Here is a 230,686-nt window from a genome sequence, read left to right as displayed (position 1 = left end):
TAATTTGACCCTTCTCCATTTTTTCAAAAACTTCATTAATATTATTTAACGGTGCTGTCTCAATATTGGCGCGAACTTTTCCGCGAGCTGCAAAATCAAGCGCTTCTTGCATATCTTTTCTTGTACCGACAATCGAACCTTTTACAGATACCCCGTTAAGGACAGTATCGAAAATTGGAATTGGAAGTTCTTCATTTGGCAAGCCGACAACGACAAGAGTTCCGCCGCGTTTGACAGAATGATATGCTTGTTCAAAAGCTTTGCGTGTAACGGCAACACTAATTGCTGCTTGTACTCCTCCGACCTCGTTTTTAATTGTTTCGACCGGGTTAGCTTTCATACCATTAATAGTTAAGTCCGCACCTAATCTCTTAGCAAGTTCAAGTTTTTCATCGTGAACATCGACTGCAATTACGTTAAAGCCCATTGCTTTTGCATATTGAAGGGCAATATGGCCAAGTCCGCCAATACCATAAATCGCTACCCAATCCCCGGCTTTTGCTTCAGATACTTTCAATGCTTTATATGTAGTCACTCCCGCACAAAGAATTGGCGCGATTTCAACAGGATCTACATTTTCAGGAATTCTTGCGACGTAATTGGCAGGTGCTACACAATATTCCGCGAAGCCTCCATCGACAGAATAACCGCCGTTATGCTGATTCGGACATAATGTTTCCTTGCCAGTCAGGCAATATTCACACTCTCCGCATGCAGAGTATAACCAAGGAATACCTACACGATCACCAATCTTAACGGAAGTAACCCCTTCTCCAATTTCCTCGACGATCCCAACACCTTCATGACCCGGAATTAAAGGAAGCTTCGGTTTTACCGGCCAGTCGCCATGTACGGCATGAAGATCCGTATGGCAAACACCGCATGCTTCAATTTTAACTAACACTTCCCCGAAGCCTGGTTTTGGTTTAGGAACGTCTTTAATTTCAAGCTTTTCCTTAAATGTGTTAACTACAGCTGCTTTCATTGCTGTATTCCCCCTTGTTCTGAGTAGTTTCTAGTTGTAATGCAAAAAAATGCAATCTCATAATAAAGCGTTTTCACAAATTTGTCAAATATTTTTTTGGACAAATAAATGGTCAATTTTTCATTTTTAGCAGGAAATATAAGGGTATGGGGAGAATTAAAAAATAGGTGGTGAAAAGTGGGGGGATGTGGTACATTTGAAATAGAAAGTGGGGTTATTGGGAATGTTCATGGGCGAGTACCATCATAACGTCGATAATAAGGGACGTTTAATTGTTCCGGCAAAATTCCGCGAACATCTCGGAGAAATGTTTATCTTAACCCGCGGATTGGACCAATGTTTATTTGGTTACCCCTTATCTGAATGGAAGCTGATAGAAGAAAAATTAAAAGGGCTTCCGCTCACCAAAAAAGACGCCCGCGCATTTACCCGATTTTTCTTTTCAGGCGCCACTGAATGTGAACTTGATAAACAAGGAAGGATCAATATTCCATCCCCGCTGATTCAATACGCAAAATTAGAAAAAGAATGTATTATCTTAGGAGTTTCCAATCGAATCGAAATATGGAGCAAACAAATATGGGAAGAATATTTTAATGACTCGGAAGAATCTTTTGCTGAAATTGCAGAAAATATGATTGGATTCGATATATAAAAAGTAATATTATATTAATATAATTTTCTGCAAGTTCGATTGGAAAGGTGGAAATAATTTGTTTGAACATAAAACAGTGCTCTTGGAGGAAGCTGTTGGGGGGCTTGCGATAAAACCGGACGGAGTATATGTCGATTGTACTCTTGGAGGAGCCGGGCACAGCGAGCTGATTTTGAAACAGCTGACCGGAAAAGGAAAGCTGTTTGCTTTCGACCAGGATGAAACAGCTATAGCCCATGCAAAAGTTAAACTGGCTCCATATGGAGAGAAAATAACGATTATTAAAAGCAATTTCCTTTACATTGAAGCGGAATTGTCCAAATTCGGCATCGACAAAGTCGATGGTGTTTTATACGATCTCGGTGTTTCCTCGCCACAATTGGACAACCCTGAACGGGGATTTAGCTACCATCATAATGCCCCGCTTGATATGCGGATGGATAAAGATGCGGATCTTTCTGCATTTGATATTATAAATCATTGGCCTTACGAGGATTTAGTAAGAATTTTCTTTCAATACGGCGAAGAGAAGTTTTCCAAGCAAATTGCAAGAAAAATAGAGATTGCAAGGGCCGAAAAGGCCATTAAAACTACTGGAGAACTAGTTGACATAATCAAGGATGCCATACCTGCTCCTGCCAGAAGAAAAGGCGGTCATCCTGCTAAAAGAATTTTCCAGGCAGTGCGAATAGCAGTAAATGATGAACTTGGTGTTTTCGAAAAATCTTTGCAAAAGTCGATAAACCTTTTAAAAAAGGGCGGCCGAATCTGTGTCATTACATTCCATTCACTTGAGGACCGAATATGTAAAACGGTATTTAAAAATGCAAGTGAGGCCCCGAATTTACCTCCGGGTTTGCCGATGATTCCGGAAGAATTCAAACCAAAAATGAAGCTAATTACGCGCAAACCAATTGTGCCGAGTGAACGGGAATTAGTGCAAAACAGCAGGGCAAGATCGGCAAAATTACGGGTAGCGGAAAAATTATGAAAATAAATAAATGAAAAGACAGGAGGAGAAAAAATGGGCAATTTAGCAAGAAAGTTGCAGCTGGAACAACAGCAACTCAAAAGCCAATCACCTAAAAAAGTGAAAGTGAAAGTGAAAAAAACGCGGATTTCGCCCGGAGAGATTATTTTAGGAACCGTTTTTACAGCATTCGTCTGTTTCGGAGCAGTGCAAATCGTTTCCAATCAAGCGGCTATATATGAAATAAATAAAGACATACAAATTGCCGAAAAAAATATTCAAGAACAAAAGAAATTGAACAGCGACTTAGAGATGCAAGTAAGCGAATTAAGTACTTACGAGCGGATTTGGGAAAAGGCGAAGGAACTCGGCTTACAATTGAATGAAAATAATGTTAAGGTAGTGCAAGACTAATGGAAAAGAAACAACCCAATATGAATCTTGGAGCAGCGGTATTATTTATAATATTCAGCCTGCTCTTTTTTGTCTTGCTAATCAGGTTTGTTTCCATTCAAATCACCGGCGAAGTCGCTGGGCAGAATCTTGCGGCAAAGGCTCATCAGAAGTACATGAAAAAAAATACGATCGATGCCACGAGAGGAACGATTTATGACCGAAAGGGGGAAGTCGTGGCTGAGGACACGATTTCATATACCCTTGTAGCGATACTTGATAAGTCAATGAAGCCCCATTATGTATCAAATCCAAAGATGACAGCCCGGAAATTAGCAAAATATATTGATTTAAGCAAGGACGAAATATACGAAAGGTTGACTGTAAAGGATAAATTCCAGGTTGAATTCGGAAAAGCCGGCCGTGATTTATCGCATCAAACAAAAAAGAAAATTGAAGCATTAAAATTGCCGGGAATTACATTCAGAAGGGAACTGAAGCGTTTTTACCCGAACGGCGTCTTTGCTTCGCATCTTGTCGGCTTTGTAGAAAAAATAGAAGATAAGAACGGCCATGCAAAATCGGCAGGGGTGTTAGGGATTGAAAAAACATTGAATTCCGAGCTTACAGGAAAAGCAGGCTCAGTACAATTTGAAAGCGACTATTGGGGTTATTTGCTTCCTGATGAGAAGGAAAAAATTATACCTGCTGTAAACGGAGATAACGTCTATTTAACAATTGATAAGAAGATCCAAACTTTTCTCGAAGATGCCATGAACAAAGTTGAGAAAGAATACAATCCGGCAAAAATTATTGCAGTAGTTGCTGACCCAAAAACAGGGGAAATTTTAGCGATGGGACAACGGCCGACATTTCATCCGAAAACGCGGGAGGGACTTGAAAAAAGCTGGTACAATGAAGTCATTGAAAATGCATTTGAACCAGGTTCGACAATGAAGATTTTTACACTGGCCGCTGCGGTCGAAGAAAATGTATTTGGTCCAAATGAATGGTACGAGTCAGGAAGTTACCGAGTAACGAAAAATTCGCCTGTCATTCGAGACCATAACGGAAGCGGATGGGGACCTATTACGTATTTAGAAGGAATACAGCGTTCCTCGAATGTTGCCGTGGCTAAAATAGTAAATGAAAAACTAGGCTTTGAAAAATTTCGAGAATACTTGACCAAATTCGGCTTTGAAAAACCGACGGGAATTGAATTGCCAAATGAAGTTACCGGAAAAATTAAATACGAGTGGCCGATCGAAAAAATTACGACTGCCTATGGCCAAGGAACGACAGTTACTCCGATCCAGCTAATTCAGGCAGCCATTGCCGTTGCCAACGATGGAAAAATGTTGAAACCGCATGTTATTGATAAAATCGTCGATTCACAAACCGGTGAAGTAATAAGTGAAACAAAGCCGGAAATTACCGGCACCCCTATTTCAAAAGAGACAGCGAAAAAAGTAAGGGATATTCTTGGAACGGTCGTCACTTCACCGAAAGGTACCGGCTATAACCGCTACAACATTGAAGGCTATGAGGTCGCCGGGAAAACTGGAACCGCCAATATACCTGGACCAAACGGAAATTATTTGAACGGTAATAATGATTATCTTTTTTCCTTTTTGGGCATGGCGCCAAAGGATGATCCGGAACTCATCATGTATGTAGCGGTTCAGCAGCCGGTAGTCGAAAGCTATTTTGACGGGGCGAAACCTGTTTCGAAAATTTTTAACACAGTAATGAAAAGCAGTTTGCAATATTTGAATATTAAGCCCGCGAAGCAAAAAAATGCAGTTGCTACCCCTGTTCCTGATGTAACAGGTGCATCTGTAGAAAAAGCAACGGAAACCTTGCAAAACAAAGGATTTGATATTGTCTTAACAGGGAAGGGAAAAACGATAGAGGCGCAATTACCGTCGGAAAACTCAACGATGCTTGAAGGCGAAAAAATTATTCTTAAGACAGAAGGAGATGTAACTGTTCCGGATATGACCGGCTGGTCGAGAAGAGATGTTATGAAATTTGCAAAAATAGGCGGACTCCAGTTGAACCTGACTGGCAGCGGTTATGTCACTAAACAGAAACCGAACCCTGGAGTTTCTTTAAAAAAAGGAGAATACTTAATTGCGAATTTAGAAACCCCGGATAAGCAGTTTAATAATATGATTCAACAGCAAAATAATGATGAACACGGTGTTGAAGAAGTGCGAGATTGAAGAATGAATATCCGGCGTTTTCAGATTGTTCTAATCTAAAATGTACAAGCATATAAATGAACGAGCCGTTTAAGTGGTACAAAGGAGGTTCGTTCATAGATGCGTGTATCGAACGTGACCGTCAGGAAAAGGCTGACGATAGCATTAATAGCGGGAATATTTATATTTTTTATTATCGATCTTCGGTTAGGCTATGTTCAATTTTTTCTCGGTAATATGCTGACTGACCGAGCTAAAGATTCATGGAGCAGAAATATCCCGTTTGAACCGGAGCGCGGAGAGATTATGGATCGAAATGGTGTCCTTTTAGCGACGAATGTTAGTGCACCGACTGTTTATGCAGTTCCGAGGCAAATCGAGAATCCTGCTGAAACGGCGGAAAAGCTGGCGGAAGTTTTAAATATGCCAAAAGAAAAAGCATATAAGCTGATTACGAAAACTGCTTCCTCTGTCCGGATTCCCGAAGGACGCAAAATTTCCCATGAGAAAGCAAAAGAAATCCGTGCTCTCGGTTTAAAAGGCATTTATATCGGGGAGGACTCGAAACGCCATTACCCTTTTGGAAGCTATTTGTCACACGTTCTTGGATTTGCAGGTGCTGATAACCAGGGGCTAATGGGGCTGGAACTATATTATGATAAGGAATTAAAAGGAAAAAAAGGATCAGTTAAGTTTTATGCGGATGCAAAGGGCAAGCGCATGAATGATATGGCAGACGACTACGAGCCGCCAATTGAAGGACTTGATTTAAAACTGACAATTGATACAAAGATCCAGACAATTGTTGAAAGAGAATTAGACATTGCCCAAGCAAAATATAATCCTGATGGAATTATTGCCATTGCAATGAACCCAAATACAGGTGAAATTTTAGCTATGGCCTCGAGGCCAGATTTTGACCCGGCAAACTACAAGAATGTAGCACCTGAAATTTATAATAGGAATTTGCCGGTATGGAGCACATACGAACCGGGTTCAACATTTAAAATTATTACACTTGCGGCGGCCCTTGAAGAAGGAAAAGTAGACTTAGAAAAAGAACATTTTCACGACCCCGGATTTGTGAAAGTGGGCGGAGCCAGGCTTCGCTGTTGGAAAAGAGGAGGACATGGTTCACAGACGTTCCTTGAGGTTGTACAAAATTCATGTAACCCAGGTTTCGTAGAACTAGGACAAAGGCTTGGAAAAGAAAAACTATTTTCATATATTAAAAAATTTGGATTTGGTGAAAAGACTGGCATAGATCTTCAAGGAGAAGGAACGGGAATACTTTTTGACCTCGATAAAGTCGGACCGGTCGAACAAGCAACAACTGCTTTTGGCCAAGGGGTATCTGTAACACCCATTCAGCAAGTAGCTGCAATTTCTGCTGCTATCAACGGCGGCACTTTATATACTCCATATGTTGCAAAAGAATTGATCGATCCAAGAACTGGGAAAGTTGTAATGAAAAATTCTCCTGTTGCAAAACGAAAAGTTATTTCCGAGGAAACTTCAAAGAAGATGCGTTACGCATTAGAAAGCGTTGTTGCCCAAGGAACGGGCGGAAAAGCGTTTGTTGATGGATATCGGGTCGGCGGAAAAACCGGAACCGCGCAAAAAGCAGTGAATGGAAGATACCTTGAAAATAATCATATCGTTTCTTTTATCGGTTTTGCCCCGGCAGATGCCCCCGAGCTCGTTGTTTATGTCGGCGTAGATAATCCGAAAGGCACCGTACAATTTGGAGGGGTTGTGTCCGCGCCGATTGTAGGGAGCATTATGGGCGACAGTTTAAGAGCTATGGGAGTTAAGCCGCGTAAAGATCAGCTTGACAAAAAAATGACATATACCGACCCACGTATGATAGAAGTTCCGGATTTAGTCGGTTTATCAAAAAAGGAACTTCGTGAAGTCTTCTTAAATTTCAAAATTGACGCCAGCGGTGAAGGGGATATTGTCGTAAAGCAAACACCGCAGCCGGGAGTAAAATTAAAAGAAGGATCAACTATCAGGCTATATTTCGGGAATAAATAAACGACTGGATGAATGATATGAGAAGGGCGGCAATCGAGGAAATCGCCGCCCCGTTTCCATTTTGCTTTTTCCGGAATGTTGAAGAAATAGGTTTGTTTTTCCGTTTATAAAAATGATCTGCAAAAATGGCTTAATTCTTTCTTTTCATGTAAAATAATAACCGCCGTATAAAGTAAGTTTCGAATTAAAAATGACGGATAAGTAATGTAAGATGTTATGATCTTTGGTTTCTTGAGAGGAATGAGAAAAATGAAATTACATACATTGCTAAAATTTCTGCACCCTCTTGTACCTTATAAGGGGGATAATCCCGAAATTACTGCGATTCATAATGATAATCGCTTAGTTGAACCGGGGAGCCTGTTTATTTGTATTAAAGGTCATACAGTTGACGGACATGATTTTGCTCAGTCAGCTGTTGAGAAAGGAGCTGCAGCCATTCTCGCTGAAAGAAAGCTGCAACTTGATGTACCCGTCATCGTCGTAAATGATACATACCGGGCAATGGCCGTGCTAGCTGACGCATTTTACGGCCAGCCAAGCCGTAAACTGCATTTGGTTGGAATTACCGGAACGAACGGTAAGACGACAACGAGTCATTTAATTGAAAAAATCTTTTCCGATGCCGGGCAAAAAACCGGTTTAATCGGAACGATATATACAAAAATCGGCAACCAAACATTCGAAACGAAAAATACAACCCCTGAAAGCCTGAGGTTACAAAAAACATTTAAGCAAATGATCGACAGCGGTGTTGAAACGGCTGTGATGGAAGTATCTTCACATGCGTTGGTTTATGGTCGGGTGCACGGGTGTGATTACAATGTAGCGGTTTTTACAAACCTCACACAAGATCACCTTGATTATCATAAAACAATGGATGAGTACCGCAGAGCAAAAAGTCTTCTATTCTCTCAGCTCGGAAATACTTTTAGTCATGACAAGCCAAAATTTGCTGTTTTGAATGCAGATGATCCTGCTTCCAGGGAGTATATCCAATCAACTGCTGCTCATGTTGTCACATACGGGATTGATCAGCCTGCAGATATTAAAGCGGCTAATTTGAAGATTGCAGCGAACGGAACGGTTTTTGATTTAATCACACCGCACGGAGTCGAAAAGATTTCGATGAAGCTGATCGGAAAATTCAGCGTCTATAATGTGTTGGCAAGTATTGGCGCATGTCTTGTTTCCGGCATTTCCCTTAAGCAAATGATTAAATCGATCGAAGAAGTGGAAGGAGTGCCGGGCCGTTTCGAATTAGTAAATGAAGGACAGGATTTTGCGGTTATTGTTGATTATGCCCATACCCCGGACAGCCTTGAAAATGTGTTAAAAACTATTAAGCAATTTGCTGAGCGAAATATTTATGTCGTTGTTGGCTGCGGGGGTGACAGAGACCGTACGAAGCGCCCTTTAATGGCTAAAATTGCTTGCCAATATGCAACACATCCGATATTCACTTCGGATAATCCGAGAAATGAAGACCCGCTTCAAATCATCCGTGACATGGAAGAAGGAGTAAAAGGTAAACAGTACAAGCCAATTGTTGACCGAAAAGAAGCTATCTACTATGCGATAAACAATGCTCAAAAAGGGGATGTCATTCTGATTGCCGGAAAAGGCCATGAAACGTATCAGCAAATTGGAAGCGAAGTGTTTGATTTTGATGATCGGGTTGTCGCGAAAGAGGCGATTGAGAGACGATAAAACTTATTTAGAACCGATAAAGATTTTAAAGAGGTTTTTGGGAAGACCAAAGAAAAATCAGCCCTTTTCAATTTTTTTTAAATGATAAAACGAAAGGTATAAGACAATGATGCAAAGCTATGTTAAAAAATTAACTTTAGAAATAATTGTTTTCAAAAATGTGACAAACTTTCTTTTTCAAGACATAAAATTTCTTAATGAAAAGAGTTTTACATATGATTTTGCTATGAAAGCTGAAAGAATAAAATCAAATTTTGGACACGGGCTCTAATTAGGAGGGAATAAAGTGCTGGAGCAAGTTATTTTTTTCACAATATTAATGGCTTTTTTAATTACAGTGGTCCTGTCTCCCATTTTTATTCCTTTCTTAAGAAGGTTGAAATTTGGACAAAGCATCCGAGAAGAAGGTCCGAAGTCTCATCAAAAAAAATCAGGAACTCCGACAATGGGAGGCATTATGATACTCCTGTCTGTCGCAGCAACAACGATTATTATGACAGGAAAATTCTCAGAACCGACAATTAAAACATATTTGCTGCTGTTCGTAACACTTGGATTTGGTCTGCTCGGCTTTTTGGATGATTTTATAAAAGTGGCGATGAAGCGAAACTTAGGGTTAACATCAAAGCAAAAGCTTTTTGGCCAGATCATTATTTCTGCCGTTTTTTATTTTGTTTTAAAAACAAACGAATTTTCAACAGAAATACGTATTCCATTGACTGACTATTCGATTGATCTTGGCTGGCTGTATGCATTTTTTATTATCTTTTGGCTAGTCGGTTTTTCGAATGCTGTCAATTTGACAGATGGTTTAGACGGACTTGTTTCCGGGACGGCCGCTATTGCTTTTGGGGCATTTGCTGTGTTAGCGTGGAACCAGTCCCAGTTTGAAGTCGCAATATTTTCCGTCGCTGTAGTTGGAGCAGTTCTTGGTTTTCTAGTATTTAATGCCCATCCTGCGAAAGTGTTTATGGGAGATACAGGATCACTTGCCCTCGGGGGAGCAATTGCTGCGATCGCTATTTTGACAAAATTGGAAATTTTGTTAATTATAATTGGCGGTGTTTTTGTAATCGAAACATTATCGGTTATTCTACAAGTGATTTCTTTTAAAACAACAGGTAAAAGGATATTCAAAATGAGTCCGCTCCATCATCATTATGAGTTATCAGGTTGGTCAGAGTGGCGCGTAGTTGTAACATTTTGGACGGTGGGCCTGCTTTTTGCCGTTCTTGGAATTTATTTAGAGGTGTGGTTGTAATTGAAGTATATTAATCGATATTATCATAAAAAAATACTTGTTTTAGGATTAGCAAAGAGCGGAGTAAGTGCGGCATCGCTCCTGCATAAATTAGGGGCATTTGTTACTGTCAATGACAAAAAGCCGCTGTCTGAAAACCCTGAAGCTCAAGGATTATTGGAACAGGGAATAAAAGTAATTTGCGGTGATCATCCGATTGAGCTTTTGGATGAAGGCTTTGAGTTGATCGTAAAAAATCCCGGAATCCCTTACTTTAATCCGATGATCAAGGGAGCGGTTGAAAAAGGAATTCCTGTTATTACTGAGGTGGAGCTCGCATATCAAATATCTGAAGCGCCATTAATAGGAATTACCGGAACGAATGGAAAGACAACGACAACAACGCTTATCTATGAAATGCTGAAAGCGGGAAACAAATATCCATTGATTGCAGGAAACATCGGAACGGTAGCTTCCGATGTGGCTCAAGAAGCCGGGAGCAACAATACGATTGTGATTGAGTTGTCATCATTTCAATTAATGGGAATTGATGCTTTTAAGCCGAAAATCGCGATTCTTACCAATATTTATGATGCCCATCTTGATTATCATGGAACAAAAGAAGAGTATATTAATGCGAAAGCGATGATAACCAAAAATCAAACGGAAAATGACTATTTTATTTATAATTCCGAACAGGATATCGTCGCTCGGATTGCAAAGAAATCACGTGCGAAAACTATTCCGTTTTCTACCGTACAAGTATTAAACGAAGGCATTTATGTAAAAGATGGAGCTGTTTTCTTTAATGGGGAACGGATCTTTCATACTAATGATATCGCGCTTCCTGGCGAGCATAATTTAGAAAATATTCTTTCAGCCATCGCCGCCGCAAAATTATCAGGCGTTGATAACGAAGCGATTTTTCGTGTGTTAAGCACTTTTACAGGTGTAAAGCACCGCCTGCAATTTGTTTGCGAACTAAATGGAAGAAAGTTTTATAACGATTCGAAGGCAACAAATATTCTGGCAACAACTAAAGCACTTGCCGCTTTTGAAAATCCAGTCATCCTTTTAGCAGGAGGATTGGATCGGGGGAATGAATTTTATGAGCTTGTTCCTTCATTAAAAAATGTGAAAGCACTTATAACATTTGGACAGACTGCAGAAAAATTGGAGCGGGCAGGAAGTTTGGCTGGAATAAAAACCATTCTTCGTGTCGATAATGTGGAAAGCGCCGTACTACAAGCTTACCAGCATTCGGAACAGGGAGATGTGATTCTGCTTTCTCCGGCCTGTGCCAGCTGGGATCAATATAAAACTTTTGAAGTAAGGGGAGACATTTTTATCGAAGCGGTGCATAAGCTTAAGTAAGGGCTTGTCTTTGAAATAAATTGGGCCAAAACCTCTTGTTTCAGCTCATTTCGGGACAGATAGTTATTGCCCTAAAACTTGCAGTCGAGGTGTTTTGCATTGCCAACAAAAAAAACTACTCCCGATATGATATTAATGATCGTAACTTTTACACTGCTGGCAGTCGGGCTTATTATGGTTTACAGTGCGAGCGCCGTATGGGCAGAATATAAATTTGATGATTCATTCTTTTTTGCAAAAAGGCAAATGCTCTTTGCGGGCATCGGTGTTGTTGCGATGTTTTTTATTATGAATGTTGATTATTGGACATGGAAAACTTGGGCTAAAGCCCTCCTTTTGATTTGCTTTGTTCTGTTGCTGCTCGTATTAATTCCGGGGATTGGAAATGAACGGAACGGTTCGCGGAGCTGGATAGGAGTTGGAGCATTTTCGATCCAGCCTTCAGAATTTATGAAGCTGGCGATGATTGCTTTTTTAGCAAAATTTCTATCAGAGCGGCAAAAGATGATAACTTCTTTTAAGAATGGACTAGTTCCCTCATTGTCGCTTGTATTCTCAGCATTTGCGCTTATTATGCTCCAGCCCGATCTTGGAACGGGAACAGTTATGGTCGGAACGTGCTTGGTTATGATATTCATTTCCGGAGCAAGAATCAGCCATTTTATTGGATTGGGATTTATCGGGGTGGCAGGCTTTGTCGGCTTAGTCCTATCTGCGCCGTACCGGATTAAAAGGATCACATCGTTTCTTGATCCATGGCAGGACCCGCTTGGCACCGGATTTCAGATCATTCAATCGCTCTTAGCAATTGGTCCAGGAGGTTTGTTTGGACTTGGTCTTGGGCAGAGCAGGCAGAAGTTTTTTTATTTGCCGGAACCGCAAACAGATTTTATTTTTGCCATCCTCGCAGAGGAGCTTGGTTTTATTGGAGGGTCCTTTGTACTGCTTCTGTTTGCCCTTTTGCTATGGAGAGGAATTCGAATTGCGTTGGGAGCCCCTGATTTATATGGCAGCTTTCTTGCGGTCGGCATCATTGCGATGATAGCTATTCAAGTAATGATCAATATTGGTGTGGTAACCGGTTTAATGCCTGTAACGGGGATTACCCTTCCATTTTTAAGCTATGGAGGTTCTTCATTAACATTAATGCTTATGGCAATTGGAGTTCTCTTAAACATAAGCAGATATGCTAGATATTAAAAAGACAGTTTTTTCTAACATACCCTGCATTGCAGGGTTTCTTTTTGTCGTAATTTATTTAATAAAAGCATAGGTAATAACATCAAAATTAAATCCTGTTTTCATCAATGTTAAAATTAGATGACAATCTTTTTTTATTCTTCTTTTAAAAGTTTACGATATAGTAGAATAGGATAGAGCAACTGAATGCTTGTTTTCAACATCCAAGATTTTTCTTTACGAATGAGAAAAGGGTTCTATAACTCCTTTACTCTATTCCTGTGAGGTGGAAAAATGAGAATAGCTGTCAGTGGAGGAGGAACGGGAGGACATATATATCCTGCACTCGCTCTCATACGCGAAATTGCAAAAGAAAATAAGAATGCACACTTTTTATATATCGGCACTGAAAAAGGGTTGGAAAGTAAAATTGTTACCCGTGAAAAAATTCCTTTTAAATCGATACATATTACCGGTTTTAAACGAAAATTGTCCTTTGAAAATATCAAAACAGTTTTCCGGTTTGTTAAAGGTGTAAGAGACAGCAAAAAAATCTTAAAACAGTTTAACCCTGATGTCGTTATCGGAACAGGGGGATATGTTTGCGGACCGGTCGTTTATGCAGCTTCAAGAATAGGGATACCTACAATCATTCATGAACAAAATAGTGTGCCAGGTTTGACGAATAAATTCTTGAGCCGTTATGTAGATAAGATTGCCGTCTGCTTTGAAGAGGCGAAAGCATTTTTTCCAAGTGAAAAAGTTGTATTAACCGGGAATCCCCGGGCTTCAGAGGTAGTCGGACAAGACGGTATTAATGGAAGGCTTTCGTCAGGCCTTAAAGCGAAAGAACCGGCCGTTTTGATTTTTGGCGGAAGCCGAGGAGCCAGACCCATCAATGAAGCTGTTCTAAAATCATTGTCCCAGCTTGAGGAAAAACCGTACCAGGTTTTGTATGTAACCGGTGATGTACATTATGAGGAAGTTAAAAAAGAAGTTGAATTAATTGGTAATCCTGAAAATGTTGTCATAAAACCGTTTATCCATAATATGCCCGAGGTTCTGGCGGGCATTGATTTAGTGGTATCAAGAGCTGGTGCAACCACTTTAGCGGAATTAACTTCTTTAGGAATTCCGAGTATACTTATTCCAAGCCCTTATGTAACCAATAATCATCAGGAAAAAAATGCAAGAGCATTAAGCGACCATGGTGCAGCCATTTTATTGCTTGAAAAAGATTTGACCAGTTCAAAACTTGTTGAACATATTGACCAGGTTCTTTTGGATAAAGATAAATTAACTGAAATGAAGAATGCTGCAAAAAGGCTTGGAATGCCGGATGCAGTCCGAAAATTTTACAAGGTCATTCAAGAGCTTGCAGCAAAAAAACTAAAGTAGCCCAGACTTCCTTTTGCGCATAGACTAATTACACAAAAAGGACAATGGAAGGAAGGTTTATATGAACGAATTGATAAAAAAACTAAAAGAATTAAATGTAGGTAAAGTGAAGGAAAATGAACCTTTAGCAAACCATACTACGATAAAAATTGGCGGGCCGGCCGATTTGTTTGTCGAGCCTTCATCTATTGATAACTTGAAAAAGACAATGGATCTAATCCGTGAATATAACACGAAATGGAGAGCAATCGGGAGAGGTTCCAATTTACTTGTTTCCGATAATGGGATCGAAGGGGCAGTGATCAAACTGGGCCACGGGTTAGACCACTTAGAAGTGAATGATACTGTTGTAAAAGTCGGTGGAGGTCACTCTCTTGTCAGTCTTGCAACGATGATAAGCAGAAAGGGATTGTCCGGGTTGGAATTTGCTGCAGGAATTCCCGGGTCTGTCGGCGGAGCCGTTTATATGAATGCTGGTGCACATGGGTCAGATATTTCTAACATATTAGTAAAAGCCCTTATTCTTTTTGAAGACGGAACAATGGAATGGCTGACTAATGATGAAATGGAGTTTTCTTACAGAACTTCAGTTTTGCAAAAAAAACGCCCCGGAATAGTTGTAGAAGCTGTTTTTCAGCTTGAAAAAGGGGAAAAAGAAACGATATTGCCAAAATTACAAAAAAATAAAGATTACCGAAAAGAAACTCAGCCTTGGAATTTCCCGTGTGCAGGAAGTATTTTCAGAAATCCGCTGCCACATTTTGCCGGTAAATTAATTGAATCGGCGGGATTAAAAGGCCATTCAATCGGTGGTGCCATGATCTCTGAAATTCATGCTAATTTTATTGTCAATACAGGGAACGCAAAAGCTCGGGACGTACTTTCTTTGATTGAGCATATAAAAGAAACGATTTACAATTTATATCAAATTAGAATGGAAACAGAAGTTGAAATAATCGGCCGAAAGTAACAAGAATATCCTAACGGCTTACAAATTTTGTGATATAATTGCTTAGCAATGCAAATACAGATTGGAATTTTTGTGAAAACGGCATGAATTTTGTGCCGTTGTTTTCACTTTACACAAACGCTTTTTCTTTGACAGCAATGATCGTCATTTTCACTTTTTATTGGTGGTGAATTGGATGGAAAAAGGGAAAATTGTCTCAATAGAAGACAGAATTCCTAAACTTAAACAACAGAGGCGAAAGAAAGCGAATAAAAGAGTGATACTGCTTTTAATATTGTTTTTTTCATTGATCGCCTGTGTTGTTTATTTTCAATCACCATTAAGCCGCATAAAAATGGTTCAAGTTAATGGGAACGAAGTTTACCCGAAGGATGAACTTCTTTCATTAATAGGTATCACAAAATCGACAAATATTTGGAAGGTAGATAAGGAAGCAATAGAGGATAAGTTAAAAAATTTGCCCGAGATTAAGTCTGCCAATGTAAAGATTAAGCTTCCCGATACTGTTATTATAAATGTGAAGGAATACAAGCGTATTGCTTACATCGTAAAAGAGGCAAGCTATTTGCCGGTTCTTGAAAACGGAGAAATCTTAAAAAGTGAGCAAACTGCCGATTTGCCCGTAAGCGCTCCGTTGTTAATTGGATTTACAGAAGGAGAAGTCTTGGAAGAAATGATTACTAATCTTCAAAATTTGCCTGAGGAAGTGATAAATTCCATTTCGGAAATCCATTACAAACCAAAAAAACAGATGCTTATCGGATCGTCCTATATATGAATGATGGTTTTGAGGTAAATGCGACGTTGCGAGGTTTTGCTGAAAAAATGGCCCATTACCCTTCGATTGTCAGTCAGCTTGACCCTGATAAAAAAGGAGTTATTGATTTGGAAGTAGGCTCTTATTTCAAGGCTTATGATGAGGAAGGAACTGAAGATGGTGAAGAAGAATAAGATGAAGAAGGTGAAGGGTAATCAAGTCATTCTTTCATTTGTCTGTCTCGTTCTTGGTTTTATGCTCGCTTTTTCATATCACTTAACAAAAAAAGAAAAGGAAGCTTCAAAAATTACAGATATGGAATGGGAGAAGACGCTGGACCTTCGTAATCAGTTGATTGACCAGGAACAAGCAAACCGGGAGTTGCAAAAGGAATTAAATCAAGAACAAGAAAAGGTTCTTGAAATTGAAAAGCAGCTGGCAAAAGAAGCGCAGGTTTATTTTAATCTTGCCGAAGATGCTGAAAAATATCGTATGTATTTAGGAAAAGTAGCCGTAAAAGGTAAAGGCGTCCAAATTATACTTAATGATGGCGAATATGAACCGAATGAAGAGAACATTAACAATTATCTCGTACATGAACATCATATTTTTAAAGTTATTAACGAATTATATATTTCCGGGGCTCAAGCAGTTGCTATAAACGGCCAAAGGTTGTCTCACAATTCATACATAGTTTGTGACGGGCCTGTGATCACAGTGGACGGTTTTCAGCATCCTGCTCCTTTTGTCATAACTGCAATCGGTGATCCTGAAGTGTTGGAGTCTGCAATTAATTTAACAGGCGGGGTAAAAGACCAGCTAGTAAATGACAACATTTTGTTCAGTATTGAGAAAAAGGACGAGATCATTCTTGATCCCATTCTTGGAAATTAATAAGTGTCCACATTGTTTGGGTGATTAAAGAAGGTGGAATTAGTGGACAAGAGAAAGATGATGAGCTTTACGTTGATTATTATGGTGATTGGGTTTATGTTAGCCATCCAATTTCAGACTGTAAAAGAGCCGGTAACCCGCGACACGAGAGGCACCTGGCAGCTGCGGGAGGATTTGCTCAAAGAAAAAGAACTGGCTTCAAGACTGATTCAGGAAATCCGCTCGAATGAAGAAAAACTATATAAGTATGAAACCGAACAAAATCAGAACAAGGAACAAATATTAAGAGAAACACTTGAGGAGCTTAAAAGAGAAGCAGGCCTGACTGAAATGACTGGTCCGGGCATTAAATTAACGATAGAACCGGTATATGAAGAGATGATGCTTGGTGAAACTGTTTCTTCAGTTTCACCGGAATTATTAAAAAGACTCGTCAACGAGTTGAATATGTATGATGCACTCCATATATCAATTGATGGAAAACGGATCATTAACACAACGGTTATTCGGGATATTAACATGGAAACAAAGATCGATGGACATTCCCTTCACAAGATGCCAATTGAAGTTTTAGTGCTAACTGAAAATATGCAGACGGCAGAAAAACTTTATAACCGGATGAAAGTCTCAAAATCTGTTGAAGAATTTTTCATTGACAACTTAAGGATAGAAGTTTCCCGACCTGAAAAAAAAATTACGATACCGGCATATGATGATACAATTCGCATCAGGTATATGGAAGCAGTAAAACCTAACGAAGGAGGCAAATCATAATGTGGCTTCCGCTATTGGGCCTGATACTGGGAGTTATGCTCGGCCTGCTGACTGATATAAGAATTCCGGAAGAGTATTCGAATTATTTATCAATCGCTGTGCTTGCCTCTTTAGATACTCTTTTTGGAGGAATTCGTGCACATTTGCAAAATATTTACGACGAAAAAGTATTTGTATCTGGTTTCTTTTTCAATATAATTTTGGCTGCAAGTTTAGCTTTTCTAGGGGTACATCTTGGTGTAGACTTATATTTAGCAGCTGTTTTTGCATTTGGTGTAAGACTTTTCCAAAATATTGCAGTCATCCGGCGGCTGTTATTAGCGAAATGGTCTTCGAACAATAAAAATTAGAAAAAAAATAAGTTTTTTTAAAAGGGAAAAGCTTAGTTTTGACGAATATTTTTATGAAGAAAACCGTTAATAATAAACTTTTTTAAGAAAAAAATTGTTGTTCAATTTTTGAATTGCTAAAAGGAGGTGCCAAAGAATGAACAGCAATGAAATATATGTAAGTCTTGACATCGGTACATCCAATGTAAAAGTTATCATAGGTGAAATGGTCAGCGACTCCTTAAATATAATCGGTGTAGGCAATGTGAAATCTGAAGGTCTTAAGAAAGGATCCATTGTTGACATAGATGAAACCGTTCATTCTATAAAAAGGGCAATTGAGCAGGCTGAGAGAATGATAGGAATGGATATTTCACAAGTTATTGTAGGCATCACAGGTAATCATGTGATGCTTCAGCCTTGCCACGGTGTAGTAGCGGTAGCAAGCGAAAACCGTGAAATTACCAATCAAGATATTGCAAGAGTTATAGATGCAGCCCAAGTCGTTTCCATTCCGCCTGAGAGAGAAATTATCGATGTAATTCCAAAACAATTTATTGTTGACGGATTGGATGAGATTACTGACCCAAGGGGAATGATCGGTGTCCGTCTTGAAATGGAAGGCATCATTATTACAGGTTCGAAAACCATCCTACATAATACACTTCGTTGTGTAGAACGCGCAGGTTTAGAAATTATGGATATAACGTTACAGCCTTTGGCAGCCGGGTCATTCGCCCTTTCCAAAGATGAAAAAAACCTCGGAGTTGCTTTAGTTGACATTGGCGGCGGGTCAACAACAATCGCTATATTTGAAAACGGCAGCCTAAAAGCAACATCCGTATTGCCAGTCGGGGGAGACCATATCACGAAAGATCTATCAATAGGGTTAAGAACATCTACGGAAGATGCAGAAAAAATAAAAATAAAACATGGACATGCCTTTTACGATTATGCATCAGAGGATGAAGTATTCAGTGTTCCGATCATTGGAAGCGACCAACATCAACAATTTAATCAGCTTGAAATTTCTGATATTATTGAAGCAAGAATGGAAGAGATTTTTGAATTAATCCAAAATGAAATTAGAAGATTAGGAGTTCACGACTTGCCGGGCGGTTATGTTTTAACTGGCGGTGTAGCCAATATGCAAGGTGTATTGGAACTTGCACAAATTGTTTTTCAAAATCGGGTACGAATCGCAGTTCCCGACTATATAGGCGTGCGGGAACCTCAATATACAACGGGTGTCGGTCTAATCAAATTTGCTTATAAAAATGCAAAATTGCAAGGAAGAAAACCGGCACAAGCTGTTTCGGAAGCAAAAGAAAAACGCGTTCAAAAACAGCCGCAACCAAAATTAAAACCGGAGAAACAACCGGAAGAAAAAGTGACATCTAGAGTGAAAAAGTTCCTGGGCTATTTTTTTGAATAGACCGATCAAAAAGGAATAACGACGAATTAGGAGGATTTGTGATGTTGGAGTTTGATACAAATTTAGATCAACTAGCTACAATAAAAGTAATTGGCGTTGGTGGCGGCGGAAACAACGCGGTTAACCGTATGATAGAGCACGGAGTACAAGGTGTTGAGTTTATTTCTGTCAATACTGATGCCCAAGCTTTAAACCTATCGAAAGCAGAAGTGAAAATGCAAATTGGCGCCAAGCTAACTAGGGGACTTGGTGCAGGAGCGAATCCGGAGGTAGGTAAAAAAGCCGCAGAAGAAAGCAAAGAACAGATTGAAGAAGCATTAAAAGGCGCAGACATGGTGTTCGTTACCGCAGGTATGGGCGGCGGAACCGGAACAGGTGCAGCTCCAGTTATTGCGCAAATTGCCCGCGAATTAGGTGCGTTAACGGTTGGGGTCGTTACCCGTCCATTTACGTTTGAGGGAAAAAAGCGGGCAAACCAGGCAGCAGGCGGGATCGCTGCAATGAAAGAAGCTGTCGATACGCTGATTGTCATTCCGAATGACCGCTTGCTGGAAATTGTCGATAAAAGCACTCCAATGCTTGAAGCGTTCCGTGAAGCTGATAACGTGCTTCGCCAGGGCGTTCAAGGTATTTCTGATTTAATTGCCGTTCCGGGATTAATTAACCTTGATTTCGCAGATGTTAAAACGATTATGTCAAATAAGGGCTCGGCTTTAATGGGAATTGGTGTTGCGTCCGGAGAAAACAGGGCTGCCGAGGCAGCGAAAAAAGCAATTTCTTCACCGCTCTTGGAAACTTCCATTGATGGAGCCCAAGGGGTATTGATGAACATTACCGGCGGCACAAATTTAAGTCTATACGAGGTTCAAGAAGCTGCTGATATCGTAGCTTCAGCTTCAGACCAGGAAGTGAATATGATTTTTGGTTCCGTTATTAATGAAAACTTGAAAGATGAAATTGTAGTTACTGTTATTGCTACCGGTTTTAATGAAGAGGCTGTTCAGCCAAAACCAACAAGATCTTCATTTGGAGGAGTTCAGGCAAAACCTAATATGCCAAGTGTTAAGCGTGAGCCAAAACGCGATGAAATTCCGCAAGAAAGCTTAAGAAATCCATCCATTCAAAGTGAAGATCCGCTCGATATTCCGACTTTCTTAAGAAACCGAAATCGTCGACGATAAAGAGAAAATGGGGCTGACTCATAAGGGTCTGACTCCCTCCCATTATAACAATATATAGAATGGTTTTTTAGTGATTGTCTATATATTGTATTGGAGGGGTCTGACCCACTAGCCTTGCAAAGGTTACAAATTCAGGAAAATAAAAAAAGGTTTACTAAAAAGAAAAAAACTCCTATTGTAGAATTGTTAGCTTGTTGTCCCATCAACAAGTTTTCTACAAAGGAGTTTTTATCATGAGCAATGTAAATATAGCTCAACCATCTGTTGTTCGTCAATGTTTTTCCCTTTTATCTACGGAAAAGCTTTCCTGTCCTCTTTTAAACTATGATCAAAAAAAATTAAGAGCTGATGCCCTTGTAAAAATTTTTGTTGCTGCTCAGCTGGGTAATTGGAGCTCATATACTGATATAGAGGAGAAATTACGGGCTGATAAAGACCTCATGAAAAGCCTAAATTTAGAAAGCATAAGTGGTTCACAACTAAGCCGTAGGATAAATGAATTACCAACTGAATGGGTACAAGATCTTTTTTTTCGAGTGGTCAAAGATATTGAAATTCAAACTAGAAATTTATCTGGTCTACCAAAGGGAATTGGGAGATTAGCCATAATTGACTCTTCTTCCTTTAAGCTGCCTGAACAGTTAGCTAACTGGGCTTATGTATCAAAAAATTCTACTCAGGTAAAAATGCACACCCGTTTAGTGGTAGCTTCTCCAGACATTGCTTTTCCAGACCAAATTATTCCATCAACTGGAAATGTCAGTGATTTTGAAGGTTCCGACTTCCTTGTGGTTGAATCTGATTCAACTTACGTCATGGATCGTGGATATGCTTCTCATAAAAAAATCAATAACTGGGCGGAACGTGGTATTTCTTTCATTGTAAGAATTAAAGAGCAGCACAAGGTAATCTATCTCGATAGAAAAATTTTAAACCATCCGTTGATTCGTATGGATGCGACAGTAAAGATTGGTGTAACCTCGAACGAGAAATTGCACCCGGTACGTCTCGTCGAATTTTTTGATGAAGAAGGACATCTATACCGAATTATTACCACACGCTTTGACTTACCGCCTGAACAAATAATGGAAATCTACCGTCATCGGTGGGCGATTGAGATCTTCTTTAGATGGATTAAACAACATCTTCGTTCAACCAAAATTTGGAGTACAAAACCCCAAGGAATCTGGAATCAGATGTTTCTTTCGCTGATTGCCTATGGGCTAGTACTACAAATAAAACTAAAGACACAAACGAAAAAAACAATATGGGGAGTACTGCGGTTAATCCGAACCTATTTACATTTATCTTGGCAGGAATTTGAAAAAGAACTGAATCGAAGGTGTACAAGGACATCAAAAGGGCGACAAAAAGTACCTAAAAAAAAGGAAGAAGACTTAGTTTTTGCAGAAAAAGTAGCAATGATAAAGCCAAAAAAGGAAAAATAATAAACGAAGTATAAATTACAATTAATATACATAAATTCAAATAAATGGGACAAAAAAGGCTAACTTAAATGGAGTTAGCCTTTTTTGCATCTAGATTAAAAAAGATTATGTTAAATAAAGTAAAATATTGAATTTATTTACTTTTATGCAAGGCTAGTGGGTCTGACCCTTTAATTTTGAGTCAGCCCCATTTTTTTGTGAACAGAAACTGACAATTTCCGAATTGAATAGAGCAAATTTCTTCTCTTTCGATTACAGAATATGACACACTTCTTGAACGAATGTGCGCTATACTTCTTCGTAACGGAGGGATAAATTAAAAGTTTCGAGTTCATTCAGGGCGAGATTTTTCTTAAACGAATGAAGCTGTTTAAGAGACTTCCAAAAGGAGGAGGTATAAATGACAATCTATTTGGATGTAATTTGGGCCCTGAATTTTTTGTTTGATAGTTTTCTCCTTTATTTAACAGCGGCAATTTTGAAAAGAAATTGCAAAATATGGAGAGTCTTTTTGGGCGGATTTATTGGTTCAAGTATCATTTTATTGTCTGTATCACCGTTTTATTCATATTCGAGCCATCCGCTGGCTAAATTTATTTTTTCAGTTGCAATGATCATTGCTGTATTTGGTTATAAAAGATGGCGCTATTTTTTTAATGGATTGATGACTTTTTATATGACTACCTTTCTAGCAGGCGGAGCTTTGATAGGAGCCCATTATTTCATTCAATTTGATTTTGACCTGTCATCCTCTGTCATGCTGGCGAGTGTAAAAGGATTTGGCGATCCGATAAGCTGGCTTTTTGTATTTATCGGTTTTCCGATTGCTTGGCATTTTTCAAAGCGTAATTTCGATTCAATTGAGGTTGTAAAACTTCATTTTGAACAGCTTGTAAACGTAAAAATTACAATATTGGGAAGAGAAATATTTCTTAGAGGCTTAATAGACAGCGGAAATCAGCTTTATGATCCCATCTCAAAATTGCCTGTAATGTTTGTATCTTTAAAGAAAGCGGATGAAAGAGTTCCGGATATCGTATTAGAAATTGCTGAAAACCCGGAAGAAGTAATTTTCGGAAAAAAGGAAATGCCTCCAAAACTAGAAAAAATTATGCGAATTATCCCATACCGTGTTGTCGGACAAGAACACCAGCTAATTATAGGCATAAAAGCTGAAAATATCGAAATAGAAAAAAATGGGGACTGCTGGCAAACAAAAAACGGACTCGTTTCGTTCACGATGCAACAGCTTTCAGCTGATGGCTCGTTTCAATGCATAGTTCATCCAAAGTTGCTCAGTGGCACAATGAAAAATACCCCATATAAAAATGTCAGCCAATATTAATATACTCAGAAAAACTCAAGATAGAAGGAGGACAATTCATGAAAAATATACGACTTCGCTTATCGTACTACTGGTATAAACTGTTGATAAAACTCGGATTAAAAACGGATGAAATATATTATATCGGCGGAAGTGAAGCACTGCCGCCTCCTTTAAGTAAGGAAGAGGAAGAACTGCTGTTAAAAAAGCTTCCAAAAGGAGATAAAGCCGCCCGCTCTATCTTGATTGAAAGAAACTTGCGTCTAGTTGTTTACATTGCTCGCAAATTTGAAAATACAGGCATTAATATTGAGGACTTAATCAGTATCGGCACTATTGGCTTAATTAAAGGTGTCAATACTTTTAATCCTGAGAAAAAAATCAAATTGGCGACATATGCTTCCCGTTGTATTGAAAATGAAATTTTAATGTTTTTGCGCAGAAACAATAAGATCCGTTCTGAAGTATCGTTTGATGAACCGCTGAATATTGATTGGGATGGCAATGAACTTTTGCTGTCAGATGTATTGGGCACAGAAAATGATATTATTACGAAAGATCTTGAGGCGACTGTAGACCGCAAATTGTTATTAAAAGCACTCCACCAATTATCCGATCGGGAAAAACAAATTATGGAACTTCGGTTTGGTCTTAGAAACGGTGAAGAAAAAACACAGAAAGATGTAGCAGACATGTTAGGAATTTCCCAATCGTACATATCACGGCTGGAAAAAAGAATTATCAAAAGATTAAGAAAAGAATTCAATAAAATGGTTTAGGAAAAATTTTTTTTGAAAATTACTTGATTTTCTTTATATTTATTGCCTGTTTATGGCATATTGCCAAAAAACGGTGAGTGCATATTTTTCCTGCTCACGGAAATACTGAACTTTGTACAGCAACTCCTGTGAGGAGGGAAAAGAATTGACTCGAAATAAAGTTGAAATTTGCGGTGTAGATACTTCAAAGCTGCCTGTATTAAAGAACGAAGTGATGAGAGAACTGTTCAAACAAATGCAAAACGGCGATTTAACCGCACGTGAAAAATTAATAAACGGCAACTTGCGACTCGTCTTGAGTGTCATTCAGCGATTTAATAACAGAGGAGAATATGTTGATGACCTGTTCCAAGTTGGCTGTATCGGTCTTATGAAATCCATTGATAATTTTGATTTAAGTCAAAATGTTAAGTTCTCCACATATGCTGTTCCAATGATAATCGGGGAAATTCGTCGTTATTTGAGGGATAATAATCCTATTCGGGTTTCCCGGTCTTTGAGGGACATTGCATATAAAGCACTCCAAGTAAGAGAAAGGCTGATGAGCGAAACATCTCGGGAACCGACAGCCGAGGAAATCGCAAAGGTTTTGGAAGTTCCCCACGAAGAAATTGTGTTTGCATTAGATGCAATTCAAGATCCAGTATCGTTATTTGAACCTATTTATAATGATGGCGGAGATCCGATTTATGTTATGGACCAATTAAGTGATGAGCGAAATAAAGATTCACATTGGGTAGAAGAAATAGCGTTAAAGGAAGGAATGCAGCGCTTAAATGACCGTGAAAAACTAATTTTGCGAAAACGGTTCTTTCAAGGAAAGACCCAAATGGAGGTTGCCGAAGAAATAGGAATATCTCAAGCGCAAGTTTCCCGCCTGGAAAAAGCGGCAATCAAACAAATGAATAAAAACATACAAAGCTAGGGGCTGACTCAAAAGGGTTTGGCTCCCTCCGCAAAGACAATATATAGAATGGATTATTAGTGATTGTCTATATGTTGTATTGGAGGGGTCAGACCCACTAGCCTTGCAAAGGTTACAAATTCAGGAAAATAAAAAAAGGTTTACTAAAAAGAAAAAAACTCCTATTGTAGAATTGTTAGCTTGTTGTCCCATCAACAAGTTTTCTACAAAGGAGTTTTTATCATGAGCAATGTAAATATAGCTCAACCATCTGTTGTTCGTCAATGTTTTTCCCTTTTATCTACGGAAAAGCTTTCCTGTCCTCTTTTAAACTATGATCAAAAAAAATTAAGAGCTGATGCCCTTGTAAAAATTTTTGTTGCTGCTCAGCTGGGTAATTGGAGCTCATATACTGATATAGAGGAGAAATTACGGGCTGATAAAGACCTCATGAAAAGCCTAAATTTAGAAAGCATAAGTGGTTCACAACTAAGCCGTAGGATAAATGAATTACCAACTGAATGGGTACAAGATCTTTTTTTTCGAGTGGTCAAAGATATTGAAATTCAAACTAGAAATTTATCTGGTCTACCAAAGGGAATTGGGAGATTAGCCATAATTGACTCTTCTTCCTTTAAGCTGCCTGAACAGTTAGCTAACTGGGCTTATGTATCAAAAAATTCTACTCAGGTAAAAATGCACACCCGTTTAGTGGTAGCTTCTCCAGACATTGCTTTTCCAGACCAAATTATTCCATCAACTGGAAATGTCAGTGATTTTGAAGGTTCCGACTTCCTTGTGGTTGAATCTGATTCAACTTACGTCATGGATCGTGGATATGCTTCTCATAAAAAAATCAATAACTGGGCGGAACGTGGTATTTCTTTCATTGTAAGAATTAAAGAGCAGCACAAGGTAATCTATCTCGATAGAAAAATTTTAAACCATCCGTTGATTCGTATGGATGCGACAGTAAAGATTGGTGTAACCTCGAACGAGAAATTGCACCCGGTACGTCTCGTCGAATTTTTTGATGAAGAAGGACATCTATACCGAATTATTACCACACGCTTTGACTTACCGCCTGAACAAATAATGGAAATCTACCGTCATCGGTGGGCGATTGAGATCTTCTTTAGATGGATTAAACAACATCTTCGTTCAACCAAAATTTGGAGTACAAAACCCCAAGGAATCTGGAATCAGATGTTTCTTTCGCTGATTGCCTATGGGCTAGTACTACAAATAAAACTAAAGACACAAACGAAAAAAACAATATGGGGAGTACTGCGGTTAATCCGAACCTATTTACATTTATCTTGGCAGGAATTTGAAAAAGAACTGAATCGAAGGTGTACAAGGACATCAAAAGGGCGACAAAAAGTACCTAAAAAAAAGGAAGAAGACTTAGTTTTTGCAGAAAAAGTAGCAATGATAAAGCCAAAAAAGGAAAAATAATAAACGAAGTATAAATTACAATTAATATACATAAATTCAAATAAATGGGACAAAAAAGGCTAACTTAAATGGAGTTAGCCTTTTTTGCATCTAGATTAAAAAAGATTATGTTAAATAAAGTAAAATATTGAATTTATTTACTTTTATGCAAGGCTAGTGGGACAGACCCTTTGCTTTTAAATCAGCCCCTACCTAATTTTAATAAATTACAAATTTTTTTGATTTCATACATATACATAGATAAAGGATTGATTCAGGGAGTGAAAAAAATGGTAAAGATTTCGGAGTTTCAAGTGAAAGATGTTGTAAACATTTCTGATGGAAAAAAGCTTGGCAATATCGGAGACATTGAAATAAATGTGGATACAGGCAAAATTGAAGCAGTCATTATCGGAGGAGCGGGTAAGGTACTCGGGTTTTTTGGACGTGATGAAGAAATCATTATTCCATGGAAAAATATTTTGAAGATCGGGGAAGATGTAATCCTTGTCCGCTATAAAGATCATGGGGAAATTAGGCAAATTGAAGAAGATGCATAAAAACAACCTCTTTACTGTGCCAGTAATTTCATATATGGTAAACTATATGAAAAACAAATGAGGGAAAAAAGGAATGGAACCGTTTGTTCTGAAAAATAAAGAATTTTTTATCATTAAAGATTGGGCAGAACGCAGTCATGGCTTAGCAGCCGGGTTTACAACAAAGAATCAAGGCACTTCTGATGTGCCTTTTAATCTAGGTTTTCATGTTGCTGAAAATCCGCAAGACGTATGTTTAAATAAGGAAAAATTGTCTGAACTCCTTGATTTTCCTTTATCCAGCTGGGTCGGTGCGGAACAAACTCATGAAGTCTTAATAAGAAAAGTTACGAAAGAGGATAAAGGAAAAGGTTCTGTGAAATATGACGACTCATTGAAGCGAACGGACGGTTTTTATACTTTTGAAAAGGATATTTTATTAACTTTATGTTTTGCGGATTGTGTCCCGATTTATTTTTTCGAACCAAAAAGCAAATGTTTAGGTATTGCACATGCGGGCTGGAAAGGTTCTGTAAACGGAATCGCCGAAGAAATGGTCGAAAAATTGGCAAACGAAGGAATAAAACCTGATGAATTAATGGTCGTCATCGGCCCATCCATTTGCAAAAAATGTTATATTGTAGATGAACGTGTAATTAAATTAGTGCAAAATAGACTAGAAGCTGTCGAAAAAAAGCCATATAATTTAATACAAGAAAAGCAATACTCTCTAAATTTACAAGAACTAAATAAACAAATTCTTATGAAAAACGGGGTTTTGGAAGAAAATATCGCGATTACTCAACTTTGTACAAGCTGTCATAGAGACCTATTTTTTTCCCATCGCCGAGATAAAGGGAAAACAGGCAGAATGATGGGATTTATCGGCTGGAAGGAGGTTTTCTAACAGTAAATGGACGTTTCATCAAAGTTGATAAAAATAAAAGAAGATATTGAAAAAGCATGTGAAAGAGCGAATCGCCTGCCTGAAGAGGTAAAAATCATTGCAGTTACGAAATATGTCTCAGTTGAAAGAGCTAAGGAAGCGCTTGAAGCTGGAATTCTTCATCTAGGCGAAAACAGGGATGACGGCTTACTTTCTAAATGGGAAGTATTAAAAGATGACGCAGTGTTCCACTTTATTGGCACATTGCAATCACGGAAAGTAAAAAACATTATTGATAAAGCAGAATATATTCATTCGCTGGACAGGCTTTCACTCGCGAAAGAAATCAATAAAAGGGCCAGCCGCAAAATGAATTGCCTTATTCAAGTAAATGTATCCGGAGAAGAATCAAAACATGGGATTTCTCCGGATGGAGTGGTCGATTTTGTAATGAAGCTGAAAGAATATCCGAATATCAATGTTTGCGGCTTAATGACTATGGCTCCATTTACGAAAGATGAAGATTTTATTCGAAGCTGTTTTCGAAAATTAAGGGAGTTACAGAAAAAGGTCCAAGATTTAAACCTTGATTATGCACCGTGCAATGAGCTTTCAATGGGAATGTCAAACGACTACATAATTGCTGTCGAAGAAGGAGCAACGATGATTCGGATCGGCTCCGCTCTCGTAGGTGAATACAATCAGGAGGTGTAAGAATATGAGCATCAAATCAAAAATAAAAACATTCTTTTTCTTAGATGATGAATATGATTTTAAGGAAGAAGAAATGGAACAAGAAGATTTTGAACCGATAAAGCTTCAAAAACAGACGGCTCAGAAACAAAATGTCGTCAGTTTGCAAAGCGTTCAGAAATCTTCCAAAGTTGTACTAGTCGAACCGCGGGTTTATGCAGAGGCACAGGATATTGCCGACCATTTAAAAAATCGCAGAGCAGTCGTTGTAAATTTACAAAGAATCGAACACGATCAGGCAAAAAGAATTGTCGATTTTTTAAGCGGGACTGTATATGCAATTGGCGGAGATATCCAAAAAATTGGAACGAGCATTTTTCTTTGTACGCCTGATAATGTAGAGGTAACAGGAAATATTTCGGAATTCATGGAAGAGAATGATTATCATAATAAGAGGTGGTAAAAGCTTAATGGAAATTGTACTGGATTTACTATTAAAATTGATTGAAATTTACTCCTGGGCATTAATCATTTATATATTAATGTCCTGGTTTCCGAATGCCAGAGAATCGGCGATTGGCCAATTTCTGGCAAGAATATGTGAACCATATTTAGAACCTTTTAGACGGTTTATACCTCCGATAGGCATGATCGATGTTTCGCCAATCGTTGCCTTTTTAGTGTTGAAATTTGCAAGATACGGCGTTATCCAAGTATTTACATGGCTTGCTTAAGTAAGTTTTATTTAAAATACTTGACAGCTTTCACCCCAATGACTTCCGTTTATTGTAAGGAGCTGTGTTCATGTCTATTTATCAGCATTTTCGCCCTGAAGAAAGAGATTTTATTGAAAGGGCGATTCATTGGAGAGAATTTGTTGAAACTGCTTTCGCCCCAAGGTTGACCGATTTTTTGGATCCCAGGGAACAGCAAATATTAAAAGCCGTTGTTGGACAAAGCGAAGAAATACACTGCCATTTGTTTGGCGGTACTGGTGGAGCCGAAAGAAAAAGGGCTGTCATATGCCCTGATTACTATCAGGCTGATCGTGAAGATTTTGAAATTTGCTTGTTTGAAATCAACTACCCAAAAAAATTTATAACGATCGAACATCGCCAAGTCCTCGGAAGCCTTATGTCTCTTGGCTTAAAACGGGGAAAATTTGGCGATATCCTGATCGAAGGAGATAACGTTCAATTTTTTGCTGCGAAGGAAATCGCAGATTATGTGAGTTTACAGTTAGATTCAATCGGCAAAGCTTCCGTCACTATATGTGAGATTCCTTTGGAAAATGCGATCCAAATAAAGGAATCGTGGATAGAAGAAACATCAACCGTTTCATCATTGCGTCTTGATGCGGTCATTTCTGCATTATATAATCTTTCTCGACATAAATCCCAAGATTTGATCAAGCAAGGGCTTGTAAGAGTAAATTGGGCTCTCATTGAAAATAATTCGTTTGAATGCGGGGAAGGTGACGTGATTTCCATTCGCGGATATGGAAGATCAAAAATTCTCTCCATCGAAGGGAAAACAAAAAAAGATAAATGGCGAATGGTTGCAGGCAGACAAAAATAAAAAGTTTTTTAAGAAGGATTTATGCCGATTTTGTCGAATGATTACATATTGTCAATTAGCAACTTCATTTAGCATCTGAAATTTTGCAACTGACTCAAATTAGGAGGTGGCATCATGCCGTTAACCCCATTGGATATACATAACAAGGAGTTTAGCAGAAGTTTTCGGGGATATGATGAAGATGAAGTGAATGAATTCCTCGATCAAATCATAAAAGATTTTGAATTGTTAATTCGCGAGAATAAAGAATTGGAAGAAAAGCTGAATGAACAGGCAGAAAAGCTTGGTCATTTTACAAATATAGAAGAAACATTAAATAAGTCAATTTTGGTAGCGCAGGAAGCGGCAGAAGAAGTGAAGAGAAATGCTCAAAAAGAAGCAAAACTGATCATTAAGGAAGCAGAAAAGAATGCCGACCGCATCGTAAATGAAGCGTTGTCAAAGGCGAGAAAAATTGCTCTTGAAATTGAAGAGTTGAAAAAACAATCGAAAGTATTCCGTACAAGGTTTAAAATGCTGGTGGAAGCTCAGCTGGATATGCTGAATAATGATGATTGGGACCATTTGCTTCAATACGAGCTTGATGCAACGGAATTAAAAGCAGCATCAGAAGAAGACTCGCTGGCTTGACGAACTGCAAGTTTATCGCATATAATTTCATAAAAAATACTAAATGATGATTTTGACGATGACAGGGACAGTACAGTTTCCATTGTTTGTTTCAGCGAACCGGGGAAGGTGGGAGCCAGGTACAAGAGGAAATTGGAAGATCACCCTTGAGTTCCGAATCGAACGCTCTGCCAGTAGATTCAGGCGTGTCATTCACGTTACGAATGCCAGAGCGGACAGAAGTTTTTTGTTCTGTCTACAAGGGTGGTACCGCGGGAAAACCTTCTCGTCCCTTTTGGGATGAAAAGGTTTTTTATTTTTGTAAAGAAAAGAGCCATGCATGATGATTAAATCAAATATTAGATTGATATAAAAGTGTTACAGGAGGAAAAAATAATGGATTATAAAGATACGCTGTTAATGCCGAAGACGGAATTTCCAATGCGCGGAAATCTTCCGAAAAGAGAACCTGAGATTCAGGCAAAATGGGAAGAAATGAATATTTATCAAAAAGTGCAGGAAAGAACGAAAGGACGCCCGATGTTTATCCTGCACGACGGGCCGCCGTATGCGAATGGCGATATCCATATGGGCCACGCCTTAAATAAAATCTTAAAAGACATCATCGTCCGCTATAAATCAATGAGCGGCTACCATGCACCGTATGTGCCTGGATGGGATACACACGGATTACCGATTGAGCAGGCATTAACGAACAAAGGTGTAAACCGTAAAGAAATGACAGTTGCGGAATTCAGGAAATTGTGTGAAGAGTATGCATATGAGCAAATCGATAATCAACGTACACAGTTTAAGCGCCTTGGCGTTCGAGGTGACTGGGAAAACCCTTACATTACCTTAAAGCCGGAATACGAAGCACAGCAGATTAAAGTCTTCGGCGAGATGGCAAAAAAGGGGTACATTTATAAAGGATTAAAGCCGGTTTATTGGTCCCCTTCAAGTGAATCTGCACTTGCTGAAGCAGAGATTGAATATAAGGACAAAAGATCTCCATCGATCTATGTCGGATTTAAAGTGAAGGATGGAAAAGGAGTTTTAGATACAGATACGCAAATCGTTATTTGGACGACAACTCCATGGACAATTCCTGCAAACCTTGGAATCACTGTGCATCCTGAACTTACTTATATTGTTGCAAATAATAAAGGCAAGAAATTTTTGATCGCGGAAAAATTGCTTGAATCCGTATCAAAAGAACTGGACTGGGAAAATCCTTCCGTTGTGAAAAGAGTCAAAGGAGCCGAACTTGAATACGTTATCGCTTCTCATCCATTGTATGACCGCCATTCACTCGTTATGCTCGGGGAACATGTCACAACTGATGCAGGTACTGGCTGTGTTCATACTGCTCCTGGACACGGGGAGGACGACTTCAATGTCGGTCAAAAATACGGTCTTGATGTGTTGGCTCCGGTAGATGAGAAAGGCTACATGACTAATGAAGCACCCGGATTTGAAGGATTATTTTATGATGAGGCGAACAAAGCAATCACACAAAAACTTGAAGAAGCAGGTGCTTTATTCAAATTATCGTTTATTACTCATTCTTATCCTCATGACTGGAGAACAAAAAAACCGGTTATTTTCCGTGCAACTTCTCAATGGTTTGCATCCATTAAAGATTTCCGCAAGGAATTGTTAGATGCCATTAAAGAAACAAAATGGGTGCCTGCATGGGGAGAGACCCGCCTTCATAACATGGTTCGCGACCGCGGAGACTGGTGTATTTCCCGACAGCGCGTTTGGGGTGTGCCGATTCCGGTCTTTTATGCTGAAAATGGAGAACCGATTATTACAGATGAGACGATTAATCATGTTTCCGATTTGTTCCGTAAATATGGATCAAACGTATGGTTTGAACGAGAAGCGAAAAATTTGCTCCCCGAAGGATTTATACATCCCGGAAGTCCAAACGGGCGTTTTACGAAAGAAACCGATATTATGGATGTTTGGTTTGATTCAGGATCTTCGCATCAGGCAGTTCTTGAAGAACGGGAAGATTTACAGCGTCCTGCTGACTTGTATTTAGAAGGATCAGACCAATATCGCGGCTGGTTCAACTCTTCTTTGTCAACAGCTGTTGCCGTTACCGGAAAAGCTCCGTATAAGGGAGTATTGAGCCACGGATTTGCTTTAGACGGGGAAGGCAGAAAAATGAGCAAATCACTTGGAAATGTTGTAGTCCCCGCGAAAGTGATGAATCAACTCGGTGCCGACATTTTGCGCCTTTGGGTTGCTTCCGTTGACTATCAATCTGATGTGCGCGTATCCGATTCCATACTTAAACAAGTTGCTGAAGTATACCGGAAGATCAGAAATACTTTCCGCTTCCTTCTCGGAAACCTTGCTGATTTTAATCCGGAAAAAGATGCTGTTTCATATGAGGATTTGCGTGAAGTCGATCAATTCATGCTTGTTAAATTAAATAAATTGATAAAATTAGTTCATGAATCATATGGAAACTATGAGTTTTCCGGCATTTACCATGCGGTAAACAATTTCTGCACAATTGATTTAAGTGCATTCTATCTCGATTTTGCAAAAGATGTCTTATATATTGAAGCTGCTGACAATAAAGAGCGCAGGTCAATCCAAACGGTTTTGTATGAAAGTTTATTGGCTTTAACAAAACTTGTAGCGCCAATTCTTTCTCATACTGCTGATGAAGTTTGGGCGCATATTCCATTCGTTGAGGAAGAAAGTGTTCAGTTGACAGATCTTCCCGAATATAAAGAGCTGCCAAATGCAAAAGCGCTTGAAGAGAAATGGACTAAGTTCATGAAGCTTCGTGATGATGTATTAAAAGCACTGGAAGAGGCGCGCAATGCGAAAATAATTGGTAAATCATTAACAGCAAAGGTAACGTTATATGTAAACGGCAATACGAAAGCCCTTCTAGACTCTATAAAGGAAAACGTTAAGCAATTGTTCATCGTTTCAGGGTTTGAAATAGCAGGTTCATATGACGAAGCGCCTGATCATGCATTGAAATTGGATACAGCGGCCATTATTGTTTCGAAAGCGGAAGGAGAAACATGTGAACGCTGTTGGGTTGTCACACCTGAAGTCGGACAAGATCATGAACATCCGACTCTTTGCCCGCGCTGTGCAGCTATTGTAAAAGAACATTACAGCCATTTAACAAACTGATTTGATTATGGGGTTGGCTCTTCATTTGAGTCAGCCCCATTTTTTAATGTAAATTCAATAAAAATATTTCCAGACTGGCTAAACGAAGTTTTAATTGTAAAAAGTTAATATGCGTCCGTTCATTCTAAATGGAAATAATAAAAAAAAAGATACGGAGGCAGATAAATATGGAAAATCAATTACATGAAATATATGCAGAACTCCGTAAAATGAAGGCAGAGCTTGAGGAAAAATGCAGCGGCAAAGAAGTAAATGATTTGATAAAAGAGTTTATCCAGGAAGAAATTCATGATATTGAACATGCATTAAAAAAAATGGAAACAGGCGATTTTGGGATATGTGAAATTTCCGGTGAAATAATCCCTTTTCATTATCTGACTTTGATTCCTACATTAAAATCTGCAAAGGATTTAAAAAGTATTGAACGCTATTACAAAAAGCCAATTTATTCATCTTCAATCGGAGAATAGCTATCGTTTTCGTTTTGAATGTGCTAAAATGCAAGGGAAAACTGTTTGAGAGTTGGAGGTTGCCTTTGTGTTTTATTACATAATCGCATTGTTTGTTATTCTTCTTGACCAAATAACGAAATGGCTGATTGTAAAAAAGATGGAACTTGGGGAAAGCATTGAAATCATTGAAAATTTCTTATACATTACTTCACATCGCAACCGCGGTGCAGCATGGGGAATCCTTCAAGGGCAATTGTGGTTTTTCTATGCGATAACGGTGATTGTCATTATCGGGATTGTTTATTACATTCAGAAAGCTGCAAAAGGCAAGCTATTATTAGGCGTCTCTCTCGGATTAATGCTTGGGGGTGCAATCGGAAACTTTATTGACAGGGTTTTCTGTAAAGAAGTTGTTGATTTTATCCAAACGTTTATTTTTAAATATAATTTCCCGGTTTTTAATATAGCCGATTCTGCTTTAGTAATCGGTGTCATTTTGCTTATGCTGCAAATGTTTCGAGAAGAGAGAGAAATAAAGGAGAAATCTTATGGAGAAAATGGAACACACCATTCTTGATGAGCAGGCAGGCGGACGCATCGATAAGCTCATTTCATCATTAAATGAAGAGTGGTCAAGATCCCAAATTCAGCAATGGATTAAAGATGGACAAATTTTAGTAAACGGGCAAAAAGTAAAAACAAATTATAAATGCAGCCTGAATGATCAAATAGAGATTTTTATCCCTGAACCGGAAGAGCTTGACGTTATTCCGGAAGAAATGAATCTTGATATTTATTATGAGGATCATGATGTATTAGTTGTGAATAAACCGAAGGGAATGGTTGTTCATCCTGCACCGGGACATAGTTCCGGCACGCTTGTCAATGGTCTTATGGCCCATTGTAAGGATTTATCCGGTATAAACGGAGTGTTAAGGCCGGGAATCGTTCACCGGATCGATAAAGATACTTCAGGGTTATTAATGATAGCCAAAAATGATTTTTCACATGAAAGCCTTGTCAATCAATTGGTTGATAAAACAGTTACAAGAAAATATAAGGCGATTGTCCATGGAGTGATTCCCCACGATTATGGAACGATTGATGCTCCGTTAGGGCGCGACCCTAAAGACCGCCAGAGCATGGCAGTCGTTGACAATGGAAAACATGCAGTCACACACTTTCATGTACTTGAACGGTTTAAGGATTTTACTTTTATTGAATGCCAGCTTGAAACCGGGAGAACGCATCAAATCCGTGTTCATATGAAATATATCGGTTATCCGCTTGCCGGCGATCCGAAATACGGACCGAAAAAGACGCTGGACATTGACGGACAGGCATTGCATGCAGCCGTTTTAGGCTTTCACCACCCGAGAACGAATGAATATCTGGAATTTGAAGCCCCTCTTCCTCCGGAGTTTGAAGCAATTTTAGATATGCTTAGAAATAATCGTTGACAATGAACTGCAAACAGTTTATGATGACAGTAGTTGAATAAGTCCTTTAATACAGTCCCGTGAGGCTGAGAAGGAAACGGATTCGAGCATATTGAAGGGAGTTTTTGCCCTGATGTATGTATATTCAAAGAACGCGTACCCTCTCGCTGCAACGGCGAGAGGGTTTTTTTATGAAAATCACCCGTTTCCAAGGTTCATAGAGAGGTGAGGCAGATGAGCCAAAAAGCAGTTGTCCTAGATGGTCAGGCTATCCGAAGGGCACTTACCCGAATAGCACATGAAATTATTGAAAAAAATAAAGGTGTTGATAATTGTGTGTTAGTCGGCATCCGTACAAGGGGCATATACATCGCGAAAAGGTTAGGAGAGCGCATCACACAGATTGAAGGAATGGATATTCCTGTTGGAGAGCTTGATATAACATTATACCGGGACGATTTAACAACCAGAACAGTCGATCGCCAGCCGCTTGTTAAAGGGTCTGATATTCCGGTAAATATTACTGACAAAAAAGTCATTCTTGTCGACGATGTTTTGTATACAGGAAGAACAGTAAGAGCTGCGATGGATGCTCTTATTGATATCGGCAGACCTGCAGCCATTCAGCTTGCAGTCCTGGTAGACAGAGGGCATCGGGAGCTACCAATCAGGGCTGATTATGTAGGAAAAAACATTCCAACCTCAAGTTCAGAGAAGATTGTTGTTGAACTCGTAGAATCAGATAAAATCGATCAAGTCAGTATTCATGAAAAATAAATAGCCCTTTTAAAAACAGTCCGGAGAGGCTGGCAAGGGGGAATACAGCAAAAGAAAAGTGTCTTTTGCCGAGTGGTATACCCTCTTTGCGCACGCTTGCAAAGAGGATTTTTTTTAAATAATAAATGAAAAGAGGATTGAAAATGAGCAAACCAGAATTGGATATTAAAGATGTTCCGTCTCCTCTTCAGTGGATTACACTAAGTCTACAGCATTTATTTGCCATGTTTGGCGCTACGATTTTAGTACCTTATCTGGTTGGACTGAGTCCGGCAATGGCTTTAATTTCAAGCGGTCTCGGAACGCTCGCCTTTTTGATGATTACAAAATGGCAAGTTCCCGCATACCTTGGATCGTCCTTTGCCTATATTGCTCCGATTATCGCGGCCAAAACAGCAGGAGGACCGGGTGCTGCGATGCTCGGCAGCTTTCTTGCAGGCTTGGTATATGGTGTTGTTGCACTTGTTATTAAGAAAGCGGGCTACCGATGGATTATGAATTTGCTTCCTCCGATTGTAGTAGGGCCTGTCATTATCGTAATCGGTCTTGCTTTGGCGGGAACCGCCGTTAATATGGCCATGAATAACCTTGAGGGAAAATATAGTTTACTGCACTTTTCTGCGGCATTAGTGACGCTTGCTGCAACAATCATCTTTTCCATCTATGTAAAAAAGAAGTTAAGTCTAATACCGATTCTCGGCGGAATTATCGTTGGTTATCTATACTCATTGGCGGTCGGATTGGTGGACTTATCACCAGTAAAAAAAGCTGCCATTTTTGAAATGCCTGATTTTTTTATTCCGATTGTCGATTATAAAGTAAATGTGACGTTAGATCTTGTTCTTCTTATGGTTCCGGTAGCAATAGTGACATTATCAGAGCATATCGGTCATCAGCTTGTCTTGAGCAAAGTTGTCGGACGCGATCTTATTAAAAAGCCGGGGCTTCATCGCTCTATTCTTGGAGATGGCACGGCTACCATGATTTCTGCTCTTATTGGCGGACCCCCAAAAACAACATATGGTGAAAATATCGGCGTACTTGCGATTACGCGTGTATATAGTGTATATGTTTTAGCCGGAGCAGCTGTTTTTGCCATCATTTTCGGATTTATCGGAAAAGTAACGGCGCTGATCAGCTCCATCCCGACACCTGTCATGGGCGGTGTATCCATCCTGTTATTTGGAATCATTGCATCTTCTGGCTTACGGATGCTTGTAGACAGCAAAGTCGACTTTGGCGATAAACGAAATCTCGTCATCTCATCTGTCATTCTTGTCATCGGAATTGGCGGAGCGTTTATTAAAGTATCTGATCAGTTCCAAATTCAAGGAATGGCACTGGCAGCCATTCTAGGCGTTATGCTTAATCTCATTCTGCCTGGCAGAGAAGAAGTGAAAGATAATATGTTTCAGTTAGAAAATGAAGAGAATAATGACAATGTGGCATAAACCCACCTTTTAATGAAGTCCAGAGAGGCTTGAAAGGGTGTTGAACCAGCCGGTTTATTGCAAAAAGCTATAAAGCTCTTTTTGCTAAACCAGCATGTTTTCGATTTTTCAACACCCTGACGAAATGTCAGGGTGTTTTTTTATGAGAGACCAACCAGGAGGCTGTTAAGGATGAGACAATTGCTTACCACAACAGAATTGACAATTGACGATATTCACGAAATTTTATCGGATGCAGAGGAGTTTGCGGAAGGTAAGATATGGAGGCCGAATAAACAAACCTTTGTTTCAAATCTGTTTTTTGAGCCAAGTACGAGAACAAAATGCAGCTTTGAATTAGCAGAAAGAAAACTCGGTCTTGAAGTTATTCCTTTTGAAGTGAGCACATCCAGTGTGTTAAAAGGAGAAACGCTCTATGACACAGTAAGGACACTTGAATCAATAGGCGTCAATGCTGTTGTCATAAGGCATAACAAAGACAGATACTTTGATGAGCTTGTGGACCGTGTTCAGATCCCGCTTATCAATGCAGGAGACGGATGCGGCCATCATCCAACACAGTCGCTCCTTGATTTATTAACAATAAAACAAGAATTCGGCGGTTTTAATGGAGTTAAAGTCGCCATTATCGGGGATATACGCCACAGCCGAGTTGCGAGGTCAAATGCCGATGCACTGGTACGATTAGGTGCAGAAGTCGTGTTTTCCGGACCGGAAGAATGGTTTGATGAGAGCCTTTTAGAATATGGCCATTATGAAGAGATTGATTTTGCCATCCGGACAGCTGATGTTGTCATGCTATTAAGAATTCAACATGAGCGCCATGAATCGAAAGGTTTCAAATCAGCCAGTAAGTATCACGAAGCGTTCGGTTTAACAGAGGCAAGAGAAAAAACAATGAAATACGGAAGCATTATTATGCATCCGGCACCAGTGAACCGCAATGTTGAAATTGCTGACAGTTTAGTTGAATGTGAACGTTCAAGAATTTTTAAACAAATGCAAAACGGGGTCTACGTACGAATGGCAGTTTTAAAGCGCTCATTGGAGAAGCAAGAGGGAGGTAAGGTAAATGTCATTAATCATCAAAAATGGACGGTTGCTTACTAAAGAAGGATTTTTTCAAACTGTTGACATTTACATTGAAAACGGAAAAATACAGGAAATGAATGAAAGTTTATATAAAGAAGCAGATGAAGTTATTGATGCAGAAGGACTGTTCGTTTCTCCGGGGTTTATTGACCTCCATGTCCATCTTAGAGAACCTGGCGGCGAGAAAAAAGAGACGATTGAAACGGGAACAATGGCTGCGGCTAAAGGAGGATTCACAACCATTGCCGCAATGCCGAATACTCGTCCGGTCCCGGATTCTAAAGAGCAAATGGAATGGCTAATAAAGCGGATAAAAGAAACGGCACATGTAAAAGTGCTGCCTTATGCCTCAATCACCGCAAGGGAGCTTGGCGAAGAATTAACGGACTTTGAAGCGTTAAAAGAGTCCGGCGCATTTGCCTTTACCGATGACGGCGTTGGTGTACAATCGGCAAAGGTTATGTTCGAGGCGATGAAAAATGCTGCCAAAATTGATATGCCGATCGTTGCGCACTGTGAGGAAAACACGTTAATTAATAAAGGATCGGTCCATGAAGGAGTCTTTTCAGAAAAATACGGATTGAACGGAATTCCATCGGTATGTGAATCCGTACATATTGCGAGAGATGTTTTGCTCGCAGAAGCTGCGGGATGCCACTACCATGTTTGCCATATCAGTACGAAAGAATCTGTAAGAGTTGTTCGGGATGCAAAGCGTGCCGGAATACATGTCACAGCTGAAGTGACACCCCATCATTTGCTTTTATGCGATGAGGATATCCCGGGGCTCGATGCCAATTACAAAATGAATCCTCCACTGAGAGGAAAAGAAGACCGCAAAGCATTAATTGAAGGCCTTTTGGATGGAACGATTGATTTTATCGCTACGGATCATGCCCCGCATACAGCGGAAGAAAAGGCTGAAGGAATGAAGCTGGCACCATTCGGAATTGTTGGCTTGGAAACGGCATTTCCGCTTTTATACACTCACTTTGTAAAAAAAGATATCTTTTCATTAAACGACTTGATTAATTTTTTAACGGCAAAACCGGCAGAAGCATTTGGATTGAAGACAGGAAAGCTTGAGATTGGCGCTCCGGCTGACATTGTCTTAATCGACTTGGATCATAAAGAAACGATTGACCCCGATAAATTCCTCTCCAAAGGAAAAAACACACCATTTGCAGGCTGGGAGTGTCAAGGCTGGCCTGTAATGACAATCGTTGATGGAAAAATTGTTTGGACAAAAAGGGGTGTTACTGCATGAAAAAACAGCTGATTCTTGAAGATGGAACAATATTTATCGGAGAGGGATTTGGAAGTGATGTCAATAAAATTGGAGAAGTAGTCTTTAATACCGGAATGACCGGCTATCAAGAGGTCCTTTCAGATCCATCTTATTGCGGACAAATTGTCACTTTCACCTATCCATTAATCGGAAATTACGGCATTAACAGGGATGACTTTGAGTCAATAAGTCCCGCGATTAGCGGTTTGATTGTGAAAGAAGCAGCTGAATTTCCTTCAAACTGGAGAAGTGAAAAGTCTCTCGATCAATTTTTAAAATTAAAAAATATCCCTGGAATTGCAGGGATAGATACAAGGAAGCTAACGAGGATTATCCGGAAATACGGAACATTAAAAGGGGCGATTTGCAATATCGATGAAGATGCAAGAGAGGTTCTTGAGAAGCTTCGCGCTGTACGGTTAAGAACTGATCAAGTAAAACAAGTTTCAACAAAGAAACCATATCCAAGCCCCGGAAGAGGAAAACGCATAGTCTTAGTGGATTTCGGGATGAAACATGGCATATTAAGAGAATTAAACAAAAGGGATTGTGACGTTGTTGTTGTACCTTATGATACGAAAGCAGAAGAAATCTTGAATATAAGCCCGGACGGTGTAATGCTGTCGAACGGACCAGGAGATCCAAAAGATGTGCCGGAAGCGATCGAGATGATCCGTGGGATTATAGGAAAGGTACCTTTATTCGGAATTTGTCTTGGCCATCAATTATTTGCGCTCGCTTGCGGTGCCAATACAGTAAAAATGAAGTTCGGACATAGAGGTTCCAATCATCCTGTAAAAGATTTGGAAACCGGCAAAGTGGCTCTGACATCGCAAAATCATGGCTATACAGTTGAAAAAGACTCTATTAAAGAAACAAGGCTGGAAGTGACACATATCGCTTTAAATGACGGAACAATTGAAGGATTGAAACATTTGGACGTTCCTGCGTTCACTGTTCAATACCATCCGGAAGCATCACCGGGGCCTGAAGATGCCAATAATCTATTCGATAAGTTTTTAGACATGATTGAATTGGAAAAAGGGGAAGGTGCTCGCATATGCCAAAGCGTACAGATATAAAAAGCATACTTGTCATCGGGTCAGGACCTATTGTCATCGGCCAGGCGGCGGAGTTTGATTATGCAGGAACACAAGCTTGTATTGCTTTGAAAGAAGAGGGGTACAAAGTAATACTTGTTAATTCGAATCCGGCAACAATCATGACTGATACGGAAATTGCCGACGTCGTCTATATTGAACCGTTGACTCTTGAATTTGTGAGCAGAATTATCCGGAAAGAACGTCCCGATGCGGTCTTACCTACCCTTGGCGGGCAAACGGGCTTAAATCTTGCAGTGGAGCTCGCAAAATCAGGTGTGCTCGATGAGTGCGGAGTTGAAATTTTAGGAACGAAGCTTTCGGCAATCGAAAAAGCAGAAGACCGTGAATTATTCAGAAGTTTAATGAATGAACTCGGCGAACCTGTACCGGAAAGTGAAATCATTCATACGCTCGAAGAAGCTTTTCAATTTGTGAATCAAGTTGGTTATCCGGTCATTGTGCGCCCGGCGTTTACACTCGGGGGAACGGGCGGCGGAATTTGCAATAATGAAGAAGAACTTGTGGAAATTGTGACGAGTGGTTTGAAAAACAGTCCTGTAAATCAATGTCTACTTGAAAAGAGCATAGCGGGCTTTAAAGAAATCGAATACGAAGTGATGCGGGATTCAAACGATAATGCCATCGTTGTTTGCAACATGGAAAACATCGATCCGGTCGGAATTCATACCGGAGACTCGATTGTTGTGGCGCCGAGCCAGACGCTTAGTGATCGTGAATACCAGCTTCTTAGAAATGTATCTTTAAAAATCATTCGTGCCCTGGGAATTGAAGGGGGCTGCAACGTTCAGCTTGCCCTTGATCCGAACAGCTTTCACTATTACATCATTGAAGTGAATCCGAGGGTTAGCCGTTCATCAGCGCTCGCTTCAAAAGCAACTGGCTATCCGATTGCCAAATTGGCAGCAAAAATTGCCGTCGGCCTGACGCTTGATGAAATGATGAATCCTGTAACCGGAAAAACGTATGCATGCTTTGAGCCGGCGCTCGATTATGTCGTTACAAAAATACCGCGCTGGCCGTTTGATAAGTTTGAATCTGCAAACCGTTCTCTGGGGACCCAAATGAAAGCAACCGGAGAAGTGATGGCAATAGGACGGACGTTTGAAGAATCTCTTTTAAAAGCAATCCGCTCCCTTGAAGCAAATGTTTACCACTTCAAGCTGAACGATGCCGATCAAGTGGACGACGCTCTTTTAGAAAAGAGGATAAGAAAAGCCGGTGATGAACGTTTATTTTACATCTCAGAAGCACTTAATCGGGGAATGTCAATTGAAACAATCCATGAATGGAGCAAAATTGACCTGTTCTTTCTAAAGAAACTGGAAGGAATTATCCATTTAGAAAAAAAACTGGCTGAACATCCATTCAACATCGAACTTGGAAAAAAAGCAAAACAAAAGGGATTTGCAGACAAGGTTCTGGCTGATCTGTGGGGTACAACGGAAAACGAAGTGTACAGCTGGAGAAAGGAAAATGGAATCATCCCGGTTTATAAAATGGTGGATACATGTGCAGCCGAATTTGAATCGGAAACGCCGTACTACTATGGCACGTATGAAGAGGAAAATGAATCGGAAGTGACAGATAAACAGAGCGTCCTTGTTTTAGGTTCCGGTCCAATCCGCATCGGGCAAGGGATTGAATTTGATTATGCAACCGTACATTCCGTCTGGGCGATCAAAGAAGCCGGCTATGAAGCCATCATCATCAACAATAACCCTGAAACTGTTTCAACGGATTTCAGCATTTCCGATAAACTTTATTTTGAACCGCTCACTCTTGAAGATGTTATGCACATTATTGATCTCGAAAAGCCTGCAGGCGTTGTCGTGCAATTTGGCGGCCAAACGGCAATCAATTTAGCTGCCGGACTTGCTGAAAGAGGTGTAAGAATTCTCGGAACTTCGCTTGAAAGCCTTGATCGGGCGGAAAACCGGGACAAGTTTGAACAAGCATTATCGGAGTTGAACATCCCGCAGCCAAAGGGAAAAACAGCAATGTCTGTTGAGGAAGCGGTCCAAATTGCGGCTGAGATTGGCTACCCGGTCTTGGTAAGGCCATCGTATGTGCTTGGCGGCAGGGCAATGGAAATTGTCTACAAAGAAGATGAACTGCTTCAGTATATGCAAAATGCCGTTAAAGTAAATCCCGAACATCCGGTATTAATTGACCGCTATTTAACAGGCAAGGAAATTGAAGTGGATGCGATATGTGACGGTGAGAATGTACTTATTCCGGGAATTATGGAGCATATTGAAAGAGCAGGAGTGCATTCAGGGGACTCGATTGCCGTCTATCCGCCTCAAAGTTTGTCTCTTAAAGTAAAAGAAAAACTGGTTGATTATACGGAAAAGTTAGCAAAAGGATTAGGAATAATCGGTCTGTTGAACATACAATACGTCGTTTCCAATGAGGAAGTGTATGTACTTGAAGTAAATCCTCGTTCAAGCCGGACGGTTCCGTTCTTGAGCAAAATCACCAATGTTCCGATGGCAAAAATTGCGACAAAAGTGATTCTTGGAAAGTCCCTGCCGGAACAAGGCTACACAGGCGGACTCGTTCCTGAAAAAGACGGTGTATTCGTAAAAGTGCCGGTGTTCTCATTTGCGAAATTAAGAAGAGTAGATATTACACTCGGACCTGAAATGAAGTCGACCGGTGAAGTAATGGGGAAAGACACAACCCTCGAAAAGGCGCTCTACAAAGGGCTTGTAGCCTCCGGAATAAAGATTCAAAGATACGGAACAGTTTTATTGACGATTGCTGACAAGGATAAGGAAGAAGCACTTCAGCTTGCGAAGCGTTTCGCGGCAATTGGCTACCAGCTGATGGCTACAAGCGGAACTGCCCGGTTCCTTGAACAAGAAGGCATCCATGTAACGGTAGTAGACAAGATCGGTTCCCAAGGTCCGGACCTCCTGGATGTCATCCGAAATGGAGAAGCCCAATTGGTGATAAATACATTAACAAAAGGAAAACAGCCTGCACGCGACGGTTTTCGAATCCGCCGTGAATCAGTCGAAAACGGTATTCCATGTCTGACATCGCTGGACACAGCAGAAGCCATTTTACGAGTGATTGAATCAATGACTTTCTCTGCAGAAGCAATGGACCAGCCTTTGAAAAAAAAGGAGGAGGTCTTTGCATGATCAAAAATCAAATTTGTACGGTCGTTTCTCAACATGAGATTGCGGATTCCATTTATGAGCTCACCTTAAGCGGTGAGCTTGTCAATGACATGGATTCGCCAGGCCAATTTGTTCATTTAAGAATTGGCTGCGGAAGCGACCCGCTGTTAAGAAGGCCGATCAGCATTTCAAGCATTAATAAGAAAGACCATCGGTTTACAATGATTTATCGAAAGCAAGGCAAGGGAACTTCCGCCTTAGCTGAAAAAAAGTACGGTGACACAGTTGATGTACTAGGCCCTTTAGGAAATGGTTTCCCGCTTCACGAGGCACAAAAGGGGGAAACGGCTCTTCTTGTCGGCGGAGGCATCGGTGTACCCCCGTTATACGAATTATCAAAACGATTGTTAAGTCAGGGAGTTAACACAGTCCATGTACTTGGATTCCAGACAAAAGCGGCTGTTTTTTATGAAAAAGCTTTTTCGGAACTAGGACCCACTTTTATCGCGACAGAAGATGGATCTCATGGGACGAAAGGTTTTGTTACCGATCTCATTAAACAGAAGGAAATCCAATTTGATGTGCTGTATGCTTGCGGACCGACACCGATGTTAAAAGCACTCGAAACAGCGTATTTAGATAAAAAAGTTTATTTATCGCTCGAGGAAAGAATGGGCTGCGGCATTGGAGCATGCTTTGCATGTGTTTGCCATACAAGTGAAGATCCGAACGGCCACTCCTATAAAAAAATATGCAGCGACGGGCCTGTTTTTAAAGCGGGGGAGGTTTTATTATGAATCTTTTAAATGTGGAACTGCCGGGTTTAAGCTTGAAAAATCCGGTTATGCCGGCATCAGGATGTTTTGGTTTTGGCAAGGAATACAGCCAGTTTTATGATTTGAGCATCCTTGGAGCAATCATGATTAAAGCAACAACCCTTGAACCGAGATTCGGCAATCCGACTCCCCGTGTTGCTGAAACATCAGCCGGAATGTTGAATGCGATCGGCTTGCAAAATCCGGGTCTTGGGAAAGTGCTGACCGAAGAACTTCCACGACTCGAACAATATGATGTTCCGATTATCGCCAATGTAGCAGGCTCCCGTGAAGAAGATTATGTGGCCGTTGCTAAAGAAATATCAAAGGCCCCAAATGTTCATGCACTTGAATTAAACATTTCATGTCCGAATGTAAAAACCGGCGGGATTGCGTTTGGAACGATTCCTGAGGTTGCGAAAAACTTAACGAAGCAAGTAAAAGAAGTTTCAGAAGTTCCTGTGTATGTGAAGCTTTCCCCGAATGTCACAAATATTGTTGAAATCGCAAAAGCAGTGGAAGACGGGGGAGCGGATGGTTTAACGATGATCAACACGCTAGTCGGCATGAGAATTGATGTAAAATCGGGCAAGCCGATTTTGGCAAACGGGACGGGAGGCCTTTCCGGTCCGGCAATTAAGCCTGTTGCGATCCGAATGATTTATGAAGTCAGCCAGCATGTGTCGCTTCCGATTGTCGGCATGGGAGGCATTCAGTCAGCAGAAGATGTCATTGAATATTTTTATGCCGGGGCGAGCGCAGTTGCCGTCGGAACGGCCAATTTTATCGATCCGTATATTTGCCCGAAAATTATTGACGAGTTGCCTCATTTACTGACTGAACTTGGTATTGACCATATTTCCGAGTGCACAGGAAGGAGCTGGAAAAAACGTGAACACCCCTCTTATTATTGCTCTTGATTTTGCCCGAAAACTAGAGGTCTTCAAATTTCTTGAACATTTTCAAGGAGAAAAACTGTTTTTAAAGGTCGGAATGGAACTTTTCTATCAAGAAGGTCCGGCCATTATTTATGAATTAAAGGAAAAAGAGCATCGTATTTTTCTTGATCTGAAGCTTCATGATATTCCTAATACTGTCAAGAGTGCAATGAAGGGGCTTGCCCGGCTTGGCTGCGATCTTGTAAATGTCCATGCTGCAGGCGGAAAAGAGATGATGATGGCAGCTCTTGAAGGACTTGAAGCCGGAACGATCTCCGGGAATAACAGGCCTGCCTGTATTGCCGTCACGCAGCTGACAAGTACGTCAGAGGAGCAGATGAAAAAAGAACAGCTGATCGGAGTTTCCCTTGAAGAATCTGTTTTGCATTATGCATCCTTAGCGAAAGAGTCTGGACTGGAAGGAGTTGTTTGTTCCACACATGAAGCGGCGATGATTCGGAAATCAGTTGGCGGTTCTTTTTGTATCGTAACCCCGGGCATCAGGTTAATAGAGGATGATATCCAAGATCAAAAGCGGGTTTCTACACCGGAATTTGCCAGGAAAAACGGTGCAACGGCGATTGTCGTCGGACGCTCGATTACGAGGTCAAAAGAGCCGTTCGAAAGCTATCAGACGATAAAAAAGCAATGGGAAGGAGTACTGGTATGAAACGATACATTGCAGAAAAATTACTGGAAATCGGTGCTGTTTCTTTAAAACCGAATGATCCATTTACATGGGCTTCAGGACTCCTTTCCCCGGTTTATTGCGATAACCGGCTTACCCTTTCTTATCCGGAAGTAAGAAGAGAAATTGCCAAAGGATTAAAGACATTAATAATGGAAAAATTTCCTGATGTTGAAATTGTTGCAGGCACTGCAACTGCAGGCATTCCCCATGCAGCGTGGGTCAGTGAATTGCTTGATTTGCCGATGTGCTATGTTCGTTCCAAGCCGAAAGGGCACGGCAAAGGAAATCAGATTGAAGGAAAAGTCGTACAAGGCCAAAAGGTTGTTGTCATTGAAGATTTAATTTCAACGGGAGGCAGTGTCATTACTGCAGTTGAAGCATTGCGAGAAGCGGACTGCAATGTTTTGGGAGTTGTTTCTATTTTTACTTACGAGCTGGAAAAAGGGAAAGAACTATTAAAAGAAGCAAACGTTTCAATATATTCGTTGACTGATTTTTCCGCCTTGAGCGAAATTGCAATAGAGAAAGGATATATTGATCTCGTAGATATGGAGAAGCTCCACGAATGGAGAGAAGATCCTGCAGAGTGGGGAAAAGAAAAATTAGATTTAAAATAAAGATAAAAAGAGGCTGTCTCGAAAGCCTAAGGGTCAGACCCCATAACACAATATATAGGACATAATGTTGGATAAATGTGCTGTATATTGATAAATACACATGGGGTCAGACCCTTATGAGTCAGCCTCTTTCTGTTTTTCCAGAAATATTTTGCTTCAATGCCAATACCAATTCTTCATCGGGTGTTACATAAACGGTTTGCTGGTTTTCGTAAATCACAAATCCCGGTTTTGCTCCGTTTGGTTTTTTGACATATCGGACTTGCGTATAATCTACCGGTACTGAGCTTGAATTTCGAGCTTTACTGAAATAGGCTGCTATATTTGCTGCTTCAAGGATTGTTTTCTCAGTCGGAGTCTTGCTTCGAATGACTACATGGGATCCGGGTATATCTTTTGCATGAAGCCAAATTTCATCTCTTGCAGCTAATTTATTTGTCAAATAATCATTTTGTTTATTATTTTTGCCAACAAGAATTTCTGTTCCATCTGAAGAAAGATATTTGTCCAAAACAGGTTTTGTATTGATCTTTTTCTTATTTTGCTGTTTTTGTCGTTCTCGCAAGTAACCGCCCTCAATTAGTTCCTCTCTTATTTCCATAATATCTTTCGTTGATGCTGATTCTAATTGCTGCAGAAGTGAATCGATGTAGGAAATTTCCACTTTTGCTTTTTCAATTTGCTCTTGAATAACCGTAAGCGCATTTTTTGCTTTTTGGTATTTTGTAAAATACTTTTGGGCGTTTTCCGAAGGGGATTTTTGCGGATCAAGCGGAATCACAATCGTCCCGTTATTTTCATCATAATAGTTCATTACTTCAACTTCTTTCATTCCTTTTTGAACAGCATATAAATTTGCTGTTAATAATTCTCCATATAATTGAAACTTCTCGGCATTTTTTGCTTCTTCCAGTTCAGATTGAAGCTTTTCAATTTTCTTTATGTTTTTTTCTTTTTCATTAATGATAAACCGCTCCATGTCATTTGCCTGCTGCTTCACTCTGTCGCGTTCAGCTTTGCCAAAGTAATACCTGTCAAGCAATTCACTTAAGGATGAAAAAACTTTATGTTCGCCTTTCAAATGTTCAAGCGGATAAAGGTAGAAAGATTCTTTGCTGCTGCCGTACGTAATCGCCGGGATGTACTCGTTATTTTTGATTTTTTCCATATATGCTAAAAATGTTTTTGGCAGTGTAATCCGGTTTGCCATTCCTGACTGAAAAATCATTTCTTTTGCAAACAGAGGAGAAATCCCTGAAAAATGTTCAACTAGCTGCTTATCAAGTTTGCCGGCATTAAAATCAAGCCGTTTCAAAATTTCCTGCTCGTCTGCTAGGAAAGGATGAAATTTGTTTTGTTCCGGAGGAGCAATGTATTCGTAGCCAGGCAGAACAGCCCTATGCGTATTTACGGCGAAGGAAACATGTTTGATGCTGTCTATAATGGTTTTAGTAGCTTTATCAATTAAAATGATATTGCTGTGACGCCCCATTATTTCAACGATGAGTTGCTTATAAGATACATCTCCGATTTCGTCCCTTCCTTTTACATTAAACACAATGATCCGGTCGAGGCCTTCCTGATATATATTTTCGAGGATAAATCCTTCTAAATGCTTCCTTAGAAGCATGCAAAACATTGGCGGTTCCGCCGGATTTTCAAACGATTCATTCGTCAGCTGCACTCTCGCGTAGCTCGGATGCACAGCTAACAAAAGTTTATGGTTGCTGCCGTTTGCACGTACGGTGAGGATTATTTCATTTTTGGAAGGCTGGTGTATTTTATTAATTCTTCCGCCATTGATTTTTTGGGAAAGTTCGTAAACAATCGCTCTTGTAAATAAACCATCAAATGCCATGAGGGATACATCCTTTTCTGTAGTCTTTTTTAATAGTTTATATCATAGCATAAAAAAGCATTTTTTCGGACAAGGATGAATAAGCTTTCTTTAGGATGAAGACAACGCTTGTCTATTTCTAAAGGAGGAAGTGTGATGGCCGCATGAAGTTCCATGAAATGAGCGAAAGGGAATTAGAACAATCATTAAAAACGGACTTTTCCGCGGGCTTAACCGAAGAAGACGTTAAGACACGGAGAAAAAAGTTTGGCTATAACGTGTTAGCTGAAGGAGAAAAGCAATCTGCTTTACTCTTATTTTTTAGTCAATTTAAAGATTTTATGGTGCTGGTTTTATTGGCAGCCACATTAATTTCAGGTTTGCTTGGAGAATATATTGATGCGATTGCCATTATAGCAATTGTTATCATTAATGGCTTTCTTGGTTTTTTTCAGGAACGAAAAGCAGAGAAATCGCTGCAGGCACTTAAAGAACTGTCCGCTCCGCAAGTGAACGCTTTAAGAGAAGGCAAGTGGGTAAAGATTCCATCAAGAGAAGTTGTTGTTGGTGATATATTAAAGTTCTCAAGCGGCGACAGAATAGGTGCGGATGTAAGATTAATAGCAGTAAACAGCCTTGAAATAGAAGAGTCGGCATTAACGGGAGAATCAGTGCCTGTTCATAAAACAACTGGTCCTTTAACAGGAGAACAAATAGGAATTGGCGACATGGAAAATATGGCGTTTATGGGGGCGATGGTAACCCGCGGAAGTGGGATCGGTGTTGTCGTTGCAACGGGCATGAAAACAGCGATGGGGCAAATAGCCGATTTGTTGGAGAACGCTGAAATGATGGAAACTCCGTTACAGCGCCGCCTTGAACAACTTGGGAAAATCCTTATAACCACTGCGCTCCTTTTAACAGTCCTTGTTGTAGTCATCGGTATTCTCCAAGGCCATGATTTATACACGATGTTCCTTGCCGGAGTTTCCTTGGCAGTTGCAGCGATTCCAGAGGGGCTCCCTGCCATTGTGACAGTTGCCTTATCTCTCGGTGTACAACGGATGATAAAAAAGAATGCAATTGTCCGCAAACTGCCGGCGGTTGAAACTCTTGGCTGTGCATCCGTTATTTGTTCTGATAAGACAGGAACAATGACTCAAAATAAGATGACAGTTACCCATATATGGAGCGGAGGCACTATTTGGACAGTTGATGGCGTAGGATATGAACCGACCGGAAAATTTTACATGAATGAAAACATGATTGACCTAAAAAAAGAAAAAGCTTTGCAGCAGCTTCTCATGTTTGGGATGCTTTGTAATCATGCGGAAGTGATAAGAAAAAACAACGATTACATTATTGATGGAGACCCGACTGAAGGAGCCTTGCTTGTTTCCGCAATGAAGGCAGGTTATTCTAGGGAAACACTTTTGAATCAATATGAAATCGTACATGAATTTCCTTTTGATTCTACACGGAAAATGATGAGTGTCATCGTTAAGGACCGTAACGGACGCCAATTCGTTGTTACAAAAGGGGCTCCGGATGTTTTGATCGGGGTCAGTGAATCGATTCTCTGGGATGGAAAACTTCAAAATTTATCAAAAGAGATGAGAAGCAATGTTCAAAATGCCATAAATGATCTTGCTTCAAGGGCATTGCGAACGATTGCAATCGGTTATAAAGCAATCCCGGCAAATACAGTAATTTTAGATGAAAAGGAAGCTGAAAAAGACTTAATATTGATCGGTCTGCAAGGAATGATCGATCCGCCCAGGCCCGAAGTGAAAACAGCCGTAAAAGAATGCCGGGAAGCAGGGATTAAAACAGTCATGATCACCGGTGACCACGTCATTACCGCAAAGGCTATTGCCGCCCAGCTCGGGATTCTCTCCAAAGAAGCAAGAGTAATTGATGGAAAAACTTTATCTGAAATGTCAATCAGTGAACTGGAAAATGTTGTTGATGAAATATCCGTATTTGCCCGAGTATCCCCTGAACATAAGCTAAAAATCGTAAAAGCATTGCAAAATAAGGGCCACATTGTTGCAATGACAGGCGACGGCGTGAATGATGCACCTGCAATAAAAGCTGCGGATATTGGCGTGGCAATGGGAATTACCGGTACGGATGTTGCAAAAGAGGCATCATCGCTTGTACTTTTGGATGATAATTTTGCAACAATCAAATCAGCGATTAAAGAAGGAAGAAACATTTACGAGAATATTAGAAAGTTTATCAGATATTTACTGGCCTCAAATGTAGGGGAAATCCTTGTCATGTTGTTCGCGATGCTTCTTGCCCTTCCGCTTCCGTTAGTGCCGATTCAAATATTATGGGTAAATCTTGTAACAGATGGTTTGCCTGCAATGGCACTGGGACTTGACCAGCCCGAAGAAAATGTAATGAAAAGGAAACCGCGGAACCCGAATGAAGGAGTTTTTGCAAGGGGACTTGGCTGGAAGGTTATTTCAAGAGGTTTTCTTATAGGCGCTGTAACGTTGGCAGCCTTTATGACAGCATATTACCGGTATTCTGAAAATCTTATCTATGCGCAAACAGTAGCTTTCGCAACGTTAGTTCTTGCCCAGCTCATCCATGTATTTGATTGCAGGAGTGAGCGTTCTGTTTTCTCACGAAATCCTTTCGGGAATCACTACTTGAACTGGGCAGTCTTATCATCATTAATCTTAATGCTGATTGTTATCTACTGCCCGCCGCTTCAATCGATTTTCCATACAGTTCCGATTATATTGAATGACTGGCTGTTGATTTCGGGTCTAGCTTCTATTCCAACTTTTTTATTGGCGGGGTCATTTTTGACAGGAAAAACAAAATGAAATGTGTTATAATCCAAAAGGTAATAGAGATGACTCTATTACCTTTTCTTTATTCGTTTCTTTAATGGATTGGATGTGTTGGAAATGGTCGTAAGCATGACAGGGTTTGGCAGAGGAAAAGCCGAATCATCCGAGTTTTCAGTGACAGCAGAGATTAAATCTGTCAACCATCGTTTTTGTGAATTCCATATCCGTATGCCTCGCCAGTTATTAAAAATAGAAGACAAGATTAAAAAAAAGTTAGCTGAAACGATTCAAAGAGGCAGAGTCGAAGTTTTCATAACAATCGGTGGAACGGGAATCGTTACCCGAAAGGTAAATGTTGACTGGAACTTGCTTGACGAATACTATCATTACATAGAAAAAATAAAAGATCGATATCATTTATCAAACGATGTACCGCTTAAAATTTTACTTGGGCGGGATGAAATCATAACAATCGAAGAAGAAGAGGCTGAGAATGAAGAACTTGAAAAGCTTGTTTTAACAGCTGTAGAAGAGGCTGCATCCGACTTGAATAAAATGCGGAGACAAGAAGGCGAAGCTCTTGAAAAAGATGTGTACATTCACTTGCAAAAGTTGAATGATCGGATTCACTCAGTGGAAAATCTGGCCCCAATTGTCGTTGAACATTATCGGAAAAGACTTGCAAAGCGTATGGAAGATCTGCAAGCCGGAGAAATTGACGAAGCCCGGATTTTAACGGAAACAGCGATCTTTGCCGATAAAGCAGACATTAGTGAAGAAATAGCAAGATTAAAAAGCCATATCCTTCAATTTGACAAAACGGTGAAGCTTAATGAACCGGTAGGAAGAAAGCTCGATTTCTTAGTTCAAGAAATGAACAGGGAAGTAAACACGATCGGCTCAAAAGCAAATGACTACAATATTGCGAATGCAGTTGTAGAAATGAAAATCTTGCTCGAAAAAATCAAAGAACAACTTCAGAATATCGAGTAATTGCCGTTTAGAAATTAAGACTTGCGGTCAAAATAAATAACTAATGATTGGAGGACCAGTATGTCCATAAAATTAATTAATATCGGGTTTGGAAACATTGTTTCAGCCAACCGGATAATATCTATTGTAAGTCCCGAGTCTGCACCCATAAAAAGGATCATTCAGGATGCGCGTGACCGGGGATCCTTAATTGATGCAACATATGGAAGACGAACACGGGCAGTAATTGTTATGGACAGTGACCATGTCATTTTATCTGCTGTCCAGCCGGAAACTGTTGCCCATCGATTAAATGACCGTGATGAAATAATAGATGAAGGGTAGGATTTTTAATGCAAGAAAAAGGTTTGCTTATTGTTCTTTCCGGACCTTCCGGTGTAGGAAAAGGAACTGTCCGCAAGGAGATTTTTTCCCAGCCCGATATTGCATTTGAATACTCCATTTCAATGACGACAAGACCCCCCCGCGCGGGAGAAGTGGATGGAGTTGATTATTTTTTTAAAACGAGAGAAGAATTTGAAGAATTGATCAAACAGGGAAAACTGCTGGAATACGCTGAATTTGTCGGAAATTATTATGGCACCCCGATTGATTATGTTGAGGAAACTCTCAACGCAGGGAAGGATGTATTCCTTGAAATTGAAGTTCAGGGAGCTCGCCAAGTCAGGGAAAAATTTCCTGATGGATTATTTATTTTCTTGGTGCCGCCAAGTTTATCGGAACTCAAAAACAGGATTGTTACCCGTGGAACAGAAACAGAAGAAGTAATTAATAATAGAATGACGGTGGCGCGTGAAGAAATCGAGATGATGAGTTTATATGATTATGTTGTCGAAAATGACCGTGTTGAGCTTGCTGTAGAACGGATCAAAGCGATTGTAATCGCAGAGCATTGCCGCAGGGAGAGAGTTGAATACCGTTATAAGAAAATGTTGGAGGTAGAATATTGATGCTTTATCCATCGATCGACGAATTAATGAAAAAAATAGATTCAAAATACTCGCTTGTTACGGTAGCTGCAAAAAGAGCGAGGGATTTGCAGCAAAAAGGAAAACTTAGTTTGGATCATTACGTTTCCCATAAATTTGTAGGTAAAGCTTTGGAGGAAATTTACATGGACCGGCTTTACTATACGACGGATTCATCCAAAAAAGAGGTTCAAGAAGATTAATTGCCTGTAAAATTAGGGGCGGCTCATAAGGGCCTGACTCCCTCCTACTATGACAACAGATAGAATGGTTCAATTTTGTTCGTCTAAATGTTGTATTGGAGGGGTCTGGCCCTTTTATTATGTCAAAAAGGTGAAAAAAACTGTTCGTTCTTGCATAATAGAAATATCAAACTCTATGCAAATAACCTAGCTGTTTTTATTGGCTAACAAAAATGGAGGATTTTTATATGCTTATCGGAAAAAAAATATTGCTTTGTGTTACGGGGGGAATAGCAGTTTATAAAGCTGCTGCCCTTACAAGCAAGCTGACTCAGACCGGTGCAGAAGTAAAAGTAATTATGAGCGAATCAGCAACGGAGTTTGTAACTCCGCTGACTTTTCAGGCGTTATCCAGAAACGAAGTATTTACAGATACATTTGATGAAAAAAACCCGAAGGTGATCGCCCATATTGATTTGGCAGATTGGGCTGATCTTGTATTGGTAGCGCCTGCTACTGCGAATGTTATCGGGAAGCTTGCAAACGGAATTGCAGATAATATGGTCACCACTACACTACTTGCCACGACTGCTCCGGTTTGGATTGCCCCTGCAATGAACGTTCATATGTATGATCATCCTGCCGTACAGAAAAATATTGAGCAATTATACAATTTTGGATACCGGTTTATTGAACCTTCCGAAGGATATTTGGCGTGCGGTTATGTCGGCAAAGGAAGACTGGAAGAACCTGAAAAAATCGTTTCTATCATTGAAGATTTTTTTAACAAGAAAAAAAACTCTTTTGCTGGAAAGACCGTTCTCGTAACGGCAGGACCGACAAGGGAAAAAATTGACCCTGTACGCTACATTACAAACCGATCATCCGGAAAAATGGGTTATGCGATTGCGGAGGAAGCGGCAATAAGCGGTGCAAATGTAGTTCTTGTTTCCGGTCCGGTCAATCTTTCGGCACCACGAGGAGTCACTTTGGTCAATGTTGAAAGTGCAAAAGATATGTATGATGCAGTAATGGAACGGTTTAACGATGCAGACGTTGTCATTAAAACCGCAGCAGTCGCTGACTACCGGCCAAAGTATCCTGCTGATCAAAAAATGAAAAAACAGGATGGCAGTCAAATTTTGGAGTTGGAAAGGACAAAAGATATCCTGCTCGAACTTGGGCAGAAAAAGGAAAAGCAAATCTTAGTCGGGTTTGCTGCGGAAACCGATCAAGTTGAGGAATATGCAAAACAAAAATTATTGAATAAAAATGCCGATATGATTGTTGCCAATAATGTAAAGGCAGAAGGAGCCGGATTTGATACGGATACAAATATCGTAACCATTTTTAAGCGGGACGGAACATCTGAACATTTGCCGTTAATGTCAAAAAAAGAAGTCGCAAAAAAGATTTTAAAGGAAGTTTCCCTTCTCTTGGAAGGTGAAAGTAAGTGAACATTGCAAGTGTGATTGTTGATGTTCCGGCAAAGCAAACGGACAAGCCATTCGATTATTTAATACCCGAGAAATGGAAAGACGTGATCATGCCGGGAATGAGAGTGTCCGTTCCATTTGGTTTCCGGCAAATTCAAGGGTTTGTCACACAAATTAAAAGTTCATCCGATTTTGATAAATTAAAAGAAATAACGGAACCGATGGATTTGAACCCGGTGTTGACAAAAGAACTTCTGTTACTTGGGGACTGGCTGACGGAACATGCCCTTTGCTACAAAATAACTGCATATCAAGCGATGCTTCCTGCGGCGCTAAAAGCAAAATATCAAAAGAAATTAAGAGTAGTTGATGGAACGGAAATCGGTGATTTGCCTCAAGACCTTCAAACTTTATTTGCTGATCGCGATTCAATTCTATGGGAAGAGATTATAAAAAAAGGGCTTGTTTCCAAATTTCAAAAAGAAGCAGCAAAAGGTACTGTAGAGGTCATATATGAGGTAAAGGAAAGGGTTAAGAAAAAAAGGGTAAAACATATTTTTCCACTGTTAAGCCGGGAACTGCTCCAAATTGAAAAGGAAAAGCTTCCTCCCCAAGCATCAAAGCAAAAAGAAGCAATTGATTATTTTATAAAAAACTCCGAACCGATTGAATTGCGTCTCCTTACATATGAATTTGGAATATCTTCCGGGGCGGTTAAAGGATTGATTACAAAAAAAATACTAGGCGAAAAAGTGGTTGAAGTTTATAGAAACCCTTTTGAAGATCGCAAATTTGTTAAGACTGAGCCGCTAAAATTAACTAGGGACCAAGCGAAAGCGATCGGACCGATTTTATCATCGATTGAAAACAATGAACATGAGGTATTTCTCCTTTACGGGGTTACAGGAAGCGGAAAAACAGAGATTTATTTGCAATCCATTCAAAAAGTGATTGAAAAAGGAAAAGAAGCGATCGTCCTTGTTCCAGAAATATCTTTAACACCGCAAATGGTAACTAGATTTAAAGGCAGATTTGGAGATCAAGTTGCCGTGCTTCACAGCGGTTTGTCTCAAGGAGAAAAGTATGATGAATGGCGGAAAATTCAACGGAAGGAAGTAAAGGTGGCAGTCGGGGCAAGGTCGGCCATTTTTGCACCCTTTGAAAATATCGGAATCATCATCATTGATGAAGAACATGAAACAAGCTATAAACAGGAAGAAACCCCCCGTTATCATGCAAAAGATGTCGCTATTCAAAGGGCAGAATACCATGGGTGTCCGGTCGTTTTAGGAAGTGCAACTCCTTCATTAGAATCTTTTGCGAGGGCGAAAAAAGGTGTTTTTCATTTACTGACACTTTCAAATCGGATGAATAATCAGCCGCTCCCGGCCGTAAAGATCGTCGATATGAGAGAAGAACTAAGAGCAGGAAACCGGTCGATGTTTTCAAGGGTGCTCCTTGAAAAGCTGAAAGACAGATTAGAGAAAAAAGAACAGACTGTTTTATTCTTGAATAAACGGGGCTACTCTTCGTTTGTCATGTGCCGCTCTTGCGGCTACGTTTTAAATTGCCCGCATTGTGATATTTCCTTGACATATCACCGTTTTAACGAACAAATGAAATGTCATTATTGCGGATATGAACAGCACGTCCCCCCTCTTTGTCCTGAATGCCAAAGTGATCATATTCGTTATTTTGGAACTGGTACGCAAAAAGTGGAAGAAGAACTGGCAAAAATTTTGCCTGAAGCAAGAGTCATACGGATGGATGTAGATACTACGAGCAGAAAAGGAGCGCATGAACGCCTCCTCAGTGATTTTCAGGAAGGAAAGGCAGACATTTTACTTGGTACGCAAATGATTGCGAAAGGTCTCGATTTTCCAAATATTACACTCGTTGGGGTGTTATCGGCAGATACAATGCTCCATCTTCCGGATTTTCGGTCTTCGGAAAAAACGTTTCAGTTGTTGACCCAGGTTAGCGGCAGGGCTGGAAGGCATGAATTAGAAGGGGAAGTTGTCATTCAGACGTACAGTCCTGAACATTATAGTATTGAGCTGGCAGGTGATCAGGATTATAACCGCTTTTACCAAAAGGAAATGATGATCCGCAAAATTCATAAATATCCACCGTTTTACTACATTTCTCTCGTAACGGTAAGCCATGAACACTTAATGAAGGTTGTGTCGGTAACCGAGAAAATTACAACCTTTTTACAGTCAAGGTTATCAAATGAAGCGATTGTACTTGGACCCGTTGCGTCGCCGGTTCCCCGCATCAACGATAGATATCGTTATCAATGTTTGATAAAATACAAACGTGAGCCTGAACTCGGCAAAGCTTTAAGAGTGGTATTAGACCATTATCAACAAGAGATGGCTTCTGATGGATTACAAATCTCTATCGATCTAAATCCATATATTTTAATGTAACGGTTATGAAAAAAATTCATTTAGCCGAAGATGAATATATACAAGAAAAATGGAGGACCAGCATTGGCAGTAAAGAAAATTGTCACCTATCCAGCAGAAATATTAGAACAGCAATGTGAGCCTGTTACGGTTTTCGATAAAAAACTTTCTAAACTTCTTAATAATATGTACAATACAATGATTGAATATGATGGAGTAGGTCTTGCGGCTCCGCAAATAGGAGTGAAGAAGCAAATTGCCATCGTTGATATTGATGATGAAACAGGAACGATTGAATTAATAAACCCGGAAATCTTGGAAACATCAGGAGAACAAACAGGCCCTGAAGGATGTTTAAGTTTTCCGGGACTTTACGGCGAGGTTACACGCCCCTATTTTGTAAAAGTGAAAGCACAGGATCGGAAAGGAAAACCTTTTATTCTTGAAGCAGAGGATTTTCTCGCCAGAGCGATCCAGCATGAAATTGATCATCTGCAGGGTGTCCTGTTTACTTCAAAAGTGACAAGATACTTGGAAGAAGATGAGTTGGAAGGGTTGGAAGGTGAATGACTAAAATTGTATTTATGGGAACGCCCGATTTTTCTGTCCCCATCTTGCAGCAGCTGATTCAAGACGGATACGAAATAATTGGAGTTGTTACCCAGCCCGACAGGCCGGTGGGAAGAAAAAAAATCTTGACACCGCCGCCGGTTAAAGTAGAAGCAGAAAAACACGGAATTCCTGTTTTTCAACCTGAAAAAATCCGCAACCCGGAAGAGCTTGAAAAAATCTTGGCTCTTGAGCCGGATCTAATTGTTACAGCTGCCTTTGGACAAATATTGCCAAAGGAATTGTTGGAAGCCCCGAAGTATGGCTGCATTAATGTCCATGCTTCGCTTTTGCCCGAACTTCGCGGCGGTGCGCCGATCCACTATGCCATTTTAGAAGGAAAGAAAAAAACGGGAATTACCATTATGTATATGGTTGAAAAATTAGATGCAGGAGATATATTAACACAGTCGGAAGTTATGATCACAGATGAAGACACTGTAGGAACACTGCATGACAAATTAAGTGAAACAGGTGCAAAGCTGTTATCGGAAACGATACCGAAGCTTATTAAAGGTGAACTTAAACCAGTTCCGCAAAATGAAGAAGAAGCGACACTTGCATATAACATAAAAAGAGAACAAGAAAGAATAGACTGGTCAAAAAGCGGTGAAGAAATCTATAACCATATTCGCGGAATGAATCCTTGGCCGGTTGCCTATACAACTATGAATCATTCAGTATTAAAAATTTGGCGCGGTGAAAAGGTTCCCGCCAAGGTAAAATCTGAACCCGGGACAATTTTAGCAATTTCCAAAGACGGGATTATCGTTTCAACCGGAGATGATACAGCCATAAAGATTACGGAACTTCAACCTTCAGGGAAAAAACGGATGACGGCGGAACAATTTTTACACGGGGGCGGCTCTCAAATAACGATCGGAACAAGATTAGGAGAAGAGCATGAAGAGTAAAAAAAACGTTCGTGAAATAGCTTTAAATCTCCTTGAAACAATTGAAAAGAACCAATCATACAGCAACTTATTGTTAAATAGCAAGATCGAAAAAAATAAAATCGATCAAAAAGATGTCGGGCTTTTGACAGAATTAACCTACGGAACACTGCAGCGCCAAATGACGCTCGATTATTTTTTAAAGCCATTTATTAAAAAAAAGCCCGATAGATGGGTTTTGCATTTACTACGGCTGACACTGTACCAAATGGTATATTTAGATAAGATTCCTGACCGGGCATCGATATATGAAGCTGTAGAAATCGCAAAAAAACGCGGCCATAAAGGGATTGCAAGTATGGTAAACGGAGTTTTAAGGAGCATCCAAAGGGAAGGGCTGCCTTCATTGGAAAATATTAAAGATCCAATAGAGCGTCTGGCTGTTGAAACGAGTCATCCTGCATGGCTCGTCAAGAGGTGGACAGACCAATTTGGGTTTGAGAAAACAAAAAAAATGTGTGAAACAAATTTAACAGCTCCACTCCAGACAGCTAGAGTCAACGTGACAAAAATCAGCCGGGACGAGTGTTTGCAGCTGTTAGAAAACGAAGGTTTCAATGTAGAAGCCAGCCCGATCATTCCTGAAGCGATAAGATGTTTAAAAGGCAATCTGGCAGCTTCCAATGCATTTAAAAATGGCTTGATTACCATTCAGGACGAAAGTTCCATGCTGGTCGCTTATGCACTGAATATCGAAGAAAACAATACCGTCCTTGATGCATGCGCAGCTCCGGGAGGGAAATCAACCCATATTGCTGAAAGGCTGAATAAAACCGGTAAAGTCATTTCGCTCGACCTCCATGACCATAAGGTAAAACTTATTGGCATAGCTGCTGAGCGCCTCGGGCTGAACAATATTGAAGCAAAGGCCTTAGACTCAAGGTTCGTACCCGAACATTTTGCCGCTGAATCATTTGACAGGATTCTTCTTGATGCACCTTGTTCAGGACTTGGTGTGATGAGAAGAAAACCGGACATAAAATATACAAAGATGGAAGAGGATATATACAAATTAAAACAAGTGCAGCAAGATTTGTTAAATTCTGTTGCCCCTCTTCTGAAAAAAGGCGGCATTCTTGTTTACAGCACATGTACTATTGAAAAGGAAGAAAACCAGGAAGTAGTCGAAAGTTTCTTAAATAGAAATGATTTATTTGAAGGCGACGAAACTCTTAAGGAGCGAATGCCGGAAGCGGTTAAGCCCCTTGTCGACAATTTTATGCTGCAAATTCTTCCGCAGAATTTTGGATCGGACGGATTTTATATTGCTTGCTTAAGAAAGAAGGTGTAATCAGTTGGAACAAACAATCGCAACTGAGAAAAATACTGCTATAGAAATGAAGAAACCTTCCATATATTCATTTCAGCTTCACGAATTAAAGGACTGGTTAAAAGAGCATAACGAAAAGGCTTTTCGTGCTGAGCAAATTTTTGATTGGCTGTACAAAAAAAGAGTTTCTGATATTGAAGAAATGAGCAATTTGCCGAAAACATTAAGAGAAATGCTTAAAGATCATTTTACCCTGACAACTTTAAAGACGATAATAAAACAGACGTCGCTTGACGGAACGATTAAATTTTTATTTGAATTGCATGATGGATATTCGATTGAAACGGTGTTAATGCGGCATGATTATGGAAATTCGGTTTGTGTTACAACTCAAGTCGGCTGCCGGATTGGCTGTACATTTTGTGCATCTACTTTAGGAGGATTGAAACGTAATTTAGAAGCAGGAGAAATTGTCGCACAGGTCGTAAAAGTACAACAGGCGCTTGATGAAACCGGGGAACGCGTAAGTTCAGTTGTTATCATGGGAATTGGCGAACCATTTGACAACTATGATCAAATGATTTCGTTTCTAAAAATCATCAATCATGATAAAGGGTTAAATATCGGTGCACGCCATATTACTGTTTCAACGAGCGGAATAATTCCAAAAATTTATCAGTTTGCTGATGAAAACATGCAAATCAATTTTGCGATTTCGCTCCATGCGCCAAATACCGAACTAAGGAGCAGTCTGATGCCTATTAACAGAGCATATAAGCTGCCTGATTTAATGAAAGCTGTGCGCTACTACGTTGAGAAAACCGGAAGAAGGGTAAGCTTTGAGTACGGCTTGTTCGGAGGTGTGAATGACCAGGAAGAGCATGCTGAAGAACTGGCAAAACTGATCAAAGGTATAAAATGCCATGTAAACTTGATTCCTGTCAATTATGTGCCTGAAAGAAATTATGTAAGAACTCCGAGAAATCAGATATTTAAATTTGAGAAAACATTAAAAAAACACGGCATCAACGTAACGATTCGCAGAGAGCACGGTCATGACATAGATGCGGCATGTGGACAACTTCGTGCAAAGGAGCGGAAAGAGGAGACGAGGTGATTGAATGAAAGCTGTTTTTATGACAGACCGAGGGAAAATACGCCAGCACAATGAAGATAATGGGGGTATTTATACGAACCGTTCAGGCCAGCGCCTTGCCATCGTCGTTGATGGCATGGGGGGCCACCGTGCCGGAGACGTAGCTAGTGAAATGGCGTTGTTGAATTTAAAAGAATTTTGGGAACAATCTGATCGAATCGTGACTGCCGAACAGGCAGAAAATTGGCTGAAAAAGCATATTGAGAAGATAAACTTAATATTGTTCAATCATTCGAAAAGCCATACTGAATGTGAAGGTATGGGAACAACGATTGTTGCTGCAATTAGTACTGACAAATTTTCAACAATTGCAAATATTGGCGACAGCCGCTGCTATATTTTAAACGAAAACGGGTTTAAGCAGTTAACGGAAGATCATTCTCTAGTTAATGAATTGCTTCGTTCCGGGCAAATTTCAAAAGAAGATGCAGAACATCATCCGAGGAAAAACGTTCTTTTACGGGCACTCGGAACAGAGGAATCTGTTGAAATGGATATTAGGACAATCATCTTTGAAGAAGGAGACATCCTGCTCCTATGTTCTGACGGTCTTTCCAATAAGGTAAGCCAGACAGAAATGGAAGGAGTTTTAAAGAGCGAAAAGAGCCTGGAAAATAAAGCATCTGAATTAATTAACCTTGCGAATGACTACGGCGGTGAAGATAATATTACCCTCGTCATTGTAGAGTTCTCGGACGGCAGTGAGCAGGTGAATCAATGATGATCGGAAAAAGAATAAGCGGCCGTTATAAGATTTTGAGAATGATCGGCGGAGGCGGAATGGCCAACGTTTATTTAGCCCATGATATGATTCTTGACCGGGATGTTGCTGTGAAAATGCTCCGTCTTGATTTTGCCAATGATGAAGAATTTATCCGCCGTTTTCATCGGGAAGCGCAATCCGCAACAAGTCTTGCTCACCCGAATATTGTCAGCATTTATGATGTGGGTGAAGAGAACGATCTTTATTATATTGTCATGGAATATGTCGACGGTCAAACGTTAAAGCAATACATACAGCAAAATTCGCCCATTCCGACCGAAACTGCACTTGAAATCATGCAGCAGCTGACATCTGCAATCTCACATGCCCACCAAAATGATATCATCCATCGTGACATCAAACCGCACAATATTTTACTTGATAGAAACGGGAATGTTAAAATTACTGATTTTGGGATTGCGATGGCTTTGAGTGCAACAAGCATTACCCAGACGAATTCAGTGCTTGGCTCCGTTCATTACCTCTCTCCTGAACAGGCAAGGGGAGGTATGGCAAATAAAAAATCGGACATCTATTCTCTTGGAATTGTTATGTTTGAAATGCTTACCGGCAGGCTTCCTTTTTCGGGTGAGTCGGCTGTATCGATCGCATTGAAACACTTGCAGTCGGAAACTCCTTCTTTAAAACGGTGGAATCCATCGATTCCACAAAGTGTTGAAAATATAGTTTTAAAAGCAACAGCAAAAGATCCTTTTCACCGATATGACAGTGTGGATGAAATGGAAGAGGATATTCGGACCGCTTTGGATCCTGACCGAATGAATGAAGAAAAATTTGTCATTCCGAAAGATGACGAAGCAACGAAAGCCATTCCCGTTATTACGAATGACCGGACTTTTGCTGATTTAGAAGAAACAATCATTCGTGGAAAAGATCAAAATTCTGCGGAAGAACAACATCAAAATGGAACAAACGATGTAAAAAAAGCTAAGAAGAAATGGCCATGGATATTAGTTTCTGTATTTACTCTTTTAGTTTTATCCGGAGTATTAACCGTTACTGTTGTTCCGAATCTGCTAGTTCCGGATGAGGTCGAAGTGCCTGATGTGACGGGCATGGATGTGGACGAGGCGAAATCGGAATTATTAGAGGCGAAGTTTGTCATTGGAGAAACAAAAGAAATAACTTCGGATGAATTTGAAGAAGGCCTTGTCGTAAGAACCGATCCGAAAGCCGGAAAAATGGTGAAAGAAGGAACAACAATTGATATTTACCAAAGTATCGGAAAGAAAAAATTCGAACTGTCTAACTATAGAGGACGCCGCTATGATGATGTATTCCGTCTTCTGGAATATAAAAGTTTCAAAGATATATCAAAAAATGAAATATATGATAACAGTGAACCTGGAACAATCCTTGGTCAAAATTTTCCTGAAGGAGAAGAAGTTGTTCCTGAAGAGACAAAATTGGAATTTACAGTCAGCAAAGGGCCGGAATTGATTACCTTAAAGGATTTAAGCGGACTGAACAAGAAAGGCGTCCAGAATTATGCAGATTCTATCGGATTAAAGGTCGATATGTCGAAGGAAGAATATCATGATACGATTCCGAAGGGCCTTGTTATTTCTCAAACACCGAAAGCAGGAACTCAATTGGAAAAAGGAAATACGATAACCGTTGTGTTATCGAAAGGAAAGAAAGAAATTCCTCCAAAAACAGTTATGAAAGAAATTACAGTCCCTTATGAGCCTGTTGAAGAGGGGGTTCCTCAAGAAGTTCAGATTTATATTGAAGATATGACCCGCAGTATGACGGAACCATTTGAAACTTTGTATATTACAGAAACGAAAAAATTGAATCTTGAATTTACAATAGAGCATGGGAAAAAAGCAGAATACAAAGTGGTAAGAGATAAAAGCGTGCTTATGGATGAAGTCATTCCATATCCTGAAGAGTAAGTACAAGGAGTGATGCTATGCCAGAAGGCAAAATAATAAAAGCTTTAAGTGGTTTTTACTATGTTTTGGGCAATGATGGAATCATCCAGTGCCGCGGAAGAGGGGTTTTCCGGAAAAATAGAATTACTCCATTAGTCGGCGATAATGTTGTTTATCAAGCTGAGAACGAAACCGATGGGTATATTTTGGAGATAAAAGAGAGGAAAAATGAACTTGTTAGGCCTCCAATTGCAAATGTAGACCAGGCCATCTTAGTATTTTCTGCTGTTGAACCGGATTTCAGCACAGCACTTCTCGACCGGTTTCTTGTTCTCGTTGAGTACAACCATATTAAACCGATTATTTGCATTACAAAAATGGATTTAGTCGACGAAGAAAAAGAAGAAAAAATCCATAAATATGCTTTTGAATACCGAAAAGCAGGATATGACGTTTTGTTAATATCCTCAAAAAAATCCATTGGAGTCGGAGATTTAATTCCGTATTTAGAAGGAAAAATTTCTGTTGTGGCGGGCCAGTCCGGCGTAGGAAAATCTTCTCTGTTAAATGCGCTCAGGCCCGAGCTGGAGCTGAAAACGAATCATATATCTTCTCATCTTGGCAGGGGAAAACATACGACAAGGCATGTCGAATTGATTGAAATTGGAAATGGGCTTGTTGCAGATACGCCCGGATTCAGTTCACTCGAATTTATTGATCTTGAACCGGAAGACTTGAATTCTTGCTTCCCTGATTTTGCTGTTTTAAGTGAAGAATGCAAGTTCAGAGGCTGCCTTCATATTTCAGAACCAAAATGTGCGGTTAAGGATGCAGTTGACGAGGGAAAAATTCCTGTGTACCGATATGAGCACTACAAAGAATTTCTTCAGGAAATTAAACAAAGAAAGCCGAAGTACTAGCGATGGGAAAAATGCCTTTATCTGCTTTTAGCAGTTGGATAACTTCATTATACTTTTTCAAAGTCAGTCCGGTCGAAGGGCTGGCTTTTTTAAAAAAAGTATAAAATTTGATCCTGCTGCAAAATCTTGTTTTGTGGTATTTATCTAGAAAATCTTGAATTGGCTTATCAATTCCCTAAAGTGGCTCATAAATTGCCAAAATTGACAAAAAAACGTACAACTAATCAATTATAGCAAAGGTGATGAAAATGGAGATAAATATTGTGGGCGGAGGTCCTGAAGAGCTATTGCCGGATTTGTCTGAGTTTCGGCATGATGGCAATGTATGGGTAGGAGTGGACCGAGGTGTGTTTACACTTCTCTCTAAGGGCATTACCCCTTATATGGCATTTGGTGATTTTGATTCTGTAACAGCGACGGAAACAAAAAAAATCGAAAAACATGTGCACGTAATGAAAAAATTCAAGCCTGAAAAAGACGAAACCGATATGGAATTGGCTTTCAATTGGGCTCTTGGAGAGCAGCCGGAAAAAATCCGGATGTTTGGGGCTACTGGAGGAAGGCTTGATCATTTTTTTGCAAATGTGCAGCTTCTTTTGAAACCCGCATTAAATAATATTGAATTAAATATTGAAATAATTGATAAACAGAATCATATTTTAATAAAAACACCTGGCAGTTATGAAATGAAAATAAATCAGGATAGAAAATATATTTCATTCATCCCGATGTCTCCGTTTGTTAAAGGGCTCACTCTCGAAGGCTTTAAATATCCGTTAAAAGATTGTCAAATTCCTTGGGGATCGACTCTATGCATTAGTAATGAACTTATTAGTGATTATGGTACTTTTTCTTTTAGCGAAGGCATATTAATGGTGATAAGGAGTCAAGATTAAGGCATTTGACCATGAGCATAGTCACAAATTTTGAATATGATGAAAAGTGTAGGATTGAAAGGCACATGCGTGAGATAGTGAGGAGGGACAGTATGAAATTCTATACGATTAAACTGCCAAAATTTTTAGGCGGTCTTGTCCGGGCAATGTTGGGGGCCTTTAAAAAGGGATAATTGCGTTATAAATATAGATTGAATCCACTCATTTCAAATTCCTTGAAAGACAACCTTATAAAGGAATCAATTTCAGCACCTTCAAGCAGGGTGCTATTTTTTTTCAATATGGTGCAAAATAGGAGAGGCTGTCTCATAAGGGTCTGACCCTTATAAGACAGCCTCTTTTTAAGAATGATTTTTTTATTAAACTCTTTCTACTTTACCGGATTTAAGAGCTCTTGCAGAAACCCAAACACGCTTAGGCTTTCCGTCTACAAGAATTCGGACTTTTTGAAGGTTTGCACCCCATGTACGCTTGCTGGCGTTCATAGCGTGGGAACGCGAATTACCGGAACGAGTTTTTTTACCAGTGATTACACATTTACGCGGCATATCTATTTCCCTCCTAACTTGCAAAGCTGAAACGATTGTTTATTCTTTCATTTGTGATGATTGCCAGAAGTGAATCTGACCCGATTTGGAAAAACACAATCGCCTTAAGTATTCAGTTCATTTAAGATACTTTAATAATTTATCATACAAACCGTTTGAATGCAATAGTTGTCATGTAAGCTTTCAAGAAAAAATCCTTGACATAAGTGTTTAATTAATGCTCAATAATAAGACGAGGCAGTGTGGCTTTTAAAAATATTATCCTTATAGTAAAATGTGTGTAGCCAAGGAGCAAATCCAAAGGGGGAACGTATCATGTCCATTGAACTAAGAACAAAGTACGGGCAAATTGATATTTCAAATGAAGTTATTGCAACAATTGCAGGCGGTGCGGCAGTTGACTGCTATGGGATTGTCGGAATGGCTTCGAAAAACCAAATTAAAGACGGTCTGACTGAAATACTGCGAAAAGATAATTTTACCCGCGGTGTGATGGTTCGCCAGGAAAATGATGAAGTACATATTGACATGTATATTATAGTTAGTTATGGAACGAAAATTTCCGAGGTTGCCCACAACGTGCAATCAAAGGTTAAATACACACTTGATAAAACAGTCGGGCTTGCCGTTGACTCGGTAAATATTTACGTTCAAGGTGTTCGTGTAACGAACCCGTAGTGAGGAGGAAAGATTTGTGTCAATTACAGTTTTAGACGGAAAACGTTTCGCCGAAATGGTCATTCAGGGTGCTAATCATTTAGCAGCCAATGCAAAAGTTGTGGATGCTTTAAACGTTTTTCCTGTTCCTGACGGTGATACGGGAACAAACATGAATTTGTCCATGTCTTCCGGGGCAAAAGAAGTTAAAAATAATGTTCAGGACCACATCGGGAAAGTAGGAACAGCGCTCTCAAGAGGTTTGTTGATGGGAGCACGCGGAAATTCCGGTGTAATCTTATCCCAGCTTTTTCGCGGATTTGCAAAATTTATTGAAAACAAGTCTCAAGTAAATGGGAAAGATTTTGCCGCTGCATTGGAAGCAGGGGTTGAGACAGCGTATAAGGCTGTCATGAAACCGGTGGAAGGGACAATCCTGACCGTTGCAAAAGATGCCGCAATAAAAGCAGTTCAAGTGGCTAAAAAAGAAAAAGATTTAGTCATTATTATGGAAGAAGTTCTGAAAGAGGCAAAAGCATCTCTTAACAGAACCCCTGACCTTCTTCCTGTTTTGAAAGAGGTTGGAGTTGTTGACAGCGGCGGACAGGGCCTTGTATTTGTTTATGAAGGGTTTCTTTCAGAACTGAAAGGAGAAAAACTTCCTGAATCTGCATCTCTTCCCAGCATGAAAGAATTAGTAAGCGCGGAACACCATAAAAGTGCCCAAGGCCACATCAATACAGAAGATATAGTGTTTGGCTATTGTACAGAATTCATGGTTAAGTTTGAACAAGAAAGACTTAAAAAGCATCCTTTTTCGGAAGAAACATTCCGTCAAGACTTAAATAAATTCGGTGATTCTTTGCTTGTCATCGCTGATGAAGAGCTTGTTAAAGTACATATTCATTCAGAACAGCCTGGCAATGTTTTAACATATGGACAAAGGTACGGAAGCCTTATCAATATAAAAATAGAAAACATGAGAGAGCAGCATTCCAACATTGTCGGTGAAACAAAAACTCCTTTAATTGCGGAGAAGATGATACAGAAAGAAGAAAAGAAGGAATATGGAATTGTCACTGTTTCAATGGGATCAGGCATCGCTGAACTATTCCGAAGCATCGGTGCCCATGCCGTCATCGAAGGCGGCCAGACAATGAATCCAAGCACAGAGGATATAGTAAAAGCCATTAAAGAGGTTAATGCTAAAAAAGTCATCATTCTTCCAAATAACAAGAACATTGTAATGGCCGCTCAGCAAGCTGCTGAAGTATCCGAAGGAAAAGTAGCAGTCATCCCGTCCAAAACAGTACCTCAAGGAATGTCAGCACTGCTTGCATTTAATCCGGGAGTTGAACTTGAAGAAAATGAAAAGGCCATGACGGAGGCGATGCAGCATGTAAAAACAGGGCAAATCACGTTTGCTGTCCGCGACACAAATATAGACGGCTTGAAAATCGAAAAAAATGATTTTATGGGCATCTCTGATGGAAAAATTGTCGTTAAGAACAAAGATAAAGTGAAATCAGCACAAGAACTTCTTGACCATATGCTAGATGAAGATACAGAAATTCTGACAATTTTAAAAGGCGAAGATGCGAAAGAAGAAGAAGTATCCAAGCTTGTTGAATATATTGAAAGTAAGTATGAAGATATTGAAATTGAGGTTCATTACGGCGGACAGCCGCTTTATTCATTCATATTTGCGATTGAATAAGTTGAGGCTGACTCATAAGCGAAGGGAAGACCCCGCCAATACAATATATAGACAGACACTAATAAAACCATTCTATATATTGTCTTTACCGGAGGGAATCAGACCCCTATGAGTCAGCCTCGTGTTATGAGAGAAGAGGGGAAAATAATCATGAAATATAAGAGTGTTTTTGATATTATCGGTCCTGTCATGATTGGTCCTTCAAGTTCCCACACTGCCGGGGCAGCAAGAATAGGACGTGTGGCCAGAAGCCTTTTTGGGCGTGAACCGAAATGGGCAAAAATATCATTTTATGGTTCGTTTGCCAAAACATATAAAGGACATGGCACCGATGTTGCCATTATAGGCGGCCTTCTTGATTTTGATACTTATGATGAACGAATCATAAAATCGCTCGAAATTGCAAAAGAAAAAGGTATTCACATCGAGTTTATTGCAGAAACTGCTGTTACCGATCATCCGAATACTGCAAGAATTCGAATTGGAGATGATCAAGGCGAATTAGAGCTTGTCGGGATATCGATTGGCGGCGGAAAAATTGAAATTATCGAATTAAATGGTTTTGAGTTAAGATTGTCAGGCCATCATCCGGCAATCCTTGTTGTTCATAACGACCGATTCGGGGCAATAGCGGCAGTATCGAACATTCTTGCAAAACATCAATTGAACATTGGCCATATGGAAGTTTCCCGCAAGGAAAAAGGGAGGCTCGCATTAATGACGATCGAAGTTGATCAAAATATTGACCGGCATATTATCGAAGAAATAGAAAAATTGCCGAACATTATTCAGGTCACAAAAATTGTTGAATAAGGCTGCAACATAATGATAGCGCTTACAAATCTATAATTTAGCGGTACAACAAGGAGGAAGAACAACAATGTTCCGGAATGTAGTTGAATTGGTAGATCTTGCTATTAGTCAAAATAAAAAAATTTCTGATATTATGATTGAACAGGAAATGGAAGTCACCGGCCGATCAAAAGAAGAGATTATTGCCCAGATGGAAAAAAATCTTACTGTCATGGAACAGGCGGTTGAAAAAGGACTAAAAGGAGTTACGTCGCATTCAGGCTTGACCGGCGGCGATGCTGTTTTATTGCAACAGTATATTGAAAAAGGAGAATTTTTGTCAGGCGAAACCATTCTGGATGCAGTAAGCAAAGCTGTTGCCACGAATGAAGTGAATGCTGCGATGGGGACAATTTGTGCAACTCCGACAGCCGGTTCAGCCGGGGTAGTTCCCGGGACATTATTTGCTGTAAAAAATAAATTAAATCCAACAAGAGAACAAATGATTGCGTTTCTTTTCACGGCAGGTGCATTTGGGTACGTTGTTGCGAACAATGCCTTCATTTCAGGTGCTGCAGGCGGATGCCAGGCTGAAGTCGGTTCCGCTGCAGGAATGGCAGCTGCAGCAATTGTAGAAATGGCCGGGGGAAATCCTGAACAATGTGCAGAAGCAATGGCCATAACGTTAAAAAATATGCTAGGATTAGTATGTGATCCGGTGGCTGGATTAGTCGAAGTTCCATGTGTAAAAAGAAATGCTATGGGGGCAGCCAATGCAATGGTAGCAGCTGATATGGCTTTAGCAGGCATTAAAAGCCGAATTCCTTGTGATGAGGTTATTGAGGCGATGTTTAAAATTGGACAATCGATGCCAACGGCACATAAAGAAACAGCACAGGGAGGTTTGGCGGCAACTCCGACAGGTCAGAAGCTTGCGGCGAAGATCTTCGGAATACCGCTCAAGTAATGTGAATGATAAGCTAAATCAAACTGTAACGGCTATTAAAGGTATCGGTGAAGAAACCGCACAAATTTTAGCAGAAATGAATATATTGACGGTTAACGACTTATTTGAACACTTTCCATATCGCTACGAGGATTATCGGCTCAGGGACTTAGCCGATGCAAAGCATGAGGAAAGAGTCACAGTAGAAGGGAAGGTTCATAGCGAGCCTTCTCTTGTCTATTATGGGAGAAAAAAATCGAGGCTGACAATCAGGCTGCTAGTTGGTCGATATTTAATACAGGTGATCTTTTTTAATCAGCCTTATTTAAAAAATAAAATTTCCATTAATAACACAATCACTGTTACGGGTAAATGGGACCAGCACAGGCAATCGATTACGGCGAACAGCATCCAATTTGGCCCCTATTCAAAGAATAAAGAATTTGAACCAGTCTATGCGGTAAAAGGAAATTTAACGGTTAAAGGATTACGAAGATTGATAAATCTCGCTTTCTCTCAATTTGGAGAAGACATTCACGAAACGCTCCCCGTATCCTTATTGAAAAAATATAAACTAATGAATCGCAGAGATGCACTTAGAGCCATTCATTTTCCTTTTACGAGTGAAGATATTAAGCAGGCAAGGCGCCGTTTTGTTTATGAAGAATTTTTATATTTTCAAATAAAGATGCAGGCCCTTAGGAAATTTGAAAGGGAAAACTCAAACGGAGTGGCTCAAAAATACGATTTGGAAAAAGTAAAACAATTTATTTCTTCTCTTCCTTTTTCATTAACAACCGCGCAAAAAAGGGTAACGAATGAAATTCTTTTTGATATGAAATCGCAGTTCCGCATGAATCGGCTTCTTCAAGGCGATGTAGGTTCGGGAAAGACAGCCGTGGCAACGATTGCTCTTTTTGCAAGCGTTACTGCAGGTTACCAGGGTGCATTAATGGTCCCAACTGAAATTTTAGCTGAACAGCATGCGGAATCGATTACAAGTTTGCTGGAACCGTTCGGGATACGCTGTGAATTGCTTACCAGTGCGATAAAAGGGAAGCGCCGCCGGGAGATTTTACAGCAATTACAAGCAGGAGAAATTGATATTTTGATTGGAACACATGCGCTTATTCAAGATGAAGTGCATTTCCATCAGCTCGGTCTCGTTATTACGGATGAGCAGCATCGTTTTGGAGTTGAACAAAGAAGGGTTCTCAGAGAAAAAGGGGAGAATCCGGATGTTTTGTTTATGACAGCTACCCCAATCCCTAGAACTTTGGCGATTACAGCCTTCGGCGAGATGGATGTATCCGTTATTAATGAAATGCCCGCAGGGAGAAAAACAATCGAAACGTATTGGGCAAAGCATGAAATGCTTGACCGCATTCTTGCTTTTATGGAAAAAGAGCTTTCAAAAGGGCGGCAGGCATATGTTATTTGTCCGTTAATAGAAGAATCAGACAAGCTTGATGTTCAAAATGCTATTGACGTTTACAATCAGCTTGAAGCCTATTTTCATGGCCGGTATAAAGTCGGATTGATGCATGGAAGGCTGCATTCTGAAGAAAAAGAAGCGGTCATGAAAGCTTTCAGTGTAAATGAAATTCAGATCCTTGTTTCAACAACGGTTGTTGAAGTCGGCGTCAATGTTCCAAATGCTACAGTAATGGTTATTTATGATGCCGAACGATTCGGGCTGGCCCAGCTTCACCAGCTTCGCGGCAGGGTAGGAAGAGGCAGTGAACAATCTTATTGTATTTTGCTTGCAGATCCAAAAACGGAAGTCGGAAAAGAAAGAATGCGAATTATGACTGAAACAAATGACGGTTTTGTTCTCAGTGAAAAAGATCTTGAACTTCGCGGCCCGGGTGATTTTTTTGGCAAAAAACAAAGCGGGATTCCGGAATTTAAAGTGGCTGATATGGTCCATGATTACAGGGCGCTTGAAGCAGCAAGAAATGATGCCGCAAAACTGATTCAGTCAAAAGAATTTTGGGAATTGCCTGAGTATGCCAGCTTGCGCGACCACCTTTATCGATCAGGTGCTTTATCAGGCGAAAAACTTGATTAACATTCTTTTAGGGAGGAGATAAATTAGCTTTCTCCTCTTTTTTATTGCATATTAAAACTTAAGATTATATACTACTATTAGTACCTAGTCTTAATATCTCTCGGACGGTGTAAACTATGAGACGAAGCAAAAAAGAACGGCAGCAATTGTTATTTGAAACAATTAAGGAAAATCCGTTTGTAACAGATGAGGAATTAGCAGAAAAATTTTCTGTGAGCGTCCAGACGATTCGATTGGACCGGCTGGAGCTTTCGATCCCGGAATTGAGAGAACGAATAAAAAGTGTTGCTGAAAAGCGCTTTGAAAACGAAGTAAGATCTCTTCCGATTGAAGAAGTAATCGGTGAGATTATTGATATACAGTTAGATAAAAGCGCCATTTCCATATTTGATGTGAAAAAAGAACATGTATTCAGCAGAAATAAAATCGCCAGAGGACATCATTTGTTTGCACAAGCCAATTCTCTTGCAGTTGCAGTTATCAATGATGAACTCGCTTTAACAGCAAAAGCGAATATTCGGTTTACGAGATCGGTAAATGAAAATGAACGTGTTATTGCAAAAGCAAAAGTAACAAAAATTGATCAGGAAAGCGGCCGAACATTTGTAGAAGTGAACAGTTTTGTCAATAATGAACTTGTGTTCAAGGGCCAGTTTGAGATGTTCCGGTCAAAAAATAAAAAAGGATGAGACTTACATGAAATTGGCAATAGATGCAATGGGAGGCGACCACGCCCCTAAAGAAATCGTGCTTGGTGCATTGAAAGCTGTGAATGCATTTCATAATATACATATTACTCTTGTAGGTGATGAGCAGAAAATCAGAGAGTATTTAATCGATCATGAAAGAATTGATATACTCCATACAGATGAAGTCATATTAGGTACTGATGAACCGGTGCGGGCAGTAAGAAGAAAAAAGAAAGCTTCCATGGTTGTTGCGGCAAGACAAGTAGCAGAAGGATATGCGGATGCATGCATTTCTGCCGGTAATACGGGAGCTCTGATGGCAGCCGGACTTTTTGTCGTTGGACGAATTGAAGGAATCGAACGCCCGGCTTTGGCGCCTACATTGCCGACTATTGGCGGTGAAGGATTTTTAATGCTTGATGTTGGCGCAAACGTTGACGCAAAGCCTGAGAACATTCTTCAATATGCGGTTATGGGGTCAATTTACAGTGAAAAAGTAAGAGCAATTTCCAAACCGAGAGTTGGCCTGCTCAACATTGGGACAGAAGAGAAAAAGGGAAATGAGTTAGCCAAGCAATCTTTTGAATTGCTGCAAAATGCCGACATTCATTTTATCGGGAACGTAGAAGCGCGCGACTTATTGGAAGGTGCAGCTGATGTTGTCGTGACAGATGGATTTACGGGGAATATGGTTTTGAAGACGATTGAAGGAACCGCATTGTCGGTGTTCAAAATGCTTAAAAGCACATTAACTGCAACGTTAAAAAGCAAGCTGGCTGCTGCAGTCCTCAAGCCGGATTTAGTGCAGCTAAAAAACAAAATGGATTACTCAGAGTATGGCGGCGCCGGTTTATTTGGATTGAAGGCTCCTGTTATAAAAGCACATGGGTCTTCTGATGCGAATGGAATTTTTCATGCCATCCGCCAGGCGCGGGAAATGGTTGAAAAAAATGTAACAGGCACAATAACAGAAATACTGGAAAATAAGCGGCCACAATTCCAAAATGAACTTTGAAAGGGGAGTTTTCATGGGTAAAATCGCATTTCTTTTTCCGGGTCAAGGATCGCAGGCTGTCGGTATGGGTAAAGTCCTGGCTGAATCAGACAGCACCATTATGGAGATCTTCGAACAAGCAGACAAAACTTTAAACTTTAAGTTATCCAACATTATTTTTGAAGGCCCGCAAGAAGAATTAACATTAACAACAAACGCCCAGCCTGCTTTATTAACGACGAGTATTGCCATTCTGCATTATTTTAAAAAGTCGGGGATAGAGCCTGATTTTGTTGCAGGGCACAGTCTTGGAGAGTATTCAGCACTTGTTGCTGCAGAGGCTTTTTCGTTTGTAGAAGGCGTCCGGGCTGTCAGAAAAAGAGGAGAATACATGGAGGAAGCGGTTCCGAACGGAGAAGGAACAATGGCGGCAGTACTCGGTCTTGACCGCGAGTCGCTCTCAGAAATTACTGCGTCGGTCACAGCAGACGGTCACACTGTTCAGCTGGCCAACCTGAATTGTCCGGGACAAATTGTTATTTCCGGTTCGAGACAAGGTGTTGAATTAGCTGGTCAAATAGCAAAAGAAAAAGGAGCGAAAAGGGTGATTCCATTAGAAGTAAGCGGTCCGTTCCATTCAGTCTTAATGAAACCTGCAGCGGAAAAATTTCAAACGGTTCTTAATGAAATGAGTATCAAGGATGCAAAGGTTCCTGTTATTTCTAATGTAACAGCTAACCCGATACAATCTGCTGCAGAAATTAAGGAAAAGCTGATTGAACAACTATATTCGCCTGTGTTATGGGAAGATTCTGTCCGGAAAATGATTGAACTCGGTGTAGACACGTTTATTGAAATCGGTCCCGGGAAAGTATTATCAGGTCTTGTAAAAAAAGTGGAACGAACCGTTAAAACATTGGCTGTGTCTGATGAAGACAGCTTTAAAGCTACTATCGAGGCGTTAAAGGAGGAAAACCAATGAAATTAGAAGGAAAAGCGGCCCTTGTAACAGGGGCGTCCAGAGGTATAGGCCGAGAAATTGCCCTTGAACTGGCAAGAAAAGGTGCTAATGTCGCTGTTAATTATTCAGGAAGTGAAGCAAAAGCGAATGAAGTAGTCGAAGAAATTAAAGCGCTTGGCAGAAATGCTTTTGCTGTTCAATGTAATGTTGCCGATTCAGAATCTGTTTCAAACATGGTGAAAGTGACAATTGAAACCTTTGGCAAGTTGGACATCCTTGTTAATAACGCCGGAATTACAAAAGATAACCTTTTAATGAGAATGAAGGAAGAGGAATGGGATGATGTAATTAACATAAATCTAAAAGGTGTCTTTCTTTGTATAAAAGCCGTTACAAGGCAGATGATGAAACAGCGGTGCGGAAGAATTATTAATATTTCTTCCATTGTCGGTGTAAGCGGAAATCCCGGGCAGGCAAATTACGTGGCTGCAAAATCGGGAGTCATCGGATTAACAAAAACAGCAGCAAAAGAATTGGCTTCCAGAGGAATTACGGTTAATGCAGTTGCACCCGGTTTTATCACAACAGATATGACTGACAAACTCGCAGATGACATAAGAGCTGAAATGTTGAAACTAATTCCTCTCGCAAAACTGGGCGAACCGGGAGATGTTGCTAAAGTAGTTGCATTTCTTGCCTCTGATGACAGCCGTTACATGACAGGCCAGACTCTGCACGTTGACGGCGGTATGGTAATGCAATAAAAAAAAAATCAAAAATACATTACAAGCATTTATTATTTTATTAAAATGCAATATAATGGCTTGAGGGGAGGTGAACAAGCATGGCTGATGTATTAGAACGTGTTACAAAGATCATTGTAGACCGCCTTGGTGTTGATGAGTCTCAAGTTACTCTTGAGGCATCTTTTAAAGATGATCTTGGTGCCGATTCCCTTGATGTGGTAGAACTTGTTATGGAATTAGAGGACGAGTTCGAAATGGAAATTTCTGACGATGATGCAGAAAAAATCGCTACAGTGGGTGACGCTGTAAATTACATAAAAAGCCAAATGTAATCGTTAGAACAGAGAAAAGCTCCGTGTAATGCGGGGCTTTCTTCTATAAAGTGAAAAAGTGTAAATTAAAAGCAAGGTGGAGGCACTATGCGCAAAAACAATAAAGATAATCATAAAAGAAATTTACGCGCAAAAGATAAACAATTTAAAGAGTTTCAAGAAAGAATCGGAATTGTATTTGGAGACGAGAAATTGCTAAAACAAGCATTTACCCATTCATCCTATGTGAATGAGCATCGCAAAAAGCCTTATGAAGACAATGAAAGGCTTGAATTTTTAGGAGATGCCGTCCTCGAGCTGACTGTTTCACAATACCTTTTTAAAAAATATCCGATGATGAGCGAAGGAGAGCTGACGAAATTACGTGCAGCAGTAGTATGCGAACCATCATTGGTTTCTTTTGCCAATGAACTTTCCTTTGGAGAGCTCATATTGCTTGGCAAAGGGGAAGAAATGACAGGCGGAAGAGCAAGGCCGGCGCTTCTCGCTGATGTTTTTGAGGCTTTCATCGGGGCTTTATACCTCGATAAAGGAATTGAAACAGTTACAAAGTTTTTAGAGATGGTTGTATTCCCGAAAATAAATGCCGGTGCTTTTTCTCATGTGATGGATTACAAAAGCCAGCTTCAGGAGCTGGTTCAAAGAGATGGGGCCGGGACGATTGAATATCGTATTCTGCAAGAAAAAGGGCCGGCCCATAATCGGGAATTCGTTTCCCGGGTTTCATTAAACAAAGTGGAATTAGGGACAGGCATAGGCCGGTCCAAGAAAGAAGCAGAACAGCATGCTGCCCAAATGGCTCTGGAAAAGCTTAAAGCACATTTAGAAGTAAACTCGATAGAAGAGTGACTTTATGTTAGGTGGGATCAGAAGTGTTTCTAAAGCGATTGGATGTGGTAGGCTTTAAGTCGTTTGCAGAACGGACAGCAGTAGATTTCGTTCCCGGTGTAACAGCTGTAGTCGGACCGAACGGAAGCGGGAAAAGCAATATAACGGACGCCATTCGCTGGGTGCTGGGTGAACAGTCAGCAAAATCCCTCCGCGGCGCTAAAATGGAAGACATTATATTTGCGGGCAGTGATTCAAGAAAACCATTAAACTTTGCAGAGGTAACATTAACACTTGATAATGAAGACCAGTTTTTGCCGATCGAATACAATGAGGTAAGTATAACGAGAAGAGTGTATCGTTCCGGAGAAAGCGAATTTTACATAAATAAACAAGCTTGCCGATTAAAAGATATAATCGATTTATTTATGGACACAGGGCTGGGAAGAGAAGCATTCTCCATTATTAGCCAGGGAAAGGTTGAAGAAATTTTAAACAGCAAGGCCGAAGATAGACGCGCGATTTTTGAAGAAGCTGCAGGTGTTTTGAAATATAAATCAAGAAAGAAAAAGGCTGAAGCAAAGTTAATGGAAACGCAGGAAAATTTAAATCGTGTAAATGACATTATCCATGAACTTGAAAGCCGGGTTGAGCCATTAAAAATTCAGGCTTCCATAGCAAAAGAATATTTGGAGAAAAAAGAAGAACTTGAAAAAATTGAAATCGCGCTTACCGTCCATGAAATTGAAGATCTCCATGCACAATGGGAAAAGCTGTCGAAGCAGCTGGAACAGCATCAAAAAGATGAACGAAAGCATTCGTCAGATATTCAAGCTAAAGAAGCAAAAATCGAGGAGCTTCGCGACCATATTTCTGCGATTGATGAGTCAATCAGTAATCTGCAAACCGTCCTTCTCCATGCGAGTGAAGAACTTGAAAAATTGGAGGGGCGAAAAGAAGTATTAAAAGAAAGAAAAAAAAACGCATCACAAAACAAGGAACAGCTTGAAAAAAACATTGAAGAATTAACCTTAAAAATAAAAAATCTAAAAAAACAAAAAAGAGAGCAAGAATCTGCTGCTGTGGAGCTTGCGAATGATACGAAACAGCTGGAACAAAAACTATTTGAAAAACAGCAGCACTTAAAATCATTAACTGAAAACATTGATGAAAAAATAGAATCGTTAAAAAGCGATTACATTGAACTCTTAAATGAACAGGCCAGCGCCAAAAACGAGCTTCGCTATATTGAGCAGCAGCTTGAACAGCTAAATGCCAGAAATACAAGATTAGACAATGAGAATGTAAAATTTCTTGATGAACGAAGGAAAATCGAAGAAAAAAAACGGGAAGTTCTGTCTTTTCTGAACGATGCTAAAAAAAAGCTCGAAAATCATGTCCGTTTCTATATGGAAGAGCAGAAAAAACTTGAGGCATTAAAAAATAATTATCAAAAGCAGGAAAAGACGCTTTATCAAGCTTATCAATATTTGCAGCAAGCGAAATCCCGCAAAGATATGCTGGAAGAAATGGAAGAAGATTATACCGGGTTTTTTCAAGGCGTAAAGGAAGTATTAAAAGCCCGCCAGTCTAAACTTCAAGGCATAGAAGGGGCGGTTGCGGAACTAATCCGCGTTCCAAAGGAATACGAGGTTGCAATTGAAACAGCTCTCGGAGGAGCAATGCAGCATATTGTCGTTGATTCAGAACAAAGCGGGAGAGCGGCGATTCAATTTTTAAAAAAGAATTCTTTCGGAAGAGCGACTTTCCTTCCGCTAAATGTCATTAAAGGAAAACAGCTGTCTTCCGCTCAAACTAAGTCAATTGAAAAGCATCCATCTTTTGTGGGCGTGGCAGCGAATTTAGTCCAATTTGACCGCAAATATACAAATATTATCTTATATCTGCTCGGTAATGTCGTTGTTACAAAAGATTTAATAAGCGCAAATGAATTGGCTAAATTATTGGAATACAGATACCGCATCGTTACTCTTGAAGGCGACATTGTAAATCCGGGCGGTTCGATGACAGGCGGTGCTCTGAAACAAAAAACAACTTCTCTGTTAAGCAGAAAAGGGGAACTTAAAGAATTAAAAGAGAAGTTAACAGACATGGAACTTAAAACGGAGAAGCTGGAATCTCATGTAAAACGCCTTAAAGAAGACATTCAGCAACTTGAAAAGAAGGCAGAAGACATGAGAAAAACAGGTGAGGCGCTCCGTTTTAAGGAACAGTCATTTAAAGTTGAACTTCGTGAAGTGGAATTAGCTGAAAAGAACATTAATGAACGGCTTGCCCTATACGACATGGATAAGGTTCAGTTTAAAGAAGAAATGGAAAAGCTGCTTTCGAGAAAAAAGGAGCTTTCAATAAAGCTTGATTCGCATGATTCTTCCATTTCTGAGCTGGATAAAGAGATTTCTGTATTGACCGAACGCAAAAATCAAGACATCGTCTCCAAAGAAGCGATTTCAACTGAAATCGCCGATTTAAAAGCTGTAATTGCTGCGAAAAAACAAGAGCTTCGTCATAAGAATGAAAAGATTGAGAGGATTGACGGCGATTTAAGAGAAACGGAACAGAAGCTTGTAACATTTCAAGAAGACTTGGAGCTTCTTTCAACAGAGATGACAGACAGTTCTACTGGAGAGTTGCAGCTTGAAGAGGCTGCAAAACATAAGTTGCAGGATAAAAATGAAACCATAAAGCTCATCTCTTCAAGGCGCGAAGAACGGATGAAGCTGCAGGCTTTGCTGGAAGAAGCGGAGATCGAAGCAAAAGAACTTAAGAGTCAGCATAGAGGCCTTGTTGTTGTCTTAAAAGATGAAGAAATAAAATTGAACAGGATTGATGTCGAACTCGAAAACAGGCTGGTCCATCTTCGGGAAGAGTATCTGCTCTCCTTTGACGGTGCAAAACAACAATATCCTCTAACGATGCCTCTTGAAGAAGCGCGGAAAAAAGTAAAACTTATTAAGCTTGCCATTGAGGAATTGGGGACCGTTAATCTTGGTGCAATTGAAGAATATGAACGGGTTTCTGAACGATATGAATTCTTGTCGGAACAGAAGAGAGACTTACAAATAGCGAAAGATACTTTGTTCCAAGTCATTGATGAAATGGACGAAGAAATGAAAAAACGTTTTGAACAGACCTTTAATGGCATACGCGCTCATTTCGAATCTGTATTTAGAACTTTATTCGGGGGCGGAAGAGCTGATTTAAAATTAACCGATCCGGATGACTTGTTAAATACCGGAATTGAAATTGTTGCCCAGCCGCCGGGAAAAAAACTGCAAAATCTCGGGCTTTTATCTGGAGGAGAAAGGGCGCTGACCGCCATAGCTCTCCTTTTTTCGATTCTTAAAGTCCGTCCCGTTCCATTTTGTATACTGGATGAAGTAGAAGCTGCACTTGACGAAGCAAATGTATCCCGTTTTAGCCAGTATTTGAAAAGATACAGCTCTGAAACTCAGTTTATCGTAATTACTCATAGAAAAGGCACGATGGAAGAAGCGGATGTCCTCTATGGTGTAACGATGCAGGAATCCGGTGTGTCCAAGCTTGTTTCTGTAAGGCTTGCGGAAACGAACGAATTTCTGCAAACATCTTGATATCTTATCGGCTAGTAATATGCTGAAATCGATCAAGTAGAAAAGGAAGTGAAGAAATGAGTTTCTTCAAAAAATTAAAAGAAAAAATCACAAAACAAGCAGACAGTGTGACAGTGAAGTTTAAAGAAGGTTTGACGAAGACACGGGATAGTTTTGCCGGAAAAGTCAATGATCTTGTTGCACGTTACCGTAAAGTTGATGAAGAGTTTTTTGAGGAACTAGAAGAAATTCTCATTCAAGCCGATGTAGGTTTTGATACCGCAATGGAATTAATTGACGAATTAAAAATGGAAGTAAAACGCCGTAACATTCATGATCCGAAAGAAGTGCAGGCAGTTATCTCAGAAAAGCTCGTGGAAATTTACCAGGGTGGAGAAGAAAGCATTTCCGAATTAAATATTCAAGAAGACGGACTTACCGTTATTCTTTTTGTTGGTGTTAACGGTGTCGGAAAAACAACAACGATCGGAAAGCTTGCCCATAAATTTAAATCGGAAGGAAAAAATGTCTTATTGGCTGCTGGGGACACTTTCCGTGCAGGTGCGATTGAACAGCTTGAAGTTTGGGGAGAGCGCGTCGGTGTTGAAGTAATTAAGCAAGGAGCAGGTTCAGATCCCGCTGCTGTTATGTATGATGCGATCCGGGCCGCAAAAGCCAGAAAAGCAGATATTTTGCTTTGCGATACGGCCGGAAGACTCCAAAATAAGGTTAATTTAATGAAGGAATTGGAAAAAGTAAAGCGGGTCATCGAACGTGAAATTCCCGGAGCCCCGCATGAGGTTCTCCTTGTCGTCGATGCTACGACGGGACAAAATGCAATGATCCAGGCCAAAACCTTTAAAGAAGCAACTAACGTTACGGGAATCGTCTTAACAAAGCTTGATGGAACAGCAAAAGGCGGAATTGTCCTTGCGATTCGAAATGAACTAAACATTCCTGTAAAATTCGTCGGCCTCGGTGAAAAAATGGATGATCTTCAAGAGTTTGATGCAGAAAAATATGTTTATGGATTATTTGCAAATCTCATTGAGAATGAAACGGAGAAATAATGGGTTTGACCTTTACAAGAGTTCATGTAAAGATAATTTCTTGACATCATCAAAGGGTTTGTGTAAACTTTTTTTGTAAAGGCTTTTCACTTAACAAGGGGGGATCGGCGGTGCTTGAAAAAACAACGCGAATGAACTATTTGTATGATTTTTATCAATCGTTGTTAACTCCAAAGCAGCGCAGCTATATGTCCTTATATTATTTGGACGATTATTCCCTCGGCGAGATTGCCGAACAATATGATGTTAGTCGTCAGGCGGTGTACGATAACATCAAACGGACTGAAGCAATGCTCGAAGAATATGAGGAAAAGCTGTTATTATTTCAAAAATTTCAAGAGCGAAGCAAACTGATTTCCAAAATGAAAGAGTTGGTAAAGGAAGATCATTCATCGAACTGTGATCTTTTGGATCTCATCGCGGAGCTTGAGAAATTAGATTAGGAGGCGGCGTGAATGGCATTTGAAGGATTAGCCGACCGACTGCAAAAGACAATTCAAAAGATCCGCGGAAAAGGAAAAGTCACTGAAGCGGATGTAAAAGAAATGATGCGCGAAGTTCGACTGGCCCTTTTAGAAGCGGACGTAAACTTTAAAGTCGTCAAAGAATTTGTAAAAAAGGTCAGTGAACGCGCTGTAGGCCAAGAAGTAATGAAAAGCTTAACACCGGGCCAGCAAGTCATTAAAGTCGTTAAAGAAGAACTGACCGAATTAATGGGCGGAGAGCAAAGCAAAATTGCTGTATCAAACCGTCCGCCGACTGTTATCATGATGGTCGGACTTCAAGGTGCCGGTAAAACAACGACAACCGGCAAACTGGCCAATTTGCTTCGGAAAAAATATAACCGCAAGCCAATGCTGGTCGCGGCCGATATTTATCGGCCTGCTGCAATTAAACAGCTTGAGACTTTAGGAAAACAATTGAACATACCTGTTTTTTCTCTCGGTGACCAAGTCAGCCCTGTGGAAATTGCAAGACAGGCTGTCGAGAAAGCAAAAGAAGAGCATCATGACTATGTTTTGATTGATACTGCGGGCCGTTTGCATGTTGATGAAGCGTTAATGGCTGAATTAAAAGAAATAAAAGAACTTGCCAAACCGGACGAAATTTTCCTCATTGTCGACGCAATGACTGGGCAAGATGCCGTAAACGTAGCTCAAAGTTTTAACGAACAGCTTGGCTTGACGGGTGTTGTTTTAACAAAGCTTGATGGAGATACACGGGGCGGTGCTGCACTATCCCTTCGTGCTGTTACCCAAACTCCCATTAAATTTGTCGGTTTAGGAGAAAAAATGGATGCAATTGAGCCTTTCCATCCGGAAAGAATGGCTTCGAGAATTCTCGGAATGGGCGATGTTCTTACATTGATTGAAAAAGCTCAAGCAACCGTAGATGAAGAAAAAGCAAAAGAGCTCGAAAAGAAGATTCGAACAGCTTCTTTTACACTTGATGATTTTCTTGAACAGCTCGGGCAGGTTCGAAAAATGGGCCCTCTTGACGAGCTTCTGAAAATGATGCCAGGTGCCAATAAGATTAAGGGTCTGAACAATTTAACGATTGATGAAAAGCAGATTGCACATGTTGAGGCGATCATCAAATCAATGACGAAGGAAGAGAAGATTCATCCTGAAATCATTAACGCCAGCAGGCGGAAACGGATTGCAAAAGGCAGTGGAACGACCATCCAGGAAGTAAACCGGCTGCTGAAGCAATTTGAAGATATGAAGAAAATGATGAAACAAATGGCCGGAATGCAGCAAAAAGGGAAGAGAAAAGGCGGCTTCAAATTGCCTTTTAATCCTTTTTAATTAGGAATCAATCGAAATTTTTGTGTGTTAAGAAAAAAACCTTTACAATCTATATTTTTGTTTGATATTATAATAACTTGTGTGAAACTATTCGGAGGTGCTTATTTAACATGGCAGTAAAAATTCGTTTAAAACGTATGGGAGCTAAAAAATCTCCTTTCTACCGTATCGTAGTAGCTGATTCTCGTTCTCCTCGTGACGGACGTTTCATTGAAACAGTGGGAACTTACAACCCTGTTACTGAGCCGGCTCAAATTGAAATTAATGAAGAATTGGCTCTTAAATGGTTGCAAAACGGTGCAAAACCGTCTGACACAGTTCGCAATTTATTTTCTAAACAAGGCATCATGGAAAAATTCCATAACGCTAAAAACAGCAAGTAATTGCAGATAAAATGAAAGAATTAATTGAAACAATTGTTAAGCCCCTTGTTGATTTTCCGGAAGATGTTCAAGTGAATGTCCTTGAGGAGGATCATCGCGTAACCTATCAGCTTTCTGTCAACAAGAATGACATGGGGAAAGTCATTGGAAAGCAAGGGCGCGTTGCAAATGCGATTCGAACTGTTGTCTATGCAGCAGGATCATCACAACAAAAGAAGATTTTTCTAGAGATCAGTGAATAGATTGAAAAGCTTCGCGCCTGGATCAGGAGTGCAGCTTCATATTTATCACTAGCAACAAGCCATAGATAAGGAGGGGTGACCCTCCTTTTTTCAATAATAATAAAACTTTTTTTAGAAGCGCGGACAAATTGTTATAAGGAGGCGCAAAAGTGAAAATTCTCCAAACTGTTGTGGTGAAGCAAATATTAACTGAAAACAGCCGAAACGAGCTGCTTGAAAAATATCGTTCAAAAAAACGGCAGCTTCAAAAAGAAACAGACCAGCTGCGTTTTGAATTGCGAAAGTTTGAGAAATCAAAAAAGTTCCATCCTGAAAATGTAAAAAAGCACTTTGAAAAAGAGATCCAAATGAGACAGGAAAAAATAAAACTATTGGATTTTCAATGTGAACAATTACATATGCTACCTTTAGGAAGCGAACTTAAGGAATCAGAAGTGCAAGCGCTTGTTGATGTAAATGAAGGAGACCGTTGGGACGAGTTGTTAAGCGGGAAGACGATTATTATTAAAGATGGCATCGTAGCAGAAATTCGTGAGAGGTGATCGACTCAATGGTCAAATGGTTCAATGTCGGCAAAATCGTCAATACACACGGACTTAAAGGAGAAGTCAGGATAATTTCCATAACTGATTTTGCCGATGAACGTTATAAACCTGGCAATACTTTATTTTTATTTATGCCGGATTTAAAAGAGCCGTTAGAATTGGTTGTAAATAGCCATCGCAAACATAAAAATTTTGATTTATTAACTTTCAAGGGATACGAAAGCATCTCAGATGTTGAAAAGATGAAGGGCGGAATTTTGAAAATTTCCGAAAACCAGCTCAGTCCGTTGGAAGAAGGAGAATATTATTTTCATGAGATTATTGGCTGCCTTGTCTTTACAACATCCGGTGAAGAAATTGGAATAATAAAAGAGATTCTTACTCCCGGGTCCAATGATGTTTGGGTCGTAAAAGATAAGGACGGAAAAGAAATATTAATTCCATATATTGATGAAGTCGTGAAAAAGGTCGATGTAAAAGAAAAAATAGTCCTGATTAAACCGATGGAAGGATTATTGTCATGATGAAAATTGATATTCTTACGCTCTTTCCAGAAATGTTCAGCGGGGTGTTGGGCCACTCTATTTTAAAAAAAGCTGCCGACAAGAATGCAGTCTTATATAATATTGTGAATTTCCGCGAATTTGCTGACAATAAACATCAAACGGTTGATGATTACCCATACGGCGGGGGAGCAGGGATGGTTTTAAAACCTCAACCGATTTTCGATGCTGTAGCCTCATTAAAGGAGAAGCATGGCAGTGATGCTTCCAGAGTGATTCTTCTCTGTCCCCAAGGGGAGCGCTATGATCAACGTAAAGCCGAGGAACTGGCAAAAGAACAACATTTGATTTTTATTTGCGGTCACTATGAAGGCTATGATGAACGAATCCGCGAACATCTTGCAACAGATGAGATTTCAATCGGTGACTATGTTTTAACCGGAGGAGAGCTTGGAGCGATGGTGGTTATTGACAGTATTGTCCGACTCCTTCCCGGTGTTTTGGGAAGCGAAGAATCCCATTTAAGGGATTCATTTTCAACAGGATTGCTAGAGCATCCCCATTATACGCGGCCTGCTGAGTTTCGAGGTATGAAAGTTCCTGATGTTTTACTCTCAGGAAATCATCGGCTAATAGAAGAATGGAGAGAAAAAGAGTCTTTACTCAGAACCTACTTGCGCCGGCCGGATTTACTGAAAAAAATCATCCTGTCTCCTAAACAAGTAAAATGGCTGGATGAAATAAAAAAACAGTACGACTAGCTATTGCAACAAAATATGTCATATGTTATGATATTCATCGTGACTGGGCAATAGAGTTTAGCCTGTTGAGAACGATGTTCCGCTGCAATAAAAGGATATTTGCAAGAGCATCTGTGGGAGGAGTTGAAAACGATGCATAAATTAATCGAAGAAATCACAAAAGAACAGCTTCGCACTGATATTCCGGATTTTCGCCCTGGTGATACTGTACGTGTTCACGTAAAAGTTATCGAAGGTTCCCGTGAACGTATCCAGGTGTTTGAAGGTGTTGTGATAAAGCGTCGTGGCGGCGGTATAAGTGAAACTTTCACTGTTCGTAAAGTTTCCTATGGTGTTGGAGTAGAGCGTACATTCCCATTACACACACCAAAAATTGCGAACATTGAAGTTGTGCGCCGCGGTAAAGTACGCCGTGCTAAGCTTTACTACTTGCGCAACCTTCGCGGTAAAAAAGCTCGTATAAAAGAAATTCGATAATAAGAAATGCGAAAAGCGCCTCGATCAGGCCCGGAATGCACAAGATGAATCACGCAGGAGTCCTTTAGACACTGGAGTGATTTGACTTTGGACCTCGAGAGCCTGAGCGCCGCTAGACAATTAAAGTAAAAAGGAGCTTGTTTGACAGGCTCCTTTTTCGACTTTTCAGAATTATTCAAATAAAAAATCTCGATTGAAAATTATCTATAAAAAATTCCACCTATCCTGTTAATTTAAAAAAACTTTTGTAAAATAAACATATGTATACTACTTTTTAAGTCGAAATGGTGGGGAAACAAAATGAAGAAAAAGAAAAATGAATTTTGGGAATGGACAAAGGCGCTTGTCATCGCCGTCCTTTTGGCAGCAGCCATTCGTTACTTTTTATTTGCGCCGATTGTGGTCGATGGATTGTCTATGATGCCGACACTTGAAGACCAGGACAGAATGATTGTCAATAAGCTGAGTTATAAGATTGGCAAGCCTGAACGTTTTGATATTATTGTTTTTCATGCGCCGGAAAATAGAGATTACATAAAAAGAGTAATCGGTCTTCCGGGTGATCGGATCGAATATAAAAATGATACGCTGTATATTAATGGAAAAGCTTATGAAGAACCATATTTGGAAAAATATAAAAAGCGGGTGATAGACGGACCCCTGACGGATCCATTTACCCTTGAAGAAATAATTGGACGGAAAACGGTTCCGGAAGGGCATTTGTTTGTTATGGGTGATAACCGCCGTTACAGCAAAGACAGCCGCCACATAGGAACAATTCCAATGGAAGATGTACTCGGAAAAACATCGATCATTTATTGGCCGATTAAGGATATACGTATTGTGAAATAAGCTTTAGGGAGGTGCTCGTTTGACAATTCAATGGTTTCCGGGGCATATGGCCAAAGCCCGCCGGGAGGTCACGGAAAAGCTAAAACTTGTTGATATCATTTTTGAATTAGTGGATGCCAGAATTCCATATTCTTCAAGAAATCCGATGATTGATGAAGTCATCCAACATAAACCGAGGCTATTGCTCTTAAATAAAGCGGATATGGCTGATCAATCTAAAACAAAAGAATGGATTGAATATTTCCAAGAGAATGATATTCGCGCTCTGGCCATCAATTCTCAGGCTGGAACGGGCATGAAAGAAATTGTCGCTCTTTCAAAAGAAATTTTAAAAGAAAAATTCGACCGGATGAAAGCAAAGGGATTAAAACCACGCGCCATCCGGGCGATGATTGTCGGGATTCCAAATGCAGGCAAGTCTACATTGATTAATCGTCTTGCACGGAAAAATATTGCCAAGACAGGCAATACTCCCGGTGTTACGAGAGCACAGCAATGGATTAAGGTAGGCAAAGAGCTTGAACTTTTAGATACACCGGGAATTCTTTGGCCAAAATTTGAGGACCAGGAAGTAGGGCTGAAACTTGCACTCACAGGCGCAATTAAAGATACAATCTTAAACTTGCAGGATGTTGCTGTATATGCGTTGCGCTTTCTTGAAAGGGAATATCCCGACAGGCTGAAAGACCGCTATCAGCTCGGAATCATTCATGATGATATCGCAGAACTATTTAACGAAATCGGAAAATTCCGCGGATGCCTGATGGGCGGGGGGGAAGTTGATTATGATAAAGTAGCTGAGCTCGTTGTCAGAGAGGTAAGGACGGAGAAGCTTGGTCCCTTAACATTCGAAAGGCCAAGAGACCTTGCAAAAGAGGAAACAGAATGAGAAACAGAGGAGGCTGTCTCAAAAGCCTAAGGGTCAGACCCCATAACACAATATATAGGACATAATGTTGCATAAATGTGCTATATATCGATAAATGCACATGGGGTCAGACCCTTATGAGACAGCCTCTTCTTTCTAATATTTTTCCGATAATATATACAACAATTGCTTTTTCAAGGAGAACAGACATGGGGAAATATACAATCGCTCAAATTGAAAAAAAGCTACTGACTGAACAGCCTGATTCGGATTTTATTAACATTCTTGAAAAAGATGATAGAAAAGGCGTTCAACGAGCTTTGATAAAGTGGAAGAATAACATGGAACAAAAAAAACGATTAAGAGAACAGTTTTTTGCGATGATGAAATATGAAAGGAAGTTAAATAAAGAAGGATTTATAAAAATAGCAGGAGTAGACGAAGTTGGCAGAGGCCCGCTAGCAGGTCCTGTAGTGGCAGCTGCAGTTATTCTCCCTTCTGAATTTTATTTGCCTGGCATTGATGATTCAAAAAAACTTACTAAAGCTAAAAGGGAAGAATTTTACAAGATCATATCATCTTCAGGGGCCGCTATTGGAATCGGAATGATTGACCACGATGAAATCGACCGAATTAATATTAATGAAGCAGCTAAGAAAGCAATGCTTGAAGCGATAACGAATTTGGAAACAAATCCTGATTGCTTGCTGATCGATGCTATGAAACTTGATACGCCGTATCCGTCCGAATCGATCATAAAAGGCGACGGCAAAAGTGTTTCGATCGCAGCTGCATCGATTGTAGCAAAAGTTGTCAGGGACAATTACATGAAGAAATTGGGCTTGCTTTTTCCATCGTACGGATTTGAAAATAATATGGGTTATGGAACAAAAGAACATTTCGAAGCGATAAAGCGGTTTGGAATTACACCTTACCACCGAAAAAGCTTTTCACCCATTAAACAATTAATTATGGAATTCGAAAGGTGAAGGTATGGAACGAATTACGCAGACATCTGCATTATTTAAGCAATATTTTTTCAATCAAAGCGAAGCCGCGGTTTTTAGACCTGGACAGATTTTTCAAGGGAAAGTGACAAAACTTTTTCCGAATCAAACAGCGGAGGTGCAAGTGGGCAGCCTGAAATTTATTGCTCTTCTTGAAGCACCGCTTTCCAATCAAGAGCGCTATTTGTTCCAAGTCCAGCCGGGGGAAGGGAAAATTCATCTAAAAGTACTTACTTCAAATGGAGGCGGAACTGCGTCTATCAACCATGCGGAACAAGCATTGGCACTATTCAAATTGCCTGCTGTAAAAGAAAATATAGAAATCATCCGTTCATTTTTGCAAAACGGGCTGCCAATATCAAAAGAAACGATACAGCTTGCTTCAGAATGGCTCAAAACTGCTCCTTCACTAAAAGAAGGGCTTGAAGTGATTCAGCAAATGTTTGTAAAAAATCTCCCTTTTAGTAAAGAAATATTTAACGCTCTTTCTTCAATGCAAAAAAACGAACCTCTTCACTCCCTTGTCAGTAACCTTCTTTCTTCATTGAAAGAAACGGAGCTGACGGAAACAGGGACTGTTCTCAAAAACATATTGTCTAATTTAACTGTTGCCGAAAAAGAAAACGTCTGGGGTCAGGCTCAATTAATCGCAGTTCAGTTAAAAAAATTAATTTCTCATTTTGGATTTGATTATGAACATAATATCCCTCAATTTATAAATAATACGACAAAGGATGGGACTTTTCATACAGAAATGGTAAAGCCGCTTTTGATTCAGTTTTTAAATGAGCACCCGCCAAAATTTCAAAAAGAAGCGGCTGAACAGCTGCTGAACAGAGTGACAGGGCTGCAGGTTCTCTCGCGGGAAACCGGGCCCATGATGCAGTTTGTTGTTCAGATCCCGATTTCTTTTTGGAACAAAACAACAGATTTAACGATGCAATGGAGCGGACGGAGAAAACCAAACGGAAAAATTGATCCGGACTTTTGCCGAATACTTTTTTATTTGGATTTAGAATATATAAAAGATACAATGATTGATATGCAAGTTCAAAACCGAATTATGCGCATCACTGTTATCAATGAGAATCAGGATCTAAAAAAATTTGCCTTGAAATTTCTTGATGAGCTGAAAGAAAAGCTTTCCGCACTTAATTTTCATCTTTCAGCTGTTCATTTTGAAACCCCTCATGAACAAATGCTAAAACCAAGTCCAGCCTCTAAAAAGCTTTGGAGCGTTTATGATCCGAACAAGTATCATGGAGTCGATCTGAAGATATGAACAGAAAGGAAAAGCATGAAAGAAAAGAAGCGATTGCCCTTAAATATGACCAAACGATCCATGACGCTCCGAAGGTCGTTGCAAAAGGTCAAGGGAGAATCGCGGAAAACATCATTAAAAAAGCAATGGAAAACAATATACCGATACAGGAAGACCGGAATCTTGTTGAACTGCTGGGAGAACTCAATATTAATGAAAGTATTCCTGAGGAATTATACAGTGCAGTTGCGGAAGTGTTTGCTTTTATTTACAGGACAGACCGGGAAGTTGGAAAACGAAAGAAATAGCTTTTTAAAATTATTTTAATAAAATTCCAACTGTTTGACTATCAACAGTTATTCCTGTAATTAAAGCGGATGAAAATACTGTTGTTTTCAAAATTCTTTATAAAATATAATCTTTTCAGGATAATGGTAGACAATGTATTTGTCATTATATAAAATGAAAGCGCAGTCCAATTTTTTTGAAGAGTTTGATTGGAGGATGGGAAATGAATATCCACGAGTATCAGGGAAAAGAAATCCTCAGAAAATACGGGGTAACGGTTCCAAATGGAAAAGTGGCTTTTACGGTTGAAGAAGCAGTTGAAGCTGCGAAAGAACTCGGAACGGAAGTATGCGTTGTTAAAGCGCAAATACACGCAGGCGGACGCGGCAAAGCCGGCGGTGTTAAAGTTGCAAAAAGTTTAGAAGAAGTACGTACATATGCGAGTGAAATTTTGGGCAAAACGTTAGTGACTCATCAGACAGGTCCGGAAGGAAAAGAAGTAAAGCGCTTACTTATCGAGGAAGGCTGCGATATTAAAAAAGAATATTATGTAGGATTAGTGCTTGACCGGGCTACTTCACGCGTCGTTTTAATGGCCTCTGAAGAAGGCGGAACGGAAATTGAAGAAGTGGCCGCAAAAACTCCGGAAAAAATCTTCAAAGAAGAAATTGACCCTGTTGTAGGCTTGACCTCCTTCCAGGCCCGCCGGATCGCATTTAATATTAATATTCCTAAGGAATTAGTGAACCAGGCTGTTAAATTTATGATGGGCTTATATCAAGCTTATATTCAAAAGGATTGTTCAATCGCGGAAATTAATCCGCTTGTTGTTACCGGAGACGGAAAGGTAATGGCATTGGATGCCAAGTTAAACTTCGACTCAAATGCACTTTACCGTCATAAAGATATTCTTGAATTGCGTGATTTAGACGAAGAAGATCCGAAAGAAATTGAAGCTTCCAAATATGATTTAAGCTACATTTCCCTTGATGGAAATATTGGCTGCATGGTGAATGGAGCAGGACTTGCAATGGCTACGATGGATATCGTGAAATATTACGGCGGCGAACCCGCAAACTTCCTTGATGTCGGCGGCGGCGCTTCTGCTGAGAAGGTAACGGAAGCATTTAAAATCATCCTTTCTGATCCGAACGTAAAAGGTATTTTTGTTAATATCTTTGGCGGAATTATGAAATGTGATGTCATCGCTACAGGCGTAGTGGAAGCTGCGAAGCAAGTGGGATTGAATGTTCCTTTAGTTGTTCGCCTTGAAGGAACAAACGTTGAATTAGGCAAAAAAATACTGAATGAGTCGGGATTAAATATTATTGCAGCTGAATCTATGGCTGACGGTGCGCAAAAAATCGTTTCATTAGTGTAAGGACGAGAAAGGGGAATTAAAGTGAGCATTTTCATTAATAAAGATACGAAAGTGATCGTACAAGGGATTACAGGTTCAACTGCCCTTTTCCATACAAAGCAAATGCTTGAATATGGTACGCAAATAGTTGGAGGAACTTCTCCCGGAAAAGGCGGCATGAATGTTGAAGGAGTACCTGTATTCAATACAGTTAAAGAAGCTGTTGAAGCAACAGGTGCGAACGCTTCTGTTATTTACGTACCGGCTCCATTTGCAGCTGATGCCATTTTAGAAGCGGTAGATGCAGAGCTTGATATTGTCATTTGTATTACTGAACATATTCCTGTTCTTGATATGGTAAAAGTAAAACGTTACATGGAAGGAAAGAAAACACGCCTTATTGGTCCCAACTGCCCTGGTGTTATTACTCCCGAAGAGTGCAAAATTGGCATCATGCCTGGATACATTCATAAAAAAGGACATGTCGGCGTTGTTTCCCGATCCGGAACACTAACATATGAAGCGGTTCACCAATTAACACAAGCAGGCATCGGGCAATCTACCGCTGTCGGCATTGGCGGAGACCCTGTAAATGGCACTAATTTCATCGATGTTTTAAAAGCGTTTAATGAAGACCCCGAAACATTTGCCGTAATTATGATCGGGGAAATCGGCGGTACAGCAGAAGAAGAAGCTGCACATTGGATTAAAGAGAATATGGCAAAACCGGTTGTCGGCTTTATCGGCGGACGCACAGCACCTCAGGGAAAACGTATGGGCCATGCCGGCGCGATTATTTCAGGAGGAAAAGGAACAGCTGATGAAAAGATCCGCGTAATGAATGAGTGCGGTATCGAAGTTGCTGATACACCGGCAGTCATGGGTGAAACATTAATTAAAGTCTTAAAAGAAAAAGGACTTTACGACAAATGTAAAACACATTAATTTATTCTAATGAAAGGAGCTGACTCATAAGCAAAGGGTCAGACTCCTTCAATTCAATAAAAAAATTCTATATTTTGTCATTTCAGGAGGGAATCAGACCATTATGTGTCAGCCCTTATTTCTTCATCTGCTTTTCTTCAAAAACGATATCGGAGGTTGAAAAATGGATAATTTTCGAAACCGGCTTATTCACTTGCATCATTGCCGGGGAATTACCTGGAAGACCATATATTATTTTCTGAAACAAGACCCTCAGCTAAAATCTCTTTCAAAGGACTCCCCTTATTTAATGGAACACTCTCCTGTTTATTCTGAATGCTTGTCAGATCTTAACTGTCAAGCCATCCGTGAACAAATCCGCCAATACCCTTCAAATCAAATCCATGCCATTACGATTTTTGATGATGAATATCCCGCTCTTCTGAAAGAGATTTATCAGCCGCCATGGGTCATTTATGCAAAAGGCGATATTTCGCTACTTCAAACTCCTCGTAAATTGGCGGTCGTTGGATCCCGTGAATCAACTGCATATGGCGAAAGAGCCATTAAATACTTGTTTCCGAAGTTAATTGAAAATGATTATGTCATCGTTAGCGGACTTGCAAAAGGAATCGATGCTCTGGCACACCGCTATGCTATTGAATATAAGGGCCGGACGATCGGTGTGATTGCGGGCGGTTTTTATCACCTTTACCCGAAAGAAACAGCAAAATTGGCCGTCGAAATGATGAGGACCCAGCTTGTCATTTCTGAATACCCTCCGGATACAAGGCCGACAAAATGGCAGTTTCCAATGCGAAATCGAATCATTAGCGGCCTTACCTCAGGTACATTAGTAATAGAAGCAAAAAAGAAAAGCGGTTCTTTAATTACGGCTAACTATGCACTTAATGAGGGCAGGGAAGTATTTGCCTTGCCCGGCAGTATATTCAGTATATATTCGCTAGGGACAAATGAATTGATACAACAAGGAGCTAAAATGGTAATCAGGCCCGAAGATATTTTTGAAGAATTTTCATTTTAACAGCTTTTTGGAATGTTTTGCTTTCTGTATTGATATAAATCAATAAACAAAAAACTCGTACCATGACCTGAAGTTAAAAAATTTTTAACAAAAAGCTTGAAATTATTTATAAACTGTTATACATTTTGCAACAGGTGTTAGAAATGGGACTTGATGCTAATAATAGATGTTGGTTAAATACATTGCACTGAATTGTTAACGGTTACCGACAATAATCTTCTTTGACATTTTCCCATAGATTGCACAATAATAATAGTTAATTTATTATCCCTCTTAAGGAGGCTACTGGATGTCAGATTTTCTTGTAATCGTGGAATCGCCGGCCAAGGCGAAAACGATTGAAAGGTATCTTGGAAAAAAATATAAAGTAAAAGCATCCATGGGGCATGTCCGTGATTTGCCGAAAAGCCAGATGGGTGTTGATATAGAGCATAACTATGAACCGAAGTATATTACAATTCGCGGCAAAGGACCTGTTTTAAAAGAATTAAAGACAGCAGCGAAAAAAGCAAAGAAAATTTTCTTGGCAGCTGACCCTGACCGTGAAGGTGAGGCAATTGCCTGGCATTTGGCCAATAGTCTTGATATAGATATCAATTCAGACTGCCGGGTTGTTTTTAATGAAATTACAAAAGATGCGATTAAAGAATCGTTTAAACATCCAAGGCCGATCAACATGGATCTTGTCGATGCACAGCAAGCACGCCGTGTTCTCGACAGATTGGTTGGCTATAATATAAGCCCTCTGCTTTGGAAAAAAGTTAAAAAAGGATTGAGCGCCGGCCGAGTTCAATCGGTTGCATTAAGATTGATCATCGACAGGGAAAAAGAAATTAAAGAATTTGTTCCGGAAGAGTATTGGACAATAGGCGCACATTTTTTAAAAGGAAAAGAAGCGTTTGAAGCATCTTTCTTTGGAATCGACGGGAAAAAGGTAGATTTAAGGACGGAAGATGAAGTTCAGAACGTTCTTAAACAAATTAAAGGAGACAAATTTAAAGTAGCATCTGTTGCGAAGAAAGAAAGAAAACGAAATCCGGCTCCGCCTTTTACAACCTCTTCTTTGCAGCAGGAAGCAGCTCGAAAGTTAAGTTTTCGAACCAAGAAAACGATGATGCTTGCGCAGCAGCTTTATGAGGGAATTGATCTTGGAAAAGAAGGTACGGTCGGTTTGATTACATACATGAGAACCGACTCTACCCGCGTATCGGAAGTCGCTCAATCTGAAGCGGCTCAGTATATTGAAAATGTGTTTGGCAAGGAGTATCTTCAGGAGGAAAAGCGAAAGGAGAAAAAACAATCCAATGCCCAGGATGCTCATGAAGCAATACGCCCAACAAGCACTTTCCGCGACCCGTCAAGTGTTAAAGAGTTTCTTACACGTGACCAGCTTCGTTTGTACAAACTTATTTGGGAAAGATTTGTTGCAAGCCAAATGGCTCCAGCTGTAATGGATACAATGAGTGTCGATCTGGAAAACGGTAATGTTCTTTTCAGAGCGACAGGTTCAAAAATTAAATTCTCCGGATTTATGAAAGTATATGTAGAAGGAACGGACGATCAAACCGAAGAAAAGGAAAATATGCTTCCTGAATTGGCGGAAAGAGATGAAGTGCTGAAAACAGACATTGAACCAAAACAGCATTTCACGCAGCCTCCTCCGCGCTATACGGAAGCCCGCTTGGTAAAAACTTTGGAAGAGCTCGGAATCGGGCGTCCTTCAACATACGCTCCGACCCTTGATACGATTCAAAAACGAGGCTATGTTTCCCTTGATAATAAGCGTTTTGTTCCAACGGAGCTCGGGGAAATTGTTTTAGATTTGATTTTAGAGTTTTTCCCGGATATACTAGATGTTGAATTTACTGCAAAAATGGAGAAGGATTTGGATGATATTGAAGTCGGCAAAGTAAAATGGGTAAAAATTATCGATGAATTTTATAGGGACTTTGCCACACACCTTGAAAAAGCGGAACAAGAGATGGAAAAAGTTGAAATAAAAGATGAACCCGCCGGCGAAGATTGCGATGAATGCGGCAATCCAATGGTTTACAAAATGGGCCGTTTCGGAAAATTTATGGCTTGCAGCAATTTTCCTGATTGCCGCAATACAAAACCAATTGTAAAAGAAATTGGCGTGAAGTGCCCGAAATGTAAAGAAGGTAATATCATTGAAAGAAAAAGTAAAAAGCGCAGGGTTTTTTACGGGTGCGACCGTTTTCCTGAATGTGATTTCATCTCTTGGGATAAGCCTTTGCCGCGCAGCTGCCCTAAATGCGAGCACTTGCTTGTGGAAAAGAAACTTAAAAAGGGCGTCCAAGTTCAATGCATTGCATGTGATTACAAAGAGGAACAGCAATAATCAGGGTGAGCTCGAGGCTCACTCTTTTCTATTGAACTATTCGTATTTAATTTCGTATTGTAAAAGCATTTTTGGACACAAATGCAAATAAAAAACATGGAATTTGACATAAAAATTTTATAAACTTAGTTTGCTAATTTGGAGGAACATAGAATGAATGAAACTACGGTTAACGTGATCGGTGCGGGCCTTGCCGGAAGTGAAGCTGCCTGGCAGCTGGCAAAGCGCGCAATAAAGGTTCGATTATATGAAATGAGGCCGGTAAAACAAACACCTGCCCATCATACCGATAAATTTGCTGAGCTCGTTTGCAGCAATTCATTAAGGGCAAATACATTAACAAATGCTGTCGGCGTTTTAAAAGAAGAAATGAGAATACTTGATTCTGTTATCATTCGTTCTGCAGATGATTGCGCGGTTCCTGCAGGCGGAGCCCTTGCTGTTGACCGTCATGAATTTGCGGCAAAAGTTACTGACCGGGTGAAAAACCATGAAAATGTGACGGTTATTAATGAGGAAGTGATAGAAATTCCGGAAGGGCCTACGATCATTGCTACCGGACCATTAACAAGCGAGGCGCTGTCAGAGCAGTTGAGAAAATTAACAGGCGAAGATTATTTATATTTCTACGATGCAGCAGCTCCTATCATTGAAAAAGACAGTATCGACATGGATAAAGTCTATCTAAAATCTCGTTATGATAAAGGAGAAGCGGCTTATTTAAACTGCCCGATGACTGAAGAGGAATTTAACCGCTTTTATGATGCGCTTATCTCTGCTGAAACAGTGCCTTTAAAGGAATTTGAAAAAGAAATCTTTTTTGAGGGATGCATGCCAATTGAAGTAATGGCATCCCGAGGAAAAAAAACATTGCTGTTTGGGCCAATGAAACCTGTCGGATTGGAAGATCCGCGTACAGGAAAGAGGCCGTTTGCGGTTGTTCAGCTTCGCCAAGATGATGCAGCAGGAACACTTTATAATATTGTCGGTTTTCAAACACATTTGAAGTGGGGACCGCAAAAGGAAGTTATCCGCATGATTCCGGGTCTTGAAAATGCTGAAATTGTTCGTTATGGCGTTATGCACCGCAACACATTTATAAACTCACCGAAAGTGTTAAAAGCAACGTACCAGTTCAAAGACCGGCCGGATTTATTTTTTGCCGGGCAGATGACAGGAGTAGAAGGGTATGTAGAATCGGCAGCCAGCGGATTAATAGCCGGTATTAATGCTGCCCGCCTTGTTAAAGGGCAGGACCTTGTTGAGTTTCCTAGTGAAACAGCCATCGGAAGCATGGCGCGGTATATAACGACTGCCAACCCGGACAATTTTCAGCCGATGAATGCCAATTTTGGGTTGTTTCCTGAGCTTCCTGAAAAGATCAAAAGCAAAAAAGAGAGAAATGAAAGTTATGCAAATAGAGCATTGGAAACAATTCAGAACTTTGTGAAAAATTTGTAAATTTCATTGCAAGGGCTAGTAATTTATGATAATATTATGTAGCCCTTGTGAGGTGTGGTGCTCGTGATAGCAAATGTGAAAGTTTCATTAAAGTTATTTATTGAATATTTACAAATAGAGAAAAATTACTCACAATATACAGTTGAGCATTACCAACAGGATATAAGAGATTTCTTTATGTTCATTTCTGAACAAGCGATAGGCGGACTGGCCGATGTACAATATTTTGATGTGCGCTTGTATTTGACAAAGCTTTATGAGAAAAAACTTTCAAGAAAATCGGTTGCACGTAAAATATCAAGTCTTAGAAGCTTTTATAAATTTTTGCTGAGGGAAAAGATTGTAAAAGAAAATCCCTTTTCTCTTGTTTCCACGCCTAAACAAGAGAAAAGGCTTCCCGATTTTTTTTATGAAGAGGAATTGGCAGAACTGTTTAAAGCTTGTGAGGATAATACTCCTCTTGGCCAGCGGAACAGGGCTCTTCTTGAAGTTTTATATGCTACCGGCATTCGCGTCAGCGAGTGCAGCCATATTAAGCTCTCTGATCTTGATATGTATTTAGCAACAGTACTCGTTCACGGAAAAGGACATAAAGAACGGTATGTTCCATTCGGGAGTTTTGCACATGTAGCATTGGAAGTCTACATAAATGACGGGAGGAAGCAATTATTAAATGGCAAAGAGACACACGATTATTTATTTGTAAACTTTCGGGGAGGCCCTTTATCGGACAGAGGCATCCGTGTGATCTTAAATTCACTGATCGAAAAATCTTCCCTTAACGGAAAAATACACCCACATAAGCTGCGCCATACATTTGCGACGCATTTGTTGAGCAACGGAGCTGATATGAGAACGGTGCAGGAGCTTTTGGGACACGCATATTTATCTTCAACTCAAGTATATACTCATGTTACAAATGAATTTTTAAGAAAAACGTATATGTCCCATCATCCGAGGGCATAGACTCCTAAAGGAGGAAGAAATTTGTCACAATTTCACTCAACGACCATTTTTGCCATTCAACATAAAGGGAAATGTGCAATGGCCGGGGACGGCCAAGTTACATTCGGAAATGCGGTTGTGATGAAGCATACTGCAAGAAAAGTCCGCAAGTTGTTCAATGGTAAAGTGATTGCGGGTTTTGCAGGTTCTGTTGCCGATGCTTTTACTCTTTTTGAAATGTTTGAAGGAAAGCTTGAGGAATTTAACGGCAATCTGAAAAGAGCAGCTGTTGAGTTAGCAAAAAAATGGCGCAGCGACAAGGTGTTACGTCAGTTGGAAGCAATGCTGATTGTAATGGATGAAAACAATATGCTTTTAATTTCTGGAACCGGAGAAGTAATTGAGCCGGATGATGGCATCCTTGCCATTGGTTCGGGCGGGAATTATGCGCTTTCTGCGGGACGATCATTAAAGCGATATGCCGGTGAAGTGCTTACTGCCAAAGAGATTGCTAAAGCGGCGCTTGAAATAGCAGCGGAAATTTGCGTCTATACGAATCACAATATTATCGTCGAGGAGCTATAACGGAAGGGAAGTGGAATGTGGTGAAAACGACAAATTTAACACCAAGACAAATCGTTGAGCGGCTTGACCAGTATATTATCGGACAGAAAGATGCAAAAAAAGCTGTTGCAGTCGCTTTACGAAATAGATATCGACGAAACTTGCTAAGTGAAAAACTTCGGGATGAAATTAGTCCAAAGAATATTTTAATGATTGGGCCCACAGGGGTTGGTAAAACTGAAATCGCCCGGCGGATGGCTAAACTCGTCGGGGCTCCTTTTATTAAAGTAGAAGCAACGAAATTCACCGAAGTCGGTTATGTTGGGCGCGATGTCGAATCAATGGTTCGTGATCTGGTTGAAACATCTGTCCGTTTAGTAAAAGAAGAAAAAATGAACAGTGTAAAAGAACGCGCGGAAGAGCATGCCAATCGCAGACTGGTTGAGCTGCTTGTTCCTTCAGCCAAAAAATCTGCCAATTATAAAAATCCTCTTGAAATGCTCTTCGGTGGAGGAAATTCTCAGACAGATGCGGAAGCAAGCATTTCAGATGATCAAACCATTCAAGAAAAAAGAAGAGTAATAAAAGAAAAGCTGTCTCTAGGCCAGCTTGAAGATGAAATTGTTACGGTTGAAGTTGAAGAACAGCAGCCTTCTATGTTTGATTTGCTTCAAGGTTCAGGCATAGAGCAAATGGGAGTGAATATGCAAGATGCACTCAGCAGTTTATTACCAAAAAGACGAAAAAAAAGAAAGCTGCCTGTCCGTGAAGCACGAAAAGTTTTAACGAATGAAGAAGCTCAAAAATTAATTGATATGGATGAGGTTATTCAGGATGCCATTAGCCGGGCTGAACAAAACGGTATTATTTTTATAGATGAAATTGATAAAATAGCAAGCAGAAACAGCGGGGGCTCAACAGCTGATGTCTCACGCGAGGGAGTTCAGAGGGATATTCTCCCGATCGTTGAGGGTTCAACAGTTGTTACGAAATATGGACCTGTTAAAACTGATCACATATTGTTTATCGCAGCAGGTGCTTTTCATATGGCGAAACCGTCAGACTTAATCCCTGAGCTCCAGGGCCGCTTCCCGATCCGGGTTGAGCTGACAAAGCTGACGGTAGATGATTTTTATCGTATTTTGATTGAACCTGATAATGCGTTAATTAAACAATATGAAGCATTATTGGAAACAGAAGGTATACAAATTGAATTTTCTGACGATGCTATTCGTAAGATTGCAGAAGTTGCGTATGAAGTGAATCAAAACACTGACAATATCGGTGCACGGCGATTGCACACGATTTTAGAGAAGCTTCTTGAGGATTTATCGTTTGAAGCGCCGGATATTACGATGGATACAATCACGATCACTCCTCAGTATGTCGAAGAAAAATTAGGGGCAATTTCCCGAAATAAAGATTTAAGTCAATTTATCTTGTAATAGTATGATTGCGCAGATAGTTAGATAATGTATGTAATGATTATTAATAGGAAAAAACACTAAAATATTTATTGGTCGATTTAATAGGAGGAAGAAATAATGGATTTACTAAGTAAAACAAGAAAAATCAATGCTATGCTGCAAAAAGCGGCAGGAAAGCCCGTTAATTTTAAAGAAATGGCCGAAACGCTGCGTGACGTCATTGAAGCAAATATTTTTGTTGTCAGCCGCCGCGGGAAACTGTTAGGTTTTGCAATTAATCAGCAAATCGAAAATGAGCGCATGAAGAAAATGCTTGAAGACCGCCAATTTCCTGAAGAATATACAAAGAACTTGTTCAATATTCAGGAAACGTCACCAAACCTTGATGTTGAAAGTGAATATACCGCATTCCCGGTTGAAAATAAAGACTTATTCCGTAATGGATTAACTACAATCGTTCCAATTAACGGAGGCGGTGAGCGCTTAGGTACATTGATTTTGGCAAGGCTTGAAGAGCAGTTCCATGATGATGATTTAATTCTTGCCGAATATGGTGCGACCGTTGTAGGAATGGAGATTTTGCGTGAAAAGGCCGAGGAAATTGAAGAAGAAGCCCGCAGCAAAGCAGTAGTTCAAATGGCAATCAGCTCTTTATCATACAGTGAATTGGAAGCAATTGAACACATTTTTGAGGAACTAAACGGTCATGAAGGATTGCTGGTTGCTTCAAAAATTGCTGACCGTGTAGGGATTACCCGTTCAGTTATTGTAAATGCCCTCCGCAAATTGGAAAGCGCCGGTGTCATTGAATCAAGATCACTTGGGATGAAAGGAACTTATATTAAAGTATTGAATGATAAGTTTCTTGTCGAATTGGAAAAACTAAAAGCAAATTAATAAAGCAGAAAAAACCTTCGTTAACCGGAGGTTTTTTATTTTGCGAATTGATGTCAAAAAACGGGGAGTTTTTTGCTTATTTTACAATATTTTAACATATTCGATTTGTATTTACATAATTTTTACTTTCGCTTTAATGTGAAACAGGACTTTTGCCCCGGTAAAACAGATGCAAATGCAGTTAAAATATAATTGGCGAAAGGAAAGTTATAAGTAAAATGCTAAATGTTATTAAATCTAAACAGGGTTTCATTTTTGAATAAAAAAAGAAAATTGTCGAAAATAGGTATTATGTAGCATAAAAATTTAACTTTTTGTTCATGGACAGATTATTGCAATTTCATTACAATAAATACTATGATTATACATATTTCGCCAATATAAGCAATTTTTTATTAAATTTCAGCAACAATTTGTGAGGTGAGCGAATTGAAGTTATTTTCAAGTACGTTTTCCATTTTGGAAAATGCATTAAACTATTCATCATTGAAGCAAAAAGTCATCTCGCAAAATATTGCAAATGTTGATACACCTAACTACAAAGCAAAAGATGTCAGCTTCAAGTCAATGTTTCAACAAGAGTTCAATTCATCATTTGAAAATTATCGGACTGACAAAAGGCATTTTCGTTTTGAAGGGTCGTCTACTGGAAATAGCCCTGTTGTTACGAAAAAAAATTTATCTTACAGCCAGAACGGAAACAGTGTAGACATTGATCACGAAATGGCGGATCTTGCTGCAAATCAAATTTATTACAATGCACTAATTGAAAGATTAAACGGGAAATTTGCATCTCTACAAAGTGTCATAAAAGGTGGGAAATAGAGTTGACCATATTTCATAGTATGAACACGACAGCCTCCGCACTGACGGCTCAAAGATTAAGAATGGATGTCATTTCCTCGAATATGGCTAATGTAGATTCCAGCCGAGCCAAATATGTTAATGGACAATGGCAGCCATATAAAAGAAAAATGGTTGTGATGCAACCGGCAGAAGGAGAATTTTCATCTTTCTTAAATAAAGCAATGAACATCAGCGAATCGAATACAATCGGAAGGGGCGTAAAAGTAACGCGGATTGTGGAAGATAATACCCCTTTTAAAATGGTATACGATCCGGAACATCCGGATGCTGATGAAAATGGCTATGTCGCATTGCCTAATGTTGATCCGCTGAAAGAAATGGTTGATCTAATCAGTGCGACAAGATCATATGAAGCAAATGTTACTGTATTTAACGCCACTAAAGCGATGATGATGAAAGCTTTAGAAATCGGAAAGTAAGGTGAAATGAAATGGAAAGCATATCGTTTCCGTTAACGGCCCATATATTAAAACCTGAAGGAAAAAAGGCACCCACTCATACATATACACCATACGAAGCACAACAAAAATTTGCGGCCGTACTTAAAGAGCAAATTGAAAAAATTAATAAAGCTCAAAATCAATCAGATTTAATGACTGAAAAACTAGCCCGCGGAGAAAATGTTGACTTGCATCAAGTAATGATTGCTTCACAAAAGGCAAGCATCACTTTACAGGCAACAATCGAAATTCGCAATAAAGTAATTGAAGCTTATCAAGAAGTTATGAGAATGCAAGTCTAATCGTTTACAAATGTTGAAAAGTAGCGGTTATTAGCTGCCGATACATAGACAGAATAACCGGGGGAATAACATGAATCAATCGTTTCAGAAATATATAACAAAAATAAAAGAATATTGGACTTCGAGAACAAAGAAGCAAAAGATAACAATTTTAGCAGTTTTTCTTGCTGTCGTAATTTTTTCAGCTGCTCTCGTGTTTTTTGCAACGAGAACCACAATGGCTCCTTTATACAGCAACTTGTCTCCTTCAGAAACAGGCGCCATAAAGGAAAGTCTTGATGAAAGAGGAATCAAATCAGAAATAACTGATGGAGGTACCACAATAAAAGTACCTGAAGAGTATGTAAATACGTTAAAAGTTGAGCTGGCTGCCGAGGGAATTCCTAAGTCCGGAAATATTGATTATTCATTTTTCGGCCAGAACGCGGGACTCGGCATGACCGAAAACGAGTTCAATGTATTAAAGCTCGATGCTATGCAAACCGAACTTGCAAATTTGATTAAAGGCATTGACGGGATAAAAGATGCGAAAGTGATGATTAACCTTCCCGAAACAGGGATATTTGTTTCCGATCAATCCGAGGAGGCGTCAGCTTCTATCGTCTTAGAAACAAAACCTGGTTATCAGTTTGAAGAAGAGCAAATAAAAGCACTTTATCATTTAGTTTCAAAAAGTGTCCCAAATCTTCCTACTGATAATATCGTCATTATGAATCAGTATTTTGAGTATTTTGACTTAAAAAAAGAAAATTCTTCACCTTCTGCCGCATTTGCTTCACAGCAGGAAATTAAAAAGCAAGTTGAGCGTGATGTACAGCGACAAGTTCAAAACATGCTCGGCACTCTTATGGGCCGTGATAAAGTAGTTGTTTCCGTCACTGCAGATATCGACTTTACACAAGAAAATAGGGAAGAAAACATCGTTGAACCAGTTGATAAAGAAAATATGGAAGGTATTGCAATCAGTGCTCAAAAAATAACGGAAACATTCACTGGCAATCCGGATCAGGCCGGCGGCGTCGTTGGTACTGGTGAAAATGATGTGACGAATTATAATGAAGCTGCACAAGGATCAAATGGGGATTATGAAAAAATTGAAGAAACAATCAACAATGAGGTAAACCGGATTCAGAAAAAAATTAGCGAAAGTCCATATAAGATTCGCGATTTGGGGATTCAAGTAATGGTTGAACCTCCAGTACCTGACGATCCGAATTCACTCCCGCAAGAGCGAGTGGACGATATTAAAAAAATATTAGGCACAATTGTTCGAACAACGATTGATAAAAAAGCAGCAGATACAGAATTAACCGATGAAATGATTGAGGATAAAGTGGTAGTTTCTGTTCAGCCATTTAAAGGGAAAATAGAATTTTCCGATGAAAAAGCTCATGTTCTTCCTTGGTGGGCTTATGCCGTAGGAGGAATTTTGCTAGCAATCATCGCTTTATTGATCTTTCTATATATCAGGGCGAAGAGAAACCAAGAATTCGAGGAAGAATTCGCTGAGGAAGAAGAAACAATTCCGTTTAACGTTCCTGATGTTAATGAGGAGCAAGATACTGAAAGCAGTCTGAGAAGAAAACAGCTTGAGAAATTGGCAAAAGAAAAACCTGAAGATTTTGCAAAACTGCTCCGGACATGGATCGCTGAGGATTAGGAGGTGGTTTCATGGCAAAAAAAGAACAAAGGGAATTAACAGGAAAGCAGAAAGCAGCCATACTTCTTATTACACTCGGCCCGGATGTATCTGCCTCTGTGTATAAGCATTTAACTGAAGAGGAAATCGAAAAGCTGACATTAGAAATATCAGGAGTCAGAAAAGTTGAACCGCACTCAAAAGAACAAGTTCTAGAAGAATTTCATAATATAGCACTTGCCCAAGATTATATTTCACAAGGAGGCATTGGCTTCGCCAAGAGTGTTTTGGAAAAAGCGCTCGGGCCAGAACAGGCGTCGGTCATAATTAACCGTCTTACTTCTTCTCTCCAGGTAAGACCTTTTGACTTTGCACGAAAGGCCGACCCTGCACAAATCCTGAATTTTATTCAAAATGAGCATCCCCAAACAATAGCGCTAATACTGTCATATCTTGATGCAGCCCAAGCAGGGCAAATACTCTCGGAGCTTCCTCAGGAAATGCAGGCTGATGTTGCGAGAAGAATAGCGGAAATGGACAGAACATCCCCTGAAATTATTAATGAGGTGGAGCAGATCCTCGAAAGAAAACTTTCAGCTACAGTTACGCAGGATTATACGCAAACAGGAGGCATAGAAGCAGTGGTGGAAGTTCTTAACGGAGTAGATCGGGCTACGGAGCGGACAATTTTAGATGCACTCGAAATTCAGGATCCGGAATTGGCAGAAGAAATCAAGAAAAGAATGTTTGTATTTGAAGACATTGTTACACTAGATAATCGAGCAATTCAAAGGGTCATCCGTGATTGTGAAAACGAAGATTTGATGCTTGCATTGAAAGTTTCAAGCGATGAAGTGAAAGAGATTGTTTTCAGAAATATGTCCCAACGTATGGTTGAAACATTTAAGGAAGAAATGGAATTGATGGGGCCGGTTCGCCTTCGTGATGTAGAAGAGGCTCAATCACGAATTGTCGCAATCATCCGCAGGCTTGAAGAGTCTGGAGAAATTATCGTTGCCCGCGGCGGAGGAGATGATATCATTGTCTAGGTTAATCAAATCCTACAGGGCAAACCAGGAAAAAGAAGGAAACAAAGTGATTTCGATTAAAGTACTGCACCGCACTGAACATGAAATTGAAAAACAATCACTTGTCTCATTAGATTCAGAGAGAAACAGCTTAATAGAGCAAGCGCATAAAGATGCGGAACAAATTGTTTCAAAAGCAAACGACCATGCGAGGATGATCAGAAAGCAGGTCGAAGATGAAAAGCTTGCTTGGGAACAGGAAAAAGCAGCCATTAGTGAACAAGCAAAGCATGAAGGGTTTCAAGCGGGCTATAAAGAAGGAAGGCAAAAAGGATTTCAAGAATACAAAGAATCGATCGAGTTAGCCAGGGAAGTAATTGATTCAGCAAAAAAAGATTACAGACTGACTCTTGAGTCATCAGATAAAGCAATTTTGGGGTTGGCGCTCAAAGTATCTGAAAAAATACTCGGGAAAATAATTGACAGAAACGAAGAGGAATTTCTCCCTCTCGTAAAAAGAGCATTAAAAGAAGCAAGAGAATATCGGGAAATTCAATTGCACGTTCATCCCATCCATTATGGATTTTTGTTGTCGCAAAAAGAAGAGCTGCACTCAATTTTCCCGAGAGAAACAAATTTTTATATTTATCCGGATGAAGATTTATCCAAAACAAGCTGCATTATAGAGTCAGCGAACGGACGAATAGATGCCAGCATCGACAGCCAACTTGACCAAGTGAAAAAAAAGCTTTTTGAACTGTTGGAGAGTGAAGAAAAATGAAGATTGCCGGCTTATTAAAGCAAATTGACCAAATAGATACTTTTAAAAGGTACGGAAGAGTGAAAAGGGTTATCGGGTTGATGATCGAATCCCAGGGCCCGCAAAGCTCTATTGGCGATGTTTGCTATATTTATGCCGGCAGTCAGCAAAAGAGGAAAATATTATGTGAAGTTGTTGGTTTTAAAGAAGAGAATGTTATTTTAATGCCTTATACAACTGTAAATGATATTTCGCCGGGATGTCTTGTCGAAGCAACACTTAAGCCGCTGGAAATAAAGGTTGGAGCCGCTTTAGTCGGCAAAGTCATTGATTCTTTAGGCCAGCCGCTTGACGGTTCTGTCCTTCCGAAAGGATTAACAGCTGTTCCTACTGAACAGGCCCCGCCAAATCCAATGAGCCGGCCGCCTATCTCTGAACCTATTGAAGTTGGAATACGGCTGATAGACGGCCTTTTGACTGTTGGAAACGGGCAGCGCGTCGGAATTTTTGCAGGGAGCGGTGTCGGAAAGAGTACTTTGCTTGGTATGATCGCCCGTAATACAACTGCTGATTTAAACGTGATCGGATTGATCGGGGAACGCGGGCGTGAAGTAAGAGAATTTATTGAACGCGATCTCGGACCGGAGGGCTTAAAACGGTCTATTGTGGTTGTTGCTACTTCAGACCAGCCGGCATTGATGAGGATTAAGGGAGCATATACTGCAACAGCGATTGCAGAATATTTCAGAGATCAAGGACTTAATGTTATGCTCATGATGGATTCGGTGACAAGGGTTGCCATGGCCCAGCGAGAAGTAGGACTGGCGGTAGGCGAGCCGCCGACGACAAAAGGTTATACCCCTTCCGTATTCGTTGTATTGCCAAAACTGCTTGAAAGGACTGGAACAAATGAGAATGGTTCAATCACTTCTTTTTACACCGTTCTTGTTGACGGAGATGACATGAACGAGCCGATCGCGGATACAGTACGAGGGATTTTGGATGGCCACTTTGTATTAGACAGAGACCTTGCGAATAAAGGTCAATATCCTGCCGTCAATGTTTTAAAAAGTATAAGCAGGGTTATGAATCATATTGTTTCAGAAAGCCATAGCAAGGCTGCTGAAAAGCTTCGGGAAATATTAAGCACCTACATAAATTCTGAAGATTTAATCAATATCGGCGCATATAAACGGGGATCATCGAAGGAGATAGATGAGGCAATCCGTTTATATCCAAAGATTTTAACGTTTTTAAAACAAGCAACGCATGAAAAAGTAACCATGCAGGAAAGCATTGAAGCACTATATCAATTTATTCAAGAGGGTGAATAATTTCATGCGGTACCATTATAAGTTCGAAAAGATCTTATCTCTGAAAGAAAGGGAAAAAGACGAAGCTTTAAATATTTATAATGAATCTGTAAAAAAGTTTGAAGAAGCAGCAGAAAAACTGTATGAACTTATGAAAAAGAAAGAAGATCTAGAAGCCTATCAATTTTCTCGCCTCGTAAGCGGCCTTTCAGTTCAAGAAATCAGGCATCATCAGCAGTTTATTGGAAATTTAGAAAAAAGTATTGAATATTATCAAAAAATGGTCATGAATGCCAGAAATCGAATGTACTTTTATCAAGAAAAACTGTTGGAAAAAAATATTGAAGTGAAAAAGTTCAAAAGAATTAAAGAAAAAGATTTCCTTCATTATATAGAAGAACAAATATATTCTGAAGGCAAACAAATGGATGATATCTCGATAAAGCAATTCATGAATCGGGAAAACTAGGTGGTTATATGGAAAAAGTTTTCGAAGAACAAGAAGAGAAAAAATACGGCCGTTTACAGTGGTTACTTTATATCGTAGCGATCCCAATGCTGTTTGCGTTTGTCGTTGCCCTTATCGTCATGACGTTTGCCGGAATAAATGTGTTTGATGCAGCTAAAGAGTATGGCAAAAAAATACCAGTAGTTTCAAATATTTTTAAAGATGAAAATTCGAAATCCATTACAGAAATCGAACAAACGATGGTCGAGCTGGAAGGGGAAATAAAAGATAAGGAAGCAAAAATTAGTCGGCTTGAGTCACAAATGCAAAACAAGGATAAAGAGATTGATAGATTGAAGCTTGAAAAAAAACGGCTTGAAAGCCAAATTGATGAATTAGCTGCCATTCAGGAAGAAAACAAACGGGCATTTAAAGACATCGTACGCACATACGAAACAATGTCTGCCAAAAAAGCTGCACCGATTATTACTAAGATGAAAAACGAAGAAGCATTAAAAATATTAACAAATATAAAAGCGGATACGCTTGCCGGCATCATGGAAAACATGTCTCCTGAAGAAGCAGCAAAATATACGGAACTTTTAACGGACGAAAAAGAAAATTTATCAGAAAATCTGGAATGATGATTTATTGCTCTGAAAGGAGGTGAGGTCGTGGAAATCGCAGGATTAGGAGTTGTTCATACGGACATGGGAAGTCCAAAGCAAACGTCTGCGGAAAAAAGCATGGGAAGCTTTGCGGGAGTTCTTGCATCTTTCAAAAAAGACACTTCCGCTGAAAGTGAGATGGTAAAAGAAACGGAAACAGGGCTTTCATCAGATGAATTAACCGAGCTTATTGATTTTCTTCAAGCAATGGATTTGGTTGAGTTGGAGGGCGGTTTGGATTTAATAGAACAAGTTCAATCAAGATCCAGTGAAAATCTTCTCGAATTGATTCTCGGTTATATGGGAATGGACGATATGAAATGGAGCGCACTTGTCGATCGGATTCATTCATTCGCAACAGATGCTAACGGAAAACAAAACGTTATTGAAGGAATTTTTTCCGACCAAATCGATGGCAAAATGTTAGATTCTGATCAAATTGAATTTTTATTGCCGATGGTTGTTGCAATTTTATCAAGTGTTGACCATTTATTTTCGAAAGATGCGGCTGATGTTGCCAAAGCAGCCAAACTTTATGATTTACTTTCCAAATATCATGAACCTTTTAATAGGAACCACGATTTAAAGCTGCTTATAAAGCAAGCGGCAGAAAAACTTGAATCGATTTCATTCGTTCAACAAAAAAATGGTTCAAAGCTGGAATATCTGCGGAAGACCTTTATGCCGCTGGCAGCTGAATTAAATAAAAAAAATGTGAGCGAACGAGCCTCCGAAAACCGGCACAATTCTATTAAACAAGACGGAACTTTTGGTGCATTTTTTTCGCCGAATCAAATGTCTAAAGCGGAACAGCTTACACTGATGCTCGACAAAACGGGAAAGAATGTATCAACAGAACAATTCATTCAGCAGTTTGAATCAATTTTAGCGAAAAGCCAGTTTTCAAAAAACGGCGGAACGCAAAAACTTTTTTTGAAACTATACCCGGAACATTTAGGGTCAGTAAGAATTGAAATAATTCAAAAAGATCAATCAATTGTCGCACGAATATTGACAACGACCGGGGCTGCGAAAGACGCATTGGAATCGCAATTGCAAGGGTTAAAACAAGCTTTCAGCTCGCAAAACATTCAAGTTGAACGGATTGAAATTTCTCAGCAAATGTCCCAGCAGGAACGATTTTTAAATCGTGACCCTCATCAGCAAGGGCACGAAAGGCATCAAGAAAAAGATCAGCAAAATAAAAAGCATGAAAAGACAATAGAGACTGCTCTTTCTTTTGAACAAATACTTCTCGATACGGAAGTTTAGGTGAAGACAATGACAAATACGATTGATTCTTCTTTGTTGCTGTCAAATTATCAGCAAAACATACGGAAAACCGGTACAAACATTTTGGGGAAAGATGATTTTTTGAAGATTCTCATGACCCAGCTACAAAATCAGGATCCGTTAAATCCGATGCAAGATAAGGACTTTATTGCCCAAATGGCCCAGTTCAGTACGCTTGAACAGATTACAAACATGGGGAAATCGCTTGAAAATTTCTTGAAGTCCCAAGAACAAAACAACATGCTTCAAGCAAGCATGTTGATTGGGAAAACCGTCACTTATTTAAATGAAAATAATGAGGAAAAAACGGCAGTTGTTAAATCTGTTTCTTTCAAAGACGGGAAAACATTATTTCAACTCGATGACAACGAACATTCTAGCATTGCTTCTTCTCAAATTATAAAAATTGAATAAGCAAAGGAATTGGTTGGATAGACAAATATGTTTTTTGTCCTATTTAACACAGCACGAATACCCTCATCAAATACGATCGCTTAAAAAGAGGCAACCGCACCAAAATTCTTTTTCTATACATTTGCAATCAGCCATTCGTCAAATAATACATAATCGAAAGGAGTAGCTGATTATGCTGCGTTCAATGTACTCCGGAATCAGCGGAATGAAAAATTTCCAAACGAAATTAGACGTAATTGGTAACAACATCGCGAATGTTAATACTTTCGGCTACAAAAAAGGACGGGTAACGTTTAAAGATACAATGAATCAAACCATTTCCGGTGCCAGCGCTGCACAAAATAATCGCGGAGGTAAAAACCCGATGCAGGTAGGATTAGGGTCTACTCTGGCTACCATTGATACGATTCATACTCAATCAAGCTTGCAAACGACTGGACGACCGTTAGATTTGGCAATTTCAGGTGATGGATATTTTATTGTTAAACAGGGAGATGCGCAGTTTTATACTAGAGCTGGGAATTTTTATTTGGATGAAGAAGGAACATTAGTTAATGCTGACGGTTATAAAGTACAATCCTATTCAAATGGTACTTTACAAGATATCAAAGTTGATGTTAACGCGATTGTACCAGCACAAATAACTACTAAGATTACAATTGACGGAAATTTCCCTTCCTCGGTATCAGGCACAACAACACAATTACAACAAATAAAAGTCGTAGATAATATTGGAGATGAACATACTGTAGAACTAAAAGTAGAGTCAAATGGAACTAATAAATGGAAATTAACCTTACAAGATAGATCTCTTACTAGTACAACTCCTTTAGTTATCGATGTTGATTATGGAGTAAACCCTTTTAATGCTACCTATAATCCAGCTTCTAAAAATTTAGAAGTTAGTGATGGTAATGGAGGAAAACTTAATATTCCTATTACGGTTTCATTTGGTAATATTACAACAAATGGAAATAATCTAAACGCATTATTTTCACCAGATGGTACAATTCAAGGTTCTCTTGAAAGTTTTAACATTGGACAATATGGAGAAATTAATGGAGTTTTTTCAAATGGCAGAGTATTGCAACTAGGAACACTCGCTCTTGCAAAATTCAGCAACCCGTCTGGATTAACCAAAGCCGGAAATAATTTATTCCAAGAATCTATTAACTCCGGTACGGCTAATATAAATGTACCAGGAGATGGACGAGGTACCATCGCAGCAAGTTCCCTCGAAATGTCCAACGTCGACCTTTCTGAGGAGTTTACGGAAATGATTACCGCTCAGCGCGGTTTTCAGGCAAATACTCGGATTATTACGACATCTGATGAGATATTACAAGAACTAGTAAACTTGAAACGCTAATAATAAGGGAGGGGCAGGGCCTTAGGGGACAAGCCTTTGGCCCTGATACATAAAGTGATTAAGGTAACTAGACTGAATGGAAAGCCTTTTATCATTAATGCAATATACATAGAAACGGTAGAATCGTTTCCTGATACGACCATTACACTGACAAACGGCCGCAAATACGTCGTGAAGGAGACAGAGGATCAAGTCTTGGAGTTGGTTGCGAGATTCTATCAAACTGTCAACCTTCTTGGACAACAGTTGGAGGAAATTGAGGATGAAGAATAATAACCTTTTAAAGATTATGTTCATATTGCTTGTAGCAATCACTCTTGCAGGGGCTGTTGCGGTTGTGGCCGTATTGAAATTTACAGGTGAAAAAGAACAAAAAGAGCCGACAATTGATGAAGTGCTAGAAATGTCAGTTGATGTAAAGGATATTGTTACGAATCTCGCCAGTGATGACTTTATTAGAATTTCATTTAAAATTCAAACAGACAGTAAAAAGGCTAAAGAAGAATTGGAGAAACGCGATTTTCAAGTGAGAAATATCATTATTCAAGAATTATCCGAGAAAAAAACTGAAGAACTTCGAGGAAAAGAAGGAAAATTGAAACTTGAAGAAGACATACAAGAAAAAATTAACAGCCTGATGCAAGAAGGGAAGGTTGTTAAGGTGTATATTACCGAATCTCTCCTCCAATAAAAAGATATCCAGAGGATGAATCAACAGAAAAAATGGAGGTGAGTTCACATGTCAGGGGAAATATTATCGCAAAGTGAAATTGATGCCCTGTTGTCTGCTCTTTCTACAGGGGAGATGAATGCAGATGAATTAAAAAAAGAGCAAACAGAGAAAAAAGTGAAAATTTACGATTTTAAGAGGGCTCTGCGTTTTTCAAAAGACCAAATTCGCAGTTTAACCCGCCTTCATGAAAACTTTGCGAGATTATTAACGACATTTTTCTCTGCTCAGCTCAGGACTTATGTGCAAATCGGCGTTGCATCAGCTGATCAGATTCCTTATGAAGAATTCATTCGTTCAATACCAAAGATGACAATATTAAATGTTTTTGAAGTTCCTCCGCTTGATGGCCGAATTATAATGGAAGTTAATCCTAATGTGGCTTACGCAATGCTGGACCGGATGATGGGCGGAAGAGGGGCAAGTTTCAACAAAGTCGAAAACTTGACTGAAATTGAAGAAAAAATTATGTCAAACACATTTGAACACGCCTTTGAATATTTGCGAGAGGCATGGGCAACGGTAGCAGATATTGATCCAATATTGACCGAGTTTGAAGTAAATCCTCAGTTTTTGCAAATGGTATCTCCCAATGAAACGGTTGTCGTTATCTCATTGAATACGACCATTGGGGAAACGAGCGGCATGATCAATATTTGTATTCCGCACATCGTTCTGGAGCCGATTATTCCAAAGCTTTCGGTACATTACTGGATGCAAACGGAGAAAAAAGACAGAGAACCAGAGGAAATTGCGATACTGGAGAAACGAATCCAAAATGCTGATGTTCCTGTAATCACGGAACTAGGAACTTCGGAAATATCGATACAGGAATTTTTGTTGTTGGATGTTGGGGATGTGATTGAATTGAATCAGGCAATTGATCAACCGCTCTTAATAAAAATCGGCGAAATCCCTAAATTTTTAGGACAGCCTGGTAAAGTAAATAAAAAATTAGCCGTTCAAGTGTTAGATGCATTGAAGGGGGAAGATGAAGATGGTGGGCGATAATATGCTCTCTCAAGATGAAATAGATGCTCTATTAAGAGGCACAAATAGTGATGATACAGCTTACTCGGCTGCTCCTCGTTTAAATGTAGAAGATTATCTCTCATTAATGGAGAAGGATGCCTTAGGGGAAATTGGAAATATCTCATTTGGAAGCTCGGCAACTGCTCTATCAACTTTGTTAAATCAAAAAGTGGAGATTACAACTCCGGAGGTTTCCGTCATTCATAGAAAACATCTGCCAGAAGAGTTCCCGCACCCATATGTTGCCATCCTTGTCAACTATACAGAAGGTTTTTCAGGAAGCAACTTGCTTGTAATTAAACAAACGGATGCATCAATTATCGCAGATCTAATGCTTGGCGGTGACGGACTAAATCCTTCGGAAATGATGGATGAGATACAGTTGAGTGCTGTCCAGGAAGCAATGAATCAGATGATGGGATCGTCTGCCACTAGTATGTCGGCCATTTTCAATAAGAAGGTGGATATATCACCCCCTTCCATCGATATTTTAAATTTTCTCCATGGAGAAGGAACAGAAAAAATACCTAATGACGATTTGCTTGTAAAGGTTTCATTCAGCCTTAAAATTGGAGAGCTGATCGATTCAAATATTATGCAGCTTCTCCCGCTTGAGTTTGCAAAAAGTTTGGTTAAAGGACTGCTCAATCCGGAAGAACAATCGATCAATGCATCAGAAAAAAATGAAAAAACTGCGAGTGCAACAGACGGACAAGGTCCTACCGAACAACATCCAGAAGATCTGGGACAACAAAATATTTCCGGCCATTATGACAACAAGGAACAAGCAGGACATGCTCAAAGCTATGAAACCCATTCATCGCATAATGGACAGCAAATGAACGGAAATTTGCAACAGCAACATGCATATTCTGCACCGTTTCAAGGAAGGGGTATGGATTATCAATCCGAGGCGGGACATTATGGATCCGGATTTCAAGCAGCAGGAAATCGCCCGAATGTTCAACCGGCAGTCTTTTCAAGTTTTGAACCATATAAACTTCAGGAAACTGAATCAAGGAACTTAAATATACTGCTTGATATTCCTTTGCAAATAACGGTTGAACTTGGGAGAACAAGAAGGTCAGTAAAAGAAATATTAGACATTTCGGCTGGCTCTATCATCGAACTCGATAAACTGGCAGGAGAACCTGTTGATATTTTAGTCAATAACCGTCTTATTGCAAAAGGTGAAGTTGTTGTTATCGATGAAAACTTCGGAGTTCGTGTTACCGACATTATCAGCCAGAGTGATCGCATTAATAAACTGATATAAACAGATGGGGGTATAATGGTTATGGCACATAAAATCTTAATAGTAGATGATGCTGCATTCATGCGAATGATGATAAAAGACATTTTAACAAAGAATGGGTATGATGTTGTCGGTGAAGCTGCCGACGGAATCCAAGCAGTCGAAAAATATAAGGAACTTCAGCCTGAATTGGTAACGATGGATATTACAATGCCGGAAATGGACGGGATCACTGCACTTAAAGAGATTAAAAAAATCGACCCAAATGCGAAAGTTATCATGTGTTCGGCTATGGGACAGCAAGCAATGGTCATCGATGCGATTCAAGCTGGAGCGAAAGATTTTATTGTAAAGCCGTTTCAGGCTGATCGTGTGTTAGAAGCAATTTCTAAGACTTTAGGATAAGACTGCGATTTGAGGTGCAGCGCATTGCAAAAACTAATATTCATGGGAAAAGTGGCGCTTCTCGTTTTACTTGCTTTGCTCGGCTCACAAAGATGGGCTTTTGCAGAGCAGGTAAATAACAGTGTAAAAGAATGTGTTGAAAATCCCGATAACTGTGAAGATGATTCCATTCGGGAAAAACAAAAAGAACAAGCAAAACCAGGTGGAGAAAATGTTGGACTAAATGTTTGGGATTTCTTCAGAATGATTTTTGCAACACTTTTTGTAGTGGCGCTTCTTTATTTTATTCTCAAGCTGATCAATAAAAAATCGATGGCATACAAAAGTACTCAATTAGTTGAGAACATCGGGGGGGCGAATCTCGGCGGAAACCGGTCGATCCAAATGGTTAAGGTGGGAAACCGGCTTTTAGTTGTCGGCGTAGGTGAAAACATCCAGCTGTTAAAAGAAATTGACGATCCTGATGAGTTTCGTCAAATCATCACAGAATACAACGACAAAATTGAACAGCTCGTTCAACCAAGCGATATTGTGACAAAGGTCACTCAGAGAACAAGGAAAATATTATCAGCTAATGAGAATAACAGTCAATTCAAAACGCTTCTAAAAAAGCAATTAGATGAATTGAAAAAAGAAAGGAAAAAATTTTTTGAAGGTATGGAACAGAAAGGGAAAGACGAACGATGAACGAATTTATCCAATTTTTTAGCAACAGCTCCCCCGAAAACGTTTCTGTTTCTGTTAAACTTCTTTTGCTTTTGACTGTTCTCTCTTTAGCTCCCAGCATTCTTATATTGATGACTTGTTTTACAAGAATTGTAATCGTTCTTTCCTTTGTCAGAACGGCGCTTGCTACACAGCAAATGCCGCCGACTCAAGTGCTTATTGGATTGTCTCTGTTCTTGACATTTTTTGTGATGGCTCCTACTTTCGAAAAAGTAAACGATGAGGCGCTTATTCCGCTGTTTAATAATGAAATTACTTTAGAAGAGGCTTATGATCGGGCCAGTGTACCTTTTAAAGAGTTTATGAGCGCCCATACAAGACAGAAAGATCTTGCCCTTTTTTTAGACTATTCAAAGGCAGAGCGTCCGAAGTCTGTACAAGATATACCATTGACTACACTCGTTCCGGCTTTTGCAATATCTGAAATAAAGACGGCTTTTCAGATTGGTTTTATGATTTTTATTCCTTTTTTAGTGATCGATATGGTTGTGTCAAGTGTCTTGATGTCGATGGGAATGATGATGCTTCCGCCTGTAATGATTTCGCTCCCATTCAAAATATTACTTTTTATTATGGTAGACGGTTGGTATTTAGTAGTTAAATCTCTTTTACAAAGCTATTAAAGCGGGTGAATGTAATGACTTCTGAAGCTGTCATTTCGATTGCCGAACAGGGCATTTACACAGTATTGATTATAAGCGGGCCATTATTGCTTCTCGCATTAGTTGTAGGTTTGATTGTAAGTATTTTTCAAGCAACTACACAAATTCAGGAACAAACCCTGGCATTTATTCCGAAAATTGTTGCCGTTTTGCTCGGAGTCGTATTTTTCGGACCATGGATGCTGAGCCATATGATGTCATATGCAAATGAAATTTTTTCGAATTTAACGAGATTTATAGGATGATTCTATGCTGGATTTGCTCCCGAAATTTCCATCGTTTTTGCTTATTTTTGTAAGGATAACTTCTTTTTTTCTTATGATGCCGTTCTTTTCTTACAGGACAATACCTGCGAGGATAAAGATCGGCCTTGGCTTTTTTCTTGCCTGGATTATGTTTTATTCAATTGATGCACCCGCTATTGAAATCAATGGAGAGTTTCTCCTCATGATTATTAAAGAAGCATTAGTTGGGCTTTTGATTGGCTTTGTCGCTTATATGATTATGTCTGCAATCCAAATAGCCGGTGGATTTATTGATTTTCAAATGGGCGTTGCAATTGCCAATGTCATTGATCCGCAGACAGGTGCACAAAGCCCTTTGATGGGGCAATATTTGTACTCGGTTGCATTGCTTTTTTTGCTGTCGGTAAATGGACATCATTTATTGATTGACGGCATTTTTTACAGTTACAAGTTTATTCCTATTGATCAAGCATGGATCCCTTTCGGCAATGAAAACCTATTAAATTATGTTTTGAAATCATTTAGCTTCATCTTTGTTATTGCTTTTCAAATGTCTGTTCCAGTTGTTGGCTGTCTTTTTCTTGTTGATATAGCCCTTGGGATCGTGGCAAGAACGGTTCCGCAGTTAAACGTATTTATTGTCGGCCTCCCTTTGAAAATTGGTGTCAGCTTTATTGTTATGATTGCTGTAATGGGTGCGATGATGCTGTCAGTCACTCAGTTGTTTGAGACAATGCTTAGCACGATGCGCGGTTTAATGGACCTAATTGGAGGGCTATGAATGAATTTTCTTACCTTAGACTTGCAGTTTTTTGCCGGAGAAAAAACGGAGAAAGCGACCCCAAAGAAACGCCAAGATGCTCGAAAAAAAGGGCAGGCGGCAAAAAGTCAGGATGTGAATACGGCAGTTAATTTGCTGGCAGTTTTTATATTTTTCATGTTCGCCGGCGAGTTCTTGTTGGATCATATTTTAGGTGTATTCAAGCATTCTTTCCAGAATTATTTGGTTGTTGAAATGACGGAAAATAATCTCAACTCGATTATGATCGAAATCTTGAAGGAACTCACTTCTATTTTAGGACCGATCATGCTTGTTGCTCTTATTGCCGGCGCTGTGGCTAATTATTTTCAGATCGGATTATTATTTTCGCCAGAAGCCGTTCAAATGAAACTTGAGAAGATTAATCCGATCCAGGGTTTTAAACGCATTTTTTCTTTAAGGGCACTGGTTGAGCTATTTAAATCTGTTTTAAAAATCAGTTTTGTCGGAATTGTTACGTTTACGGTTCTTTGGAAGCGGATTGATGAAATTCTTCTCCTTTCTCATAAATCTGCAGGGGCTGCTCTTGCTGCGATCGCAAGTTTAACGGTGAAGATGGGGCTGATTGCATCAATTGCTCTGCTCTTTCTGGCAAGTCTCGATTATCTTTATCAAAAGTACGATTTTGAAAAAAGCATCCGAATGTCAAAGCAGGATATAAAAGATGAATTCAAAAATATTGAAGGGGATCCTCTCATCAAATCTAAAATAAAGCAAAGACAGCGTGAAACGGCAATGCGAAGAATGATGCAGGAAGTACCGAAAGCCGATGTGGTCATAACAAACCCTACCCATTTTGCGGTTGCATTAAAGTATGATGAGCAAAAAATGGATGCCCCGTATGTCGTCGCAAAAGGTGCAGATTATGTCGCTCAAAAGATCAAGTTTATTGCGAAAGAAAATGATGTCATCACGGTGGAAAACCGTCCACTGGCAAGAGCCTTATATGAACAGACGGATATAGGTGAGACAATTCCGGAACAATTTTTTAAAGCGGTAGCGGAAATTCTGGCGTTCGTTTACCGGATAAAAAATAAGATTTGAATGAATTTCATTTTGTTTAGACCTTCTTTTAATATAAATTGGAGCGAGTTAGGAGAGAAATGGTATGTCAGCAAGAGATCTTTCAGTATTGCTAGGTGTGATCTTAATTGTAGCAATGCTAATAATTCCTTTTCCAACATGGCTGCTAAGCATCTTAATTATTATAAATATTTCTTTAGCGCTGATTGTATTGCTAACCTCAATGAATATGAGAGAACCGCTCCAGTTTTCCGTTTTTCCTTCATTATTGCTGATATTAACGCTTTTTCGCCTCGGATTGAATGTGTCAACGACCAGGGCGATTTTGTCGAATGGTGAAGCCGGTGGGGTTGTTGAAACTTTTGGCACGTTTGTAATCGGGGGCAACCTGGTTGTCGGTCTTGTTGTATTCCTTATTTTGATCATTATTCAGTTTATCGTTATTACTAAGGGTTCTGAACGCGTTTCAGAGGTCGCAGCACGCTTCACCTTAGATGCAATGCCGGGGAAACAAATGAGCATCGATGCAGATTTAAATGCAGGTATGATCTCAGAGCAAGAAGCCAGGCAGCGCCGGGAAAAAGTCGGCAGGGAAGCTGATTTTTACGGAGCGATGGATGGTGCCAGCAAATTCGTAAAAGGTGACGCAATTGCAGGTATCATTATCGTATTTATCAACTTAATTTTTGGAATTGTAATCGGAATGCTGCAAAAAGATATGTCCATCAGCGATGCAGCCTCCCACTATTCTTTGCTAACAGTTGGGGATGGTCTTGTAAGTCAAATTCCAGCATTACTGATTTCAACTGCAACAGGTATTGTCGTGACGAGGGCGGCTTCAGAAGGGAATCTTGGGACGGATATTACTTCCCAGCTTCTAGCTTATCCGAAAATGCTCTATATTACCGGAGGTACAATCTTCTTCCTTGGATTATTCACACCAATTTCGGATTTATTGACGCTTCCTATTTCTGGTTTGCTGGTTTTAGGAGGGAAAATGTTATCGAGAATGCCGGAGCCGGACAAAGAACATTTGCAAGAACTTGAAGAGGAAATTGAAACCGATGAGATGAAAAGCCCTGAAAGTGTTGTTAATTTATTAAGCATGGATCCGATTGAATTCGAATTTGGGTATGGGCTTATTCCATTGGCTGACACAAATCAAGGCGGGGATCTTTTGGATCGGATTGTCATGATCCGCCGGCAGCTGGCGATTGAATTAGGGTTAGTCATCCCGGTTGTCCGTATCCGCGATAATATTCAACTTCAGCCGAACGAATACCGATTAAAAATAAAAGGTAATGAAATGGCAAGGGGTGAACTGCTTCTAGATCATTATTTGGCGATGAGCCCAGGAGCAGATGATGATTCAATCGAGGGAATTGACACGGTTGAACCTTCATTTGGGCTTCCCGCCAAGTGGATTACAGAAGAAATGAAGGAAAAGGCAGAAATTTTGGGATATACAGTCGTTGACCCGCCTTCAGTCGTCTCGACACATATTACCGAAGTCATTAAAGCTAATGCCTATGAGTTGTTAGGAAGACAAGAAACAAAACAATTGATTGACCATCTTAAAGAAAGCTATCCGATCCTTGTCGATGAAGTAACGCCAAATCCACTTTCTGTCGGTGAAGTACAGAAAGTACTTGCGAAACTTCTAAAAGAGAATGTATCGATTCGAAATTTGCCGGTTATTTTCGAAACGCTTGCAGATTTCGGAAAAGTCACAACGGATACAGATCTCCTTACTGAATATGTTCGCCAGGCACTTGCCAGACAAATAACGAACCAATATACGGGGCAGGAGAAAACATTAAAGGTAATCACGCTTTCCGGAAAAGTTGAAAAAAAAATTGCAGAAGGGGTACAGCAAACGGAGCACGGCAATTATTTATCTCTTGATCCTTCTATTTCTCAACAAATATTGGAGTCAATTGCTTCCCAAATTGAACAATTGTCGCTCATGGATCAGACTCCTGTTGTATTATGTTCTCCGGCAGTAAGAATGTATGTCCGCCAGTTAACCGAAAGATATTTTCCGCAAATACCGATATTATCTTATAACGAACTGGAAGCAAACGTAGAAGTACAAAGCGTCGGGGTGGTGAATGTAGATTGAAAGTAAAGAAATATGTCGCTTCCTCTATGCCTGAAGCGATGAAATTAATAAGAGCTGAACTTGGCAACGATGCTGTTATTCTTAATTCGAAGGTTGTTCATACAGGCGGATTTTTAGGTTTTTTTAAAAAGAAAAATATCGAAGTCGTTGCGGCGGTCGATCCTATGCCAAAAGAAGAATCGATACCGATCGTGATACAAAAAACAAAGAACATCCCGAAAGAGAAGGAACACCTATTTGAAAAACAGCAAGTAATACGTTATGAGAACAAATTAGAGACAACTGTTCATGACCTTAACACAAGTGAATTGATAAAGGAAATGTCAGAAATAAAAGCACTGTTGCAAAAAGGTTATTCTACTTCTTATGAAAGAGGAATTCCGCTGCCTGGTCCGCTGCATGAAGCAATTTTGCTGATGGAAAAACAAGAGATTAATAAACAAATCCAGGCAGCAGTGTTCGAAGAGTTAATTGAAAAGTGGTATTTAAAAGGCGCCCGCGCATCAAATGTTGAAGTTTTGTCATGGCTTAAGAGTCATATTTGTAATCGCATCTCCGATCTTACATTTGGCGGAGTTAATTTTGCAAAACAATTTGTTAATGTGGTTGGTCCAACAGGAGTTGGTAAAACGACAACTTTAGCAAAGATTGCCGCCGATTGTGTGCTGACGCATAAAAAAAGGGCAGCATTTATTACAACAGATACTTATCGGATTGCTGCGATCGATCAGTTAAAAACTTATGCAAAATTATTAAAAGTTCCGTTAGAAGTATGCTACAACACGGAAGATTTCCAGAAAGCAGCAAATCAATTTGCCGATTATGATATTGTCTTCGTTGATACAGCCGGCAGAAATTTCCGGAATCCGGATTATGTTAATGACTTGAAAAAAACAATTGATTTTGACAGGAATATGGAAACTTTTCTTGTCCTTTCTTTAACTTCAAAACAAAAAGATATGGAAGAAATTCTTAAACAGTTTTCAATAATTCACATCGATAAATTGATTTTTACAAAAGCAGATGAAACATCAAGCTATGGTGCGATGCTGAACGTAATAGATAAATTCCGGACTGGAGTGGCTTATTTGACGAATGGCCAAAATGTTCCCGATGATATACTGGTTGCCAACCCTTCGGTTATAACAAAATTATTGTTTGGGGTTGAAACAGATGAGCGATCAAGCTGAAAGATTAAGATTGAGACTTCGTTTGGAAGAAAAGAAAAATAATAAAAAGGCAATCGCTGTTGTCAGCGGGAAAGGCGGAGTCGGAAAGTCAAATTTTTCTTTAAACTTTGCCATTACATTGTCAAAATGGGGCGCCAAAGCTTTGTTAATTGATATGGACATCGGAATGGGGAATTTGGATATTTTAATGGGAAGCGCTCCTGACTTAACAATAGTTGATTATTTTGAAAAAGAAATACCTCTTGAAAAAATCATGTTGAAAGGACCTAACGGAGTCCGTTATATTGCCGGCGGTTCAGGTCTAGCTTCGTTTGTGAAACTTGGAGAAGCAGAATTGGACCAGTTTTTTGAAGATTTAGAAATGAACTTTGAGGATTATGATTATTTGATTTTTGATATGGGAGCGGGCATAAGAGAAGATTTATTGCCTTTTTTGCTGTCTGTAGATGAAGTGTTCGTTGTTACAACACCTGAGCCGACTGCAATCACGGATGCGTATGCGATGATGAAATATGTACATTTACTCAATTCAAGGATTCCGTTATATGTTGTCGTAAATAAGGCCCGATCAATAAAGGAAGGAACCGAAACGATTCAAAGATTATCTAAGGTTGTCGATCAATTTTTAGGGCGCCGTTTGATTTCATTGGGCATTCTCCCTGATGATTTGACGGTGCAAACGGCTGTCAGAAGGCAAATTCCTTTTGTAAATATAAATGAAAAATCTCCTGTATCCCGGTCATTAATAGAAATTGCCGATCGCTATGTGCAACGGAAGCCAGTTGAATCAACACCTGCGGTAAAATTTCATTTTGTTTCAAAGCTAAAGAAAATTCTCTTTAAAGGTAGGGGCCGGTATGGAGAAAATTAAGGTGCTTGTAGTAGATGATTCAGCATTTATGAGAAAACTTATTCAAGATTTTCTATCTGAAAATCCACGGATAAGTGTCATTGGAATAGCCCGGAACGGGGAAGATGCCGTTAAGAAAGTAAAGGAATTGAAGCCAGATGTAGTCACATTGGATATTGAAATGCCGAAATTGAACGGGCTCGAAGCGTTAAAAATGATCATGAAAGAGAATCCCGTCCCTATTATCATGCTATCAAGCACGACACGAGAAGGCGCAGAAAATACAGTGCTGGCAATGCAATATGGGGCGATTGATTTCGTTCAAAAGCCATCAGGGCCAATATCTATTGATTTACATAAGGTCAAAGACGAATTAGTTCGTAAAGTGGTATTAGCAAGCAAGGCAAATATGAAGCAAGTGGAAAAAGATTCATTAATTGGAAAGAATGCTGTTCCAGCAGCTGAAAATTATAGTAAAATAGAACTACAGAACAAGATAAAACATTCGAAAGTTTCCTATGGTAAATGGAGCCATCAGAAAAAAAAGCTTATTTGTATTGGAACTTCAACCGGCGGTCCGAGAGCATTGCAGCATGTTCTTACTCAGCTTCCTCGAGAATTTCAGGCGCCCATTTTAGTCGTTCAACATATGCCGCCGGGTTTTACAAAATCTTTGGCGGACAGGTTGAATTCTTTATCCCAAATTCACGTCAAAGAAGCAGAAGATGGAGAATTGCTAAAGAAGGGAACAGCGTATATAGCACCTGGCGGTTATCACCTTAAGGTAAAACAAGTAGGGACAAGCCTTGCAGTTCAACTTGACAAGTCTCCTCCTTATAATGGGCATCGTCCTTCTGTCGATGTAATGTTTGAGTCTGTAAGCAATATAAAAGACTATTTAAAGATCGCCGTTATCATGACTGGAATGGGATCTGACGGGGCCGAAGGGCTTATTCATTTAAAAAGTAACGGAGTAGTGAAAGCAATTGCAGAATCACAAGAAACTTCCATCGTGTTTGGAATGCCTAAATCGGCTATTGCTACAAGATTGGTAGATGAAGTCCAAAATGTTGAGAAAATTGCTGAAACAATTATGAAATATGTTTAATGCCGGGGAGTGAAGGCGCATGGAGATAAACCAATATTTAGAGGTTTTTATTGAAGAAAGCAAAGAGCACTTGCAAGCTTGTAATGAGAAGCTATTAGAATTTGAAAAAAACCCTCAGGACATTTCAATTGTAAATGAAATTTTTCGCTCGGCGCATACGTTGAAAGGGATGTCGGCGACAATGGGGTATGAAGACCTTGCCAGTCTGACCCATCAAATGGAAAATGTTTTAGACGCGATCCGTAATCATAAAATTTCTGTTACACCTGAAGTTTTAGATGTTATTTTCCTTGCAGTCGACGATTTGGAAGCGATGGTTCAATCCATTGCTGAAGGCGGAGACGGCAAACGGGATGTCAATGACGTTGTAAATAAATTGAGACTAATCGAAAAAGGAGAAAAACCTATTCAACAAAAATCAAATGAAGAAGTTCCCGCAGCTGCCGCTAAAGAGACTTCTGCCGCAACAATTGGCTCATACGACCAATTTGAGTTGACGGTACTAAAGCAGTCAAAAGAACAAGGGTTTGAAGCCTATGAAATCACAGTGAATTTACGAGAAGACTGTCTGTTAAAAGCTGCTCGCGTTTTTATGATTTTTGAAGTTCTCGAAAAAATGGGGGAAGTCATTAAATCCATTCCTTCAGTTGATCAGCTCGAAGAAGAGCAATTTGATCATGAATTTGCAGTAACTTTAATTACAAAGGAACAGCGGGAAGTTATTGAAAAAAAGATTATGAAAGTTTCCGAAGTGGAGAAAGTAAAAGCTGTCCCTCTTTCATTTGAAGATTTTCAAATATCGGAAAAAGAATGCGACGCCCCTGTTAACAGCCAGTCGGATCATTCAGGCTCAGAAAGTATTCAAGGTACAAAGATTTCACAATCAAACAAGACGACTCCGAGCAAGAAATCGGCTGCTAAACAGTCTGCAACTAGCAACAAGACGATTCGCGTTAATATCGAAAGGCTCGATATTTTAATGAACTTGTTCGAGGAATTGGTTATTGACCGGGGAAGACTGGAACAAATTTCACGTGAGTTAAACAATCAGGAACTGCATGAAACGGTTGAAAGAATGTCCCGGATTTCCGGTGATTTGCAAAATATTATTTTAAATATGCGGATGGTTCCGGTAGAAAATGTCTTTAACCGTTTTCCGCGGATGGTGCGCCAGCTTGCACGAGATTTAAATAAAAAAATAGAATTAGAAATTATAGGAGCAGAAACCGAACTGGACAGAACGGTTATCGATGAAATTGGGGATCCGCTTGTACACCTGTTGCGGAATGCGATTGATCATGGCATAGAAATTCCTGAAGTACGAAAAGCTAACGGAAAAAATGAAGTGGGAACGATTTTCCTGAGAGCTTACCACAGCGGTAATCACGTATTTATCGAGATTGAAGATGACGGGGCAGGAATAAATAAAGAAAAAATTCTTAATAAAGCTGTAAGCAAAGGAATTATTAATGAACAAACGGCCGCAGGGTTATCGGATAAACAAGTGTACGAGCTGATTTTTGCTTCCGGTTTTTCAACAGCCGAGAAAATATCTGATATTTCGGGCCGCGGCGTTGGATTGGATGTTGTGAAAAACACGATCGAATCACTTGGAGGCTCTGTTTCAATTGATTCGAAAGAAGGAAAAGGATCTATCTTTTCTATTCAATTACCATTAACTCTTTCAATCATTTCTGTCATGCTTGTCGAAATCAAAAATGAAAAGTATGCGATCCCATTATCCTCGATTATCGAAACAGCGATCGTGAAAAAAGAAGAAATATTCAATGCCCATAATCAGAAAGTGATCGATTTCAGAGGAAGGGTTGTACCCCTATTATTCTTAAAGGATATTTTTGAAGTACCGGCATGGGATGAAGAAGATGATGAATTCCACTCTGTTGTCATTGTTCGAAAAGGAGATAAAATGGCCGGTCTTGTTGTCGATTCATTTATTGGCCAGCAAGAGGTTGTTTTAAAATCACTGGGAAATTACTTAACAAATGTTTTTGCGATTTCCGGTGCAACTATTCTTGGTGACGGTCAAGTTGCTCTTATCGTAGATTGCAATGCCCTTATCAAGTAAGGAAAAGCGCTGATCTTTTTTTCATAGTCTTGTTGTAAAAAATGAGAGATTTTAAGGGAGTGAATCAACATGACCACAGCCAAAACTGATGATATGAAAGTAATCGTTTTTCAACTAATGGAGAAAGAATATGCAATCCCTGTCAGCCAGGTCCAGTCTATTGAAAAGGTTCAACATATTACAAGAGTTCCCGGCACATCACCTTTCGTGAAGGGCGTCATTAATTTACGAGGGGTCGTTACTCCTATTATTGATCTTCGGAAGAGATTTGACTTTCCTGAAGTAAGTTACAATGACAACACGCGTGTAATTATTGTGTCTATTGAAGATATAGAAGTAGGGCTGATCGTAGATGATGCAAATGATGTAATAGATATTCCGGCAAATTCCATTGAACCCCCTCCCGAAGTTGTTGGTGCAATAGATTCGGATTTTATTAGGGGGGTCGTGAATATAGATAAGAGATTATTAATTTTGATAGACCTCGGCAAGGTTTTAAGTATTGATAAAATTCATGTATCTGTTGGGAATGAAGGATAGGCTATGTTATTCATCGAAAATATTACAAGTTTGCACCTTGATATTTTAAAAGAGATTGGCAATATCGGCGCCGGCAATGCGGCAACGGCATTGTCTACTATATTAAATAAAAAAATAGAAATGAACGTGCCGAACGTTCGGATTGTTTCGTTTGATGAAATGATGGAAATGGCCGGCGGCGCAGAAAATGTGGTAGCCGGTGTATTTTTAAGAATTGAAGGAGATGCTCCAGGAAGCATGTTTTTTATACTTTCATTAAAACAGGCAGATGCCTTTATTCAGCGAATGATTGGTGATTCGGACTTCACATTTGAGGACCCTCCATATAATGAACTGGCTTTATCGGCACTTCAAGAGCTTGGCAATATATTGTCCGGTTCTTATTTGTCATCATTGTCAGACTTTACAAATCTTAGTCTGTATCCTTCTGTGCCTGCCCTTAGCATCGATATGGTAGGAGCCATCATCAGCTTCGGATTAATAGAATTTTCACAAGTTAGTGATTATGCAATAGTTGTTGAAACGGCGTTAAATGAAGATGACATGCAAGCTTCAGAAGGTGTGAAAGGCCATTTTTTCCTTTTGCCTGACCCTGACTCCTTTCAAACGATTTTCAAATCTTTAGGGGTTGCAGAGGATGATTGAAAGTTTGCAGGTTGTAAAAGTAGGAATTGCTGACATGAAGATTGTACGTGCTCCCGGTTTAATCAGGACTTCCGGACTCGGTTCTTGTGTAGGGGTAGTCATTTACGATCAGGTAAAAGAGATTGCCGGATTAGCCCATGTTATGCTTCCTGATTCTACGCTAGCAAAGGCAGGGACAATTAACAGAGCTAAATATGCTGATACAGCAATAAAAGAACTTGTATCCTTATTAGTAAAGGGCGGTGCCAGTCCATTGGCGTTAAAAGCAAAAATAGCCGGCGGCGCCCAAATGTTTCAATTTGCTGCTGCGAACGATATGATGAGAATCGGACCGAGAAATGTAGAAGCAGTAAAAAGAGAGCTTGCTGAATTAAAAATAGTCATTGTTGCAGAAGATGTTGGAGGAAACAACGGCAGGACGATCGAATTTAATCCGAAAACTTGCGAATTAACGATCCGTACGGTAAACAAAGGAACAGGCACGATATAGGTGCTGACACATAAGCAAAAGGTCAGACCCGCCAATACAAAGTGGTAAATGTTTTGAGGAGGATTACCGTGACAAAGGTTTTAACGGCCGATGAGCAAATATATTGGGAAAAATGGGTACGGCATCGTGATCCTCACGCAGGAAATCTACTAGTCAAAAAATATATGCCATTAGTTAATTATCATGTGCAAAGAATCTCTATCGGTCTTCCGAAAAGCATATCAAGGGATGATTTGCATAGCCTTGGAATGGTTGGCTTGTATGATGCACTTGAAAAATTTGACCCTGAGCGAGAATTAAAGTTTGATACATATGCTTCCTTTCGTATTCGCGGGGCTATTCTTGACGGGTTGCGAAAAGAAGATTGGCTGCCGCGAAGCACAAGAGATAAGGCCAAAAAGATTGAATCTGCTGCTGAAAAGCTTGAACAGCGATATATGAGAAACGTGACGCCAGCAGAAATTGCAGCTGAACTGAATATTTCAGAAGATGAAGTAGTTTCTACAATGAATGAACACTTCTTTGCCAATGTTCTCTCAATTGATGAACATCCTCTGGAACATGATGATAAAGACGGGCATTCATTTGTCCTAAAGGATGAGAAAGCAGAAAATCCAGAAGAAAAAATTGTGAAAGAAGAAATGCTTTTGGAGATGGCTGAGCTCATTTCTCAGCTGAATGAAAAGGAACAGCTAGTTTTAAGTTTGTTTTACAAAGAGGAATTAACATTGACTGAGATCGGCCAAGTAATGGGGCTGTCAACGTCGAGAATTTCCCAAATACATTCGAAGGCACTTTACAAATTGCGGCAAGCAATGGAAAAAGCCATTTAAGATCAATGCTTGCAGCGGATAGAGGGATAATATGGTTATTTTTTTCCTGATATTAAGTTTAGTATTAAATATTTTGTCTTTTCTAGCAATTGTGATTTTGTATTTGCGCCAAAATCGTTTCGTTAAGCTGGAAAAAAAGCAAGAAAAAATGATTCAGGAAATGGAAGAAGTCATTTCTGTTTATATGCTTGAAATGAAAGAAGAAAACGAGAAATTTATTACTCGTTTACAGGAAATTGGCTTGAATAAAGAAACTGCATTTATAAGAACGAGTGAAATGCCGGCTCCAAACATATCGGATCTTCAATCCGATGCAACAAAAAAAGATCGTGCAATCAGAATAGGAAAAGTCGCTCCTTTTCAAGCGGTAAAAGCTTATAAAAAGAACATGAACAATTCTGAACTTTCGCTCGAAAATTCGAACAGCTCTCCGTTAACGAATGACAAACAGGCAGGCTCTCAAAATCCATTAGATGACACAGAGTATCATTTCCAAGATCAAAACATAAACTTTAAACAGAAAGACGATTATTTAAAGTCGTTGTTAAATGAAGTTTTTTACCTGCAAAAGCAAGGATTCAATGTTGAGGAAATTGCAAAGAAACTGAATAAAGGAAAGACGGAAATCGAACTTATGCTTAAATTTAATCACCAAAATGACCAGGAATAACTTGATTGTCATTTTCTCTTGTGCTATATTATGACATGGTGTTATTACACACGCTTACTGATTTAAACGGATGGTGCTGTCAAAGTGACAGTTCCCGTTTAAAAATGATGTGGGCGGAGGAAAAGAAAACCATTAGGAGGAGAAAGCATGTCAGTAATTTCTATGAAGCAATTGCTTGAAGCCGGTGTACATTTCGGTCACCAAACTCGCCGTTGGAACCCAAAAATGAAAAAATATATTTTCACTGAACGCAACGGCATTTACATCATCGACCTTCAAAAAACAGTCAAAAAGGTAGAGGAAGCTTATAATTGGGTAAAAGAGCTTGCAGCGAATGGAGGAACAATTCTTTTCGTCGGTACAAAAAAACAAGCTCAAGAATCTGTAAAGGAAGAAGCAGAACGGTCCGGAATGTTTTACGTTAACCAACGCTGGCTTGGAGGAACTTTAACTAACTTTGAAACAATCCAAAAGCGAATTCAACGTTTAAAAGATATTGAAAGAATGGCTGAAGACGGCACTTTCGATGTTCTTCCAAAGAAAGAAGTAGTCAAATTAAAGAAAGAACAAGAGCGTTTAGAAAAATTCCTTGGCGGTATTAAAGAAATGAAACAGCTGCCGGATGCTTTGTTCATCATTGACCCTCGTAAAGAGCGTATCGCAGTTGCAGAGGCACATAAATTAAACATTCCAATCGTAGCTATCGTGGATACAAACTGCGACCCAGATGAAATTGATGTGGTTATCCCTGCAAACGATGATGCAATTCGCGCTGTTAAGCTTTTAACTTCAAAAATGGCAGATGCGGTCTTAGAAGCTAAACAAGGTGAAGAAGTTGCAACTACAGCTGCCGCTGAGTAATGGTTAAAGGTTAAAGGTGATAATAGGGAGCACCCTTTATCACCTTTTTTTAAAGATTTTCTTTCTTGAATGATTCTAATAGCCAAGTTACATACAATACAATTAAGGAGGATTTCTTATTATGGCAATTACTGCACAAATGGTTAAAGAACTGCGCGAAAAAACTGGCGCCGGCATGATGGATTGCAAAAAAGCCCTTCAAGAAACGAACGGTGATATGGAAAAAGCGATTGATTTCCTTCGTGAAAAAGGGATCGCAAAAGCTGCAAAGAAAGCAGACCGTATTGCTGCTGAAGGCATTACTTCTATCAAAGTTGAAGGAAACGAGGCTGTCATTCTTGAAGTGAACTCTGAAACTGATTTCGTTGCAAAAAACGAAGGCTTCCAAACACTTGTAAAAGAATTGGCTGACCACCTTCTTAAGAATAAACCAGCTACAGTGGAAGAGGCAGCTGAACAGAAAATGGATAACGGTTCTAAGGTGGCTGAACACATTAATGCCGCTGTTGCAAAAATCGGCGAGAAAATCACACTTCGCCGCTTTGAAATCAAAACAAAAACCGACAATGATGCTTTCGGCGCTTATTTGCATATGGGCGGACGCATCTCTGTTCTAACTGTGTTGGAAGGAACTGTTGATGAAGAGGCTGCCAAGGATGTTGCAATGCATATTGCTGCATTAAATCCTAAATACGTTTCCCGCGACCAAGTTTCTCAAGAAGAAGTAGAACGTGAACGACAAGTTTTAACGCAACAGGCTCTAAATGAAGGGAAACCCGAAAACATCGTTGCAAAAATGGTAGAAGGACGTCTTGGAAAATTTTTCGAAGAAGTTTGTGTTCTTGAACAAGCTTTCGTTAAAAATCCTGACCAAAAAGTACGCCAGTTTGTAGAATCAAAAGGCGCAAAAATTCGTGAATTTGTTCGTTACGAAGTTGGAGAAGGATTGGAAAAACGTGAAGAGAACTTCGCAGAAGAAGTTATGAACCAAGTAAAGAAGTAAGACATTAAGCTGGAGTTAAACAATCTGATTCATATTCGAGGCTGTCTCAAAAGCCTAAGGGTCAGACCCCATAACTCAATATATAGGACATATTGTAGGATAAATATGCTATATATTGATTAATGCACATGGGGTCAGACCCTTATGAGACAGCCTCGTTTTTAAAGCTTTCATGACAAGCTTAGACTACATATGGAGGTTCTTATGAGCAGCCCTAAGTATAAACGCGTAGTATTAAAATTAAGCGGAGAAGCTTTAGCAGGTGAACAAGGCTTCGGCATTAATCCTGCCGTCATCAAATCGATCGCAGACCAGGTAAAGGAAATAGCTGAATTAGGTGTTGAAGTGGCAGTGGTTGTAGGCGGCGGCAATATTTGGCGGGGAAAAATAGGCAGTGAGATGGGAATGGACAGAGCGACAGCAGATTATATGGGAATGCTTGCAACTGTAATGAACTCCTTGGCTCTACAGGACAGCCTCGAACAATTAGGCATTGAAACACGTGTCCAAACTTCAATCGAAATGCGCCAAGTTGCAGAACCATATATTCGCAGACGTGCGATCCGCCATCTTGAGAAAAAACGGGTGGTCATTTTCGCTGCTGGTACTGGAAACCCTTACTTTTCAACTGATACAACAGCAGCTTTGCGGGCAGCCGAAATAGAAGCAGAAGTTATTTTAATGGCGAAAAACAATGTAGATGGGGTTTACACCTCTGACCCTCGAGTTGATAAAAATGCAAAAAAATATGATGAACTTTCTTATTTAGATGTTTTAAAAGAAGGATTAGCGGTCATGGATTCAACAGCATCGTCATTATGTATGGACAACAATATACCGTTAATTGTATTCTCAATTATGGAACAGGGAAATATTAAACGAGCCGTGATGGGCGAAACAATCGGAACAATTGTAAGGGGGAAAAAATAATGCCAAAACAAGTCATTTCAAATGCTAAAGAAAAAATGACGAAAGCGATCCAAGCATATACACGCGAACTTGCAAGCATTCGTGCAGGCAGAGCCAGCGCTTCTTTATTGGACAGAGTAACCGTTGAATATTATGGAGTGCCTACACCTGTCAATCAATTAGCAGGAATTACTGTACCCGAACCTCGCTTGCTTGTCATCCAGCCTTATGATAAATCAATAATTGGGGAAATCGAAAAAGCCATTTTAAAATCAGATTTAGGATTAAATCCGACAAGTGACGGCTCCCTTATCCGCATAGCTATTCCTCAGCTTACTGAGGAACGCCGCAAAGAGCTTGCAAAGGTTGTAAAAAAAGAATCAGAAGAAGCTAAAGTAGCGATCAGAAACATCCGCCGTGATGCAAATGATGATCTTAAAAAGCTTGAAAAATCAGGCGAAATAACAGAAGATGATCTGCGCGGATATTCTGATGATATTCAAAAGCTTACGGATGAACATATTAATAAAATTGACCAAATCACAAAAGATAAAGAAAAGGAAATCTTGGAAATATAATTATTGCTCGCCAGACGGCGAGTTTTCTTTTTCAAAAAATAGAAAATCGATTCTGTTCCGAAAGTCCTGACTTTTCATTTATTCCTTCATATTTTTTATAGAGATATCTTATCGATTTTTTGGTATGATAAGAGCGTGCGGTTTGAAAAAATTTTTACATATTCTGCATTTTTTCCTTATTTATCGGAGGTAACGATTAACTTTTTTTGGAGGATCTGACCTATGTTAAATAAAATAAAGCTTTGGAAGAACCAGAATTCCTCTTCCAATCTCCGAGATCGAATCAAAAACATAAAAGAACAGCAAGTTCCTTCACATATTGCTATTATTATGGACGGAAACGGCCGCTGGGCAAAGAGAAGAGCATTGCCGAGAGTAGCAGGCCATCATGAGGGTATGAAGGTCGTTCGAAAAATAACAATGCTGGCAAATGAACTAGGGATAAAGATATTGACTTTGTACGCATTTTCCACGGAAAACTGGAAGCGCCCGAAAAACGAAGTAGATTATCTAATGAAGCTTCCCGAAGAGTTTCTCGGCACCTTTTTGCCTGAGCTTGTGAAAGAAAATGTAAAGGTAAAAATGATAGGTTATAAGCATAATCTTCCGGAACATACATTGAGAGCAATTGAAAAAGCTACCAATGATACAAAGGATAACAACGGCCTTATTCTGAATTTTGCTCTCAATTATGGAAGCAGAGCTGAAATTATTGAAGCTGTTAAGCACGTCTTAAAAGATTGCCGAAGTGGTATAATAGATGAAAATGACTTGAATGAGGATGTATTTTCCAATTATTTAATGACTTCAGGTCTTGAGGACCCCGATCTCTTAATTAGAACAAGCGGGGAAATCCGGCTGAGCAATTTTATGCTATGGCAGCTTGCGTACACAGAATTTTGGTTTACCGATGTTTTGTGGCCGGATTTTTCCGAGGAACATTTAATCGAAGCAATAGAAGATTTCCAAAACCGCCAACGACGATTCGGGGGAGTTTGAATATCCCTAAATTTGACATCGGGGCTTCCATTTTCTTGAATTTAGACGAAGAATACAAAGGTGTTGAATAATGGATGAAGCAAAGAATCGTAACAGCAATTACAGCAGCGGCTGTTTTTTTGCCGATTGTTTTTATTGGGAATATGGCATTTTTGGCCATGATTTACTTGTTGGCAACAATAAGCTTATATGAACTGTTAAAAATGCGAAAACTCAATCTTTTTTCAGTTCCGGGCATTATATCATTGGCCCTTCTTTGGATATTCTTATTGCCAAATGAATATTTAAATTTAATTGAGGATCTTAACTATTCAAAGGTAGAAGTCGCGCTGTTGGCTGTTTTGCTTTTCTTAACTTATACCGTTGCAACGAAGAACAGGTTTTCATTTGACGATGTTGCCTTTTCAACAATGGCAATTTTGTATATCGGGATCGGATTTTATTATTTTATTGAAACGCGCGAAGCGGGCTTGATTTATGTTTTTTATTCATTATTTATTGTTTGGGCGACAGATTCAGGTGCTTATTTTATAGGACGGGCTTTTGGCAAAAACAAGCTTTGGCCGGAAATCAGCCCTAACAAGACTGTGGAAGGATTTATTGGCGGGATTGTATGCGCCATCATCGTCGGGATATTATTCGTCTTCTTTACAGATATTGATGCATCACTAATTCAATTAATGATCATCACTGTTTTTTTGTCGATTTTCGGTCAAATTGGCGATTTAGTTGAATCAGCCTTAAAAAGGCATTATGATGTGAAAGATTCCGGCAAAATTCTTCCTGGACATGGAGGTATTTTAGATCGCTTTGACAGCCTGTTATTTGTTTGGCCTCTTTTGCATTTCTTTCACTTATTGTAAAAAACAATATAAAAACTTTGTTCATGTTGTTGATTAGTAGGAGTTGAATGTATTTGAAGCATATTAGTTTGCTAGGGGCAACCGGTTCAATTGGCACTCAAACATTGGACATAATAAGGGAAAATCCTGATCAATTTAAGCTTGCGGCGATGTCTGTCGGCAAAAATCTTGATCTCGCTAGAAAAATCATTCATGAATTTAATCCTGAGCTAGTTTCAACTCGGGATAAAGCCGGTTCAGAAAGCTTAAGAGCCGAATTTCCCGGTATTGTCTTTACATATGGTGATGAAGGTTTAACAGAAGCAGCTGTTTTCGAAAAAACAGATATTCTCGTTAATGCTGTTCTAGGGAGTGTCGGTCTATATCCTACATTGCAAGCAATTGAAGCAGGAAAAGCAATTGCAATTGCGAATAAAGAAACGCTTGTTACCGCGGGCCATCTAGTAATGAAAGCAGCCCGTCGGAAAAAAGTTCCACTGCTTCCGGTCGACAGTGAACATTCAGCCATATTTCAAGCCCTTCAAGGTGAAAAAGAAAAGAATATAGAAAAAATTATCTTAACGGCTTCTGGAGGAAGTTTTCGGGACCGTAACCGGGACGAGCTAGTGAATGTTACAGTTGAGGAAGCTCTTAACCATCCTAATTGGTCCATGGGAGCGAAAATTACGATTGATTCCGCCACAATGATGAACAAAGGCCTTGAAGTGATTGAAGCTCACTGGCTTTTTTCAATGCCTTATGATCGAATAGAAGTGCTTTTGCATAAAGAAAGTATAATTCATTCGATGATTGAGTTCCATGACAGCAGCGTGATTGCCCAGCTTGGAACACCGGATATGAGGGTGCCGATTCAATATGCATTAACATACCCTGACAGACTGCCTCTTAAATCTGCAAGCAAGCTGAATCTTGCCGAAATTGGCAAGCTTCATTTTGCTGAGATGGACTTTAACCGTTTTCGCTGTTTAAAATTTGCGTATGAAGCCGGAAAAGCGGGGGGAACTTTGCCGACAGTTCTAAATGCTGCAAACGAAGCAGCGGTGGCCGCATTTCTGAATGGGGAAATTTCTTTCCTGCAAATTGAAGATATAATCGAAAAAGCAATCAGCAAGCACGAAATCATTGCCCATCCTGATCTAGAAACGATTCAAACAGTCGATAAAGAAACAAGAAGCTTTGTTAAAGGTTTATACTGATTATATTCACATAGAATGTAATATAGAATACAAACGGTTTTTGGTTCATACTTGGCATTAAGCAATATATTTGGTACTCTTTAGCCAAGAAATATGTTTCATGCTGAAAAACACGAAAAAAATCTGACAGTCTAAAAGGTGGGTATACGTTTGAGTACAGTGATAGCCTTTATCATCATATTTGGCGCCCTTGTTTTTTTCCATGAATTAGGACATTTCGTTTTTGCAAAAAAAGCGGGCATATTATGCAGGGAGTTTGCGATCGGTTTTGGTCCGAAAGTATTTTCCTTTAAAAAAGGTGAAACAACCTATACGATAAGGCTTTTGCCAATAGGCGGATTTGTCCGGATGGCGGGAGAAGACCCGGAAATGGTGGAAATTAAGCCCGGGTACAGAATTGGGTTGCTGTTTGACAAAGCTGGAAAAGTAAACAAAATTATATTAAATAATAAAGATAAATATTCTGATGCAAAGATTGTTGAAGTCGAACACGCTGAAATTGAACACGAACTTATTATAAAAGGATATGCGGATGATGAAGAAGATGTTCTGCGAACGTTTGCCGTCAATCCGGAGGCAACAGTGGTGGAAAACGGCTCAGAAACTCAGATTGCGCCATATAACCGCCAGTTCGCATCCAAGACACTTGGCCAAAGAACAATGGCCATTTTTGCAGGACCAATGATGAATTTTGTCCTGGCATTTGCGGTCTTTGTTATTATTGCACTTTTTCAGGGAGTCCCTTCTATGGAACCTGTCCTCGGAAAATTGACCCCGGATGGTGCTGCTTATGAGGCGGGTTTAAAAGAAGGAGATAAGGTTGTAAGCATTGATGGTTCAGAAATATCAACCTGGACAGATGTGGTCGAAATCATTCGCAAAAATCCCGGCGAAGAACTTGAATTTACCATTGAACGCAACGGCGGTACACTGGAAATACCGGTAACACCGAAAGTGCAGGAAGCAGAAGGCAAAAAAATCGGTTTGATTGGGGTTTACAGTCCTGTTGAAAAATCACCGTTAAAAGCAATCACTTACGGAGCAAGCGAAACGTATTTTTGGACGAAAGAGATTTTCGTTATGCTCGGCAAGCTGGTGACTGGACAGTTTTCGATTGATTCCCTTTCAGGACCGGTAGGTATTTATTACTCCACCGATACAGTTGCGAAATCCGGAATCTATTATTTAATGAAATGGGCAGCGATTTTAAGCATAAATCTCGGAATCATGAATTTGCTTCCAATCCCTGCATTAGACGGCGGAAGACTAATGTTTTTTGCTGTTGAAGCGGTCAGGGGAAAACCAATTGACCGCCATAAGGAGGGAATGGTTCATTTTATCGGTTTTGCACTGCTTATGCTGTTAATGCTTGTAGTAACATGGAACGATATTCAACGGTTTTTTCTTTAATGAATAATTAATTTGCCTAATGGGGCTGAAGGGTCAGACCCCTCCAATACAACATATTGACATACAATTATAAAACCATTCTGTATATTGTCATTGATGGAGGAAGCCAGAACCTTTTGAGTCAAGCCCGCATTGGGATTTAAGTAAATGAGGTGCATGATATGAAACAGAGTATGACGCTAATTCCGACACTTAGAGAAGTACCTGCAGATGCAGAAATTAAAAGCCACCAGCTATTATTAAGAGCCGGTTTTATACGGCAAAATGCCAGCGGTATTTACAGCTTTATGCCTTTAGGGCGAAAAGTTCTGCAAAAAATTGAGGGAATTATCCGTGAAGAAATGATCAATGCCGGAGCGGTCGAACTCCTTATGCCGGCACTGCAGCAGGCGGAGCTCTGGCAGGAATCAGGGCGTTGGTATACATACGGGCCGGAATTGATGCGGCTAAAAGATCGCAACGAAAGAGAATTTGCTCTCGGGGCAACGCATGAAGAAGTAATTACAAGCTTGGTTCGTGATGAAGTTAAATCCTATAAACGGCTTCCACTCACTCTATATCAGATTCAAACAAAATTTCGTGATGAAAAGCGCCCGCGTTTCGGGCTTTTGCGCGGAAGAGAGTTTATTATGAAGGATGCATATTCATTCCATTCATCTAAAGAAACCCTTGATGAAGTATACGAAAAAATCTTCCAGGCATATTCAAATATTTTTAGAAGGTGCGGACTCAATTTTCGTGCGGTAATAGCTGATTCAGGAGCGATGGGCGGAAAAGATACGCATGAATTTATGGTGTTATCAGATGTTGGCGAAGATACGATTGCTTACTCAGATACATCGGACTATGCAGCGAATATAGAAATGGCGCCTGTCGTTGTCAAATATGAAAAAGACAATGAGCCTGAAAAAGAACTGGAAAAAGTCAAAACAGAAAATCAAAAAACGATTGAAGAAGTATCAGCTTATTTGAATATAGATGAGAAGAAATGCATTAAATCATTACTTTTCAAAGTAGATGAAACATACGTGCTCGTTCTTGTTCGCGGTGACCACGAAGTTAATGATATTAAACTGAAAAATTTGTTTGAAGCAAGTACAGTAGAGCTGGCTGATGCTGAAGAAACAAAGAAGATTCTTGGCGTAAGCGTGGGCTCGATCGGTCCAATTCATGTAAACAATGTTGAAATTGTCGCAGATTTTGCGGTTGAAGCGATCACAAACGGAGTATGCGGTGCCAATGAAGAACATTTCCATTACATCAATGTGAATCCTGTTCGTGATTTTAAAGTCAGCCGGTATGCGGACCTTCGCTTTATTCAGGAAGGAGATCCTTCACCTGATGGGAAAGGGAAGATCTTGTTTGCGAAAGGAATCGAAGTTGGACACGTCTTTAAGCTCGGAACGCGTTACAGTGAAACGATGAATGCCATGTTTTTAGATGAAAACGGCAAATCACAGCCAATGATCATGGGCTGCTATGGAATCGGAGTGTCCCGGACGTTGGCAGCTGTCGCAGAGCAGTTTAACGATGAAAATGGGCTTGTCTGGCCTGTGAATATTGCACCGTTTCAAGTACATGTCATTGCCGTTAATATGAAGGATGAAGCACAAGCCTCACTAGCCGAGGAAATTTATACGGAATTGCAAAAAAACCGCTTTGAAGTTTTACTGGATGACCGTCAGGAAAGACCGGGCGTAAAATTTGCCGATTCTGATCTCATTGGAATTCCTGTCCGCGTTACAGTCGGCAAGAAAGCAGCAGACGGCATAGTCGAAGTAAAAGTGCGAAAAACAGGCGAAATGCAAGAGATTCATAAAGATGAACTCTTGCCGGCACTTACTGGCATTCTAAAAAATTTATAATGAAAAGGGCTGACTCATAAGGGTCTGACTCCCTCCAGAAATGACAATATATAGAATTGTTTTTTCAGAGTTTGTCAATATATTGTTTTTGGGAGGGGTCTGACCCTTTTGCTAATGAGTCAGCCCCTTTTGCCTGAATGATTCAGAAAACGAGGCACTGTTGGAAGTTTCACTTTATGTTATAATTACCTTTGTTTATATTGAGCCAAATACAAGGTATTAATTTTTATAGATAGGAGAGAGAAAGATGAGCGAGAAAGCCTCAGGCAAGAAAGAGCGATTCCAACTCTTGCTCCAGCAGCTGCAGTTGACTGAAGATGCGTTTGTAAAGTATTTTCACAACGCGGAAATCGAAAAAGTCATGATCGAAAAGAAAGCTAAAAAATGGCATTTTCATTTTCTTTTTGAAAAAATCATCCCCTGCAATGTTTTTCGCCGTTTTACCGCACAGCTGGAAAAATCATTCTCACAAATTGCCAATATCTCATTTTCAATAAAAGTTTCCAATCAAGAAATTAAAGACGAGCTCATCATTGATTATTGGAAAAACTGTATTCAAGAAATTGACGGGATCTCTCCGCCGCTTTTAAAATTATTAAATGAACAAATTCCAAGAGTTCAAGGAAATAAACTAATTATTCAAGCCAGAAATGAAGCTGAAGGTCTTGCGTTAAAAAAGAAATATGCCGGCATGATCACGAACATTTATCAAACATTCGGATTTCCCCTTTTAACAATCGATATCGAAATTTCGAACGAATCTAATGAAGAATATCATGAGTTTCTGCTGGCCAAAGAAAAAGAAGATCAGGAAAGAGGGCTTCAAGCTCTTGCTGAAATGCAGAAGAAGGAAGCCGAAACAGAACAGGGGATTGAGTCGGAAAATGGTCCGCTTATGATCGGGCTGACAATTAAAGACGATTCCGATTTTAGAAAACTCGAAGAAATCGTTGAAGAAGAACGAAGAGTTGCCATTGAAGGGTATGTTTTCGATGTTGATACGAAAGAGCTAAAAAGCGGAAGAACTCTATTAAACTTCAAAATTACGGATTACACAGGCTCGATTCTTGTCAAAATGTTTTCAAGGGATAAAGAAGATGCAGAAAAGTTTCAGCGCGTGAAAAAGGGAATGTGGCTGAAAGTCAGGGGCAGCATTCAAAACGATACATTTGTCCGGGATCTTGTCATGATCGGAAACGATATAAACGAAATAAAACCGATTGAAAGAAAAGACACCGCGCCTGAAGGAGAAAAACGGGTTGAACTTCACCTGCATACTCCTATGAGCCAAATGGATGCCGTTACATCTGTAAGCACGTTAGTGGCCCAAGCGAAAAAATGGGGGCATAAAGCAATTGCCATTACTGACCATGCAGTAGTTCAATCTTTTCCTGAGGCATTTGGGGCGGGGAAAAAGAATGATATCAAAATTTTGTATGGACTTGAAGCCAATTTAGTTGATGACGGAGTTCCAATTGCCTATAACAGTGCACACCGAATACTCTCGGAAGAAACTTTTATCGTATTTGACGTCGAGACAACGGGTTTGTCTGCTGTATATGACACAATTATCGAACTGGCTGCGGTTAAAATTCAAAATGGAGAAATTATCGACCGATTTGAGTCGTTTGCCAACCCGCATCATCCGCTTTCGGCAACAACGATAGAATTGACAGGAATAACGGATGATATGGTCAAAAATGCACCCGAAGTGGATGACGTTTTGAGAAGATTCCATTCCTGGGCAGGCGACGGTGTGCTAGTAGCTCACAACGCATCTTTTGATATTGGATTTTTAAATGTCGGCTATAAAAACATCGGCATCGGAAAGGTTGCCAATCCGGTCATAGATACTCTGGAATTAGCCAGGTTTCTGTATCCTGAATTAAAAAACCACCGGCTAAACACACTGGCAAAAAAATTCGATGTCGAACTCACCCAGCACCACCGGGCCATTTATGACGCAGAAGCAACCGGTTATCTTTTAATTAAAATGCTGAAAGATGCCAATGAAAAAGGGATTGAGTACCATGATCAATTAAATGATACATTGGGCCAAGGAAATGCGTATCAGCGCGCCCGCCCGTTTCATTGCACTCTTCTAGCGCAAAATGAAACAGGTCTGAAAAATTTGTTTAAACTTGTATCGATTTCCCACATTGATTATTTCTATCGGGTTCCACGAATTCCGAGATCCCAGCTTCAATTGCACCGCGAAGGGATTTTAGTCGGATCCGGCTGTGACAAAGGCGAAGTATTTGAAGGCATGATGCAAAAAGCGCCGGAAGAGGTAGAGGAGATTGCTCAATTTTATGATTACTTGGAAGTACACCCGAAAGATGTGTATGCCCCGCTCATTGAAATGGAGCTTATACGTGATGAAAAAGCATTGGAAGAAATCATTGGAAATATTGTAAAGCTAGGGGAAAAGCTGAACAAACCGGTAGTCGCTACCGGTAATGTCCATTACTTAAACCGGCATGATAAAATATACCGAAAAATTCTCGTAAGTTCTCAAGGGGGAGCCAATCCGTTAAACCGCCACCAGCTGCCTGATGTTTATTTCCGCACGACAAATGAAATGCTTGATGCTTTTTCATTTTTGGGTAAAGAAAAAGCGAAGGAAATTGTTGTCGGGAATACGAATAAGATTGCCGATATGATCGAGCAGATTAAGCCGATAAAAGACGATTTATATACTCCTAAAATTGAAGGTGCGGATGAAGAAATACGGAAAATGAGTTATGAAATGGCCAAGAAAATTTATGGCGATCCTCTTCCTGAAATTGTTGAAGCACGGCTAGAAAAAGAGTTAAAAAGCATTATTGGCCACGGGTTTGCCGTTATTTACCTGATTTCTCATAAACTCGTAAAAAAATCGTTAGATGATGGTTATTTAGTTGGTTCCCGCGGATCAGTAGGATCGTCGTTCGTCGCAACAATGACGGAAATAACGGAAGTAAATCCGCTTCCGCCTCATTATGTATGCCCGGAATGCAAACATTCCGAATTCTTTAATGACGGTTCGGTAGGATCAGGATTTGATTTGCCGGATAAAGATTGTCCAAAATGCGGTGCCAAATATAAAAAAGACGGCCATGATATACCTTTTGAAACGTTCCTTGGCTTCAAAGGGGACAAGGTGCCTGATATCGACTTGAATTTTTCGGGCGAATACCAGCCAAGAGCCCATAACTATACGAAGGTTCTATTCGGCGAAGATAATGTGTACCGCGCCGGAACGATCGGTACGGTTGCAGATAAAACGGCATTCGGCTATGTAAAAGCATATCAGCAGGATAACAATCTTGATCTTCGGGGAGCGGAAATCGACCGTTTGGCTTCCGGACTAACAGGTGTAAAAAGGACGACGGGCCAGCACCCCGGTGGAATTATCGTTGTTCCTGATTATATGGATATTTATGATTTTACGCCGATCCAATACCCGGCAGATGACCATACTTCCGAATGGCGGACAACCCATTTTGACTTCCATTCGATTCATGATAATCTGTTAAAACTCGATATTCTCGGACACGATGACCCGACTGTTATCCGCATGCTTCAAGACTTAAGCGGAATCGACCCGAAAACGATTCCGACAGATGATCCTGAAGTCATGAAAATTTTCAGCGGAACAGAATCGCTTGGAGTGACAGAGGAACAAATCATGTGTAAAACTGGAACACTCGGCATTCCTGAATTTGGAACGAGATTCGTTCGGCAAATGCTCGAAGAAACGAAGCCGACGACATTCTCTGAACTTGTCCAGATTTCCGGTTTATCACACGGGACGGATGTTTGGCTGGGAAATGCCCAGGAGCTTATTCAAAACAATATTTGTACATTGAGCGAAGTGATCGGGTGCCGCGATGATATTATGGTCTACCTTATTTATCAGGGGCTGGAACCGGCTTTCGCCTTTAAAATTATGGAATCCGTCCGTAAAGGGAAGGGATTAACAGAGGAGATGGAAGCGGAAATGCGCAAGAACAATGTTCCTGAATGGTATATCGATTCTTGCAAAAAAATTAAATACATGTTCCCGAAAGCCCACGCTGCTGCTTATGTATTGATGGCAGTGCGTATTGCATATTTTAAAGTTCATCATCCTCTTCTTTATTATGCAGCATATTTTACCGTTCGTGCTGAAGACTTTGATCTTGAAGCGATGACGCGCGGTCCAAAGGCTATTCGTGCACGAATTGAAGAAATTAATGCAAAAGGGATGGAAGCTTCTCCAAAGGAGAAGAACCTTTTAACAGTGCTTGAATTGGCGCTTGAAATGTGCGAAAGAGGCTTTTCTTTTAGAAAAGTGGATCTTTACAAGTCAAGCGCTTCTGAATTTATTATTGAGGGAAACTCTCTTATTCCGCCTTTCAATTCCATTCCGGGACTGGGAACAAATGCCGCATTAAATATTGTAAAGGCAAGAAGCGAAGGAGAATTTTTGTCAAAAGAAGACCTTCAGCAGAGAGGGAAAGTTTCAAAAACGATTATAGAATTTTTGGAAAACCACGGATGCCTTGATGCGCTTCCCGAGCAAAACCAATTGTCACTTTTTTAAAAACCTTTCAATCCTTTCTTAAAGGGATTTCATTTGCAATAACTATCCGTTTATGGTATAGTTTTATTTGGATATACTAAGAATAAACTCTAGCTGATAAGAGTGGGGCGACCCACTCTTTCGTGTTTGTTTACACAAATTATCTTAATCGGGATTTTTTTCCGGTTTTTTTCCTGACGGTAAGAGATTGTATGTTAAGGAGGGAAATGACTTTGAGCAAGGTATCGGAAATAGTTGAAGAATTAGTAACCCCAATCCTTGACGAAAACGGTTTGGAGTTAGTTGACATCGAATACGTAAAAGAGGGAAAAGAATGGTTTCTCCGCGTATTTATCGATAAGGATGCCGGAGTAGATATTGAGGAATGCGGGATTGTGAGTGAAAAGTTAAGTGAAAAGCTTGATGCAATTGATCCCATCCCCCATAACTACTTTCTTGAAGTTTCTTCACCTGGAGCGGAACGCCCTTTAAAGAAAGAGAAAGACTTTGAAAAAGCGGTCGGCAAAAATATTTTCATAAAAACATATGAGCCTATTGACGGAGAAAAAACGTTTGAAGGCATTTTAACTCATTTTGACAGTGAAACAGTTAAAATAGAGATTAAAATAAAAACAAGAAAAAAACTGATTGAAATACCGTTCAGTAAAATTGCCAGCGCCCGTTTGGCTGTCAGTTTTTCATAAATCATTGTTTTTCTTAATAATAAAGAGTTTCTTAGAGATTAAAGGGGGAACGATCTCATGGCGAGTGAATTATTAGATGCACTTAATTTACTTGAAAAAGAAAAAGGCATTTCTCGTGAAGTTTTGATTGAAGCGATAGAGGCAGCGCTTGTTTCCGCTTACCGCAGGAATTTTAATCAAGCTCAAAACGTGAGAATTGACATGAATCTGGAAAATGGTACTATGCGCGTATTTGCAAGGAAAGAGGTAGTGGAAGAAGTATTTGATCCCCGCCTCGAAATCTCATTGGAAGACGCCCGGCAAATCAACCCGAATTATCAAGTTGAAGATATTGTTGAATTGGAAGTTACGCCGAAAGATTTTGGCCGGATTGCTGCGCAAACTGCAAAACAAGTTGTAACCCAGCGTGTCCGGGAAGCTGAAAGAGGAATTATTTATTCGGAATTTATTGACCGTGAAGAAGATATTATGACGGGAATCGTTCAGCGCCAAGATTCGAGATTCATTTATGTAAGCCTCGGCAAAATTGAAGCCATTTTACCTGCAAATGAGCAAATGCCGAATGAACAATACAAACCGCATGATCGTATTAAAGTGTATATTACAAAGGTGGAGAAAACGACAAAAGGACCGCAAATCTACGTTTCCAGAACTCATCCGGGGCTTTTAAAAAGATTATTTGAAATTGAAGTTCCCGAAATTTACGACGGTATAGTTGAAATTAAGTCTGTTGCCAGGGAAGCTGGAGACCGCTCCAAAATCTCCGTTCATTCCGATAATCCTGAGGTAGATCCGGTCGGTTCTTGTGTCGGGCCAAAAGGAAGCCGTGTTCAGGCGGTTGTAAACGAATTAAAAGGTGAAAAAATTGATATTGTTAAATGGTCTGACGATCCGGTTGTTTTTGTTGCAAATGCGCTAAGCCCTTCAAAAGTTCTTGATGTTATTGTATATGAGGAAGAGAAAGCAACAACCGTTATCGTTCCTGATTACCAGCTATCGCTTGCAATTGGAAAGCGCGGCCAAAATGCACGCCTTGCTGCTAAGCTGACCGGCTGGAAAATTGATATTAAGGCTGAATCAGAGGCGCGTGAAGCAGGAATTTATCCGCGCAATGAACAATTGTTGACGTTTGATGAAGATAAAGACACCGAAGAAGAATATACAATTGATTAAAGGATGAGGTGAATGATCGTGAACAAACAAAAAAAAGTTCCAATGCGTAAATGTGTTGCAACTGGTGAAATGAAACCGAAAAAAGAACTCGTTCGCATCGTTCGCTCTAAAGAAGGCGCGGTATCCATTGATCCAACAGGGAAAAAATCCGGACGGGGAGCTTACCTGTCTAAGGATAAGGAAGCTATCCTTCTGGCAAAGAAAAAAAATATTTTGGCAAATCATTTGCAAACAACGATAGATGAGACAATATATGATGAGCTCCTGGAGCTTATTGAGAAGGAGAAACGACTATCCTGATGAATTCAAATCAATGGATGTCATTGCTTGGCTTGGCCAATCGAGCTCGTAAAATCATTTCGGGCGAAGAACTTACCGTTAAGGAAATAAGAAGCGGTAAAGCAAAGCTCGTTATATTGGCAAGAGATGCATCAGCCAATACAAAAAAGAAGATTACAGATAAATGCGGGTCCTATCACGTCCCATATAAAATGGTTGAAAACCGATATCTGCTCGGTCAAGCAATTGGAAAAGAAGCCCGCGTAGTCGCAGCCATTTTAGATGAAGGATTTGCGAAAAAACTGATGACGTTGCTCGATTAATTTTAGCGGGGGTGAAAATATGAGTAAAACGCGAGTTTACGAATATGCGAAAAAACATAATATTTCAAGCAAAGATGTCATATCAAAATTAAAAGATATGAATATTGATGTAAAAAATCACATGGCAACACTAGAAGAAGAGACGATTAAAAAATTGGACGGAGTGTATATAAAAAAGGAAGAGAAAAAAACACAAATACAAGGCAAACAACAACAGCCTCGAACCAATAATCAGCAGAAACCCGTTCTGAAAGCGAAGGCTGTTTCCTTTGAAGAAGAAGATGAAAAAAATATTAATCCGAACCGTGTAAAAGTGAAACCTGTCCCTAAAATAAAAGAAGGCAAAAAGCACGATCAAGAAATTCAGTCAAAAGAAAAAAAGGTGTTAAACAAAAATAAAAATAAGAACAGCAATAATAAACAAAAAAATAATCATAACAAAGGCAAGAATTATCAATCGCATCAAGTTCAGCCTCAAAAGAAAAAAGAAAAAGAGCTGCCTTCAAAAATTACATTTACAGGATCTTTAACAGTTGCAGAGCTTGCGAAAAAGCTGCATAGGGAGCCTTCTGAAATCATAAAGAAACTATTTATGCTCGGTGTCATGGCAACAATCAATCAAGATCTTGATAAAGATGCAATTGAATTGATAGCCAGTGATTATGGGGTGGAAGTGGAAGAAGAGATCCAAGTCGATACGACAGACCTCGAAATCTACTTTACAAAAGATGATGAAAAAGACCTTGTCGAAAGGCCTCCGGTTGTAACGATCATGGGCCACGTTGATCACGGCAAAACAACTCTATTAGATTCAATTCGGCATTCGAAAGTAACTGCTCAAGAGGCCGGCGGTATTACACAGCATATCGGTGCTTATCAAGTTGTAAAAAACGGAAAAAAAATCACGTTTCTTGATACACCGGGACATGCCGCCTTTACGACGATGCGTGCAAGGGGAGCAAGCATTACCGATATTACAATTCTTGTCGTTGCTGCAGACGATGGAGTCATGCCGCAAACAGTTGAGGCCATTAACCATGCGAAAGCTGCTAACGTTCCAATTATTGTAGCGGTAAATAAAATCGATAAACCAGATGCAAATCCGGACCGGGTCATGCAGGAATTGACAGAGCACGGATTAGTTCCAGAAGCCTGGGGCGGAGACACCATTTTTGTTCAGATTTCTGCACTGAAAGGTGAAGGAATTGATGAACTGCTGGAAATGATTTTGCTTGTAAGTGAAGTTGAAGAGTATAAAGCGAATCCTAACCGAAATGCCGTTGGTACCGTTATTGAGGCACAGCTTGATAAAGGCCGGGGATCGGTTGCTACTCTGTTAGTACAAAACGGAACGTTGAAAGTGGGATCTCCGATTGTTGTCGGAAATACGTTCGGACGTGTGCGCGCCATGGTAAACGATATGGGCCGCCGCGTAAAAGAGGCAGGGCCGTCTACACCGGTTGAAATTACCGGATTGAACGATGTTCCGCAAGCCGGCGATCGTTTTGTTGTGTTTGATGATGAGAAAACAGCTCGTCAAATTGGCGAAGCGCGTGCACAAAAAGCGTTACAGGAACAACGCGGCGAAAAATCAAGAGTGAGCCTTGAATCATTGTTTGAACAAATGAAACAAGGGGAAATGAAAGATCTAAACGTTATTATTAAAGCAGACGTGCAAGGGTCTGCAGAAGCTCTTGCCGCATCATTGCAAAAAATTGATGTCGAAGGAGTTAATATCAGAATCATCCACTCGGGCGTTGGTGCCATTACCGAATCAGATATAACACTTGCTGCCGCTTCAAATGCAATTGTGATCGGTTTTAATGTTCGTCCTGACGTAAACGCCAAACGTGCAGCTGAAGAGGAAAAAGTGGACATTCGCTTGCACCGAATCATTTACAAAGCAATTGAAGAAATTGAAGCCGCAATGAAAGGAATGCTTGAACCCGAATTTGAAGAAAAAACGATTGGCCAAGCAGAAGTGCGCCAAACGTTCAAAGTGTCGAAAATTGGAACAATTGCAGGTTGTTATGTTACAGATGGAAAAATTACACGCGACAGCGGTGTTCGCTTAATTCGTGACGGTATCGTCATCTTTGAAGGTACAATTGATGCCTTGAAACGTTATAAAGATGATGCAAAAGAGGTAAACCAAGGTTATGAGTGCGGTATTACCATTAAGAATTTCAATGATATTAAAGAGGGCGACATCATTGAAGCGTTCATAATGGAAGAAGTTGAACAGTAATGATTATCGGCTTGGCTGAATGTGAATGCATTATTTATGATGCTTCTTCACTGAAAGAGAAAAGGGCAGTGCTCAAGCGCATACTCATGCGCTTAAAGCAAAAATTTAATATTTCCGTTGCGGAAGTCGGTCATCAAGATGTTTGGCAGCGTACAAAAATTGCCGTCGTTGCCGTTTCATCCGCAAAGGTTTCAGCAGAACAGGAACTGCAAAATGCTTTGAGATTAATTGACTCCTTTCCAGAAATTGAACGGACAATCACCGAAATTGAATGGTTGTGAATCAGATTAATTTTGTTTGCTTGTTAAGCTTAGCGAAAGGAGTTTTCCAATAATCGAAAGCTACCCGGTTAGACGTGACAGAACGAGGTGAAGTGAAATGAACCTTAGAGCAAACCGTGTTGGAGAACAAATGAAAAAAGAACTTGGCGACATCATCGGGAGAAAAATAAAGGACCCGCGGGTCGGGTTTGTTACTGTAACCGATGTCCAAGTAACCGGTGATCTCCAGCAGGCAAAGGTTTTTATTTCGATTTTAGGTGATGAAGAGCAAAGGGAAAATACCCTAAAAGGCTTGGCAAAGGCAAAGGGATTTATCCGCTCAGAAATCGGACAGCGCATTCGTTTGCGCAAAACACCTGAAATCATTTTTGAATTTGATGAATCCATTGACTACGGAAATCGAATCGAATCATTGCTTCATCAAATTCATAATGAGGAAAAATCGAAAGAAGACCGGAATGAGGAATAGAGGCTGTCTCATAAGGGTCTGACCCCATGTGCATTTATCAATATATAGCACATTTATCCAACATTATGTCCTATATATTGTATTATGGAGTCTGACCCTTAGCCTTTGAGACAGCCTCTTTTTTACGATGATTTTCCTTACAAAGGGGGCTTTTAATAAGTGGATGGTATTTTACCGCTTTTCAAGCCAAAAGGAATGACTTCCCATGATTGTGTTTATAAGCTTCGAAAAATGCTCAAAATCAAAAAAATCGGGCACACGGGAACATTGGACCCGGATGTTAATGGAGTATTACCTATATGCATAGGCAAAGCAACAAAAGTAGCGGAATACATAACAGAAGCCGGAAAAACGTATGAGGGGGAAGTGACGATCGGCTATTCAACAACAACTGAAGATGCTTCAGGGGACATTGTTGATCTAATTTCAGGTACAAAAAAATTTACAAGAGAAGAGATCGTTCAAGTCTTGCATACTTTAAAAGGTGAAATTGTCCAGAAACCTCCTATGTACTCTGCCGTAAAAGTCAATGGCAAACGCCTATATGAATATGCAAGACAAGGAATCGAAGTAGAACGGCCAAGCAGAAAGGTAACCATTTATTCAATTGACCTTCTGGATGACAGAAACATTTTTGAAGGCGAGACGGTGGCTTTCCGTTTCCGCGTTACATGCAGCAAAGGTACTTATATAAGAACACTTGCTGTTATGATCGGTGAAAAACTTGGCTACCCTGCCCATATGTCTGATTTAATCAGAATTCAATCAGCAAGTTTCACCTTGGCTGATTCTCTGACCTTTGAACAAATTCAGGCAATGATTGATGATGAAACAATTTCTGAAGCTCTATTTCCAATTGAAGCTGCGCTGTCTCATTTGCCGAAATATCAATTAGATGATAAAGTAGCAGAGAAAGTAAAAAATGGTGCTGTTTTAAGCACTCCTAAACATTTAGAAAATTTGGAAGGGCCTGTCGTTTTTGAAACAAAAACGGGGATAGCGTTAGCTATTTACAAACTGCATCCTTTGAAAAAAGGGTTTATGAAACCCGAAAAAGTTTTAAAAAATATATAGACCTGTGCAAGAAAAGGTGAATTCAGCGTGGAAATTATTCATATTCATCATCCTCATCAGTTTAATAAATCAGATTTTCCGCCTCTTGCTATGGCGCTCGGCTTTTTTGACGGTGTCCATCTCGGCCACCAGAAAGTGATTGGGAAGGCAAAAGAAATTGCTGATCAAAATGGAATGAAAAGTGCTGTCATGACATTTGATCCTCATCCTTCGGTCGTTTTAGGAAGGAGTGTTCGGCATGTGGAATACATAACACCTTTAGACGATAAAATCAGGCTTATTTCCGGCTTGAACATTGATTATTTGTTTGTTGTCCATTTTACAGTTGAATTCGCAAACCTTCTTCCTCAAGAATTTGTCGATCAATATATTATCGGTTTAAATGTCAAACACACAGTTGCCGGGTTTGATTTTACATATGGAAGAATGGGAAAAGGCACAATGGAGACTCTTCCTTTTCATTCCCGTGAACAATTCGGATATTCTGTTGTCCCGAAAATTTCGTCAAGGGATAAAAAAATAAGCTCAACTTTAATCCGGTCTTTGATCCGTGAAGGAAGAACAGAGGAACTTCCCGGTTTTCTTGGACGCTTTTATTCCATTAAAGGAACAGTCGTACATGGGGATAAGAGAGGAAGAACAATTGGGTTTCCAACTGCAAATATTGAATTAACCGATGAATACATTCTGCCTCCGGTTGGTGTGTACGCCGTCCGGATTCATATCAATGATCAATGGTTTCAAGGTGTTTGCAACGTCGGATACAAACCAACATTTAATCAAGTAAATCGTGATAAGCCTTCAATAGAGGTTCATATTTTCCGGTTCGAACAAGAAATATATGGTGAAAAAGTATCCGTCGAATGGCACATCCGTTTACGAAATGAGAAAAAATTTGCCCGAATTGAACAACTCGTTTCACAGATTGAAAATGATCGCCGGGCTGCACTTCAGTATTTTGAGAAAAACAGTGTTTAGACTTGCTTTTTGTCATAAAAAGTTGTATTCTAAAAAAGTATGAAAATGAACCTTTGCTTGGCAAGTCGAATCACCGACGCTTGCTCAGTATTTGGGGATTGCAAATAGGAGGTGAAAAGGATGGCCATCACACAAGAACGTAAGAACGAAATCATTAATCAATTCAAGATTCACGAAAACGACACCGGTTCTCCAGAAGTACAAATCGCTGTCCTTACTGAACAGATTAACAATTTAAACGAACATTTGCGTGTGCACAAAAAAGACCACCATTCACGTCGCGGTCTTTTAAAAATGGTAGGTAAACGCCGTAATCTTTTAACGTATCTACGAAACAAAGACATTCAACGTTACCGTGAGCTTATCAACAAACTCGGTTTGCGTCGATAGTCAACAGAAGCGGGATCTTTCCCGCTTTTTCTTATACAGTAATAAAATGAAAACGCATAAGTATCTTTTTAGGATAGAATTAACTTGAAATTGAGGAAAGTTTTTGATCAAAAAACATACATATTTTCTTAAACATTTTAATGAACAGCTCTTTCGTGCATACTATTACTAATTATAATATTAAAGATAGCATTTCATATTGTATATTTGGTAAAGCAGAGTTTATTAAAAAACCTTGCTTATTCTCTGAGAGTGATTCAGGTAGAGAGGGGTTTAAATACAAATGGAAAATGAGAAACGGGTCTATTCCATGGATTGGGCCGGACGGAATTTAACTGTGGAAATTGGACAGTTGGCGAAACAAGCTAACGGTGCAGTTCTTGTCCGTTATGGCGAAACAGTCGTCCTTAGTACGGCAACAGCTTCAAACGAACCAAAAAATGTTGATTTTTTTCCACTGACAGTCAATTATGAGGAGCGCTTGTATGCTGTTGGGAAAATTCCCGGCGGTTTTATAAAAAGGGAAGGCCGCCCTAGTGAAAAGGCGATCCTGGCAAGCCGGCTGATTGACCGTCCGATACGGCCATTATTTGCAGAAGGGTTCCGTAATGAAGTGCAGGTTGTCAGTATGGTTATGAGTGTTGATCAGGACTGTTCCTCTGAGATGGCAGCGATGTTCGGATCTTCGCTAGCTCTTTGCATATCTGATATTCCATTTGAAGGGCCGATAGCCGGTGTTACCGTTGGCCGAGTCGGGGGAAAATTTATTATTAACCCAGACGTTCAGCAAATGGAACAAAGTGATATGCATCTTGTTGTTGCAGGAACAAAAGATGCGATTAACATGGTTGAAGCAGGTGCTGATGAAGTGCCTGAGGAAATAATGCTTGAAGCAATCATGTTTGGACATGAAGAAATAAAACGATTGATTGAGTTACAGGAAAAAATTGCTGCAGAAATTGGCAAAGAAAAAATGGAAGTTGTTTTATTTGAATTGGATAAGGAACTGGAAGCTGAAGTCCGCGCGATGTGTGAAGCAGACATGATCAAGGCGATCCAAGTACCGGAAAAGCAAGCTCGCGAAGAAGCAATTAATGAAGTAAAAAATGATATTCTTGCGAAATATGAAGAACAAGAAGCTGATGAAGATACGTTGAAACAAATAAAACAAATTTTGGATAACATTGTGAAAAATGAAGTTCGCCGCTTAATAACAGAGGAAAAAATACGTCCTGACGGCCGTAAAGTAGATGAAATCAGGCCGCTTTCTTCTGAAATTGGGATTTTGCCGCGCACGCACGGTTCTGGATTGTTTACGCGCGGACAAACTCAGGCGTTGAGTATTTGTACGCTTGGTGCATTGGGTGATGTCCAAATTTTGGACGGGCTCGGAATCGAAGAAGAGAAACGTTTTATGCACCATTACAACTTCCCTAGCTTCAGTGTCGGTGAAACTGGTCCGATGAGAGGACCGGGGCGCCGTGAAATTGGCCACGGAGCACTGGGAGAGCGTGCTCTGGAACCAGTTATTCCATCTGAAAAGGAATTCCCATATACAGTACGCCTTGTTTCCGAAGTTCTTGAATCAAACGGTTCCACATCTCAAGCAAGCATTTGCGCCAGCACATTGGCAATGATGGATGCAGGGGTTCCGATTAAGGCTCCGGTTGCAGGAATTGCAATGGGACTTGTAAAATCAGGCGACAATTATACGATTTTGACGGATATTCAAGGTATGGAAGACCATCTTGGTGATATGGACTTTAAAGTTGCAGGAACTCCAAAAGGGGTTACCGCTTTACAAATGGATATTAAGATTGAAGGTTTATCGCGGGAAATACTTGAAGAAGCCATGCAGCAAGCGAAAAAAGGACGCATGCAAATCCTTGATTCCATGTTAAAGACGATTTCCAAGCCAAGAGAACAATTATCGAAATATGCACCAAAAATTTTAACGATGACAATAAATCCTGATAAGATTCGTGATGTAATCGGTCCTAGCGGAAAACAAATTAACAAAATTATCGAAGAAACCGGTGTAAAAATTGATATTGAACAGGATGGAACAATCTTCATTTCTTCCATAAATGAAGAAATGAATCAAAAAGCAAAGACAATTATAGAAGACATTGTCCGGGAAGTTGAAGTCGGACAACTCTATCTCGGTAAAGTAAAACGGATTGAAAAATTTGGTGCCTTCGTTGAAATCTTCAGCGGAAAAGATGGGCTCGTTCATATTTCAGAATTGGCCGAAGAACGGGTAGGCAAAGTCGAAGATGTTGTATCGATCGGTGACGAAATATTAGTAAAAGTAACCGAAATTGATAAACAAGGCCGCGTCAACCTTTCACGAAAAGCAGTACTAAAAGAACAGCGTGAAAGACAAGCAAAATAAATATAATGAGCCAGGGCTACCCCTGGTTTTTTTAACGCGGGCCAGACCCGCACTACGTTAATGCGTTAAAGTATGTTTTTTTAAAAGGCCGTTCTACCTTGTCCCAGATTCACATATTGTAAAGTGAAGGGGGCAGAGAGCATGAAAAAGGTCGTCCATTTGGCTTTATTTCTTTTATTTTCAATATTAATGATCAATAATCCGTTAGTTTCCCAATATATATCTTTATTAAAAGCAAAATCTATTGCTGTAAATCAAACAACTAATCCTTTGTTTCAGGAAATTAATAATCGTGCAGGGGAATATGAAAAAAAGCCCATTAATGCTAAAATAGATCCGGTTTGGAAAGCAATACCCGGATATAATGGGATAAAAGTTGACGTTCCTGCTTCATACAAAAAAATGAAAAAGGACGGTAAATTTAACGAAGAAAAATTAGTATATAAGCAAATAAGTCCGGAAGTACATCTTACTGATCTTCCGCCAGCTGCTGTTTATCGGGGGAACCCGGAAAAACCGATGGTCAGTTTTATTATTAACGTTGCCTGGGGAAATGAATATCTTTCCGGAATGCTAGCAACCCTAAAAAAACATAATGTTTCAGCAAGTTTTTTCCTGGAAGGAAGATGGGTGAAGAATAATCCCGAGCTTGCGAAAATGATTGCCGAAGCTGGACATGAAATAGGAAACCACTCGTACACACACCCTAATATGAAAACATTGCCCCCTGCTGAAATAATAAAAGAAATAAAGAGAACAAACGAAGTGATAGAAGCTACAACGGGAAAAAGACCGAAATGGTTAGCGCCTCCCAGCGGTTCCTATCGTGAAGAAGTCGTAAAAATAGCTTCAGAATTTAATATGGGCACTGTCATGTGGAGTCTCGATACAATAGACTGGCAAAAACCTGCACCGGAGGTTCTGATTAACAGAATCATTCCAAAACTTCACAACGGTGCGTTAATTTTGATGCATCCTACGGAATCAACTGCAAAAGCATTAGACCAATTAATAATGCAAATTAAACAAAAAAATTTGAAAATAGATACAGTTTCCAGTCTGTTAAGTGAAGAACGGATTGTACAAAATAAGTGAAATAATCGTCAATTGCTTTGGAAAAAAGAAAGTTTATGTTATATACTAACTTATTGCAGTACTCTTGAAGCAGCGGGTTTTTAGGACAGGAGGAGTTTTATTTGATAAAGAAATATACATGTCAAAATGGGGTAAGAATCGTTTTAGAAAATATTCCAACCGTACGTTCCGTTGCGATCGGTATTTGGATTGAAACAGGATCCCGCAATGAAAACCCCAAAAACAATGGTATTTCACACTTTCTTGAGCATATGTTTTTTAAAGGCACGAAGACGAGAACAGCAAGAGAAATTGCCGAATCATTCGATAGTATTGGCGGACAGGTAAATGCTTTTACTTCAAAAGAATATACATGTTATTATGCAAAGGTTCTTGACACGCATGCCAATTTTGCTCTTGACGTACTTGCGGACATGTTTTTTCATTCTACCTTCATAGAAGAAGAAATGGATAAAGAAAAAAAGGTTGTTTTTGAAGAAATAAAAATGTATGAAGATACACCTGACGATATTGTCCATGATCTTTTAAGTAAAGCTGTGTATGAAAAACATCCGCTTGGATATCCGATATTAGGAACAGAAAAAACGCTGGAATCTTTTACAAGCGATACATTGAAACAATATATACATGATTTCTATACACCTGAAAATGTCGTTGTTTCTATTGCCGGCAATGTTTCTGAATCATTTATTAAAGAAGTTGAAAAATACTTTGGATCGTATGAAGGCGGTAAACGAAAAAACACGCAAATTCCTCCTCAGTTTCATGCCAACCGGATTTCTCGGAAAAAAGATACCGAACAAGCCCATTTATGTATTGGGTTTGAAGGCCTGCAGGTAGGCCACGATGATATTTACAGCCTGATTGTATTAAATAATATTCTGGGAGGAAGCATGAGCAGCCGCTTATTCCAAGAAGTCCGCGAGCAAAGAGGTCTAGCGTATTCAGTCTTCTCCTATCATTCCGCTTACCAGGACAGTGGAATTGTCACGATATATGGAGGAACGGGAGCCAAACAATTAAATGTGTTATTTGAAACGATCCAGGAAACGCTTAAAAAGCTTAAGCAGGAAGGGATTACGGAAAAAGAATTGAATAATAGCAAAGAACAGTTGAAAGGCAGTTTAATGCTGAGCCTTGAAAGTACGAACAGCAGAATGAGCAGAAACGGAAAAAATGAATTATTGTTGGGACGCCACCGCTCTCTTGATGAAATTGTAGAGCAAATCGATCAAGTAACAAAGGAAAGTGTTGATCAAATGGCCCATACAATTTTTAATGATCAATATTCGATTGCATTAATCAGCCCTGACGGCGAACTTCCGAAAAATATATAAGAGGGTCTGACTTCTCTGTATTGGAGAGGGGCAGACCCTTTATTTCTTTTTTCGCTCTATTCTAAATTACTTTCAAAGACGTAAATATATAGTAAGACAAAGCATGCTGGAGGGTTGAAAATGAGGTTAAGCGAGTTAAGCGGCAAGGAGATCGTAGATGTTAAACGTGCGGAAAGGCTTGGCGTTCTGGGGCAGACAGATTTAGAAATCAATGAAACCACAGGGCAAATTGAAACATTAATTATCCCTGCGTTAAAATGGTTTGGATTTCGCAAACAAGGCGGCGAAGTTCGGGTGCAGTGGAAGAATATTAAGAAAATCGGTTCTGATATGATCATTATTGATATTCCTGAAAATGAATAGCAAAAGCAAAGATTAGAGGTTGGCCGAGAGCCGATCTCTTTTTTTTATTGTATTTTCTTTTGCAGCAGGTGGAAAACTCACCGATTAAGACATTAGCGCATAAGATGTTGAAGTAGTTCGACAATACATTTTCCTGCAGGGATTTTGCAGAAGAAGGTGAGTATTTTCATGCTGACAGGAATGCAAATTGCAATCATAGGCGGTGATGCTAGACAGCTGGAAATCATCCGCAAGCTTACTGAACTGGATGCCAAGCTGTCTCTCATCGGATTTGAACAACTGGATCATGCCTTTACCGGAGCGATTAAAGAAAAAATGGATGAAGTTGATTTTTCAAATATAGATTCTGTCATATTGCCGGTTCCAGGAACAAGTTTGGAAGGCCAGGTCGAAACGATTTTTTCCAATGAAAAAGTGTTTCTTACTAAAGAGAATATCTCCAAAACGCCGGAACATTGTACGATCTATTCAGGAATCAGCAACTCTTATCTAAATGATATAACAAAGCAGGCAAACCGCCGCCTAGTTCAATTATTTGAAAGAGATGATGTCGCAATTTACAATTCAATCCCTACGGTCGAAGGGACTATTATGATGGCCATTCAGCATACCGATTTTACAATCCACGGTTCAAAAGTGGCTGTACTTGGTCTTGGTAGAGTCGGAATGAGTGTTGCAAGAACGTTTCATGTTCTCGGCGCAAAGGTAAAGGTCGGAGCAAGAAGAAGCGAACATATTGCCAGAATTACGGAAATGGGTTTAACACCTTTCCATATAAACGAAATTCAACAGGCCGTAAAGGACATAGATATTTGCATTAATACGATTCCGCATTTAGTTGTAAACGCTTCGGTCATTTCAAAAATGCCGGCTCATACGTTGATCATTGATTTAGCTTCGAAACCGGGAGGGACGGATTTTCGTTACGCAGAAAAGCGAGGCATTAAAGCATTGCTTGCACCGGGGCTTCCAGGAATTGTTGCACCGAAAACCGCCGGAAAAATTCTAGCAAATATTCTTGCTCAATTGCTGAAAAATGACCTGCAAAAAAGAAAGGGGAATGAAGAATGAGCTTAAAAGGCAAAAGAATCGGATTTGGATTAACGGGTTCTCACTGCACTTATGATGAAGTGTACCCTGAAATTGAAAACCTTGTGAATACTGGAGCTGAAGTGATACCTGTCGTCACGTTTACGGTCAAAAATACAGAGACACGGTTCGGAAAAGGTGAAGATTGGGTCAAGCGTATCGAAGATTTAACGGGCAACAAGGTAATCGATTCAATTGTAAAAGCTGAGCCTCTTGGTCCTAAAATTCCCCTTGACTGCATGGTTATAGCACCGTTGACTGGAAACTCTTTGAGCAAACTTGCGAACGCAATGACAGACTCTCCTGTATTAATGGCTGCCAAAGCTACAATGCGGAACCAAAAACCGGTCGTATTAGGAATTTCCACAAATGATGCATTAGGATTAAATGGAGTAAATTTAATGAGATTGATGGCCACTAAAAATATTTACTTTGTCCCTTTTGGTCAGGATGATCCGATAAAAAAGCCAAATTCAATGGTTGCCAGAATGTCGATGCTCGAAGAAACGATCATCGCGGCCATGAATGGAAAACAGCTGCAGCCCGTAATTGTTGAAAGGTTCCGCGATGGAAATTGAGATCCCCATACTTTTTCCGGCAATAATTCAAAAAATTTATTCCTTTCATGAATGAATATGATAAAATAAATGATATTATTGAGATGGCGGTCCTTATTAAGAAGAGCCGCCTTCTGTGTATTCATTCTCAATTGTTGAGCAATAGAAAATATATTAAATGAAGCGGAAGGAGAACTATACATGGGTCTAAAAAATGGTCTTCATATAGCAGTGGTTGGTGCAACAGGAGCAGTTGGTCAACAAATGTTAAAAACGCTGGAAAATCGTAATTTTCCGGTAGGCAAGATCACTCTTTTATCCTCGGCCCGATCTGCAGGGAAAACAGTTCTATTTAATGGTGAAGAAGTCACTGTACAGGAAGCGAAACCTGAAAGCTTTGAAGGGGTAGATATCGCTTTATTCAGTGCAGGCGGCAGTGTGTCCAAAGAGCTTGCTCCTGAAGCGGTAAAACGCGGTGCGGTCGTTGTAGATAATACTAGTGCTTTTCGTATGGATGCGGATGTTCCGCTTGTCGTTCCTGAAGTAAACGAATTTGCGCTTCATGAACATAACGGAATTATTGCCAATCCAAACTGTTCAACCATTCAAATGGTTACAGCATTGGAACCAATTCGCCAAAAGTACGGTCTGAAAAAGGTGATCGTATCAACTTACCAGGCAGTTTCAGGCTCAGGTGCTCAAGCAGTGGAAGAATTATACGAGCAGACAAGAGCGATCTTAAATAATGAACCTTTTGAGCCAAAATTTTTACCGGTTAAATCTGAAAAAAAACATTATCAAATTGCTTTTAACGCGATTCCGCAAATTGATAAATTCCAGGAAAACGGCTATACTTTTGAAGAAATGAAAATGATAAATGAAACGAAGAAAATAATGAGTCTTCCTGACCTTAAAATTGCGGCAACTTGTGTCCGTTTGCCTGTTGCGACTGGTCATTCTGAATCGGTTTATATAGAAGTGGAAAAAGAAGGATTAACCGTACAGGAATGCAAAGAAATCCTCGCGAGTGCTCCGGGAGTCGTACTTCAAGACGATATTGAAAACCAAATTTATCCGATGCCTGCTGACTGTGTAGGCAAAAACGAAGTTTTCGTTGGACGAATTCGAAAAGACCTTGATGAGGCAAACGGATTCCATATGTGGATTGTCTCTGATAATCTTCTAAAGGGTGCAGCCTGGAATTCTGTGCAAATCGCAGAAAGCCTGATCAAATTAGATCTTATCAGAAACAAATAAATGGGGATTGAGCTCAATTATGAGGTGTTACGATGAAAATAATCGTTCAAAAATTCGGGGGCACTTCAGTCCGTGACGATAAAAGCCGGAAGAATGCAAAAAGGCATATAGAGAAAGCTCTGGCAGAAGGCTACAAGGTTGTAGTTGTTGTATCAGCGATGGGACGAAAAGGAGAACCGTATGCAACCGATACCCTCTTGTCGCTAATCGGAGGCAATGCGAGTAAAGTAAGCAAACGCGAGCAGGATCTGCTTCTTTCTTGCGGGGAAATAATCTCAAGCATTGTTTTTACAAACATGCTTGTTGAACACGGTATACGCGTTGCCGCTTTAACCGGTGCCCAGGCAGGTTTCCGGACAAACAGCGATCATACAAATGCAAAAATCATTGAAATGAAATGTGACAGGCTTTTAATGGAATTAGAACAAAACGATGTAGTTGTCGTGGCCGGTTTTCAGGGTGCTGCGAAGAATGGCGATATAACGACCATTGGCCGTGGTGGAAGCGATACATCAGCTGCTGCGCTGGGGGCAGCGCTTAATGTCGAATGGATTGACATTTTTACCGATGTTGAGGGGATCATGACTGCCGATCCGCGAATCGTTGAAAATGCTCGTCCTTTATCGGTAGTTACTTATACCGAAGTATGCAATATGGCCTATCAGGGAGCAAAAGTAATACACCCCCGGGCCGTAGAAATAGCCATGCAGGCAAAAATTCCGATCAGGATCAGATCTACTTATTCGGACAGCCCCGGCACCTTAGTCACGTCACTCAGCAAAAACAGCCGGGGAAGCGACATTCGTGAACGGCCGGTAACTGGAATTGCCCACGTTCCAAATGTAACACAGATAAAAGTTTTCGCTAAAAAAGATCAGTATAATTTACAAGCGGAAGTATTTAAAGCAATGGCAAACGAAAAAATCAGTGTTGATTTGATTAATATATCGCCAAACGGGGTCGTCTATACTGTAATGAATGATATGGCAGACCATGCCATTAAAATATTGACTGATTTGGGACATGAACCGGTTGTAGAACGTGATTGTGCAAAGGTTTCTGTTGTCGGTGCAGGTATGGCCGGAGTTCCTGGCGTTGCATCAAAAATTGTAACAGCGCTGTCAGAAAAGGGAATTCGTATTTTACAATCTGCTGACAGCCACACGACCATCTGGGTCTTAGTTAAACAAGAGGATCTAGTAAATGCAGTGAAAGCATTGCACGACGCATTCCAGCTCGAAAAAGAGATGCGGGAGTTTGAACGGATAGAGTGAGGAGGAGCTAAAAGATGGTTTCTTTTGGTCGAATATCAACAGCTATGGTTACACCATTTGATAACAAAGGTCATATTGATTTTGCAAAAACAACGCAACTCGTGAATCATTTAATTAATAATGGTTCAGATTCTTTAGTTGTTGTCGGTACTACTGGAGAGTCAGCCACACTTACAAAAGAAGAAAAATTGGCGCTTTTTCAGCATGTAGTAAAAGTAGTTGAAAAAAGAGTCCCTGTTATTGCAGGCACCGGAAGCAATAATACTTATGATTCAATCGAAATGACAAAAAAAGCAGAAAAAATGGGCGTCGATGCGATTTTGGCAGTTGCTCCGTATTATAACAAACCAAACCAGGAAGGATTATATCAACATTTTAAGGCAATTGCTGAAAGTACATCCCTTCCTGTTATCATTTATAACATTCCCGGAAGATCTGTTGTGAATATCGAGCCTGAAACGGTCATCCGTTTGTCCAAGATTCCGAACATTGTTGGTATCAAAGAAGCAGGCGGGAATCTTAGTGCGATGACGCAAATTATTGCCAATACAGATGACGATTTTCTTTTGTATAGCGGAGACGACGGTTTAACCTTGCCAGTACTGTCCATTGGCGGAACCGGGGTTATTTCTGTGGCATCCCATGTTATCGGAAATGAAATGCAAGAAATGATCAGTGCATTTTTAAATGGAGATTATGAACGTGCGGCAAAAATTCATCAAAAGCTGCTTCCGCTTATGGATGGATTATTTATCGCTCCAAACCCTGTACCGGTTAAAACTGCTTTGCAAATTAAAGGCATGGATGTCGGTTCGGTTCGCTTGCCTCTTGTTCCGCTTACTGAACAAGAGCGAAATACAGTGGCAGCATTATTAAATGCTTTATAAAATTTCGAAGGCCAATCCTTAGTGGTTGGCTTTTTTTTATTGAATAGTAATGTCGAAACTAAATATGGTTGTAAAGATTTTCTTTCTTAAAGTATAATATCTTTAACTGATCTTAGGTCGGCATTTACAACATAGGAGGTAATTAATCAAAGTGAATAGTAGAAAGAACGAAAGCATCAAGCTTATTGCTCTGGGAGGGGTAGGGGAAATCGGAAAAAATATGTACCTTGTTGAAGTGGACGGAGAGATATTCATCGTTGATACAGGTTTAATGTTCCCGGAGAACGAAATGCTCGGGATTGATATTGTAATTCCAGATATTTCTTATTTGATTGAAAATAAGGACAGAGTAAAAGCAATTTTCCTTACGCACGGCCATGAGGACCATATTGGAGCTTTATATTATGTAATCTCCAAACTGAATGTGCCTGTTTATGGAACAAGGTTAACATTGGCGCTTGCCAGAGCAAAATTGAAAGAAAAAGAATATAAAGGAAACGCCAATTTTCAAGAAATTTATGCGAACTCGAGACTTCAATTTGAATCGGTTGATGTCAGCTTTTTTAAAACAAATCACAGCATCCCTGATTCAGTCGGAATATGCTTTCATACTTCAGAAGGAATTATTGTACATACCGGAGATTTTAAATTTGACCAGGCTGCCGGTAAGTTATATCAACCTGAAATCGGAAAAATGGCAAACATCGGTGACCAAGGAGTTTTATGTTTGCTTTCAGATAGCACTGAAGCGGAAAAACCGGGATATACTACTTCAGAAGCGATTGTTGCAAGAGAAATGTCTGATATATTTTACAATGCACCGGGAAGAATTATTGCTGCCTGTTTCGCTTCAGATATAAATCGAATACAACATATTTTTAATTCTGCATTTGAAATCGGAAGAAAAGTAGCTGTATTGGGAAAAAGACTTGAGCGAGTTTTTGATATTGCGCTTGATTTTGGCTATTTGGAAGTTCATGAAGAGTTAATCATTCCTGTTCAGGAAGTCAGCCAATATCCAAATAACGAAATCGTATTGCTGACAACAGGTGATCAAGGTGAGCCGCTCGAAGCATTGCAAAAAATGGCAAAACAGACACACAAGCAGATTAATATTCAGTCCGGGGATACGGTCATAATCGCTGCGTCTCCATTAAATTGCAGCGAACTGTTTATTTCTAAAACAATTGATATGGTTTATCGGGCAGGGGCCAATGTAGTTTCCAGCAAAAGCATTATCAAGGCATCAAGCCACGGCAGCCAGGAAGAATTAAAGTTTATGCTGAATTTAATGAAACCGAAATTTTTTGTTCCGGTTCATGGAGAGTACCGCATGCTGAAAGCTCACGCAAAAATCGCCATGGAGTGCGGTTTTTCACACAGCCAAATCCATATTGTTGATAAAGGAGAAATTCTTGAATTTAAGAATGGAAAAATGCAGCTGAGCGGCCGCGTTCAGGCCGGGAATGTGTTAATTGACGGCAACGGTGTCGGCGATGTTGGAAACATCGTATTGAGAGATCGGAAGCTTTTGTCGCAGGACGGAACACTTATCGTCGTCGTAACATTAAGCAAGAGCGAGAAAAAGATCGCCGCAGGGCCTGAAATTATTTCCCGCGGCTTCGTTTATGTCCGTGAATCAGAGAAATTAATAGAGGAGTCAATTGATTTAGTCAAAGAAATTGTTGATAAAAGTATATCAAAAGATTCTTTTGATTGGTCGAGTTTAAAACAGGATATGCGGGATTCACTAAATCAATATCTCTTTGAAAAAACAAAAAGGCGGCCAATGATTTTACCTATTATTATGGAAATCTAAAGCAAATAATTAGCTGGGCACCGGATTGAGTAGCCGGCGCCTTTTTTTATTCCATTTAAAGATTCGAATTTAAGCAATTTTTTATCATTTATCGGCCGATTCTTGTTAGATCTGGTCGATCCCTTCGCATGAAATAGACTTCCTGGACTATACTAACAATATCATGATGGAAGGGAGAAAAATAAATGGATAAAGAGTCAAGACAAAGTTCAGAATATTATGGTGAAGACCAGCAAAATGATGAAAAGCAACCAAATATAATTGAAAAAATTCATCAACTTGGCCAGACGAATGTTCCGCAATTGTCACAGGATTCAAAGATTCATTGCTTGGCAATTGTCGGTCAGATTGAAGGCCATATACAGCTGCCGCCGCAAAACAAGACGACGAAATATGAACATATAATTCCCCAAATTGTTGCTATTGAACAAAACCCGAATATTGAAGGGCTGCTTGTAATTTTAAATACAGTAGGCGGCGACGTTGAAGCCGGTCTTGCTATTTCAGAGATGCTTGCTTCATTATCAAAGCCTACTGTTTCACTTGTGCTTGGGGGAGGTCATTCAATCGGCGTACCGATTGCTGTTTCTTGCAGCTATTCTTTTATCGCTGAAACGGCAACAATGACGATTCACCCAATTCGATTAACCGGATTGGTGATTGGGGTTCCCCAGACGTTCGAATATCTGGATAAAATGCAGGAAAGAGTAATCAATTTTGTTACAAAGAATTCGAATATTTCGGCGGAAACCTTTAAAGATCTTATGTTTGCTAAAGGCAATTTAACTAGGGATATTGGAACGAATGTTGTCGGAACCGATGCAGTCAAATACGGTTTAATTGATGAGGTTGGCGGAATAGGGCAGGCGATAAGAAAATTGAATGAACTGATTGATTTAAACAATGGAGAAAAAGAGGCGATGATCCAATGATTTTGTATACAATCATGCCTCTTGAACTCGTCTTTCCTTCTGAAGATCATGAGTTTAGCAAGCAAAGAACGATCATATATAATGGAATCCCATTGTTAGTCGAATTTGAAGATGGCCATTCTTTCAGAATCGTTCGTAATTTAAGCAGTGATCCGAAGCATTATTTGGACTCCCGCTGTCATCCGGGAGAAAAAATTTCTTTTTTTTAATGTTTTGTTTTTCTCTGAAAGCCCGGACAATATGATATAATGAGAATAAAAGCCAAAGAGCAGCCTGATAGGCTGCTTTCTTTCTTAATTCTATTTCTTTAAATCATTACATATTTGTTGTTCACATTTTAGTTTAAATTTGGAGAATTTTGATGATGCTGAAAATAAACAAATGATTAAGGTGATGAAATGGCCAAAACAAAGAATCGACGCTCACGGAAAAACGATAATTTTAAAAGGACGATTCAATATGAACTGACTGCATTAGTTTTAATTGCTTTGGCGGTCATCTCTATTGCCAGACTCGGTGCGGTAGGTAATGCTTTCGTTCTGTTTTTCCGGTTTTTCATGGGAGAATGGTATATGCTGATCTTGATTGGAATTGTTCTTGCATCTGCATATATGATGTGGAAGCGGTCTTTTCCATTTTTCTTTCACCGAAAACTGATCGGTTTATATTTCATAAGCGTTTCAATACTGCTTTTGAGCCATATTACATTGTTTCAATTGTTATCAAACGGGGGTAAATTCGAAGACCCGAGCGTTATTGCAAATACATGGGAATTATTTTGGTTGGAAGTGCGAGGCGAGACGAGCACAACTGATCTTGGAGGAGGGATGGTCGGTGCAGTTTTGTTCGCGCTTTGCTATTATTTATTCGATGAAGCAGGTACAAAGCTGATCGCGGCTGTTTTTATTATGATTGGATTTGTCCTTTTGACAGGAAAAACATTTGGAGACGCGTTAGGAAAGATTTTTTTTTCACTGGGAAATTTCATAAAAAATCAGTGGATTGCTTTTCTTGAAGATATAAATAATTGGCGGACAGAACGTACGGAAAGGAAGGCGGCAAGAAGACAACGGCAAGAAGAAAGATTGCACCGTTCGCAGGAAGAGGAAGAAGAGGAGCAAATTATGGATACTGATCAGCAACAATTGGAAATGGATTCCCCGCCGGAACCGATCATTTCCAGTTTTACGGAAAGAGCTTATCATGAACATAGAGGAGATACTGCGGCAAAACCTGAAAAGAAAAGCACCGAATTATCTGTACAAGAAAGTGATGACGATTCTGCTCCTCCAATGACATTTACAGAGGTTGAAAATATTGATTATGAACTTCCGCCTCTTCGATTATTAAAACTTCCGCGGCATACAGACCAAAGCAGAGAATATGAACTTATTCATGCAAATGCAGCCAAGCTGGAACGGACATTTCAAAGTTTTGGCGTAAAAGCTAGAGTTACACAAGTTCATCTCGGACCGGCGGTAACCAAATATGAAGTTCATCCGGATGTTGGGGTAAAAGTAAGCAAAATTGTAAGCTTGAGCGATGATCTTGCGCTTGCACTTGCTGCAAAAGATATTCGAATCGAAGCACCGATTCCTGGAAAGTCTGCTATCGGAATAGAAGTTCCAAACTCAGAGGTTGCGATGGTTTCTCTTCGTGAGGTACTTGAATCAACACAAAATGAGAAGCCTGATTCAAAGCTCCTGATCGGGCTTGGCCGTGATATTACGGGTGAAGCAGTTCTCGCTGAACTGAATAAAATGCCGCATTTGCTTGTTGCAGGGGCAACGGGCAGCGGGAAAAGTGTTTGTATTAACGGGATTATTACAAGCATCCTAATGCGGGCAAAACCGCACGAGGTTAAATTAATGATGATCGACCCTAAGATGGTCGAATTAAATGTATATAACGGGATCCCGCATTTGCTCGCTCCTGTTGTCACCGATGCCAAGAAAGCATCGCAGGCATTGAAAAAAGTGGTAAGCGAAATGGAACGGCGATATGAATTGTTTTCGCATACCGGAACGAGAAATATCGAAGGCTATAATGAATACATTAAAAGGCATAATGCCGAGGAAGATGCAAAACAGCCTTTGTTGCCGTATATAGTTGTCATTGTGGACGAGCTGGCTGATTTGATGATGGTTGCTTCTTCGGACGTTGAGGACTCGATTACCCGTCTTGCACAAATGGCCAGGGCTGCGGGAATTCACCTAATTATCGCGACACAAAGACCGTCAGTAGATGTGATTACAGGTGTCATTAAAGCAAATATTCCATCCCGGATCGCTTTTGCTGTTTCTTCACAAACTGACTCAAGGACGATTTTAGATATGGGAGGAGCAGAAAAGCTTCTCGGCCGCGGTGACATGCTGTTTCTTCCTGTTGGCGCTTCTAAACCAATACGTGTCCAGGGTGCTTTTCTATCAGATGAAGAAGTGGAAGAGGTAGTGAACTTTGTTATTTCCCAGCAAAAAGCACAATATCAAGAAGAAATGATCCCTGATGATATTACGGAGAATACTGCTGAGGTGGATGATGAACTTTATAATCAAGCGGTCGAACTGGTAATAGAAATGCAAACAGCTTCGGTTTCGATGCTGCAGCGAAGATTTCGCATCGGCTACACACGCGCAGCCCGGCTCATTGACGAAATGGAAGCAAGAGGGGTTGTCGGCCCGTATGAAGGAAGCAAACCCCGTGAAGTTCTCGTGTCAAAGCCAAAAGAAGAAGCTAACTAGTATTTATATAGTAATCATGGGGCTGACTCAAAAGCAAAGAGTCAGCCTCTTGTTTAATGATCTGGAATATCACTGAAAAATGCTTAAAAACGATATAACATTAAAAGCGCTTACATATCATGATGAAAATAGTATGTCGCCTCCTTATTGGATTTACTTGAAGGAGAATCATTTATTTTTCAGCAGCATTTTCCTGCCATTTATGTATGATTATTTACTAAATTTGGACTGTTTTCTGCTATCGCCTTTTTTTCTTCAAAGTATAGAAACACTATTTATTTATAGATAAAAAAGTGATATAGTATTTTCGATTAGTAGGAATGATTGAACATCAGAGGTCTGATGTCTTGAGAAAATGGTTGGAGGAGCCTGCATGTCAATTAAGTCAGATAATCGTCATTTGTATTTACAAGTCATCGATCGCCTAAAGCAAGATATTGAAAAGGGGCTGTATAAAGAAAGAGAAAAGCTTCCGTCTGAATTTGATCTTGCTAAACAATTAGGAGTAAGCAGAGCCACGCTTCGAGAGGCATTGAGAATTCTCGAAGAAGAGAATGTGATCATCAGGCGCCACGGCGTCGGCACTTTTGTCAATGCAAAACCTCTGTTTACTTCAGGGATCGAGCAGCTAAATAGTGTTACGAACATGATACAACTAGCTGGAATGACTCCGGGAACTATTTTCTTAAGTTCGTCAACCCAAGGCCCTACCGAGGAGGACGTTCGCCGTTTCTCATGTTCATTGGATGAAGAAATCGTCGTGATTGAAAGGGTAAGAACCGCTAACGGGGAACCGGTTGTCTATTGTATCGACAAAGTTCCTGAAAAAATTTTACAGGAAAATTTTTCTCTCGAACAGGAATCTATCTTCAATTTATTGGAGATGAAGGCAAACCGGAAAATTACATATGCAGTTGCCCAGATTGACCCTATTGGCTATCACGAAAAAATTTCTCCCATCCTTGAATGTGATCCCGAAACAGCATTGCTTGTTTTAAAGCAAATGCACTATGATGAAATGGACGAGCCTATCCTTTATTCGGTAAACTATTTCAAAGCGGATAAATTCAGATTCCATGTTTTGCGTAAGAGAGTTTAATTCTTTTTTAAAAGTGAAAACGAAAACAATTGGGCCTTTTATGAACATTTCTACTAAAACCACAAATTTTTTTGGGGGGTTCAAACGTTGAAAAAGCGTAAATTTAGTTTAGCGCTGTCACTCGTACTTGCTGCCGGAACAATTTTGGGTGCTTGCGGCAAAAGTGAAAAAGGCGGATCAGCCGATGAAGGCACAAAAGAAGATAAATTTACAGTTGCAATGGTAACAGATGTCGGCGGTGTTGATGACAAATCATTCAACCAATCTGCCTGGGAAGGTCTTCAAGCATTTGGCAAAGAAAACGGTCTCAAACAAGGAAAAGATGGTTACCACTACCTTCAATCCCAATCAGATGCAGATTACGCTACAAATTTAAATACACTTGCTCGTCAAGGTTTTGATTTAGTATTTGGCATCGGTTTCTTAATGCAAGAGGCTGTTAAAGAAATCGCCCAACAGCAAAAAGATAAGCATTTTGCAATTGTAGACGCCGAAGTTAAAGAGCCAAACGTTGCAAGCATCTTATTTAAAGAACAAGAAGCGGCTTTCTTAGCCGGTGTTGCAGCTGCGAAAGCGACAAAAACAAATAAAATCGGTTTTATCGGTGGAATGGAAATTCCGGTAATTGAACGGTTTGAATCCGGATTCCTGGCCGGTGTAAAATCAGTAAACCCTGATATTAAAGTTGACGTACAGTATGCAGGAGCATTTGACAAAGCTGAGCTTGGCAAAACAATTGCTTCTAAAATGTACTCTTCCGGTGTGGACGTGATTTTCCACGCTGCCGGTGGAACAGGTAACGGTCTATTTACGGAAGCGCGGGACCGTAAGAAGAAAGACCCTTCAAAAGAAATCTGGGCGATTGGTGTTGACTCTGACCAGTCTGCAGAAGGTGTCGTTGAAATTGATGGAAAAAAACATAACGTAATCATTACTTCAGCTCTTAAACGAGTTGATAACGCAGTGAAAGACCTTTCTACTAAAGCAAAAGAAGGAAACTTCCCCGGCGGAAAAGCAATCATTTACGGTTTGGCTGAAGATGGTGTCGGCTTAGCTCCAGTTAATGAAGAGCTTTCTAACAAAGCCGATATTGAGGCAGCAGTAAAAGAGTGGCAAGAAAAAATCAAGAGCGGTGAAGTGAAAGTTCCTTCTACTTTAAAAGAGCTTAAATCATTTTCCGTAAAATAAAATAATAGTGAAGGAATAAGCGGGCTGTCGCTTGCCGGCCTCTTATTCCTTTTTTTGTGGAAAAATTTTCAATAAGGCTATGCCAACGGAACAAAATTTTAACTGAAGAACAGAATATTTTCTGCTTTTCAGTTAGGATTTTTTTGGTACCCTTTTAAAAGTATTTTAACGTCTGACTTTTAACCACTGATCATTATTTCCTTTAAAGTAAATAAGGAGTGAAAAAAATGGATTATGTTATAGAGATGCTCAATATTCGAAAAGAATTTCCGGGTATAGTCGCCAATGATAATATTACACTTCAAGTAAGAAAAGGGGAAATTCACGCATTGCTCGGGGAAAACGGTGCCGGCAAATCCACACTAATGAACGTGCTATTTGGATTGTACCAGCCCGAACAGGGTGAAATCCGCGTGAAAGGAAAACCGGTTAAAATTACAAACCCCAATATTGCAAACGATTTAGGGATCGGAATGGTCCATCAGCATTTTATGCTTGTGGATACATTTACGGTTACTGAAAATATCATTCTTGGAAAAGAAATAACATCCAAAGGGAAAATTGACATCAAAAAGGCAGAACAGGAAGTAAGGAAAATTTCAGATAGATACGGGCTTGCCGTCGATCCGAAAGCGAAAATTTCCGATATCTCTGTAGGAATGCAGCAAAGGGTTGAAATATTAAAAACATTATACCGCGGAGCAGACATTCTCATTTTTGATGAGCCTACCGCTGTATTGACTCCTCAGGAAATTAAGGAACTGATTCAAATTATGAAAACCTTAATTGCAGAAGGCAAGTCGATTATTTTGATTACGCATAAATTAAAAGAAATTATGGAAGTGTGCGACAGAGTAACTGTCATTCGAAAAGGAAAAGGGATAGGCACCTTAAACGTTAAAGATACAAATCCAAATGAATTGGCCAGCATAATGGTAGGCAGGGAAGTAGTTTTTAAAACAGAAAAGAAGCCGTCTGTACCGAAGCAAGAAGTACTTGAAATTATCAATTTAGTAGTGAATGATTCAAGAGGAGTGCCTGTTGTCAACGGATTGAATCTTACGGTGCACGCCGGAGAAATTGTCGGGATTGCAGGAGTGGATGGGAATGGCCAGACAGAATTAATTGAAGCCATCACTGGGTTAAGAAAATCGGAAAGCGGTACGATAAAATTAAATGGAAAAGAGATTCAAAACATGTCGCCACGGAAAATTACGGAGGCAGGTGTCGGCCATATTCCGCAAGACCGCCATAAACACGGGTTGGTTCTTGATTTTCCGATTGGAGAAAATATGGTACTTCAGACCTATCACAAAAAACCTTTCTCGAAAAATGGGATCCTTAATTTCAAAGAAATATATCGTAAAGCAAGAACATTAATTAGTGAATTCGACGTACGTACACCAAGTGAATATACGCTTGCAAGAGCCCTCTCTGGAGGAAACCAGCAAAAAGCCATTATCGGCAGGGAAGTGGACAGGGATCCTGACCTGTTGATTGCAGCGCAGCCAACAAGGGGACTGGACGTTGGTGCAATCGAGTTTATTCATAAAAGATTAATCGAACAAAGGGATAATGGAAAGGCTGTTTTACTTATTTCCTTTGAACTCGATGAAATTATAAATGTAAGTGATCGAATTGCTGTAATCTATGAAGGGAAAATTATAGCAATTGTTGATCCTAAGGAAACAACTGAACAGGAGCTTGGTTTGTTAATGGCCGGTTCGAAACGAAAGGAAGCAGGTGTAGGAACCAATGACTAAGCGCTTACGTAATCTTTTTATTCCGGTAATAGCCGTATTATTAGGAATTCTTTCCGGTACGCTCATTATGATTGTAAGCGGTTATGATCCGATTGCCGGATTTACATCTCTTTGGTATGGGGCCTTTGGTGATTTATATTATACAGGTGAAGTAATTAGACAAGTTACCCCATATATTTTATCAGGTTTGGCTGTTGCATTTGCCTTCAGAGTCGGGCTGTTTAATATCGGTGTTGAAGGACAATTGATTGTCGGCTGGCTGGCTGCGGTTTGGATTGGGGTTGCTTTTGAACTTCCGAAAGTCATCCATTTGCCGCTGGCGATTTTGACCGCTGCTGTTGCTGGAGCTATATGGGCGTTCATTCCGGGTTTATTAAAAGCAAAGTTTAGAGTTCATGAAGTAATCGTTACAATCATGATGAACTACATCGCTCTTCATATTACGAATTATATTATCAGAACCGTCTTATCGGAAAAAAGCGACAAAACGAAAACCATTTTTGAATCTGCGTCATTACGCTCGCCGTTTTTAGAAGGCTTAACAGATTATTCACGCCTTCACTGGGGGATTTTAATTTCACTTGCGTGTGCCTTTACTATGTGGTTTTTATTAGAAAAAACGACAATTGGCTATGAATTAAGATCTGTCGGCTTTAATCACCATGCGTCTCAATATGCAGGCATGAATGTGAATCGAAATATTATTTTATCGATGATTATTTCCGGTGCATTTGCAGGATTGGCCGGTGCGATGGAAGGACTTGGCACTTTTGGCTACGCTGCTGTAAAAGGCGGATTTACAGGTGTTGGATTTGATGGTATCGCTGTTGCCTTATTGGGCGGAAATACTGCTGTCGGAGTAATTTTTTCAGCCCTTCTTTTCGGAGCTTTAAAAGTCGGTGCGTTAAATATGCCGCTCGAATCAGGAATTCCAAATGAACTGGTTGATATTATTATTGCATTAATTGTATTTTTTGTAGCTTCTAGTTATATGATCCGCTGGATAATTGACAGATTCAATAATAAGGGGGTGAAGTAAGTGGATTTTATGGACATTTTGCAAATTATAATTCCTTCTACATTACTTTGGGCGGCTCCACTTATTTTCACCGCGTTGGGCGGTATTTTCTCCGAACGTTCCGGGGTTGTCAATATTGGTCTGGAAGGATTAATGGTCATTGGAGCGTTTACTGCAATTGTATTTAACTTAACGTTTATTGACACGTTTGGAAATTTAACACCATGGGTTGCATTACTCGTTGCAATGCTGGCGGGAGCATTATTTTCCGTTATCCATGCGGTTGCTTCCATCACATTCAGGGCTGACCATACTGTATCAGGGGTTGCCATTAATTTATTGGCCGTTGGTTTGACACTCTTTCTTGTTAAACTTATTTATGGAAAAGGTCAAACGGACATCATTCAAAAAGGTTTTGACAAAATAGATATTCCTTTTTTAAAAAATATCCCGTTTCTTGGATCGATTTTCTTTTCAAATACGTATTTGACATCGTTTGTTGCTATTGGTTTCGCATTGGTCGTCTGGTATGTAATTTACAAAACTCCTTTTGGGCTTCGCCTCCGCTCAGTAGGTGAACATCCGATGGCTGCTGATACGATGGGGATAAACGTGACAAAAATGCGTTATATTGGTGTTATTTTGTCAGGAGCTTTTGGAGGAATCGGCGGCGGAGTTTATGCACAGGCAATCACATCTGATTTCGGCCATGCAACCATTAGCGGACAAGGGTTCATGGCGCTTGCAGCTATGATTTTTGGCAAGTGGCATCCGCTAGGTGCAATGGGAGCAGCTCTGTTTTTTGGTTTAGCACAAAGTATCAGCATTATCGGATCTAACTTGCCGATCTTGGAAAACATCCCGAGTGTTTACTTGCATATTGCGCCATATGTATTAACAATCCTTGCTTTAACAGGCTTTATCGGCCGCGCCGACGCGCCAAAAGCTGTCGGAACACATTATATTAAAGGAAGTCGTTAATAAAAACCATGGTTCCCTTAGACGGAACCATGGTTTTTTTATAAAAAAATTCGTTACTTTGTCTTGAATTCGATTTTTTTGTAAAAAGATCGGGTTTTTAGTTAATCAACGGCTTGGCCCCCTTATTTTGGACACGTACTTTTATTTTCTTTGTTTTTCGCAGTTTTTCATCTTTTTGGTTTTTCCTTCTTCACCTTGATCCATTTTAGATGATGTCACTACAGCGTCAAGCCCAATTCGCTTGACCCTTTCGTTCCATCATCTAGGGGTGGGTTAGGTGAAGAAGGAGTAACTCTGCGTAGCTTATAAGCTGATCGCCATCTCCTCCGGATAGCCTTCATCCTTGTACAAGTTATGAAACTGGACAGGAGTAAGATAGTTAAGGCTGCCGTGATATCTCCGATTGTTATAAAACTCCATAAATTCATCAATTCGATAATAGGCTTCCTCAAAGAACTCAAAGGTGTCCCGTTGATAACACTCCCGTTCAATAATACTGTGAAATGATTCTATATAGGCATTTAAGTTTGGAGACTTTGTTGGTATCCGTTCATGATAAATCCTGTATTGCTCACAAAAATCACCAAAGTCATGACTCACAAACTGAGGACCGTTATCGGTTCGTATAATGATACTTGATACACTTTCATCTTGCGGAATGTGTACTTGACGCCTTATGAGTGCCTCTTGAAGCATACCTGTAATCTCCTTCGCTTGACACTTTGATCCTCGATAATAGCCAACAATACAGCGATCAAATACATCAATGGCACTGGCCAGAAAAAAGAAACGACCGCTATCTTCTATCGATCCATATTTAATTCGACTTGCCATAATTGGTTGGGTCCAGTAATAACGTGTTGTTTAGCTAACCGTTTTGGATATGGAGATGGAGCGTTTCGCTTAGGTAACAAAATGTTTAACTCATCACATAGTCGATAGACTTTTTTGGGGCTAATCACCAGCTTATGCTCCGTCCTTAAGTAATGGGTCAACTTCCGATAGCCGTATATGCCTTCCTCTCCTTCCACGGCCTCCATTAAAAACTCCTCAATCTGTTCATCAGAAACCTTTGTTCCTGACTGAGTAACAGAATAACCAGGAATAGGGCGTCCTCGCCTATCTGGCTTTTTGTCTTCCTTTTCGGCAGTTTGATGATAGTAGTACAACGACCGTGACACCTCCACTGCTTTCGTTGCTTGTTTTATTGGAAAACCTTCCGCAACCCAGAGTTTTACTTCCTCTAAACGTTCTTCTATCGGGACTCGTTTTTTTTAGAAGGTTCTTTAACATAGCGACTTCAAGTTCTTTCTCTCCAAGGAGTTTCATGGCCTGTTCGTACTTTTTCATCAGTTCGTCCATAGTGGGGTTATCAGACAGAGTGATTGTTCCCTCATCCTCCATAAGATCTCGCACTTCATCTTCATATTCGTTTATCCATTTTCTAGGTATTACGTGAAATACCTGCTTTACGAGCAATAGAAGCATAGTTTCCTGTTTCTAGTGCCATCCGCACATATTTCTTTTTAACATCTTCAATTACGTCAATCTTTTTCTTCGCCATATTATGCCCTCCCATCATCTGATTTCCTAATCCTAGTTTACTTTTTCCACTAGGTTCGTGTCCAAATGATTAAGGGGGCTAAAAAGTCAATGGCGGGTTTATTCGCTCTGAAACAGGGTTATGAGCCTTTATTTTGATATATGAGCTCTTATTTCGATTTATGAGCCTTCGTTTAGATATATGAGCCCTTATTTCGATTTATGAGCTTTTATTTCAATATATGAGCCTTCAATTCAAAATATGAGCCGTCGCTGTATTTTATGAGCTTTCATGATAATTTATAAAGATTTTAATAAACGATAAAAATATTATGTAAACCCACTAAACCGAAAAAACAAAGTAAACCTTGCAAAGCAAGCAAACGAACACCCCAATTACTTGAAATATTTCACGTTGGAAATGTATAGTAATAAAGAATATGTTTATTTTCAAAGGATAATATAGAAAATAACTGCATTACATATTACATAATGTTTAAATAGGGTTCTAATTTTATACGGGAGGCCTGCTTATGACAGCTTTATCGGAAACAGTAAGAGAAATGAGTGGCTATAAGCTTCATCTTGTAAAAACAGATAAATATAAAACAAACACTCTTGTTTGGAAAATGAAAGCCCCGCTTCAAGCATCGGACGTCACGAAAAGAGCAATACTTCCCTATGTATTGCAAAGCAGCACGAAAAAATATCCGTCAACAGCCAAACTTCGTTCCTATTTGGACGAATTATATGGGGCGACCCTTTATGTCGATCTTGCGAAAAAAGGAGAGTACCACATCATTACGGTTTCAATTGAGATTGCCAATGAGAAATTTCTTGGTGATCAAACTCCTTTATTAAAAAATGCATTCGAATTACTTTCAGAAATATTGTTAAACCCGAATGCATCCAATCATTCATTTGATGCGGCAACTGTTGAAATGGAAAAAAGAACTTTGAAACAACGAATTCAATCAGTATACGATGATAAAATGCGGTACTCAAATTTACGCCTTATTCAAGAAATGTGTTTAGGAGAACCTTATGCTTTAAGTGTAAACGGTGAATTGGAACACGTTAATCAAATCAATGCTGAAAATCTATTTCAATATTATCAGCAAGCCCTTTCAGAAGATGAATTGGATCTTTATATAATTGGTGATATTGATGAAGAAGAGGTATACAATACTGCTTCAAAATTGATCAATTTTCATGACCGTACTCCAAAAGAAGCGGAGAAAATTTCGGTTCAGAAAAAAGAAAAAGTAAGTGAAGTGATTGAAAAACAAGATGTTAAGCAAGGAAAACTGAACATTGGCTACAGAACGAATGTTGTTTATGGAGATCCGGATTATTATGCACTGCAACTATTTAATGGGATTTTTGGCGGGTTCTCCCATTCTAAATTGTTTCGAAATGTTCGGGAAAAAGCAAGCTTGGCCTATTATGCAGCAAGCAGGCTTGAAAGCCATAAAGGCTTATTAATGGTTATGTCCGGAATCGATGCAAAAAATTATCAACAAGCCGTCCAAATTATCAATGAGCAAATGCACGCAATGAAGAATGGCGACTTTACAGATGAGGAGATCAATCAGACAAAAGCTGTAATTCGAAATCAGCTGCTTGAAACGATCGATACGTCAAGGGGAATTGTTGAAGTATTATACCATAATATTGTTTCAAAACAACCGATTGATTTTCAAACATGGCTCAAAGGAATGGAACAAGTCACACGGGAAGATATCATGAAAGTTGCCCAAAAAATTGAAGCAGATACGATTTACTTCTTAACTGGAATGGAAGGTGGAAGCCAATGAGAAAAATAACGTTTGATCAGCTTCAAGAAGAGCTTTATTATGAGAAGCTTGAAAACGGGCTCGATGTGTATATACTTCCAAAAAAAGGATTTAACAAAACATATGCTACATTTACGACAAAGTATGGGTCAGTCGATAATACTTTTGTTCCACTAAATAAAAACGAGTTTATTACGGTTCCCGATGGAATAGCACACTTTCTTGAGCACAAGTTGTTTGAAAAAGAAGATGGAGATGTGTTTCAGCAATTCAGCCGCCAAGGGGCATCTGCAAATGCGTTTACTTCTTTTACAAGGACTTCCTATTTATTTTCCAGCACTTCGGATGTCGAATTAAACCTTGAGACATTAATCAATTTTGTTCAAGACCCTTATTTCACAGAAAAAACAGTGGAAAAAGAAAAAGGGATCATCGGACAGGAAATAACAATGTATGACGATAATCCTGATTGGCGCCTTTATTTTGGCCTTATCGAAAACTTATATAAAAACCATCCGGTTAGGATTGACATTGCCGGAACGGTCGAGTCCATTTCCGAAATAACAAAAGATATGCTTTATGAATGCTACTACACTTTTTATCATCCGAGCAATATGCTTTTGTTTGTTGTCGGGCCGGTTGATCCTGAGAAGATAATGAATCAGATTATAGAAAACCAAAGCAAAAAAAAATATTATAACCAGCCGGAAATTAAGCGGCAATTTCCCGATGAACCTAAAGAGTCTGCTGAAAAGAAAAAAGTTTTAAAAATGAATGTTCAAACTTCAAAATGTCTGTTCGGTATAAAAGCTCTTGATGTCAATCAATCGGGCGAACAAATGCTGAAAAATGAGCTGACGATTAATGTGATGCTTGATGTGCTGTTTGGCAAAAGTTCAAACAATTATAATGACCTTTATAATGAAGGGCTTATTGATGATACATTTTCATACGATTATACACAGGAACAAGGATTCGGGTTTGCGATGGTCGGAGGAGATACAAATGATCCAGACCGTCTGGCGGGGAAAATAGAGAAAATGTTTATCAATGCAAAAGAAGGGAATATCTTTACAGAAGAAAATCTGGAAAGGGCAAAAAGGAAAAAAATCGGTTCGTTCTTAAGGGCTATTAATTCACCAGAATATATCGCCAACCAATTTACCCGTTATGCTTATAATGACATGAATTTGTTTGATATTGTTCCAACACTCGAGAGTATTACCCTGAATGATGTAAAAAAAGTTGCGGATACATTTATTGCCGAGGAAAGGTTTTCTGTTTGCCAAGTTGTCCCCAAATAAACACTTTTCAAAGAAGCGCTGGTACGGCGCTTTTTTTCTTACTCAAAAGCCAGTAAAATAAGGGGGAAAAATCTCTATTATCGGAGTGTTTTTTATGAAAAAATATGCCCTCATAACCGGAGCGAGCGGCGGAATCGGCAGGGCGATTGCTTGTAAGCTTGCTGAAGAAGGTTATTCGTTATATTTACATTACAACCGCAACAAGCAATCGATTATAGAATTGTTGCAAGAACTGGAAGGTTTTCAAGGGGAATACATTCCTATTCAAGCGGATCTGTCCCGTCCTGACGGCTATAGGAAGATTGCCGAAAATATTTTTATGATCGATGCCATCATTCATAATAGCGGAATCAGCCAATATGGAATGTTAATCGATTTGGATGAAAAAGAAGCCCAAGAATTAATTCAGATTCATTTAACGGCACCGCTGTTGCTGACAAAAGAACTGCTTCCGAAAATGACAGCAAAAAAACATGGAAATATTATTGTTATTTCTTCGATCTGGGGGCAAACAGGCGCATCATGTGAAGTCGTATATTCAACTGTAAAAGGCGCACAAATTTCTTTTGTAAAGGCTTTAAGTAAAGAAGTTGCCCTAAGCGGAATTCGTGTGAATGCAATTGCACCCGGAGCAATCGAAACAGCAATGCTGAATAATTTTTCCGAAGAGGACTTGCAAGCAATGAAAGTGGATATACCGCTCGGCCGATTCGGAACTCCAAAGGATGTTGCAAACAGTGTTTCTTTTTTGCTTTCCGATAAAGCATCTTATATTACAGGACAGGTTTTGTCAGTAAATGGCGGATGGTATACTTAATCACAAAGTTTTTATAACCTTTCCTATACAATGAATATTTTCAACCTCAATCAAGCAAAATATCCGTGAATACCATAAAAGGAGGTTCAAACAATGTCTGTTTTAGATAATTGGCAGCAATGGAAAGACTTTTTAGGCGATCGCCTTAATCAGGCGCAAAATTCCGGAATGAGCAAAGAAGTGGTCAATGATCTTGCATATCAAATTGGTGATTATCTTGCAAAGCAAGTAGAGCCTAAGAATGAACAAGAAAAAATTCTTGCCGACCTTTGGTCTGTTGCAAGCCCTGAAGAACAGCATGCGATTGCAAGTATGATGGTGAAGCTTGTTCAAAATGACGGAACCCATTAATAAACATACCAATTACACAAAAGAGAGGGCAGCCCTCTCTTTTTTACGTTTTTGTTACAAGTGGTTGAAATTGTTTTTTCCGTTTTTGTTTTTCCTTTCATCTTCAATCAAAATCATTTATTATAGAAGCTAGATGAAGAATGAGGGGGTTTGTCACTAGCATGAAAGAGGAGGAGGTTTTTTATGAAAAAAACAGAATGGTATTTGGAATATGAGATTATAAAAAACCGTCCTGGTCTGCTCGGTGACATTTCATCCTTATTAGGTATGCTCTCAATTAATATTGTGACAATTAATGGGATTCATGAAGGGCGCCGCGGGCTCCTTATTTTAGCAAAAGATAAAGAACAAATCGAACGGTTAGAATCTATTTTGAACACAATGGATACTATAAGAGTGATAAAACTTCGCGAGCCAAAACTGCGTGACCGTCTTGCCGTCCGTCACGGAAGATACATACAAAGAGATGCAGATGATAAAAAGACATTCAGGTTTGTTCGTGATGAAATCGGTTTGCTCGTCGATTTTATGGCAGAATTATTTAAACAGGAAGGACATAAACTGATTGGAATTCGAGGAATGCCAAGGGTAGGCAAAACAGAATCGGTTGTAGCATCAAGCGTAAGTGCTAATAAGCGCTGGTTGTTTGTATCATCGACGCTTCTAAAACAAACGGTCCGAAACCAGCTCATTGAGGACGAGTATAACGAAAATAATATATTTATTATTGATGGAATTGTATCAACCCGGCGCGCAAGCGAGCGGCATTGGCAGCTTGTAAGGGAAATTATGCAGCTTCCTGCTGTGAAAGTAGTAGAACATCCCGATATATTCGTTCAAAATACCGAGTTTTCATTGGATGATTTTCACTATATTATTGAACTTCGAAACGATCCCGATGAAGAGATTACGTATGAAATTGTTGATAAGAATCATATGTTTTCGGATTCTGATTTCGGAAGTTTTAATTTTTAACTATAATGGAAGGTGTTTTCGTTGACGGAATTAGGAAATAGACTGAAAGAAGCCAGGGAAGCAAAAGGCTTGAGCCTGGATCAACTGCAAGATTTAACGAAAATTCAGAAACGATACTTGAAGGGAATTGAAGAAGGAAATTTTTCGATGATGCCCGGAAAGTTTTATGTTCGCGCTTTTATTAAACAATATGCGGAAGCTGTCGGGATTGAACCGGAAGAACTATTTGAACAATACAAGAATGAAATTCCTTCTACATACGATAATGAATTGCCTGTACAGCTTTCAAGAGTTCAAAGCAGGAAGAGAATAACCGGGAACAGCTCAAAAATTATTGACTTACTCCCGAAAATTTTGATCGGTGTTTTTGTCATAGGTACAATTGCACTTATTTGGTACTTCCTTCAAACAAATGCACGAAATGAAACGAAAGAACCTGTTCAGGAAAAGAACGTACCGGCTCGTTTTGAACAATCAGCAAATCTCGAAAATGAAGTGGAAAAGAACGAAAAGACCGAAAATAAAGAAAAAGAAAAAACTAATTCTGATGAGAATGAGACTGTGATAGATGAGAAAACTCAAGAACAGCAAGTTTCAGTTGTTGAAGCAAGCGGCCGAAATACAGTTTATGAATTGAAAAATGCTGACAAGTTTTTATTGAAAGTTGCTTCTATTGGCGGAGAGACATGGGTTAATATTTCAAATGGCAAAGGCTATTCCTTTTTCCAGGGTACTTTATCAAAAGGCGGAACAGAAAGTCAAACAGTTGACTTTTCAAAAGAACAAGAAGCTGTGATCGTCGTGGGAAATTCAGCAAATACAGAGATCTATATAAATGATCAAAAAGTTGAGTTTGCCGTTCCGCCTTCTGAATCAGTGCGACAGGATATCACGATTCGGTATGTACCAAAGGCAGAATAGTCATCAGTGTTGATGTCTATTTCTCCTTCTTGAATTTTATCGGACAGTATTGGAGGTCACCTAATGAATTTGCCAAATAAAATAACGATATCGAGAATCTTGCTTATCCCCTTGTTTTTAGTTGTCATGCTTGCACAATTTCAATGGGGGGAAATGAAATTCATCGGGACTGAAATGCCGGTGACTCATTTTGTCGGTGCTCTGATTTTTATAGTTGCATCTACAACGGATTGGATCGATGGGTACTACGCCCGTAAATATAAATTGGTTACAAACCTGGGGAAATTTTTGGATCCTCTCGCTGATAAACTATTAGTGTCAGCTGCTTTAATCGTCCTTGTTGATTTAGAAGTGGCAGCTTCTTGGATTGTTATCATTATCATTAGCCGCGAGTTTGCTGTTACAGGTCTCCGCCTTGTTCTTGCCGGAAAAGGAGAAGTAGTTGCAGCAAATATGCTCGGTAAAATTAAGACATGGACACAAATTATTGCGATTTCAGCATTGCTTTTACATAATCCTGTTTTTGAATATGGGAATATCCCATTTGATGACATCGCCCTTTGGGTTGCCATGTTTTTTACGATTTGGTCAGGATGGGATTATTTCTACAAAAACAGACAAGTATTTATGAACTCAAAATAATCAATGAACGATGGGGGAATCTTTATGAACACTGAAATAATCGCTGTTGGCTCTGAATTGCTACTCGGACAAATTGTAAACACGAATGCTCGATTTATATCGAAGCATCTGGCTGATGCCGGAATCAATGTATTTTTCCATGCAGTAGTCGGGGATAACCCAGGCCGATTAAAATCTGTTCTTGAAACAGCCGAAAAACGCTCTGATATCATTATTTTCACCGGGGGGCTAGGTCCGACGAAAGATGACTTAACTAAAGAGACGATTGCGGCTCATCTCGGTAAAGAACTTGTTTTGGATGACGATGCTATGCAGTCGATTGAGGATTTTTATATAAAAACAGGGATGGAGATGACTGAGAACAATCGCAAGCAAGCATTGGTTCTTAAAGGTTCGCAAGTGTTGAAAAATGAACACGGAATGGCACCTGGTATGCTGCTTGACACGGGTAAACGTATTTACATGCTTTTGCCGGGGCCGCCTAAAGAAATGGAGCCGATGTTTTTAAAATATGCGCTGCCTGCTCTATTAAGCAAATTGAACCTGCAAGAAAAACTTGTATCAAGAGTCATTAGGTTTTTTGGAATTAGCGAGGCTCTGTTGGAATCGAAAGTTCAAGATATCATTGATCAGCAAAGCAATCCGACAATTGCTCCGCTCGCTGCGGAAGGGGAAGTCACTCTTCGCTTAACGGCAAAACACAGTTCAATTGAAACGGCGGTCCAGCTTATTGATGAAACAGAAAAATTAATAGTAGAGCGTGTTGGAGAGTATAAATACGGATATGATGATACTACCTTGATGAATGAACTTACGAAGGTTTTGAAACAAAATGGCCTGACGATTTCGTGTGCTGAAAGTTTAACTGGCGGGATGTTTCAACAGGAATTAACTTCTATTCCTGGATCCGTAAACATTCTAAATGGCGGTGTTGTTTGTTATACCCGAGAGTCGAAAGAGAAAGTGCTGCTTGTTAAAAAAGAAACTATTGATAAAGAAGGAGTCGTCAGTGAAGCATGCGCGTTTGAGCTTGCTGAAAATGCTGCCAAGATCTTTCAATCCGATATCGGCATCAGCTTTACCGGAGTGGCCGGTCCGGAAGAATTAGAAGGAAAACCTGCAGGCACTGTTTTTATTGGAATTTCGATTAAGGGCCGCCCGACTCTCGTCAAAAAGGTGAATCTTGCCGGAACACGGGAGGCAATCCGGACCCAAACAGTTAAGTATGGATGCTTTTTCTTGTTGAAATTACTTTTAGAATCACAGAGTGCTTGATTAAGCATTCTGTTTTTTTTGGGGCTGTCTCATAAGGGTCTGACCCCATGTGCATTATCAATATATAGCATATTTATCCAACATTATGTCCTATATATTGTGTTATGGGGTCTGACCCTTAGGCTTATAAGACAGCCCCTTTTTTTTCTTTGTAAATGATCAGATTATTACTCAAAAATCACAAAAAACAATGTTTTTTTGCTCAAAAAAGTTTTCTTTTCTGGACGAAAAGCAGATTATGCGTTTTAAAACAGATTAAAAATTACCGAATAGATGTTCGATTTTTATCTAGACAATTACTATAAAAACCGTTATAGTAAAGATAGATTTTGAGATGAGACGAACAAGAATAAATCCGTAAAAGGAGTTTCTTGTTCGTGAATAAAGGAGGAAATTTTTCGTGAGTGATCGTCAAGCAGCCTTAGAAATGGCGTTAAAGCAAATAGAAAAACAGTTTGGTAAAGGCTCAATTATGAAACTTGGAGAGCAAACCGACCGAAGAATTTCAACCGTGCCCAGCGGCTCGCTTGCACTTGATGCAGCGCTTGGAGTAGGCGGATATCCGCGCGGACGCATTATCGAAATTTACGGTCCTGAGAGTTCAGGTAAAACGACCGTTGCTCTGCATGCGATTGCGGAAGTCCAGGCACAAGGCGGACAAGCCGCGTTTATTGATGCGGAGCATGCTCTTGATCCGATATACGCTCAAAAACTTGGAGTTGATATTGATGAACTGCTTCTTTCCCAGCCGGATACTGGGGAGCAGGCATTGGAAATCGCTGAAGCGCTGGTAAGAAGCGGGGCTGTTGACATAATTGTTATTGATTCTGTTGCTGCGCTTGTTCCAAAAGCGGAAATTGAAGGGGAAATGGGAGATTCACATGTCGGTCTCCAGGCACGCCTTATGTCCCAAGCACTGCGCAAGCTGTCCGGCGCTATTAATAAATCGAAAACAATTGCAATCTTTATAAACCAAATCCGTGAGAAAGTAGGAGTTATGTTCGGCAATCCGGAAACAACTCCCGGCGGACGCGCGCTTAAATTCTATTCTACGATCCGTCTGGAAGTGCGCCGTGCTGAACAATTAAAGCAAGGTAATGACATGGTCGGGAATAAAACAAAAATAAAAGTTGTGAAAAATAAAGTAGCTCCTCCATTCCGTACAGCAGAAGTTGATATTATGTACGGGGAAGGCATTTCGAAAGAGGGCGAAATCATTGATATGGGTTCCGAATTGGATATAATCCAGAAGAGCGGATCATGGTATTCGTACAATGATGAACGCCTGGGTCAGGGCCGCGAGAATGCAAAACAATATTTGAAAGAAAACGTGGAACTCCGCAACGAGATCCAGCAAAAAATCAGGGAACACTTTGGCCTTAATGAAATAAAAACCATTACCGAACCAGATGAACAGGAAGAATTTGAATTATTAGATTAATATGTAAAAAGCAAAGCCGTCAAAGCTTTGCTTTTTTAATTCTTACAAAGTTTAACAAATAAAAATAGATCCCGCAAGGACAAACCCTTGACAATAAAAATTCACAGCTTTACAATTAGTCTTGTATATTTTTCACTTTTTAAGTCATAAAATGTTTAAAAGCCCTAGCGCTGTATGTTGATGTAAAAAACAATGTACATGCCGACACTTAAAAAAGTAACAAAAGTTCATAGCAAGAGGAGGTGAAACGATGGAACCCATTACGATCATCTCCATTTTGCTTGGCCTATTCGTCGGTGCAGTTGTTGGCTATTTAATTCGTAAATCCATTGCTGAAGCAAAGATAACAGGCGCAAAAAATGCAGCTGAACAGATCCTGGAAGATGCCAGGCGTCAAGCAGATGCATTAAAGAAAGAGGCTTTGTTAGAGGCAAAGGATGAGATTCACAAGCTTCGTACTGAAGCTGAACGTGAGGTTAAAGAACGAAGAATTGAACTGCAAAAACAAGAAAATCGTTTACTGCAAAAAGAAGAGAATCTAGATCGGAAGGACGAAACGTTAGACAAACGTGAAGCCCTTTTAGAAAAGAAAGAGGATTCCCTTAATAAAAGACAACAGCATATTGAAGAGATGGAAAGCAAAGTGGACGAGATGGTACGAGCACAGCAAGCTGAACTTGAACGTATCTCGAGCTTGACACGGGAAGAGGCAAAAACAATCATTTTGGAACGCGTTGAGAAAGAGTTGTCTCACGAAATTGCGATAATGATAAAAGAAAGTGAAATTCGGGTAAAGGAAGAGGCAGACAAGAAAGCAAAAGAAATCTTGTCATTGGCAATACAACGATGTGCAGCAGATCATGTCGCTGAGACAACTGTATCAGTTGTGAACCTTCCAAATGATGAAATGAAGGGCCGTATAATTGGCCGTGAAGGAAGAAATATCAGAACCCTCGAAACGTTAACAGGTATTGACCTTATCATTGATGATACTCCTGAAGCCGTCATATTATCAGGTTTTGACCCGATTCGCCGTGAAACAGCTCGTTTAGCATTAGACAAGCTTGTACAAGACGGACGCATTCACCCAGCGAGAATCGAGGAAATGGTAGAAAAAGCCCGGCGTGAGGTAGATGAACATATCCGTGAAATTGGCGAACAAACTACATTTGATGTCGGTGTTCACGGGCTCCATCCAGACTTAATTAAAATTCTTGGCCGCTTGAAATACCGTACAAGTTATGGCCAAAATGTATTAAAACATTCAATGGAAGTTGCACAGCTTTCAGGACTGCTGGCAGCTGAGCTTGGTGAAGACGAAACTTTAGCACGCCGTGCAGGACTGCTTCATGATATCGGAAAAGCAATTGACCATGAAGTAGAAGGAAGCCATGTTGAAATCGGTGTGGAACTTGCTACGAAGTATAAGGAACATCCTGTTGTGATTAACAGTATTGCTTCACACCACGGGGACACTGAACCTACGTCAATCATTGCTGTTTTAGTGGCAGCAGCTGATGCGTTATCAGCAGCGAGGCCTGGAGCACGCAGTGAAACGCTTGAAAACTATATTCGACGCCTTGAAAAGCTTGAAGAAATTTCTGAATCATACGAAGGTGTGGAGAAATCATTTGCAGTTCAAGCTGGCCGCGAGGTTCGGATTATAGTTAAGCCGGAACAAATTGATGATCTTGAAGCTCATCGATTGGCTAGAGACATCCGCAAAAGAATTGAAGAAGAGCTTGATTATCCAGGCCACATAAAAGTTACGGTGATTCGTGAGACAAGGGCTGTTGAATATGCAAAATAAAGCGGTGCAGAATGCACCGCTTTATTTTATCTTTAAAAATGATACAATAATCTAATCAAACATTTTTAATAGAAAGGGCAAGTAAATGAGAATACTGTTTGTAGGCGATGTTGTCGGGTCTCTTGGAAGAGAAATGGTTAGTGAGTATTTAGGGAAGCTAAAAGATAAATATCGTCCGAATTTAACAATTATAAATGGTGAAAACGCAGCCGGCGGTAAAGGAATTACAGAAAAAATTTACCGTCAATTTTTAGAGTATGGGGCCCAAGCTGTTACACTGGGTAATCATACATGGCATAATCGGGAAATCTTTGATTTCATCAATGATGCGAAATACATCGTGAGGCCTGCTAATTTTCCTGATGCAGCTCCAGGTACAGGAATTGTTTACTTAAAAGTTAATCAGGAAGAAGTAGCCGTAATAAGTCTTCAAGGCCGTACATTTATGCCGGCAATTGATTGCCCCTTTATGAAGGCCGATCAACTAATTGAAGAGGCAAAGCGCAGGACTCCCATCATTTTTGTCGATTTTCATGCAGAGGCGACAAGCGAAAAACAAGCGATGGGCTGGTATTTAGACGGAAGGGTTTCTGCAGTTGTCGGTACCCATACACATGTCCAGACGGGTGATGAACGGATATTGACCGGGGGGACTGCTTATTTAACCGATGTAGGCATGACCGGGCCTTATGATGAAATTTTAGGAGTAGAGAAAGAAGCGGTAATAAAAAAGTTTCTTACAAGTCTTCCTGTTCGTTTTGAAGTGCCAAAAAGTGGACGGGTACAGCTCAATGCAGTATTAATCGATATAGACAATAAAAATGGCAAAGCTGAAAAGATACAAAGAATTTTGATTAATGACGATCATCCGTTTTTTTCTTAAGTACGTTCGAAAGTGTTGTTTTATTTGCGTTCCTGGCGCCTTGTAATAAAGCTTGTTGTTTTCCTTTTTTTGACCGAGCCGGAATATGTTAATTAACGGGTGAATATAGTAGCAATGGATAGATATATCCCGTATACACGGCTGATAAAGTTCCCGCGTTATTGAAAAAAACAAAATCGGCTTTTAAAGCCCGAATGATCCTTTCGCCTGAGTGAGAATTAAGAACTCACAGTATGGCTTGATGAGTATCAATTTTATCGAATAATTTTGCGGGTCGGGATGAAATAAGGAGGAGCTAGGAATGGAAATATTAAAAGTTTCAGCAAAGTCTAATCCTAATTCTGTAGCTGGTGCGCTTGCCGGTGTTCTGCGTGAGAGAGGCGCTGCGGAGATTCAGGCAATAGGTGCGGGTGCATTAAATCAAGCCGTTAAGGCAGTAGCAATTGCAAGAGGATTTGTCGCACCTAGCGGAGTTGATTTAATCTGCATCCCCGCATTTACCGATATTCAGATCGACGGCGAAGAACGCACGGCAATAAAATTAATTGTAGAACCTCGGTGAAAAATGAAATTCTCCCTGTTTGCTTGATGTGCAAACAGGTTATTTTTTTAAAAAAATGAAAATGGTTCTTAAAATCTGAAATTAGGTTCAAAAAAACTGTTCAAATACCTTGAAAAATGGTTCATAAAACGAAAAAATTTAAATCGTTGATGAAGACTCCAACTTAGGCAGGAAATTTTAATAAAATAAAAAAAAATTCATATTTTCGTCAATAATTAGCCGGAAAGGGTTGCTTTTTTTAACGCTTAGGTCTAGAATTGAAAGCGTTTAATACCTATCCAAAAATCAAGTTTTAACCGAATTCACGTGGAGAAAGGTTAATTCCTAGTGATTTACTTGGAAAAGTGCTGCACTTATCAAAATAAAACTTTTCTACATATTTTTTTACGTATCTAAAGGGGTGTAAGTCATGATCAATCAACTTTCTTGGAAAGTTGGCGGACAACAAGGGGAAGGAATAGAAAGTACAGGAGAGATATTTTCCATTGCACTTAATCGATTAGGTTACTATTTGTATGGTTATCGCCACTTCTCATCACGTATTAAAGGCGGCCATACAAACAATAAAATCCGGGTTAGCACAACTCAAGTTCGGTCGATTTCGGATGATTTAGACATCCTCGTTGCATTTGACCAGGAAACGATCGATGTAAACTACAAAGAACTAAATGACGACGGGATTATAATTGCAGATGCTAAATTTATTCCGAAACAGCCTGAAGATACAAAAGCAGTATTGTATGCGGTTCCATTTACTGATATTGCAACAGAACTAGGTACATCCCTTATGAAAAACATGGTTGCCATCGGCGCAACTTCTGCCATTTTAGACCTCGATATTACAGTATTTGAAGAAGTTGTGCAAGAGATTTTCGGACGAAAAGGCCGGCAGGTAGTTGAAAAAAACATGCAAGCAATTCGGACCGGATTTGATTTTATGAAAAAAAAACTTGGCAACATTCAAAAACTGCAGCTTGAAAAAGCAGACGGAAAAAAACGTATGTTTATGATTGGAAATGATGCAATTGCATTAGGTGCGCTTGCGGGCGGCTGTCGCTTTATGGCAGCATATCCGATCACTCCGGCATCTGAAATTATGGAATATTTAATTAAAAAATTGCCGGCAATGGGCGGTACAGTTATTCAAACGGAAGATGAAATTGCAGCTGTAACAATGGCGATCGGTGCAAACTACGGAGGGGTCCGTGCGATCACTGCTTCAGCTGGCCCCGGTCTTTCGCTAAAAATGGAAGCAATCGGTTTATCAGGTATTACAGAAACTCCGCTTGTTATTATTGATACCCAACGCGGCGGTCCATCAACCGGACTTCCTACAAAACAAGAACAATCTGACTTGATGGCCATGATATACGGAACACATGGGGAAATTCCGAAAATTGTCATTGCACCAAGTACAGTTGAAGAAGCTTTTTATGATACAGCAGAAGCATTAAACCTTGCTGAAGAGTATCAGTGCCCTGTGATCGTATTATCAGATCTTCAATTGTCTTTAGGGAAGCAAACAGTAGAACCGCTTGAAATTGATAAAGTAGAAATCCGCCGTGGAAAGTTGATAACAGAAAAACTACCTGAAATTGAAAACAAAGGATACTTTAAGAGATATGAAGTTACTGAAGACGGCATCTCGCCTCGGGTCATTCCGGGAATGAAAAACGGCATTCACCACGTAACCGGTGTTGAACACGATGAAACCGGAAAACCGTCAGAGGCTGCTGAAAACCGTATTGTACAAATGAGTAAGAGGTTACGAAAAATTGAAAATATTAAATTTAAAACACCAGTTCATAAGAATGTTCCACATGAAGAAGCAGATCTTTTAATAGTAGGTTTTATCTCCACACGGGGAGCAATAGAAGAAGCAATGGCGCGTTTGGAAAAGGACGGAATTAAAACAAACCATGCCCATATTCGCTTAATTCATCCGTTCCCGACTGATGAGATGATGCCTTTGGTGAAATCTGCAAAGAAAATTGTTGTTGTGGAAAACAATGCAACCGGACAGTTGGCAAATATACTGAAGATGAACGTTGGCCACGCAGAGAAGATTACAAAACTGTTAAAGTTCGATGGAAATCCGTTCTTGCCGCATGAAATCCACACAAAATGCAAGGAGTTGTTTTAAATGGCAACATTTAAAGATTTTCGTAACAATGTAAAACCAAACTGGTGCCCTGGATGCGGTGACTTCTCCGTACAAGCGGCTATTCAGCGTGCAGCAGCCAATGTAGGATTAGAGCCTGAAAATTTAGCTGTTATTTCTGGTATCGGATGTTCAGGACGTATTTCAGGTTATATTAATTCTTACGGATTCCACGGAATTCATGGCCGAGCACTTCCAATTGCCCAAGGAGTAAAAATGGCGAACCGTGAATTAACTGTTATCGCTTCCGGAGGGGACGGAGATGGCTTCGCGATTGGAATGGGCCACACTGTACATGCAATTCGCCGCAATATTGATATTACTTATATTGTAATGGATAACCAAATATACGGCTTAACAAAGGGACAGACTTCCCCTCGTTCTGCTGCAGGTTTTAAAACGAAATCTACACCCGAAGGATCAATTGAACAAGCCATTTCCCCAATGGAATTAGCGTTGACAGCAGGAGCAACTTTTGTTGCTCAAAGTTTCTCAACAGATTTGAAAGATTTAACTGCATTAATTGAAGCAGGCATTAAACATAAAGGTTTCTCTTTTATTAATGTTTTCAGTCCATGTGTAACTTATAATAAAGTAAACACATATGATTGGTTTAAAGAAAATTTAACTAAGCTGAGTGATATTGAGGGCTATGACCCTTCAAACCGCGAAATGGCAATGCAAACGTTAATGAAACATAACGGTCTTGTTACCGGCTTGATTTATCAAGATAAAGAGCGCAAGTCTTACCAGGAACTTGTACCCGGATATAAGGAAACACCGCTTGCACATGCTGAATTACAATTGGATGAAGAACAATTTGATAAATTAGTAGCAGAATTTATGTAAGAACAAACACTTGATGAGGCTGGCTTTCATAAGGGTCTGACTTCCGGTATTGGAGGGGTCTGACCCTTTGTTTATGGGACAGCCCCATTTTTGTGCTTGTTTTTTGAAATCTAATTTAATGTGTTAACAAAAAGTGAATCTTATTTTATGATGAAAGCTCACCCAGCTTCAACTATTGTTTTAACGAAGTCAAAGCTTTATACTATAGTAATGTGCAGCATTCAGGCTGTTCGGTTTCTTTCTTTAGTTTAAGAAGATTTTTAAAAAATAATCAGACAGAAGCTTTATTTCATTTTTCTATTAATAAGAAAGGGGAATTACACGATGAATGAAGAACAGCGTTTAGAAGGGCAGCAAGTAAAAACAGCAAATCCTTCGGACAAAAAATCCGAAAAGGATTACAGTAAATATTTCCAAGCTGTTTACATGCCGCCTTCCCTGAAAGATGCCAAAAAACGCGGGAAAGAAGATGTTAAGTATCATAAAGATTTTGCGATCCCGGAAGAATTCAAAGGCATGGGCAAAGATCGGAAGTTTTACATTCGTACTTATGGCTGCCAGATGAATGAGCATGATACAGAAGTGATGGCAGGGATTTTTATGGGTCTTGGCTATGAGCCGACAGACAAACCTGAAGATGCGAATGTGATTCTTCTGAATACGTGTGCGATTCGTGAAAATGCAGAAAACAAAGTATTTGGTGAAATTGGCCATTTAAAGGCTCTTAAAATGGAAAAACCGGACCTGCTTCTTGGTGTTTGCGGCTGTATGTCCCAAGAAGAGTTAGTTGTAAACAAAATTCTTAAGCAATATCAATATGTGGACATGATCTTTGGAACACATAACATCCACCGCCTGCCAAATATTTTACATGAGGCATATATGTCCAAAGAAATGGTTGTCGAAGTTTGGTCTAAAGAAGGAGACATTATCGAAAACCTTCCAAAAGTCCGCCGCGGAAATATTAAGGCTTGGGTCAATATTATGTACGGATGTGATAAATTTTGTACGTACTGTATTGTTCCATATACCCGCGGGAAAGAACGGAGCCGCCGTCCGGAGGACATTATTCAGGAAGTCAGGCATCTTGCTGCACAAGGATATAAAGAAATTACGCTTCTCGGACAAAATGTCAATGCTTATGGTAAAGATTTCACTGATATGAAGTATCGTCTTGGCGATTTGATGGAAGAAATCAGCAAAATTGATATTCCACGTATCCGCTTTACAACAAGCCATCCGCGTGACTTTGATGACCATTTGATTGAAGTGCTTGCAAAAGGCGGAAACTTGATGCCGCATATTCATTTACCGGTACAATCTGGCTCTACTGATGTGTTAAAAATTATGGCACGAAAATATACACGTGAAGAGTATCTTGAATTAGTCCGTAAAATCAAAGCTGCGATTCCGGATGTTGCGTTAACAACCGATATTATTGTTGGCTATCCGAATGAAACAGAGGAACAATTTGAAGAGACATTATCCCTTTATCGTGAAGTAGGTTTTGAATCTGCATATACATTTATTTACTCTCCACGAGAAGGAACTCCGGCTGCAAAAATGCAGGATAACGTTCCAATGGAAGTGAAAAAGGAACGGTTACAGCGGTTAAATACCCTTGTTAATGAGCTTTCTCGTGATGCGATGAAGAAATATCAAGGTCAAATCGTTGAGGTTCTCGTTGAAGGTGAGAGTAAAAATAACCCGGATGTATTAGCTGGATATACAAGAAAAAATAAACTTGTAAACTTTACAGGTCCTAAATCAGCAATTGGCAAAATTGTAAAAGTAAAAATTACAGAAGCAAAAACATGGTCCTTAAACGGAGAAATGGTGGAAGAATTAGAACTGGTTGAGGTGAATTAAGGTGGTAAAATATACAAAAGCCGAGATTATCGCTCGTGCAAAAGAAATTGCAAAAATGATCGCTGAAACTGAGGAAGTTGATTTTTTCAAACGCGCAGAGGCGCAAATTCATGAAAATGAAAAGGTCCGGACATTGATTGCGGATATTAAAGGCTTGCAAAAACAAGCGGTTAACCTCCAACATTACGGTAAACCTGAAGCTTTAAAGAAAGTGGAAGAAAAAATTGAAGAGCTTGAACGCCAACTGGATGAAATTCCGATTGTTCAGGAATTCAAGCAGTCCCAGGTAGAGGTTAATGAATTGCTTCAAATGATTGCTACAACCATTTCAAATACCGTAACGGATGAAATTATTATTTCAACCGGCGGTGATGTTTTGCGCGGTGAAACAGGCGCGCAAGTCCGCAACAGCGGCCATTGCCATCATCATTGATATGTAAAGAGCCTGCTCAGGTAGGGCGGCTCTTTTTTTATGCTTTTTATATTTGGACGGCAACCCTTCCTCATGCATTTTTGCAAAATCACAAGTCACTGGGTAAATGCATAGAATGAAGTACATCGCACTTAGTTAGATAACTTGATTCTATTGAAAAATTATAATCACACTAGTCTAATGACCCGCATACGATGAAGTGAAAATGAATGAGGAGGGTTCGCTCGCAATGGGAGAATTTAGAGAGATAATCACAAAAGCGGTCGTTGCGAAAGGACGAAAATTTACTCAGTCCAATCATACGATCAGCCCGGCTCACCAACCATCCAGTATTTTGGGCGGTTGGATTATTAACCATAAGTACGATGCGAAGAAGGTCGGGAATACAGTAGAAGTAAGCGGCTCGTATGACATTAACGTTTGGTACTCTTATCTTGATAATACAAAAACTGACGTTGCTACTGAACGTGTCAAATATACGGATGTAATGAAACTAAAATACCGCGATCCTGACTGTTTGGATGATCAAGATGTATTCGCCCGCGTTCTTCAGCAGCCAAATTGCATTGAAGTGGTAATTTCACCAAACGGCAACAAAATCATTGTCAATGCGGAAAGAGAGTTTCTTTGTGAGGTGATCGGCGAAACAAAAGTATGTGTCGAAGTTCACCCCGATAAGGTCAAAAGCGATGATGACGAAGACTGGGAATTAGATGTTGACGATGAAGTATTCGAAGAGTTAAATCCTGATTTCCTAGTTGGTAATGAAGAAGAGTAGGAATAAGCTAGGGAGGTTATGCTTCCTAGTTTTTCTTTTAACGAAAATCGGACAAGCGTCTTTACTTTTGACCGAACAGATGAAATGAATCTATTATAAAATTAACTTATCGGAAAGGAGAGGTTAAAGTTGAAAATCTATCAAGTTCAATTAAAATGCTTTCACTTAGAAAAAATGAAGAAATTTTACACTGAAATGCTTGGAATGGAGTTAATAGTGGAAGGGGACGGGCATTTTGCCGTAATGGCAGGAACAACAAAATTATTTTTTGAAAAAAGCTTGTCCATGCCTTCCTACCATGTTTGCTTTCGAACAGGGAGCCAATACTATGAGTATATCTATAAGCTATTAGCGGAAAACGGCTTGCTTCTTGATCATGAAAAAGGTGAACACGGTTTGTTTTGGGGCGGGAAACAGTGTTACTTTGTCGACCCGGACGGAAATATTTTAGAAATGATAGAAAGAAAATTTTCATGGGGAGAAAATAAGAATGAAAAAGGCTGGCATGATATTGGAGAAATCGGATGGCCGGTCAAAAATGTAAAAAAGATGCAAGAGTATTTATCAGCTTATCTACATGACGTGCAAAATGAAGATTCGGAAAACATTTCATTCTTTGGGGATTCAGATGGTGTTATTGTGATCGTTGAAGAAGGCAGACATTGGTACCCAACCGAAAAAGGTGCTGAAATTCATCCAATTAAGCTTGTTGTTTCCGGAGAACAGGAAGCCCGTTTTAAACATGTAGAATATCCTTATGAGGTATTCGTAAAAAAAGAATGGAATAACACAGTCCCAGCCGTTCAATTCCGGATTGCACGGCCAACAAATCAACTTGATAAGCTTGCAGAGTTTTATGAAAAAGGGGTAGGGCTTAAAAAGATTGGAGAATTTCGCAATCATGAAGGATATAACGGCATTATGCTCGGCTTGCCGGATTATCCTTATCACCTTGAGTTTACACAGCATGAAACCCATACAGTTTTGCCAACTCCTACAAAAGAGCATTTGCTCGTTTTCTACATTCCAAATCGATTTGAGCGGGACAAAATTGCAGAACGAATAAAAGCGATGGGCCATCAAGAAGTAGAGCCGGAAAATCCGTATTGGGGAAGAGGAGGGGTGACATTTGAGGACCCTGACGGCTGGAGGATCGTTTTAATGAACACTGCAGGTATATAGGATAAGAATTATAGGGAAAAAATGGGAGGTTATGTATCCTAGTTTTTTTTGAAAGTTTGTAAGTACACGACAGGCAGCATTTAAGGTTTTCCAAAATTATCATGTGTTTTTCCAAGAATATCTTGATTTTTTACAAAATTATCATGTATTCTTCCAAAAATATCTTGTTTTTTTCCAAGATTATTTCGTTTTTTTACAAAATTACGATTTGAACCCGTCCCCTGAAGTATTTTTTGCTTTATGCTATAATTGATTGATGAAAAAACGTATTGATAGACTAGAATATTGGGGGATATTATGGCAACTTATACTCCGATGATACAACAATACTTGCTAATCAAGGCAGACTACCAAGATGCCTTTTTATTTTTTCGTTTAGGAGACTTTTACGAAATGTTTTTTGATGATGCGATTAAAGCGTCTCAAGAACTGGAAATCACTTTAACGAGCAGAGACGGCGGCGGTGATGAGCGGATTCCAATGTGCGGTGTTCCTTATCATTCTGCAGCGAGCTATATTGAACAATTGATAGAAAAAGGATATAAGGTAGCCATTTGCGAGCAAACGGAAGATCCGAAACAAGCAAAGGGAGTCGTAAAGCGCGAAGTCGTTCAGCTAATTACGCCCGGAACAATGATGGAAGGCAAAGGCCTGAATGAAAAAGAAAACAACTATATCGCTTCAATTACCGCTTTTGATGACTTTACATACGGTTTTGCTTATAATGACCTTTCCACCGGGGAAAACAGAGTGACATTATTAACCGGAGGGTTCGAAGAAGTCTTAAATGAACTTTCGGTGTCAGGGGCAAAAGAGGTCGTGGTTTCAAGCAACTTTGATGCAGAACTTCAAAGAAAAATGAGGGAAAGATCGGTACTTACCATTTCTCTTGAAGATGATACGAATGTTCAATCATCATATAAGCATTTGTTTGAAGAAATAAACAACGAAAAGCTCCGCGAAACATTTGCAAGGTTAATAAATTATCTTTATCGGACACAAAAACGCAGCCTTGATCATCTGCAGCCTGTTTCTGCTTATCAAGTGCATCAATATATGAAAATCGATTATTTTTCAAAAAGGAACCTCGAGTTAACAGAAACGATTCGTTCCAAAGGGAAAAAGGGATCGCTTTTATGGCTGCTCGATGAAACAAAAACCGCTATGGGAGGCCGGCTATTAAAACAATGGATTGACAGGCCGTTAATCAATCAGGATTCGATTGAAAAAAGACTTTCGTTTGTAGAAACGTTAATGAACCATTACTTCGAACGCCAAGATCTAAGGGAAAAATTAAAAGAAGTGTATGATCTTGAGCGGCTCGTCGGAAGAGTCGCCTTCGGCAATGTAAATGCAAGAGATTTAATTCAGCTGAAGCGTTCCTTGCTTCAGGTGCCGCACCTAAAAGAGATTGTTACCGGGCTGCAAAATAAAGAGGCAAAAAATTTTGCAGGCCGACTTGATCCATGTGAGGAAGTAACTGATTTATTGGAACGGGCACTTGTCGAAAATCCGCCCGTTTCGATAAGAGAAGGAAATTTCATTCAAGACGGATATAATGAAGAGCTTGACAAATACCGGGATGCCATGAGGAACGGAAAGACATGGATTGCGATGCTTGAGAGTCAGGAACGGGAAAAAACCGGCATCAAATCTTTAAAGATCGGCTATAATCGTGTATTCGGCTATTACATTGAAGTAACAAAAGCGAATCTTCATCTTTTAAAAGACGGACAGTATGAGCGGAAACAAACATTAGCAAATGCCGAAAGGTTTATTACTCCTGAATTAAAAGAAAAAGAAGCTTTAATTTTAGAGGCTGAGGAAAAAAGCGTTGAATTAGAATATCAATTATTTGTCGAATTGCGTGAATATGTAAAAGTATATATTCCGAGGCTTCAGGCGCTTGCTAAAACTGTGAGTGAACTTGATGTACTTCAGTGCTTCGCGACGGTAAGTGAAGAACGCCATTTTACAAGACCTTCCTTTTCCGACGAACGCCGGATCGTCATTAAAGAAGGCCGGCATCCGGTTGTTGAAAAAGTCATGAACGCACAAGAATATGTGCCGAATGATTGTTATATGGATGCAGAAAGAGAAATTTTGCTCATTACCGGCCCGAACATGTCAGGTAAGAGCACGTACATGAGGCAAATCGCCCTAACTGCAATTTTAGCGCAAATTGGCTGCTTTGTGCCTGCATCAGAAGCAGTCCTGCCGATCTTTGATCAAGTATTTACAAGGATAGGCGCGGCTGATGATTTAATTTCCGGTCAAAGTACATTTATGGTTGAAATGCTCGAAGCAAAGAATGCTATCACAAATGCCACTCAAGACAGCCTGATTTTATTCGATGAGATCGGCCGGGGAACGTCCACGTATGATGGAATGGCATTAGCTCAGGCGATTATTGAATACATTCATAACAGAATTGGCGCTAAAACGTTATTCTCTACTCATTATCACGAATTAACGGTGCTTGAAGAAGAATTGCCGAAGGTGAAAAATGTACATGTAAGTGCCGTTGAGCAAAATGGGAAAGTTGTTTTTTTGCATAAGATTAAAGAAGGCGCAGCTGACAAAAGTTATGGAATTCATGTTGCGCAGCTTGCCGAACTGCCGGAAGAACTGATCAATCGGGCAAATGAAATTCTTCAGACCTTTGAGAAAAAAGAAGATTCCGAGACAGCCGCCAAAAACGATGATCGGCAAACTGAAAACAATATAAATGCTATTATTGAAGAAACACAATTATCTTTTTTCGATGAACCTGTGAAAAAGAAACATGACAAATTCAGTTCAAAAGAGAAGAATGTACTTGATCGTTTAAAAAACCTAAATATTTTGGACATGACTCCGCTCGAAGCATTAAATACTCTTTATGATTTGCAAAAAAAAATAAGAGGGTAATATTGAATTAGAAGGTTTTGTTCAAGCGCCCGATCTCTCACTCTAATAGGCGGGAATATTTCGGGCGATGATGTACATGTCAGCAGGAGGTGAGAATCATGGGAAAAATAATTCAGCTTGATGATTTACTGTCAAATAAAATTGCAGCAGGAGAAGTGGTTGAACGGCCTGCTTCCGTTGTAAAAGAACTGGTGGAAAATGCGATTGATGCCGGCAGTACGATTATCGAAGTTGAAGTCGAAGAAGCAGGAATGGCGAAAATCAGAGTGATAGATAATGGAGAAGGTATTGAAGAAGAAGATGTTCCGCTTGCTTTCCAACGTCATGCGACGAGCAAAATTAAAGATGAAAATGATCTGTTTCGAATCCGTACACTTGGTTTCCGCGGAGAAGCATTGCCGAGTATAGCATCTGTTTCCCGGCTTGAACTTAGGACATCGACAGGGAACGATGCAGGAACGAAAATTGTTCTCAAAGGAGGAAATGTGCAATCGATTGAGAAATCACCGAGCCGGAAGGGAACTGATATTACGGTAACGGATTTATTTTTTAATACACCGGCACGGCTCAAATATCTGAAAACTATCCATACGGAACTTGGAAATATTACAGATGTAATGAACCGCCTCGCACTTGGGAACCCGAATATTTCATTTCGGCTTGTCCATAATGGCCGTAAGCTATTGCATACTGCCGGTAACGGGGACATGCGCCAAGTGCTTGCAGCCATATACGGGATAAATATAGTAAAAAAGATGATTCCGATTTCATTTGAATCGCTTGATTTCCAAGTCACCGGATATATTTCATTACCTGAAGTGACAAGAGCGTCGCGAAACTATATAACGACACTGATTAATGGAAGGTATATCAAAAATTATCCGCTTGTAAAGGCAATTCAGGAAGGGTATCATACGCTGCTTCCGATCAGCCGTTACCCTATTGTTCTATTAAATATTCAAATGGATCCTATGCTTGTCGATGCAAATGTCCATCCGGCAAAAATGGAGGTAAGGCTAAGCAAGGAACACGAATTAAATGAATTAGTTGCCAACGGAATAAAACAAGCTTTTAAAACGAAGGAATTAATTCCTTCTGGTATTCAACAAGCAAAAAAAGAGCGGCCTAAATTTTCGCAAACGTATTTGGAGCTTGATCATCTTCCTGAATGGAAAAAAGATCCTGTACAAAAGGAACAAGAATTACGAGAACCTTTTTCATTTATTCCTGCTGTAAATGAGCCGTATGAAGGCATATCAACCCAACAAAAAGAAAATTCAATGACTGCTGCGGATCAAAATGAGCAAGGCATTGAACTAGAAGACTTGCAAGAAACGCTGTATGATGAGACTATTTCTGATGATGAAGAAACACGAGAGAAAACGCCTCGCATTCCGCCTTTATATCCAATCGGGCAAATGCACGGAACGTATATTTTAGCGCAAAATGAGAAAGGGCTTTATATTGTTGATCAGCACGCGGCCCAGGAACGAATAAAGTATGAATACTTTAAGGAAAAAGTCGGCCAGGTTGAAAAAGAACTTCAAGACTTGCTTGTACCATTGACTTTAGAGTATTCTACCGACGATTATTTAAAAATCAATGAGTATTTAGAAGATCTGCAAAAAGTAGGAGTATTTTTGGAGCCTTTCGGCCATAACAGTTTTATCGTCCGTACTCATCCACAGTGGTTTCCGAAAGGGGGAGAGAAAGAAATCATTGAGGATATGATCGAGCAGCTGCTGCAGATGAGAAAAGTTGATATTAAAAAGCTAAGAGAAGAAGCAGCCATAATGATGAGCTGCAAGGGATCAATTAAAGCGAATCAGTATTTGCGAAATGAAGAAATCCAAGTGTTGCTTGATTCCCTCAGACAGACAAGCGATCCATTTACATGTCCGCACGGCCGGCCAATCATCGTACATTTCTCAACGTATGAAATGGAAAAAATGTTTAAGCGTGTGATGTAAAAACTAAGAGGCTGAGAGTAAGACGAGACTGTCTCACAAGGGACTGACCCCATGTGCACTTATCAATATATAGCATATTTATCCTACAATATGTCCTATATATTGAACTATGGGGTCTGACCCTTTGGCTTTTAAGACAGCCTCAGTCAGACCTTCAGCCTCTCCTTATTCCTTCTATTTTACAGCTACTGTTTGAAGTTTGTGAATGTATTTTAATGCTTTTCCTGTTCCAATCGCTACTGATTCTAAAGGATTTGGAGCCAAATGAACAGGAACAACAATTTCCTTGCTCAGCCAATCTTGCATCCCGTTCATCAAGGCACCGCCTCCGGTTAAAATGACGCCCCGGTCGACGATATCGCCGCTCAATTCAGCAGGGCAATCTTCAAGAGTTGCGCGAATAGCTTCCAAAATATGGAGGAAAGATTCCCTTATTGCATCTCTAACTTCATAGGATGACAAAGTAATTGTTTTAGGAAGGCCCGTCACCAAGTCACGACCTCGAATGTCCATTTTTATTTCTTCATGATCTATGAGGGCGTAGCCGATTTCCATTTTAACTCTCTCTGCTGTTCTTTCACCGATTAACACACTATATTCTTTGCGCACGTATTGCATTAAATCATCATCCATCCGGTCACCGGCGATTCGGATGGAATGGCAAGCGACTACGCCTCCAAATGAAATAATGGCGACTTCAGTCGTTCCGCCTCCTATATCAACGATAACATTGGCTACCGGTTCATCGACAGGCAGGCCTGCCCCGATCGCAGCTGCCACTGGTTCTTCAATTAAATAAACTTTTTTTGCACCTGCATTGCGGACAGCGTCCTGAATGGCTCTCCGTTCAACACTCGTTGAACCTGAGGGTGTACAAACGACCACATTCGGCTTGCGAATTTGAAAGCCTAATTTTTTCGAAGCTTTTCTCATGATATGTTTCAGCAGGTCCGTTGTAACATCAAAATCAGCAATTACACCGTCTTTTAACGGGCGGATTGCGACAATTTTTCCGGGGGTTTTCCCGATCATTTCTTTTGCTTCTTTCCCTACCGCTAGTACATTATTCGTTTCTCTATCAATGGCTACAACAGAAGGCTCATTTAAAGCAATTCCTTTATTTTTACTATAAACTAATATATTTGCTGTACCTAAGTCAATTCCAAGTTCAGATGTTGAAATCATCGTATTCACCCAATTCCTATATTTAATAACCAATATAATATTCTATATAAATTATCATGATTTTGGGGGCAGAAGCAGAAATGTTAACAAATCGTTATCGAAATGTAATGTTTGAAGAAATTATTTTCAATGATGTAAAAAATTAATTGTTAAGATGGCAGGTGTATAGAAAACAATCCGGCTGTATATACTGATTTGATGTTTAATTGCCTTAACGAACTATGTACGTTAGAATAGAAGTAATCAAATGGCTTGAAATGACGGAGTGAAAAGGTTGAGCAAGAAAGAAAAACTTGCCGTATTGATTGGTCCTACAGCTGTCGGGAAAACAAAATTGAGCATTGAACTTGCAAAACGGCTTAATGGGGAAATTATCAGCGGCGATTCTATGCAAATTTACAGGGGGATGGACATAGGGACAGCGAAAATCAAAAAAGAAGAAATGGAAGGAATACCCCATTATTTAATTGATATAAAAAATCCGGATGAATCATTTTCTGTTGCGGAGTTTCAGGAGCTTGTCAGAGAGAAAATCTCAGAAATATCATCCCGGAGAGCACTTCCTATCATTGTCGGAGGCACGGGATTATATATTCAATCAGTTATCTATGATTATCAATTTTCTGATGCGCCGTCAAATGATGAATTTCGAAAAAAACTTGAACAAAAAGCAGTTATGAAAGGAAAAGATGCACTCTTTCATGAATTAAAGAAAATAGACCCTGTTAGTGCGAAAAAAATCCATCCAAATAATATCCGCAGGGTTATCCGGGCACTTGAAATTTATTACTGTACCGGGAAAACGATGACTGAATTTCAAACAAAGCAAGATCCTAAAACATTATATCAAACGGCAATTGTAGGCCTTACGATGGAAAGAGACCGGCTGTACGACAGGATCAATAAGCGTGTAGACAAAATGATTGCTGAAGGGCTGGTGCAAGAAGCAGAACGCTTCTACCGTGCAGGACTAAGGGATTGCCAGTCTATTCAGGCAATAGGCTACAAGGAATTATTTGATTACTTTGATGGGCGAATCAGTTTGGAAGAAGCTGTAGAAAATTTAAAACAAAATTCACGTCGTTATGCGAAAAGGCAATTAACATGGTTTCGAAATAAAATGAATGTAGAATGGTTTGATATAACAAATGTGGACGATTCCACAATGCTGGCAAAAAAAATTGAGGAAATTTCCGATTATATTGAAGGAAAGCTAGAAATAAAATCGAATACATAATAATTAGAGATATTAGAGGAGGATCCACAATGAAACAATCCATTAATATTCAAGACCAGTACTTAAATCAATGCCGTAAAGACGGAACAAACATTACAGTATTCTTAATAAACGGTTTCCAAATAAGAGGACAAATAAAAGGCTTTGATAACTTTACGGTTCTTATTGAATCTGAAGGGAAACAACAGCTTGTATATAAGCATGCGATTTCAACGTTTTCACCGCAGCGCTATGTGCAAATTGATTTGGAAGGCCAGCAGTCACAATCCTAATACTAAATCAAGTCCGCTTTTAAAAGCGGGCTTTTTTAATTACTGGTTTCTATGAAAGGTTCATCCAAATCTTTTTTTAATGAATCCAAAATATAGTGAATACATATAAGAAAAGGTATTATTTCTTGGGAAACCGCAAATTACGACATACTCCCGGGGGCCAGACCCTCACCGCTTCACCGCATTAACGCATCGCGGGCCAGACCCTCGTTAAACACTAGGCATTTGTCACAAATATTAGTTTCCAGCGTATACTGTTTTCTAGAATGTGGGGTGAAAGCTTTGGATCAACCGATACGAATGAAAAATAATGGACAAATCAACATTGTTCTAAGCTCCCAAAAGCGAAAAGTTCTCACGAAAGAGCTGCCCGATACGCAAGTTGTTCCAAAAGCAATTCCAGCTGAACATGCCGCTTTAAAGGAAATTGAAGAAGAATTAGGCACGCTTGTTGGAATGGAAGAAATGAAAAGAACGATAAAAGAAATTTATGCATGGATTTATGTAAATAAAAAACGGGAAGAAATGGGGCTTAAAACGGAGAAGCAAGTTCTTCATATGATGTTTAAAGGCAACCCCGGCACAGGAAAAACAACGGTTGCCAGAATAATCGGGAAACTTTTTCAAAAAATGAATGTGTTATCAAAAGGCCATTTAATCGAAGCGGAAAGAGCCGACCTTGTTGGGGAATATATCGGCCATACTGCTCAAAAAACAAGAGACTTAATTAAAAAAGCACTTGGCGGAATTCTCTTTATTGATGAAGCTTACTCATTAGGCCGTGGCGGGGAGAAGGACTTTGGAAAAGAAGCGATAGACACATTAGTAAAACATATGGAAGACAAACAGCACGAATTTATTTTAATTTTGGCAGGGTATTCGAGGGAAATGGAAGCATTTCTTAGACTAAATCCGGGACTTCACTCTAGATTCCCGCTTGTCATCGATTTTCCTGATTATTCAATAGATCAATTAATGGAGATTGGAAACAGGATGTTAAAAGAAAGAGAATATACGTTAAGCCATGAAGCAGAAAAAAAGATGAAAGATCATCTGATTTGGGTAAAATCTGTTCTTAACCCTCCAAGTTTTTCAAATGGAAGATATATTCGAAATGTGATTGAAAAATCAATCCGGTCCCAAGCAATGAGACTTTTAATGCAAAACCAATATGACCGCCATGAATTGATGACAATTCGAAGCAACGACCTTGTACTTGATGAAACGAATCGATAAGCGAATAAAAAGGTTTCCGAGTATTGATTTTCAATAAAAAAGGGGCTGACTCATAAGGGTCTGACTCCCTCCGTCAAAGACAAAATATTGAATGGTTTAATCAGTGTTTATTGGAGGGGTCTGACCTTTTGTTTATGGGTCAGACCCTTTATGCATACTTTCCTTTATTTTTCAGACGCTCAAACATTAGGATAACTAAAATAATTTTGGTATGATGTTACCATACTTCTTTATAAGGAAGGAGGATATTGGTTGGAACAAAATAACGATTTTGAAAAAGTTATTCTCGTTGGATGCCAGACATCAGCAGTAGATGATGTGCGTTTTCAGTATTCTATGGAGGAACTTGCTTCTCTGACAAAAACAGCAAAAGGAAATGTCCTCGTATCCGTTGCCCAGAAGCGCGAAAGAATCCATCCTTCTACATATATCGGCAAAGGAAAGGTTGAAGAACTGAAAGCTCTTGTTGATGAACTTGAAGCTGATGTAGTTATATTTAATCACGAATTATCACCAAGCCAAAATCGAAATCTTTTACGGCATTTGAATGCCCGCATCATTGACCGTACACAGCTCATTCTTGATATATTTGCTCAAAGAGCGCGCACAAAAGAAGGAAAGCTTCAAGTCGAGCTTGCACAGCTTCGATATTTACTGCCGCGCTTAGGCGGAAAAGGTACCGAGTTATCAAGGCTTGCCGGCGGAATTGGTACAAGAGGTCCGGGTGAAACGAAACTTGAATCAGACCGCCGCCATATCCGCAGAAGAATAGATGATATTAAAACACAGTTAAAAGTGATTGTTCAGCACCGGGACCGGTATCGTGAGCGCCGCAAAAAGAATAAAGCTTTTCAAATTGCTCTTGTAGGTTATACAAATGCAGGGAAATCCACACTCTTTAACAGATTGGCCGAAGCTGATTCGTTTGAAGAAAATCAGCTGTTTGCCACATTGGATCCGATGACAAGAAAGCTGATTTTGCCTAGCGGTTTTACCGTCTTACTGACAGATACGGTAGGATTTATTCAGGATTTGCCGACAACTCTTATCGCAGCCTTCAGGTCTACGTTAGAGGAAGTGAAAGAAGCTGATTTACTTCTGCATGTTGTAGACATGTCTAACCCGGATTATTTCCAGCATGAAAAAACTGTAAACGAACTTCTAGAAGATTTGCAAATTCAACAAATTCCGCAAATAACCGTGTATAATAAAAAAGATGTTCAGCACCCTGATTTTGTACCAACCGCCAAGACTGAAACAGTTTTTATCAGTGCTTTTAACAAAGATGACAGGGAAATGCTGATACTGAAAATCGAAGAAGCTTTGATCGGTATGATGAATTACTATCAAGTTACTCTTCCGTCATCCGAAGGAAAGCTTCTTTCCCGATTAAAGAATGAAACCATTCTTCGGGAATGCACGTTTGATGAAGAAAAACAATTTTATATTTGCAAAGGATATGCCTTTAAGGATCATCAAATTTCTGGAAGATTAAAAGAAATATCACAATAGGAGATAGGAGCAGCACCATGTTTCAACATTTGGAATTTGGAGTAAAATTGGAGCCTTTGGCCAGAGAGGTTGAAAAACAAATCGCTCAACTTCATAAAGAAATAGATTTGAGAGCGGAAAACAATCAATTCAGAGTCCTTCAAAGCTTTCAAGCGAATAAAGTAAGCGATACTCATTTTAACCCATCTACAGGTTACGGGTATGATGATATTGGAAGAGACACGTTAGAAAAAATATATGCAGAGGTATTCGGCGCCGAAGCGGGACTTGTTCGTCCGCAAATTATATCAGGTACGCACGCCATATCGATTGCATTGTTCGGTGTATTAAGGCCGGGAGATGAGCTGTTATATATTACAGGAAAACCTTATGATACACTTGAAGAAATAGTAGGCATTCGCGGGTCCGGAACAGGGTCGTTAAAAGAATTCGGCATTCATTATAACAGTATTCCATTAACGGAAGATGGAAAAATCAATTTTCTTGAAGTGGAAAAAGCAATCAAGCCGAATACGAAAATGATTGGGATTCAACGGTCAAAGGGATATGCAACAAGACCCTCCTTTACGATTAAGGAAATTAGAGAAATGATCACGTTCGTGAAGGAGATTAAACCTGAAGTTGTTGTGTTTGTTGATAACTGTTACGGAGAATTTGTTGAAGAATTGGAACCTTGTCATGCCGGGGCGGATTTAATGGCAGGTTCACTTATTAAAAACCCGGGAGGCGGTTTAGCGAAAACCGGGGGGTATATAGTAGGAAGTGAAACATTAGTCGAAGCTTGTTCTTATCGATTGACTTCACCAGGAATCGGTGCTGAAGCGGGAGCCTCATTGTTCAGTCTTCAGGAAATGTACCAAGGATTCTTTTTGGCCCCGCATGTAGTCGCCCAAGCATTAAAGGGTGCTGTCTTTACCGCTGCCATACTTGAAAAATTGGGAATGAACACACATCCGAAATGGAACGATAAACGAACAGATTTGATTCAGTCTGTTCAATTTGATGACCGTGATAAGATGGTGGCATTTTGTCAAGCCATCCAGTTTGCTTCCCCAGTTAATTCCCATGTCAAACCGGTCCCGAGCTATATGCCAGGTTATGAGGATGATGTCATAATGGCTGCTGGGACATTTATTCAGGGAGCAAGTATTGAGTTAACCGCAGACGGACCGACAAGGCCTCCATTTGTTGCCTACGTTCAGGGCGGGCTGACTTATTCCCATGTAAAAATGGCCGTTCTGATTGCAATCGATTATTTAATGAAAAAAGGTTTAGTTGAATTACCATAAGAAGCAAGGGCGGACAACTCTCTTTAATTTGTGTGGTTGTCCCTATTTTTTAAAAATTTTTATGTTATAAAACGTAACATAGTATTGACAATAAACCTTACATGAATTATAATTAGGGATAGAAGAAAGGAAAGGTAGGAGAAATCGAAGTGAGTGGAAGTGAAATTCGCCGTTCTATGCCTTTGTTTCCGATCGGAATTGTCATGCAGCTGACAGAACTGTCGGCTAGACAAATTCGTTATTATGAAGAACATGGTTTGATTTCTCCAGCAAGAACGGATGGTAATCGGCGCCTTTTTTCATTAAACGATATTGATAAATTGCTTGAGATTAAGGACCTTATTGACCAAGGGGTCAATATTGCCGGAATTAAACAGTTATTCTCAGTAAAAGAACAACAAGATGAACCAGCAATCATTCAGCAACAAGCAGAAAAAGCCCGACGTGACTTGTCTGACGAGGAATTGAGAAAGCTATTGCGAGCAGAATTAATGCAAGCAGGCAGATTTAACCGCTTCTCATTACGACAAGGTGACATGTCCCGCTTTTTCCATTAATTAAATATAATAATTGAATGATAATAGGGAGGACTACAGAGATGGCCAAGTACACAAAAGAAGATATTTTCCGCATGGCACAAGAAGAAAATGTAAAATTCATCCGTTTGCAATTTACCGACATCTTAGGAACGATCAAAAATGTTGAAATTCCTATTAGCCAGCTTGAAAAAGCTTTAGATAACAAGATGATGTTTGACGGGTCATCAATTGAAGGCTTTGTGCGAATTGAAGAATCTGATATGTATCTTTACCCGGATCTTGATACATGGGTTATTTTCCCGTGGACTGCCGGAAAAGGAAAGGTTGCCCGTTTAATCTGTGATATTTACAATCCGGATGGCACTCCGTTCGAAGGAGATCCGCGCGCAAATTTAAAACGTATTTTGAAAGAAATGGAAGAATTAGGATTTACTAATTTTAACTTGGGTCCTGAACCAGAATTCTTCTTATTTAAACTCAACGAAAAAGAAGAACCAACACTTGAACTAAATGATAATGGCGGGTATTTTGACTTGGCTCCGACAGATCTTGGAGAAAACTGCCGCCGCGACATCGTTCTAGAGCTGGAAGAAATGGGATTTGAAATTGAAGCTTCTCACCACGAGGTAGCACCAGGCCAGCATGAAATTGATTTTAAATATGCAGATGCTATAACAGCATGTGACAACATTCAAACGTTCAAGCTTGTTGTGAAAACTATTGCCAGAAAGCATGGACTACACGCGACATTTATGCCAAAACCATTATTCGGTGTTAACGGATCTGGTATGCACTGCAACCTCTCTCTGTTCACTGGAGACAAAAATGCATTCTTTGATCCAACAGGTAACCTTGAATTAAGTGACACAGCACGCCATTTTATTGCCGGTGTCCTTAAGCATGCACCTGCGTTTACTGCTATTACAAACCCGACAGTTAACTCTTATAAGCGTTTAGTGCCTGGCTATGAGGCTCCTTGCTATGTTGCATGGTCTGCAAGAAACCGTTCACCATTAATCCGGATTCCTGCATCCCGTGGTCTAAGCACACGCGTAGAAGTGCGCAGTGTTGATCCATCTGCTAACCCTTACCTTGCAATGGCTGCATTATTGAAAGCAGGATTAGATGGAATCAAAAACAAACTGACTCCTCCAGCACCTGTAGACCGCAACATCTATGTCATGAGCAAAGAAGAACGACTAGCTGAAGGAATCGAAGATTTGCCGGCAACACTTGCTCAAGCTTTAGACAATTTAAAAAGTGACGAAATTATCGTGTCAGCACTTGGAGAGCATATTTTTGAACACTTCGTTGAAGCAAAAGAAATCGAGTGGGATATGTTCCGTACACAAGTGCATCCTTGGGAACGCGAACAATATATGACAATGTATTAATTAATCAAAGCCTTGGTGCTAATGGCATCAGGGCTTTTTCATTTTTTGTCTTTGTAGCAAAATGATTCGTTTTCATAAAAAATTCGTTGATAAATCTACAGATTCAAGAGTAATTTGATCTTCTTTTTTTGCTTTTTCAGAAGCTGAGTCGAACGAGTTATCAGATTTCGTTCCTGAGTTGAAGAAATTCAAGCTTCTTACGATATTTCGCTGCCAAAGCCGACAATGAAAAAATAACTTTAATATTGAATAAATAAAGAGGCTGACTCATAAGGGTCTGACCACCTCTAACAATGACAATATATAGAACGGTTTGATTTGTGTTGTCTATATATTGTAGTGGAGGGGTTTGAACCCTTGCCTTGAGTAAGCCTCTTTGAAAAGTTTAATGAATCTGGCGGTAAACGCCAATCACTTTTCCGAGAATTGAGACATTTTTTAAAATGATTGGCTCCATTGTTGAATTCTCGGGCTGCAGACGAATATATTCTTTTTCTTTAAAAAATCTTTTAACCGTCGCTTCATCATCTTCTGTCATGGCAACTACAATATCACCGTTGTTAGCCGTCTTTTGCTGTCTTACAATAACATAATCCCCGTCTAAAATGCCGGCTTCGATCATGCTGTCACCCATAACTTCAAGCATAAATACTTGCTCATCAGCAGGAGCGAGACGTTCGGGAAGAGGAAAAAATTCTTCAACGTTTTCGATAGCAGTAATTGGCTGTCCTGCTGTAACTTTACCGACAACCGGTACATTTACGACATTGTATTTTGGAATGTGTGTCTCTTCTTCCATGTCCAGAATTTCAATAGCTCTCGGCTTTGTTGGATCCCTTCGGATAAGCCCTTTGCTTTCAAGGCGAGCCAGATGTCCGTGCACCGTAGAACTGGAAGCAAGCCCCACTGCTTGACCGATTTCCCTAACGGAAGGTGGATATCCTTTCTTTTTTACTTCCTCTTTTATAAAATCCAAAATATCTTGCTGCCTTTTTGATAATTTAGCCATAAAATTCGCACCTCATACGGAATTATTACATTCATTATAGCATGTACTTCATAAAAATACAAACGTAAGTTCGAATTTTTGTGTTGACGGAAAACGCATGTTCGGTCTATACTTAAGATAATAAAACAGAACGTATATTCGGTTGAGGGGTGTGGATGATGAGAATAGTCTGGAAACGATATTCATATGCTATTATTCTAGTAATTGTAAGTTTTACAGCAGCATTTCTGTATGCTGATTATGTAAAGGATGCCAATTCTGAAGGCTACTTAAAGGTAACCGTGGAAGAAGGAGAATCGCTTTGGACTATTGCAGAAAAATTTTCGGACAGGCATGGTTTGCCTTCTGATGAGTTTATCAGCTGGGTTGAGAGAACAAATGGCATTAACGGAGATAATATTTATCCTGGTGAAGAACTAGTCATCCCTGTTTTGGAAAATTCTGAACCACAGGTGGAAGTTACAAATTTGGCAGGTGAGTAATATATGGAGAAAAGAAACGGGAAAAAGGCCGTTATCTATTGCCGTGTAAGCACATCGAAAGAAACACAGGAAACGTCCTTGAAACGGCAGGAAGAAGAGTTGACGGAGCTAGCAGACAAGTACGGGTTTCATATTATAAAAGTGATTAAAGAGCAGGCAAGCGGATATGAGCTGGAACGTGAAGGGATGCTGGAGCTTCTGGAAGCAATAAATGAGGACAAGGACATAAGTGCAATCCTTATACAAGATGAAACGAGACTTGGAAGAGGAAATACAAAAATCGTATTGCTGCATTGCATTTTAAAAGAAGGTGTAAAATTGTACACGATCTCTCATTATGGGGAGCTTCAATTATCTGAAGCCGATTCGATGGTATTGAAAATTGTCGGAATGGTGGAAGAATACCAGCGAAAATTACATAATATAAAAATAAAACGGGGCATGAAAAGGGCAGTTAAAAACGGCTACAGGCCGGAAAACAATCTGAAAAATATTGGTGAAAACGCCGGTAGAGAACGAAAAGAAGTTCCGATTGAGGAGATTGTCCGGCTCAGAAAAAATGACTTGACTTTTGCAGAAATTGCAGCAACGCTAAGAGGTTTTGGCTACGATGTTTCGAAAGCGACTGTCCATAGAAGGTATCAAGAATATAAGGAAATGGAATCCAATTAGAGCATTTTCCTTGTAAAAAGCACTTTTCTTTTGTATGATGACCAATAGCTTAACTATTTGAAAAGGAGCTTTCATATGCTTTCAAAAGAATTAATTGCGAGAATTAATGCATTAGCAAATAAAGCAAAAACATCAGGCTTGACAGAAGAAGAAGCAAAAGAGCAGTCAAAGCTTCGACGCCAGTATTTGGAATCATTCCGTTCTTCAATGCTAACTACCTTAAAAGGTGTAAAAATCGTTGATCCATTGGGTAATGACGTAACTCCAGAAAAGCTGAAACAATTTCAAAAAAAGGATCGTTTGCATTAATAATAATACGATTAATGGGGCTGACAAGCAGGAAATCATTTTTCCTCTGGTGTCAGTCCTTTTTTCTGCTGTTCTCTACTATATATTGTTAAGTGAGGAAACCATCAATATATAATATAAAGTGAAAAAAATACCTACGACAAATGGTTGACACAAAAAATTCTTTATTGTATAAAAAATTCAAAAACTATAAAATTAAAGAAGAATGAAAAATTATATTTGAAAGGGTGGCTTGAATTGTTTGATAAAATTGATCAATTGTCAATAACCTCGATTCGTACACTTTCCATCGATGCGATTGAAAAGGCAAACTCCGGACATCCGGGCATGCCGATGGGAGCTGCGCCGATGGCATACACACTTTGGACAAGATATATGAACCATAATCCAAAGAATCCAAATTGGTTTAACCGCGATCGTTTTGTTCTATCTGCAGGTCATGGATCAATGCTGCTATACAGCTTGCTTCATCTGTCAGGATACGACGTAACAATGGATGATATAAAAGAATTCCGCCAATGGGGAAGCAAAACGCCTGGACATCCTGAATACGGACATACACCTGGAGTTGAAGCAACGACCGGGCCTTTAGGACAAGGTATTGCTATGGCAGTTGGTATTGGGATGGCTGAGCGTCATTTGGCAGCGGTATATAATAAAGATAATTATCAAATTATTAACCATTATACATACAGTATTTGTGGTGATGGGGATTTAATGGAAGGTGTTTCTGCTGAAGCAGCTTCTTTAGCCGGTCATTTAAGACTGGGCCGCTTGATTGTTTTGTATGATTCCAATGATATTTCATTGGATGGAGAACTTAACCGTTCTTTCTCAGAAAGTGTGGAAATGCGTTTTAAATCGTATGGATGGCAATACATCCGAGTTGAAGACGGAAATGACCTCGAAGCTATTGCGAAAGCAATTGAAGAAGCAAAACAGGATGAAACACGTCCAACATTAATTGAAGTAAAAACGATTATTGGTTATGGTTCTCCGAATAGAGCCGGAACATCAGATATTCATGGGTCTCCTCTTGGTGCAGAAGAACGAAAGCTCACAAAAGAGGCTTATAAATGGACTTTCGAAGAAGACTTCTATGTTCCTCAGGAAGTTTACGATCATTTTAAACAAAATGTAATAGAACGAGGGGAAGCGAAAGAGCAGGAATGGAATGAGCTATTCGCTCAATATAAAAAGGAGTATCCTGAGTTAGGAAAACAGCTGGAACAGGCAATAAATGGCGAACTTCCAGAAGGATGGGATAAAGATATCCCTGTCTATGAAGTAGGAAAAAGCATTGCAAGCCGTGCTTCTTCCGGTGAAGTGTTAAATGCGATTGCGAAAAACCTTCCTTCTTTTATCGGAGGCTCTGCAGATCTTGCAAGTTCTAATAAAACAACGATTAAAGGGGCAGGAGATTACTCACCGGAATCTTTTGAAGGCAAAAACATTTGGTTCGGTGTCCGTGAATTTGCAATGGGTGCAGCTCTGAACGGAATGGCTCTTCATGGCGGATTGAAAGTATTTGGCGGCACATTCTTTGTGTTCTCTGATTATTTGCGTCCGGCAATCCGTCTTGCAGCATTAATGAAACTTCCTGTAATATACGTATTTACCCATGACAGCATTGCTGTTGGAGAAGACGGGCCAACACATGAGCCAGTTGAACAACTTGCTTCTTTACGGGCCATGCCTAATCTTTCTGTTATCCGTCCTGCCGATGGAAATGAAACTGCGGCTGCATGGAGATTGGCAGTTGAATCAAAAGATAAGCCAACTGCTTTAGTGCTGTCTCGCCAAAATCTCCCAACATTAAAAGGAACTGCAGAAACTGCTTATGACGGAGTTTCAAAGGGTGCTTATGTTGTGTCGCCAGCAGACAAAGATACCCCTGATGCATTGCTCCTTGCTTCCGGTTCAGAAGTGGGCCTTGCAGTAGAAGCCCAAGTACGTCTTGCGGAGGAAGGAATTCACGTATCTGTTATTAGTATGCCTTCGTTCGATCGTTTTGAGGCTCAGTCCAAGGAGTATAAAGAAAGTGTTATTCCTAAAAATGTCAAGAAACGTTTGGTGATTGAAATGGCTTCATCGTTAGGCTTGCACCGTTATGCCGGAGATGAGGGCGACGTATTGGCAATTGACCAATTCGGAGCTTCGGCACCTGGCGAAATAATTATGGAAGAGTATGGTTTCAATGTAGATAATGTTGTTGCAAAAGTAAAAGCTTTGCTTGAAAAATAATAACAATTTCGAAAGAGAGTGTAATTGCACATAACCCTCCCAAGTAGATAATGAAAAAAGAGTATATTAAGCTGCGGCCTTTTCTCGGTATTCAATCGGGGAAAGGCCGTTAAGTTTTTCTTGAAAACGACTGTGATTGCAAAAATGAATATACTCTTGAATAGCCTGATTAGCTTCTCCCTTCGTTTTAGGACATACTAAATACAACTTCTCTGTCTTAAGAATGTAAGAAGAAACATTCAATACAGGCAATATCGTGACAATTTCCTCTTCTGAAATGACTTCCTTGAATCTTGAGTTTTTTAAGCTGTTTCTCATAAGATTTTGTCGTGAATTGAAAGCCTTGATCTGATTGAAGAAGGGCATTCTTCCAAACGGCTTCCCATCCAGTTGTTTGAGTCTATTCAATACCAACTCAAGATAATATTTTTCGGATATTTCCCACGCTACAATTTCATTAATAATTTTTCGCTATAAAAATCCCCTCCCAGGTAGACTCTTAAAAAATCATAACCAATGTCCTCTTTTTTTACTGTCTACATGAGGGGATAATACCAAATCCGCTCACTTTTTTTATAAAATAATAAGCCGAAGTGGAAATAAACAAATGATTTTTTTATAATAATATTTAGAAATTTTTGAATTCGACAAAACTAGCATTTTTCTCTGACAGAAAAAGACAAACACCACTTTTATCCTTCATTATAATGGTTATTAGGAGGTTGCTACTAAGGAGGGGATAAATTTGAGAACTTATACACTATATTTAATAGAAGATGAGTTTGCATTTCATTATTTTGGAAGAGAAAGAATGTTTTATCAATTGTTTAAGGAGTATAAGAATTCAAATGGAAATTTTAGAGCCATTATTGAAATGCAGATCAATTATATAACCAAGCCTATTCCTACGTTGCGCCTTCAACAGCTGATACATCAAAAATTAAATAAAAACAAAGATTTTTATATAGAAGATGGAATTTACTACATAAAAAAGGGCAGCAAAAGTAGCTGGGCCAGGCTTGAAGTTTATGACCGATTCTTAAAATTGGACTCACAAGGAAGCTATGATGCAGAAACGGAGTTTTTTGAAGTGCTCCGCAAATGCGAATCCTCCTTTTTAGCGGTAGACCTGGACCATCACCGTTATGGCTGGCTAAACCCTATAAAAGAAAGAAAATTTGTTTAAGCAAAGGAAAAAATGACGCAAATATTGTAAAATAATATGTGGTTTAGTACACTGTATTTTAGACAACATGAAGGAGGAAATATGGTATGTGGGATCTCATTCTAGTTGGTATACTGGCACTTTTGGCCGGTGTAGCACTAGGATTTTTCATTGCTCGAAAATATATGATGAGCTACTTAAAGAAAAATCCGCCCATTAATGAGCAAATGCTAAAAATGTTGATGATGCAGATGGGAATGAAACCGTCACAAAAGAAAATCAACCAAATGATGAACGCCATGAACAAGCAGTTGAAATAATTGGACAAGCACTCTTTTAGGGTGCTTGTTTTTTGCTAATTGGAAATAAAAGTTTCCTGAAAGTGGCGCATTCTTAAAATGCAGTTCATAAATCTTAGAAAGTGGCTTATAAAGAATAGAAAATTTGCTCATAAATATTTAGAATTAGCTTATAACTTTAAGTATGATCGAATTGAACTGTTCATATCGATATACCCAAAAATAAGAAATTACTAATCTTCCTTATTTTAGGAATATTTGATAAACTAGTATGGCATTACATAATTATGTTTTGCAGCGAAAGGAGCGCAAATGAAAGTATTTATTGATTTGATGTGGTTTTTTAAGCAGGAAAAAAAAGCTTATATTACAGGTACGCTGCTGCTTTTGACAGTAGCTTTTTTAGAAATAGTCCCCCCAAAGATAATTGGAATCGTTGTCGACCATATTGTGAATGGCACGTTGACTGTCGGGATACTGCTCAAATGGATAGTTGTCCTAGTTGCGACAGGCCTTCTCATGTATTTATTGCGCTATTATTGGCGAATCATGATCTTTGGATCCGCTGTGAAACTTTCACAGCTATTAAGAGATCAGTTATTTAAGCATTTTACGGAGTTGTCGCAGTCATTTTATCAAAAGCGGCGCATTGGAGATTTAATGGCCCATGCGACAAATGATCTGGAGGCAATCCAGCAAACAGCAGGTCTCGGTGTCCTTACGCTCATTGATTCGCTTGCGACAGGCGGTTTTGTAATTATCGCCATGGCAGTTACGATCAGCTGGAAGCTGACCCTTATCGCATTAATCCCAATGCCGTTTATGGCTTTGTTGACGAACTGGTACGGAACGCTTTTACATAAGTATTTCCATAAAGCACAGGAAGCATTTTCATCGTTAAATGATAAAACACAAGAAAGTATAACAGGTATCAAAGTGATCAAGACGTTTGGCCAAGAAAAAGAGGATATTGAAGATTTCCGGGATAGGTCAGAAGATGTGGTGGAAAAAAATATTTTAGTTGCGAAGGTGGATTCCTTATATGATCCGACTATTTCCCTCATTGTTGGCATCTCGTTTTTTTTATCGGTCGTGTTCGGGTCATATTATGTACTTAATGGTTCCCTTTCAATAGGTGAACTTATTTCCTTTACGACGTATCTTGGCTTGCTCATTTGGCCGATGCTTGCTTTCGGATGGCTGTTTAATATAGTAGAAAGAGGAAGGGCGTCTTATGATCGCGTTTCTGCCCTGCTGGCTGAAAAAGCTGAAATTGAGGATAAGGAAAATGCGTTTGATATCGTCCCGACAGGTGATATTGAATATAAAATCCGCTCTTTTTCTTATCCAAATGAAATGAAGCCGGTGTTAAGGGATATTTTCTTTAAGATAAGAAAAGGGGAAACAGTAGGAATTGTCGGAAAAACAGGTGCAGGAAAAACAACACTGTTAAAGCTCTTAATTCGTGAATTTGTAGGCTATGATGGAACAATTCTTTTCGGGAATGTGCCCATAAGTGATTATAAGCTGCAAACTTTGAGAAAAGCAATTGGCTATGTTCCACAGGACCATTTTCTTTTTTCGGCAACAGTTAGTGAAAACATTGCATTTGGTATACCTGATGCTTCTAAAGAGGAGATTATTGAAGCAGCGAAAACAGCTAAAATTCATAATGATATTCTCGAATTTACTGAAGGGTATGAAACGGTTGTCGGAGAACGGGGAGTTTCCTTATCAGGCGGACAGAAGCAGCGCATTTCCATCGGGCGAGCTTTACTAATGGATCCTGAAGTTTTGATTCTTGATGATTCTCTCTCAGCTGTCGATGCCAAGACAGAAGAAGCGATTCTTACTGCTCTAAAAGAAAACAGAGAAGGGAAAACGACAATCATAACGGCCCACCGATTAAGCTCTATCCATCATGCCAATTTCATTCTTGTTCTTGAAGACGGTAAAATTGCTCAGCGCGGCACCCACGAGGAACTCATGCTTGAAGAAGGATGGTATAAAGATATGTACTTGCGGCAGCAGCTTGAAGAATTAGTGGAGCATGGAGGATAAGCAATGGAAAAAACACAATCGATGAACGGCAAGGAACAACGCCAAGTATTATTTCGATTACTTTCATATACAAAACCACACTCGAAAACCATTATTTTTGCCTTCTGTCTCTTGTTATTAACAACGGCAGGCGACATACTTGGCCCGATCCTTGTAAAAATTTTTATTGACGACTTTTTAACGCCCAGAAACCTTGTATTTAAGCCTTTGTTTGTTCTCGGAGCTGCTTTTATAAGTATTCAAATAGCCAATGTGCTTGTCTCATATTTTCAATTGCTTACCTTTCAAAAAATTGCCTTGAAAATTATTCAACAACTAAGAATCGAAGTTTTTTCAAAGGTTCAGGTACTTGGATTAAAATATTTTGATAAAACTCCTGCCGGAAGTATCGTTTCAAGGGTAACAAATGATACAGAAGCGATAAAGGATATGTTCGTTTCGGTCATCGTAACATTTATTCAAAGTTTCTTTCTTTTAACGGGAATATTTGTGGCAATGTTTATTTTGAATGTTAAATTAGCCCTTTTTTGCGTCGTAATCCTTCCGGTTATTTTCCTTATCATAAGGACGTACAGGAAATATAGTTCGATTTTTTATCAGGATATGCGGGAACGCCTCAGCCAGCTTAATGCGAAATTAAGCGAATCATTGCAGGGAATGGCGATCATCCAGGTGTTTCGGCAGGAACAGCGGTTTAGAAAAGAATTTGGGGAGATTAATGAAAAGCATTATCAGGCGGGTAGGAAAAATATAAAAGTGGATGCTTTACTACTTAGGCCTGCGATTGATTTAGTTTATGTGTTAGCGCTGATCATTGTATTAAGCTTTTTCGGGATTTCATCATTTGCCGGCGGAATTGAAATTGGTGTACTTTATGCGTTTATCAGTTATTTGGACCGTTTTTTTGAACCGGTAAACAATATGATGATGCGTTTATCAATGTATCAACAGGCAATTGTCGCAGGATCCCGCGTTTTTAAGCTGCTTGATGAAGAGGAACTGGCCCCTGTACAGACTGGAGATGCCAAATTTAAGATTGACGACGGGGAAATTGAGTTTCGGAACGTAAGCTTTTCCTATGACGGGAAGCGGGACGTTTTAAAAAATATCTCTTTCAAGGCAAAACCGGGAGAAACGGTGGCACTTGTCGGACATACCGGCAGCGGGAAAAGCTCAATCATTAATCTTCTTATGAGATTTTATGAATTTGAGCGGGGAGAAATTCTCATTGACGGAAGGTCAATTAAAGACTATCCGAAAGAAGAAATCCGTACAAAAATTGGCCTTGTTTTGCAGGATCCATTTTTGTTTTTTGGAAATGTGAAGGATAATATCCGTCTCCATAATAAACAAATGACAGAAGAGCAAGTGATTGAAGCAGCACGTTTTGTTCAGGCTCATACGTTCATCGAGAAGCTTGAAAATGGTTATGAGCATGAAGTTGTTGAAAGAGGGGCGACATTTTCAAGCGGGCAGCGGCAGCTGATCGCTTTTGCGAGAACAATTGCGGCGAACCCAAAAATACTTGTCCTGGATGAAGCAACAGCCAATATTGATACGGAAACAGAAGAAGCTATTCAAACTGCGCTGGCAAAAATGAGAAAGGGCCGAACAACGATTGCAATTGCTCATCGTCTGTCTACAATTCAAGACGCAGACTTGATTCTTGTCCTGCACCAAGGGGAAATTATAGAAAGAGGAACACACCAAGAGTTGCTTGAAAGACGAGGACTTTATCATAAAATGTATTTGCTGCAAAATGGTTTGGTTGATCATCTCGAAGACGCAGTCAATCAAAGATAAATAAAAAAAATTGGGGCTGGCTCATAATAAAGAGTCAGCCCCATTAATTGGCCGGTTGCAATTTCTCCAGAAAGGAACGGTTATACTCATTCAATAGGTTATCAAGCTCCTGGCTATGTTTTATTGCAACAGACGAATTAAGGCCGTATGTTGATGCCACTTGGATGAGTTCAGCTCGTTTTTTTTCAATAATTAAAAGAAACTCTTGTCTAGTCACGCCAGATTTTCCTTTCACAAATGTTGGAATTGAATTTTTTATTCAAAACTATTAATAGACTGAAATATTACGTCTATGTAAAAATATGATATTTAATAGCAAAAATTGTTAAGTCTATTACAGTATAGCTGATCTTGGTAATTAATTCAAAACAAAATTGTGACCAATTTGTGTATTTTTAGGAAATTATGTCGTATTATGTATAGAAAGCCCAATTCTAAAATTTTAGACAAAAAATGTTCACATCTTAATTATTATCTTTTAAGTATAAGATTTGTTAGAATGAGTAGGAATCATGTATACAGGAGATGTTCAAATGTCTGATATTAATGTGTTTATCGCTCTTGGTGCAGGATTTTTGAGTTTTATTTCACCATGCTGTCTGCCGTTATATCCGGCGTTCCTTTCATATATTACCGGTATGTCAGTCGGAGAAATCAAAACAGAAAATGCGATGCTGCAAAGGCGGAGCTTGTTACATACAATATGTTTTTTGTTAGGGTTTTCCGTTATTTTTATTGCCATCGGATATACAACTTCTTTTATCGGTCAATTTTTTGCTGATTACAAGGACTTGATCCGTCAGATTGGAGCTATTTTTATCGTCTTTTTTGGCCTCGTCATTGTGGGAATTTTGAAACCTGAATTTATGATGAAGGACCGGAGATTTGAGTTTAAGAATCGCCCTTCAGGATACATCGGTTCAGCTTTTATCGGAATGGCGTTTGCCGCAGGCTGGACGCCATGTACTGGACCGATCTTAATGTCAGTTTTTGCTTTGGCAGCGTCTAACCCGGGTTCAGGCATGTTGTACATGATCGCGTACACTTTAGGTTTTGCCATCCCATTTTTTGTTTTGTCCTTTTTCATTGGCAAACTGCAATGGATTAAAAAACATAATGTTAAGATCATGAAGGTTGGCGGCTATATCATGATCGTAATGGGAATTGTCTTATTTTTTGATTGGATGACGAAGATTATATCTATAGTTACTAGTATTTTCGGAGGATTTACCGGTTTCTAATATCAGCTGTTTTTGCAATATGTTAAAACGAACTCTTATTGGTCATAACAAGTCGCTGTTGTAATATAAGTTCCCTTCGAGTTTTTAAACGAAAAATTTAGGATTCTCAAGAAATATTTCGAAATTTGTCGTAATCTTTGAATTGAAATTTTTTCTAAGATTCGATATATTGTAATATGTGTGCTTTTGAGAAAGATATTTGCCTATCCGTAATTTACAACAGTAAGTTTTCATAGATATACATTCGTTGTGAGTGTCAAGGGGGAGCAACCGATGGCAAGAATTTTAATTGTTGATGACGCAAAATTTATGAGAATTACGTTATCAAATATTTTAAAAAAAGCAAATCATGAAGTCGTTGGAGAAGGCGAGAATGGAAAAGATGCGATTGAATTGTATCGCCAGTTGAATCCCGATTTAGTCACAATGGACATAACGATGCCGGAAATGAGCGGAATTGAAGCCGTCAGAGAAATAAAGAAGGAGTTTCCACAAGCAAAAGTAATCATGTGTTCTGCTATGGGGCAGCAAAAAATGGTCGTGGAAGCAATCGAGGCGGGGGCAAAGGACTTTATCGTCAAGCCGTTTGACGAAGCGCGAGTACTTGATGCAATAAACAGAGTTTTAAATTAGAGAATAGGGACCGGCTTAAGGGCTGATTCCCTCCGACAATTGGAGGGGTCTGGCCCTTTTTTTTGGAAATAATAGTTTGATCATCTGAACATCTTTGTAAATAGGTTTATTATCATTTTCATTTAAAGATTGTATACGATATAATGATAGTGCAAATCTAAATGGTGAAAAGGATGACGGTTTATGAACTTGGTTATTGCTTCGTCTATTGGAGCGATCGGAATGGCTGTTCTTGTAATATTTGTCCGGATAAAAGCCGCAAAAAGACCTGTTACAGCAAAAAAAATCATTTTACCGCCAATTTTTATGAGTACAGGCGCACTCATGTTTTTATTTCCAATGTTCCGGGTAACTCCGATGGAAATATTGGAAGCATTAACGGTCGGGATGCTGTTTTCAATTTTGTTGATCAAAACATCCACTTTTGAAATACGTGATAAGGAAATTTATTTAAAACGGTCAAAAGCATTTATCTTTATACTTATCGGTTTGCTGATCATCAGAATTATAGGAAAATCGATTTTAAGTTCACGAATTGATTATGGGGAGCTGAGCGGAATGTTCTGGATCCTCGCGTTTGGAATGATCGTGCCTTGGCGAATTGCCATGTATGTAAATTATAAAAAACTGTTTGATCAAATCAATGGACCAACGAATACAAAAACGATCTGAAAGGGTCTGACCATTTGCTTTTAAGGCAGCCCCTTTTTTATTTTGGGTAGAAATAAGGTTTGTTTCAATAGTTCCCGTTTGCAAGGAGGTACTTATTCGAAAAGGAAATAAAAAACTGCCATTAATCAGGCAGTTCTAAAATAAATGTTCATATGGTGCGAGATCAATTTTCTTTTCGGACAATTTTTTTCGCAGAAATTTATGGTCACGTTTCGGTGTGGCGATAATGTATCCCCGTATGATGAGATCCTCTGTAATTTGGTCGGCTTTTTCTTTAAGTGCAAGCTTGCCGATTATGCCGGCAATTTTTTGCCTTGCAACGTCCCGGAATAATTCAGGTACAGGACTGACCAAATCTTCAAGAAGTTCTTTCTGCTCCTCTTTCCATAAATGCCGGGTCTCATTTACATAATATTCTTCCCAATCCAGTTCAGACTTCCCGTCTTCTTTCGGCAGCCTTTTCAAAAACTTGCGGAACATAAAAAATCCGCCGATTGCAAAAGAAGAAATGAGTACGACAATCCAGAACAAGATAAACCATAAAAACCAGCCTTCAAGCATTGCATTCACCTACAAAACAATTTTCAAAAACGTATTCTATCATTCAATTATAGTCTTTTCGGGGCTTTTTAGACAAGTAATATGGAATGGGGGAGGGTAGTTACAATTTAAGAGTAGAATGAAGCATACGTACTTTAGTAGTATAATCCTTGATTAAAACTGAAGTCAGGTTGAAAGTTTAATTGGCGGGACTGCGTGGGAATCGAACCCACCAGAGACGACACGCGCCTCTCGAGCGGTTTTGAAGACCGTGGGGGACACCAGTACCCCGTTCAGCCCCAATATTTAAGACAAAATTTATTATAAAGCTAATACGTAAACCTTTCAAGGAAATGAACTTTATTTGATCGGAACAAATTCTTCGAAGTTTTTGGAACTATGTCCTTTTGCCTTCTTTCTTTATATATAACGAGTGGAAAGAAGTTGGGGCAGCAAAACAACAATTAAATTGAAAGAGTATGCCCCAAAAAGAAAGGGGCATTTTTCATGCAGTCGGGGAGAATTGAAAATTTTAAAGATCTATCGCAGTTTCGTAATTTGAAGGATTTCAATAATCATTTTGAACAGTGGTTGACAGATTTGAAAGATCAGTTTACGAAAAGTGAAACGATCGCGCTAAAAAGGCTTGTACGTTTTTCTGCAAAGATTCCAGGGGTTTGCAATGCGAAAATTCAAACGATTGTATCTGCAACCCATCAACATTCTGAAATGGGCGGCATTAGCCGTTCCACTTTTGAACGTATGTTAAGAAAAGCGAAAAAGTATGGCTTAATTCATGTGATTCATACTCAATCCCAAAATGGCAGACAAGCCCACAGCGTTTATGTCTTTCAAAAATACCCGGCAAAGCAAGACGCGTCATCTATTTTAAATGATGCAGCAGACGCGGAATCAATTGAAGTACCAAATAAGAAACCATCAAAGAATGAAACTATCAATCAAAAAAATAAACGTAAAATGGCGCTAAACTCTTCATTCGTCAGTAATAAAATCCCATCTGCTTTTACAAACCTTGTGAAATGTTTCTATGATGATGCCTGGACGATCGAGGAATTTTACAAAGTTGTTCGAGTGAGCACTCGATGGCTTTCTTATTACAAAGAAGAGGACAAGCTTGAATTGGCAGTAAAAGCGTTTAAGCAATTGGTAAGGAATATTAAACTGAAAAAGACAAGGATCAAAAACATTTTCGGCTATTATTGGGGGATTTGCAATAAAATGTTGGATGAGGAGTATTTTGAAATAGTTAAAGAAGGCCTAACCCGCTCCGGATCAAGTTCACGGGAAGGTTATGAGCTCTTATTTTGATATATGAGCTTTTATTTGAAAATATGAGTTTTTATTTGATTTTATAAGCCTTTATATGAAAAAATGAGCCTTCATTTCGATAAATGATCCTTCATCCGAAAATATGAGCCGTCATTTGGAAAAATGAGCCCTTATCCCAATAAATAAGCCGTTAATAATATGAAATTTTATCTCAAATGTATAAAAAAATACGAAAAATATTTTTGCGATTTCTCAAATTTTATCAATTCATTTATCTTTTTGGTCGCTAATAAATTGACATTATAAAAACAATGTAAAATAATAACACACAAAAGGGGTGTTAATAATGAAAGGTTCATTTGAAAATTGGTTTCAAAAAGATAAAGTTGGTCAAGTAACGCCATTAGCCATCGACAAAATCGGCGGGAAACGTGATTCTGCCAATAAAAAGGATATCCTTTTGTTAGGAATTGACTTTCAAAATGATTTCTTAGAAAATGGCAGCCTTCCCGTTCCAAATTCCTTTTCAGATGTAAAGAATTTTGCACGGTTCATTTACGAAAACGCTGATGCGATTGATGATATTTATATGAGCTTGGATACACATACTACGAATCAAATTTTTCATTCGACATGGTGGGTTAATTCTGAAGGAGAACATCCGAAACCTTATACAATCATCACAAGCAAAGACATAGAAAACACCATTTGGAAACCTGTTTATTACGAAAAAGAAAGCATTGAGTATGTGAAAGGTTTAGAATCTTCCGGTAAAAAACAATTAATGATCTGGCCCTTTCATTGTCTGCAAGGTTCATTTGGAGCATCATTAGAACCCCAGTTATCAAATGTTTTATTAGCTTATTCCTTATACAAAGAAAGAGATGTCCGATATGTAACAAAAGGTCTTAATCCAATCAGTGAAATGTATGGTATTTTCAAACCGGAATACTCGAGAGAAGATTCAACGAACGAACAGTTCATTCAAGATTTATCCAAATACAAACAGATAATTATTGGCGGAGAAGCTAAATCCCATTGCGTGTTGGAATCTGTTAAACAAATTGTTGAAAGTTTCGAATCGATCAATCATAAAGATTATACTTTATACCTATTAGAAGACTGCACTACTTCAATTCCAGGATTTGAAGAAGAGACCGATAAAGAGTTACGCCAATTAGCTGAAAAGTATCCAATTATTCTAACGGATTCTTCCTTAAAACTTTAAACATAATAAAACTGCCACATCAAAAGTCAAACTTGACAATTGTAATTAATTTTGGTAAATTTAAATCAGCCTTTGCAACTGTTTAGATTTTTGCAATAAGCTTATTCAATGTTACAAACGATTGGATGAGTAATGTAAGGAAAGCTATACGTTGTAAACAGGTTAAAAATTAACACATGGTTTTTTCGAAAGCCAATAGGAGGATTTTTTTTAATGAAAAATGGTAAAGTAAAATGGTTTAACTCTGAAAAAGGTTTCGGATTCATCGAAGCAGAAGATGGAAACGACGTATTCGTACATTACTCTGCAATCCAATCTGAAGGTTTTAAAACTTTAGAAGAAGGCCAAGAAGTTACATTTGAAGTGGTTGAAGGTGCTCGCGGACCTCAAGCTTCAAACGTTGTAAAAAAATAATGAAGACGGACTTCAACAGCTCAGCCATTTTTGGCTGGGCTGTTTTAATTTTTTTAAGCAAATGTTTGTCAAAAGGCTAATTTGAGGTAGATGTTTCCATTTGTTTGCTATAATAAAAGGAACAAATGTTCCTTTCGCTGTTTTTGTTTACGTTTTATGTTCTTCCGTTTTGCTATAATAATAACATTGATAAATGAGAGAATGAGAGGTGGCAGTCGTGAAATTTATACATACAGCAGACTGGCATTTAGGAAAATTAGTGCACGGGATATATATGACAGAAGACCAGCGGGAGGTGCTTCGCCAGTTTGTAGAGCTTGTTGAAGAAGAAAAACCGGATGCAGTTGTGATTGCTGGAGATCTTTATGACCGCTCTGTCCCTCCCACAAGCGCAGTAGAGCTGTTAGATGAAATATTGTTTAAAATAAATGTTGATTTAAAAACACCTGTTGTGGCTGTTGCGGGCAATCATGACAGTGCTGAAAGGCTGTCTTTTGGAAGCTCCTGGTATCGGCAAAGCCAATTTTACTTGACAGGCAAACTAACGAATGATTTTCAGCCAATACATATTAACGGCGTTAATTTTTATCTTGCTCCTTATGCTGAGCCCGGTATTGTACGCCAGCTCCTCCAAGATGATACGATCCATTCCCACCACGATGCCATGAAGGCATTGATCGGCAAAATGGAAGAGACGATGAATACAAATGAACCAAATGTTTTTGTTGGACATGCTTTTGTATTGGGAGGAAAAACGTCTGATTCAGAACGAGCATTGTCGGTCGGGGGTTCAGGCTGTGTCGGGGCTGAATTGTTTGAATCTTTTTCATATGCGGCTCTCGGCCATCTTCATAGTCCGGATGCGCTTCAACACGAGAAAATAAAATATTCCGGGTCTCTTCTTAAATATTCTTTTTCCGAAGCCAACCAAAAAAAGTCTGTATCCATTATTGAAATGGAAGGAAACGGATCTTTTACAATCCGCTATAAATCGCTCAAGCCAAAGCAGGATTTGAGGGAAATCGAAGGGTACCTGGAGGAGCTGCTTGACCCGGCTTTCTACGAAAAACAATCGTGCAATGACTATTTAAAAGTTACATTGCTTGATGAAGGGGCTCTCATCGATCCAATCAATAAACTGCGCCAAGTCTACCCAAATGTTCTTCATCTTGAAAGAAAGTTGGAGTTAACAGACGCAAAAACAAAAAAAACGTTTATTTCAATTAAAGAAGAGAAAAAATCAGAACTTGATTTGTTTGCGCAATTTTATCACGAGATGACCACCTCAGAGTTTACACAGGATAAAAAAGAGATTATGGCAGACGTAATTGAAAAAGCTCTGAAAGAGGAGGGGGCGCGATGAGGCCTTTGAAACTGACAATGCAAGCGTTCGGCCCTTATGCCGGAACGGAAACGATTGATTTTACATTATTAGGAAACAGAACGATGTTTGTCATTTCTGGAAAAACCGGTTCGGGAAAAACGACAATCTTTGATGGAATCAGTTATGCCATATACGGGAAAGCAAGCGGTGAAGACCGGAGCGGTCATGAACTCAGAAGCCAGTTTGCCAAAGATGATGTCTTAACAGAAGTTTCGCTCGAATTTTCCTTAAGGCAAAAGACATACCACATTATACGCTCACCACAGCAGGAAAAACGAAAGGAACGGGGTGATGGGTATACTGCAATCGGCGCAAAAGCCGAATTATATGTTTACAACGAAAAAGGGGAAAAACAGCTAATTGCTTCAAATATCCGTGAAGTTGATGAAAAAATAAAAGAAATCATGCAAATTGACTCAAACCAGTTCCGGCAAATTGTCATGATCCCTCAAGGAGAATTCCGGAAGCTGCTCACTTCTGACAGCAAAGAAAAAGAAGTGATTCTTCAACGATTGTTCCACACGGAAATTTATAAAAAAATTGAAGAAAAATTGAAAGAAGAAGCACTTGAGCTGAAAAACAAAGTGGAAGATCATATCTTGCAGCGCGAACGCGTTCTTCGATCGATTCATGCAGTTAACAGTCAGGGGTTAAAAGAGTATGTCGAAGCTGACAGTGTGAATGACGCACTGATAATCCCGTTATTGACTGATGAGATTAATATGATGGATAAAAGTCTTGAGCATTTAGAAAAAGAAGGAAGGGAAAAACAAACGGAACGGGACAAACTTCAGCAAAAATTGTATGAGGCTCAAACGATCGCGAAACAGCTTCAATCGTTGGAGGATTTAAAGGCACGAATGAACGAATTGGAATCTCAAAAAGAGCTGTTTGAAAAAAAAGAGCAGGAAATAACACTTGCCTTGAAAGCAGCATTGCTTTCCCAACAAGAGCAGCTTTGCCGCAGATTAAAAAACGATTTAGATCAACTCGTACAAGAGATGGAGAAGATCCATTCGAATGTGCAATCAATCGGTATAGAGTTAACAGCTAAAGAAGCTGAACTTCAAACGGAAAAAGAACGTGAACAAGAACGTTTAGAAGCTTCTAATCTCGTAAATCGCCTGCAAAATATTGAAACAGATGTCCGCTCGTTTTCTGTCATTGAGAAGGAAGCAAATCAATTGCATTATCTTTTAGATCAGGCAAAAATGGACAAGCAGACAGCAGAAAACCTTCTATTAAAGACAGAAGAACAGATTAAAAATCTGAATATGGAAAAACAAGAATATGAAAAAAATCAGCTTTTTTATATCGAAAATGAAAGAAAACTTGAAAAGCTGGAGGCCACATGGAAACGGCTGAATAAGTATGAACTGCTGGCAAAACGTTATGAAAAATCAGTTGCATTGTTAAAGGAAAAAAATGCGGCGTATGAACATGCAAATGCACGGTATCAAGATGCAAAAGACTTGACAGAGTATTTAGAGGAAAAATGGCTACATGGACAGGCGGCGGTGCTCGCCGGACAACTTGCGCCCGGCAAAGCTTGTCCCGTTTGCGGATCCGAACACCATCCGAACCCGGCAGCATTCGCTCAAGATGTGATACCTGAAGAAACAGATATAAAGGCAGCAAAGCAGCAGGCTCTTCTCCTTGAAAAAGAAAAATCAACAGCTGAGTCGGCCTTGTTTGAAATAAAATCACAAGTTCAATCATTAGAACACTCTGTTCAAGAACAACTTTCAGAAATCATTCATGAAATCCCGGACTTTCAGAGTGAACAGCTGGAAGCAGTAAAACTTTCATTCGAATCGAAAAGAAAAAAGCTGACTGAAAGCCAGCAGCGCCTAAAAGAGCAGCAGCAAAAGCTTGTACAAATAATCACTGAACTGGAGCAATGCGAAGAAAAGAAGGCAAAATTTCAAGCGGAGATTCAACAGTATTCATCAAAGGTTCATGAGATCACAATTCAATTCACTGAAAAGAAAACGAATCTGACAAGACTGATGGATAGCATACCCGAACAACTTCGATCAGAAGGAAAGTTTGAAACAGAGCTTCAACGTGCATTGAACCGGAGAGACGAACTGCAAAGAAGGCTGGAACAGGCACAACAGCAGTTCCAAAATGTGAAGGAAAAGTATGCGACCGAAAATGCCCGCTATGAAACAGTGAAAAAGCAAGTAGCTGAAACAGAGATAAAATTGGCGGCTGAAAGAGAATCTTTTAAAAACAGCATGATTGGACAAGGGTTTCCTACATATAAGGAGTATAGCGAGGCGATAAGATCGGAAACCGAAATCAAGAAACTGGAGCTTGAGGTTCGAACGTATCGGGAACAGTACCGGTCTGTCAACGATCGATGCCTTGAACTGTCAGAAATGTTAAAGGATGTAAAAGAACCTGACGTAGACGGTTTATCAAACGAATTGAATCAATTAAACGATCAAATAAAAGAATTACAGGAACGATATATGAATCTCTTAATGAAAAAGAGGGATAACGAAGAAATATTGAAAAAAGTTTTAAATATCAACGAGGAAATAAAGGTCCTTGAAGAACGGTATAAAATCATCGGACACTTATATGATATTTCACGGGGACAAAATACGTACCGGATCACATTTGAAAGATATGTATTAGCGGCCTTTTTAGATGATATTTTAAGAGAAGCAAATATTCGACTGGCCAAAATGACAAGCGGCCGCTATCAGCTCCTAAGAAAAACCGACCGTTCAAAGGGAAATGTACAAAGCGGACTTGAGCTTCTTGTTTTTGACCAATATACAGGCCGAGAACGCCATGTAAAAACACTTTCCGGCGGAGAAAGTTTTAAGGCAGCCCTTTCGCTTGCACTCGGACTTGCTGATGTTGTTCAAAATTATGCCGGAGGAGTCTCATTAGAAACCATGTTTATTGATGAAGGGTTTGGGACGCTTGATCCAGAATCTTTAGATCAGGCAATTGAGGCTTTGATTGATATTCAGAACAGCGGCCGGCTTGTCGGTATCATTTCCCACGTACCCGAGCTGAAAGAACGGATCGACGCGAGACTGGAAGTCATTTCAACCCAGAGCGGCAGCACGACCAAATTTCAGTTTGTCAATTAAGTAAAGATACAAGAGCACGCAAATGCTTCAAATCGAGCGTGCTCTGTTATTCTATTCCGAATTTTAATGTTGAATACAGAGGTGATAAAATGTGTAAAAATATTGCTCTTTCCTGGAGCGGCGGAAAAGATGGATGTATGGCGTTAGACAAGCTTGTAAAGCAAGGTTATAAAATTGCCTGTTTCGTTACGACGGTTTCGAGAGAAATGGGGCGGACGTTCGGCCACGGGGAAAAAAGGGAATTAATTAAGCTCCAAGGAGAAGCATTGGATGTCCCTGTTCATTTTATCGAATGCACCTTTGAAAGTTATACCGAAAGTTTCATAGAATCTTTAAAAATGCTTAAAACAAAGTACAATTTAGAAGGCATTGCATTTGGTGATC

The 230,686-nt window shown here is 39.6% G+C and carries 218 protein-coding genes, 1 tRNA gene, 2 pseudogenes and 1 other annotated feature (2 of these 222 only partly in view); of the genes and pseudogenes, 210 read left to right on the top strand and 11 right to left on the bottom strand.

The window, feature by feature from the left end; translation table 11 throughout:
- Nucleotides 1–985, bottom strand: the 5' portion of a protein-coding gene (adhP, locus tag PB1_RS01535; RefSeq protein WP_003350319.1) for an alcohol dehydrogenase AdhP. 29 nt of this gene lie to the left of the window's left edge; the window shows 985 of its 1,014 coding nt (coding positions 1–985); its start codon is at nucleotides 983–985; its stop codon lies off the left edge, out of view.
- 223 nt (nucleotides 986–1,208) lie between these two features.
- On the opposite strand from adhP, the gene mraZ reads away from it, so the two are divergent.
- The 44 genes from mraZ to pyrE all read left to right on the top strand — a co-directional run bounded on the left by mraZ (nucleotide 1,209) and on the right by pyrE (nucleotide 47,665).
- Complete coding sequence (gene mraZ, locus PB1_RS01530; protein WP_003350318.1) at nucleotides 1,209–1,640, top strand: division/cell wall cluster transcriptional repressor MraZ; 432 nt, start codon at nucleotides 1,209–1,211, stop codon at nucleotides 1,638–1,640.
- 58 nt (nucleotides 1,641–1,698) lie between these two features.
- Nucleotides 1,699–2,631: a 16S rRNA (cytosine(1402)-N(4))-methyltransferase RsmH gene (gene rsmH, locus PB1_RS01525; protein ID WP_003350317.1), complete on the top strand. Its 933-nt coding sequence runs from the start codon at nucleotides 1,699–1,701 to the stop codon at nucleotides 2,629–2,631.
- A 33-nt stretch (nucleotides 2,632–2,664) separates the two neighbouring features.
- On the top strand, nucleotides 2,665–3,024 hold the full coding sequence (gene ftsL, locus PB1_RS01520) for a cell division protein FtsL (RefSeq protein ID WP_003350316.1): 360 nt from the start codon (nucleotides 2,665–2,667) through the stop codon (nucleotides 3,022–3,024).
- Nucleotides 3,024–5,228, top strand: a complete 2,205-nt coding sequence (locus PB1_RS01515; RefSeq protein ID WP_003350315.1) for a penicillin-binding protein — start codon at nucleotides 3,024–3,026, stop codon at nucleotides 5,226–5,228. Before ftsL ends, PB1_RS01515 begins: the two co-directional genes overlap by 1 nt.
- Before the next feature lie 99 nt (nucleotides 5,229–5,327).
- Nucleotides 5,328–7,244 (top strand): stage V sporulation protein D, encoded by a 1,917-nt coding sequence (locus PB1_RS01510; protein ID WP_003350314.1) that lies wholly within the window; start codon nucleotides 5,328–5,330, stop codon nucleotides 7,242–7,244.
- A gap of 249 nt (nucleotides 7,245–7,493) precedes the next feature.
- Nucleotides 7,494–8,954, top strand: a complete 1,461-nt coding sequence (locus PB1_RS01505) for a UDP-N-acetylmuramoyl-L-alanyl-D-glutamate--2,6-diaminopimelate ligase (RefSeq protein WP_003350313.1) — start codon at nucleotides 7,494–7,496, stop codon at nucleotides 8,952–8,954.
- Between the two features lie 286 nt (nucleotides 8,955–9,240).
- On the top strand, nucleotides 9,241–10,215 hold the full coding sequence (gene mraY / locus PB1_RS01500; RefSeq protein WP_003350311.1) for a phospho-N-acetylmuramoyl-pentapeptide-transferase: 975 nt from the start codon (nucleotides 9,241–9,243) through the stop codon (nucleotides 10,213–10,215).
- Nucleotides 10,216–11,568 (top strand): UDP-N-acetylmuramoyl-L-alanine--D-glutamate ligase, encoded by a 1,353-nt coding sequence (gene murD / locus PB1_RS01495; RefSeq protein WP_003350310.1) that lies wholly within the window; start codon nucleotides 10,216–10,218, stop codon nucleotides 11,566–11,568.
- A 99-nt stretch (nucleotides 11,569–11,667) separates the two neighbouring features.
- Nucleotides 11,668–12,768, top strand: a complete 1,101-nt coding sequence (spoVE, locus tag PB1_RS01490; protein WP_003350308.1) for a stage V sporulation protein E — start codon at nucleotides 11,668–11,670, stop codon at nucleotides 12,766–12,768.
- Between the two features lie 273 nt (nucleotides 12,769–13,041).
- Nucleotides 13,042–14,145, top strand: a complete 1,104-nt coding sequence (gene murG / locus PB1_RS01485) for an undecaprenyldiphospho-muramoylpentapeptide beta-N-acetylglucosaminyltransferase (RefSeq protein WP_003350306.1) — start codon at nucleotides 13,042–13,044, stop codon at nucleotides 14,143–14,145.
- Nucleotides 14,146–14,206: 61 nt separating this feature from the next.
- Nucleotides 14,207–15,115 carry a UDP-N-acetylmuramate dehydrogenase gene (murB, locus tag PB1_RS01480; protein WP_003350305.1) on the top strand — a complete coding sequence of 303 codons (909 nt, stop codon included), beginning with the start codon at nucleotides 14,207–14,209 and terminating at the stop codon, nucleotides 15,113–15,115.
- A 175-nt stretch (nucleotides 15,116–15,290) separates the two neighbouring features.
- Complete coding sequence (locus tag PB1_RS01475) at nucleotides 15,291–15,893, top strand: cell division protein FtsQ/DivIB (protein WP_337999012.1); 603 nt, start codon at nucleotides 15,291–15,293, stop codon at nucleotides 15,891–15,893.
- Nucleotides 15,890–16,066: a hypothetical protein gene (locus PB1_RS18380; RefSeq protein ID WP_337999011.1), complete on the top strand. Its 177-nt coding sequence runs from the start codon at nucleotides 15,890–15,892 to the stop codon at nucleotides 16,064–16,066. Before PB1_RS01475 ends, PB1_RS18380 begins: the two co-directional genes overlap by 4 nt.
- The gene (locus PB1_RS01470; protein WP_003350304.1) at nucleotides 16,050–16,766 is read left to right on the top strand and encodes a DUF881 domain-containing protein; all 717 of its coding nucleotides are present in this window, start codon (nucleotides 16,050–16,052) and stop codon (nucleotides 16,764–16,766) included. The genes PB1_RS18380 and PB1_RS01470 overlap by 17 nt, the downstream gene beginning before the upstream one ends.
- A 42-nt stretch (nucleotides 16,767–16,808) precedes the next feature.
- On the top strand, nucleotides 16,809–17,540 hold the full coding sequence (locus PB1_RS01465) for a DUF881 domain-containing protein (RefSeq protein WP_003350303.1): 732 nt from the start codon (nucleotides 16,809–16,811) through the stop codon (nucleotides 17,538–17,540).
- Nucleotides 17,540–17,890: a small basic family protein gene (locus tag PB1_RS01460; protein ID WP_003350302.1), complete on the top strand. Its 351-nt coding sequence runs from the start codon at nucleotides 17,540–17,542 to the stop codon at nucleotides 17,888–17,890. Before PB1_RS01465 ends, PB1_RS01460 begins: the two co-directional genes overlap by 1 nt.
- A gap of 136 nt (nucleotides 17,891–18,026) precedes the next feature.
- Nucleotides 18,027–19,304, top strand: coding sequence for a cell division protein FtsA (ftsA, locus tag PB1_RS01455; protein ID WP_003350301.1), 1,278 nt, complete (start codon nucleotides 18,027–18,029; stop codon nucleotides 19,302–19,304).
- Between the two features lie 41 nt (nucleotides 19,305–19,345).
- A complete protein-coding gene (gene ftsZ, locus PB1_RS01450; protein WP_003350300.1) occupies nucleotides 19,346–20,485 on the top strand; it encodes a cell division protein FtsZ in 1,140 nt (379 codons plus the stop codon).
- A gap of 233 nt (nucleotides 20,486–20,718) precedes the next feature.
- A complete protein-coding gene (locus PB1_RS01445) occupies nucleotides 20,719–21,933 on the top strand; it encodes an IS4 family transposase (RefSeq protein WP_003350293.1) in 1,215 nt (404 codons plus the stop codon).
- Between the two features lie 400 nt (nucleotides 21,934–22,333).
- Nucleotides 22,334–23,278, top strand: a complete 945-nt coding sequence (spoIIGA, locus tag PB1_RS01440) for a sigma-E processing peptidase SpoIIGA (protein ID WP_003350299.1) — start codon at nucleotides 22,334–22,336, stop codon at nucleotides 23,276–23,278.
- 38 nt (nucleotides 23,279–23,316) lie between these two features.
- Nucleotides 23,317–24,036, top strand: a complete 720-nt coding sequence (sigE, locus tag PB1_RS01435; protein ID WP_003350297.1) for an RNA polymerase sporulation sigma factor SigE — start codon at nucleotides 23,317–23,319, stop codon at nucleotides 24,034–24,036.
- A gap of 145 nt (nucleotides 24,037–24,181) precedes the next feature.
- The gene (gene sigG / locus PB1_RS01430; protein ID WP_003350295.1) at nucleotides 24,182–24,961 is read left to right on the top strand and encodes an RNA polymerase sporulation sigma factor SigG; all 780 of its coding nucleotides are present in this window, start codon (nucleotides 24,182–24,184) and stop codon (nucleotides 24,959–24,961) included.
- 222 nt (nucleotides 24,962–25,183) lie between these two features.
- Nucleotides 25,184–26,398 (top strand): IS4 family transposase, encoded by a 1,215-nt coding sequence (locus tag PB1_RS01425; RefSeq protein ID WP_003350293.1) that lies wholly within the window; start codon nucleotides 25,184–25,186, stop codon nucleotides 26,396–26,398.
- A 269-nt stretch (nucleotides 26,399–26,667) separates the two neighbouring features.
- Complete coding sequence (locus tag PB1_RS01420) at nucleotides 26,668–26,937, top strand: YlmC/YmxH family sporulation protein (RefSeq protein WP_003350292.1); 270 nt, start codon at nucleotides 26,668–26,670, stop codon at nucleotides 26,935–26,937.
- A gap of 73 nt (nucleotides 26,938–27,010) precedes the next feature.
- A complete protein-coding gene (gene pgeF / locus PB1_RS01415; protein WP_003350290.1) occupies nucleotides 27,011–27,823 on the top strand; it encodes a peptidoglycan editing factor PgeF in 813 nt (270 codons plus the stop codon).
- Between the two features lie 6 nt (nucleotides 27,824–27,829).
- Nucleotides 27,830–28,516: a YggS family pyridoxal phosphate-dependent enzyme gene (locus tag PB1_RS01410; RefSeq protein ID WP_003350289.1), complete on the top strand. Its 687-nt coding sequence runs from the start codon at nucleotides 27,830–27,832 to the stop codon at nucleotides 28,514–28,516.
- Between the two features lie 4 nt (nucleotides 28,517–28,520).
- Nucleotides 28,521–28,958, top strand: coding sequence for a cell division protein SepF (locus PB1_RS01405; RefSeq protein WP_003350288.1), 438 nt, complete (start codon nucleotides 28,521–28,523; stop codon nucleotides 28,956–28,958).
- A gap of 7 nt (nucleotides 28,959–28,965) precedes the next feature.
- On the top strand, nucleotides 28,966–29,229 hold the full coding sequence (locus PB1_RS01400) for a YggT family protein (RefSeq protein ID WP_003350287.1): 264 nt from the start codon (nucleotides 28,966–28,968) through the stop codon (nucleotides 29,227–29,229).
- 70 nt (nucleotides 29,230–29,299) lie between these two features.
- The gene (locus PB1_RS01395) at nucleotides 29,300–30,073 is read left to right on the top strand and encodes a YlmH family RNA-binding protein (protein ID WP_003350286.1); all 774 of its coding nucleotides are present in this window, start codon (nucleotides 29,300–29,302) and stop codon (nucleotides 30,071–30,073) included.
- Between the two features lie 114 nt (nucleotides 30,074–30,187).
- The gene (locus PB1_RS01390) at nucleotides 30,188–30,703 is read left to right on the top strand and encodes a DivIVA domain-containing protein (RefSeq protein ID WP_003350283.1); all 516 of its coding nucleotides are present in this window, start codon (nucleotides 30,188–30,190) and stop codon (nucleotides 30,701–30,703) included.
- 49 nt (nucleotides 30,704–30,752) lie between these two features.
- Nucleotides 30,753–30,979, top strand: a binding site (T-box leader).
- Between the two features lie 99 nt (nucleotides 30,980–31,078).
- A complete protein-coding gene (gene ileS, locus PB1_RS01385) occupies nucleotides 31,079–33,853 on the top strand; it encodes an isoleucine--tRNA ligase (protein ID WP_003350282.1) in 2,775 nt (924 codons plus the stop codon).
- A gap of 167 nt (nucleotides 33,854–34,020) precedes the next feature.
- Nucleotides 34,021–34,323, top strand: a complete 303-nt coding sequence (locus PB1_RS01380) for a TraR/DksA family transcriptional regulator (RefSeq protein ID WP_003350281.1) — start codon at nucleotides 34,021–34,023, stop codon at nucleotides 34,321–34,323.
- Nucleotides 34,324–34,390: 67 nt separating this feature from the next.
- Entirely contained in the window at nucleotides 34,391–34,882 is a 492-nt protein-coding gene (gene lspA / locus PB1_RS01375; RefSeq protein WP_003350280.1) for a signal peptidase II, read from the top strand.
- Entirely contained in the window at nucleotides 34,854–35,765 is a 912-nt protein-coding gene (locus PB1_RS01370; protein ID WP_003350279.1) for an RluA family pseudouridine synthase, read from the top strand. The genes lspA and PB1_RS01370 overlap by 29 nt, the downstream gene beginning before the upstream one ends.
- 213 nt (nucleotides 35,766–35,978) lie before the next feature.
- On the top strand, nucleotides 35,979–36,521 hold the full coding sequence (gene pyrR / locus PB1_RS01365; protein WP_003350278.1) for a bifunctional pyr operon transcriptional regulator/uracil phosphoribosyltransferase PyrR: 543 nt from the start codon (nucleotides 35,979–35,981) through the stop codon (nucleotides 36,519–36,521).
- A gap of 143 nt (nucleotides 36,522–36,664) precedes the next feature.
- Nucleotides 36,665–37,972 (top strand): solute carrier family 23 protein, encoded by a 1,308-nt coding sequence (locus PB1_RS01360; RefSeq protein ID WP_003350277.1) that lies wholly within the window; start codon nucleotides 36,665–36,667, stop codon nucleotides 37,970–37,972.
- 171 nt (nucleotides 37,973–38,143) lie between these two features.
- Nucleotides 38,144–39,082, top strand: coding sequence for an aspartate carbamoyltransferase catalytic subunit (locus PB1_RS01355; protein WP_003350276.1), 939 nt, complete (start codon nucleotides 38,144–38,146; stop codon nucleotides 39,080–39,082).
- Nucleotides 39,045–40,331, top strand: coding sequence for a dihydroorotase (locus tag PB1_RS01350; RefSeq protein WP_003350273.1), 1,287 nt, complete (start codon nucleotides 39,045–39,047; stop codon nucleotides 40,329–40,331). The genes PB1_RS01355 and PB1_RS01350 overlap by 38 nt, the downstream gene beginning before the upstream one ends.
- Nucleotides 40,328–41,434 (top strand): carbamoyl phosphate synthase small subunit, encoded by a 1,107-nt coding sequence (locus PB1_RS01345; protein WP_003350272.1) that lies wholly within the window; start codon nucleotides 40,328–40,330, stop codon nucleotides 41,432–41,434. The genes PB1_RS01350 and PB1_RS01345 overlap by 4 nt, the downstream gene beginning before the upstream one ends.
- Entirely contained in the window at nucleotides 41,413–44,625 is a 3,213-nt protein-coding gene (gene carB / locus PB1_RS01340) for a carbamoyl-phosphate synthase large subunit (RefSeq protein ID WP_003350271.1), read from the top strand. The genes PB1_RS01345 and carB overlap by 22 nt, the downstream gene beginning before the upstream one ends.
- The gene (locus PB1_RS01335) at nucleotides 44,625–45,401 is read left to right on the top strand and encodes a dihydroorotate dehydrogenase electron transfer subunit (RefSeq protein ID WP_420796287.1); all 777 of its coding nucleotides are present in this window, start codon (nucleotides 44,625–44,627) and stop codon (nucleotides 45,399–45,401) included. The genes carB and PB1_RS01335 overlap by 1 nt, the downstream gene beginning before the upstream one ends.
- Nucleotides 45,398–46,339, top strand: coding sequence for a dihydroorotate dehydrogenase (locus PB1_RS01330; RefSeq protein WP_003350269.1), 942 nt, complete (start codon nucleotides 45,398–45,400; stop codon nucleotides 46,337–46,339). The genes PB1_RS01335 and PB1_RS01330 overlap by 4 nt, the downstream gene beginning before the upstream one ends.
- Entirely contained in the window at nucleotides 46,311–47,027 is a 717-nt protein-coding gene (gene pyrF, locus PB1_RS01325) for an orotidine-5'-phosphate decarboxylase (protein ID WP_003350268.1), read from the top strand. Before PB1_RS01330 ends, pyrF begins: the two co-directional genes overlap by 29 nt.
- On the top strand, nucleotides 47,024–47,665 hold the full coding sequence (gene pyrE, locus PB1_RS01320) for an orotate phosphoribosyltransferase (protein ID WP_003350267.1): 642 nt from the start codon (nucleotides 47,024–47,026) through the stop codon (nucleotides 47,663–47,665). Before pyrF ends, pyrE begins: the two co-directional genes overlap by 4 nt.
- Nucleotides 47,666–47,786: 121 nt before the next feature.
- On the opposite strand, the gene PB1_RS01315 is transcribed toward pyrE, so the two are convergent.
- A complete protein-coding gene (locus PB1_RS01315; protein ID WP_003350266.1) occupies nucleotides 47,787–49,523 on the bottom strand; it encodes an Rqc2 family fibronectin-binding protein in 1,737 nt (578 codons plus the stop codon).
- A 143-nt stretch (nucleotides 49,524–49,666) separates the two neighbouring features.
- Between PB1_RS01315 and PB1_RS01310 the strand changes: the two genes are divergently transcribed.
- The 16 genes from PB1_RS01310 to spoVM all read left to right on the top strand — a co-directional run bounded on the left by PB1_RS01310 (nucleotide 49,667) and on the right by spoVM (nucleotide 66,940).
- Nucleotides 49,667–52,345, top strand: coding sequence for a calcium-translocating P-type ATPase, PMCA-type (locus PB1_RS01310; RefSeq protein ID WP_003350265.1), 2,679 nt, complete (start codon nucleotides 49,667–49,669; stop codon nucleotides 52,343–52,345).
- Nucleotides 52,346–52,429: 84 nt separating this feature from the next.
- Complete coding sequence (locus PB1_RS01305; protein ID WP_003350263.1) at nucleotides 52,430–53,305, top strand: YicC/YloC family endoribonuclease; 876 nt, start codon at nucleotides 52,430–52,432, stop codon at nucleotides 53,303–53,305.
- A 60-nt stretch (nucleotides 53,306–53,365) separates the two neighbouring features.
- Nucleotides 53,366–53,629, top strand: coding sequence for an extracellular matrix/biofilm regulator RemA (gene remA, locus PB1_RS01300; RefSeq protein WP_003350261.1), 264 nt, complete (start codon nucleotides 53,366–53,368; stop codon nucleotides 53,627–53,629).
- An 8-nt stretch (nucleotides 53,630–53,637) separates the two neighbouring features.
- On the top strand, nucleotides 53,638–54,255 hold the full coding sequence (gmk, locus tag PB1_RS01295) for a guanylate kinase (RefSeq protein WP_003350259.1): 618 nt from the start codon (nucleotides 53,638–53,640) through the stop codon (nucleotides 54,253–54,255).
- Nucleotides 54,255–54,476: a DNA-directed RNA polymerase subunit omega gene (gene rpoZ / locus PB1_RS01290; RefSeq protein WP_003350258.1), complete on the top strand. Its 222-nt coding sequence runs from the start codon at nucleotides 54,255–54,257 to the stop codon at nucleotides 54,474–54,476. Before gmk ends, rpoZ begins: the two co-directional genes overlap by 1 nt.
- A 227-nt stretch (nucleotides 54,477–54,703) precedes the next feature.
- Nucleotides 54,704–55,912, top strand: a complete 1,209-nt coding sequence (gene coaBC / locus PB1_RS01285; protein WP_003350257.1) for a bifunctional phosphopantothenoylcysteine decarboxylase/phosphopantothenate--cysteine ligase CoaBC — start codon at nucleotides 54,704–54,706, stop codon at nucleotides 55,910–55,912.
- Nucleotides 55,909–58,323 carry a primosomal protein N' gene (gene priA / locus PB1_RS01280; RefSeq protein ID WP_003350256.1) on the top strand — a complete coding sequence of 805 codons (2,415 nt, stop codon included), beginning with the start codon at nucleotides 55,909–55,911 and terminating at the stop codon, nucleotides 58,321–58,323. The genes coaBC and priA overlap by 4 nt, the downstream gene beginning before the upstream one ends.
- Nucleotides 58,324–58,386: 63 nt before the next feature.
- Nucleotides 58,387–58,872, top strand: a complete 486-nt coding sequence (gene def / locus PB1_RS01275) for a peptide deformylase (protein ID WP_003350255.1) — start codon at nucleotides 58,387–58,389, stop codon at nucleotides 58,870–58,872.
- The gene (fmt, locus tag PB1_RS01270) at nucleotides 58,869–59,825 is read left to right on the top strand and encodes a methionyl-tRNA formyltransferase (protein WP_003350254.1); all 957 of its coding nucleotides are present in this window, start codon (nucleotides 58,869–58,871) and stop codon (nucleotides 59,823–59,825) included. The genes def and fmt overlap by 4 nt, the downstream gene beginning before the upstream one ends.
- Complete coding sequence (gene rsmB, locus PB1_RS01265) at nucleotides 59,815–61,155, top strand: 16S rRNA (cytosine(967)-C(5))-methyltransferase RsmB (RefSeq protein ID WP_003350253.1); 1,341 nt, start codon at nucleotides 59,815–59,817, stop codon at nucleotides 61,153–61,155. Before fmt ends, rsmB begins: the two co-directional genes overlap by 11 nt.
- A gap of 46 nt (nucleotides 61,156–61,201) precedes the next feature.
- The gene (rlmN, locus tag PB1_RS01260) at nucleotides 61,202–62,251 is read left to right on the top strand and encodes a dual-specificity RNA methyltransferase RlmN (RefSeq protein ID WP_162139915.1); all 1,050 of its coding nucleotides are present in this window, start codon (nucleotides 61,202–61,204) and stop codon (nucleotides 62,249–62,251) included.
- A gap of 4 nt (nucleotides 62,252–62,255) precedes the next feature.
- Complete coding sequence (locus PB1_RS01255) at nucleotides 62,256–63,011, top strand: Stp1/IreP family PP2C-type Ser/Thr phosphatase (protein WP_003350250.1); 756 nt, start codon at nucleotides 62,256–62,258, stop codon at nucleotides 63,009–63,011.
- The gene (pknB, locus tag PB1_RS01250) at nucleotides 63,008–64,972 is read left to right on the top strand and encodes a Stk1 family PASTA domain-containing Ser/Thr kinase (protein WP_034644717.1); all 1,965 of its coding nucleotides are present in this window, start codon (nucleotides 63,008–63,010) and stop codon (nucleotides 64,970–64,972) included. The genes PB1_RS01255 and pknB overlap by 4 nt, the downstream gene beginning before the upstream one ends.
- 17 nt (nucleotides 64,973–64,989) lie before the next feature.
- Nucleotides 64,990–65,871 carry a ribosome small subunit-dependent GTPase A gene (gene rsgA / locus PB1_RS01245; RefSeq protein ID WP_003350247.1) on the top strand — a complete coding sequence of 294 codons (882 nt, stop codon included), beginning with the start codon at nucleotides 64,990–64,992 and terminating at the stop codon, nucleotides 65,869–65,871.
- 248 nt (nucleotides 65,872–66,119) lie between these two features.
- Nucleotides 66,120–66,767 (top strand): thiamine diphosphokinase, encoded by a 648-nt coding sequence (locus PB1_RS01240; RefSeq protein WP_003350246.1) that lies wholly within the window; start codon nucleotides 66,120–66,122, stop codon nucleotides 66,765–66,767.
- 92 nt (nucleotides 66,768–66,859) lie between these two features.
- On the top strand, nucleotides 66,860–66,940 hold the full coding sequence (gene spoVM, locus PB1_RS01235) for a stage V sporulation protein SpoVM (protein WP_003348972.1): 81 nt from the start codon (nucleotides 66,860–66,862) through the stop codon (nucleotides 66,938–66,940).
- Nucleotides 66,941–67,126: 186 nt separating this feature from the next.
- Here spoVM and rpmB read toward each other — a convergent pair whose 3' ends face one another.
- Complete coding sequence (gene rpmB / locus PB1_RS01230; protein ID WP_003350245.1) at nucleotides 67,127–67,315, bottom strand: 50S ribosomal protein L28; 189 nt, start codon at nucleotides 67,313–67,315, stop codon at nucleotides 67,127–67,129.
- A gap of 315 nt (nucleotides 67,316–67,630) precedes the next feature.
- Here rpmB and PB1_RS01225 point away from each other — a divergent pair, with 315 nt between their 5' ends.
- From PB1_RS01225 to PB1_RS00705, 105 genes are all read left to right on the top strand, one after another.
- Nucleotides 67,631–67,993, top strand: a complete 363-nt coding sequence (locus PB1_RS01225) for an Asp23/Gls24 family envelope stress response protein (protein ID WP_003350244.1) — start codon at nucleotides 67,631–67,633, stop codon at nucleotides 67,991–67,993.
- A gap of 16 nt (nucleotides 67,994–68,009) precedes the next feature.
- Entirely contained in the window at nucleotides 68,010–69,689 is a 1,680-nt protein-coding gene (locus tag PB1_RS01220; protein ID WP_003350243.1) for a DAK2 domain-containing protein, read from the top strand.
- Between the two features lie 150 nt (nucleotides 69,690–69,839).
- Nucleotides 69,840–70,502, top strand: coding sequence for an L-serine ammonia-lyase, iron-sulfur-dependent subunit beta (sdaAB, locus tag PB1_RS01215; protein ID WP_003350242.1), 663 nt, complete (start codon nucleotides 69,840–69,842; stop codon nucleotides 70,500–70,502).
- A 67-nt stretch (nucleotides 70,503–70,569) separates the two neighbouring features.
- A complete protein-coding gene (gene sdaAA, locus PB1_RS01210; RefSeq protein ID WP_003350241.1) occupies nucleotides 70,570–71,448 on the top strand; it encodes an L-serine ammonia-lyase, iron-sulfur-dependent, subunit alpha in 879 nt (292 codons plus the stop codon).
- Entirely contained in the window at nucleotides 71,339–73,498 is a 2,160-nt protein-coding gene (gene recG / locus PB1_RS01205) for an ATP-dependent DNA helicase RecG (RefSeq protein ID WP_238533072.1), read from the top strand. Before sdaAA ends, recG begins: the two co-directional genes overlap by 110 nt.
- Before the next feature lie 116 nt (nucleotides 73,499–73,614).
- A complete protein-coding gene (gene fapR / locus PB1_RS01200; RefSeq protein ID WP_003350238.1) occupies nucleotides 73,615–74,187 on the top strand; it encodes a transcription factor FapR in 573 nt (190 codons plus the stop codon).
- Nucleotides 74,188–74,194: 7 nt separating this feature from the next.
- Complete coding sequence (gene plsX, locus PB1_RS01195) at nucleotides 74,195–75,202, top strand: phosphate acyltransferase PlsX (RefSeq protein ID WP_003350237.1); 1,008 nt, start codon at nucleotides 74,195–74,197, stop codon at nucleotides 75,200–75,202.
- A gap of 13 nt (nucleotides 75,203–75,215) precedes the next feature.
- Nucleotides 75,216–76,163, top strand: a complete 948-nt coding sequence (gene fabD / locus PB1_RS01190; RefSeq protein WP_003350236.1) for an ACP S-malonyltransferase — start codon at nucleotides 75,216–75,218, stop codon at nucleotides 76,161–76,163.
- On the top strand, nucleotides 76,160–76,906 hold the full coding sequence (gene fabG / locus PB1_RS01185; RefSeq protein WP_003350235.1) for a 3-oxoacyl-[acyl-carrier-protein] reductase: 747 nt from the start codon (nucleotides 76,160–76,162) through the stop codon (nucleotides 76,904–76,906). The genes fabD and fabG overlap by 4 nt, the downstream gene beginning before the upstream one ends.
- 80 nt (nucleotides 76,907–76,986) lie before the next feature.
- A complete protein-coding gene (locus PB1_RS01180) occupies nucleotides 76,987–77,220 on the top strand; it encodes an acyl carrier protein (protein WP_003350234.1) in 234 nt (77 codons plus the stop codon).
- Between the two features lie 87 nt (nucleotides 77,221–77,307).
- Entirely contained in the window at nucleotides 77,308–78,069 is a 762-nt protein-coding gene (gene rnc / locus PB1_RS01175; protein ID WP_003350233.1) for a ribonuclease III, read from the top strand.
- A gap of 23 nt (nucleotides 78,070–78,092) precedes the next feature.
- Nucleotides 78,093–81,662: a chromosome segregation protein SMC gene (gene smc / locus PB1_RS01170; protein ID WP_003350232.1), complete on the top strand. Its 3,570-nt coding sequence runs from the start codon at nucleotides 78,093–78,095 to the stop codon at nucleotides 81,660–81,662.
- A 56-nt stretch (nucleotides 81,663–81,718) separates the two neighbouring features.
- Entirely contained in the window at nucleotides 81,719–82,711 is a 993-nt protein-coding gene (gene ftsY, locus PB1_RS01165) for a signal recognition particle-docking protein FtsY (protein ID WP_003350231.1), read from the top strand.
- 131 nt (nucleotides 82,712–82,842) lie between these two features.
- Entirely contained in the window at nucleotides 82,843–83,154 is a 312-nt protein-coding gene (locus PB1_RS01160) for a putative DNA-binding protein (protein ID WP_420796286.1), read from the top strand.
- 12 nt (nucleotides 83,155–83,166) lie between these two features.
- Nucleotides 83,167–84,519, top strand: a complete 1,353-nt coding sequence (gene ffh, locus PB1_RS01155; RefSeq protein WP_003350227.1) for a signal recognition particle protein — start codon at nucleotides 83,167–83,169, stop codon at nucleotides 84,517–84,519.
- 110 nt (nucleotides 84,520–84,629) lie between these two features.
- Nucleotides 84,630–84,902 (top strand): 30S ribosomal protein S16, encoded by a 273-nt coding sequence (gene rpsP, locus PB1_RS01150; protein ID WP_003349002.1) that lies wholly within the window; start codon nucleotides 84,630–84,632, stop codon nucleotides 84,900–84,902.
- 11 nt (nucleotides 84,903–84,913) lie between these two features.
- Nucleotides 84,914–85,144 (top strand): KH domain-containing protein, encoded by a 231-nt coding sequence (locus PB1_RS01145; RefSeq protein ID WP_003350226.1) that lies wholly within the window; start codon nucleotides 84,914–84,916, stop codon nucleotides 85,142–85,144.
- Nucleotides 85,145–85,293: 149 nt separating this feature from the next.
- Nucleotides 85,294–85,686 carry a YlqD family protein gene (locus tag PB1_RS01140; RefSeq protein ID WP_003350225.1) on the top strand — a complete coding sequence of 131 codons (393 nt, stop codon included), beginning with the start codon at nucleotides 85,294–85,296 and terminating at the stop codon, nucleotides 85,684–85,686.
- 8 nt (nucleotides 85,687–85,694) lie between these two features.
- Nucleotides 85,695–86,213 carry a ribosome maturation factor RimM gene (gene rimM, locus PB1_RS01135; RefSeq protein ID WP_003350224.1) on the top strand — a complete coding sequence of 173 codons (519 nt, stop codon included), beginning with the start codon at nucleotides 85,695–85,697 and terminating at the stop codon, nucleotides 86,211–86,213.
- Complete coding sequence (gene trmD / locus PB1_RS01130; protein WP_003350223.1) at nucleotides 86,213–86,953, top strand: tRNA (guanosine(37)-N1)-methyltransferase TrmD; 741 nt, start codon at nucleotides 86,213–86,215, stop codon at nucleotides 86,951–86,953. Before rimM ends, trmD begins: the two co-directional genes overlap by 1 nt.
- A 132-nt stretch (nucleotides 86,954–87,085) precedes the next feature.
- Nucleotides 87,086–87,430, top strand: a complete 345-nt coding sequence (rplS, locus tag PB1_RS01125) for a 50S ribosomal protein L19 (RefSeq protein ID WP_003350222.1) — start codon at nucleotides 87,086–87,088, stop codon at nucleotides 87,428–87,430.
- A gap of 300 nt (nucleotides 87,431–87,730) precedes the next feature.
- The gene (lepB, locus tag PB1_RS01120; RefSeq protein WP_003350220.1) at nucleotides 87,731–88,282 is read left to right on the top strand and encodes a signal peptidase I; all 552 of its coding nucleotides are present in this window, start codon (nucleotides 87,731–87,733) and stop codon (nucleotides 88,280–88,282) included.
- A gap of 19 nt (nucleotides 88,283–88,301) precedes the next feature.
- Entirely contained in the window at nucleotides 88,302–89,171 is an 870-nt protein-coding gene (gene ylqF, locus PB1_RS01115) for a ribosome biogenesis GTPase YlqF (RefSeq protein ID WP_003350218.1), read from the top strand.
- A gap of 188 nt (nucleotides 89,172–89,359) precedes the next feature.
- Entirely contained in the window at nucleotides 89,360–90,139 is a 780-nt protein-coding gene (locus PB1_RS01110; protein WP_003350217.1) for a ribonuclease HII, read from the top strand.
- Nucleotides 90,140–90,143: 4 nt separating this feature from the next.
- Nucleotides 90,144–91,439 carry a hypothetical protein gene (locus tag PB1_RS01105; RefSeq protein WP_003350216.1) on the top strand — a complete coding sequence of 432 codons (1,296 nt, stop codon included), beginning with the start codon at nucleotides 90,144–90,146 and terminating at the stop codon, nucleotides 91,437–91,439.
- Nucleotides 91,436–91,726 carry an EscU/YscU/HrcU family type III secretion system export apparatus switch protein gene (locus PB1_RS01100; RefSeq protein ID WP_003350215.1) on the top strand — a complete coding sequence of 97 codons (291 nt, stop codon included), beginning with the start codon at nucleotides 91,436–91,438 and terminating at the stop codon, nucleotides 91,724–91,726. Before PB1_RS01105 ends, PB1_RS01100 begins: the two co-directional genes overlap by 4 nt.
- 203 nt (nucleotides 91,727–91,929) lie before the next feature.
- On the top strand, nucleotides 91,930–93,087 hold the full coding sequence (sucC, locus tag PB1_RS01095) for an ADP-forming succinate--CoA ligase subunit beta (protein WP_003350214.1): 1,158 nt from the start codon (nucleotides 91,930–91,932) through the stop codon (nucleotides 93,085–93,087).
- Between the two features lie 21 nt (nucleotides 93,088–93,108).
- Nucleotides 93,109–94,011 (top strand): succinate--CoA ligase subunit alpha, encoded by a 903-nt coding sequence (gene sucD, locus PB1_RS01090; RefSeq protein ID WP_003350213.1) that lies wholly within the window; start codon nucleotides 93,109–93,111, stop codon nucleotides 94,009–94,011.
- Nucleotides 94,012–94,174: 163 nt separating this feature from the next.
- Nucleotides 94,175–95,035, top strand: coding sequence for a DNA-processing protein DprA (gene dprA / locus PB1_RS01085; RefSeq protein ID WP_003350212.1), 861 nt, complete (start codon nucleotides 94,175–94,177; stop codon nucleotides 95,033–95,035).
- A gap of 289 nt (nucleotides 95,036–95,324) precedes the next feature.
- Nucleotides 95,325–97,397, top strand: a complete 2,073-nt coding sequence (gene topA / locus PB1_RS01080; protein ID WP_003350210.1) for a type I DNA topoisomerase — start codon at nucleotides 95,325–95,327, stop codon at nucleotides 97,395–97,397.
- Between the two features lie 153 nt (nucleotides 97,398–97,550).
- Nucleotides 97,551–98,858 (top strand): FADH(2)-oxidizing methylenetetrahydrofolate--tRNA-(uracil(54)-C(5))-methyltransferase TrmFO, encoded by a 1,308-nt coding sequence (trmFO, locus tag PB1_RS01075; RefSeq protein ID WP_003350209.1) that lies wholly within the window; start codon nucleotides 97,551–97,553, stop codon nucleotides 98,856–98,858.
- 63 nt (nucleotides 98,859–98,921) lie between these two features.
- A complete protein-coding gene (gene xerC / locus PB1_RS01070; protein WP_003350208.1) occupies nucleotides 98,922–99,824 on the top strand; it encodes a tyrosine recombinase XerC in 903 nt (300 codons plus the stop codon).
- Nucleotides 99,825–99,845: 21 nt separating this feature from the next.
- Nucleotides 99,846–100,388 carry an ATP-dependent protease subunit HslV gene (gene hslV, locus PB1_RS01065; RefSeq protein ID WP_003350207.1) on the top strand — a complete coding sequence of 181 codons (543 nt, stop codon included), beginning with the start codon at nucleotides 99,846–99,848 and terminating at the stop codon, nucleotides 100,386–100,388.
- 20 nt (nucleotides 100,389–100,408) lie between these two features.
- Complete coding sequence (gene hslU / locus PB1_RS01060; protein ID WP_003350206.1) at nucleotides 100,409–101,812, top strand: HslU--HslV peptidase ATPase subunit; 1,404 nt, start codon at nucleotides 100,409–100,411, stop codon at nucleotides 101,810–101,812.
- Nucleotides 101,813–101,911: 99 nt separating this feature from the next.
- Nucleotides 101,912–102,691, top strand: coding sequence for a GTP-sensing pleiotropic transcriptional regulator CodY (gene codY, locus PB1_RS01055; RefSeq protein ID WP_003350205.1), 780 nt, complete (start codon nucleotides 101,912–101,914; stop codon nucleotides 102,689–102,691).
- A gap of 429 nt (nucleotides 102,692–103,120) precedes the next feature.
- Nucleotides 103,121–103,516 (top strand): flagellar basal body rod protein FlgB, encoded by a 396-nt coding sequence (flgB, locus tag PB1_RS01050; protein WP_003350204.1) that lies wholly within the window; start codon nucleotides 103,121–103,123, stop codon nucleotides 103,514–103,516.
- 8 nt (nucleotides 103,517–103,524) lie between these two features.
- Nucleotides 103,525–103,977 (top strand): flagellar basal body rod protein FlgC, encoded by a 453-nt coding sequence (flgC, locus tag PB1_RS01045; RefSeq protein WP_081485596.1) that lies wholly within the window; start codon nucleotides 103,525–103,527, stop codon nucleotides 103,975–103,977.
- Nucleotides 103,978–103,988: 11 nt separating this feature from the next.
- Nucleotides 103,989–104,300, top strand: coding sequence for a flagellar hook-basal body complex protein FliE (fliE, locus tag PB1_RS01040; protein WP_003350202.1), 312 nt, complete (start codon nucleotides 103,989–103,991; stop codon nucleotides 104,298–104,300).
- 70 nt (nucleotides 104,301–104,370) lie between these two features.
- Entirely contained in the window at nucleotides 104,371–105,960 is a 1,590-nt protein-coding gene (gene fliF / locus PB1_RS01035) for a flagellar basal-body MS-ring/collar protein FliF (RefSeq protein WP_003350201.1), read from the top strand.
- A gap of 11 nt (nucleotides 105,961–105,971) precedes the next feature.
- Nucleotides 105,972–106,988, top strand: coding sequence for a flagellar motor switch protein FliG (gene fliG / locus PB1_RS01030; protein ID WP_003350200.1), 1,017 nt, complete (start codon nucleotides 105,972–105,974; stop codon nucleotides 106,986–106,988).
- Entirely contained in the window at nucleotides 106,972–107,748 is a 777-nt protein-coding gene (gene fliH, locus PB1_RS01025; protein ID WP_238533089.1) for a flagellar assembly protein FliH, read from the top strand. The genes fliG and fliH overlap by 17 nt, the downstream gene beginning before the upstream one ends.
- Nucleotides 107,745–109,061: a flagellar protein export ATPase FliI gene (gene fliI, locus PB1_RS01020; RefSeq protein WP_003350196.1), complete on the top strand. Its 1,317-nt coding sequence runs from the start codon at nucleotides 107,745–107,747 to the stop codon at nucleotides 109,059–109,061. The genes fliH and fliI overlap by 4 nt, the downstream gene beginning before the upstream one ends.
- Nucleotides 109,062–109,065: 4 nt before the next feature.
- Nucleotides 109,066–109,509: a flagellar export protein FliJ gene (gene fliJ, locus PB1_RS01015; RefSeq protein ID WP_003350194.1), complete on the top strand. Its 444-nt coding sequence runs from the start codon at nucleotides 109,066–109,068 to the stop codon at nucleotides 109,507–109,509.
- A gap of 8 nt (nucleotides 109,510–109,517) precedes the next feature.
- On the top strand, nucleotides 109,518–110,132 hold the full coding sequence (locus tag PB1_RS01010) for a MotE family protein (protein WP_003350193.1): 615 nt from the start codon (nucleotides 109,518–109,520) through the stop codon (nucleotides 110,130–110,132).
- A gap of 30 nt (nucleotides 110,133–110,162) precedes the next feature.
- Nucleotides 110,163–111,428, top strand: a complete 1,266-nt coding sequence (locus PB1_RS01005; protein WP_003350192.1) for a flagellar hook-length control protein FliK — start codon at nucleotides 110,163–110,165, stop codon at nucleotides 111,426–111,428.
- 9 nt (nucleotides 111,429–111,437) lie between these two features.
- A complete protein-coding gene (gene flgD / locus PB1_RS01000; protein ID WP_003350191.1) occupies nucleotides 111,438–111,863 on the top strand; it encodes a flagellar hook assembly protein FlgD in 426 nt (141 codons plus the stop codon).
- A gap of 172 nt (nucleotides 111,864–112,035) precedes the next feature.
- A complete protein-coding gene (locus PB1_RS00995) occupies nucleotides 112,036–113,232 on the top strand; it encodes a flagellar hook protein FlgE (protein WP_003350190.1) in 1,197 nt (398 codons plus the stop codon).
- A gap of 54 nt (nucleotides 113,233–113,286) precedes the next feature.
- Nucleotides 113,287–113,505 (top strand): flagellar FlbD family protein, encoded by a 219-nt coding sequence (locus tag PB1_RS00990; RefSeq protein ID WP_003350189.1) that lies wholly within the window; start codon nucleotides 113,287–113,289, stop codon nucleotides 113,503–113,505.
- A complete protein-coding gene (fliL, locus tag PB1_RS00985) occupies nucleotides 113,495–113,923 on the top strand; it encodes a flagellar basal body-associated protein FliL (protein WP_003350188.1) in 429 nt (142 codons plus the stop codon). The genes PB1_RS00990 and fliL overlap by 11 nt, the downstream gene beginning before the upstream one ends.
- 48 nt (nucleotides 113,924–113,971) lie before the next feature.
- Nucleotides 113,972–114,973: a flagellar motor switch protein FliM gene (gene fliM, locus PB1_RS00980; RefSeq protein WP_003350187.1), complete on the top strand. Its 1,002-nt coding sequence runs from the start codon at nucleotides 113,972–113,974 to the stop codon at nucleotides 114,971–114,973.
- On the top strand, nucleotides 114,960–116,270 hold the full coding sequence (gene fliY / locus PB1_RS00975) for a flagellar motor switch phosphatase FliY (RefSeq protein WP_003350186.1): 1,311 nt from the start codon (nucleotides 114,960–114,962) through the stop codon (nucleotides 116,268–116,270). The genes fliM and fliY overlap by 14 nt, the downstream gene beginning before the upstream one ends.
- 21 nt (nucleotides 116,271–116,291) lie before the next feature.
- A complete protein-coding gene (locus PB1_RS00970; protein ID WP_003350185.1) occupies nucleotides 116,292–116,654 on the top strand; it encodes a response regulator in 363 nt (120 codons plus the stop codon).
- A 24-nt stretch (nucleotides 116,655–116,678) separates the two neighbouring features.
- Nucleotides 116,679–117,341: a flagellar biosynthetic protein FliO gene (locus PB1_RS00965; protein WP_003350183.1), complete on the top strand. Its 663-nt coding sequence runs from the start codon at nucleotides 116,679–116,681 to the stop codon at nucleotides 117,339–117,341.
- On the top strand, nucleotides 117,338–118,003 hold the full coding sequence (fliP, locus tag PB1_RS00960; protein WP_003350182.1) for a flagellar type III secretion system pore protein FliP: 666 nt from the start codon (nucleotides 117,338–117,340) through the stop codon (nucleotides 118,001–118,003). Before PB1_RS00965 ends, fliP begins: the two co-directional genes overlap by 4 nt.
- A 14-nt stretch (nucleotides 118,004–118,017) precedes the next feature.
- Nucleotides 118,018–118,287: a flagellar biosynthesis protein FliQ gene (fliQ, locus tag PB1_RS00955; protein ID WP_003350181.1), complete on the top strand. Its 270-nt coding sequence runs from the start codon at nucleotides 118,018–118,020 to the stop codon at nucleotides 118,285–118,287.
- A gap of 4 nt (nucleotides 118,288–118,291) precedes the next feature.
- The gene (gene fliR / locus PB1_RS00950) at nucleotides 118,292–119,068 is read left to right on the top strand and encodes a flagellar biosynthetic protein FliR (protein WP_003350180.1); all 777 of its coding nucleotides are present in this window, start codon (nucleotides 118,292–118,294) and stop codon (nucleotides 119,066–119,068) included.
- Nucleotides 119,069–120,151, top strand: coding sequence for a flagellar biosynthesis protein FlhB (gene flhB / locus PB1_RS00945; protein WP_003350179.1), 1,083 nt, complete (start codon nucleotides 119,069–119,071; stop codon nucleotides 120,149–120,151).
- Nucleotides 120,152–120,215: 64 nt separating this feature from the next.
- On the top strand, nucleotides 120,216–122,252 hold the full coding sequence (gene flhA / locus PB1_RS00940; protein ID WP_003350178.1) for a flagellar biosynthesis protein FlhA: 2,037 nt from the start codon (nucleotides 120,216–120,218) through the stop codon (nucleotides 122,250–122,252).
- Nucleotides 122,249–123,442, top strand: a complete 1,194-nt coding sequence (gene flhF, locus PB1_RS00935; RefSeq protein WP_003350177.1) for a flagellar biosynthesis GTPase FlhF — start codon at nucleotides 122,249–122,251, stop codon at nucleotides 123,440–123,442. Before flhA ends, flhF begins: the two co-directional genes overlap by 4 nt.
- Complete coding sequence (locus PB1_RS00930; protein WP_003350176.1) at nucleotides 123,426–124,313, top strand: MinD/ParA family protein; 888 nt, start codon at nucleotides 123,426–123,428, stop codon at nucleotides 124,311–124,313. Before flhF ends, PB1_RS00930 begins: the two co-directional genes overlap by 17 nt.
- A complete protein-coding gene (locus tag PB1_RS00925; RefSeq protein ID WP_003350175.1) occupies nucleotides 124,300–125,400 on the top strand; it encodes a protein-glutamate methylesterase/protein-glutamine glutaminase in 1,101 nt (366 codons plus the stop codon). Before PB1_RS00930 ends, PB1_RS00925 begins: the two co-directional genes overlap by 14 nt.
- A 19-nt stretch (nucleotides 125,401–125,419) precedes the next feature.
- Nucleotides 125,420–127,486, top strand: a complete 2,067-nt coding sequence (locus PB1_RS00920; RefSeq protein ID WP_003350173.1) for a chemotaxis protein CheA — start codon at nucleotides 125,420–125,422, stop codon at nucleotides 127,484–127,486.
- Nucleotides 127,487–127,555: 69 nt separating this feature from the next.
- Nucleotides 127,556–128,026 (top strand): chemotaxis protein CheW, encoded by a 471-nt coding sequence (locus PB1_RS00915; RefSeq protein WP_003350172.1) that lies wholly within the window; start codon nucleotides 127,556–127,558, stop codon nucleotides 128,024–128,026.
- A 3-nt stretch (nucleotides 128,027–128,029) separates the two neighbouring features.
- Nucleotides 128,030–128,671, top strand: a complete 642-nt coding sequence (locus PB1_RS00910) for a chemotaxis protein CheC (RefSeq protein WP_003350171.1) — start codon at nucleotides 128,030–128,032, stop codon at nucleotides 128,669–128,671.
- On the top strand, nucleotides 128,664–129,161 hold the full coding sequence (locus PB1_RS00905; RefSeq protein ID WP_003350170.1) for a chemotaxis protein CheD: 498 nt from the start codon (nucleotides 128,664–128,666) through the stop codon (nucleotides 129,159–129,161). Before PB1_RS00910 ends, PB1_RS00905 begins: the two co-directional genes overlap by 8 nt.
- 68 nt (nucleotides 129,162–129,229) lie before the next feature.
- Nucleotides 129,230–129,994: a FliA/WhiG family RNA polymerase sigma factor gene (locus PB1_RS00900; RefSeq protein ID WP_003350169.1), complete on the top strand. Its 765-nt coding sequence runs from the start codon at nucleotides 129,230–129,232 to the stop codon at nucleotides 129,992–129,994.
- 31 nt (nucleotides 129,995–130,025) lie between these two features.
- Nucleotides 130,026–130,664 carry a DUF6115 domain-containing protein gene (locus PB1_RS00895; protein ID WP_003350168.1) on the top strand — a complete coding sequence of 213 codons (639 nt, stop codon included), beginning with the start codon at nucleotides 130,026–130,028 and terminating at the stop codon, nucleotides 130,662–130,664.
- Between the two features lie 147 nt (nucleotides 130,665–130,811).
- Nucleotides 130,812–131,525: a 30S ribosomal protein S2 gene (gene rpsB / locus PB1_RS00890; RefSeq protein WP_003350167.1), complete on the top strand. Its 714-nt coding sequence runs from the start codon at nucleotides 130,812–130,814 to the stop codon at nucleotides 131,523–131,525.
- 121 nt (nucleotides 131,526–131,646) lie between these two features.
- A complete protein-coding gene (gene tsf / locus PB1_RS00885) occupies nucleotides 131,647–132,528 on the top strand; it encodes a translation elongation factor Ts (RefSeq protein ID WP_003350166.1) in 882 nt (293 codons plus the stop codon).
- 204 nt (nucleotides 132,529–132,732) lie between these two features.
- The gene (pyrH, locus tag PB1_RS00880; RefSeq protein ID WP_003350165.1) at nucleotides 132,733–133,458 is read left to right on the top strand and encodes a UMP kinase; all 726 of its coding nucleotides are present in this window, start codon (nucleotides 132,733–132,735) and stop codon (nucleotides 133,456–133,458) included.
- A complete protein-coding gene (frr, locus tag PB1_RS00875; RefSeq protein ID WP_003350164.1) occupies nucleotides 133,458–134,015 on the top strand; it encodes a ribosome recycling factor in 558 nt (185 codons plus the stop codon). Before pyrH ends, frr begins: the two co-directional genes overlap by 1 nt.
- Nucleotides 134,016–134,237: 222 nt before the next feature.
- Nucleotides 134,238–135,014 carry an isoprenyl transferase gene (locus PB1_RS00870; RefSeq protein WP_003350162.1) on the top strand — a complete coding sequence of 259 codons (777 nt, stop codon included), beginning with the start codon at nucleotides 134,238–134,240 and terminating at the stop codon, nucleotides 135,012–135,014.
- A 74-nt stretch (nucleotides 135,015–135,088) separates the two neighbouring features.
- Nucleotides 135,089–135,877 carry a phosphatidate cytidylyltransferase gene (locus tag PB1_RS00865; RefSeq protein ID WP_003350160.1) on the top strand — a complete coding sequence of 263 codons (789 nt, stop codon included), beginning with the start codon at nucleotides 135,089–135,091 and terminating at the stop codon, nucleotides 135,875–135,877.
- Nucleotides 135,878–135,930: 53 nt separating this feature from the next.
- Nucleotides 135,931–137,073 (top strand): 1-deoxy-D-xylulose-5-phosphate reductoisomerase, encoded by a 1,143-nt coding sequence (gene dxr, locus PB1_RS00860; RefSeq protein WP_003350159.1) that lies wholly within the window; start codon nucleotides 135,931–135,933, stop codon nucleotides 137,071–137,073.
- 150 nt (nucleotides 137,074–137,223) lie between these two features.
- On the top strand, nucleotides 137,224–138,483 hold the full coding sequence (gene rseP, locus PB1_RS00855; protein WP_003350158.1) for an RIP metalloprotease RseP: 1,260 nt from the start codon (nucleotides 137,224–137,226) through the stop codon (nucleotides 138,481–138,483).
- A 161-nt stretch (nucleotides 138,484–138,644) separates the two neighbouring features.
- Complete coding sequence (locus PB1_RS00850; protein ID WP_003350157.1) at nucleotides 138,645–140,348, top strand: proline--tRNA ligase; 1,704 nt, start codon at nucleotides 138,645–138,647, stop codon at nucleotides 140,346–140,348.
- A gap of 247 nt (nucleotides 140,349–140,595) precedes the next feature.
- Complete coding sequence (locus PB1_RS00845) at nucleotides 140,596–144,915, top strand: PolC-type DNA polymerase III (RefSeq protein ID WP_003350156.1); 4,320 nt, start codon at nucleotides 140,596–140,598, stop codon at nucleotides 144,913–144,915.
- A gap of 212 nt (nucleotides 144,916–145,127) precedes the next feature.
- Complete coding sequence (rimP, locus tag PB1_RS00840; RefSeq protein ID WP_003350155.1) at nucleotides 145,128–145,598, top strand: ribosome maturation factor RimP; 471 nt, start codon at nucleotides 145,128–145,130, stop codon at nucleotides 145,596–145,598.
- 57 nt (nucleotides 145,599–145,655) lie between these two features.
- Complete coding sequence (gene nusA, locus PB1_RS00835) at nucleotides 145,656–146,771, top strand: transcription termination factor NusA (protein WP_003350154.1); 1,116 nt, start codon at nucleotides 145,656–145,658, stop codon at nucleotides 146,769–146,771.
- A gap of 18 nt (nucleotides 146,772–146,789) precedes the next feature.
- A complete protein-coding gene (gene rnpM, locus PB1_RS00830) occupies nucleotides 146,790–147,071 on the top strand; it encodes an RNase P modulator RnpM (protein ID WP_034644815.1) in 282 nt (93 codons plus the stop codon).
- Nucleotides 147,071–147,373, top strand: coding sequence for a YlxQ family RNA-binding protein (locus tag PB1_RS00825; RefSeq protein WP_003350150.1), 303 nt, complete (start codon nucleotides 147,071–147,073; stop codon nucleotides 147,371–147,373). Before rnpM ends, PB1_RS00825 begins: the two co-directional genes overlap by 1 nt.
- A gap of 19 nt (nucleotides 147,374–147,392) precedes the next feature.
- Complete coding sequence (gene infB / locus PB1_RS00820) at nucleotides 147,393–149,621, top strand: translation initiation factor IF-2 (protein WP_003350149.1); 2,229 nt, start codon at nucleotides 147,393–147,395, stop codon at nucleotides 149,619–149,621.
- Nucleotides 149,621–149,902, top strand: coding sequence for a DUF503 domain-containing protein (locus tag PB1_RS00815; RefSeq protein WP_003350148.1), 282 nt, complete (start codon nucleotides 149,621–149,623; stop codon nucleotides 149,900–149,902). Before infB ends, PB1_RS00815 begins: the two co-directional genes overlap by 1 nt.
- A gap of 97 nt (nucleotides 149,903–149,999) precedes the next feature.
- Nucleotides 150,000–150,371 (top strand): 30S ribosome-binding factor RbfA, encoded by a 372-nt coding sequence (rbfA, locus tag PB1_RS00810; RefSeq protein WP_003350147.1) that lies wholly within the window; start codon nucleotides 150,000–150,002, stop codon nucleotides 150,369–150,371.
- A 159-nt stretch (nucleotides 150,372–150,530) separates the two neighbouring features.
- Nucleotides 150,531–151,445: a tRNA pseudouridine(55) synthase TruB gene (gene truB, locus PB1_RS00805; protein ID WP_003350146.1), complete on the top strand. Its 915-nt coding sequence runs from the start codon at nucleotides 150,531–150,533 to the stop codon at nucleotides 151,443–151,445.
- 27 nt (nucleotides 151,446–151,472) lie between these two features.
- Nucleotides 151,473–152,423: a bifunctional riboflavin kinase/FAD synthetase gene (gene ribF / locus PB1_RS00800; protein ID WP_003350145.1), complete on the top strand. Its 951-nt coding sequence runs from the start codon at nucleotides 151,473–151,475 to the stop codon at nucleotides 152,421–152,423.
- 120 nt (nucleotides 152,424–152,543) lie between these two features.
- Nucleotides 152,544–152,813 carry a 30S ribosomal protein S15 gene (rpsO, locus tag PB1_RS00795; RefSeq protein WP_003350144.1) on the top strand — a complete coding sequence of 90 codons (270 nt, stop codon included), beginning with the start codon at nucleotides 152,544–152,546 and terminating at the stop codon, nucleotides 152,811–152,813.
- 283 nt (nucleotides 152,814–153,096) lie between these two features.
- Nucleotides 153,097–155,208 carry a polyribonucleotide nucleotidyltransferase gene (pnp, locus tag PB1_RS00790; protein ID WP_003350143.1) on the top strand — a complete coding sequence of 704 codons (2,112 nt, stop codon included), beginning with the start codon at nucleotides 153,097–153,099 and terminating at the stop codon, nucleotides 155,206–155,208.
- A gap of 141 nt (nucleotides 155,209–155,349) precedes the next feature.
- Nucleotides 155,350–156,303 (top strand): polysaccharide deacetylase family protein, encoded by a 954-nt coding sequence (locus PB1_RS00785; RefSeq protein ID WP_003350142.1) that lies wholly within the window; start codon nucleotides 155,350–155,352, stop codon nucleotides 156,301–156,303.
- Nucleotides 156,304–156,404: 101 nt separating this feature from the next.
- On the top strand, nucleotides 156,405–157,640 hold the full coding sequence (locus tag PB1_RS00780; RefSeq protein ID WP_003350141.1) for a M16 family metallopeptidase: 1,236 nt from the start codon (nucleotides 156,405–156,407) through the stop codon (nucleotides 157,638–157,640).
- Nucleotides 157,641–157,760: 120 nt separating this feature from the next.
- The gene (locus PB1_RS00775) at nucleotides 157,761–158,003 is read left to right on the top strand and encodes a YlmC/YmxH family sporulation protein (RefSeq protein WP_003350140.1); all 243 of its coding nucleotides are present in this window, start codon (nucleotides 157,761–157,763) and stop codon (nucleotides 158,001–158,003) included.
- A 168-nt stretch (nucleotides 158,004–158,171) separates the two neighbouring features.
- On the top strand, nucleotides 158,172–159,074 hold the full coding sequence (gene dpaA, locus PB1_RS00770; protein WP_003350139.1) for a dipicolinic acid synthetase subunit A: 903 nt from the start codon (nucleotides 158,172–158,174) through the stop codon (nucleotides 159,072–159,074).
- Nucleotides 159,071–159,670, top strand: a complete 600-nt coding sequence (gene dpaB / locus PB1_RS00765; RefSeq protein WP_003350138.1) for a dipicolinate synthase subunit B — start codon at nucleotides 159,071–159,073, stop codon at nucleotides 159,668–159,670. The genes dpaA and dpaB overlap by 4 nt, the downstream gene beginning before the upstream one ends.
- 180 nt (nucleotides 159,671–159,850) lie before the next feature.
- The gene (asd, locus tag PB1_RS00760; protein WP_003350137.1) at nucleotides 159,851–160,906 is read left to right on the top strand and encodes an aspartate-semialdehyde dehydrogenase; all 1,056 of its coding nucleotides are present in this window, start codon (nucleotides 159,851–159,853) and stop codon (nucleotides 160,904–160,906) included.
- A gap of 32 nt (nucleotides 160,907–160,938) precedes the next feature.
- Nucleotides 160,939–162,180 carry an aspartate kinase gene (gene dapG, locus PB1_RS00755; protein WP_003350136.1) on the top strand — a complete coding sequence of 414 codons (1,242 nt, stop codon included), beginning with the start codon at nucleotides 160,939–160,941 and terminating at the stop codon, nucleotides 162,178–162,180.
- Between the two features lie 14 nt (nucleotides 162,181–162,194).
- Nucleotides 162,195–163,067 (top strand): 4-hydroxy-tetrahydrodipicolinate synthase, encoded by an 873-nt coding sequence (dapA, locus tag PB1_RS00750; RefSeq protein WP_003350135.1) that lies wholly within the window; start codon nucleotides 162,195–162,197, stop codon nucleotides 163,065–163,067.
- Between the two features lie 151 nt (nucleotides 163,068–163,218).
- Nucleotides 163,219–164,886, top strand: coding sequence for a ribonuclease J (locus PB1_RS00745; protein WP_003350133.1), 1,668 nt, complete (start codon nucleotides 163,219–163,221; stop codon nucleotides 164,884–164,886).
- Between the two features lie 185 nt (nucleotides 164,887–165,071).
- Nucleotides 165,072–165,818 (top strand): ClpP family protease, encoded by a 747-nt coding sequence (locus tag PB1_RS00740; RefSeq protein ID WP_003350132.1) that lies wholly within the window; start codon nucleotides 165,072–165,074, stop codon nucleotides 165,816–165,818.
- Nucleotides 165,815–166,027 (top strand): YlzJ-like family protein, encoded by a 213-nt coding sequence (locus PB1_RS00735; RefSeq protein ID WP_003350131.1) that lies wholly within the window; start codon nucleotides 165,815–165,817, stop codon nucleotides 166,025–166,027. Before PB1_RS00740 ends, PB1_RS00735 begins: the two co-directional genes overlap by 4 nt.
- A 189-nt stretch (nucleotides 166,028–166,216) precedes the next feature.
- A complete protein-coding gene (locus PB1_RS00730; protein ID WP_003350129.1) occupies nucleotides 166,217–168,559 on the top strand; it encodes a DNA translocase FtsK in 2,343 nt (780 codons plus the stop codon).
- A gap of 373 nt (nucleotides 168,560–168,932) precedes the next feature.
- The gene (locus tag PB1_RS00725; protein WP_003350128.1) at nucleotides 168,933–169,658 is read left to right on the top strand and encodes a GntR family transcriptional regulator; all 726 of its coding nucleotides are present in this window, start codon (nucleotides 168,933–168,935) and stop codon (nucleotides 169,656–169,658) included.
- A gap of 87 nt (nucleotides 169,659–169,745) precedes the next feature.
- A complete protein-coding gene (locus PB1_RS00720; RefSeq protein ID WP_003350126.1) occupies nucleotides 169,746–170,846 on the top strand; it encodes a BMP family lipoprotein in 1,101 nt (366 codons plus the stop codon).
- 227 nt (nucleotides 170,847–171,073) lie between these two features.
- On the top strand, nucleotides 171,074–172,609 hold the full coding sequence (locus tag PB1_RS00715; protein ID WP_003350125.1) for an ABC transporter ATP-binding protein: 1,536 nt from the start codon (nucleotides 171,074–171,076) through the stop codon (nucleotides 172,607–172,609).
- Nucleotides 172,602–173,648 (top strand): ABC transporter permease, encoded by a 1,047-nt coding sequence (locus tag PB1_RS00710; RefSeq protein ID WP_003350124.1) that lies wholly within the window; start codon nucleotides 172,602–172,604, stop codon nucleotides 173,646–173,648. The genes PB1_RS00715 and PB1_RS00710 overlap by 8 nt, the downstream gene beginning before the upstream one ends.
- Nucleotides 173,649–174,608 (top strand): ABC transporter permease, encoded by a 960-nt coding sequence (locus PB1_RS00705; RefSeq protein ID WP_003350123.1) that lies wholly within the window; start codon nucleotides 173,649–173,651, stop codon nucleotides 174,606–174,608. It begins immediately after the preceding gene.
- A 303-nt stretch (nucleotides 174,609–174,911) separates the two neighbouring features.
- Here PB1_RS00705 and PB1_RS16705 read toward each other — a convergent pair whose 3' ends face one another.
- Entirely contained in the window at nucleotides 174,912–175,442 is a 531-nt protein-coding gene (locus tag PB1_RS16705) for an integrase core domain-containing protein (RefSeq protein ID WP_081485578.1), read from the bottom strand.
- Nucleotides 175,412–175,777, bottom strand: coding sequence for a helix-turn-helix domain-containing protein (locus PB1_RS17295; RefSeq protein ID WP_155816362.1), 366 nt, complete (start codon nucleotides 175,775–175,777; stop codon nucleotides 175,412–175,414). Before PB1_RS17295 ends, PB1_RS16705 begins: the two co-directional genes overlap by 31 nt.
- A 906-nt stretch (nucleotides 175,778–176,683) precedes the next feature.
- On the opposite strand from PB1_RS17295, the gene yfmF reads away from it, so the two are divergent.
- From yfmF to mutL, 21 genes and pseudogenes are all read left to right on the top strand, one after another.
- Nucleotides 176,684–177,967, top strand: coding sequence for an EF-P 5-aminopentanol modification-associated protein YfmF (gene yfmF / locus PB1_RS00690; RefSeq protein WP_003350116.1), 1,284 nt, complete (start codon nucleotides 176,684–176,686; stop codon nucleotides 177,965–177,967).
- Complete coding sequence (gene yfmH, locus PB1_RS00685; RefSeq protein ID WP_003350115.1) at nucleotides 177,964–179,250, top strand: EF-P 5-aminopentanol modification-associated protein YfmH; 1,287 nt, start codon at nucleotides 177,964–177,966, stop codon at nucleotides 179,248–179,250. Before yfmF ends, yfmH begins: the two co-directional genes overlap by 4 nt.
- A 94-nt stretch (nucleotides 179,251–179,344) precedes the next feature.
- Nucleotides 179,345–180,067 carry an elongation factor P 5-aminopentanone reductase gene (gene ymfI, locus PB1_RS00680; RefSeq protein ID WP_003350114.1) on the top strand — a complete coding sequence of 241 codons (723 nt, stop codon included), beginning with the start codon at nucleotides 179,345–179,347 and terminating at the stop codon, nucleotides 180,065–180,067.
- A 93-nt stretch (nucleotides 180,068–180,160) separates the two neighbouring features.
- Nucleotides 180,161–180,418 (top strand): DUF3243 domain-containing protein, encoded by a 258-nt coding sequence (locus PB1_RS00675; protein ID WP_003350113.1) that lies wholly within the window; start codon nucleotides 180,161–180,163, stop codon nucleotides 180,416–180,418.
- Nucleotides 180,419–180,601: 183 nt separating this feature from the next.
- Nucleotides 180,602–181,393 (top strand): DUF3388 domain-containing protein, encoded by a 792-nt coding sequence (locus tag PB1_RS00670; protein ID WP_003350112.1) that lies wholly within the window; start codon nucleotides 180,602–180,604, stop codon nucleotides 181,391–181,393.
- A 21-nt stretch (nucleotides 181,394–181,414) separates the two neighbouring features.
- Nucleotides 181,415–182,314, top strand: coding sequence for a helix-turn-helix domain-containing protein (locus PB1_RS00665; RefSeq protein ID WP_003350111.1), 900 nt, complete (start codon nucleotides 181,415–181,417; stop codon nucleotides 182,312–182,314).
- Nucleotides 182,315–182,377: 63 nt separating this feature from the next.
- Nucleotides 182,378–182,956 carry a CDP-diacylglycerol--glycerol-3-phosphate 3-phosphatidyltransferase gene (gene pgsA, locus PB1_RS00660; RefSeq protein WP_003350110.1) on the top strand — a complete coding sequence of 193 codons (579 nt, stop codon included), beginning with the start codon at nucleotides 182,378–182,380 and terminating at the stop codon, nucleotides 182,954–182,956.
- A gap of 24 nt (nucleotides 182,957–182,980) precedes the next feature.
- Entirely contained in the window at nucleotides 182,981–184,231 is a 1,251-nt protein-coding gene (locus PB1_RS00655; protein ID WP_003350109.1) for a competence/damage-inducible protein A, read from the top strand.
- A gap of 400 nt (nucleotides 184,232–184,631) precedes the next feature.
- Nucleotides 184,632–185,672 carry a recombinase RecA gene (recA, locus tag PB1_RS00650; protein ID WP_003350108.1) on the top strand — a complete coding sequence of 347 codons (1,041 nt, stop codon included), beginning with the start codon at nucleotides 184,632–184,634 and terminating at the stop codon, nucleotides 185,670–185,672.
- A gap of 250 nt (nucleotides 185,673–185,922) precedes the next feature.
- Nucleotides 185,923–187,482 carry a ribonuclease Y gene (rny, locus tag PB1_RS00645; protein ID WP_003350106.1) on the top strand — a complete coding sequence of 520 codons (1,560 nt, stop codon included), beginning with the start codon at nucleotides 185,923–185,925 and terminating at the stop codon, nucleotides 187,480–187,482.
- Nucleotides 187,483–187,567: 85 nt separating this feature from the next.
- Nucleotides 187,568–188,365, top strand: a complete 798-nt coding sequence (locus PB1_RS00640; RefSeq protein WP_003350104.1) for a TIGR00282 family metallophosphoesterase — start codon at nucleotides 187,568–187,570, stop codon at nucleotides 188,363–188,365.
- Nucleotides 188,366–188,666: 301 nt separating this feature from the next.
- On the top strand, nucleotides 188,667–188,927 hold the full coding sequence (gene spoVS / locus PB1_RS00635) for a stage V sporulation protein SpoVS (RefSeq protein WP_003181955.1): 261 nt from the start codon (nucleotides 188,667–188,669) through the stop codon (nucleotides 188,925–188,927).
- 409 nt (nucleotides 188,928–189,336) lie between these two features.
- Complete coding sequence (locus tag PB1_RS00630) at nucleotides 189,337–191,070, top strand: 2-oxoacid:acceptor oxidoreductase subunit alpha (RefSeq protein WP_003350103.1); 1,734 nt, start codon at nucleotides 189,337–189,339, stop codon at nucleotides 191,068–191,070.
- The gene (locus PB1_RS00625) at nucleotides 191,071–191,937 is read left to right on the top strand and encodes a 2-oxoacid:ferredoxin oxidoreductase subunit beta (RefSeq protein WP_003350102.1); all 867 of its coding nucleotides are present in this window, start codon (nucleotides 191,071–191,073) and stop codon (nucleotides 191,935–191,937) included.
- Nucleotides 191,938–192,261: 324 nt separating this feature from the next.
- A complete protein-coding gene (gene miaB, locus PB1_RS00620) occupies nucleotides 192,262–193,806 on the top strand; it encodes a tRNA (N6-isopentenyl adenosine(37)-C2)-methylthiotransferase MiaB (RefSeq protein ID WP_003350101.1) in 1,545 nt (514 codons plus the stop codon).
- 1 nt (nucleotide 193,807) lies between these two features.
- The gene (locus PB1_RS00615; protein WP_003350100.1) at nucleotides 193,808–194,239 is read left to right on the top strand and encodes a YlbF/YmcA family competence regulator; all 432 of its coding nucleotides are present in this window, start codon (nucleotides 193,808–193,810) and stop codon (nucleotides 194,237–194,239) included.
- A 229-nt stretch (nucleotides 194,240–194,468) separates the two neighbouring features.
- Nucleotides 194,469–195,017: an outer spore coat protein CotE gene (locus PB1_RS00610; protein ID WP_003350099.1), complete on the top strand. Its 549-nt coding sequence runs from the start codon at nucleotides 194,469–194,471 to the stop codon at nucleotides 195,015–195,017.
- A gap of 129 nt (nucleotides 195,018–195,146) precedes the next feature.
- Nucleotides 195,147–195,458, top strand: a pseudogene (locus PB1_RS18375) (VOC family protein); the annotation flags it as partial.
- A gap of 372 nt (nucleotides 195,459–195,830) precedes the next feature.
- Nucleotides 195,831–196,199 (top strand): VOC family protein, encoded by a 369-nt coding sequence (locus PB1_RS17875; RefSeq protein ID WP_174269844.1) that lies wholly within the window; start codon nucleotides 195,831–195,833, stop codon nucleotides 196,197–196,199.
- Between the two features lie 297 nt (nucleotides 196,200–196,496).
- Entirely contained in the window at nucleotides 196,497–199,109 is a 2,613-nt protein-coding gene (mutS, locus tag PB1_RS00600) for a DNA mismatch repair protein MutS (protein ID WP_003350097.1), read from the top strand.
- 98 nt (nucleotides 199,110–199,207) lie between these two features.
- Nucleotides 199,208–201,079 carry a DNA mismatch repair endonuclease MutL gene (gene mutL / locus PB1_RS00595; protein WP_003350094.1) on the top strand — a complete coding sequence of 624 codons (1,872 nt, stop codon included), beginning with the start codon at nucleotides 199,208–199,210 and terminating at the stop codon, nucleotides 201,077–201,079.
- Between the two features lie 174 nt (nucleotides 201,080–201,253).
- On the opposite strand, the gene mreBH is transcribed toward mutL, so the two are convergent.
- Nucleotides 201,254–202,264 (bottom strand): rod-share determining protein MreBH, encoded by a 1,011-nt coding sequence (gene mreBH, locus PB1_RS00590; protein WP_003350093.1) that lies wholly within the window; start codon nucleotides 202,262–202,264, stop codon nucleotides 201,254–201,256.
- A gap of 274 nt (nucleotides 202,265–202,538) precedes the next feature.
- Between mreBH and miaA the strand changes: the two genes are divergently transcribed.
- The 7 genes from miaA (at nucleotide 202,539) to glnA (ending at nucleotide 209,743) form a co-directional block, all read left to right on the top strand.
- Nucleotides 202,539–203,501 carry a tRNA (adenosine(37)-N6)-dimethylallyltransferase MiaA gene (gene miaA / locus PB1_RS00585; protein WP_003350092.1) on the top strand — a complete coding sequence of 321 codons (963 nt, stop codon included), beginning with the start codon at nucleotides 202,539–202,541 and terminating at the stop codon, nucleotides 203,499–203,501.
- A gap of 29 nt (nucleotides 203,502–203,530) precedes the next feature.
- Nucleotides 203,531–203,773 carry an RNA chaperone Hfq gene (hfq, locus tag PB1_RS00580; RefSeq protein ID WP_003350091.1) on the top strand — a complete coding sequence of 81 codons (243 nt, stop codon included), beginning with the start codon at nucleotides 203,531–203,533 and terminating at the stop codon, nucleotides 203,771–203,773.
- A gap of 282 nt (nucleotides 203,774–204,055) precedes the next feature.
- The gene (gene spoVK, locus PB1_RS00575; RefSeq protein ID WP_003350090.1) at nucleotides 204,056–205,009 is read left to right on the top strand and encodes a stage V sporulation protein K; all 954 of its coding nucleotides are present in this window, start codon (nucleotides 204,056–204,058) and stop codon (nucleotides 205,007–205,009) included.
- Nucleotides 205,010–205,261: 252 nt separating this feature from the next.
- Complete coding sequence (gene hflX / locus PB1_RS00570) at nucleotides 205,262–206,521, top strand: GTPase HflX (RefSeq protein ID WP_003350089.1); 1,260 nt, start codon at nucleotides 205,262–205,264, stop codon at nucleotides 206,519–206,521.
- Nucleotides 206,522–206,538: 17 nt separating this feature from the next.
- Nucleotides 206,539–207,810, top strand: coding sequence for a methionine gamma-lyase family protein (locus tag PB1_RS00565; RefSeq protein ID WP_003350088.1), 1,272 nt, complete (start codon nucleotides 206,539–206,541; stop codon nucleotides 207,808–207,810).
- Between the two features lie 149 nt (nucleotides 207,811–207,959).
- On the top strand, nucleotides 207,960–208,367 hold the full coding sequence (locus PB1_RS00560) for a MerR family transcriptional regulator (protein ID WP_003350087.1): 408 nt from the start codon (nucleotides 207,960–207,962) through the stop codon (nucleotides 208,365–208,367).
- 41 nt (nucleotides 208,368–208,408) lie between these two features.
- A complete protein-coding gene (gene glnA / locus PB1_RS00555; protein WP_003350086.1) occupies nucleotides 208,409–209,743 on the top strand; it encodes a type I glutamate--ammonia ligase in 1,335 nt (444 codons plus the stop codon).
- Between the two features lie 385 nt (nucleotides 209,744–210,128).
- Here glnA and lexA read toward each other — a convergent pair whose 3' ends face one another.
- Nucleotides 210,129–210,752: a transcriptional repressor LexA gene (gene lexA / locus PB1_RS00550; RefSeq protein ID WP_003350083.1), complete on the bottom strand. Its 624-nt coding sequence runs from the start codon at nucleotides 210,750–210,752 to the stop codon at nucleotides 210,129–210,131.
- Nucleotides 210,753–210,910: 158 nt separating this feature from the next.
- On the opposite strand from lexA, the gene yneA reads away from it, so the two are divergent.
- From yneA to tkt, 4 genes are all read left to right on the top strand, one after another.
- Nucleotides 210,911–211,234 (top strand): cell division suppressor protein YneA, encoded by a 324-nt coding sequence (yneA, locus tag PB1_RS00545; protein ID WP_003350082.1) that lies wholly within the window; start codon nucleotides 210,911–210,913, stop codon nucleotides 211,232–211,234.
- Between the two features lie 3 nt (nucleotides 211,235–211,237).
- Nucleotides 211,238–211,906: a YneB family resolvase-like protein gene (locus PB1_RS00540; RefSeq protein WP_003350081.1), complete on the top strand. Its 669-nt coding sequence runs from the start codon at nucleotides 211,238–211,240 to the stop codon at nucleotides 211,904–211,906.
- Between the two features lie 75 nt (nucleotides 211,907–211,981).
- Complete coding sequence (locus PB1_RS00535; RefSeq protein ID WP_003350080.1) at nucleotides 211,982–212,215, top strand: DUF896 domain-containing protein; 234 nt, start codon at nucleotides 211,982–211,984, stop codon at nucleotides 212,213–212,215.
- Between the two features lie 237 nt (nucleotides 212,216–212,452).
- The gene (tkt, locus tag PB1_RS00530) at nucleotides 212,453–214,459 is read left to right on the top strand and encodes a transketolase (protein ID WP_003350079.1); all 2,007 of its coding nucleotides are present in this window, start codon (nucleotides 212,453–212,455) and stop codon (nucleotides 214,457–214,459) included.
- 66 nt (nucleotides 214,460–214,525) lie between these two features.
- Here the strand turns inward: tkt and PB1_RS18480 are convergent.
- Nucleotides 214,526–214,918 (bottom strand): annotated as a pseudogene (locus PB1_RS18480) (transposase); the annotation flags it as partial.
- A gap of 286 nt (nucleotides 214,919–215,204) precedes the next feature.
- Here PB1_RS18480 and sirA point away from each other — a divergent pair.
- The 4 genes from sirA to PB1_RS00505 all read left to right on the top strand — a co-directional run bounded on the left by sirA (nucleotide 215,205) and on the right by PB1_RS00505 (nucleotide 219,787).
- Entirely contained in the window at nucleotides 215,205–215,645 is a 441-nt protein-coding gene (gene sirA / locus PB1_RS00520; protein ID WP_003350077.1) for a sporulation inhibitor of replication protein SirA, read from the top strand.
- 86 nt (nucleotides 215,646–215,731) lie between these two features.
- The gene (locus PB1_RS00515) at nucleotides 215,732–215,944 is read left to right on the top strand and encodes a YneF family protein (protein WP_003350076.1); all 213 of its coding nucleotides are present in this window, start codon (nucleotides 215,732–215,734) and stop codon (nucleotides 215,942–215,944) included.
- Between the two features lie 291 nt (nucleotides 215,945–216,235).
- Nucleotides 216,236–217,984: an ABC transporter transmembrane domain-containing protein gene (locus PB1_RS00510; protein WP_003350074.1), complete on the top strand. Its 1,749-nt coding sequence runs from the start codon at nucleotides 216,236–216,238 to the stop codon at nucleotides 217,982–217,984.
- Between the two features lie 3 nt (nucleotides 217,985–217,987).
- Nucleotides 217,988–219,787, top strand: coding sequence for an ABC transporter ATP-binding protein (locus tag PB1_RS00505; protein WP_003350073.1), 1,800 nt, complete (start codon nucleotides 217,988–217,990; stop codon nucleotides 219,785–219,787).
- 43 nt (nucleotides 219,788–219,830) lie between these two features.
- On the opposite strand, the gene PB1_RS00500 is transcribed toward PB1_RS00505, so the two are convergent.
- The gene (locus PB1_RS00500; RefSeq protein WP_003350072.1) at nucleotides 219,831–220,004 is read right to left on the bottom strand and encodes an aspartyl-phosphate phosphatase Spo0E family protein; all 174 of its coding nucleotides are present in this window, start codon (nucleotides 220,002–220,004) and stop codon (nucleotides 219,831–219,833) included.
- Nucleotides 220,005–220,320: 316 nt separating this feature from the next.
- On the opposite strand from PB1_RS00500, the gene PB1_RS00495 reads away from it, so the two are divergent.
- From PB1_RS00495 to PB1_RS00485, 3 genes are all read left to right on the top strand, one after another.
- Nucleotides 220,321–221,028: a cytochrome c biogenesis CcdA family protein gene (locus tag PB1_RS00495; RefSeq protein ID WP_003350071.1), complete on the top strand. Its 708-nt coding sequence runs from the start codon at nucleotides 220,321–220,323 to the stop codon at nucleotides 221,026–221,028.
- 273 nt (nucleotides 221,029–221,301) lie between these two features.
- Entirely contained in the window at nucleotides 221,302–221,661 is a 360-nt protein-coding gene (locus tag PB1_RS00490) for a response regulator (RefSeq protein WP_003350070.1), read from the top strand.
- 183 nt (nucleotides 221,662–221,844) lie between these two features.
- Entirely contained in the window at nucleotides 221,845–222,333 is a 489-nt protein-coding gene (locus tag PB1_RS00485) for a CcdC family protein (protein ID WP_003350069.1), read from the top strand.
- A gap of 135 nt (nucleotides 222,334–222,468) precedes the next feature.
- On the opposite strand, the gene PB1_RS00480 is transcribed toward PB1_RS00485, so the two are convergent.
- The gene (locus PB1_RS00480) at nucleotides 222,469–222,894 is read right to left on the bottom strand and encodes a DUF2621 domain-containing protein (protein ID WP_003350068.1); all 426 of its coding nucleotides are present in this window, start codon (nucleotides 222,892–222,894) and stop codon (nucleotides 222,469–222,471) included.
- A gap of 183 nt (nucleotides 222,895–223,077) precedes the next feature.
- A tRNA-Sec gene (locus PB1_RS17285) sits at nucleotides 223,078–223,174 on the bottom strand.
- A gap of 206 nt (nucleotides 223,175–223,380) precedes the next feature.
- Here PB1_RS17285 and PB1_RS00475 point away from each other — a divergent pair.
- The 6 genes from PB1_RS00475 to PB1_RS00450 all read left to right on the top strand — a co-directional run.
- Entirely contained in the window at nucleotides 223,381–224,202 is an 822-nt protein-coding gene (locus tag PB1_RS00475) for a hypothetical protein (protein ID WP_003350067.1), read from the top strand.
- Nucleotides 224,203–224,509: 307 nt separating this feature from the next.
- Nucleotides 224,510–225,391, top strand: coding sequence for a cysteine hydrolase family protein (locus PB1_RS00470; RefSeq protein ID WP_003350066.1), 882 nt, complete (start codon nucleotides 224,510–224,512; stop codon nucleotides 225,389–225,391).
- Nucleotides 225,392–225,604: 213 nt separating this feature from the next.
- The gene (locus PB1_RS00465) at nucleotides 225,605–225,805 is read left to right on the top strand and encodes a cold-shock protein (protein WP_003350065.1); all 201 of its coding nucleotides are present in this window, start codon (nucleotides 225,605–225,607) and stop codon (nucleotides 225,803–225,805) included.
- A 217-nt stretch (nucleotides 225,806–226,022) separates the two neighbouring features.
- Nucleotides 226,023–227,168 carry an exonuclease SbcCD subunit D gene (locus PB1_RS00460; protein ID WP_003350063.1) on the top strand — a complete coding sequence of 382 codons (1,146 nt, stop codon included), beginning with the start codon at nucleotides 226,023–226,025 and terminating at the stop codon, nucleotides 227,166–227,168.
- On the top strand, nucleotides 227,165–230,302 hold the full coding sequence (locus PB1_RS00455; RefSeq protein WP_003350062.1) for an AAA family ATPase: 3,138 nt from the start codon (nucleotides 227,165–227,167) through the stop codon (nucleotides 230,300–230,302). The genes PB1_RS00460 and PB1_RS00455 overlap by 4 nt, the downstream gene beginning before the upstream one ends.
- Before the next feature lie 89 nt (nucleotides 230,303–230,391).
- Nucleotides 230,392–230,686, top strand: the beginning of a protein-coding gene (locus tag PB1_RS00450; protein ID WP_003350061.1) for a Dph6-related ATP pyrophosphatase. Its footprint extends 386 nt past the window's final position; the window shows 295 of its 681 coding nt (coding positions 1–295); it begins with the start codon at nucleotides 230,392–230,394; its stop codon lies beyond the right edge, outside the window.

This window comes from Bacillus methanolicus PB1, assembly GCF_000262755.1.
In the GTDB taxonomy this organism is placed as follows: Bacteria; Bacillota; Bacilli; order Bacillales; family Cytobacillaceae; genus Bacillus_Z; species Bacillus_Z methanolicus.
This window is presented reverse-complemented; position numbering and strand designations above follow the sequence as displayed.

Excerpts from the sequence above, each read along its gene's own strand:
- PB1_RS00565 (WP_003350088.1), top strand. The coding sequence starts at position 206,539 with ATGTTTCAACATTTGGAATTTGGAGTAAAATTGGAGCCTTTGGCCAGA.
- PB1_RS01405 (WP_003350288.1), top strand. The coding sequence starts at position 28,521 with ATGAGCATCAAATCAAAAATAAAAACATTCTTTTTCTTAGATGATGAA.
- PB1_RS01010 (WP_003350193.1), top strand. The coding sequence starts at position 109,518 with ATGGAAAAAGTTTTCGAAGAACAAGAAGAGAAAAAATACGGCCGTTTA.
- infB (WP_003350149.1), top strand. The coding sequence starts at position 147,393 with ATGAGTAAAACGCGAGTTTACGAATATGCGAAAAAACATAATATTTCA.
- PB1_RS00930 (WP_003350176.1), top strand. The coding sequence starts at position 123,426 with ATGAGCGATCAAGCTGAAAGATTAAGATTGAGACTTCGTTTGGAAGAA.
- PB1_RS00730 (WP_003350129.1), top strand. The coding sequence starts at position 166,217 with ATGGCCAAAACAAAGAATCGACGCTCACGGAAAAACGATAATTTTAAA.
- rpoZ (WP_003350258.1), top strand. The coding sequence starts at position 54,255 with ATGCTTTATCCATCGATCGACGAATTAATGAAAAAAATAGATTCAAAA.
- pknB (WP_034644717.1), top strand. The coding sequence starts at position 63,008 with ATGATGATCGGAAAAAGAATAAGCGGCCGTTATAAGATTTTGAGAATG.
- PB1_RS01315 (WP_003350266.1), bottom strand. The coding sequence starts at position 49,523 with ATGGCATTTGATGGTTTATTTACAAGAGCGATTGTTTACGAACTTTCC.
- PB1_RS00725 (WP_003350128.1), top strand. The coding sequence starts at position 168,933 with ATGTCAATTAAGTCAGATAATCGTCATTTGTATTTACAAGTCATCGAT.
- PB1_RS01395 (WP_003350286.1), top strand. The coding sequence starts at position 29,300 with ATGTCTATTTATCAGCATTTTCGCCCTGAAGAAAGAGATTTTATTGAA.
- PB1_RS00480 (WP_003350068.1), bottom strand. The coding sequence starts at position 222,894 with ATGCTTGAAGGCTGGTTTTTATGGTTTATCTTGTTCTGGATTGTCGTA.
- rpsB (WP_003350167.1), top strand. The coding sequence starts at position 130,812 with ATGTCAGTAATTTCTATGAAGCAATTGCTTGAAGCCGGTGTACATTTC.
- PB1_RS01180 (WP_003350234.1), top strand. The coding sequence starts at position 76,987 with ATGGCTGATGTATTAGAACGTGTTACAAAGATCATTGTAGACCGCCTT.
- PB1_RS00455 (WP_003350062.1), top strand. The coding sequence starts at position 227,165 with ATGAGGCCTTTGAAACTGACAATGCAAGCGTTCGGCCCTTATGCCGGA.
- PB1_RS00610 (WP_003350099.1), top strand. The coding sequence starts at position 194,469 with ATGGGAGAATTTAGAGAGATAATCACAAAAGCGGTCGTTGCGAAAGGA.
- mraZ (WP_003350318.1), top strand. The coding sequence starts at position 1,209 with ATGTTCATGGGCGAGTACCATCATAACGTCGATAATAAGGGACGTTTA.
- PB1_RS00655 (WP_003350109.1), top strand. The coding sequence starts at position 182,981 with ATGAACACTGAAATAATCGCTGTTGGCTCTGAATTGCTACTCGGACAA.
- topA (WP_003350210.1), top strand. The coding sequence starts at position 95,325 with ATGTCAGATTTTCTTGTAATCGTGGAATCGCCGGCCAAGGCGAAAACG.
- dapG (WP_003350136.1), top strand. The coding sequence starts at position 160,939 with ATGAAAATAATCGTTCAAAAATTCGGGGGCACTTCAGTCCGTGACGAT.
- PB1_RS16705 (WP_081485578.1), bottom strand. The coding sequence starts at position 175,442 with ATGGCAAGTCGAATTAAATATGGATCGATAGAAGATAGCGGTCGTTTC.
- PB1_RS00845 (WP_003350156.1), top strand. The coding sequence starts at position 140,596 with ATGAGCGAGAAAGCCTCAGGCAAGAAAGAGCGATTCCAACTCTTGCTC.
- rny (WP_003350106.1), top strand. The coding sequence starts at position 185,923 with ATGGAACCCATTACGATCATCTCCATTTTGCTTGGCCTATTCGTCGGT.
- rbfA (WP_003350147.1), top strand. The coding sequence starts at position 150,000 with ATGAACCTTAGAGCAAACCGTGTTGGAGAACAAATGAAAAAAGAACTT.
- PB1_RS01145 (WP_003350226.1), top strand. The coding sequence starts at position 84,914 with ATGAAAGAATTAATTGAAACAATTGTTAAGCCCCTTGTTGATTTTCCG.
- fliP (WP_003350182.1), top strand. The coding sequence starts at position 117,338 with ATGAACGAATTTATCCAATTTTTTAGCAACAGCTCCCCCGAAAACGTT.
- nusA (WP_003350154.1), top strand. The coding sequence starts at position 145,656 with ATGGCGAGTGAATTATTAGATGCACTTAATTTACTTGAAAAAGAAAAA.
- fliH (WP_238533089.1), top strand. The coding sequence starts at position 106,972 with ATGATATCATTGTCTAGGTTAATCAAATCCTACAGGGCAAACCAGGAA.
- PB1_RS00925 (WP_003350175.1), top strand. The coding sequence starts at position 124,300 with ATGGAGAAAATTAAGGTGCTTGTAGTAGATGATTCAGCATTTATGAGA.
- gmk (WP_003350259.1), top strand. The coding sequence starts at position 53,638 with ATGCAAGAAAAAGGTTTGCTTATTGTTCTTTCCGGACCTTCCGGTGTA.
- remA (WP_003350261.1), top strand. The coding sequence starts at position 53,366 with ATGTCCATAAAATTAATTAATATCGGGTTTGGAAACATTGTTTCAGCC.
- PB1_RS01460 (WP_003350302.1), top strand. The coding sequence starts at position 17,540 with ATGTGGCTTCCGCTATTGGGCCTGATACTGGGAGTTATGCTCGGCCTG.
- pgeF (WP_003350290.1), top strand. The coding sequence starts at position 27,011 with ATGGAACCGTTTGTTCTGAAAAATAAAGAATTTTTTATCATTAAAGAT.
- PB1_RS00495 (WP_003350071.1), top strand. The coding sequence starts at position 220,321 with ATGTCTGATATTAATGTGTTTATCGCTCTTGGTGCAGGATTTTTGAGT.
- fliQ (WP_003350181.1), top strand. The coding sequence starts at position 118,018 with ATGACTTCTGAAGCTGTCATTTCGATTGCCGAACAGGGCATTTACACA.
- pyrR (WP_003350278.1), top strand. The coding sequence starts at position 35,979 with ATGAGCCAAAAAGCAGTTGTCCTAGATGGTCAGGCTATCCGAAGGGCA.
- PB1_RS00970 (WP_003350185.1), top strand. The coding sequence starts at position 116,292 with ATGGCACATAAAATCTTAATAGTAGATGATGCTGCATTCATGCGAATG.
- ffh (WP_003350227.1), top strand. The coding sequence starts at position 83,167 with ATGGCATTTGAAGGATTAGCCGACCGACTGCAAAAGACAATTCAAAAG.
- fapR (WP_003350238.1), top strand. The coding sequence starts at position 73,615 with ATGAGACGAAGCAAAAAAGAACGGCAGCAATTGTTATTTGAAACAATT.
- PB1_RS00815 (WP_003350148.1), top strand. The coding sequence starts at position 149,621 with ATGATTATCGGCTTGGCTGAATGTGAATGCATTATTTATGATGCTTCT.
- fliJ (WP_003350194.1), top strand. The coding sequence starts at position 109,066 with ATGCGGTACCATTATAAGTTCGAAAAGATCTTATCTCTGAAAGAAAGG.
- rimM (WP_003350224.1), top strand. The coding sequence starts at position 85,695 with ATGGTCAAATGGTTCAATGTCGGCAAAATCGTCAATACACACGGACTT.
- PB1_RS00535 (WP_003350080.1), top strand. The coding sequence starts at position 211,982 with ATGCTTTCAAAAGAATTAATTGCGAGAATTAATGCATTAGCAAATAAA.
- pgsA (WP_003350110.1), top strand. The coding sequence starts at position 182,378 with ATGAATTTGCCAAATAAAATAACGATATCGAGAATCTTGCTTATCCCC.
- ileS (WP_003350282.1), top strand. The coding sequence starts at position 31,079 with ATGGATTATAAAGATACGCTGTTAATGCCGAAGACGGAATTTCCAATG.
- PB1_RS00515 (WP_003350076.1), top strand. The coding sequence starts at position 215,732 with ATGTGGGATCTCATTCTAGTTGGTATACTGGCACTTTTGGCCGGTGTA.
- PB1_RS00785 (WP_003350142.1), top strand. The coding sequence starts at position 155,350 with ATGAAAAAGGTCGTCCATTTGGCTTTATTTCTTTTATTTTCAATATTA.
- PB1_RS01420 (WP_003350292.1), top strand. The coding sequence starts at position 26,668 with ATGGTAAAGATTTCGGAGTTTCAAGTGAAAGATGTTGTAAACATTTCT.
- ftsA (WP_003350301.1), top strand. The coding sequence starts at position 18,027 with ATGAACAGCAATGAAATATATGTAAGTCTTGACATCGGTACATCCAAT.
- PB1_RS01445 (WP_003350293.1), top strand. The coding sequence starts at position 20,719 with ATGAGCAATGTAAATATAGCTCAACCATCTGTTGTTCGTCAATGTTTT.
- flhA (WP_003350178.1), top strand. The coding sequence starts at position 120,216 with ATGTCAGCAAGAGATCTTTCAGTATTGCTAGGTGTGATCTTAATTGTA.
- dapA (WP_003350135.1), top strand. The coding sequence starts at position 162,195 with ATGGTTTCTTTTGGTCGAATATCAACAGCTATGGTTACACCATTTGAT.
- PB1_RS00490 (WP_003350070.1), top strand. The coding sequence starts at position 221,302 with ATGGCAAGAATTTTAATTGTTGATGACGCAAAATTTATGAGAATTACG.
- ymfI (WP_003350114.1), top strand. The coding sequence starts at position 179,345 with ATGAAAAAATATGCCCTCATAACCGGAGCGAGCGGCGGAATCGGCAGG.
- trmFO (WP_003350209.1), top strand. The coding sequence starts at position 97,551 with ATGAATGAAACTACGGTTAACGTGATCGGTGCGGGCCTTGCCGGAAGT.
- PB1_RS01305 (WP_003350263.1), top strand. The coding sequence starts at position 52,430 with ATGGTCGTAAGCATGACAGGGTTTGGCAGAGGAAAAGCCGAATCATCC.
- trmD (WP_003350223.1), top strand. The coding sequence starts at position 86,213 with ATGAAAATTGATATTCTTACGCTCTTTCCAGAAATGTTCAGCGGGGTG.
- PB1_RS00625 (WP_003350102.1), top strand. The coding sequence starts at position 191,071 with ATGGCAACATTTAAAGATTTTCGTAACAATGTAAAACCAAACTGGTGC.
- PB1_RS00715 (WP_003350125.1), top strand. The coding sequence starts at position 171,074 with ATGGATTATGTTATAGAGATGCTCAATATTCGAAAAGAATTTCCGGGT.
- PB1_RS00895 (WP_003350168.1), top strand. The coding sequence starts at position 130,026 with ATGGTTATTTTTTTCCTGATATTAAGTTTAGTATTAAATATTTTGTCT.
- PB1_RS00825 (WP_003350150.1), top strand. The coding sequence starts at position 147,071 with ATGAATTCAAATCAATGGATGTCATTGCTTGGCTTGGCCAATCGAGCT.
- yfmH (WP_003350115.1), top strand. The coding sequence starts at position 177,964 with ATGAGAAAAATAACGTTTGATCAGCTTCAAGAAGAGCTTTATTATGAG.
- PB1_RS00540 (WP_003350081.1), top strand. The coding sequence starts at position 211,238 with ATGGAGAAAAGAAACGGGAAAAAGGCCGTTATCTATTGCCGTGTAAGC.
- PB1_RS01160 (WP_420796286.1), top strand. The coding sequence starts at position 82,843 with ATGAACTATTTGTATGATTTTTATCAATCGTTGTTAACTCCAAAGCAG.
- sdaAB (WP_003350242.1), top strand. The coding sequence starts at position 69,840 with ATGAAATATAAGAGTGTTTTTGATATTATCGGTCCTGTCATGATTGGT.
- PB1_RS01400 (WP_003350287.1), top strand. The coding sequence starts at position 28,966 with ATGGAAATTGTACTGGATTTACTATTAAAATTGATTGAAATTTACTCC.
- lepB (WP_003350220.1), top strand. The coding sequence starts at position 87,731 with ATGAAGAAAAAGAAAAATGAATTTTGGGAATGGACAAAGGCGCTTGTC.
- frr (WP_003350164.1), top strand. The coding sequence starts at position 133,458 with ATGCCAAAACAAGTCATTTCAAATGCTAAAGAAAAAATGACGAAAGCG.
- PB1_RS01510 (WP_003350314.1), top strand. The coding sequence starts at position 5,328 with ATGCGTGTATCGAACGTGACCGTCAGGAAAAGGCTGACGATAGCATTA.
- PB1_RS01505 (WP_003350313.1), top strand. The coding sequence starts at position 7,494 with ATGAAATTACATACATTGCTAAAATTTCTGCACCCTCTTGTACCTTAT.
- lexA (WP_003350083.1), bottom strand. The coding sequence starts at position 210,752 with ATGGCTAAATTATCAAAAAGGCAGCAAGATATTTTGGATTTTATAAAA.
- yneA (WP_003350082.1), top strand. The coding sequence starts at position 210,911 with ATGAGAATAGTCTGGAAACGATATTCATATGCTATTATTCTAGTAATT.
- fliE (WP_003350202.1), top strand. The coding sequence starts at position 103,989 with ATGGAAAGCATATCGTTTCCGTTAACGGCCCATATATTAAAACCTGAA.
- PB1_RS00465 (WP_003350065.1), top strand. The coding sequence starts at position 225,605 with ATGAAAAATGGTAAAGTAAAATGGTTTAACTCTGAAAAAGGTTTCGGA.
- PB1_RS00470 (WP_003350066.1), top strand. The coding sequence starts at position 224,510 with ATGAAAGGTTCATTTGAAAATTGGTTTCAAAAAGATAAAGTTGGTCAA.
- fliF (WP_003350201.1), top strand. The coding sequence starts at position 104,371 with ATGAATCAATCGTTTCAGAAATATATAACAAAAATAAAAGAATATTGG.
- PB1_RS00775 (WP_003350140.1), top strand. The coding sequence starts at position 157,761 with ATGAGGTTAAGCGAGTTAAGCGGCAAGGAGATCGTAGATGTTAAACGT.
- rpmB (WP_003350245.1), bottom strand. The coding sequence starts at position 67,315 with ATGCCGCGTAAATGTGTAATCACTGGTAAAAAAACTCGTTCCGGTAAT.
- PB1_RS00630 (WP_003350103.1), top strand. The coding sequence starts at position 189,337 with ATGATCAATCAACTTTCTTGGAAAGTTGGCGGACAACAAGGGGAAGGA.
- tsf (WP_003350166.1), top strand. The coding sequence starts at position 131,647 with ATGGCAATTACTGCACAAATGGTTAAAGAACTGCGCGAAAAAACTGGC.
- rlmN (WP_162139915.1), top strand. The coding sequence starts at position 61,202 with ATGAAGAAACCTTCCATATATTCATTTCAGCTTCACGAATTAAAGGAC.
- dpaB (WP_003350138.1), top strand. The coding sequence starts at position 159,071 with ATGAGCTTAAAAGGCAAAAGAATCGGATTTGGATTAACGGGTTCTCAC.
- PB1_RS01390 (WP_003350283.1), top strand. The coding sequence starts at position 30,188 with ATGCCGTTAACCCCATTGGATATACATAACAAGGAGTTTAGCAGAAGT.
- plsX (WP_003350237.1), top strand. The coding sequence starts at position 74,195 with ATGAAATTGGCAATAGATGCAATGGGAGGCGACCACGCCCCTAAAGAA.
- PB1_RS00485 (WP_003350069.1), top strand. The coding sequence starts at position 221,845 with ATGAACTTGGTTATTGCTTCGTCTATTGGAGCGATCGGAATGGCTGTT.
- PB1_RS01310 (WP_003350265.1), top strand. The coding sequence starts at position 49,667 with ATGAAGTTCCATGAAATGAGCGAAAGGGAATTAGAACAATCATTAAAA.
- PB1_RS00870 (WP_003350162.1), top strand. The coding sequence starts at position 134,238 with ATGTTAAATAAAATAAAGCTTTGGAAGAACCAGAATTCCTCTTCCAAT.
- PB1_RS01410 (WP_003350289.1), top strand. The coding sequence starts at position 27,830 with ATGGACGTTTCATCAAAGTTGATAAAAATAAAAGAAGATATTGAAAAA.
- carB (WP_003350271.1), top strand. The coding sequence starts at position 41,413 with ATGCCAAAGCGTACAGATATAAAAAGCATACTTGTCATCGGGTCAGGA.
- PB1_RS01255 (WP_003350250.1), top strand. The coding sequence starts at position 62,256 with ATGAAAGCTGTTTTTATGACAGACCGAGGGAAAATACGCCAGCACAAT.
- murB (WP_003350305.1), top strand. The coding sequence starts at position 14,207 with ATGAACGAATTGATAAAAAAACTAAAAGAATTAAATGTAGGTAAAGTG.
- PB1_RS00710 (WP_003350124.1), top strand. The coding sequence starts at position 172,602 with ATGACTAAGCGCTTACGTAATCTTTTTATTCCGGTAATAGCCGTATTA.
- PB1_RS00670 (WP_003350112.1), top strand. The coding sequence starts at position 180,602 with ATGAAAAAAACAGAATGGTATTTGGAATATGAGATTATAAAAAACCGT.
- pyrE (WP_003350267.1), top strand. The coding sequence starts at position 47,024 with ATGAAACGATACATTGCAGAAAAATTACTGGAAATCGGTGCTGTTTCT.
- ftsY (WP_003350231.1), top strand. The coding sequence starts at position 81,719 with ATGAGTTTCTTCAAAAAATTAAAAGAAAAAATCACAAAACAAGCAGAC.
- flhB (WP_003350179.1), top strand. The coding sequence starts at position 119,069 with ATGAATTTTCTTACCTTAGACTTGCAGTTTTTTGCCGGAGAAAAAACG.
- PB1_RS00905 (WP_003350170.1), top strand. The coding sequence starts at position 128,664 with ATGATTGAAAGTTTGCAGGTTGTAAAAGTAGGAATTGCTGACATGAAG.
- PB1_RS00735 (WP_003350131.1), top strand. The coding sequence starts at position 165,815 with ATGATTTTGTATACAATCATGCCTCTTGAACTCGTCTTTCCTTCTGAA.
- rsgA (WP_003350247.1), top strand. The coding sequence starts at position 64,990 with ATGCCAGAAGGCAAAATAATAAAAGCTTTAAGTGGTTTTTACTATGTT.
- codY (WP_003350205.1), top strand. The coding sequence starts at position 101,912 with ATGGATTTACTAAGTAAAACAAGAAAAATCAATGCTATGCTGCAAAAA.
- PB1_RS01105 (WP_003350216.1), top strand. The coding sequence starts at position 90,144 with ATGGAACGAATTACGCAGACATCTGCATTATTTAAGCAATATTTTTTC.
- PB1_RS01470 (WP_003350304.1), top strand. The coding sequence starts at position 16,050 with ATGGTGAAGAAGAATAAGATGAAGAAGGTGAAGGGTAATCAAGTCATT.
- PB1_RS01355 (WP_003350276.1), top strand. The coding sequence starts at position 38,144 with ATGAGACAATTGCTTACCACAACAGAATTGACAATTGACGATATTCAC.
- PB1_RS00510 (WP_003350074.1), top strand. The coding sequence starts at position 216,236 with ATGAAAGTATTTATTGATTTGATGTGGTTTTTTAAGCAGGAAAAAAAA.
- fmt (WP_003350254.1), top strand. The coding sequence starts at position 58,869 with ATGACTAAAATTGTATTTATGGGAACGCCCGATTTTTCTGTCCCCATC.
- PB1_RS01350 (WP_003350273.1), top strand. The coding sequence starts at position 39,045 with ATGTCATTAATCATCAAAAATGGACGGTTGCTTACTAAAGAAGGATTT.
- ftsZ (WP_003350300.1), top strand. The coding sequence starts at position 19,346 with ATGTTGGAGTTTGATACAAATTTAGATCAACTAGCTACAATAAAAGTA.
- fliG (WP_003350200.1), top strand. The coding sequence starts at position 105,972 with ATGGCAAAAAAAGAACAAAGGGAATTAACAGGAAAGCAGAAAGCAGCC.
- dpaA (WP_003350139.1), top strand. The coding sequence starts at position 158,172 with ATGCTGACAGGAATGCAAATTGCAATCATAGGCGGTGATGCTAGACAG.
- rnc (WP_003350233.1), top strand. The coding sequence starts at position 77,308 with ATGCGCAAAAACAATAAAGATAATCATAAAAGAAATTTACGCGCAAAA.
- fabD (WP_003350236.1), top strand. The coding sequence starts at position 75,216 with ATGGGTAAAATCGCATTTCTTTTTCCGGGTCAAGGATCGCAGGCTGTC.
- PB1_RS00740 (WP_003350132.1), top strand. The coding sequence starts at position 165,072 with ATGGATAAAGAGTCAAGACAAAGTTCAGAATATTATGGTGAAGACCAG.
- fliL (WP_003350188.1), top strand. The coding sequence starts at position 113,495 with ATGAAGAATAATAACCTTTTAAAGATTATGTTCATATTGCTTGTAGCA.
- miaB (WP_003350101.1), top strand. The coding sequence starts at position 192,262 with ATGAATGAAGAACAGCGTTTAGAAGGGCAGCAAGTAAAAACAGCAAAT.
- fabG (WP_003350235.1), top strand. The coding sequence starts at position 76,160 with ATGAAATTAGAAGGAAAAGCGGCCCTTGTAACAGGGGCGTCCAGAGGT.
- fliR (WP_003350180.1), top strand. The coding sequence starts at position 118,292 with ATGCTGGATTTGCTCCCGAAATTTCCATCGTTTTTGCTTATTTTTGTA.
- murG (WP_003350306.1), top strand. The coding sequence starts at position 13,042 with ATGAGAATAGCTGTCAGTGGAGGAGGAACGGGAGGACATATATATCCT.
- coaBC (WP_003350257.1), top strand. The coding sequence starts at position 54,704 with ATGCTTATCGGAAAAAAAATATTGCTTTGTGTTACGGGGGGAATAGCA.
- spoVM (WP_003348972.1), top strand. The coding sequence starts at position 66,860 with ATGAAATTCTATACGATTAAACTGCCAAAATTTTTAGGCGGTCTTGTC.
- PB1_RS01515 (WP_003350315.1), top strand. The coding sequence starts at position 3,024 with ATGGAAAAGAAACAACCCAATATGAATCTTGGAGCAGCGGTATTATTT.
- PB1_RS01425 (WP_003350293.1), top strand. The coding sequence starts at position 25,184 with ATGAGCAATGTAAATATAGCTCAACCATCTGTTGTTCGTCAATGTTTT.
- PB1_RS01330 (WP_003350269.1), top strand. The coding sequence starts at position 45,398 with ATGAATCTTTTAAATGTGGAACTGCCGGGTTTAAGCTTGAAAAATCCG.
- PB1_RS01240 (WP_003350246.1), top strand. The coding sequence starts at position 66,120 with ATGGAGATAAATATTGTGGGCGGAGGTCCTGAAGAGCTATTGCCGGAT.
- rpsP (WP_003349002.1), top strand. The coding sequence starts at position 84,630 with ATGGCAGTAAAAATTCGTTTAAAACGTATGGGAGCTAAAAAATCTCCT.
- PB1_RS01110 (WP_003350217.1), top strand. The coding sequence starts at position 89,360 with ATGGGGAAATATACAATCGCTCAAATTGAAAAAAAGCTACTGACTGAA.
- mreBH (WP_003350093.1), bottom strand. The coding sequence starts at position 202,264 with ATGATTTCAACATCTGAACTTGGAATTGACTTAGGTACAGCAAATATA.
- glnA (WP_003350086.1), top strand. The coding sequence starts at position 208,409 with ATGGCCAAGTACACAAAAGAAGATATTTTCCGCATGGCACAAGAAGAA.
- PB1_RS01345 (WP_003350272.1), top strand. The coding sequence starts at position 40,328 with ATGAAAAAACAGCTGATTCTTGAAGATGGAACAATATTTATCGGAGAG.
- PB1_RS01380 (WP_003350281.1), top strand. The coding sequence starts at position 34,021 with ATGGAAAATCAATTACATGAAATATATGCAGAACTCCGTAAAATGAAG.
- sdaAA (WP_003350241.1), top strand. The coding sequence starts at position 70,570 with ATGTTCCGGAATGTAGTTGAATTGGTAGATCTTGCTATTAGTCAAAAT.
- ftsL (WP_003350316.1), top strand. The coding sequence starts at position 2,665 with ATGGGCAATTTAGCAAGAAAGTTGCAGCTGGAACAACAGCAACTCAAA.
- PB1_RS00995 (WP_003350190.1), top strand. The coding sequence starts at position 112,036 with ATGCTGCGTTCAATGTACTCCGGAATCAGCGGAATGAAAAATTTCCAA.
- mutL (WP_003350094.1), top strand. The coding sequence starts at position 199,208 with ATGGGAAAAATAATTCAGCTTGATGATTTACTGTCAAATAAAATTGCA.
- rplS (WP_003350222.1), top strand. The coding sequence starts at position 87,086 with ATGCATAAATTAATCGAAGAAATCACAAAAGAACAGCTTCGCACTGAT.
- fliI (WP_003350196.1), top strand. The coding sequence starts at position 107,745 with ATGAAGATTGCCGGCTTATTAAAGCAAATTGACCAAATAGATACTTTT.
- PB1_RS01370 (WP_003350279.1), top strand. The coding sequence starts at position 34,854 with ATGGAGAAAATGGAACACACCATTCTTGATGAGCAGGCAGGCGGACGC.
- fliM (WP_003350187.1), top strand. The coding sequence starts at position 113,972 with ATGTCAGGGGAAATATTATCGCAAAGTGAAATTGATGCCCTGTTGTCT.
- spoIIGA (WP_003350299.1), top strand. The coding sequence starts at position 22,334 with ATGACAATCTATTTGGATGTAATTTGGGCCCTGAATTTTTTGTTTGAT.
- fliY (WP_003350186.1), top strand. The coding sequence starts at position 114,960 with ATGGTGGGCGATAATATGCTCTCTCAAGATGAAATAGATGCTCTATTA.
- dprA (WP_003350212.1), top strand. The coding sequence starts at position 94,175 with ATGGATAATTTTCGAAACCGGCTTATTCACTTGCATCATTGCCGGGGA.
- PB1_RS18380 (WP_337999011.1), top strand. The coding sequence starts at position 15,890 with ATGAATGATGGTTTTGAGGTAAATGCGACGTTGCGAGGTTTTGCTGAA.
- sigE (WP_003350297.1), top strand. The coding sequence starts at position 23,317 with ATGAAAAATATACGACTTCGCTTATCGTACTACTGGTATAAACTGTTG.
- yfmF (WP_003350116.1), top strand. The coding sequence starts at position 176,684 with ATGACAGCTTTATCGGAAACAGTAAGAGAAATGAGTGGCTATAAGCTT.
- PB1_RS00910 (WP_003350171.1), top strand. The coding sequence starts at position 128,030 with ATGTTATTCATCGAAAATATTACAAGTTTGCACCTTGATATTTTAAAA.
- flgD (WP_003350191.1), top strand. The coding sequence starts at position 111,438 with ATGACAAATACGATTGATTCTTCTTTGTTGCTGTCAAATTATCAGCAA.
- PB1_RS01225 (WP_003350244.1), top strand. The coding sequence starts at position 67,631 with ATGTCCATTGAACTAAGAACAAAGTACGGGCAAATTGATATTTCAAAT.
- asd (WP_003350137.1), top strand. The coding sequence starts at position 159,851 with ATGGGTCTAAAAAATGGTCTTCATATAGCAGTGGTTGGTGCAACAGGA.
- rpsO (WP_003350144.1), top strand. The coding sequence starts at position 152,544 with ATGGCCATCACACAAGAACGTAAGAACGAAATCATTAATCAATTCAAG.
- pnp (WP_003350143.1), top strand. The coding sequence starts at position 153,097 with ATGGAAAATGAGAAACGGGTCTATTCCATGGATTGGGCCGGACGGAAT.
- PB1_RS00920 (WP_003350173.1), top strand. The coding sequence starts at position 125,420 with ATGGAGATAAACCAATATTTAGAGGTTTTTATTGAAGAAAGCAAAGAG.
- rsmB (WP_003350253.1), top strand. The coding sequence starts at position 59,815 with ATGAAGAGTAAAAAAAACGTTCGTGAAATAGCTTTAAATCTCCTTGAA.
- mutS (WP_003350097.1), top strand. The coding sequence starts at position 196,497 with ATGGCAACTTATACTCCGATGATACAACAATACTTGCTAATCAAGGCA.
- PB1_RS00475 (WP_003350067.1), top strand. The coding sequence starts at position 223,381 with ATGCAGTCGGGGAGAATTGAAAATTTTAAAGATCTATCGCAGTTTCGT.
- PB1_RS00850 (WP_003350157.1), top strand. The coding sequence starts at position 138,645 with ATGAAACAGAGTATGACGCTAATTCCGACACTTAGAGAAGTACCTGCA.
- PB1_RS00915 (WP_003350172.1), top strand. The coding sequence starts at position 127,556 with ATGACCACAGCCAAAACTGATGATATGAAAGTAATCGTTTTTCAACTA.
- sucC (WP_003350214.1), top strand. The coding sequence starts at position 91,930 with ATGAATATCCACGAGTATCAGGGAAAAGAAATCCTCAGAAAATACGGG.
- PB1_RS00865 (WP_003350160.1), top strand. The coding sequence starts at position 135,089 with ATGAAGCAAAGAATCGTAACAGCAATTACAGCAGCGGCTGTTTTTTTG.
- PB1_RS00640 (WP_003350104.1), top strand. The coding sequence starts at position 187,568 with ATGAGAATACTGTTTGTAGGCGATGTTGTCGGGTCTCTTGGAAGAGAA.
- spoVS (WP_003181955.1), top strand. The coding sequence starts at position 188,667 with ATGGAAATATTAAAAGTTTCAGCAAAGTCTAATCCTAATTCTGTAGCT.
- PB1_RS01100 (WP_003350215.1), top strand. The coding sequence starts at position 91,436 with ATGAACAGAAAGGAAAAGCATGAAAGAAAAGAAGCGATTGCCCTTAAA.
- PB1_RS01475 (WP_337999012.1), top strand. The coding sequence starts at position 15,291 with ATGGAAAAAGGGAAAATTGTCTCAATAGAAGACAGAATTCCTAAACTT.
- PB1_RS00505 (WP_003350073.1), top strand. The coding sequence starts at position 217,988 with ATGGAAAAAACACAATCGATGAACGGCAAGGAACAACGCCAAGTATTA.
- PB1_RS01360 (WP_003350277.1), top strand. The coding sequence starts at position 36,665 with ATGAGCAAACCAGAATTGGATATTAAAGATGTTCCGTCTCCTCTTCAG.
- PB1_RS00675 (WP_003350113.1), top strand. The coding sequence starts at position 180,161 with ATGTCTGTTTTAGATAATTGGCAGCAATGGAAAGACTTTTTAGGCGAT.
- hfq (WP_003350091.1), top strand. The coding sequence starts at position 203,531 with ATGAAACAATCCATTAATATTCAAGACCAGTACTTAAATCAATGCCGT.
- pyrH (WP_003350165.1), top strand. The coding sequence starts at position 132,733 with ATGAGCAGCCCTAAGTATAAACGCGTAGTATTAAAATTAAGCGGAGAA.